This is a genomic window from Streptomyces sp. NPDC020597, from assembly GCF_044335095.1.
Taxonomy (GTDB): Bacteria; Actinomycetota; Actinomycetes; order Streptomycetales; family Streptomycetaceae; genus Streptomyces.
Map to the genome: position 1 here is coordinate 105388 of NZ_JBIRUL010000009.1, position 223736 is coordinate 329123.

205 protein-coding genes, 5 tRNA genes, 2 pseudogenes and 1 riboswitch (1 of these 213 running past the window's edge) are annotated in these 223736 nt (G+C 72.1%); of the genes and pseudogenes, 101 read left to right on the forward strand and 111 right to left on the reverse strand.

Features of this window, described 5'->3' with window-relative positions:
• Window positions 1-121: 121 nt before the first annotated feature.
• Window positions 122-457: a hypothetical protein gene (locus tag ACH4ZA_RS17875; protein WP_319276383.1), complete on the reverse strand. Its 336-nt coding sequence runs from the start codon at window positions 455-457 to the stop codon at window positions 122-124.
• A gap of 365 nt (window positions 458-822) precedes the next feature.
• On the opposite strand from ACH4ZA_RS17875, the gene ACH4ZA_RS17880 reads away from it, so the two are divergent.
• Window positions 823-3174, forward strand: coding sequence for an immune inhibitor A domain-containing protein (locus ACH4ZA_RS17880; protein ID WP_319276384.1), 2352 nt, complete (start codon window positions 823-825; stop codon window positions 3172-3174).
• A gap of 193 nt (window positions 3175-3367) precedes the next feature.
• Window positions 3368-3724 carry a hypothetical protein gene (locus ACH4ZA_RS17885; RefSeq protein ID WP_319276386.1) on the forward strand — a complete coding sequence of 119 codons (357 nt, stop codon included), beginning with the start codon at window positions 3368-3370 and terminating at the stop codon, window positions 3722-3724.
• Between the two features lie 22 nt (window positions 3725-3746).
• On the opposite strand, the gene ACH4ZA_RS17890 is transcribed toward ACH4ZA_RS17885, so the two are convergent.
• The 4 genes from ACH4ZA_RS17890 to clpS all read right to left on the reverse strand — a co-directional run bounded on the left by ACH4ZA_RS17890 (window position 3747) and on the right by clpS (window position 7051).
• On the reverse strand, window positions 3747-4169 hold the full coding sequence (locus tag ACH4ZA_RS17890) for a M67 family metallopeptidase (protein WP_306952033.1): 423 nt from the start codon (window positions 4167-4169) through the stop codon (window positions 3747-3749).
• A 134-nt stretch (window positions 4170-4303) separates the two neighbouring features.
• A complete protein-coding gene (locus ACH4ZA_RS17895) occupies window positions 4304-5737 on the reverse strand; it encodes an amino acid permease (RefSeq protein WP_398430231.1) in 1434 nt (477 codons plus the stop codon).
• A 376-nt stretch (window positions 5738-6113) separates the two neighbouring features.
• Window positions 6114-6722: a DUF2017 domain-containing protein gene (locus tag ACH4ZA_RS17900; RefSeq protein ID WP_319276388.1), complete on the reverse strand. Its 609-nt coding sequence runs from the start codon at window positions 6720-6722 to the stop codon at window positions 6114-6116.
• 11 nt (window positions 6723-6733) lie between these two features.
• The gene (gene clpS / locus ACH4ZA_RS17905; protein WP_057574446.1) at window positions 6734-7051 is read right to left on the reverse strand and encodes an ATP-dependent Clp protease adapter ClpS; all 318 of its coding nucleotides are present in this window, start codon (window positions 7049-7051) and stop codon (window positions 6734-6736) included.
• 56 nt (window positions 7052-7107) lie between these two features.
• Here clpS and ACH4ZA_RS17910 point away from each other — a divergent pair, with 56 nt between their 5' ends.
• The 5 genes from ACH4ZA_RS17910 to ACH4ZA_RS17930 all read left to right on the forward strand — a co-directional run bounded on the left by ACH4ZA_RS17910 (window position 7108) and on the right by ACH4ZA_RS17930 (window position 10734).
• Complete coding sequence (locus tag ACH4ZA_RS17910; RefSeq protein WP_398430233.1) at window positions 7108-8454, forward strand: nicotinate phosphoribosyltransferase; 1347 nt, start codon at window positions 7108-7110, stop codon at window positions 8452-8454.
• A 140-nt stretch (window positions 8455-8594) separates the two neighbouring features.
• Window positions 8595-9179, forward strand: a complete 585-nt coding sequence (locus ACH4ZA_RS17915) for an isochorismatase family protein (RefSeq protein ID WP_319276390.1) — start codon at window positions 8595-8597, stop codon at window positions 9177-9179.
• 124 nt (window positions 9180-9303) lie between these two features.
• Complete coding sequence (locus ACH4ZA_RS17920) at window positions 9304-9399, forward strand: winged helix-turn-helix domain-containing protein (RefSeq protein WP_216825713.1); 96 nt, start codon at window positions 9304-9306, stop codon at window positions 9397-9399.
• 89 nt (window positions 9400-9488) lie between these two features.
• A complete protein-coding gene (locus ACH4ZA_RS17925) occupies window positions 9489-9767 on the forward strand; it encodes a MoaD/ThiS family protein (RefSeq protein WP_057574449.1) in 279 nt (92 codons plus the stop codon).
• 16 nt (window positions 9768-9783) lie between these two features.
• On the forward strand, window positions 9784-10734 hold the full coding sequence (locus ACH4ZA_RS17930) for a PLP-dependent cysteine synthase family protein (protein WP_107443741.1): 951 nt from the start codon (window positions 9784-9786) through the stop codon (window positions 10732-10734).
• Window positions 10735-10810: 76 nt separating this feature from the next.
• Here the strand turns inward: ACH4ZA_RS17930 and ACH4ZA_RS17935 are convergent, their stop codons facing one another.
• Window positions 10811-11377, reverse strand: coding sequence for a type II toxin-antitoxin system PemK/MazF family toxin (locus ACH4ZA_RS17935; protein ID WP_398430235.1), 567 nt, complete (start codon window positions 11375-11377; stop codon window positions 10811-10813).
• 260 nt (window positions 11378-11637) lie between these two features.
• On the opposite strand from ACH4ZA_RS17935, the gene ACH4ZA_RS17940 reads away from it, so the two are divergent.
• A complete protein-coding gene (locus ACH4ZA_RS17940; protein WP_306952049.1) occupies window positions 11638-12390 on the forward strand; it encodes an MBL fold metallo-hydrolase in 753 nt (250 codons plus the stop codon).
• A gap of 100 nt (window positions 12391-12490) precedes the next feature.
• On the opposite strand, the gene ACH4ZA_RS17945 is transcribed toward ACH4ZA_RS17940, so the two are convergent.
• Window positions 12491-13744, reverse strand: a complete 1254-nt coding sequence (locus tag ACH4ZA_RS17945) for a PTS transporter subunit EIIC (protein WP_398430237.1) — start codon at window positions 13742-13744, stop codon at window positions 12491-12493.
• Between the two features lie 237 nt (window positions 13745-13981).
• Window positions 13982-15280 carry a PTS transporter subunit EIIC gene (locus ACH4ZA_RS17950; RefSeq protein WP_319276393.1) on the reverse strand — a complete coding sequence of 433 codons (1299 nt, stop codon included), beginning with the start codon at window positions 15278-15280 and terminating at the stop codon, window positions 13982-13984.
• Between the two features lie 110 nt (window positions 15281-15390).
• Here ACH4ZA_RS17950 and ACH4ZA_RS17955 point away from each other — a divergent pair, with 110 nt between their 5' ends.
• From ACH4ZA_RS17955 to rdgB, 4 genes are all read left to right on the forward strand, one after another.
• Window positions 15391-15693: a PTS glucose/sucrose transporter subunit IIB gene (locus ACH4ZA_RS17955; protein ID WP_319276528.1), complete on the forward strand. Its 303-nt coding sequence runs from the start codon at window positions 15391-15393 to the stop codon at window positions 15691-15693.
• Between the two features lie 138 nt (window positions 15694-15831).
• Window positions 15832-16569: a ribonuclease PH gene (gene rph / locus ACH4ZA_RS17960; RefSeq protein ID WP_319276394.1), complete on the forward strand. Its 738-nt coding sequence runs from the start codon at window positions 15832-15834 to the stop codon at window positions 16567-16569.
• Window positions 16570-16679: 110 nt separating this feature from the next.
• Window positions 16680-17096 carry a hypothetical protein gene (locus ACH4ZA_RS17965; RefSeq protein WP_319276395.1) on the forward strand — a complete coding sequence of 139 codons (417 nt, stop codon included), beginning with the start codon at window positions 16680-16682 and terminating at the stop codon, window positions 17094-17096.
• 40 nt (window positions 17097-17136) lie between these two features.
• Window positions 17137-17739, forward strand: coding sequence for an RdgB/HAM1 family non-canonical purine NTP pyrophosphatase (gene rdgB / locus ACH4ZA_RS17970; RefSeq protein WP_398430240.1), 603 nt, complete (start codon window positions 17137-17139; stop codon window positions 17737-17739).
• A 44-nt stretch (window positions 17740-17783) separates the two neighbouring features.
• Here the strand turns inward: rdgB and ACH4ZA_RS17975 are convergent.
• From ACH4ZA_RS17975 to bcp, 3 genes are all read right to left on the reverse strand, one after another.
• Window positions 17784-17870: transfer RNA gene (locus ACH4ZA_RS17975), tRNA-Leu, on the reverse strand.
• Window positions 17871-17924: 54 nt separating this feature from the next.
• The gene (locus ACH4ZA_RS17980) at window positions 17925-18506 is read right to left on the reverse strand and encodes an HNH endonuclease signature motif containing protein (RefSeq protein ID WP_398430242.1); all 582 of its coding nucleotides are present in this window, start codon (window positions 18504-18506) and stop codon (window positions 17925-17927) included.
• Between the two features lie 327 nt (window positions 18507-18833).
• Window positions 18834-19301, reverse strand: coding sequence for a thioredoxin-dependent thiol peroxidase (gene bcp, locus ACH4ZA_RS17985; RefSeq protein WP_266718165.1), 468 nt, complete (start codon window positions 19299-19301; stop codon window positions 18834-18836).
• Window positions 19302-19394: 93 nt separating this feature from the next.
• On the opposite strand from bcp, the gene ACH4ZA_RS17990 reads away from it, so the two are divergent.
• The 3 genes from ACH4ZA_RS17990 to ACH4ZA_RS18000 all read left to right on the forward strand — a co-directional run bounded on the left by ACH4ZA_RS17990 (window position 19395) and on the right by ACH4ZA_RS18000 (window position 20621).
• Window positions 19395-19724 carry a DUF3618 domain-containing protein gene (locus tag ACH4ZA_RS17990; RefSeq protein WP_319276398.1) on the forward strand — a complete coding sequence of 110 codons (330 nt, stop codon included), beginning with the start codon at window positions 19395-19397 and terminating at the stop codon, window positions 19722-19724.
• Window positions 19725-19844: 120 nt separating this feature from the next.
• Entirely contained in the window at window positions 19845-20147 is a 303-nt protein-coding gene (locus tag ACH4ZA_RS17995; protein ID WP_398430467.1) for a GroES family chaperonin, read from the forward strand.
• Between the two features lie 47 nt (window positions 20148-20194).
• A riboswitch (guanidine-III (ykkC-III) riboswitch) is annotated at window positions 20195-20265 on the forward strand.
• A 35-nt stretch (window positions 20266-20300) separates the two neighbouring features.
• Window positions 20301-20621: a DMT family transporter gene (locus ACH4ZA_RS18000; RefSeq protein WP_398430244.1), complete on the forward strand. Its 321-nt coding sequence runs from the start codon at window positions 20301-20303 to the stop codon at window positions 20619-20621.
• 12 nt (window positions 20622-20633) lie between these two features.
• Here ACH4ZA_RS18000 and ACH4ZA_RS18005 read toward each other — a convergent pair whose 3' ends face one another.
• The gene (locus ACH4ZA_RS18005) at window positions 20634-23057 is read right to left on the reverse strand and encodes a transglycosylase domain-containing protein (protein ID WP_319276400.1); all 2424 of its coding nucleotides are present in this window, start codon (window positions 23055-23057) and stop codon (window positions 20634-20636) included.
• Window positions 23058-23372: 315 nt separating this feature from the next.
• Here ACH4ZA_RS18005 and ACH4ZA_RS18010 point away from each other — a divergent pair, with 315 nt between their 5' ends.
• From ACH4ZA_RS18010 to ACH4ZA_RS18025, 4 genes are read left to right on the forward strand one after another with little or no spacing between them, the layout of a single operon-like run.
• Entirely contained in the window at window positions 23373-24089 is a 717-nt protein-coding gene (locus tag ACH4ZA_RS18010) for an ABC transporter permease (protein ID WP_398430246.1), read from the forward strand.
• A 49-nt stretch (window positions 24090-24138) separates the two neighbouring features.
• A complete protein-coding gene (locus tag ACH4ZA_RS18015; RefSeq protein WP_319276530.1) occupies window positions 24139-24903 on the forward strand; it encodes an ABC transporter permease in 765 nt (254 codons plus the stop codon).
• Window positions 24900-25925, forward strand: coding sequence for an ATP-binding cassette domain-containing protein (locus ACH4ZA_RS18020; protein ID WP_398430248.1), 1026 nt, complete (start codon window positions 24900-24902; stop codon window positions 25923-25925). Before ACH4ZA_RS18015 ends, ACH4ZA_RS18020 begins: the two co-directional genes overlap by 4 nt.
• Before the next feature lie 9 nt (window positions 25926-25934).
• Window positions 25935-26774, forward strand: a complete 840-nt coding sequence (locus ACH4ZA_RS18025; protein ID WP_398430250.1) for a DUF1707 domain-containing protein — start codon at window positions 25935-25937, stop codon at window positions 26772-26774.
• Between the two features lie 99 nt (window positions 26775-26873).
• Here ACH4ZA_RS18025 and ACH4ZA_RS18030 read toward each other — a convergent pair whose 3' ends face one another.
• Window positions 26874-28229 carry an SGNH/GDSL hydrolase family protein gene (locus ACH4ZA_RS18030; RefSeq protein WP_398430468.1) on the reverse strand — a complete coding sequence of 452 codons (1356 nt, stop codon included), beginning with the start codon at window positions 28227-28229 and terminating at the stop codon, window positions 26874-26876.
• Window positions 28230-28444: 215 nt separating this feature from the next.
• Here ACH4ZA_RS18030 and ACH4ZA_RS18035 point away from each other — a divergent pair, with 215 nt between their 5' ends.
• Complete coding sequence (locus tag ACH4ZA_RS18035) at window positions 28445-29767, forward strand: DUF445 domain-containing protein (RefSeq protein ID WP_398430252.1); 1323 nt, start codon at window positions 28445-28447, stop codon at window positions 29765-29767.
• A gap of 67 nt (window positions 29768-29834) precedes the next feature.
• Window positions 29835-31355 (forward strand): MFS transporter, encoded by a 1521-nt coding sequence (locus ACH4ZA_RS18040; protein ID WP_398430254.1) that lies wholly within the window; start codon window positions 29835-29837, stop codon window positions 31353-31355.
• Between the two features lie 81 nt (window positions 31356-31436).
• On the opposite strand, the gene ACH4ZA_RS18045 is transcribed toward ACH4ZA_RS18040, so the two are convergent.
• Entirely contained in the window at window positions 31437-31886 is a 450-nt protein-coding gene (locus ACH4ZA_RS18045) for a hypothetical protein (protein WP_319276406.1), read from the reverse strand.
• A 275-nt stretch (window positions 31887-32161) separates the two neighbouring features.
• Here ACH4ZA_RS18045 and ACH4ZA_RS18050 point away from each other — a divergent pair, with 275 nt between their 5' ends.
• Both ACH4ZA_RS18050 and ACH4ZA_RS18055 read left to right on the forward strand, forming a co-directional pair.
• Complete coding sequence (locus ACH4ZA_RS18050) at window positions 32162-33124, forward strand: GlxA family transcriptional regulator (protein ID WP_398430256.1); 963 nt, start codon at window positions 32162-32164, stop codon at window positions 33122-33124.
• Between the two features lie 90 nt (window positions 33125-33214).
• A complete protein-coding gene (locus ACH4ZA_RS18055) occupies window positions 33215-34252 on the forward strand; it encodes a hypothetical protein (RefSeq protein ID WP_398430258.1) in 1038 nt (345 codons plus the stop codon).
• A 30-nt stretch (window positions 34253-34282) separates the two neighbouring features.
• On the opposite strand, the gene ACH4ZA_RS18060 is transcribed toward ACH4ZA_RS18055, so the two are convergent.
• The 5 genes from ACH4ZA_RS18060 to ACH4ZA_RS18080 form a co-directional block, all read right to left on the reverse strand.
• A complete protein-coding gene (locus ACH4ZA_RS18060; RefSeq protein WP_319276409.1) occupies window positions 34283-34585 on the reverse strand; it encodes a hypothetical protein in 303 nt (100 codons plus the stop codon).
• Between the two features lie 107 nt (window positions 34586-34692).
• Window positions 34693-35856: a CU044_5270 family protein gene (locus ACH4ZA_RS18065; protein WP_398430260.1), complete on the reverse strand. Its 1164-nt coding sequence runs from the start codon at window positions 35854-35856 to the stop codon at window positions 34693-34695.
• The gene (locus ACH4ZA_RS18070; protein ID WP_398430470.1) at window positions 35853-36488 is read right to left on the reverse strand and encodes an RNA polymerase sigma factor; all 636 of its coding nucleotides are present in this window, start codon (window positions 36486-36488) and stop codon (window positions 35853-35855) included. The genes ACH4ZA_RS18065 and ACH4ZA_RS18070 overlap by 4 nt, the downstream gene beginning before the upstream one ends.
• A 195-nt stretch (window positions 36489-36683) precedes the next feature.
• Window positions 36684-36881, reverse strand: a complete 198-nt coding sequence (locus ACH4ZA_RS18075) for a DUF397 domain-containing protein (protein ID WP_398430262.1) — start codon at window positions 36879-36881, stop codon at window positions 36684-36686.
• Window positions 36881-37726 carry a helix-turn-helix domain-containing protein gene (locus tag ACH4ZA_RS18080; protein ID WP_398430264.1) on the reverse strand — a complete coding sequence of 282 codons (846 nt, stop codon included), beginning with the start codon at window positions 37724-37726 and terminating at the stop codon, window positions 36881-36883. Before ACH4ZA_RS18080 ends, ACH4ZA_RS18075 begins: the two co-directional genes overlap by 1 nt.
• A 200-nt stretch (window positions 37727-37926) precedes the next feature.
• On the opposite strand from ACH4ZA_RS18080, the gene ACH4ZA_RS18085 reads away from it, so the two are divergent.
• Window positions 37927-38589 carry an ATP-binding protein gene (locus ACH4ZA_RS18085; RefSeq protein ID WP_398430266.1) on the forward strand — a complete coding sequence of 221 codons (663 nt, stop codon included), beginning with the start codon at window positions 37927-37929 and terminating at the stop codon, window positions 38587-38589.
• 16 nt (window positions 38590-38605) lie between these two features.
• On the opposite strand, the gene ACH4ZA_RS18090 is transcribed toward ACH4ZA_RS18085, so the two are convergent.
• A complete protein-coding gene (locus ACH4ZA_RS18090; protein WP_398430472.1) occupies window positions 38606-41683 on the reverse strand; it encodes a DUF3427 domain-containing protein in 3078 nt (1025 codons plus the stop codon).
• A 206-nt stretch (window positions 41684-41889) separates the two neighbouring features.
• On the opposite strand from ACH4ZA_RS18090, the gene ACH4ZA_RS18095 reads away from it, so the two are divergent.
• Entirely contained in the window at window positions 41890-42669 is a 780-nt protein-coding gene (locus tag ACH4ZA_RS18095) for an SDR family NAD(P)-dependent oxidoreductase (RefSeq protein WP_398430268.1), read from the forward strand.
• Between the two features lie 11 nt (window positions 42670-42680).
• On the opposite strand, the gene ACH4ZA_RS18100 is transcribed toward ACH4ZA_RS18095, so the two are convergent.
• Together ACH4ZA_RS18100 and ACH4ZA_RS18105 are read right to left on the reverse strand one after the other, a co-directional pair.
• Window positions 42681-43718, reverse strand: a complete 1038-nt coding sequence (locus tag ACH4ZA_RS18100; RefSeq protein ID WP_398430270.1) for an SEC-C domain-containing protein — start codon at window positions 43716-43718, stop codon at window positions 42681-42683.
• Window positions 43719-43806: 88 nt separating this feature from the next.
• Window positions 43807-45282, reverse strand: coding sequence for a glycoside hydrolase (locus ACH4ZA_RS18105; protein ID WP_319276426.1), 1476 nt, complete (start codon window positions 45280-45282; stop codon window positions 43807-43809).
• A gap of 288 nt (window positions 45283-45570) precedes the next feature.
• Between ACH4ZA_RS18105 and ACH4ZA_RS18110 the strand changes: the two genes are divergently transcribed.
• Entirely contained in the window at window positions 45571-46449 is an 879-nt protein-coding gene (locus ACH4ZA_RS18110) for a class E sortase (protein ID WP_398430272.1), read from the forward strand.
• Between the two features lie 39 nt (window positions 46450-46488).
• Here the strand turns inward: ACH4ZA_RS18110 and ACH4ZA_RS18115 are convergent.
• From ACH4ZA_RS18115 to ACH4ZA_RS18125, 3 genes and pseudogenes are all read right to left on the reverse strand, one after another.
• Window positions 46489-47235 (reverse strand): annotated as a pseudogene (locus ACH4ZA_RS18115) (DUF817 domain-containing protein); the annotation flags it as partial.
• 209 nt (window positions 47236-47444) lie between these two features.
• Entirely contained in the window at window positions 47445-47837 is a 393-nt protein-coding gene (locus ACH4ZA_RS18120; protein ID WP_319276428.1) for a GntR family transcriptional regulator, read from the reverse strand.
• The gene (locus tag ACH4ZA_RS18125) at window positions 47830-48588 is read right to left on the reverse strand and encodes a hypothetical protein (protein ID WP_319276429.1); all 759 of its coding nucleotides are present in this window, start codon (window positions 48586-48588) and stop codon (window positions 47830-47832) included. Before ACH4ZA_RS18125 ends, ACH4ZA_RS18120 begins: the two co-directional genes overlap by 8 nt.
• 160 nt (window positions 48589-48748) lie before the next feature.
• Between ACH4ZA_RS18125 and ACH4ZA_RS18130 the strand changes: the two genes are divergently transcribed.
• The 3 genes from ACH4ZA_RS18130 (at window position 48749) to ACH4ZA_RS18140 (ending at window position 50869) form a co-directional block, all read left to right on the forward strand.
• The gene (locus tag ACH4ZA_RS18130; RefSeq protein WP_398430274.1) at window positions 48749-49066 is read left to right on the forward strand and encodes a DUF6412 domain-containing protein; all 318 of its coding nucleotides are present in this window, start codon (window positions 48749-48751) and stop codon (window positions 49064-49066) included.
• 97 nt (window positions 49067-49163) lie between these two features.
• Entirely contained in the window at window positions 49164-49874 is a 711-nt protein-coding gene (locus ACH4ZA_RS18135) for a YidC/Oxa1 family membrane protein insertase (protein WP_319276431.1), read from the forward strand.
• 137 nt (window positions 49875-50011) lie between these two features.
• Window positions 50012-50869 (forward strand): fumarylacetoacetate hydrolase family protein, encoded by an 858-nt coding sequence (locus ACH4ZA_RS18140; protein ID WP_319276432.1) that lies wholly within the window; start codon window positions 50012-50014, stop codon window positions 50867-50869.
• A gap of 220 nt (window positions 50870-51089) precedes the next feature.
• Here ACH4ZA_RS18140 and ACH4ZA_RS18145 read toward each other — a convergent pair whose 3' ends face one another.
• The gene (locus ACH4ZA_RS18145) at window positions 51090-51596 is read right to left on the reverse strand and encodes a heme-degrading domain-containing protein (protein WP_398430277.1); all 507 of its coding nucleotides are present in this window, start codon (window positions 51594-51596) and stop codon (window positions 51090-51092) included.
• Window positions 51596-52693, reverse strand: coding sequence for a Gfo/Idh/MocA family oxidoreductase (locus ACH4ZA_RS18150; protein ID WP_398430279.1), 1098 nt, complete (start codon window positions 52691-52693; stop codon window positions 51596-51598). Before ACH4ZA_RS18150 ends, ACH4ZA_RS18145 begins: the two co-directional genes overlap by 1 nt.
• A 48-nt stretch (window positions 52694-52741) precedes the next feature.
• Between ACH4ZA_RS18150 and ACH4ZA_RS18155 the strand changes: the two genes are divergently transcribed.
• The 5 genes from ACH4ZA_RS18155 (at window position 52742) to ACH4ZA_RS18175 (ending at window position 57276) form a co-directional block, all read left to right on the forward strand.
• A complete protein-coding gene (locus ACH4ZA_RS18155) occupies window positions 52742-53857 on the forward strand; it encodes an ROK family protein (RefSeq protein ID WP_398430281.1) in 1116 nt (371 codons plus the stop codon).
• Between the two features lie 118 nt (window positions 53858-53975).
• Window positions 53976-54890 (forward strand): hypothetical protein, encoded by a 915-nt coding sequence (locus tag ACH4ZA_RS18160; RefSeq protein ID WP_398430282.1) that lies wholly within the window; start codon window positions 53976-53978, stop codon window positions 54888-54890.
• A 123-nt stretch (window positions 54891-55013) separates the two neighbouring features.
• Window positions 55014-55793 carry an HAD-IIA family hydrolase gene (locus tag ACH4ZA_RS18165; RefSeq protein WP_319276441.1) on the forward strand — a complete coding sequence of 260 codons (780 nt, stop codon included), beginning with the start codon at window positions 55014-55016 and terminating at the stop codon, window positions 55791-55793.
• Window positions 55794-55986: 193 nt separating this feature from the next.
• Window positions 55987-56601 (forward strand): hypothetical protein, encoded by a 615-nt coding sequence (locus tag ACH4ZA_RS18170; protein WP_398430284.1) that lies wholly within the window; start codon window positions 55987-55989, stop codon window positions 56599-56601.
• A gap of 3 nt (window positions 56602-56604) precedes the next feature.
• Window positions 56605-57276, forward strand: coding sequence for a class F sortase (locus ACH4ZA_RS18175; protein WP_398430286.1), 672 nt, complete (start codon window positions 56605-56607; stop codon window positions 57274-57276).
• 75 nt (window positions 57277-57351) lie between these two features.
• On the opposite strand, the gene ACH4ZA_RS18180 is transcribed toward ACH4ZA_RS18175, so the two are convergent.
• A tRNA-Lys gene (locus ACH4ZA_RS18180) sits at window positions 57352-57425 on the reverse strand.
• Window positions 57426-57632: 207 nt separating this feature from the next.
• Between ACH4ZA_RS18180 and ACH4ZA_RS18185 the strand changes: the two genes are divergently transcribed.
• From ACH4ZA_RS18185 to ACH4ZA_RS18205, 5 genes are all read left to right on the forward strand, one after another.
• Window positions 57633-59234, forward strand: coding sequence for a peptidoglycan-binding protein (locus ACH4ZA_RS18185; RefSeq protein WP_398430288.1), 1602 nt, complete (start codon window positions 57633-57635; stop codon window positions 59232-59234).
• A 179-nt stretch (window positions 59235-59413) separates the two neighbouring features.
• Window positions 59414-60520, forward strand: a complete 1107-nt coding sequence (locus ACH4ZA_RS18190) for an SPFH domain-containing protein (protein WP_398430290.1) — start codon at window positions 59414-59416, stop codon at window positions 60518-60520.
• A 124-nt stretch (window positions 60521-60644) separates the two neighbouring features.
• Window positions 60645-61250, forward strand: a complete 606-nt coding sequence (locus ACH4ZA_RS18195; protein WP_319276446.1) for a lytic polysaccharide monooxygenase — start codon at window positions 60645-60647, stop codon at window positions 61248-61250.
• Window positions 61251-61357: 107 nt separating this feature from the next.
• Window positions 61358-61825 carry a DUF3592 domain-containing protein gene (locus tag ACH4ZA_RS18200; RefSeq protein ID WP_398430292.1) on the forward strand — a complete coding sequence of 156 codons (468 nt, stop codon included), beginning with the start codon at window positions 61358-61360 and terminating at the stop codon, window positions 61823-61825.
• Between the two features lie 55 nt (window positions 61826-61880).
• On the forward strand, window positions 61881-63635 hold the full coding sequence (locus ACH4ZA_RS18205; protein WP_398430294.1) for an AMP-binding protein: 1755 nt from the start codon (window positions 61881-61883) through the stop codon (window positions 63633-63635).
• Here the strand turns inward: ACH4ZA_RS18205 and ACH4ZA_RS18210 are convergent.
• The 6 genes from ACH4ZA_RS18210 to ehuB form a co-directional block, all read right to left on the reverse strand.
• Window positions 63601-63674 (reverse strand) — tRNA-Lys (locus ACH4ZA_RS18210). The two genes, ACH4ZA_RS18205 and ACH4ZA_RS18210, sit on opposite strands and share 35 nt — an antisense overlap.
• 102 nt (window positions 63675-63776) lie before the next feature.
• Complete coding sequence (locus tag ACH4ZA_RS18215; RefSeq protein WP_398430296.1) at window positions 63777-64535, reverse strand: IclR family transcriptional regulator; 759 nt, start codon at window positions 64533-64535, stop codon at window positions 63777-63779.
• 188 nt (window positions 64536-64723) lie between these two features.
• Window positions 64724-65548, reverse strand: a complete 825-nt coding sequence (ehuA, locus tag ACH4ZA_RS18220; protein ID WP_398430298.1) for an ectoine/hydroxyectoine ABC transporter ATP-binding protein EhuA — start codon at window positions 65546-65548, stop codon at window positions 64724-64726.
• The gene (ehuD, locus tag ACH4ZA_RS18225; protein WP_319276451.1) at window positions 65538-66185 is read right to left on the reverse strand and encodes an ectoine/hydroxyectoine ABC transporter permease subunit EhuD; all 648 of its coding nucleotides are present in this window, start codon (window positions 66183-66185) and stop codon (window positions 65538-65540) included. Before ehuD ends, ehuA begins: the two co-directional genes overlap by 11 nt.
• Window positions 66182-66925, reverse strand: coding sequence for an ectoine/hydroxyectoine ABC transporter permease subunit EhuC (ehuC, locus tag ACH4ZA_RS18230; protein ID WP_319276453.1), 744 nt, complete (start codon window positions 66923-66925; stop codon window positions 66182-66184). Before ehuC ends, ehuD begins: the two co-directional genes overlap by 4 nt.
• On the reverse strand, window positions 66925-67851 hold the full coding sequence (gene ehuB, locus ACH4ZA_RS18235) for an ectoine/hydroxyectoine ABC transporter substrate-binding protein EhuB (protein ID WP_319276454.1): 927 nt from the start codon (window positions 67849-67851) through the stop codon (window positions 66925-66927). The genes ehuC and ehuB overlap by 1 nt, the downstream gene beginning before the upstream one ends.
• Before the next feature lie 308 nt (window positions 67852-68159).
• On the opposite strand from ehuB, the gene ACH4ZA_RS18240 reads away from it, so the two are divergent.
• The gene (locus ACH4ZA_RS18240; protein WP_319276456.1) at window positions 68160-68657 is read left to right on the forward strand and encodes a cupin domain-containing protein; all 498 of its coding nucleotides are present in this window, start codon (window positions 68160-68162) and stop codon (window positions 68655-68657) included.
• A gap of 40 nt (window positions 68658-68697) precedes the next feature.
• On the opposite strand, the gene ACH4ZA_RS18245 is transcribed toward ACH4ZA_RS18240, so the two are convergent.
• Window positions 68698-69702 (reverse strand): D-2-hydroxyacid dehydrogenase, encoded by a 1005-nt coding sequence (locus ACH4ZA_RS18245; protein WP_398430302.1) that lies wholly within the window; start codon window positions 69700-69702, stop codon window positions 68698-68700.
• Between the two features lie 219 nt (window positions 69703-69921).
• Between ACH4ZA_RS18245 and ACH4ZA_RS18250 the strand changes: the two are divergent.
• The 3 genes and pseudogenes from ACH4ZA_RS18250 to ACH4ZA_RS18260 all read left to right on the forward strand — a co-directional run.
• A pseudogene (locus ACH4ZA_RS18250) lies at window positions 69922-70011 on the forward strand (decarboxylase); the annotation flags it as partial.
• Between the two features lie 115 nt (window positions 70012-70126).
• Window positions 70127-70858, forward strand: coding sequence for a decarboxylase (locus ACH4ZA_RS18255; protein WP_398430304.1), 732 nt, complete (start codon window positions 70127-70129; stop codon window positions 70856-70858).
• Between the two features lie 274 nt (window positions 70859-71132).
• Entirely contained in the window at window positions 71133-72224 is a 1092-nt protein-coding gene (locus ACH4ZA_RS18260; protein WP_319276537.1) for an LLM class flavin-dependent oxidoreductase, read from the forward strand.
• Here ACH4ZA_RS18260 and ACH4ZA_RS18265 read toward each other — a convergent pair.
• Window positions 72203-74050 (reverse strand): EAL domain-containing protein, encoded by a 1848-nt coding sequence (locus ACH4ZA_RS18265; protein ID WP_319276460.1) that lies wholly within the window; start codon window positions 74048-74050, stop codon window positions 72203-72205. The two genes, ACH4ZA_RS18260 and ACH4ZA_RS18265, sit on opposite strands and share 22 nt — an antisense overlap.
• Window positions 74051-74365: 315 nt before the next feature.
• Here ACH4ZA_RS18265 and ACH4ZA_RS18270 point away from each other — a divergent pair, with 315 nt between their 5' ends.
• On the forward strand, window positions 74366-75799 hold the full coding sequence (locus ACH4ZA_RS18270) for a M6 family metalloprotease domain-containing protein (protein ID WP_319276462.1): 1434 nt from the start codon (window positions 74366-74368) through the stop codon (window positions 75797-75799).
• Between the two features lie 48 nt (window positions 75800-75847).
• On the opposite strand, the gene ACH4ZA_RS18275 is transcribed toward ACH4ZA_RS18270, so the two are convergent.
• From ACH4ZA_RS18275 to ACH4ZA_RS18305, 7 genes are all read right to left on the reverse strand, one after another.
• Window positions 75848-75921 (reverse strand) — tRNA-Lys (locus ACH4ZA_RS18275).
• Window positions 75912-76499 carry a bifunctional DNA primase/polymerase gene (locus ACH4ZA_RS18280; protein ID WP_319276464.1) on the reverse strand — a complete coding sequence of 196 codons (588 nt, stop codon included), beginning with the start codon at window positions 76497-76499 and terminating at the stop codon, window positions 75912-75914. Before ACH4ZA_RS18280 ends, ACH4ZA_RS18275 begins: the two co-directional genes overlap by 10 nt.
• A 219-nt stretch (window positions 76500-76718) precedes the next feature.
• Window positions 76719-77087: a hypothetical protein gene (locus ACH4ZA_RS18285; RefSeq protein WP_306952131.1), complete on the reverse strand. Its 369-nt coding sequence runs from the start codon at window positions 77085-77087 to the stop codon at window positions 76719-76721.
• 82 nt (window positions 77088-77169) lie between these two features.
• Window positions 77170-78510, reverse strand: a complete 1341-nt coding sequence (locus tag ACH4ZA_RS18290; protein ID WP_398430307.1) for an AAA family ATPase — start codon at window positions 78508-78510, stop codon at window positions 77170-77172.
• Window positions 78507-80096, reverse strand: coding sequence for a hypothetical protein (locus ACH4ZA_RS18295; protein ID WP_398430309.1), 1590 nt, complete (start codon window positions 80094-80096; stop codon window positions 78507-78509). Before ACH4ZA_RS18295 ends, ACH4ZA_RS18290 begins: the two co-directional genes overlap by 4 nt.
• Window positions 80087-81289, reverse strand: coding sequence for a hypothetical protein (locus ACH4ZA_RS18300; protein ID WP_398430311.1), 1203 nt, complete (start codon window positions 81287-81289; stop codon window positions 80087-80089). Before ACH4ZA_RS18300 ends, ACH4ZA_RS18295 begins: the two co-directional genes overlap by 10 nt.
• Entirely contained in the window at window positions 81186-82163 is a 978-nt protein-coding gene (locus ACH4ZA_RS18305) for a phosphatase PAP2 family protein (protein WP_319276470.1), read from the reverse strand. The genes ACH4ZA_RS18300 and ACH4ZA_RS18305 overlap by 104 nt, the downstream gene beginning before the upstream one ends.
• 246 nt (window positions 82164-82409) lie before the next feature.
• Between ACH4ZA_RS18305 and ACH4ZA_RS18310 the strand changes: the two genes are divergently transcribed.
• A complete protein-coding gene (locus tag ACH4ZA_RS18310; RefSeq protein WP_319276472.1) occupies window positions 82410-83003 on the forward strand; it encodes a histidine phosphatase family protein in 594 nt (197 codons plus the stop codon).
• Window positions 83004-83024: 21 nt separating this feature from the next.
• On the opposite strand, the gene ACH4ZA_RS18315 is transcribed toward ACH4ZA_RS18310, so the two are convergent.
• Window positions 83025-84485, reverse strand: a complete 1461-nt coding sequence (locus ACH4ZA_RS18315) for a tetratricopeptide repeat protein (RefSeq protein WP_319276473.1) — start codon at window positions 84483-84485, stop codon at window positions 83025-83027.
• A gap of 256 nt (window positions 84486-84741) precedes the next feature.
• Between ACH4ZA_RS18315 and ACH4ZA_RS18320 the strand changes: the two genes are divergently transcribed.
• Together ACH4ZA_RS18320 and ACH4ZA_RS18325 are read left to right on the forward strand one after the other, a co-directional pair.
• The gene (locus tag ACH4ZA_RS18320) at window positions 84742-85131 is read left to right on the forward strand and encodes a hypothetical protein (protein WP_398430314.1); all 390 of its coding nucleotides are present in this window, start codon (window positions 84742-84744) and stop codon (window positions 85129-85131) included.
• A 111-nt stretch (window positions 85132-85242) separates the two neighbouring features.
• Window positions 85243-86109 carry a fused MFS/spermidine synthase gene (locus ACH4ZA_RS18325; protein WP_319276476.1) on the forward strand — a complete coding sequence of 289 codons (867 nt, stop codon included), beginning with the start codon at window positions 85243-85245 and terminating at the stop codon, window positions 86107-86109.
• A 61-nt stretch (window positions 86110-86170) separates the two neighbouring features.
• Here the strand turns inward: ACH4ZA_RS18325 and ACH4ZA_RS18330 are convergent, their stop codons facing one another.
• A complete protein-coding gene (locus tag ACH4ZA_RS18330; RefSeq protein WP_319276477.1) occupies window positions 86171-86698 on the reverse strand; it encodes a hypothetical protein in 528 nt (175 codons plus the stop codon).
• A gap of 142 nt (window positions 86699-86840) precedes the next feature.
• On the opposite strand from ACH4ZA_RS18330, the gene ACH4ZA_RS18335 reads away from it, so the two are divergent.
• The 3 genes from ACH4ZA_RS18335 to ACH4ZA_RS18345 all read left to right on the forward strand — a co-directional run bounded on the left by ACH4ZA_RS18335 (window position 86841) and on the right by ACH4ZA_RS18345 (window position 90641).
• Entirely contained in the window at window positions 86841-87560 is a 720-nt protein-coding gene (locus ACH4ZA_RS18335; protein WP_398430316.1) for a response regulator transcription factor, read from the forward strand.
• Window positions 87557-88927 carry a HAMP domain-containing sensor histidine kinase gene (locus ACH4ZA_RS18340; RefSeq protein ID WP_319276481.1) on the forward strand — a complete coding sequence of 457 codons (1371 nt, stop codon included), beginning with the start codon at window positions 87557-87559 and terminating at the stop codon, window positions 88925-88927. Before ACH4ZA_RS18335 ends, ACH4ZA_RS18340 begins: the two co-directional genes overlap by 4 nt.
• Before the next feature lie 229 nt (window positions 88928-89156).
• Window positions 89157-90641 carry a cellulose binding domain-containing protein gene (locus ACH4ZA_RS18345; RefSeq protein ID WP_398430319.1) on the forward strand — a complete coding sequence of 495 codons (1485 nt, stop codon included), beginning with the start codon at window positions 89157-89159 and terminating at the stop codon, window positions 90639-90641.
• Window positions 90642-90777: 136 nt separating this feature from the next.
• On the opposite strand, the gene ACH4ZA_RS18350 is transcribed toward ACH4ZA_RS18345, so the two are convergent.
• The 4 genes from ACH4ZA_RS18350 to ACH4ZA_RS18365 form a co-directional block, all read right to left on the reverse strand.
• Complete coding sequence (locus tag ACH4ZA_RS18350; protein ID WP_398430321.1) at window positions 90778-92208, reverse strand: GH1 family beta-glucosidase; 1431 nt, start codon at window positions 92206-92208, stop codon at window positions 90778-90780.
• A 171-nt stretch (window positions 92209-92379) separates the two neighbouring features.
• Window positions 92380-93276: a carbohydrate ABC transporter permease gene (locus tag ACH4ZA_RS18355; RefSeq protein ID WP_398430474.1), complete on the reverse strand. Its 897-nt coding sequence runs from the start codon at window positions 93274-93276 to the stop codon at window positions 92380-92382.
• 32 nt (window positions 93277-93308) lie between these two features.
• Window positions 93309-94319: a sugar ABC transporter permease gene (locus ACH4ZA_RS18360; protein WP_319276541.1), complete on the reverse strand. Its 1011-nt coding sequence runs from the start codon at window positions 94317-94319 to the stop codon at window positions 93309-93311.
• Between the two features lie 5 nt (window positions 94320-94324).
• On the reverse strand, window positions 94325-95656 hold the full coding sequence (locus tag ACH4ZA_RS18365; RefSeq protein ID WP_319276486.1) for an extracellular solute-binding protein: 1332 nt from the start codon (window positions 95654-95656) through the stop codon (window positions 94325-94327).
• Window positions 95657-96052: 396 nt separating this feature from the next.
• Here ACH4ZA_RS18365 and ACH4ZA_RS18370 point away from each other — a divergent pair, with 396 nt between their 5' ends.
• Complete coding sequence (locus ACH4ZA_RS18370; protein WP_319276488.1) at window positions 96053-97108, forward strand: LacI family DNA-binding transcriptional regulator; 1056 nt, start codon at window positions 96053-96055, stop codon at window positions 97106-97108.
• Window positions 97109-97256: 148 nt separating this feature from the next.
• On the opposite strand, the gene ACH4ZA_RS18375 is transcribed toward ACH4ZA_RS18370, so the two are convergent.
• The 5 genes from ACH4ZA_RS18375 to ACH4ZA_RS18395 all read right to left on the reverse strand — a co-directional run bounded on the left by ACH4ZA_RS18375 (window position 97257) and on the right by ACH4ZA_RS18395 (window position 100690).
• Window positions 97257-97790, reverse strand: coding sequence for a GNAT family N-acetyltransferase (locus ACH4ZA_RS18375; protein ID WP_398430324.1), 534 nt, complete (start codon window positions 97788-97790; stop codon window positions 97257-97259).
• 66 nt (window positions 97791-97856) lie between these two features.
• A tRNA-His gene (locus ACH4ZA_RS18380) sits at window positions 97857-97929 on the reverse strand.
• 84 nt (window positions 97930-98013) lie between these two features.
• Window positions 98014-98616, reverse strand: coding sequence for an oligoribonuclease (orn, locus tag ACH4ZA_RS18385; RefSeq protein WP_319276491.1), 603 nt, complete (start codon window positions 98614-98616; stop codon window positions 98014-98016).
• Window positions 98617-98744: 128 nt separating this feature from the next.
• Complete coding sequence (locus ACH4ZA_RS18390) at window positions 98745-99971, reverse strand: helix-turn-helix domain-containing protein (protein WP_319276493.1); 1227 nt, start codon at window positions 99969-99971, stop codon at window positions 98745-98747.
• A 377-nt stretch (window positions 99972-100348) separates the two neighbouring features.
• On the reverse strand, window positions 100349-100690 hold the full coding sequence (locus ACH4ZA_RS18395; RefSeq protein WP_319276495.1) for a hypothetical protein: 342 nt from the start codon (window positions 100688-100690) through the stop codon (window positions 100349-100351).
• A gap of 344 nt (window positions 100691-101034) precedes the next feature.
• Here ACH4ZA_RS18395 and ACH4ZA_RS18400 point away from each other — a divergent pair, with 344 nt between their 5' ends.
• Together ACH4ZA_RS18400 and ACH4ZA_RS18405 are read left to right on the forward strand one after the other, a co-directional pair.
• Window positions 101035-101562 (forward strand): universal stress protein, encoded by a 528-nt coding sequence (locus tag ACH4ZA_RS18400; RefSeq protein ID WP_319196115.1) that lies wholly within the window; start codon window positions 101035-101037, stop codon window positions 101560-101562.
• Window positions 101563-101711: 149 nt separating this feature from the next.
• Window positions 101712-102278, forward strand: a complete 567-nt coding sequence (locus ACH4ZA_RS18405) for a GPR1/FUN34/YaaH family transporter (RefSeq protein WP_319276543.1) — start codon at window positions 101712-101714, stop codon at window positions 102276-102278.
• 97 nt (window positions 102279-102375) lie between these two features.
• Here ACH4ZA_RS18405 and glmS read toward each other — a convergent pair whose 3' ends face one another.
• Window positions 102376-104193, reverse strand: coding sequence for a glutamine--fructose-6-phosphate transaminase (isomerizing) (gene glmS / locus ACH4ZA_RS18410; protein WP_398430327.1), 1818 nt, complete (start codon window positions 104191-104193; stop codon window positions 102376-102378).
• A 24-nt stretch (window positions 104194-104217) separates the two neighbouring features.
• A complete protein-coding gene (locus ACH4ZA_RS18415; protein ID WP_057574519.1) occupies window positions 104218-104475 on the reverse strand; it encodes a hypothetical protein in 258 nt (85 codons plus the stop codon).
• Between the two features lie 186 nt (window positions 104476-104661).
• Between ACH4ZA_RS18415 and ACH4ZA_RS18420 the strand changes: the two genes are divergently transcribed.
• Window positions 104662-106224, forward strand: a complete 1563-nt coding sequence (locus tag ACH4ZA_RS18420; protein ID WP_398430329.1) for a purple acid phosphatase family protein — start codon at window positions 104662-104664, stop codon at window positions 106222-106224.
• A 64-nt stretch (window positions 106225-106288) separates the two neighbouring features.
• On the opposite strand, the gene ACH4ZA_RS18425 is transcribed toward ACH4ZA_RS18420, so the two are convergent.
• The 11 genes from ACH4ZA_RS18425 to ACH4ZA_RS18475 all read right to left on the reverse strand — a co-directional run bounded on the left by ACH4ZA_RS18425 (window position 106289) and on the right by ACH4ZA_RS18475 (window position 120477).
• The gene (locus ACH4ZA_RS18425) at window positions 106289-107179 is read right to left on the reverse strand and encodes a DUF4429 domain-containing protein (protein WP_319276499.1); all 891 of its coding nucleotides are present in this window, start codon (window positions 107177-107179) and stop codon (window positions 106289-106291) included.
• A 69-nt stretch (window positions 107180-107248) separates the two neighbouring features.
• On the reverse strand, window positions 107249-109018 hold the full coding sequence (locus tag ACH4ZA_RS18430) for an IucA/IucC family protein (protein ID WP_398430331.1): 1770 nt from the start codon (window positions 109016-109018) through the stop codon (window positions 107249-107251).
• Entirely contained in the window at window positions 109015-109575 is a 561-nt protein-coding gene (locus ACH4ZA_RS18435) for a GNAT family N-acetyltransferase (RefSeq protein WP_398430333.1), read from the reverse strand. Before ACH4ZA_RS18435 ends, ACH4ZA_RS18430 begins: the two co-directional genes overlap by 4 nt.
• Window positions 109572-110855: a lysine N(6)-hydroxylase/L-ornithine N(5)-oxygenase family protein gene (locus ACH4ZA_RS18440; RefSeq protein ID WP_398430336.1), complete on the reverse strand. Its 1284-nt coding sequence runs from the start codon at window positions 110853-110855 to the stop codon at window positions 109572-109574. Before ACH4ZA_RS18440 ends, ACH4ZA_RS18435 begins: the two co-directional genes overlap by 4 nt.
• Window positions 110839-112281 carry a lysine decarboxylase DesA gene (gene desA / locus ACH4ZA_RS18445; protein WP_319276504.1) on the reverse strand — a complete coding sequence of 481 codons (1443 nt, stop codon included), beginning with the start codon at window positions 112279-112281 and terminating at the stop codon, window positions 110839-110841. Before desA ends, ACH4ZA_RS18440 begins: the two co-directional genes overlap by 17 nt.
• 200 nt (window positions 112282-112481) lie before the next feature.
• Window positions 112482-113303, reverse strand: a complete 822-nt coding sequence (locus ACH4ZA_RS18450) for a siderophore-interacting protein (protein ID WP_398430338.1) — start codon at window positions 113301-113303, stop codon at window positions 112482-112484.
• A gap of 68 nt (window positions 113304-113371) precedes the next feature.
• Window positions 113372-114421 carry an ABC transporter substrate-binding protein gene (locus ACH4ZA_RS18455; RefSeq protein WP_319276507.1) on the reverse strand — a complete coding sequence of 350 codons (1050 nt, stop codon included), beginning with the start codon at window positions 114419-114421 and terminating at the stop codon, window positions 113372-113374.
• Window positions 114422-114780: 359 nt separating this feature from the next.
• Window positions 114781-115941 (reverse strand): acyl-CoA dehydrogenase family protein, encoded by a 1161-nt coding sequence (locus ACH4ZA_RS18460; RefSeq protein ID WP_319276509.1) that lies wholly within the window; start codon window positions 115939-115941, stop codon window positions 114781-114783.
• A 7-nt stretch (window positions 115942-115948) separates the two neighbouring features.
• The gene (locus ACH4ZA_RS18465; RefSeq protein WP_319276510.1) at window positions 115949-116896 is read right to left on the reverse strand and encodes a hydroxymethylglutaryl-CoA lyase; all 948 of its coding nucleotides are present in this window, start codon (window positions 116894-116896) and stop codon (window positions 115949-115951) included.
• A complete protein-coding gene (locus ACH4ZA_RS18470) occupies window positions 116893-118848 on the reverse strand; it encodes an acetyl/propionyl/methylcrotonyl-CoA carboxylase subunit alpha (protein WP_319276511.1) in 1956 nt (651 codons plus the stop codon). Before ACH4ZA_RS18470 ends, ACH4ZA_RS18465 begins: the two co-directional genes overlap by 4 nt.
• Window positions 118849-118860: 12 nt before the next feature.
• Window positions 118861-120477 (reverse strand): carboxyl transferase domain-containing protein, encoded by a 1617-nt coding sequence (locus ACH4ZA_RS18475; RefSeq protein WP_319276513.1) that lies wholly within the window; start codon window positions 120475-120477, stop codon window positions 118861-118863.
• Window positions 120478-120574: 97 nt separating this feature from the next.
• Here ACH4ZA_RS18475 and ACH4ZA_RS18480 point away from each other — a divergent pair, with 97 nt between their 5' ends.
• The 3 genes from ACH4ZA_RS18480 to tesB all read left to right on the forward strand — a co-directional run bounded on the left by ACH4ZA_RS18480 (window position 120575) and on the right by tesB (window position 123416).
• On the forward strand, window positions 120575-121171 hold the full coding sequence (locus tag ACH4ZA_RS18480; RefSeq protein ID WP_398430341.1) for a TetR/AcrR family transcriptional regulator: 597 nt from the start codon (window positions 120575-120577) through the stop codon (window positions 121169-121171).
• A gap of 178 nt (window positions 121172-121349) precedes the next feature.
• A complete protein-coding gene (locus ACH4ZA_RS18485; RefSeq protein ID WP_319276522.1) occupies window positions 121350-122507 on the forward strand; it encodes an acyl-CoA dehydrogenase family protein in 1158 nt (385 codons plus the stop codon).
• Between the two features lie 36 nt (window positions 122508-122543).
• The gene (tesB, locus tag ACH4ZA_RS18490) at window positions 122544-123416 is read left to right on the forward strand and encodes an acyl-CoA thioesterase II (RefSeq protein WP_398430343.1); all 873 of its coding nucleotides are present in this window, start codon (window positions 122544-122546) and stop codon (window positions 123414-123416) included.
• A gap of 50 nt (window positions 123417-123466) precedes the next feature.
• Here the strand turns inward: tesB and ACH4ZA_RS18495 are convergent, their stop codons facing one another.
• On the reverse strand, window positions 123467-124252 hold the full coding sequence (locus ACH4ZA_RS18495; RefSeq protein WP_319276524.1) for a phosphatase: 786 nt from the start codon (window positions 124250-124252) through the stop codon (window positions 123467-123469).
• Between the two features lie 117 nt (window positions 124253-124369).
• Window positions 124370-125917 carry a PucR family transcriptional regulator ligand-binding domain-containing protein gene (locus tag ACH4ZA_RS18500; RefSeq protein WP_398430345.1) on the reverse strand — a complete coding sequence of 516 codons (1548 nt, stop codon included), beginning with the start codon at window positions 125915-125917 and terminating at the stop codon, window positions 124370-124372.
• A gap of 158 nt (window positions 125918-126075) precedes the next feature.
• Between ACH4ZA_RS18500 and speB the strand changes: the two genes are divergently transcribed.
• The gene (gene speB, locus ACH4ZA_RS18505) at window positions 126076-127044 is read left to right on the forward strand and encodes an agmatinase (protein ID WP_319193723.1); all 969 of its coding nucleotides are present in this window, start codon (window positions 126076-126078) and stop codon (window positions 127042-127044) included.
• Entirely contained in the window at window positions 127041-128732 is a 1692-nt protein-coding gene (locus ACH4ZA_RS18510) for a thiamine pyrophosphate-binding protein (protein ID WP_319282393.1), read from the forward strand. Before speB ends, ACH4ZA_RS18510 begins: the two co-directional genes overlap by 4 nt.
• Before the next feature lie 199 nt (window positions 128733-128931).
• On the opposite strand, the gene ACH4ZA_RS18515 is transcribed toward ACH4ZA_RS18510, so the two are convergent.
• Together ACH4ZA_RS18515 and ACH4ZA_RS18520 are read right to left on the reverse strand one after the other, a co-directional pair.
• Window positions 128932-129069, reverse strand: coding sequence for a hypothetical protein (locus tag ACH4ZA_RS18515; protein ID WP_398430348.1), 138 nt, complete (start codon window positions 129067-129069; stop codon window positions 128932-128934).
• Window positions 129070-129552: 483 nt separating this feature from the next.
• Window positions 129553-130704: an acyltransferase family protein gene (locus tag ACH4ZA_RS18520; protein WP_398430350.1), complete on the reverse strand. Its 1152-nt coding sequence runs from the start codon at window positions 130702-130704 to the stop codon at window positions 129553-129555.
• Between the two features lie 248 nt (window positions 130705-130952).
• Here ACH4ZA_RS18520 and ACH4ZA_RS18525 point away from each other — a divergent pair, with 248 nt between their 5' ends.
• Together ACH4ZA_RS18525 and ACH4ZA_RS18530 are read left to right on the forward strand one after the other, a co-directional pair.
• Window positions 130953-131129, forward strand: a complete 177-nt coding sequence (locus tag ACH4ZA_RS18525; protein WP_398430352.1) for a hypothetical protein — start codon at window positions 130953-130955, stop codon at window positions 131127-131129.
• A gap of 265 nt (window positions 131130-131394) precedes the next feature.
• Window positions 131395-132060, forward strand: a complete 666-nt coding sequence (locus tag ACH4ZA_RS18530) for a DinB family protein (protein WP_398430353.1) — start codon at window positions 131395-131397, stop codon at window positions 132058-132060.
• A 69-nt stretch (window positions 132061-132129) separates the two neighbouring features.
• On the opposite strand, the gene ACH4ZA_RS18535 is transcribed toward ACH4ZA_RS18530, so the two are convergent.
• Together ACH4ZA_RS18535 and ACH4ZA_RS18540 are read right to left on the reverse strand one after the other, a co-directional pair.
• Window positions 132130-132936 carry an endonuclease I family protein gene (locus ACH4ZA_RS18535; protein WP_057574537.1) on the reverse strand — a complete coding sequence of 269 codons (807 nt, stop codon included), beginning with the start codon at window positions 132934-132936 and terminating at the stop codon, window positions 132130-132132.
• 196 nt (window positions 132937-133132) lie between these two features.
• Window positions 133133-135325, reverse strand: a complete 2193-nt coding sequence (locus ACH4ZA_RS18540; protein WP_398430355.1) for a glycosyltransferase family 39 protein — start codon at window positions 135323-135325, stop codon at window positions 133133-133135.
• Between the two features lie 212 nt (window positions 135326-135537).
• Between ACH4ZA_RS18540 and ACH4ZA_RS18545 the strand changes: the two genes are divergently transcribed.
• From ACH4ZA_RS18545 to ACH4ZA_RS18560, 4 genes are all read left to right on the forward strand, one after another.
• On the forward strand, window positions 135538-136392 hold the full coding sequence (locus ACH4ZA_RS18545; protein WP_398430357.1) for a serine hydrolase: 855 nt from the start codon (window positions 135538-135540) through the stop codon (window positions 136390-136392).
• 201 nt (window positions 136393-136593) lie between these two features.
• Window positions 136594-140313 (forward strand): ABC transporter ATP-binding protein, encoded by a 3720-nt coding sequence (locus tag ACH4ZA_RS18550; protein ID WP_398430359.1) that lies wholly within the window; start codon window positions 136594-136596, stop codon window positions 140311-140313.
• Window positions 140314-140429: 116 nt separating this feature from the next.
• Window positions 140430-140843, forward strand: coding sequence for a hypothetical protein (locus ACH4ZA_RS18555; RefSeq protein WP_319282077.1), 414 nt, complete (start codon window positions 140430-140432; stop codon window positions 140841-140843).
• A gap of 149 nt (window positions 140844-140992) precedes the next feature.
• On the forward strand, window positions 140993-142408 hold the full coding sequence (locus tag ACH4ZA_RS18560) for a S28 family serine protease (protein ID WP_319282074.1): 1416 nt from the start codon (window positions 140993-140995) through the stop codon (window positions 142406-142408).
• 75 nt (window positions 142409-142483) lie between these two features.
• On the opposite strand, the gene ACH4ZA_RS18565 is transcribed toward ACH4ZA_RS18560, so the two are convergent.
• Window positions 142484-144268, reverse strand: a complete 1785-nt coding sequence (locus ACH4ZA_RS18565) for a glycoside hydrolase family 3 protein (protein WP_398430362.1) — start codon at window positions 144266-144268, stop codon at window positions 142484-142486.
• Window positions 144269-144630: 362 nt separating this feature from the next.
• Here ACH4ZA_RS18565 and aroA point away from each other — a divergent pair, with 362 nt between their 5' ends.
• Together aroA and ACH4ZA_RS18575 are read left to right on the forward strand one after the other, a co-directional pair.
• A complete protein-coding gene (aroA, locus tag ACH4ZA_RS18570) occupies window positions 144631-145902 on the forward strand; it encodes a 3-phosphoshikimate 1-carboxyvinyltransferase (RefSeq protein ID WP_319282069.1) in 1272 nt (423 codons plus the stop codon).
• Window positions 145899-146531: a GNAT family protein gene (locus ACH4ZA_RS18575; protein ID WP_319282066.1), complete on the forward strand. Its 633-nt coding sequence runs from the start codon at window positions 145899-145901 to the stop codon at window positions 146529-146531. The genes aroA and ACH4ZA_RS18575 overlap by 4 nt, the downstream gene beginning before the upstream one ends.
• A gap of 90 nt (window positions 146532-146621) precedes the next feature.
• Here ACH4ZA_RS18575 and ACH4ZA_RS18580 read toward each other — a convergent pair whose 3' ends face one another.
• Window positions 146622-147422, reverse strand: coding sequence for a sugar phosphate isomerase/epimerase family protein (locus ACH4ZA_RS18580; protein WP_319282064.1), 801 nt, complete (start codon window positions 147420-147422; stop codon window positions 146622-146624).
• Window positions 147423-147715: 293 nt separating this feature from the next.
• On the opposite strand from ACH4ZA_RS18580, the gene ACH4ZA_RS18585 reads away from it, so the two are divergent.
• On the forward strand, window positions 147716-148099 hold the full coding sequence (locus ACH4ZA_RS18585) for a hypothetical protein (protein ID WP_398430366.1): 384 nt from the start codon (window positions 147716-147718) through the stop codon (window positions 148097-148099).
• A gap of 873 nt (window positions 148100-148972) precedes the next feature.
• Here the strand turns inward: ACH4ZA_RS18585 and ACH4ZA_RS18590 are convergent.
• Window positions 148973-150163, reverse strand: a complete 1191-nt coding sequence (locus ACH4ZA_RS18590; protein WP_398430475.1) for a LacI family DNA-binding transcriptional regulator — start codon at window positions 150161-150163, stop codon at window positions 148973-148975.
• Between the two features lie 157 nt (window positions 150164-150320).
• Here ACH4ZA_RS18590 and ACH4ZA_RS18595 point away from each other — a divergent pair, with 157 nt between their 5' ends.
• From ACH4ZA_RS18595 to ACH4ZA_RS18605, 3 genes are read left to right on the forward strand one after another with little or no spacing between them, the layout of a single operon-like run.
• Window positions 150321-151478, forward strand: a complete 1158-nt coding sequence (locus ACH4ZA_RS18595) for a Gfo/Idh/MocA family oxidoreductase (protein WP_319278269.1) — start codon at window positions 150321-150323, stop codon at window positions 151476-151478.
• Complete coding sequence (locus ACH4ZA_RS18600; protein WP_398430368.1) at window positions 151475-152629, forward strand: dihydrodipicolinate synthase family protein; 1155 nt, start codon at window positions 151475-151477, stop codon at window positions 152627-152629. The genes ACH4ZA_RS18595 and ACH4ZA_RS18600 overlap by 4 nt, the downstream gene beginning before the upstream one ends.
• Complete coding sequence (locus tag ACH4ZA_RS18605; RefSeq protein WP_057574548.1) at window positions 152626-153465, forward strand: sugar phosphate isomerase/epimerase; 840 nt, start codon at window positions 152626-152628, stop codon at window positions 153463-153465. Before ACH4ZA_RS18600 ends, ACH4ZA_RS18605 begins: the two co-directional genes overlap by 4 nt.
• Before the next feature lie 92 nt (window positions 153466-153557).
• Here ACH4ZA_RS18605 and ACH4ZA_RS18610 read toward each other — a convergent pair whose 3' ends face one another.
• The 4 genes from ACH4ZA_RS18610 to ACH4ZA_RS18625 form a co-directional block, all read right to left on the reverse strand.
• Entirely contained in the window at window positions 153558-153818 is a 261-nt protein-coding gene (locus ACH4ZA_RS18610; RefSeq protein ID WP_398430370.1) for a Txe/YoeB family addiction module toxin, read from the reverse strand.
• Window positions 153815-154087, reverse strand: coding sequence for a type II toxin-antitoxin system Phd/YefM family antitoxin (locus ACH4ZA_RS18615; RefSeq protein WP_398430372.1), 273 nt, complete (start codon window positions 154085-154087; stop codon window positions 153815-153817). The genes ACH4ZA_RS18610 and ACH4ZA_RS18615 overlap by 4 nt, the downstream gene beginning before the upstream one ends.
• A 151-nt stretch (window positions 154088-154238) precedes the next feature.
• Window positions 154239-154499 carry a hypothetical protein gene (locus ACH4ZA_RS18620; protein ID WP_319278274.1) on the reverse strand — a complete coding sequence of 87 codons (261 nt, stop codon included), beginning with the start codon at window positions 154497-154499 and terminating at the stop codon, window positions 154239-154241.
• Window positions 154496-154657 (reverse strand): hypothetical protein, encoded by a 162-nt coding sequence (locus ACH4ZA_RS18625; protein WP_319278276.1) that lies wholly within the window; start codon window positions 154655-154657, stop codon window positions 154496-154498. The genes ACH4ZA_RS18620 and ACH4ZA_RS18625 overlap by 4 nt, the downstream gene beginning before the upstream one ends.
• A gap of 295 nt (window positions 154658-154952) precedes the next feature.
• On the opposite strand from ACH4ZA_RS18625, the gene ACH4ZA_RS18630 reads away from it, so the two are divergent.
• A complete protein-coding gene (locus ACH4ZA_RS18630) occupies window positions 154953-155234 on the forward strand; it encodes a GntR family transcriptional regulator (protein WP_398430376.1) in 282 nt (93 codons plus the stop codon).
• 89 nt (window positions 155235-155323) lie between these two features.
• Here ACH4ZA_RS18630 and ACH4ZA_RS18635 read toward each other — a convergent pair whose 3' ends face one another.
• The 6 genes from ACH4ZA_RS18635 to ACH4ZA_RS18660 all read right to left on the reverse strand — a co-directional run bounded on the left by ACH4ZA_RS18635 (window position 155324) and on the right by ACH4ZA_RS18660 (window position 162947).
• Window positions 155324-156535, reverse strand: coding sequence for a hypothetical protein (locus ACH4ZA_RS18635; RefSeq protein ID WP_398430378.1), 1212 nt, complete (start codon window positions 156533-156535; stop codon window positions 155324-155326).
• A 390-nt stretch (window positions 156536-156925) separates the two neighbouring features.
• Complete coding sequence (gene rbsD / locus ACH4ZA_RS18640) at window positions 156926-157315, reverse strand: D-ribose pyranase (protein ID WP_319278284.1); 390 nt, start codon at window positions 157313-157315, stop codon at window positions 156926-156928.
• Window positions 157312-158241 carry a ribokinase gene (locus tag ACH4ZA_RS18645; RefSeq protein ID WP_398430380.1) on the reverse strand — a complete coding sequence of 310 codons (930 nt, stop codon included), beginning with the start codon at window positions 158239-158241 and terminating at the stop codon, window positions 157312-157314. The genes rbsD and ACH4ZA_RS18645 overlap by 4 nt, the downstream gene beginning before the upstream one ends.
• Window positions 158242-158315: 74 nt before the next feature.
• On the reverse strand, window positions 158316-160271 hold the full coding sequence (locus tag ACH4ZA_RS18650; RefSeq protein ID WP_319278287.1) for a substrate-binding domain-containing protein: 1956 nt from the start codon (window positions 160269-160271) through the stop codon (window positions 158316-158318).
• Window positions 160261-161880 carry a sugar ABC transporter ATP-binding protein gene (locus ACH4ZA_RS18655; protein WP_398430383.1) on the reverse strand — a complete coding sequence of 540 codons (1620 nt, stop codon included), beginning with the start codon at window positions 161878-161880 and terminating at the stop codon, window positions 160261-160263. The genes ACH4ZA_RS18650 and ACH4ZA_RS18655 overlap by 11 nt, the downstream gene beginning before the upstream one ends.
• Entirely contained in the window at window positions 161877-162947 is a 1071-nt protein-coding gene (locus ACH4ZA_RS18660; RefSeq protein ID WP_398430385.1) for a LacI family DNA-binding transcriptional regulator, read from the reverse strand. Before ACH4ZA_RS18660 ends, ACH4ZA_RS18655 begins: the two co-directional genes overlap by 4 nt.
• A 271-nt stretch (window positions 162948-163218) precedes the next feature.
• Here ACH4ZA_RS18660 and ACH4ZA_RS18665 point away from each other — a divergent pair, with 271 nt between their 5' ends.
• The 3 genes from ACH4ZA_RS18665 (at window position 163219) to ACH4ZA_RS18675 (ending at window position 167399) form a co-directional block, all read left to right on the forward strand.
• On the forward strand, window positions 163219-163545 hold the full coding sequence (locus ACH4ZA_RS18665; protein WP_319278292.1) for a hypothetical protein: 327 nt from the start codon (window positions 163219-163221) through the stop codon (window positions 163543-163545).
• Between the two features lie 62 nt (window positions 163546-163607).
• The gene (locus tag ACH4ZA_RS18670) at window positions 163608-165869 is read left to right on the forward strand and encodes an ATP-dependent RecD-like DNA helicase (RefSeq protein ID WP_398430387.1); all 2262 of its coding nucleotides are present in this window, start codon (window positions 163608-163610) and stop codon (window positions 165867-165869) included.
• 240 nt (window positions 165870-166109) lie between these two features.
• A complete protein-coding gene (locus ACH4ZA_RS18675; RefSeq protein WP_057574563.1) occupies window positions 166110-167399 on the forward strand; it encodes a citrate synthase in 1290 nt (429 codons plus the stop codon).
• 969 nt (window positions 167400-168368) lie between these two features.
• Here the strand turns inward: ACH4ZA_RS18675 and ACH4ZA_RS18680 are convergent.
• Window positions 168369-170618, reverse strand: a complete 2250-nt coding sequence (locus ACH4ZA_RS18680) for a heavy metal translocating P-type ATPase (protein WP_398430389.1) — start codon at window positions 170616-170618, stop codon at window positions 168369-168371.
• Window positions 170619-170709: 91 nt separating this feature from the next.
• A complete protein-coding gene (locus ACH4ZA_RS18685) occupies window positions 170710-170949 on the reverse strand; it encodes a cation transporter (protein WP_319278296.1) in 240 nt (79 codons plus the stop codon).
• 237 nt (window positions 170950-171186) lie between these two features.
• Between ACH4ZA_RS18685 and ACH4ZA_RS18690 the strand changes: the two genes are divergently transcribed.
• The gene (locus tag ACH4ZA_RS18690) at window positions 171187-172230 is read left to right on the forward strand and encodes a zinc-dependent alcohol dehydrogenase family protein (protein ID WP_398430391.1); all 1044 of its coding nucleotides are present in this window, start codon (window positions 171187-171189) and stop codon (window positions 172228-172230) included.
• A 115-nt stretch (window positions 172231-172345) separates the two neighbouring features.
• On the opposite strand, the gene ACH4ZA_RS18695 is transcribed toward ACH4ZA_RS18690, so the two are convergent.
• From ACH4ZA_RS18695 to ACH4ZA_RS18705, 3 genes are all read right to left on the reverse strand, one after another.
• Window positions 172346-172546, reverse strand: coding sequence for an AlpA family transcriptional regulator (locus ACH4ZA_RS18695; protein ID WP_210921891.1), 201 nt, complete (start codon window positions 172544-172546; stop codon window positions 172346-172348).
• A 534-nt stretch (window positions 172547-173080) separates the two neighbouring features.
• Window positions 173081-173914: a helix-turn-helix domain-containing protein gene (locus ACH4ZA_RS18700; protein ID WP_398430476.1), complete on the reverse strand. Its 834-nt coding sequence runs from the start codon at window positions 173912-173914 to the stop codon at window positions 173081-173083.
• A gap of 234 nt (window positions 173915-174148) precedes the next feature.
• Entirely contained in the window at window positions 174149-175066 is a 918-nt protein-coding gene (locus ACH4ZA_RS18705) for a sugar phosphate isomerase/epimerase (RefSeq protein ID WP_319278300.1), read from the reverse strand.
• Window positions 175067-175265: 199 nt separating this feature from the next.
• On the opposite strand from ACH4ZA_RS18705, the gene iolC reads away from it, so the two are divergent.
• From iolC to mmsA, 5 genes are read left to right on the forward strand one after another with little or no spacing between them, the layout of a single operon-like run.
• Window positions 175266-176216, forward strand: a complete 951-nt coding sequence (iolC, locus tag ACH4ZA_RS18710; RefSeq protein WP_319278302.1) for a 5-dehydro-2-deoxygluconokinase — start codon at window positions 175266-175268, stop codon at window positions 176214-176216.
• Window positions 176213-177097 (forward strand): deoxyribose-phosphate aldolase, encoded by an 885-nt coding sequence (locus ACH4ZA_RS18715; protein ID WP_398430394.1) that lies wholly within the window; start codon window positions 176213-176215, stop codon window positions 177095-177097. Before iolC ends, ACH4ZA_RS18715 begins: the two co-directional genes overlap by 4 nt.
• 7 nt (window positions 177098-177104) lie before the next feature.
• Complete coding sequence (iolB, locus tag ACH4ZA_RS18720; RefSeq protein ID WP_319278306.1) at window positions 177105-177926, forward strand: 5-deoxy-glucuronate isomerase; 822 nt, start codon at window positions 177105-177107, stop codon at window positions 177924-177926.
• A complete protein-coding gene (gene iolD, locus ACH4ZA_RS18725) occupies window positions 177923-179815 on the forward strand; it encodes a 3D-(3,5/4)-trihydroxycyclohexane-1,2-dione acylhydrolase (decyclizing) (protein ID WP_319278308.1) in 1893 nt (630 codons plus the stop codon). Before iolB ends, iolD begins: the two co-directional genes overlap by 4 nt.
• 14 nt (window positions 179816-179829) lie before the next feature.
• Entirely contained in the window at window positions 179830-181332 is a 1503-nt protein-coding gene (gene mmsA / locus ACH4ZA_RS18730; protein ID WP_319278310.1) for a CoA-acylating methylmalonate-semialdehyde dehydrogenase, read from the forward strand.
• A 117-nt stretch (window positions 181333-181449) separates the two neighbouring features.
• On the opposite strand, the gene ACH4ZA_RS18735 is transcribed toward mmsA, so the two are convergent.
• On the reverse strand, window positions 181450-182298 hold the full coding sequence (locus tag ACH4ZA_RS18735) for a hypothetical protein (RefSeq protein ID WP_398430397.1): 849 nt from the start codon (window positions 182296-182298) through the stop codon (window positions 181450-181452).
• A 287-nt stretch (window positions 182299-182585) separates the two neighbouring features.
• Between ACH4ZA_RS18735 and ACH4ZA_RS18740 the strand changes: the two genes are divergently transcribed.
• The 4 genes from ACH4ZA_RS18740 (at window position 182586) to ACH4ZA_RS18755 (ending at window position 189239) form a co-directional block, all read left to right on the forward strand.
• A complete protein-coding gene (locus ACH4ZA_RS18740) occupies window positions 182586-183983 on the forward strand; it encodes an APC family permease (RefSeq protein ID WP_398430399.1) in 1398 nt (465 codons plus the stop codon).
• Window positions 183984-184098: 115 nt separating this feature from the next.
• A complete protein-coding gene (locus ACH4ZA_RS18745) occupies window positions 184099-186744 on the forward strand; it encodes a CocE/NonD family hydrolase (protein WP_398430401.1) in 2646 nt (881 codons plus the stop codon).
• Window positions 186741-187595: an ABC transporter permease gene (locus ACH4ZA_RS18750; protein WP_319278316.1), complete on the forward strand. Its 855-nt coding sequence runs from the start codon at window positions 186741-186743 to the stop codon at window positions 187593-187595. The genes ACH4ZA_RS18745 and ACH4ZA_RS18750 overlap by 4 nt, the downstream gene beginning before the upstream one ends.
• Before the next feature lie 138 nt (window positions 187596-187733).
• Window positions 187734-189239 carry a von Willebrand factor type A domain-containing protein gene (locus ACH4ZA_RS18755; protein ID WP_398430403.1) on the forward strand — a complete coding sequence of 502 codons (1506 nt, stop codon included), beginning with the start codon at window positions 187734-187736 and terminating at the stop codon, window positions 189237-189239.
• 78 nt (window positions 189240-189317) lie between these two features.
• Here the strand turns inward: ACH4ZA_RS18755 and ACH4ZA_RS18760 are convergent, their stop codons facing one another.
• The 3 genes from ACH4ZA_RS18760 to ACH4ZA_RS18770 form a co-directional block, all read right to left on the reverse strand.
• Window positions 189318-189725 carry a rodlin gene (locus ACH4ZA_RS18760; protein ID WP_398430405.1) on the reverse strand — a complete coding sequence of 136 codons (408 nt, stop codon included), beginning with the start codon at window positions 189723-189725 and terminating at the stop codon, window positions 189318-189320.
• A 128-nt stretch (window positions 189726-189853) separates the two neighbouring features.
• Window positions 189854-190882, reverse strand: a complete 1029-nt coding sequence (locus tag ACH4ZA_RS18765) for an LCP family protein (RefSeq protein WP_398430407.1) — start codon at window positions 190880-190882, stop codon at window positions 189854-189856.
• A gap of 105 nt (window positions 190883-190987) precedes the next feature.
• Window positions 190988-191398 carry a rodlin gene (locus ACH4ZA_RS18770; RefSeq protein ID WP_398430409.1) on the reverse strand — a complete coding sequence of 137 codons (411 nt, stop codon included), beginning with the start codon at window positions 191396-191398 and terminating at the stop codon, window positions 190988-190990.
• A 230-nt stretch (window positions 191399-191628) separates the two neighbouring features.
• On the opposite strand from ACH4ZA_RS18770, the gene ACH4ZA_RS18775 reads away from it, so the two are divergent.
• The 3 genes from ACH4ZA_RS18775 to ACH4ZA_RS18785 all read left to right on the forward strand — a co-directional run bounded on the left by ACH4ZA_RS18775 (window position 191629) and on the right by ACH4ZA_RS18785 (window position 193870).
• A complete protein-coding gene (locus ACH4ZA_RS18775; RefSeq protein WP_398430412.1) occupies window positions 191629-192039 on the forward strand; it encodes a rodlin in 411 nt (136 codons plus the stop codon).
• 313 nt (window positions 192040-192352) lie between these two features.
• Window positions 192353-192580, forward strand: coding sequence for a chaplin (locus ACH4ZA_RS18780; protein ID WP_054240076.1), 228 nt, complete (start codon window positions 192353-192355; stop codon window positions 192578-192580).
• A 108-nt stretch (window positions 192581-192688) separates the two neighbouring features.
• On the forward strand, window positions 192689-193870 hold the full coding sequence (locus ACH4ZA_RS18785; RefSeq protein WP_398430413.1) for a chaplin family protein: 1182 nt from the start codon (window positions 192689-192691) through the stop codon (window positions 193868-193870).
• Window positions 193871-193984: 114 nt separating this feature from the next.
• Here the strand turns inward: ACH4ZA_RS18785 and ACH4ZA_RS18790 are convergent, their stop codons facing one another.
• A complete protein-coding gene (locus ACH4ZA_RS18790; protein ID WP_319278327.1) occupies window positions 193985-195229 on the reverse strand; it encodes an NAD(P)-binding domain-containing protein in 1245 nt (414 codons plus the stop codon).
• Window positions 195229-196578: an ATP-grasp domain-containing protein gene (locus tag ACH4ZA_RS18795; protein ID WP_398430415.1), complete on the reverse strand. Its 1350-nt coding sequence runs from the start codon at window positions 196576-196578 to the stop codon at window positions 195229-195231. The genes ACH4ZA_RS18790 and ACH4ZA_RS18795 overlap by 1 nt, the downstream gene beginning before the upstream one ends.
• A gap of 161 nt (window positions 196579-196739) precedes the next feature.
• Here ACH4ZA_RS18795 and ACH4ZA_RS18800 point away from each other — a divergent pair, with 161 nt between their 5' ends.
• Entirely contained in the window at window positions 196740-198200 is a 1461-nt protein-coding gene (locus ACH4ZA_RS18800) for a glycoside hydrolase family 26 protein (protein WP_398430417.1), read from the forward strand.
• Window positions 198201-198228: 28 nt separating this feature from the next.
• Here the strand turns inward: ACH4ZA_RS18800 and ACH4ZA_RS18805 are convergent, their stop codons facing one another.
• From ACH4ZA_RS18805 to ACH4ZA_RS18845, 9 genes are read right to left on the reverse strand one after another with little or no spacing between them, the layout of a single operon-like run.
• The gene (locus tag ACH4ZA_RS18805) at window positions 198229-199344 is read right to left on the reverse strand and encodes a GNAT family N-acetyltransferase (RefSeq protein ID WP_398430420.1); all 1116 of its coding nucleotides are present in this window, start codon (window positions 199342-199344) and stop codon (window positions 198229-198231) included.
• Entirely contained in the window at window positions 199341-199988 is a 648-nt protein-coding gene (locus ACH4ZA_RS18810) for a lipopolysaccharide biosynthesis protein (RefSeq protein ID WP_319278333.1), read from the reverse strand. Before ACH4ZA_RS18810 ends, ACH4ZA_RS18805 begins: the two co-directional genes overlap by 4 nt.
• Window positions 199985-201151, reverse strand: coding sequence for a glycosyltransferase (locus tag ACH4ZA_RS18815; RefSeq protein WP_319278334.1), 1167 nt, complete (start codon window positions 201149-201151; stop codon window positions 199985-199987). The genes ACH4ZA_RS18810 and ACH4ZA_RS18815 overlap by 4 nt, the downstream gene beginning before the upstream one ends.
• Window positions 201148-201888 (reverse strand): polysaccharide deacetylase family protein, encoded by a 741-nt coding sequence (locus ACH4ZA_RS18820; RefSeq protein ID WP_319278336.1) that lies wholly within the window; start codon window positions 201886-201888, stop codon window positions 201148-201150. The genes ACH4ZA_RS18815 and ACH4ZA_RS18820 overlap by 4 nt, the downstream gene beginning before the upstream one ends.
• Window positions 201875-203560, reverse strand: coding sequence for a murein biosynthesis integral membrane protein MurJ (murJ, locus tag ACH4ZA_RS18825; protein WP_398430422.1), 1686 nt, complete (start codon window positions 203558-203560; stop codon window positions 201875-201877). Before murJ ends, ACH4ZA_RS18820 begins: the two co-directional genes overlap by 14 nt.
• Window positions 203557-204879 (reverse strand): O-antigen ligase family protein, encoded by a 1323-nt coding sequence (locus ACH4ZA_RS18830; RefSeq protein ID WP_398430424.1) that lies wholly within the window; start codon window positions 204877-204879, stop codon window positions 203557-203559. Before ACH4ZA_RS18830 ends, murJ begins: the two co-directional genes overlap by 4 nt.
• Window positions 204880-204886: 7 nt before the next feature.
• Window positions 204887-206302: an exopolysaccharide biosynthesis polyprenyl glycosylphosphotransferase gene (locus ACH4ZA_RS18835; RefSeq protein WP_319278340.1), complete on the reverse strand. Its 1416-nt coding sequence runs from the start codon at window positions 206300-206302 to the stop codon at window positions 204887-204889.
• On the reverse strand, window positions 206299-207474 hold the full coding sequence (locus ACH4ZA_RS18840) for a glycosyltransferase (RefSeq protein WP_398430426.1): 1176 nt from the start codon (window positions 207472-207474) through the stop codon (window positions 206299-206301). Before ACH4ZA_RS18840 ends, ACH4ZA_RS18835 begins: the two co-directional genes overlap by 4 nt.
• A 52-nt stretch (window positions 207475-207526) precedes the next feature.
• Window positions 207527-208630, reverse strand: coding sequence for a DUF3344 domain-containing protein (locus ACH4ZA_RS18845; RefSeq protein ID WP_319278344.1), 1104 nt, complete (start codon window positions 208628-208630; stop codon window positions 207527-207529).
• 239 nt (window positions 208631-208869) lie between these two features.
• Here ACH4ZA_RS18845 and chpG point away from each other — a divergent pair, with 239 nt between their 5' ends.
• The 8 genes from chpG (at window position 208870) to ACH4ZA_RS18885 (ending at window position 214223) form a co-directional block, all read left to right on the forward strand.
• The gene (gene chpG / locus ACH4ZA_RS18850; RefSeq protein ID WP_319194057.1) at window positions 208870-209109 is read left to right on the forward strand and encodes a chaplin ChpG; all 240 of its coding nucleotides are present in this window, start codon (window positions 208870-208872) and stop codon (window positions 209107-209109) included.
• Between the two features lie 266 nt (window positions 209110-209375).
• Complete coding sequence (locus ACH4ZA_RS18855; protein ID WP_398430429.1) at window positions 209376-210212, forward strand: hypothetical protein; 837 nt, start codon at window positions 209376-209378, stop codon at window positions 210210-210212.
• Window positions 210213-210449: 237 nt separating this feature from the next.
• Window positions 210450-210737 (forward strand): hypothetical protein, encoded by a 288-nt coding sequence (locus ACH4ZA_RS18860; protein WP_319278347.1) that lies wholly within the window; start codon window positions 210450-210452, stop codon window positions 210735-210737.
• 168 nt (window positions 210738-210905) lie between these two features.
• On the forward strand, window positions 210906-211403 hold the full coding sequence (locus tag ACH4ZA_RS18865; RefSeq protein WP_398430433.1) for a DUF5949 family protein: 498 nt from the start codon (window positions 210906-210908) through the stop codon (window positions 211401-211403).
• On the forward strand, window positions 211403-211999 hold the full coding sequence (locus ACH4ZA_RS18870; protein WP_319278351.1) for a vitamin K epoxide reductase family protein: 597 nt from the start codon (window positions 211403-211405) through the stop codon (window positions 211997-211999). Before ACH4ZA_RS18865 ends, ACH4ZA_RS18870 begins: the two co-directional genes overlap by 1 nt.
• 140 nt (window positions 212000-212139) lie before the next feature.
• On the forward strand, window positions 212140-212661 hold the full coding sequence (locus ACH4ZA_RS18875; protein ID WP_319278353.1) for a hypothetical protein: 522 nt from the start codon (window positions 212140-212142) through the stop codon (window positions 212659-212661).
• Window positions 212662-212884: 223 nt separating this feature from the next.
• The gene (locus tag ACH4ZA_RS18880) at window positions 212885-213373 is read left to right on the forward strand and encodes a tyrosinase family oxidase copper chaperone (RefSeq protein WP_398430436.1); all 489 of its coding nucleotides are present in this window, start codon (window positions 212885-212887) and stop codon (window positions 213371-213373) included.
• Entirely contained in the window at window positions 213357-214223 is an 867-nt protein-coding gene (locus ACH4ZA_RS18885) for a tyrosinase family protein (protein WP_319278357.1), read from the forward strand. Before ACH4ZA_RS18880 ends, ACH4ZA_RS18885 begins: the two co-directional genes overlap by 17 nt.
• Window positions 214224-214398: 175 nt before the next feature.
• On the opposite strand, the gene ACH4ZA_RS18890 is transcribed toward ACH4ZA_RS18885, so the two are convergent.
• The 4 genes from ACH4ZA_RS18890 to ACH4ZA_RS18905 form a co-directional block, all read right to left on the reverse strand.
• Window positions 214399-214719, reverse strand: coding sequence for a chaplin (locus ACH4ZA_RS18890; protein WP_319278358.1), 321 nt, complete (start codon window positions 214717-214719; stop codon window positions 214399-214401).
• A 150-nt stretch (window positions 214720-214869) separates the two neighbouring features.
• The gene (locus ACH4ZA_RS18895) at window positions 214870-215148 is read right to left on the reverse strand and encodes an acyl carrier protein (RefSeq protein ID WP_398430440.1); all 279 of its coding nucleotides are present in this window, start codon (window positions 215146-215148) and stop codon (window positions 214870-214872) included.
• Window positions 215145-216245, reverse strand: coding sequence for an HAD-IIIC family phosphatase (locus ACH4ZA_RS18900; protein ID WP_398430441.1), 1101 nt, complete (start codon window positions 216243-216245; stop codon window positions 215145-215147). Before ACH4ZA_RS18900 ends, ACH4ZA_RS18895 begins: the two co-directional genes overlap by 4 nt.
• On the reverse strand, window positions 216242-218086 hold the full coding sequence (locus tag ACH4ZA_RS18905; protein ID WP_398430442.1) for a GNAT family N-acetyltransferase: 1845 nt from the start codon (window positions 218084-218086) through the stop codon (window positions 216242-216244). The genes ACH4ZA_RS18900 and ACH4ZA_RS18905 overlap by 4 nt, the downstream gene beginning before the upstream one ends.
• A 500-nt stretch (window positions 218087-218586) precedes the next feature.
• Between ACH4ZA_RS18905 and ACH4ZA_RS18910 the strand changes: the two genes are divergently transcribed.
• Both ACH4ZA_RS18910 and ACH4ZA_RS18915 read left to right on the forward strand, forming a co-directional pair.
• Window positions 218587-218967, forward strand: a complete 381-nt coding sequence (locus ACH4ZA_RS18910) for an S-adenosylmethionine decarboxylase (RefSeq protein WP_319172048.1) — start codon at window positions 218587-218589, stop codon at window positions 218965-218967.
• A gap of 29 nt (window positions 218968-218996) precedes the next feature.
• A complete protein-coding gene (locus tag ACH4ZA_RS18915) occupies window positions 218997-219818 on the forward strand; it encodes a 4'-phosphopantetheinyl transferase family protein (RefSeq protein WP_398430443.1) in 822 nt (273 codons plus the stop codon).
• Window positions 219819-219977: 159 nt separating this feature from the next.
• Here the strand turns inward: ACH4ZA_RS18915 and ACH4ZA_RS18920 are convergent, their stop codons facing one another.
• Window positions 219978-220487: a LuxR C-terminal-related transcriptional regulator gene (locus ACH4ZA_RS18920; RefSeq protein ID WP_398430445.1), complete on the reverse strand. Its 510-nt coding sequence runs from the start codon at window positions 220485-220487 to the stop codon at window positions 219978-219980.
• A gap of 1366 nt (window positions 220488-221853) precedes the next feature.
• On the opposite strand from ACH4ZA_RS18920, the gene ACH4ZA_RS18925 reads away from it, so the two are divergent.
• Both ACH4ZA_RS18925 and ACH4ZA_RS18930 read left to right on the forward strand, forming a co-directional pair.
• Window positions 221854-222900 carry a 2-oxoglutarate and iron-dependent oxygenase domain-containing protein gene (locus ACH4ZA_RS18925; protein ID WP_398430446.1) on the forward strand — a complete coding sequence of 349 codons (1047 nt, stop codon included), beginning with the start codon at window positions 221854-221856 and terminating at the stop codon, window positions 222898-222900.
• A 547-nt stretch (window positions 222901-223447) separates the two neighbouring features.
• Window positions 223448-223736, forward strand: partial view of a hypothetical protein gene (locus tag ACH4ZA_RS18930; RefSeq protein WP_319278369.1) — the 5' portion only. It continues 167 nt past the right edge of the window; the window shows 289 of its 456 coding nt (coding positions 1-289); the start codon lies at window positions 223448-223450; its stop codon lies off the right edge, out of view.

A 223736-nucleotide genomic window follows, 5' to 3' on the forward strand; every position in this document is an offset into this window, starting at 1 on the left:
CCTCGCGCCCTACGCGGGGGGTGGCCCCCCCCGTTGGCCCCCCCGGGGGCCGGGGGGGGGGCCGGTCCCGCGGCCCCGCCCCCCCCCGGCGGCCCATACCCCGCCCCACGGCGGGTGCGGGTCAGGGAGCGGTGGGCTCCCGGACGGGTTCGGGCGCCGAGGCGACAGAAGCGGGGACGGGCAGGGTCACGGACCTGGTCCCGGACGTGTGCGCGGGAACCGTGACGGGCGCGGTCCGGCTCACGGCTCGGTTCGCCGCGGAACGGGCGACGGGGGCTCGCGGGGGCTTCGGCGTCGGCACCGTCATGGCGACGAGCACGCCGAGGGCGACCGCGGCGACGACGACGACGGCGATCCCGGGGCCCGAACTGGTCTGCGACAGCAGCAGCATGGCGAGCGTCGAGAAGATGACGGTGCAGGAACCGTACGTGAGCTGTGCGACTGTCGGACGAGGCATGGCAATCGTGTCCTCGGGAGCGGGGGCGGTCTCGACTCTATTCGGCTGCATGCCCGAGCGGAACCAACGGTAAGCGTGACCTAACCCACGGTGCCGGAGCACAGGGGGCGCACGGAGTCATGACGTCCACCAGGTGGACTGCCCCGCGCGCCCGCCGGAGGCTACGTCAAGAAACCTTCACGCGTCCGCAATGCGGACGCCGTCTCCTAATAATGCACTTGACCTGTCCAAGTCAAGGTCTGTCTTTTCTTCTAAACCAGTAGTCAAATGGCGTCACTTGACTACACGCGTATAACAGCGCGCGGACTTTCCTTGACAGGAATCCCCCTACCGCGCGGGCTGACGCGTGCGTGGGAGGACATCAAGTGACCAGTAGATCCTGGACGTTCCGCACGGCCGCCACAGTCGTCGCACTCGCGGCGGCCACGGCGACGTTCACGACGTTCGCCGTGGCGCAGGCCGCCGAGAACAGCTCGGCGCAGTCCCCGGCGGCGGGCCGGCACGACCCGCAGCCGGCCAAGGCCCGCCAGCACGACTTCGACGGGCCGCTCAGCAAGACGCAGGAGGCGCAGCGCGAGGAGGCGCTCAAGGAGGTCATAGCCGGTCGGTCGACGGTCAAGAACCGCGCCGGCTCGAAGGTCGTCCAGCTCAAGAGCAAGAAGGGCGACAGCAAGTTCGTCGAGCTCGGCCGCGAGAAGACCGACAAGATCTTCACGATCCTCGTCGAGTTCGGCGACCAGGTCGACAGCCGCTACGGCGGCACGCCCGGCCCGCTGCACAACCAGATAGCCAAGCCGGACCGCAAGCAGGACAACTCCACGGCCTGGCAGGCGGACTACGACCAGAAGCACTTCCAGGACCTGTACTTCGGCACCGGCAAGAACGCCGAGTCGCTCAAGAAGTACTACGAGAAGCAGTCCTCGGGCCGCTACTCGGTCGACGGCGAGGTGACCGACTGGGTCAAGGTCCCCTACAACGAGGCCCGCTACGGCTCCAACAAGGCCTCCACCGGCGCCTGGTACGCGGTCCAGGACGGTGTCAACGCCTGGGTCGCCGAGCGCGAGGCCGCCGGTGACACGGCCGCCGAGATCAAGGCGGAGCTGGCCCAGTACGACCAGTGGGACCGCTACGACTTCGACGGCGACGGCGACTTCAACGAGCCCGACGGCTACATCGACCACTTCCAGATCGTGCACGCCGGCGAGGACGAGTCCGCGGGCGGCGGCGCGCAGGGCGAGGACGCCATCTGGGCCCACCGCTGGTACGCCTTCGGCACCGACGCCGGCTCCACCGGCCCGGACACCAACAAGCTCGGCGGCGCCCAGGTCGGCGACACCGGCATCTGGGTCGGCGACTACACCATCCAGCCGGAGAACGGCGGACTCGGCGTCTACGCGCACGAGTACGGCCACGACCTCGGCCTGCCGGACGAGTACGACACCTCCGGCGGCGGCGAGAACTCCACCGGCTTCTGGACGCTGATGTCCTCCGGTTCCTGGCTGGGCACCGGCAAGGACACCATCGGCGACCTCCCCGGCGACATGAACGCCTGGGACAAGCTGCAGCTGGGCTGGCTCGACTACGACGTCGCCACGGCCGGCAAGAAGTCGAACCACACGCTGGGCGTCGCGGAGTACAACACCAAGAACCCGCAGGCCCTCATCGTCCAGCTGCCCGACAAGACGGTCACCACCGAGGTGGTCGCCCCGGCGCAGGGCAAGACGCAGTGGTGGAGCGGCAGCGGCAACGACCTGCGCAACTCCCTGTCCCGCTCGGTCGACCTGACGGGCAAGTCCGCCGCGAGCCTCACCCTCGACGGCTGGTGGGACATCGAGGCCGACTACGACTTCCTCTACACCGAGGTGTCCACCGACGGCGGCGCCAACTGGACGCCGATCGACGGCAAGCTGGCCGACGGCAGCGCCATCACCCGTGACGGCAGCGGCAAGCCCGCCCTCACCGGCTCGGTCGCGGCCTACCAGAAGCTGACCTACTCGCTGGACGCCTACGCGGGCAAGAAGGTCGCCCTGCGCTTCCGCTACCAGAGCGACGGCGGCGTGGCCCTGAAGGGCTTCGCGGCCGACGAGATCACGGTGACCGCCGACGGCGCGACCCTCTTCTCCGACAACGCCGAGGCCCAGGACACCGCCTGGACGGCGAACGGCTTCTCCCGCATCGGCGCGTCCATCACGGACGACTACCCGCAGTACTACATCGCCGAGAACCGCCAGTACACGTCGTACGACAAGACCCTCAAGGTCGGCCCGTACAACTTCGGCTTCTCGACGACCCGTCCGTCCTGGGTCGAGCACTACCCGTACCAGAACGGTCTGCTGATCTGGAAGTGGGACACCTCGCAGGCCGACGACAACACCAGCCAGCACAACGGCACGGGCCTGATCCTGCCGGTCGACTCGCACCCGACGCCGATGAAGTGGGCCGACGGCACGTACATGAACAGCCGGATCCAGTCCTTCGACTCGACCTTCACCCGCGCCGCGACCGACGCGTTCACGCTGCACAAGGCGGGCGTCGCGACCAAGGTCAAGTCGCGCATCGGCATCCCGGTCTTCGACGACGGAACGTCCACCTACTGGGACGCGAAGACCCCGCTCGCGGGCGTGAAGATCACTGACACCAACACCCGCATCAAGATCGTCAAGGAGCCGGCGGACGGCTCGACGATCAGCCTGCAGGTCGGACCCTCGGCGAAGTAGTCGACGTTTCCGCAGGTCAGACGCGTATCGGCGGCAACCCCTTGGCGGGTTGCCGCCGATCGTGTTTAGGTGCCTCCTGTGCCCTTCTTATTGACAGTGCCATCGACGCCCGCATCGACACCGACCCTGACCAGCACATCGGCGCCGCCCGTGGCGCCGATGCCGATACCGACGCGCACGGGGGTGTGACCGCATGGCCGCAGGAGGCTTCTGCAAGCTGCCCGACGGCATGGTGGTGGTGGCGCTGAACCTGCCCCGCCCCGCGGCGCGGGAGGGCCTCACAGGCCCCTCCACGGACGTCCGGTTCCTCGTCCACGCCCACAACCGCGCACGCGCCCTGACCCGGCTCCGCAACCTGGGCCTGCGGGCCGTCTACCTGCGCGGCAACGCGGCGCCCCCCACGCCGGACGAGATCACGGCCGTCCTGCACCACCCCGACGGCCTGGTCTGGCGCACCACCCCTGACAACGGTGTCCCCGTCGCCGGCGGGCCCGCGGGCCCCCAGCTGTGGCGCCCCGTCCGGGCCCTCCTCGACGCGGCGGCGGCCTAGGCCGGCCCGCCCCGCAGGCGGCTCAGTACGCCTCCACCACCCGGACGTCCTCCTCCGTGACCACGCCGTCCACGATGCGGAACGAGCGGAACTGGAACTCGCCGAGGCCGTCGGTGTCGGCGGTGGAGACCAGGACGTAGTGCGCGCCGGGCTCGTTCGCGTAGGAGATGTCGGTGCGGGAGGGGTGGGCCTCGGTCGCGGTGTGGGAGTGGTAGATGACCACCGGCTCCTCGTCGCGGTCGTCCATCTCGCGGTACAGCTTGAGCAGGTCGCCCGAGTCGAACTCGTAGAACGTGGGGGACATGGCCGCGTTCAGCATCGGGACGAAGCGCTCCGGTCGGTCCGTGCCCGCCGGCCCCGCGACCACGCCGCACGCCTCGTCGGGGTGGTCCTTGCGCGCGTGGGCGACGATCCGGTCGTGCAGGTCCTGGGTGATGGTCAGCATGGTCGCCAGGATAAGCAAAGGGGCTGCTCCGTACCGAGGAGTGGTACGGAACAGCCCACATCGCGGACGGTCCGGGTGTCCGCCGCAGGGAGCGCCACGAGTGCTCCCTGCGGCGCGGACGCCCGGCCGGCGCCTCAGCCGACCTTCTCGAACTCCGGCTCGCGCCGGGCGGCGACCTGCGGGTTGCGGCTCTTCAGGACCGCCCAGCCGATGCCGAGGGCGGCGGCCCAGCCCGCCATCACGTACAGACAGACCCGCGAGTCGGCGTCGTACGCGATCAGGCCGGTGACGAAGAGCAGGAACACGATGGCCACCCAGCTGAACGCCGAGCCGCCCGGGGCCGGGAAGCTGGACGCGGGCAGCCGGCCCGCGACGACCGCGCGGCGGTACAGCACGTGGCTGATCAGGATCATCAGCCAGGTCCAGATGCCGGCCGCGGTGGCGACGGAGGTGACGTAGCCGAAGGCCTTCTCCGGGACGACGTAGTTCAGGATCACGCCGATGCCCATGAAGAGGACCGAGACGGTGATGCCGAACGCCGGCGTCTTGGACGCGGACAGCTTGCGGAAGACCGCCGGGGCCTCGCCGCTGTCGGCCAGGTTGCGCAGCATGCGGCCGGTCGAGTACATGCCGGAGTTGCACGAGGACAGCGCGGCCGTCAGCACGACGAAGTTGACGATGCCCGCGCCCGCCGGGATGCCGATCTTCGCGAAGGCCGCGACGAACGGTGAGACGCCGGGTGCGAACTCGGTCCACTTCACTACGCACAGGATGACGGTGAGCGCGCCGACGTAGAACAGCGCGATCCGCCACGGCAGCGTGTTGATCGCCTTCGGGAGGGTCTTCTCCGGGTTCTCCGACTCACCGGCCGTGACGCCGACCAGCTCGACCGCGAGGTAGGCGAACATGACGCCCTGCAGGGTCATCAGGGACGAGCCGACGCCCTTGGGGAAGAAGCCGTCGAAGGCCCACAGGTTGGAGACCGCGGCCGTGTCGCCGGCCGAGCTGAAACCGAAGGTGAGGACGCCCAGACCGATGACGATCATGCCGATCAGCGCGGTGACCTTGACCATCGAGAACCAGAACTCGAGTTCCCCGAACACCTTCACGGAGATCAGGTTGACCCCGAACAGGATCACCAGGAAGACCAGCGCCGTCACCCACTGGGGGACGGCCGGGAACCAGTAGTTGACGTAGATCGCGGCGGCCGTCAGCTCGGCCATGCCGGTGACGACCCACATCAGCCAATAGGTCCAGCCGGTGAAGTACCCGAAGAACGGGCCGAGGAATTCGCGGGAGTACTCCGCGAACGAGCCCGAGACCGGGCGGTACAGCAGCAGCTCGCCGAGTGCCCGCATGATGAAGAAGACGATCGCGCCGGCGAGGGCGTACATCACGATGAGGCTGGGGCCGGCCTTGGCGATGTTCGCCCCGGCGCCCAGGAAGAGGCCGACGCCGATGGCGCCGCCGATGGCGATCATCTGGACCTGGCGGCTGCCGAGTCCGCGTTCGTACCCCTCTTCGGGAGTGTCAGTGACGGCGGTGTCAGTGACCTTCTCAGAGGACATGTGGTGGTGCGCCTTTCTCCATGCCGATCCGGACCTCTCGTCGGCCTCGGATCGGGTTTCGATCCCCCCGGACTGATGGAGCGATGCCTGGCCGGCGATCAACCGGCTCGGTGGCGCACCCGGCGGAACATACGGGTGGTGTTCGCCGGGCGGTCGTGAAGATTTATCACGCCCGCACCGTCGGTCGGCGGCGGAACGTGTGGCGCACGACACCAGAAGAAGCGGATGAACGTGACACAAAGAGGACACTCCCGGCCGTCGCGGTGACGCGATCGTTATCCGGATTTGAGCGTCCTCTGAGCGAACGGGAAATGCGTACGAACCGGCGCGTAACGGCCACGGCATCCGCGTAACGGCTACGGCATCCGCGCAGCGGTTACGGCATCAGGGTCGTCACCAGGGTCTCCTGGAGCCCGCCCAGCCACAGGTACGCCATCACCATCGGCTTGCGCGGGTCCTCGTCCGGCAGCCGGTAGAGGAGGTCGGTGTCTTCCTCGTCGGTGATCTCCAGCCGGGAGCCGATCGCCAGCCGCAGATCGTTCAGCGCCCGCAGCCACTGCTGGGACTCCTGCGGCGTCAGCTTCAGGACCGCGCCGCCCTCGGCGGCCGCCTCGGAGGCCAGCCCGTCCAGCGAGCGGACCACCGTCAGGGCGTTCTCCCGCTTGCCGGCCCGCAGGTCGTTCTCCGTGTAGCGGCGGAACTCGGCGGAGTGCGCCTTCTGCTCGTCCGCCTCCCGGGGCCCCGGGGTGGCCTCCGGGTCGGTGTAGGCGTCCGGGAAGAGCCTCCGGAGCACGGGGTCGGCGGGCGGCTCGCTCGGCCCCTCGGCGAAGAGCTCGGCGAGCGGGTCGTCGGGGGCGTCCTCGGCGGGGCCGGGGCCGATCAGCTCCAGGAGCTGCACGGCCAGCGACCGGATGATGGAGATCTCGACGTCGTCGAGCGCGACGGCCGCGCCGCCGCCGGGGAGCGGTTCGAAGTGTCCAGGCATATGAGGGGAGGCTACTTCCGGTCCTGCTGGAGGGTGGCCCACAGGCCGTACCCGTGCATGGCCTGCACGTCGCGTTCCATCTCCTCGCGGGAACCGCTGGAGACGACCGCCCGGCCCTTGTGGTGGACGTCGAGCATGAGCTTGGTGGCCTTGTCCTTCGAGTAGCCGAAGTACGCCTGGAAGACGTACGTCACGTAGCTCATGAGGTTGACCGGGTCGTTGTGGACGATCGTGACCCAGGGGACGTCCGGCTCGGGTACGGCGAAGACCTCCTCCGCCGACTCGGTGCGTTCGATCTCAAGGGGAGCGGGTGACGTCACAAGGCCCATGCTGCCACGCCGCAGTGAAATCGTCACACCGACGAAAAGGGGGTAGCATCCTCGTCATGAACACAGCGGACCTTGGGCTGCCGGTGCGAGTCCCGTCGACGGCGCTCTTCACGGACCAGTACGAGCTGACGATGCTGCAGGCCGCGTTGAAGGCGGGCACCGCCGAACGCCGCAGCGTGTTCGAGGTCTTCACCCGCAGGCTGCCGGACGGCCGGCGCTACGGCGTCGTCGCCGGCACCGGCCGGGTCCTGGACGCGGTGGAGAACTTCCGCTTCGACGCCGACCTCCTCGACTTCCTGCGCGAACGCCGCATCGTCGACGGGACCACCCTCGACTGGCTCGCCGGATACCGCTTCTCGGGTGACATCAGCGGCTACCCCGAGGGCGAGGTCTACTTCCCCGGCTCGCCCATCATGCGCGTCGAGGGCTCCTTCGCCGAGTGCGTCCTCCTCGAGACCGTCATCCTCTCCATCCTCAACCACGACTCCGCCATCGCCGCCGCGGCCTCCCGCATGTCCTCCGCCGCCGGCGAACGCCCCCTCATCGAGATGGGCGCCCGCCGCACCCACGAACTCGCCGCGGTCGCCGCCGCCCGCGCCGCCTACATCGGCGGCTTCACCACCACCTCCGACCTCGCCGCCGGCTTCCGCTACGGCATCCCCACCGTCGGCACCAGCGCCCACGCCTTCACCCTCCTCCACGACGAGGAGCGCGACGCCTTCCGCGCCCAGGTCGACTCCCTCGGCCGCGGCACCACCCTCCTCGTCGACACCTACGACGTCGCCGAGGCCGTCCGCACGGCCGTCGACATCGCCGGACCCGAGCTCGGCGCCGTCCGCATCGACTCCGGCGACCTCCTCCTCGTCGCCCACCGGGTGCGCCGGCAGCTCGACGACCTCGGCGCCACCGGCACCCGCATCATCGTCACCTCCGACCTCGACGAGTACGCCATCGCCTCCCTCGCCGCGGCCCCCGTGGACGCCTACGGGGTCGGCACCCAGCTCGTCACCGGCTCCGGACACCCCACGGCCTCCATGGTCTACAAACTCGTCGCCCGCGCGCAGTCCGACGACCCCGCCGCGCCGCTCGTCCCGGTGGCGAAGAAGTCGTCCGGCGGCAAGACCTCCGTCGGCGGCCGCAAGTGGGCCGCGCGCCGCCTCGACGCCCACGGCGTCGCCGAGGCCGAGGTCGTCGGCACCGGCGACGTCCCCGCCGAACTGGCCGACCGCATGCTCCTCGTCGACCTCGTCAGGGACGGCGCGGTCGTCGCCCGCGAGCCCCTCGACGCCGTCCGCGACCGCCATGTCGCCGCCCGCGCCGGCCTGCCCCTGTCCGCCACCCAGCTCTCCCGCGGCGAACCCGTCATCCCCACGGAGTATCTGCACGCCCCGTCGGGTAGCTAGGGCGTGGGCCCGGCGGGAGGGAGCGCGCCGGGCCCCCGGCCCGCCCCCTCCCGCAGCGCCGGCAAAGTCTCTAGGCTCAATTACTTCACCTTTCCTCCGGCTCGGAAGAACCGGAGGACCCCCACCGAAGGACACCGACCATGCGCCGCGCCTTGATCGTCGTAGACGTGCAGAACGACTTCTGCGAGGGGGGCAGCCTCGCGGTCGCCGGCGGCGCCGACGTGGCCGCCGCCATCACCGAGCTCATCGGCCAGGCCCCCGCCGGGTACCGGCACGTCGTCGCCACCCGTGACCACCACATCGCGCCCGGCGGCCACTTCGCCGACAACCCCGACTACGTCCACTCCTGGCCCGCGCACTGCGTCGCCGGCACCGAGGGCGTCGGCTTCCACCCCAACTTCGCCCCGGCCGTCGCCTCCGGGGCGGTCGACGCCGTCTTCTCCAAGGGCGACTACGCGGCCGCCTACAGCGGTTTCGAGGGCGCCGACGAGAACGGCGTCGGCCTGGGCGACTGGCTGCGCGACCGGCAGATCGACGAGGTCGACGTCGTCGGCATCGCCACCGACCACTGCGTCCGGGCCACCGCCCTGGACGCGGCCCGCGCGGGCTTCCGCACCCAGGTCCTGCTGTCCCTCACCGCCGGCGTCGCCGAGGCGACCACCGACCGCGCCCTGGAGGACATGCGCGCGGCGGGCGTCCACCTGACCGGAAAGCCCGTCGTCTGACGCCCCCTCGCCGCCGCCGCACCGGGAGGCCCTCCATCGGCACGATCCCACCCCCTGGACCCAATCCGTCCGCCATATGGGATCACACTCCGGACGCCTGACCGGGAATCGATACGATGAGCCCATGGTTCTGAACGACGTGAGCGACAAGACGCCGGGCGCACTGCTCGTGGCGCGGCTGCACGTCGACCTGTGCAGGCTCGCCAGCGCCATCTGTTGACGCAGGCCCTGCCGCCGTGGGCCGTGAGCCGCGGCGTCCCACACGCACGTTTCCGCGCTGCCCACACCTTCCGACAGGAGCCCTCAGCCATGGCCATCGAGGTCCGCATCCCCACCATCCTCCGCCAGTACACCGACGGCCAGAAGGCGGTGGAGGGCAGCGGTGAGACCCTCGCCGACCTGTTCACCGACCTCGAGACCCGCCATGCGGGCATCCACGCCCGCATCGTGGACGACGGCAAGCTGCGCCGCTTCGTCAACGTGTACCTGAACGACGAGGACGTCCGCTTCGTCGACGGCATCGACACCAAGCTGACCGACGGCGACACCGTGACGATCCTGCCGGCCGTCGCCGGCGGCATGGCCTGATCGGCCGCCGGACCCCATGCGTTACGACTCCCCGCTGGCCGCGGTGGGCAACACCCCTCTGGTGCGCCTGCCGCGGCTCTCGCCGTCCGCCGACGTCCGCATCTGGGCGAAGCTCGAGGACCGCAACCCCACCGGCTCCGTCAAGGACCGCCCCGCCCTGCACATGGTCGAGCAGGCCGAGAAGGACGGCCGCCTCACCCCCGGCTGCACCATCCTCGAGCCCACCAGCGGCAACACCGGCATCTCCCTCGCCATGGCGGCCAAGCTCAAGGGCTACCGCATCGTCTGCGTGATGCCCGAGAACACCTCGCAGGAACGCCGCGACCTGCTCGCCATGTGGGGCGCCGAGATCATCTCCTCCCCGGCCGCCGGCGGCTCCAACACCGCCGTGCGCGTCGCCAAGGAACTCGCCGCCGAGCATCCCGACTGGGTGATGCTCTACCAGTACGGCAACCCCGACAACGCGGGCGCCCACTACGCCACCACCGGCCCCGAGATCCTCGCCGACCTCCCCTCCATCACCCACTTCGTCGCCGGCCTCGGCACGACCGGGACCCTGATGGGCGTCGGCCGGTTCCTGCGCGAGAACAAGCCCGACGTGAAGATCGTCGCCGCCGAGCCGCGCTACGACGACCTCGTCTACGGCCTGCGCAACCTCGACGAGGGCTTCGTGCCGGAGCTGTACGACGCCTCCGTCCTCACCACCCGCTTCTCCGTCGGCTCGGCCGACGCCGTCACCCGCACCCGGGAACTCCTCCAGCAGGAGGGCATCTTCGCCGGAGTCTCCACCGGCGCCGCCCTGCACGCCGCGATCGGCGTCGGCAACAAGGCGCTGAAGGCGGGGGAGAGCGCCGACATCGCGTTCGTCGTGGCGGACGGCGGCTGGAAGTACCTGTCGACCGGCGTCTACACCGCGGCCACCACGGAGGAGGCGATCGAGACCCTCCAGGGCCAGCTCTGGGCGTAGACCCGACAGGGCCCGCCGCACGCGGTGCCGGAAAGGCCGGGGCACCGGCCGTAGGCCCGGAACCCGGCGGCGGACCTCAGGCGGTCAGATGACGGACCTGGTCCCACAGGACCGGGTCCACCACGCCCACCCGGCGCCGGAACTCACGCACCCGGACCTGGCGCAACTCGTCCGTCTCCAGGAAACTCCGCCGCCCCTGCGCGTCCCCGACGGCGCCCGGCGGCAGCGGGATCACCCCGGGACGCTCTCCCCGGTACTTGCTGGTGATCTTCGCGACGGTCACCCGGTCGCCGTGCACCGCCAGCACCAGACACGGCCGGTCCTTGGCCCGCCCGTCCCCCGCCGCCGTCCGGCCCGACCCGTTCCCGGCGCCGGAGGAGCGCGGTGACCCCCGCCGCCCGTCCCCCCATGATTCCGGCCCGTCCTCGAACGGCACGTTCGCCCACCAGATCTCCGCCGGCTGCGGCCGCCCCGCACGATCGCGCCCCCGCGCCGGCCGTCCCGTCGCCGGACGCTTCGGCCGACCGGGCGGCCTGGTCCCGCCTTCCCGCGGACGCCGCCCGCGACCCCAGCCGTCCACGAGCGCGGCGACCAGCGCCAGCAGTACCACCGCGGCGAGCGCGAGCCACCAGGACGTGTCCATACGACGACGTTACCGGCGGCCCCACCAGCGCGCGACCATCAACGCGCGCCCCCTGGTGCATCCCGCACGCCCTTGGTCCAGCCGAACCGGTGACAGCGCAGGTGAGTTCGCCCACAACGGCCCCTGGCGGAGGAGCGACCCGGCGTTTTGCGCCTTACGCTCGACGAACCGCACGACCCCCGTCGCCCCATGTGACGATCAATCGTTCACGGTCCCTTCCGGACCCTTCCCGGTTACCCGCCAGCGGAGGTTTCTGCTTTATGAAGCTCACCGTCGTCGGCTGCTCGGGGTCGTTCCCCTCCGCGGAATCGGCCTGCTCGAGCTACCTCGTCGAGGCCGACGGCTTCCGGTTGCTTCTCGACATGGGCAACGGCGCCCTCGGCGAGCTGCAGCGCCACTGCGGTCTCTACGACCTCGACGCGATCTTCCTGAGCCATCTGCACGCCGACCACTGCATCGACATGTGCGCGTACTTCGTCGCGCGCTACTACCGGCACGACGGCGGGCGCTGCGACCCCATCCCGGTCTACGGCCCCGAGGGCACCGAGCACCGCCTGACCACCGCCTACGCCGACACCCCCTCCGCCTCCTCCATGAGCGAGGTCTTCGACTTCCACACCGTCAAGCCGTCCACCTTCGACATCGGCCCGTTCACCGTGCACACGGAGCGGGTCGCCCACCCGGTGGAGGCGTACGGCATCCGCGTCGAGCACGGCGGCAGATCGCTGACGTACTCCGGCGACACGGGCGTCAGCCCCGCACTGCTGGAACTCGCCCGCGACACGGACCTGTTCCTCTGCGAGGCCGCCTTCACCCACGGCAAGGAGAACATCCCCGACCTGCACCTCAACGGCCGCGAGGCCGGAGAGACGGCGAGCCGGGCGGGCGCGCGCAAACTGGTGCTGACCCACATCCCGCCGTGGACGGACCCCCAGGTCAACCTCGAGGACGCCCGCGCGGTGTTCGACGGCCCGGTGGAACTGGCCGCGCCACGGCAGACGTACGAGATCTGAGTTCCCCGCACGCCCAGCAGACGAAGACCCCCGGAGCGGTTCAGGGCTCCGGGGGTCTTCGCGTGCCGCGCGGGGGAGGGCGAACGGCCGAGGGCGTCGCCTACGCCTTCGTGAGGTCCTCGACCTCCTCCTCGGGCTCCCGGCCCGGGGTGGGGAGGTTCCACTTGATGATGGCGAAGCGGAAGACGACGTAGTAGATCGCGCCGAAGACCAGTCCGATCGGGATGATGAGCCAGGGCTTGGTGGCGAGGTTCCAGTTCAGCGCGTAGTCGAGGAAGCCGGCCGAGAAGTTGAAGCCGGCGTGCACCCCCAGTCCCCACGTGACGGCCATCGAGACCGCGGTCAGCACCGCGTGGATGACGTACAGGAGCGGGGCGATGAACATGAACGAGAACTCGATCGGCTCGGTCACACCGGTGACGAAAGACGTCAGCGCGAGCGAGATCATCATGCCCATCACGGCCTTGCGGCGCTCGGGGCGGGCGCAGTGCGCCATCGCGATGGCCGCCGCCGGGAGACCGAACATCATGATCGGGAAGAAGCCGGACATGAACATACCGGCCGACGGGTCGCCGTGCAGGAAGCGGTTGTAGTCGCCGTTGAAGACCTGACCGGCCGTGTCCTTGAACTCACCCAGCTGGAACCAGGCGACGGTGTTGACGAACTGGTGCATGCCGATCGGAATGAGGGCACGGTTGACCAGGCCGAACAGGGCCGAGCCGACGGCTCCGAGGCCCGTCATCCACTCGCCGAAGTGGGTGATGCCGTCGCCGATGGGCTCCCAGACCAGGGAGAAGAAGACACCGACCAGGGCGCCGACGAAGGCCATCAGGATCGGCACCAGACGGCGGCCGTTGAAGAAGCCGAGCCAGTCCACGAGCCTCGTGCGATGGAAACGCTGCCACATCAGGGCCGACAGCAGCCCCATGATGATGCCGCCCAGGACACCGGGGTTGTTGTACGAGGCCGCGACGATCTGGCCCTTCTCGATGTGCTCCTCGGTGAGGGGGAACGCCTCGAGCACCTTGCTGTAGACCAGGAAGCCCACCAGTGCGGCCAGCGCCGTGGAGCCGTCCGACTTCTTGGCGAAGCCGATGGCCACGCCTATACAGAACAGCATCGGCAGGCTGCCGGTGATGGCCCCGCCCGCGGCGTTGAAGACCGCGGCGACCTTGTCCCAGCCGAGACCGTCCTTGCCGAAGATGTCGTTCTGGCCGAGCCGGACCATGATGCCCGCCGCCGGCAGCACGGCGATGGGCAGCTGAAGGCTTCGGCCGACCTTCTGGAGGCCCTGGAAAAGGCCGGATCCCCGCTTCTTCGCAGGGGCCGCCGTGGGCGCGGTGGCGGTGCTCATAGACTTCCTCCATCGGTGATGGTCTACACCACTCAGTGGTGTAGACCATGTTCTAGCACGATGGTGGCGATATAAGGAACCCGTCAAACGTGCAACCGAAGAACTACGCCCCGTGCCGGATCTTGCACCCTCGTTCCGCCGTGCACCGCGCGTGCGCCACGCATACGAAAGGGCCCCCGGAACCTGCTCCCAGGGGCCCATCACCCGCCGCCGCAAACCGCCCGCGCAGGCCTCCGCTCACGCCTTCGTGACGTCCTCCCGCTCCTCCTCCGGCTCCCGCCCCGGCGTCTTCAGATCGAACCTTGTGATCGCGAACCGGAAGATCACGTAGTAGACGGCCGCGAAACACAGACCGATCGGGACCATCGCCCACGGCCGCGTCGCCAGGTTCCAGTTGATGACGTAGTCGATCAACCCCGCCGAGAAACTGAACCCGTCATGCACGCCCAGCCCCCATGTCACCGCCATCGACACACCCGTCAGCACCGCGTGCACCGCATACAGCAACGGCGCGACGAACAGGAACGAGTACTCGATCGGCTCGGTGATGCCCGTCACGAACGACGTCAACGCCACCGACAGCATCAACCCCCCGACCTCCTTGCGCCGCCCCGGCCGCGCACAGTGCGTGATCGCCAGCGCCGCCGCCGGCAACGCGAACATCATGATCGGGAAGAACCCCGAGGTGAACTGACCCGCATCCGGATCGCCCGCCAGGAACATGTTGATGTCACCGTGCACCACCGTCCCGTCCGGCTTCGTGAAACTCCCGAACTGGAACCAGATGGGCACGTTCAGGAACTGATGCAGACCGATCACCAGCAACGCCCGGTTCGCGACCCCGAAGATGCCCGCACCCCACGCGTCCAGCCCGTCCAGCCAGTCGCTGAAGTTCTCCAACGCGTCACCGATCGGCGGCCACACCCACAGACACAACGCGGCGAACACGATCGCGACGAACGCCATGATGATCGGCACCAACCGCCGCCCGTTGAAGAACCCCAGCCAGTCCACCAACTTCGTCCGGTGATACCGCTGCCAGAAGAACGCCGTCAGCAGACCCATCACGATCCCGCCGAACACCCCCGGATTCTGGTACGTGAACGCCCCCACCGTGTTGTCCGTCGCCTGGCACCCGATGTTCGGAATCACCTTCGAACCGGGCGCGCAGTCCTCCGGGAACTGCCGCAACACGTTGTAGTAGACGAGGAATCCCGCCACCGCCGCCAGCGCCGTCGAACCGTCCGACTTCTTCGCCATACCGATCGCCACACCGATGCAGAACAACAGCGGAAGCCCGAGAGAACCGTCGAGCAGCGCCGCCCCCGCACCCGCCATCACCTTCGCCACGTCCGTCCAGCCCAGCCCGTCGTCCCCGAACACATCAGGCTGACCGAGCCGGTTGAGAATGCCCGCGGCCGGCAGCACCGCGATCGGCAACTGCAGACTCCGGCCCATCTTCTGCAGACCCTGGAACGCGCTGTGCCAACGCCTTCGCGCAGGGCTGACCTCGGACGGGGCGCTCTCGGCACTCATCGTTTGGCGACCGCCTGTCAGGTGGTGTAGACCAGCTACGGACGATTGGGGCTACTGTGACGCCATCCTTCGGCACACACGCCGCACTCGCTCGCGAAGCTGGGCCAACTGTGGGTTACTGCCCCCAGCGGTCCGACACGCAATCACAGCCGGCACCAGGGAATTCAGGGAGACCGAACATGGCCACCAAGGCTGAGAAGATCGTCGCCGGACTCGGCGGACTCGACAACATCGAAGAGATCGAAGGCTGCATCACCCGCCTGCGCACCGAGGTCAGCGACGCCTCACTCGTCGACGAAGCCGCCCTGAAGGCCGCCGGCGCCCACGGCGTCGTCAAGATGGGCACCGCCATCCAGGTCGTCATCGGCACCGACGCCGACCCCATCGCAGCGGAGATCGAAGACATGATGTGAGCCCCCCGCCCACACCCACGGAGCTCAACGGCGACCGGCCCCGCGAGTCCGCCCGACGCCACCGCCCGACGACTCCACCCCAGGGGCTCCTCCTCTCCACGGGAGGAGCCCCTCGCCCGTACCACTAGGCTCAGCGCCATGTCTCGCATCGACGGCCGCACCCCCGAACAGCTCCGCCCCGTCACCATCGAACGCGGCTGGAGCAAGCACGCCGAAGGCTCCGTCCTCGTCTCCTTCGGCGACACCAAGGTCTTCTGCACCGCCTCCGTCACCGAAGGCGTCCCCCGCTGGCGCAAAGGCAGCGGCGAAGGCTGGGTCACCGCCGAATACTCCATGCTCCCCCGCGCCACCAACACCCGCGGCGACCGCGAATCCGTCCGCGGCAAGATCGGCGGACGCACCCACGAGATCTCCCGCCTCATCGGCCGCTCCCTGCGCGCCGTCATCGACTACAAGGCCCTCGGCGAGAACACCATCGTCCTCGACTGCGACGTCCTCCAGGCCGACGGCGGCACCCGCACCGCCGCCATCACCGGCGCGTACGTCGCCCTCGCCGACGCCGTCTCCTGGGCCCAGGGCAAGAAGCTGATCAAGGCCGGCCGCCAGCCCCTCACCGGCACGGTGTCCGCCGTCTCCGTCGGCATCGTCGCCGGCGTCCCGCTCCTCGACCTGCGCTACGAGGAAGACGTCCGCGCCGAGACCGACATGAACGTCGTCTGCACCGGCGACGGCCGCTTCGTCGAGGTCCAAGGCACCGCCGAAGCCGAGCCGTTCGCCCGCGACGAACTCAACTCCCTCCTCGACCTCGCCGTTTCCGGCTGCGCCGAACTGACCGCACTCCAGCGCACGGCACTTGACGCCGCCCTCGAAAAGTAAAGAGCACACCAAGAACGGCGGCGGGCGCGGGCAACCGGTCCGCCCGCCGTCGCGTCTAGGCCAGTACACCGACGGGGGCCCCTGGGCCTGACAAGGGGAGGAACACAGTTATGTCCACGGCCGCGAGCCGACGCCCGCTCCGGCGTCGCCGAACCGTCATCGCCGCCACCACGGCGGCCGTCGCCCTCACCCTGGGACTGACGACCACCGGCTGCGACGCCGTCAACAAGGCCCTCGACTGCGTCCAGACCGCGGACTCGATCGCCGACAGCGTCACCGACCTCCAGCAGGCCGTGGAGAACGCCGCGAACGACCCGACCCAGACACAGGAGTCGCTGACCTCCATCGAGAACAACCTCGACAAGATAGGCGACAAGACGGACAACGCCGACGTCGACAAGGCGGTCGACGACCTCCGCAAAGCCGTCGCGAACGTCCGCACCGCCGTCAAGAACGGCGACAACACCCCCGACGTCAGCCCCGTCACCGACGCGGCCGGCGAACTGACCAAGGTCTGCACCCCCTAGCGACCGCCGCGCCGGACCGGGCGGCCGGGATACTGGGCGCATGACCCGCCTGATCCTCGCCACCCGCAACGCCGGAAAGATCACCGAACTCAGGTCGATCCTCGCCGACGCAGGCCTGCCCCACGACCTCGTCGGCGCGGACGCCTACCCCGACATCCCCGACGTCAGGGAAACCGGCGTCACCTTCGCCGAGAACGCGCTGCTGAAAGCCCACGCCCTCGCCCGGGCCACCGGCCACCCGGCCGTCGCCGACGACTCCGGCCTCTGCGTGGACGTCCTGAACGGCGCCCCCGGCATCTTCTCCGCCCGCTGGTCGGGCCGCCACGGCGACGACAAGGCCAACCTCGACCTCCTCCTGGCCCAGCTGTCCGACATCGCGGACGAACACCGCGGCGCCCACTTCGCCTGCGCGGCGGCCCTGGCCCTCCCGGACGGCACGGAACGCGTCGTCGAAGGCCGGCTGACGGGCGTCCTGCGCTTCGCACCCGAGGGCACGAACGGCTTCGGCTACGACCCGATCCTCCAGCCCGACGGCGAGACGCGCACCTGCGCGGAACTGACGGCGGAGGAGAAGAACGCGATCAGCCACCGAGGCAAGGCATTCCGAGGGCTGGTACCAGCGGTCCGGGAGTTGCTGGGCTGAGCGAAAAGAAGGGGCCGCCTGATCCGGCGGCCCCTTCCGAGGTGTGCGGCCGGTGGGACTCGAACCCACACGGGTGGTTAACCCACTGGGACCTAAACCCAGCATGTCTGACCAAATTCCATCACGGCCGCTCAAAAACGGTCATCAAGCTCGACCGGTGGCCACCAGTGTACGGGCGTCGCAGCTCACCCGGCGAGTGGCACTCCACCCTTGCGGCGGCACCACGTAGCCGTCAAGGCGTGGCAGTTCGGGCACAGGTACCGCAGGTTCTCCTCGCGATTGTCCCGCCAGTCGCCGTTGACGTGGTCGATCTGCAGGGTGATCGGCCGACCCCGCCACTCGCCGGGGTTGGCGCACTCCGCACACGCGTACGACCTTCCGACTTCCGTCAGAGCTTGGTGCAGTCGGGTCCTGTTGGTTCGCCCGGCCTGGGCGGGCAGGGCGACCAGCACTCGATCCGCAATCGGCGAAGGCGCGGGACGCTCAGGTCGTCCCCAAGTCCGACGAGTGAAGTGACTGGTATCCAGGTCCAGGCGGGAGGCGGCGCGTCGCACGCGCCGGTGATTGGTGTCGTTGACCTCCATGCCGAGCCCGCGCATGACGTCGGCGTAGCTCGTGGACGCGGGTACGAGGTCCCGCAACCGGTCCTCGGGAATCGCCGCGCGCCGGTACGAGAAGTGAGCGACGTCGATCCGCTGCGCCGCCAGCATCCGGGCGAGCGCTGTCCGGGAGCGGTTGTCATCGGGGACGCCCAGTGCGCGTGCCATGCCGCGTATGCTCGAGGCCGAGAGCGCGGTGTGACGTGCTCTTGCAGCACCCTGCGTTGGCCGCCGCTCGACTTGAGGCCGAGTCGTCGCATGAGGTCGGCCCAGCAGCGAGCCTCGGCGACTTCCTGCGCGAGCCTCTCCCCGCTGTAACGGTCCGCCGTCTCTGCTGAGTTCCGCACGCCCATCCGAACCCCCTCCGTCTCCCGGCCACCCGTTCGTGGGCTCGTACGGAGTAACGAACCGGTTATCGGACAGTCACGCACGGAACGTGAAGCGGCCCGCGTCGGGTGTTCGACGCGGACCGCTCGGGTGTCGGGGAGGGGGACCTCAGATGCCCAGGTCCTTGATGATCTTGGCGACGTGGCCGGTGGCGCGGACGTTGTAGAGGGCGTGTTCGACCTTGCCCTCCTCGTCCACGACGATCGTGGAGCGGATGACGCCCATGTAGGTCTTGCCGTAGTTCTTCTTCTCGCCGAACGCGCCGTACGCGTCGAGGGCGGTCTTCTCGGGGTCGGCCAGGAGGGTGACCTTCAGGGACTCCTTCTCGCGGAACTTGCCCAGCTTCTCGGGGCTGTCCGGGGAGATGCCGAGGACGTCGTAGCCCGCGGCGGCCAGGAGGTCGAGGTTGTCGGTGAAGTCGCAGGCCTGCTTCGTGCAGCCGGGGGTCAGGGCGGCCGGGTAGAAGTAGACGATGACCTTGCGGCCCTTGTGGTCCGACAGGGACACCTGGTTGCCGTCGGCGTCGGAGAGGGTGAAGGCGGGGGCCACGTCCCCGGGCTGGAGTCGCTCGCTCATCGGTCCAGCGTAACCGGGGGTCCCGGCGGTGCGGACGAGGGTGAAGCTGACAGACTGTCCGGAACAGGACCCAGGTGACTTCGGAGGCTGACCGTGGCGGAGACGTCGGACACCAGAACCCCGGCGCAGATCGAGGCGGACATCAGGGCCCGCCGCGAGGCGCTGGCGGAGACACTGGACGAGATCGGGGTGCGGGTGCACCCGAAGACCATCGTCGGGGACGTGAAGGCCAAGGTCGTCGCCAACGTCGATCACACTCTGGGCCGCGCCTACGTCCAGGTGAACCGGGCGGTGAGTGATGTGAAGGCGCAGTTCGTGGACGAGGAGGGCGCGCCGCGGCTCGAGCGGGTGGTGCCGGTGGCGTTGCTGGTCGTCGGGGTCGTGGGCCTGTTGGCCTTCGGTCCGCGTCGCCGCAGGGGCTGATCCGCTCGGGGGCGTCACCACCCCCGCTCGCTCACGGGGGCGTCGCGGGCAGGTAGGTTCAGTGGTGTGAGCGCCAAGAGAGACGACCTCGATCCGCAGCACGACAAGCTGCCCATCCGGATGCTGCACGACCGTGTGCTGGTGCGGCAGGAGGCCGGTGAGGGCGAGCGGCGTTCGGGTGGCGGGATCCTGATTCCCGCCACTGCGGCCGTCGGTCGCCGGCTGGCGTGGGCGCAGGTGGTCGCGGTGGGGCAGAACGTGCGGACGGTGGAGCCGGGTGACCGTGTGCTGTACGACCCGGAGGACCGTGCGGAGGTGGAGGTGCGGGGCGTGGCGTATGTGCTGATGCGGGAGCGCGATCTGCATGCCGTGGCTGCGGACCGGTTCGAGGGGTCGGAGGATTCCACGGGGCTGTACCTCTGATTGCATGGCTGAAAGGGCTGGTGACCGTTGTCACCAGCCCTTTTTGCTGTGGCTTTGCTATCTTCGAAGGTGCCCGACGAGACGCGCCGTACCGGGATGCAGGCAAAGACGACGCATCGGCGTTGTGTCGTCCGTGTCTGTCGGAGGTGTCTCGTGGCGTGGGTTCTGCTGGTCGTGGCCGGTCTGCTCGAGGTGGGCTGGTCGGTGGGGTTGAGGTACACGGACGGGTTCACGCGGCTCGTGCCGAGTCTGTTCACCGGTGCGGCGATCGTCGCCAGCATGCTGTTGCTGTCGTATGTGGCGCGTTCGCTTCCCATCGGCACGGCGTACGGCGTGTGGGTGGGGATCGGTGCGGCCGGTGCGGCGGTCGTGGGGATGGCGGTGCTGGGGGAGCCGGTGACCGCCGCACGGATCTTCTTCGTGTGTCTGTTGCTGGTCGCGGTGGTGGGGCTCAAGGCGACCGGTGGTCATTGAGGCGGTCGGCGGTCATTCCCGGCGGGTGGGGGTGAGCTGGGGGCCGACGGTCGTGCCGGTGGAGTTGCCGGCGTCGCCGCCTCCGCCGCCGTCGGTGGTGCCGGTCGACGTGCCGCCGCCGTCGGTGGTGCCGGAGCTGGTGCCGCTGGTCGTCCCGTTGGTCGCCGATCCGCCGTTCGCGGTGCCGGTCGAGGTGCCGCCGTCGGCGGTGTTGCCCCCGGTGGCGCCGGTGCTGGTGTCGCCGGTCGTGTTGCCGTTGGTGGTGCTGCCGCCGCCCGTCTGGCCCTGGCTCTGTCCCTGCGTCTGGCCCTTGGTGCCGGCGCTCGGGGTGCTGCCGCCGGTCTCTTCGTCGGTGGGGTCGTCCGGGGCGTCGGCCGGGTCGGAGGGGGCGGCGGAGTCGCCGCCGCCTTCCTGGAGGGTGAGGTCGAAGTCCTTGGCGGGGCTGCCCTTGAGGGCCTTCTCGGTGAACTGGGCCCAGATCTGGGTGGGGGCGTCGCCGCCGTTGATGCGGGGGAGGCCGAGGGCGCCCTTGAGGGACTTGTGGTGAGCGGTGACCGGGTCCTGGCCCATGACGGCGACGACGGTGGCGAGGTCGGGGGTGTAGCCGGCGAACCAGGCGGCCTGGTCGTCTTCGGCGGTGCCGGTCTTGCCGGCGGCGGGGCGGCCGATGGCCTGGGCCTTCCTGGCGGTGCCGTTCTGGACGACGCTGCGCAGGATCGAGGTGGTGGTGTCGGCGGCTTCGCGGCTGACGACCTGGGAGGCCTTGTAGGCGGGCAGTCGGACGACGTCGGAGCCGTCCTTGGTGACCTTGCTGATCATCGTGTACATGCCGTGCTTGCCGTGGTTGGCGAGGGTGGCGTAGGCCTGTGCCATGTCCAGGACGCTGGCGTTGGCGGTGCCGAGGGCGATGGAGGGGTAGGGCTGCAGGTCGGGGGTGTCGGTGGGCAGGCCGAGGTCGATGGCGGTCTGCTTGACCTTGGCGGGGCCGACGTCGACGGCCATCTGCGCGTACACCGAGTTGACGGACTTGTCGGTGGCGGTGCGCACGTTGATGTCGCCGTAGTTGACGTAGTCCTCGTTCTCGGGGTTGTAGACGGGTCCTGACCAGCCCTGGACGGGGCGCTTGTTGGTGCCGTCGTAGATCGTGTTGGGGGTGATCCGGCGGTTGTCCTGGGTGGTGGAGTCGTTCTGGACGGCGGAGGTGAAGACGAACGGCTTGAAGGTGGAGCCGACCTGGAAGTCCTGCCGGGTGGCGTTGTTGGTGTACTGCTTGACGTAGTCGACGCCGCCGTACAGGGCGAGGATCTTGCCGGTCTTCGGTTCGACGGCGGCTCCGCCCGCGCGGACGTAGGTGTCGACCTTGCGGTTCTTCTTGTCGAGCTTCTTCAGCAACTGGTCGTTGACGGCGTCGACGAAGGCGTTCTGCTTCTTCTTGTCGAGGGTGGTGGTGATGCGGTAGCCGCCGGCGTCGAGTTCGGCCTGGGTGACGATCTTGTTGTCGCGCAGGTAGTCCTTGATGGCGTTGACGAGGTAGCCGCGCTGTCCGGACATGCCGTTGTCGGCGCCGGAGGTCTCCTTGGGGTTGGGGAACTTCATGCCGGTGCGCTGGGACGCGGTGAGCCATCCCTTGGTGACCATGCCGTCGAGGACGTAGTTCCAGCGGGCCTCGGCGGCCTTGCGGTTCTCGGGGTGGGCGATGACGTCGTATTCGCTGGGGGCGTTGACGAGGGCGGCGAGGTAGGCGCCCTGGGCGGCGCTGAGCTTGAGGGCGTCGATGCCGTAGTAGGCCTTGGCGGCGGCCTGGATGCCGTAGGCGTTGCGGCCGAAGTAGCTGGTGTTGAGGTAGCCCTCGAGGATCTCGTCCTTGGACTTCTCGCGGTCGAGTTTGATCGCGATGAAGAACTCCTTGACCTTGCGCGTGGCGGTCTGTTCCTGCGCGAGGTAGTAGTTCTTCACGTACTGCTGGGTGATCGTGGAGCCGGACTGCTTGCCCTTGCCGGTGGCGGTGTTCCAGCCGGCTCGCAGCATCGCCTTGGGGTCGATGGCGGACTCGGTGTAGAAGTCGCGGTCCTCGGCGGCGAGGACGGCGTGCTGGGCGTCCTTGGAGATCTGTGCGAGGTCGACGTTCTCGCGGTTGACCTTGCCGTCGCGGGCGATCTCGGTGCCGTCGGCGTAGAGGTAGACGTTGGACTGCTTGGTGGCGAGGGCGTTGGCGGGCGGGATCTTGACCATGGAGTAGCCGAGGAAGAACAGGCCGGCGAGGAGCAGGACGCCGAGGACGAAGGTGCTGAGCACCATCCGCCAGGTGGGCAGCAGGCGGCGCCAGCCGGTGCGCTTGGGTCGCTTCACCTTCTTGCTGCTCCCTCCGTCACCCGCCTCGGGCTCTCCGGGGGCGGCGCCCTCGGTGGGCTGCTGCGGCTGCGGCTCGTCGCTCATGTGTTGCAGGACTCCTGTTTCGCGTCGTACGTTCCCGTACGCCTCGTACGCCTCGTTTATTTCTTCTGCGCCCCCTGTTGAAGACTCTCGCACCGGGCGTTCCGTTCCCGACAATCGGCGCGTGTTGTGCCGGAAAACGCGTGGCACGCGGCGGGGGCGGCGCACTAGGCTCCTGCGCTTCGGTGTCGCAGGGGGCACCCAGGTGACTACTGGGCGAGGAGGAGGGTTGCCTTGGGATCGGCGCGGTTGTACGCGGCCGTCGCGGCGGGGGGCTTTCGAAGGTACGCGACGTACCGGGTGGCGACGGCGGCGGGGGTGTTCACGAACACCGTTTTCGGCCTGATCCTCGTCTACACATATCTGGCGTTGTGGGACGAGCGGCCGCACCTGGGGGGTTACGACCAGGCGCAGGCGGTGACGTACGTGTGGCTGGGGCAGGCGTTGTTCGCGACGCTGGCGATCCAGGGCGGCGGTTTCGAGGCGGATCTGATCGAGCGCATCCGCACGGGTGAGGTGGCGGTCGATCTGTACCGGCCGGCCGATCTTCAGGCGTGGTGGCTGGCGACGGACCTGGGGCGGGCGTTGTTCCAGCTGCTGGGGCGGGGGGTGATCCCGTTCGTGTTCGGGGCGTTGTTCTTCCCGACGGCGTTGCCGGACGAGGCGGGGGTGTGGCTGGCGTTCCTGGTGGCGGTGGTGCTGGCGATGGTGGTGAGCTACGCGCTCCGGTTCCTGGTGGCGCTCAGTGGGTTCTGGCTGCTGGACGGTACGGGGGCGCTGCAGGTGCTGATGGTCACGGGGGTGTTCTGTTCGGGGATGGCGTTGCCGTTGAACGCGTTTCCGCAGCCGTTGGGGGACGTCGTGATGCTGCTGCCGTGGTCGGCGTTGTTGCAGACGCCGGCGGACGTGCTGATGGGGCGGGTGGAGGCGTGGTCGGCGTTCGCGTTCCAGGCGGGGTGGGCGGTGGTGCTGCTGGCGGTGGGACGGCTGGTGCAGGGTGCGGCGACGCGGCGGGTGGTGGTGCAGGGTGGGTGAGGTCGGCCGGCTGACGGAGGGGTTGCGGGCGTACCGGTTGATCGCCGGGATGTGGATTCGCTCGACGTTGACGTACCGGATGTCGTTCGTGATGACGGTGCTGGGCGGTCTGCTGGTGACGGGGCTGGACTTTGTCGCGATCTTGTTGATGTTCTCGCAGGTGGACGTGTTGGGCGGGTACACGTTGCCGGAGATCGCGTTGCTGTACGGGTTGTCGGCGACGTCGTTCGGGGCGGCGGATCTGGCGATCGGTTCGGCGGGGCGGCTGGGTACGCGGGTGCGGGACGGGACGCTGGACATGTTGCTGGTGCGGCCGGCGCCGGTGTTGGCGCAGGTGGCGGCGGACCGGTTCGCGTTGCGCCGGGTGGCGCGGATCACGCAGGGCGCTCTGGTGCTGGGGTGGGCGCTGGTGTCGCTGGATGTGGCGTGGACGCCGGTGAAGGTGTTGCTGGTGCCGGTGATGCTGGTGTGCGGCGGGTTGATCTTCTCGGCGGTGTTCGTGGCGGGTGCGTCGTTCCAGTTCGTGGCGCAGGACGCGGCGGAGGTGCAGGCGGCGTTCACGTACGGCGGGCAGACGTTGCTGCAGTATCCGCCGACGGTGTTCGGCAGGGAGTTGCTGCGTTCGGTGACGTTCGTGCTGCCGTTGGCGTTCGTCAACTGGGTGCCTGCGGCGTATGTGCTGGGGCGGCCGTATCCGTTGGGGTTGCCGGGGTGGGCGGCGTTCGCCTCGCCGCTGGCGGCCCTGGTGTGCTGTGCGGGGGCGGGGCTGGCGTGGCGGGTGGGTCTCAGGTCGTATCGGAGTACGGGGAGTTGAGTGTGTCCGAGGATGCTTTCATCGAGGTGGACCGGGTCGAGAAGGTCTTCGACGTGCGCAGGCGGACGGGGTTCCTGAAGCGTGAGCTGCGGCGGGTGCGGGCGGTCGACGAGCTGTCGTTCTCGGTGGCGCGGGGGGAGATGGTCGGTTACATCGGGCCCAATGGCGCGGGGAAGTCGACGACGATCAAGATGCTGACGGGCATCCTGACGCCGAGCGGTGGCCGGCTGAGGGTGGCGGGGATCGATCCGTCGCGGGAGCGGACGCGGCTGGCGCACCGGATAGGGGTGGTCTTCGGGCAGCGCACGACGCTGTGGTGGGATCTGCCGCTGATCGACTCGTACCGGCTGATGCACCGCATGTACCGCATCCCGGACGGGCGTTACCGGGAGAATCTCGACCGGCTGGTGGAACTGCTGGATCTGTCGGCCCTGTTGGAGGTGCCGGTGCGGCAGTTGTCACTGGGGCAGCGGATGCGCGGTGACATCGCGGCGGCGTTGCTGCACGATCCCGAGGTGCTGTATCTCGACGAGCCGACGATCGGTCTGGACGTGGTGTCGAAGGGGCGGGTGCGGGAGTTCCTGCGCGAGCTGAACGCCGAGCGGGGTACGACGGTGCTGCTCACCACGCATGATCTGCAGGACATCGAGCAGTTGTGCTCGCGGGTGATGGTGATCGACCACGGGCGTCTGGTGTACGACGGGGCGCTGGCGGGGTTGCACGAGGTGGGTGAGAGCGAGCGGACGCTGGTGGTGGATCTGGAGCGGGAGTCGCCGCCGATCCAGGTGGGGGACGCGGCCCGGGTGGTGCGGGTCGAGGGTCCGCGTCAGTGGCTGGCGTTTCCGGCGTCGGGGTCGGCGGCGGCGCTGGTCGCGCGGATCGCGGCGGAGTACCCGCTGGTGGACCTGTCGGTGCGGGAGCCGGACATCGAGGCGGTGATCGCCAGGATGCTGTACGGGGCGGGGGACGGCGGGTCCCCGGGGGAGCGGGAGACCGTAGTGCCGGGGGCCGGGAACTCGTAGGCTGCGGGCATGACCGACGACGCAGTCCCGGACCGTTCGGACCTTCGTGCCTCCGACGCCGATCGTGAGCGGGTCGCCGAGGTGTTGCGCGACGCGGTCGCCGAGGGTCGTCTGGACATGGCGGAGTTCGAGGAGCGGCTGGAGCAGACCTACGCGGCGCGCACGTACCGGGAGTTGGCGCCGATCACGCGTGACCTGCCGGCTTCGGGCATGGTTGCGCCGCCCGTGGTGTCGTTGCACAAGGAGCCGTCCCCGGAGGGGGGTTGGGCCGGGCGGATCGTGGGCGGCGAGGGGTCGTCGACGTGGGCGGTGGCGGTGATGTCGGGCTTCCAGCGCAAGGGCCGCTGGACGGTGCCGCGGCGGTTCACGTGCGTCGCCTTCTGGGGCGGCGGGGAGATCGACCTGCGGGAGGCGGACTTCTCGGCCGGGGAGGTCGAGATCAACTGCTTCGCGGTCATGGGCGGGGTGCAGATCACGGTGCCGCCGGGGGTGGAGGTCGTGGTGCGCGGGATCGGCGTGATGGGCGGCTTCGACCAGCGGGAGAGCGGTGTGCGGGGCGAGCCGGGGGCGCCGCGGGTGGTGGTGACCGGGTTCGCGTTCTGGGGCGGGGTCGGTGTGGAGCGCAAGGTGACGCGGGCCGCCCGGCGGCAGGAGAAGCTGGACCGCAGGGCGGCGAGGCGGGAGCTGCACGCCGCTTTCCGGGACGACGTGCAGGAGGCGCACCGGCGGATGCTGGAGGGCCACAAGGACCTGCTGCGGGGACACCGCCACGGCCACGAGCAGGGGCTGGGTCTGGGGGAGGGGTCCGGTCGCCGGGAGGAGCGGCGGGAGCGCCGAGGCGAGGAGTAGGCGGGCCGGCGCGCGTCTGCTGGACGGCGTGGGCTGCGGTAGGCCGTGGTGGCCGGGACCGGGTGGCGGGCGATGTGCGTCGCTCGGCGTCCGGCGTCGTCACAGTCGTGCGGGGGCGGCCGGCCCGGCGAGGTCGCCGAGGTCGACGGTGTGCGCCATCGCCCGGTAGCCGCGGTCGCTGGGGTGCAGATGGTCCCCGGAGTCGTACTCGGAGCGCAGGCCGCGCGGGTCGTAGGGGTCGCGCAGTGCCTTGTCGAAGTCGACGACGTCGTCGAACAGGTCGCCCGTGCGGATCGCCGCGTTGACCTGCTGCCGGACGCGTTCGCGGGCCTCGGTGTAGCCGCGGTGGCCGCGGAACGGCGTGAGGGTGGCGCCGACGACCCGGACGCCGCGGGCGTGGGCGCGGTCCACGAGGGTGCGCAGGCCGGCCAGGATCGCCTGCGGGCCGTCGGGGTTCCGGTCGCGCAGGATGTCGTTGATGCCGAGGTCGATGACGACGGCCTTCACGTTCGGCCGGTCGAGGACGTCGCGGTCGAACCGGTGGAGGCCGCTGGCGCCGCGCAGCGGGTCGTCGACGAGGACGCGGTTGCCGCTGATGCCCGCGTTGACGACGCCGTAGCGGGGCGGGTCGGCGCCGGTGGTACGGCCGGCGGCGAGCGCTGTGCGGAGCCGGCCGGCGAGGACGTCCGGCCAGCGGCGGTTCTCGCCGGCGGTGGAGGTGACGCCGTCGGTGATGGAGTCGCCGAAGGCGACGAGGGTGCCGTCGGCCTCGTTGCTGAGCACATCGAGAGCGGTCAGGTAGCGCCAGTAGACGCTGGTCGCGGTGAACGAGGCGCCGGTGACGTCCTCGGTGGACTCGCCGTCGGCGACGTAGCTGGTCTGCCGGGCGCGCGGGTGATGGGTGACCGGGCCCGCGGAGGTCGGGGTGTAGGTGCTGACCAGGATGTCGGCGTCGTGCGGGACGACGACGGCGACGGCGTCGCTGACGGCCTGGCCGCCCGCCGGGACGACGACGGCGGTGGATCCGGCGAAGGTGAGCCGGCGCAGGGTGGCGGGGTCCGCGGCCGCGCTGTCGTCGGCGGCGGCGACGGCGAGCGTGGCGTGGGTGACGGTCAGCGGTGCGTCGCCGTAGAGGTTGGAGAGCGTGATGCGGGCGCTGGTGCCGCCGACGCCGGTGTGCACGACGTTGCGGACGGTGCGGCCGGCCGTGCCGTGGGTCGCGGTGCCCGGTTCCCCGCCGGAGGGCGCGGCGGACCAGGCCCCGACCCACACGCCGGTCGAGACGGGAGCCGCGTTGCCCGGGCCGGGGCCCGCTGCGAGCGTGTCCCCGGCGGAGCGGCGACCTGAGCCGGCGCCGTCACCGGAGGCGGCGCCCAGGTATATGGCGGCGGACACGCCCACGACGAGGGCGACGATCGCCGCGAGCAGGGCATAACCATGATGCTTGGCGGTCATGCGGGTGTGGTTCTCCTCGTGCGGGGAGCGGTGCTGCTCCGGATGATGCGTGCGTGCGCCGACGGGGCACGCGTTCATGCAGGAGTTCACCGTCGAGCTCCCCCGTCTGACAGACGACGGGAACTCTTGTTCCGTTCCAGGAGTCGGTCAGGCAGGGACCATTATCAGCGTGCGGGACGCAGGCGGTGCGCGGCCGATCGGAACGGGTGGAGCGGATGGATCGTACGGAGGAGCCGACGGGCGCCGGGGCGGCCCGTGCCGGGGCGGCGCGCGCGATGACCGTGTTCAGCGCCGCCGACGACGAGAAGCGGCGCGGGGTGCGCCGGATGAAGCTCACCGCGGCGGGGCTGCTGCTGTTCGTGGCCGTGGTGTACGTCCTCGCCGAGTGGGCCGAGCACCGGGGGGCGGGCCCGTGGGCGTCCTATGTGGCGGCGGCGGCGGAAGCGGGCATGGTCGGTGCGCTCGCCGACTGGTTCGCGGTGACGGCGCTGTTCCGTCACCCGCTCGGCCTGCCCATTCCCCACACGGCGATCATCCCGAACAAGAAGGACCAGCTGGGCGTCTCGCTGGGTGAGTTCGTCGGGGAGAACTTCCTCTCCGAGGACGTGGTGCGCCAGCGGTTGAGGTCGGTGGGCATCGGCACCCGGCTGGGCGCCTGGCTGGCCGAGCCGGTGCACGCCGACCGGGTGACGGCGGAGCTGGCGACGGCTCTGCGCGGCGCGCTGACGGTGCTGCGCGACGCGGACGTGCAGGCGGTGGTCGGCGAGGCGATCACCCGGCGCGCCGACGCGCAGGAGATCGCGCCGGGCATCGGGAAGCTGCTGGAGCGGATCGTGGCGGACGGCGGTCACCGGCGGGCCGTGGACCTGGTGGTGTCCAGGGCGCACGACTGGCTGGAGCTGCACGCCGACTCGGTGATGGACGCGGTGCAGGGCGGTGCGCCCGGCTGGACGCCCCGCTTCGTCGACAAGCGGATCGGCGAGCGCGTCTACAAGGAGCTGCTGCGGTTCTGCGCGGAGATGCGGGACATGCCCTCCCACCCGGCGCGGGGCGCCCTCGACCGCTTCCTGCGGGACTTCGCCGTCGATCTGCAGTCCGACACGGACACGCGCGCGCGGGTGGAGCGGCTCAAGGGCGAGGTGCTGGGCCGGGGCGAGGTGCAGGACCTGATCGCGTCGGTGTGGACGGCCGTCCGCTCCATGATCGTGGCGGCCGCGGAGGACGAGCGCAGCGAGCTGCGGCTGCGGGTGCGGGCCTCGCTGCTGTCGCTGGGGGCGCGGATGGCCACCGAGCCGAAGGTGCAGGAGAAGGTCGACAGCTGGGTGGAGGGCGCGGCGGTGCACGTGGTGACGACGTACCGGCGGGAGATCACCTCTTTGATCACGGACACCGTCGCGGGCTGGGACGCGGAGCACACGACGCGCAAGATCGAGGCCAACATCGGCCGTGACCTGCAGTTCATCCGGATCAACGGCACGGTGGTGGGTTCGCTGGCCGGGCTGCTCATCTACACCGTGGCGCACTGGCTCGGAGCGTAAAGGCGTCGGCCGCGGGCACCCGGACCGCGTTCCGCTCGATGAGGAGCGCGTGCCGAGGAGGGAGCCCATGACCAGCGCCGAAGCCGCAGTGCCGGCCGAGAGAGGCCGCACGATCACCACCGACATCCCCGCCCGTCTGGACCGGCTGCCCTGGTCGCACTGGCACTGGACCATCGTCTTCGGACTCGGCACCGTGTGGATCCTGGACGGCCTGGAGGTCACGGTCGTCGGGAACATCGCCGCCCGGCTGTCCGAGCCGGGCAGCGGTCTGCCGATCACGTCCGGTCAGGTCACCGGCATCGCGGCGGCGCTGTACGTGGCCGGCGCCTGCGCCGGAGCCCTGTTCTGGGGCCGGCTGACCGACAAATGGGGCCGCAAGAAGCTGTTCATGATCACCCTCGCGGTGTATCTGGCGGCCACCGCCCTGACCGCGATCTCCTTCGACACCTGGTGGTTCCTGCTGTTCCGGTTCCTCACCGGCTTCGGCATCGGCGGCGAGTACGCGGCCATCAACTCCGCGATCGACGAGCTGATCCCGGCCCAGTACCGGGGCCGCGTCGACCTGATCATCAACGGCAGCTTCTGGCTCGGCGCGGTCGGCGGTTCGCTGCTGTCGATCGTCGCGCTGAACACGGACCTGTTCGCGGCGAACGTGGGCTGGCGGCTGACGTTCGCGCTGGGCGCCGTCCTCGCCCTGGTGATCCTGCTCGTACGGCGGCACGTCCCGGAGAGCCCGCGCTGGCTGCTGATCCACGGCAGGGACCGGGAGGCCGAGGAGATCGTCAGTTCCATCGAGAGGCAGATCGAGGCGGACAAGGGGGAGCGGCTGCCCCGGGCCGAGGGCGAGCTCACCATCCACCAGCGGCGCAGCGTCTCCTTCGCCGAGATCGCCCGCACGGTGTTCTCCGACTACCGGCGCCGCTCGATCCTCGGCTTCTCCCTCTTCATCGGGCAGGCGTTCCTGTACAACGCGATCACGTTCGGCTTCGGCGCGATCCTCACCAGGTTCTTCGACGTGCCGAGCGGCGACACCGGCTACTACTTCGCCGTCATCGCGATCGGTAACTTCTGCGGCCCACTGCTGCTGGGCAAGCTGTTCGACACGGTCGGCCGGCGGGTGATGATCTCCTCGACGTATCTGCTGTCGGGTGTGCTGCTGTTCGGCACGGCCTGGCTGTTCGACCAGGGCTCGCTCGACGCGACGACGATGACGGCCTGCTGGTGCGCGGTGCTGTTCTTCGCGTCGGCGGGCGCGTCGAGCGCCTATCTGACCGTGTCGGAGGTCTTCCCGATGGAGACCCGGGCGATGTCCATCGCCTTCTTCTACGCCCTCGGCACGGCCGCGGGCGGCATCAGCGGCCCCCTGCTGTTCGCCAAGCTCACCGACACGGGCAAGGTCGGCGACACGGTCCTCGCGTTCTCCATCGGCGCGACCCTGATGTGCCTGGCGGGCCTGGTCGCGGCGGTCCTCGCGGTCAAGGCCGAGCGACGCTCCCTGGAGGACATCGCCAAGCCGCTGACAGCCGCGGCGACGAAGGCCCGCGAGGCGACGAAGCGGGGTGACGGCACCCGCAAGGCGACCGCCTGATCCGCGCCGCGGCGGCCGACGGAGCGCCCGACGGAGCGGCCCGACGTCGGGCCGCTCCGTCGGCCGCCGCCGGGCCGCCGACTACGCGCCCGTCGTCGATCCCGGCCGCACGATCATCAGGACCGTCACAGTCGCCCACAGCAGGTTGAACACCCCGGTGTACATGGCCAGTCGCACGGTCGTCCCGCGCGCCCCCCGCCCCTCGACGAGCACCTCCTGCCGGGGCAGCACGAGGACGAGCAGCACCCCGGCGGCCAGCGCGGTCAGCACGATCGACGCGATGAGCCAGGGGTCGCCGGTCACCCCCATCGCGCCCGCCGTGGCGAACCCGAACGCCGGGACGGCGAGGCCGACGACGGCGTACACCCGGCAGACGCGGTGCAGCAGCAGCACGGTCTCGGAGGCGCGCGCGTCGTCGGGAGCGGCCAGGGCCCGGCGCGCGGCGGGCGGGAACATGCTGGCGGCGACGGTCACGGGTCCGATCGCGACGATCGCGGCGAGGACGTGGACGGCGAGGAGGAACTTGGTCACGCGCCGACGGTAGGCGGCACGCGGACCGTACAGAAGTGGCAGGAGTGCCAGGACGCGACGGAATCCCGCCATCGCTGTCACCCGGTCCCGCCGCCCGCCGTCACCCGGCCCCGCCGCCCGCCGTCACCCGGCCCCGCCGCCGTCACCGCTCCTGCGGCCGGCCTGTGCCGCGGGTGCGGGCGCCCGCGGCCGGGGCGCCGACGTCGTCTTCGTGCGCCGAGGCTCCGCCGCGTCCACGGGTTGGCGGGCATCCGTCGGCTGCCTAGGATCGCGCCATGCACACCGTCGCCGTACTCGTCCTGGACGGGGTCGTCCCGTTCGACCTGTCCGCCCCGATCGACGCCTTCGGCTGGGCGCGGCTGCCCGACGGACGTCCGGCGTACCGGGTACGGGTCTGCTCGCCGTCCGCGTCCGGAGAGGTCGGCGCGGGGGCGTTCACCGTGCGGGCGCCGTACGGGCTCGAGGCGCTGGCGGAGGCGGACACCATCATCCTGCCGGGCGTCGTCGACCCGCCCCACGAGCTGCCGCCCGCGGTGGCCGAGGCGCTGCGGGACGCGGCGGCGAACGGCACCCGTATCGCGTCGGTCTGCGTCGGCGCGTTCCTGTTCGCGGCGACGGGCCTGCTGGACGGACTGCGCGTGACGACCCACTGGTTCGCGGCGCGGGAACTGGCCGAGCGCCACCCGAAGGTGGAGGTCGACCCGAACGTCCTCTACGTCGACCACGGCCAGTTCCTCACCTCGGCCGGTGCGGCGGCGGCCCTGGACATGTGTCTGCACATGATCCGCAAGGACTACGGTTCGGCGATCGCCGCGCAGGCGGCCCGGATGTCGGTCATGCCGCTCGAACGCGAGGGCGGCCAGGCCCAGTTCATCGTCCACGACCTGGCTCCGGCGCCCGCGGGGGCCACCCTCGAACCCCTGCTGTCCTGGCTGGAGGACCACTGCGGCGACGACCTGACGCTGGACCGGATCGCCGAACGGGCCGGCATGAGCACCCGCACCCTCAACCGCCGCTTCCGCGAGCAGACCGGCACGACGCCGTTGCGCTGGCTGCACCGGGCGCGGGTGCGGCGCGCGCAGTACCTGCTGGAGGCGACGGCCTACCCGGTCGAACGGGTCGCCGCCCAGGCGGGCTTCGCCTCCCCGACGACGTTCCGGGAGTGCTTCCGCAAGATCGTCGGGACGAGCCCGCAGGGCTACCGGCAGGCGTTCCGGTCGAGGCCGACGGGGGCGTGACCACCGGGCGGTCAGGGCTCGGATAGGGTGTCCCGCCGTGGCACGTGCGAACACGTGAACCACCGTCACGTACTCGGGGGAGACGTCACCGTGCACACCCGTCGCTCCACTCTGTCGTCCAGGGTGCGCTCGGCGCCCGGCCCGCTCGCCGCAGCCGCCGCGCTGGCGGCCGCGTCCCGCCCCGACCGCGTCGGGGACCCGGTCGTCCAGCGCCTCCAGTCCGCTCGCACCTGGGCCGGCGTGGTGGCGTCGGCGGGACTGCTGTTCGCCTACCCGCTGGCCGAGAGCGGCCAGGACATCCTCCTCGGCAAGGTGACGGACGTCGTCGTCGGCTGCGGGATCGCCCTGGTCGCCGGAGCGATCGCCCTGAGCGTCTTCATCGGCATGGCCCGCCCCTCGCTGCGCGGCGTCTACGTCCGGCGTCTCACCGGCCCCGGCACCGCGCTCGGTGTCATCGCGCTCGGCGTGGGCGTGTGCGGCGGCGGCGTCCTGCTGGGCGTGAGGCTGCTGCACGCGGAGATCATCCCGTGGGCGGACATCCGCGCCGCCGGCAACCTCGCCTGGCTCGCGTCGTTCCTGGTGTTCGTCATCGTGATGCTCATCGGCGCGTTCGTCCTGGCCGTGGTGGCGGTGTTCACGCTGGCCGCCGGGGTGTTCGCGCTCAACTCCTGCTTCCGGGTCGGCGACGTCCACGATCTGCTGCCCGCGTTGATCTCACCGTTCCTGGTGTGGGCGCTGTTCGCGCTGAGCTACTCCGACGGCCCCGAAGTGGCCGCCCCGCCGCTCGTCGGCCTCGCCTTCCTGCTCGGCGGCCCGCTCTCGGTGACGGCCCTGTCGGCCTGGGAGATACGGCGGCTGAGACGCCGTTACGGCGTGACGATGCGTTCGGCACTGGGCCGGGGCGGAACCCCGGAACCGACGTACACGCCTGCCCCGGCACACACGCCGGGGCAGGCGCAGACGCCGTACGCACCGGTGCCGCCGACGACGTACACACCGGTCCCCGCGTACGCACCGGGCGGTACCGGCTTCCCGGGTCCGACCTACCCTCAGGCCCCGGGCCACCTCCCCGGGCCCGCCTACGCGCCACAGCCGCAATACCCGCCACACGCACCGAACCAGCGGTGAGGCGGCCCGGCGGTGAGGCGGCGCGGCACCTCACCCGCGGCGGTCGGCGACCGCCCAGGAGGCCAGCGCCACGGCCCCCGCGACCCCGAACACCGACGGCCAGGCGCCCACCCTCTTCGCCAGCGGATGCGACGCCGCGAAGGCGGCGACGTACGCGGCGCTCAGCGCCCCCGCGGCCTTCCCGCCGGCCTGCCGCCGCCACTGCTGCGCGGCCGCGGCCCCCGCCACGGCGAGGACGGCCCCGCCCAGCGGCCGCTGCCGCGTCCACCGGGCCACCCCGTACCCGCCGACCAGCCCGCCCGCCGCGATCACCGCACTGGGAACCTTCGCCATGTCTGCCGCCTCCTCGTCCTGATCACCGAACCCGCCCCCGAGGCTAACGCGCCCGCCGCGCCACCCGACGCCCGAGCCCCGTCGCCGGGAGCGGGAACGGCCTCCGGCTATCGCGAGCCGCCACCCGGACCTTGCGAGCCCCCCGGCTCCTGTCCCCTCCGGTCGACGACGGCCCGTTCCAGGACGGCCCGTGTGTCGAACACCGTCCCCGCCGTGCCCATCGCGGAGTTCCGGCTGAGGACCGTCCGCTCGCCGAGGTACTCGAGGGTGCCCGGATCGAAGATCCACTCGGTCCGCAGACCCATCCTCGTGTCCTCCCGGGCGATGGCGATGCCGTGCCGGCCCGCCGCGTCCACGGCGTCGTCGACCTCGGTCACGCCGGGAATCCGCGCGGTGGCCCGGTAGATCGCGGCGGCCGTGGCGGACGGCATGACCTGCTCCCGGACCAGCCCGCCGATCCGGTCGAACACGGCCTGGTCGCGGTCCTCGCCGTCCTCGACGGGCGTCTCGGCGTAGACGCGCCGCAGCAGCGCGGCCGGATCGGTGGGCAGGGAGGCGAGCCAGGCGTAGGTGGGCCGGTCGATGCCGGCCGCCTCGCCCGCGGAGCCCTCCGGCACCAGGATCCTGATCGGGTAGTCCTCCCCGTTCTCGCGGGTCATGCCGTACTCGGTCAGCGGCTTGCGGTCCTGCGAGAACCACGTCTCCCGGTCGTGCAGGGACCCGGGCCGCACCGGCTGCCCCCAGTCCGCCTCGTTCTCGGCGACCCGGGTGCGCACGTACACGTACTGGCTGTCCCGCACGGGATCGACGTCCGTGCGCAGGGCGACGGCGGCGATCCGGTCGAGCGTGACGACCGCCCCGCGCCCGCCGGTGCCGCGCCCGCCGGTGCCGCGACCGCCGGTGCCGCGACCGTCATGCCCGCCGGTGTCCGGCGCGGCGCTCGGGCTGTGCCCGCGCCCCGCCTCCTGCCGCCCGTCGGCCAGTCCCACGGTCAGCGTGGCCGCCACCGCGACGGCGACGCACGCGGCGAGCAGCGCGGGCCGGGAGAGGCGGCGGGGCGGGAAGGGACGCCGGGACCGGGACGGAGCCGCGGCCGTGTCCGTGTCCGTGTCCGAGGGCGTGGGCGTGGCCGCCGCGTCGCGATCGATGAGCTGCATCAGTAGATCCTTGTGGTGGGAGTGACGCTCAGGCGGCAGCCCCCGCTCGACGGGGTCGGCGGGCAACAGCCGCGTCAGCTCCGTGAGTTCGTCGAATTCCTCCGGGGAGTTCATCGGGCCTCCTCCTGAATGGGCAGGACCGCGAACGCGGTCTCACTCTCCACCTCTCCGCGACGCGAGCGGGGTTCCTTCCTACGTGCGAGCGCCTCCCGCTCGACGATCTCCCGCAGCCGCTTCCGCGCGCGGGACAACCGTGACCGGACGGTCCCCACCGGCACCCCGAGCGCCTCGGCGGCCTGCGCGTAGTCGAGGCCGCCCCACACGCAGAGCGCGATGACCTCCCGCTCGTGCCGCCGCAACCGCCCCAGCACCCGCCGCACCTCGGCGAGCCGTCGCGCGTCGTCGATCCGCCCGACGAGCGCTTCGGCGAAATCCCCTACGACCTCCTCGCCCCCGGCCACGGCCTCGGCCCGCCGCGCGAGGAACGCCAGCCGCCGCCGCAGACTCCGGTCCGCGTTGCGCGCCTTGTTGGTGGCGATCCCGAACAACCAGGGCCGCAACGACCCCCCGTCCGCCTCCACGGCCTCCCGCCCCCGCCAAGCGGCGAGAAACGTCTCCGACATGACCTCCTCGGCCACCGCCCAGTTCCCGGTCAACCGCAGGGCATGCTGGTAGACGACGGTGGCGTACCGCTCGTACAGCTCGGCGAACGCCTCCCGCTCCCCACCCCGCACCCGCGCCCGCAACCGACGCCCGTCGTCGTCCTCTTCGATCTCTCCGCTGGACCTCACACATGGACCTCTCCACCGGGGGCGCCCGGTTCCCGTGGCGTCGGTCACATTCGGGTGGGGCCGGGACCAATCCGCCCGGCGACGAGGTCCGCCTGTTGCTCGACCGCGAGCGTCTCCACGTCGGTGTCACTGGGACGCTGGTGCCACCGCTCAGGCCCAGTCGCCCCGCTGAAGGGCGCTCAGAAAGAAGTCCCACGCCTGACGCTGCACGGTTATGAGCGGTCCGCTTTCCTGCTTGGAGTCGCGAACAAGGGCGCCGCCCTCCCCTCGCATGCACTCAACGCATTCGGTCCCGCTGCCGCCGCTGTAGGAGGACTTGAACCACTCGTGCGGGGAGAGCGAGGTCATCAGGACTCCTTGCTTATGCGGTCAATGATCTCCGCTGAAGACTCCAGGTCGAGTGCCTGCGCGCTGAGGTACTCGAACGCCAACCTATAGCGCTCCAGTTCCTGCGGCTTCTCCATGAAGAGGCCGCCGCCGATGATGTCCACATAGACCACGTCCAGCTCTCGGGTCGGGCCCCGGAGGACGGCGAAGCTGCCGACGGCCGCCGCGTGTGCCCCTTTGGAGAACGGCAGTACCTGGACCGTCACATGGGACCGTCGGGACATCCCCACGAGGTGACGGAGTTGTTCCCGCATGACGTTGTCGCCGCCCACTCTGCGTCGTAGTGCCGCCTCATCGACCACGCACCAGAGGTGGGGCGGCTCCTCCCGGTCCAGTAGCTCCTGCCGCTTCATGCGGATGTCGACCATGTGCTGAACCTCCTGCTCTGAGCACTGCACCTCCGAGGCCCGATGTACGGCTTCGGCGTAGGCGCGCGTCTGGAGGAGGCCCGGGATGTACATGCAGGCGTAGTGGTCCTCGCGGACGACCTCGTCCTCTAGTGTCAGCATGAGATTCATGGAGTCCGGGATGGGGTCTGCCAGTGATCGCCACCAACCCTGGATCTTGGCTCCCTTGGCGAGTTCGACCAGGGCCAGCCGTTCTTCCTCGGACGCCTGGTACTCGCGGCACAGGGCATCGACCGCTGGCCACTTGACGACGCCCTCCTTCGTCTCGTAACGGCTCAGAGTCGCCTTGGAGATCCCCACACGTGCGCCCGCCTCTTCCAGGGGAAGTCCCTTCGCTTCGCGCAGACGACGTAGGGCGGCACCGAGTTGGCGTCTGCGGGTGGTGGGTCCAATTGCCATGTCCGAGGCCCTTCGTGTGGATCGGATAGATCGTGCTGGTTGTTGGAGCGCGGAGACAAGACGGCGTGCGCGGGGGCGCTTTCCCGAGCCTCGCACTCCTTCCCGCTCGAGATGAGAGTTCCATTTTGGGAGTTTCAATGCAACTCTCAGTATGTGTCCGATTGCATGGAGCAATCGGCATCCTGTCGGGAGGTCTCGCCGTGGTGCACAACGACCAGCGCGCGCTGAGGAAGCCGTGGAGCATTGCCTTCGTAGCGGAACCGGAGGAGGCAGTGGCACTACGGCGGCTGATGCGCCTCCACCTAGGGCTGTGGGGGGTCCCCCGAGTGCTCGAGGCCGCTCAACTCTGCGTGACCGAGATGCTTTCCAACGTCATCACGCACGTGGGTCCGGGTACGCCCACCACCCTCTCGGTCTCCATGAACGGTGGCCATGTGCGGATCGAGATGCAGGACCCGGACACACGCGCTCTCCCCACCCTGCTCCAGGCGGGAGCTGAATCCGAGCACGGCCGCGGGATGGCTCTCATCGACGCCATGGCCGTTCGCTGGGGCGTTGAGCCCCACGCCGATCGGAAAGTCACATGGTGCGAGTTGGAGACTGCGCCGAGCCTGTCGCCCTCGGCGCACGACGATCCCCACACGAGGAGAACCGAAAGGCTGTTGGCCGTCTCAGGCGGAGAGGGGACACCGGACGCCGCGTCCGTCGGCTCCCGGCGGCTGAGCTTGGCCCGAGCGGAGGAAGCGGCGATCGACGTCATCGCCGACCTCCTCCACTGGCTTCACACGCACGGTCGGGACGCAGACGACTTCCTCGACCGGGTGCAGACGCACTTCGAGGCAGAAGCCAGAAGCTCTGCCTGAAACGCGAGCAGATCGGTCAGCTCGTGATGGATGCGTAGGAGCTCACATCGGCAGGAAGCTCGTGCTGGAGGTCCCAGGTGATCGCCATGGGCTTGCTGCCGGTGTGCCCGGCGTAGGTGGCCGGCCCGAGAAGCATCCAAGGTTCGGGCTTGCCGATGCTGTTGGTCGTGTAACGGCGGAGGAAGAGCAGGACGTGACTGCCCCGCTCTGCGTGGTGCTGGTACCGCAGTCCGGTCGCGGAGTCCGCCGGAGTGGTGCTCTGAGACTCCCAATGGAAGCGGGTCGGGCTGAGCGCGTAGTCCTTGTAACGAACGGTCGGCGAGAAGTCCCGCTCGCTCTTCTCCAGGGTGATCAGAAGGGCATCGGTGTTGAATTCCTCCACCCATCGCACCCCCTGTCCGAAGGCGCGCGGCATCTGGCCGCCGAACTTGGCGATCCCCAACGCAGAGAGGATCTCGGAGCGGTTGTAGGAGCTGTGGATCTTCAGCGGGATGGGAGCCAGCGAACCCTCCAGGGGGAGGGGCAAGTGGTCAGCCTCTTCCATGGCGTACGACAGGACCTGCTCGAGTTCGTCACGCAGTGACGTCTGGCCGCGCAGCGACTCAAGGCCTTGGCGGTAACTGGAGAAGCCGCCCGCGTTGTCCCACAGGTTGAAGAAGAGCATGCGGGCGTATGCCTGGTCCTGCTCAGACAACGAGTCGTAATCTGGAGCGTCGTCGGCGACTAGACGCAGATAGGCGTGGATCCGGTCCGGGTCGTCGACGTGCAGGAAGGCGTGAACACGCTTGAGGAGCTCAGCTTCGCCCGACGACTCGTCCTCGCGAATGAACCCCGCTCTACGCAAGACCTTGGTCCAGGAGTTGTCGCTCTTGTAGAGCTCCTGGATATCGCGTCGGCTCTCCCGGAGGTAGTCGGCCAGCTGCGGGGTGCTGTAGTCCCGCACCTCCTTCGCCAACGTTGTGATGGTGGCCTTGAGCTGCGTGCGAATGTTGTCGAGGACGAGGTCCTTGGACTTGCCTTCCAGGATGATCTGGCAGCCCGAAGGCAACTGCGGGAAGCCCTGCTCGATGTTGTCGACCAGGCGGCTACGCGAGAGGTTGGTCAGGGCCCGGAACTGCTCTTCGAAGCGGAACTCGGCGCGGTGCTGGCCGATGAAGTCGAGGACCGTGAGCACTGGTTTGTTCGGCGTACGACGCAGTCCGCGACCGAGTTGCTGAAGGAAGACCGTCGCGCTGTTGGTGGGGCGCAGGAGCAGAAGGGTATCGACGTCGGGGATGTCCAGACCCTCGTTGAACAGATCGACGGAGAAGATCACCTGGATGCGACCTGCTTTGAGGTCGTTCAGTGTCTGTTGGCGCACCTCAGGTTCGGAGTCGCTGTCGAGTGCCGCTGCCCGGAAACCAGCTCGCTGGAAGCACTCCGCCATGAATCGCGCATGGCGCTTGGTCACACAGAACCCCAGCGCACGCATCTCGTCAGGAGCCGAGATCTTGTCTTTGACCTGCTTGATGACGATGCGGGCCCGAGCTTCGTCAGCTGTGTAGAGGCGGCCGAGCTGATCCCGGTCGTAGATGCCCGAACGCCAGTCGAGGCGGGTCAGGTCCGTGCCGTCCGGCAGCCCGAAGTAGTGAAAGGGGCAGAGGAGATCGTTTTCCAGTGCCTCCCAGAGTCGTAGCTCGGCGGCGATCCGGCCGTTGAAGAACTCGTCCTGAACATTGCACCCGTCCATCCGCTCCGGGGTCGCCGTGAGGCCCAGGAGCTCGGCAGGCCTGAAGTGCTCGATGACCCGCCGGTAGGTCTCGGCGGTGGCGTGGTGGAACTCGTCGATGACGATGACGTCGAACCACTCGGGGTCGAGTTGCTTCAGGCGCCGGAGGTTGAGCGACTGGACGCTGGCGAAGACGTGCGTCCAGTCGCGCGGCTCCTTGCCGCTGTGAAGGAGTTCACCGAAGGAGGCGTTATCGAGCACCTCTCGGTAGGTGCGCAGAGACTGACTCAGGATCTCCTTCCGGTGGGCGACGAAGAGCAGGCGGGGAAGTTGCCCACCACGTGCGTCTCGCATCCTTCGGTAGTCCAGTGCGGCCATGACGGTCTTGCCCGTCCCCGTCGCCGCGACGAGCAGATTCTGATGGCGGCCACGGACGTCGCGCTCAACGCGAAGTCGCTCCAACATGTCCTTCTGATGCGGGAGTGGATGCACCTCGAGACCAGAGAGGCTGATCTTGATGTCTCCGGTAGGCCCGGTGCCGCCCGCCTGGGCGAGTGCCCGAGCCAGGCGCTCACCATCGCGATCGGGGTCGTACTCCTCGAAGGCCGTGTCCGCCCAGTACGCGTCGAAGGTCGCCTCGAACTTGTCGAGGACCCTGGGAGTGGCCACCGAGGACAGCCGCACGTTCCACTCCAACCCGTCCAGCAAGGCGGCCTTGGAAAGGTTCGAGCTGCCCACGTACGCCGTGTCGAAGCCGGTGTTGCGGCGAAACAGCCAGGCCTTGGCGTGCAAACGCGTCGATCTGATCTCATAGTTGACCTTGACCTCAGCACCGAACTCGCGCACCAGCCGATCCAAGGCGTGGCGATCGGTGGCACCGATGTAGGTCGTTGTGATGACCCGGATCGGGACACCACGTTCCTTGGCGGCGCGGAGTGAATCCTCGAGAACCCTTATCCCGTACCACTTCACGAAGGCGCAGAGCAGATCGATGCGGTCCGCGGTGGCGAGCTCTGCCCGCAACTCCGCGCCCAAGCTCGGATCGTCCGGCGCGTTGGTGATGAGTGCCGTCTCGGACAGAGGCGTCAGGGGCCTGATGGCGTACACGCCGGGAGCTTCCTGCTCGGCCAGGGCGAGAAGTTGTCGGGGACCGTCGACGATGGCCGTCCCGGCCGCGTCCACCTCCGGATCGGGCATGCTACTGGCCAGGGACCGTATGATCTCGTTGGCCGCGGCCACCTGTTTGTCCGGAGAGAGCTGACTCAACCGCCGCTCTACGGCCTCCCCGATGTGGCGCGCCAGGACATGCGGTGAGGACTCGGGACTCACCTCCGTGTGGATCGGCTTCCACCCGGCCGCGTGCAGCTGCTCGATCTGTGACTGCATGCCTTCGGTGACGAGCTTCTCGTACACACCCGGGACGGGTTGCGACAGATCTCCTGGCTGAGCCACGCGGGTCCCCTTAGATCGCTAGTTGCGCCACGAACAGTTTTAACAGCGGGCGCTGACACGACGGAGTCGAGTGCTCCAATGAGGACCGGTTCGGTATCGCGGGACAGTTGCCGTCGTCGAGCGAAGCTAGGTTGTCCACCATGCATCCCACCCCCCAGGCCGGTCCCCAGATCGCTCACCCCCTCGCCGGCAAGGTCGTAGTAGTCACCGGGGCCGCCCGGGGCCAAGGCGCTGCCGAGGCCAGGGCTCTTGTGCAGGCCGGGGCGGTGGTGGTTGCCACCGATGTCCGCCCCGAAGGGGACTGCCGGCGGCTCGACGTGGCCAGTGAGAGCGACTGGGCCGAGCTCGCCGCCGAACTGCGGGAGACTCACGGGCAGGTTCACGGGCTGGTCAACAACGCGGGTGTCATCCACCGGGCCCGGCTGGGGGAGGTGCGCGCGGAGGATTTCGAGCGGGTGCACGCGGTGAACACCACGGGGCCGCTGCTCGGCATCCAGTACCTCTCGCCGTTGATGCCGCCGGGCTCGTCCATCGTCAACGTGGGGTCCTCCACCGCGTACACCGGCTACTACCCGGTGGCCTACACGGCGAGCAAGTGGGCGTTGCGGGGCGTCTCGAAGGTCGCGGCCGCGGAGTTGGGGCCGCGGGGGATTCGGGTCAACACGGTGCACCCCGGCTACATCGAGACGGAGATGACCGCCGCCGCGACCCCGGCCTTCCGTGAGACGACCATCCGGGAGACGCCTCTGGGCCGCAGCGGCACGGTCGACGACGTCGCGCCGCTCGTCGTCTTCCTCCTCAGTGACGCGTCCTCCTTCATCACGGGGGCGGAGATCCCCGTCGACGGGGGCTTCAGCGCGCACGGCGGCGTCAAGTCCATCTCGGACGCGCTGCGGCCCCAGGCGCCGAACGCCGACTGAAACGCCCGGGCCTACACCCTCGCGCCCGCTTCCACCCCGTGGCACCCCGCGTAAGCCGCCCCCGACCCGCACCAGCACGCCGCCCCCCGCTCGGGCGGCCAGCCCACGGCCCTGCCCCTGGCTGCCAGGGTCGTCGCGTACTGGGGGAGGAGGTCGGTGTCGGCCGGGGAGGTGCCTTCCGAGGCGGCGAAGGCCTCGTACGAAGGGACCGTGCCTGTCACGATGCCGAGGTTGGCGGTGCCCGAGGCGGCGAGTTCGCGCAGGGACGCCTCTATCGTCGCCAGGTGCTCCTCGTGCGAGGGGTACTCGTCCGCCAGCGTCGGGTACGCCCCGACCAGTTCCGCCAGCTCTCCCGTGGGCCAGTGCAGGACCGCCACCGGGAACGGGCGGGACAGTTCCTCCCGGTATGCGCCGAGCTCGGCGCGCAGGCGGGAGATCTCCGCCTGCAGTTCGGCCGGGTTGTCCGAGCCCAGGGACCAGACGCGCTTGGGGTCGTGGAGTTCGTCCAGGGAGACGGAGGAGGAGTGCAGGGTGTCCGCGAGCGCGTCCCACTCGTCGTGGGCGGCGCCGAGCATCCGCCGGACCCGGTGGCGGCCGAAGAGGAGGGGGTGGGCGGAGTGGGGGGTCTCGGCCGCGTCCGCCAGGAGCAGGGTGACGCCCTCGGTGAACGTCTTCTGTGCGGCTTCCAGCTCGTCGTGGGACTCCAGCGACTCCGCGACGATCACCCAGGGGGCCGGGTCGCGGGGGGCGGCGGCGCGGATGCCGTCGATGATCGCTCTGGCCTCGGCCTCATGACCGTACTCCCACAGGTTGGAGGCCTTCAGGGCACGGATCAGGTGGGGGCTCTCCAGGTTCTCCGGACCCTGCGAGGAGGACAGGAGACGGTCGTACAGGGTCGTCGCGGCGGGGCGGTCGCCGGCCAGTTCCAGATGGGCCGCGGCCTGCAGCAGCAGGGCCTCCGCGTCCTCGGGATACAGGCCGGCGGTCCGCTCCAGGCGTGCCGCTTCGGCGGTGTGGTCGACGTTCTCGGCAGGCGTGTCGGGGCGCATGGGTGACACCGTAGCGCCGCCCGGCGACAAAGGAGAGATACCTGCAGGCCAGCGACCACATCGCCGCCCCGCCCGCCCGGAAGCCCCGCTAGATCGTCACTCCGTCCACCTGGAGGGTCTGCACCGCGCCCGCCGCGAACGGCACGCTGATCGACTTGCCGCTCAGGTGCGTGTCCGAGTGGGACGTGTAGAGGTCGCCGGAACCGCTCGTCACCGTGTTCCAGCGGGGGACGAGGCCCGACGAGCCGCCCGTCACCGTCGTGAAGCGGGAGAGGTCGAAGGTCAGGGTCTGGGCCGAGGAGGACGTGTTCGCGGCCACGATCACGAGCCGCCTCGCCGCCTTGTCGATGGCCGCCGCCGCGTAACTCACGCCCGTGTCGAGGATCGTCATGCCGGGCCGGATGTGACGGCTGAACTGGGCCATCACGTAGTACTTCGTGGTGACCGCGCCGGCCGCCAGCGTGTTCTCGTCGTAGCGGATCATCGCCCAGCCCGCCGACGGGTCCATGACCTGCCAGTACACCCACGCCGTCGGGTGCAGCCAGCGGAAGTCGTAGAGCAGGTTGCTCGCCATCGTGAGACCGGTGCCGTCCTTGTCGCCGGTCTCGGAGTTCCACAGCGCCTTCTTCGCCGTCGTCACGACGTCCGTGTAGAGCAGGTCGCGGCGGCCGCCGGAGCCCTGGTAGCCGTGGACGTTGACCCGGTTCACGTACCCCTTCGTCGTCGCGGAGAAGGAGTTCCAGGTGGTGCGGGCGAGGTCGTAGTTCGTCTCGTCCGAGGCCGAGATCTTCGTCGCCGTCAGACCCCGTGAGTCCAGCTCGCTGCGCATGTACGGCAGGACGGCCGCCTGGACGGTCGCGTCCATGTGGCAGCCCTCCTGCGTCCCGGTCGCCGTCCACCAGGACGAGGACGGCTCGTTGAAGGGGTCGACCGTCGCGAAGTTCACGCCCCAGTCGTTCTTCGCGCGCAGGGCCACCGCCGCGAGGTGGGAGGCGTGCTGGCGGTAGTTCCAGGACTGGAGGTTGTTGCCGCCGCCCGAGGCCCCGGACGGGTTGTGGTTCAGGCACATCCACCACATGGGGGAGTTGGCGAAGAGTTCGGTCGTCGCGCCGCGCGACACGGCCTTCTGCAGCATCGCGCGCTGGTTCGCGTCCGCCGTCCAGTCCCAGGCGGAGGACGTCGGGTCCTCGTTGTTCCAGTCCTGCCAGTACCCCGCGATCTGCTTGAACCGGGGGATGTTGGGGGACGCCACCATGGACGTTCCGCCCACGCTGTTCCAGCTGCACGCGCCCAGGTTGTAGCGGGCGATGTTGAGGCCGAGACCGGGCAGGGCGCTGCCGTTGTAGGACACCGACTTGGTCGTGAAGAAGATGTCGGCGAAGTCGTCCCGGGCGCCGAAGACGTTCGCCCACCAGGCCAGGGAGGTGCCCCAGCCCTCCCAGGTGCCGTAGGTCGTCGCGGGGTTGACGGCGATCGTGGAGTCCGCGCGGGCGGTGCCCGTCGCGAGGGTGCTTCCGAGGAGCGCGCCGCCCGTGGCCGCCAGCAGTGTTCTGCGTCGGATCATGACTTCTCCGCTTCATGACAGCGATCGACCGCCGGTCGTCCCCGCCGGCGTCGTCGGAGTGCGTCAGTGCGTCAGTGCGTCAGTGCGTGGGTGCGTCAATGCGTCGGTGCTCAGTGCGTCACGAAGCATCGGGTGTGGTCCGTGGAGTTGTCGAGGGTTCTGACAGCCCTTTCTCAAACCTGTGGAGAAAGGGGCGGAATGGGTTCGAGGGGACGAACGGGCGGGGCGGGGACGGTCCGTGTATGTACGGGTCTGGAGACCTTGTCCCCTTCCCCCTATCGTGCCCGCGTGCGGACTTCCCCCGGGCAGCGGACCCCTCTCGGCCGACGCGTCCCCCTCGGCCGACGGGTCCCCGTCGTCGGGCACGGCACCCGGCGGCGGAGTGCCCGGCGACGGCGGGTGCTGTGGACCGGCGCCGAACTCCTCGTCACCGCCGGCGTGCTGGTGCTCCTCCTCGTCGTCCACCAGCTGTGGTGGACCAACCGGGAGGCGAAGGCCGGCGCCGAGCGCGGGGTGCAGGCCCTGGAACGGCAGTGGGGGAGCGGCGCGGTGGACGGGCGGCCGGGCGCCGCCGGTGAGGGGGGCCCGGGCGCCGACTCCGCCGCCGGCGACCCGTCCGTCGCGGACGGGGACGGGGACGGGGGCGATGCCGGCGTCGACGGCCGCGGCGGCTCGTCGGCAGGGAGCGGTGGCGGGGGCGGCGTCCCGCGCTCCTCCCAGGCGTACGCCGTCCTGCGCATTCCCCGGCTCGGCCTGCGGGTGCCGGTGGCCGAGGGCACCAGCAAGCAGAAGGTGTTGAACAAGGGGTACGCGGGTCACTACAGCGGCAGTCAACAACCGGGGCAGCAGGGCAACTTCGCGGTCGCCGGGCACCGCAACACGCACGGTGAGCCCTTCCGGTACCTCAACCGTCTGGGGAAGGGCGACAGGGTGGAGGTGGAGACCCGCGACGCCACCTACACCTACCTCGTCGACAAGGTCCTGCCGCAGACCTCACCCCGTGACTCGGGCGTCATCGGGCCCGTGCCCCGCTCCCTCACGAAGCCCGGCGTCGGCTACGGCGTCCCCGGCCGCTACCTCACCCTCACCACCTGCACGCCCGAGTACACCTCCCGGTACCGGCTGATCGTCTGGGGCGTCCTGGTCGCCGCGTGGGCCCGCGGCTAGGGCGGCGTCGCGACGGCGGTTCCCGCGGTCACCGTGCTCCCGGCGACCCTCCTGCTCCCCGTGTTCCCGGCGGGCCCCGCAGATGACGAAGGTGACGCTGATCAGCAGCGCCCACGAGACCCACTTGGAGAGGGAGACGGGCTCCCAGCCGCCGAGCTGGTACGGGTAGGTCCAGGCGCCGAGGTAGGTGGCGATGTTCTCGGCCAGCCAGAGGAAGAAGCCGATCAGCGTGAAGGCGAGCGCCAGCGGCATCCGGTGCCTCAGCGTGCCGACCGTGAAGTGCGCCCACGTGCCCGCCGTTGCGGCCAGCAGCAGCGCGCCGAGCGGCAGCCGCAGGTCCGGCAGCCAGTGGTGGGTCAGGAAGTTCACGTACAGGCCGACGGCGAGAACGGCGGTGGAGCGGGGCCGGTAGCGGGTCAGCGACAGGTCGAGCAGCCGTCGGGACCGGCAGACGTAGCTGCCGACGGCCGCGTACATGAAGCCGCCGTACAACGGCACCCCGGCGATCTTGGTGAGGCCGGGCTCGGGGTAGCTCCACGACCCCACCCGCACCTTCACCAGTTCGAAGGCGAGCCCCAGGACATGGCAGACGGCCACCACCGCGACCTCCCGCCGGGTCTCCCAGCCCAGGAGCCATGCGAGAGCGGTGAGCAGCACGCCGTAGGCGAGGAGGAGGTCGTAGCGGGCGGCCGGGAGGGTGGGGAGCAGCCGGGAGACGGCCATGCCGCCGAGCAGCGCGACCGCGAAGGCGCAGCAGCGTGCCTGTACCCAGCCGAAGCGCACCAGCTGTCCGGCGAACGTCCTCGCCGCGCGGGCTGCTCTCCCGTGTGCCTTGCGTGCCTCGTGCGTCTCGTGGGTTTCGTGCGTCTCGTGCGTCTCGTGCGTCTCGTGGGCTCCGTGGGCCTCGTGCGGGTCGTGCAGGTGCATGGTCATGGAGAGCCGCGTGGCGGGGCGCGCGGTTGCGGACCGCGCCGCGGTGTTCCCGCCCGGGGCCGCTACGCCCCCTCCCCCATCTCCTCCAGCGCTTCGTGGACGGCGGCCAGGACGGCGTCGGCGTCGGCGCCGAGGGCGCGCGCGGAAGCGGTGAAGTCACGTGCGAGCGTGGCCAGTTGCCCGGGTTCGGGGCGGGCGGGGCGGGCGCGGGGAGCCGCCACGCGGGAGCCGGCGCCGCGCCGGGTGCGGATCAGCTCGGCGGCCTCCAGCTCGCGGTAGGCGCGTGCCACGGTCCCCGGCGCCAGTCCCAGGTCGGCGGCGAGCTGGCGGACGGTCGGCAGCCGCTCGCCCTCCGTCAGCCGGCCGGTGACGATCAGCGCGGCGAGCTGGGAGCGGATCTGGTCGTACGGCGGCACCTGGCTGCTGGTGTCGACGCGTACCGCGGGCTCACTCATCGCCGACGGCCCGGGGCGCGACGATGGTGAACAGGCACCATCCCAGGGTGAACAGGGAGAGCAGTCCCAAGGGGTAGATCACCAGCGCGGTGATGTTGCCGAGCATGCCGGCACATGTGGTGCGGGACAGCACCCGGCCGATCATGCCGAGGACGATCAGCAGCTGGCTGGAGACCAGCAGCCCCCAGGCGCCGGTGATCGCCCAGCTGCGGTCGTGGCGTCGCAGGTTGTCGCCGGGGCGGTGGGCGATGCGGCGCAGCGCCCAGACGCAGGCGGCGGTGCCGAGGGCGAGGGCGGCCAGCGCCGGGGCGGCGTAGTGGAGGCCGGGCCAGGGGCCGAGCAGCCGGGGTCTGCCCGCGGCGCAGGTGACGGTGAGGGTGCGGCCGATCCGGCCGTGGGCGTCGGGGGAGGCGATGAGGGTCCCTGTCGTCAGCAGGACGGCGATGCAGGCCGCCTCGAAGGCCAGCAGCGGCGCCATCCGGGGCGGGACGTGGTCCCGGACCCGGCGCGGGGTCAGGGCGGCGGTGCGGACCGCCTCCAGCGGAGCGGGGGTGAGGGAGTCGCCGAGCAGGACCCCGCCGACGGCGCACAGTCCGAACGCGGTGACCGCGCTGAGGAAGCGCATGGCGAGGTCGTCGCTGTCCCAGAACCCCAGCCGCTGCGCCACGACGACGCCCAGGGCCAGGCCGGCCCAGCGGGCGCAGAGGTCGGCGCGCGCCAGCAGCCGTTCAGGCGAGACGGTGTCGAGCATGGCGGACCCCCCGGTCGACGCTTGTGTCAAGTGGTGAGTACAAGATGCCGTGAGCGGGATCTTGTGTCAAACACTTGATACAAGCTGCTCGCCCCGGCGGCCGCGGAACCATCGCGGCGTCCCGGACGTCTTCCCGTGAGCAGGAAAGGAGCGGACAGGCATGCCGCACAACCGGTTCGACGCGCGTCGCGCCGTCATGCCCGTCCTGCTGCTCCTCGTCCTCGACGTCCTGCTCCTGGACTCGGGAAGCCTCACCGCCGCCGTCGCGCTCGCCGCGACCGCCGCCGCCTCCTCCGCGCTCACCGTCTGCACCGTCGTGGCCGCGCGCAGCGCACCCCGTGTTCCGCCCACCCGGGTGCGCACGGCGATCAGGGACCGGGCCCGGCGCACGGCCTTCCTGTCGCAGCGCGATCCGGACGCGTCCGGCCGGCCCCGCCCCCGAGCGCCCGGTCGCGCCCTCCCGGCGACCGCCGCGTAGGGCACGTCCGACGCCGTCCTCGTGACCCCACGCGGGTCGTCATGCCGCCAACCCCGTTGTCCCCGGCACGACGAGACCCCCGGAGGGCTCCTCACCCATGTCCGTTTTCGCCAGTCTGGTCGAGCACCTCGCCGACCTGCTCCAGCCCCTGTTCGGCGCGGCCGCCGCAGCCGCCGCGATCGTCCTGTTCACCGCGCTCGTACGGCTCCTCGTCCACCCGCTGTCCCGCGCGGCCGCCCGTGGGCAGAAGGCCCGCACCGCACTCCAGCCGAGGATCGCCCAACTGCGGGACAAGCACGCGAAGGACCCCGAACGACTGCAGAAGGCCGTGCTGGAACTGCACGCCGCGGAAAAGGTGTCGCCGCTCTCCGGCTGCCTGCCGAGCCTGCTCCAGGCTCCCGCGTTCTTCGTGCTCTACCACCTCTTCTCCAGCGCCTCGATCGGCGGTGAGAGCAACGGGCTGCTCGGCCACCGGCTGTTCGCCGCACCCCTCGGCGACCACTGGGCGGACGCGCTGGCCGCAGGCGGCCCGGTCGGCGGGGCCGGACTGGTCTACCTCGCGCTGTTCACCGTGGTGGCCGTGGTCGCCACCTTCAACTTCCTGCGCGCCAGGCGGACGCCGCTGCCCGACACCGGCGGCCTGACCGGCGGCCAGGACGTGCCCGGAGCCGGCGTGGTCGCCAAGGCCATGCCGTTCATGTCGTACGCCACCCTGATCACCGTCGCCGTCGTCCCGCTGGCCGCCGCGCTGTACGTGGTCACGTCGACGACGTGGAGCGCGGTCGAACGGGCCGTCCTCTACCGGTGACCGGGCGCAGCTCAACGCGGTGACGGTCCAGTACGTGAACCGGGTATTGCGGAGCGGACGTCCAGCTTGGACGATCGACCAGTCCTCCGATGGCTGCACCCGTCGGAGGGCGCCCGCGATCCAGGGAGACGATCATCATGAAGTTGCTGCGAGTCGGTGCGAAGGGAACGGAGCGTCCCGCGCTGCTCGACTCCGAGGGGGTCCTGCGGGACCTCTCCGGGGTCGTCCGGGACGTCGACGGGGCGCTGCTCGCCGACGACGTGGCGCTCGGCCGGGTCCGGGCCGCCGCCGAGTCCGGGGCGCTGCCGGCGCTGGACGCCGACGGGCTGCGGATCGGACCGCCGCTGGCACGGATCGGCAAGATCGTGTGCATCGGGCTGAACTACCACGACCACGCCCGGGAGACCGGGGCCGAGCCGCCCGCCGAGCCCGTGATCTTCTTCAAGGCGGCGGACACGGTCGTGGGGCCGTACGACACCGTGCTGATCCCGCGCGGGTCGGTCAAGACGGACTGGGAGGTGGAGCTCGCCGTCGTCGTCGGGCGCACGGCCCGCTACCTGGAGTCCGCCGAGGAGGGGCTCGCGCACGTCGGCGGGTACGCGGTGGCGCACGACGTGTCCGAGCGGGAGTTCCAGATCGAGCGCGGCGGGACCTGGGACAAGGGCAAGAACTGCGAGACGTTCAACCCGCTGGGGCCGTGGCTGGTGACGGCGGACGAGATCGCCGACCCGCAGGACCTCTCCCTGAGGCTCTGGGTCAACGGGGAGCTGAAGCAGGACGGTACGACGGCGGAGCAGATCTTCGCCGTCGGGGAGGTCGTGCGGTACGTCAGCCAGTTCATGACGCTGTATCCCGGGGACGTCGTCAACACGGGGACGCCGGCCGGCGTGGCCCTCGGGGAGCCCGACCCGAAGCCGTTCCTGCGGAGCGGGGACGTGGTGGAACTGGAGATCTCGGGGCTGGGACGGCAGCGGCAGGTCTTCGCCGACGCGTAGCGCTCCGCTGGGGTGGTGCGGGTTATGGGCCGGCCGGGGCGGGAACGGGTTGTGGGCGGGTGCGGGTAGGGGGTGGCTGGCCGCGCAGTTCCCCGCGCCCCTCAGGGGGTTGTTCAGCCGTCAGGACAAGGCCCCCGGCCGTCGGGGCGAGGCCCTGTCCCGCCGTCGGGACAAGGCCCCCGTCGGGTTGGGGGCCGCTTTCGCCCTGGTGGGCCTGTCTCTACAGGTACTTCTCCAGGAACTGTTCCAGGGCCGCCACCACGAAACGGTGGTCCTCGAGTTGGGGGAGGCCCGAGACCGTCACCGCGCCGACGATGCCCACGCCCTCCACGTTGATCGGGAAGGAGCCGCCGTGGGCCGCGTAGGTGTCCGGGTCGAGGCGGGAGGACTCCTCGAACGTCGTCCCCCGGGCGCGGAAGCGGGCGCCGACCAGGTACGACGAAGCGCCGAAGCGTTCCACCACCCGGCGCTTGCGGGCGATCCAGGCGTCGTTGTCGGGGGCCGAGCCGGGCAGGGCGGCGTGGAAGAGCTGCTGGCCGGCCCGGTGGATGTCGACGGCCACCGGCGCCTGGCCCTCGCGGGCCAGCTCCACCAGCAGCGAGCCGAGCGCCCACGCGTCGTCGTGGGTGAACTGGCGGAAGACCAGCCGGCGTTCCTGGGTCTGCAGTTCCTCCAGGGTCGGGGTGATCTCCGGAGTGAACTTCGGGGTGATCTCGTGGGTGCCCATTACAGCGTCACCGCCACTTTTTCTCGTGCCGAACGGCGGGCCGCCTCCAGGACGTCGAGGGCGGCGGCCGCCTCGACGGCGGTCACCGGATTGGGGCCGCCGTCGGTCAGTGCCTTGGTCACCGCAGCGTAGTAGGCCGGGTAGTCGCCGGGGAGGGTCCGTTCGGGGCGTCCGCCGCCGGTCGGCGGGGAATCGCCGGCGCCGACCCGGCCCCACAGCTCCTCCGGTTCCGTGCCCCAGGCGGGCGAGCCGGCCGGGCCGCCGGGCCGCAGGCCCTCGCGCAGCGCCGCCTCCTGCGGATCCAGGCCGTACTTCACGTACCCGGCCCGCGAGCCCAGCACCCTGAAGCGCGGGCCGAGTTGGGCGGTCGTCGCGGAGACGTGGAGGTGGGAGCGGACGCCGTTCGCGTGGGTGAGCGCGACGAACGTGTCGTCGTCGGTCTCCGCGCCGGGCCGGCGGACGTCCCGCTCGGCGTACACGAGGACCGCCGGGCCGAACAGCACCAGCGCCTGGTCGACGACATGGCTGCCGAGGTCGTAGAGCAGACCTCCGATCTCTGCCGGGTCGCCGGACTCCCGCCAGCCGCCCTTTGGCAGCGGCCGCCACCGCTCGAACCGCGACTCGAAGCGCTGGACGTCGCCCAGCGCGCCCTCGTCCAGCAGCTTGCGCAGGGTCAGGAAGTCGTTGTCCCAGCGGCGGTTCTGGAAGACGGACAGGAGCAGCCCGCGCTCCTCGGCGAGCGCGGCCAGCGCACGGGCCTCGGCCGCCGTGCCCGCGACCGGCTTGTCGACGACGACCGGCAGACCGGCCTGTAGGGCGGCGGTCGCGAGCGGTACGTGCGTCTTGTTCGGGGACGCGACGACGACCAGGTCCAGCTCGCCGGCCCGGGAGAGGAGGTCGTCGGGGCCGGCGGCGAGGCGCACGTCCGGGAACTCGGCGCGGGCCTGCTCCTGCCGCTCCGGGTTCGAGGTGACCACCGTGTCGAGCGCGAGGCCGTCGGTGGCGGCGATCAGGGGGGCGTGGAAGACGGAGCCCGCGAGGCCGTAGCCGATCAGGCCCACGCGCAGAGGGGTCCCGCCAGTCTTGCGTCCAGTCATGAGCCCTACATTCGCAACACTGTTGCCAAAGTGCAAGCAGGGGGGAGAATGGGGGACGTGAACAGGACGAACGGCGGCGGCCGCCCGACCGGTGTGAACCTGCCGGGGCTGCGCAGCCACAACACCGCGCTCGTGCTCGACCTGCTGCGCTCGGCCGGTCAGGACGGCATCAGCAGACTCGAGCTCGCCGAGCGGACCGGTCTCACCCCGCAGGCCGTCAGCAAGATCACCGCCCGGCTGCGGGAGGAGGGGCTGGCGGCGGAGGCGGGCCGGCGCGCGTCGACCGGCGGCAAGCCGCGCACGGTCCTGCGGTTGATCCCTGCCGCGGGTCATGCCGTCGGCGTCCACCTCGACCGGGACGAGCTGAGGGCGGTGCTGGTCGATCTCGCGGGGACCGTGGTGGGGGAGCGGCGCGTTCCACTGGACCTTGGCGCGGGCGCGGAGGCGGTACTCGGGGCGGTCGTCCGGGAGGCCGGCGCGCTGGTCCGGCGCGCGGGCGGCGCCGTGTTCGGCGTCGGGGTGGCGCTGCCCGGACCGCTCGACCACACCCACGGGGTGCTGCACCGGATCACCGGCTTCCCCGAGTGGGACGGCTTCCCGCTGCGGGACGCGCTGGCGGAGCGGCTCGGGGGGCCGGTCGTCGTCGACAAGGACACCAACGCCGTCGCGCTCGGACTCGCCGTCGGCGGGGAGCGCGGCTCCTTCGCCTGTCTGCACCTGGGCACCGGTCTCGGCGCGGGCCTGGTGATCGGCGGGACCGTGCACCGGGGTGCGCGCACCGGCGCGGGGGAGTTCGGGCACCAGGTCGTGCAGCTGGACGGACCGCCGTGCCCGTGCGGCAACCGGGGGTGCGTCGAGGCGCTGTGCCTGGCCGCGCTCGCCCGGGGGGACGTGGGCGAGGCGGCGCGCGTGCTGGGGGTGGCCGCCGCGAACCTCGCCTCACTGCTCGACGTCGACGCCGTCCTGCTGGGCGGCCGGACCGTCGCGGCCGACCCCGAGCCTTTTCTGCGTGGTGTGGCAGCCGTCCTGGACACCCACGCCCGCCGCGAGGGCACCCCGCACAACGCAGTGCCGGTGCGCCTCACCCCCGGCGGCCCGCGGAACGTGGCGGAGGGCGCCGCCCAGCTCCTCCTGGCCCCGCTGTTCGGCCACGAGACCGGCTGACCGGTGCGCGCGGGAGCAGCCCGCACCGCCGCCCCGGTCGCCTGCGCCGAACGAGGTGGATGTGCGCGGTCCTGCGGTGTGGCGGGAGCGGTCCGGTCGGATCATCGTGCAGGCTCACGTGTTCATGCGACTGTGCCCGCCTGTCTCCCTCTGTCTCGCCGCGGCCGCCGCCCTTCTCCCCGTGCCCGCGCACGCGGAAGTCCCCGTGTCCGCGCGCGCGGAAGCCGGACCGGGTTGTGCCGCCTCCGGCGCCGACGGCTTCCCGCTCACCACCCGTCTGCGCGGCGGCCCCGACTCCTACCGGCCCGGCGGCGGATTCGGCGCCTGGTACCTCGACCTCACCAACACCACCCGCCGCGCCTGCGACGACGTCCACCCCGTCGTCGTCCTGGTCGACGCGGGGCACGTCCTGAAACCGGATCAGCCGCGCCTGGAGTTCTACGCCGGCGGACGGGCGCACCCGGTGCGCTTCGAGTCCACCGACGACGACGAGCTGGTCGGCGTCTTCGCCGACGACCAGGGGGCCGGCGGCTTCTCGGGGTTCCGTGTGGAGCCCGGACGGACCCTCACGGTGAAGCTGCGGCTGGCCCTCGCGCCGGACACCGCCCCGAACGTCGTCACCGCCAACGCGGCCGTGGTCCAGCGGCACGGTGACGACGGCGACTGGGTCGGGCAGTCGAACGACTACCGCTTCGCCGTCGGGACCGCGCCCGCCACCCCGCCCGCAACGGAACCCGACGCCGACGCCGATGTCGGCACCGGCACCGGCACCGGCACCGTACCGGGCACCGAACCGCCGGCGGGGAAGGCCGAGGCGGGCTCCGGTTCGGCCGCCCCGCGTTCCGCGTCCCCGGCGACGCCCTCCCCTCACTCCCCTCACTCCTCCGACGCCGGCACCGGCGCCCTCTCCCTCGCCGACGAGGCCGCGGAGCTGGCCCGCACGGGCCTGTCCTCGCCCACCGCGCTCGGCGTCGTCGGCGCCGGCTTCCTGCTCGCCGGAGCGGCCCTGCTGCTGGCCCGTCGACGACGCTGACATCGAGGGCGCGTCCCAGCAGGTGGACGCCCCGGAAGCGGCCATTCCCCAAGATCGGCCCTGTGATTAGGCTGGGGCGCACGCAGCACTTGCGTCCTCGCGCACGGCAGGGAGATCCCGCACATGGCAGACCGCAAGCCCATCGAGTCGTGGCTCACCGACATGGACGGTGTGCTCATCCACGAGGGTGTGCCGATCCCCGGCGCCGACGCCTTCCTGAAGAAGCTGCGGGAGTCCGGCAAGCCCTTCCTCGTCCTGACCAACAACTCGATCTACACCCCGCGCGACCTGCACGCCCGGCTGCGGCGGATGGGCCTGGACGTGCCGATCGAGAACATCTGGACGTCCGCGCTGGCCACCGCCCAGTTCCTGGGCGACCAGCGGCCCGAGGGCACGGCGTACGTCATCGGCGAGGCCGGCCTGACCACCGCCCTGCACGACATCGGTTACGTCCTCACCGACCACGAGCCCGACTACGTGGTGCTCGGCGAGACCCGCACCTACTCCTTCGAGGCGATGACGAAGGCCGTCCGCCTCATCAACGACGGCGCGCGTTTCATCTGCACCAACCCGGACGAGACGGGCCCCTCCGTCGAGGGCGCGCTCCCCGCCACCGGGGCCGTCGCCGCGCTGATCACCAAGGCGACCGGCAAGAACCCGTACTTCGCGGGCAAGCCGAACCCGCTGATGATGCGCACCGGACTGAACGCCATCGGCGCCCACTCCGAGACCAGCGCGATGATCGGCGACCGCATGGACACCGACGTGCTGGCCGGCATGGAGGCCGGCATGCAGACGTTCCTGGTGCTCACCGGTCTGACGAAGCCGGAGCAGGTCGAGGACTTCCCGTACCGGCCGTCGAAGATCGTGGACTCGATCGCGGACCTCGTCGACCGGATCTGAATCCGCGCGGACCTCGCCGACCGGGTCTCGGAGCTCGCCGACCTCGCCGTCCGGGTCTCGAAGCGCGCGGACCTCGTCGGCGGGTCCAAAACCCGCGGCGTCGTGCGTGCCACCCGTACGGACCAGTGAAACCCCGCCAGCGGATGCGTCCGGCGTCCCGGCGGGGGACTCTCCAGGGAGCTGGAGGTTCACCATGAGTTCACTGAAGGTCACTCTCTGTTCGGGTGTCGCGGCCGCCGTCGCTGCGCTCGTTCCCGCGGTGCTCGTCCCCGTGGCGTACGCCCCGTCGGCCCACGCCACGGGCGCCGGCGGCAGCGTCTCGGTCACGCCGGCCAAGCCGGCGCCCGGGGCCGAGATCACGCTGAAGGTCACGGGGTGCGCCGGCCGCACGGCCACCGCGACCTCGGACGCCTTCGTCTCGGACGTACGGCTCAGCGGTTCGGGCGGCTCGCTCGTCGGCGACACCCGGGTCCGGTCCTCGGTCGCGGTCGGCGCCTACGACGTGCGGATCACCTGCGTCGACTTCACGGTCAAGGGCCGGATCAGCGTCGTCGCCCCGTCGCCCGCCGAGCCGTCGCGGCCGCGGGAATCGCCGGTCTCCCCGGCGCAGGACGCCCCGACGGTCGCCGCCTCTCCCGTCGCCCCGGTCCACGCGGGCGGCGGCGGTGCGGCTCCGCTCGCCTCCGTGGAGGAGGCCCGGGTGGACGGCCCCGGCGCGGTGCAGGCGGTCGTCGGTCTGGTGCTGGCGGGCGTGGCCGCGGCCGCCGTCGTCTTCCGCGGTGTGCGGCGGAGACGCAGGACGGACTGAGCCGTGTCCGACCGTGAGCGCGCTTCCGGCCGCTTCCTCACCTGCCTGGCCTGGGCGGTGCTGCTGCTCGGGCTGTGGCTGTGGGGTCGCGAAGTGACCGAGGTGCGGCACGCCGGATCGGGTCCGGCCGTCGGCGACATGGCCGCGGGCGGCCGCCCGCCGGTCGTGCTCCCGCCCGCGGTCGAGCCGTTGGGGGCGGCACTGCCGCGACGCGTCGACATCCCCGAGCTGGGCGTGCAGGCCCCGGTCGTCGCCCGCGGCCTCGACCGCGACGGGGCCGTCGACCCGCCGCCCTTCGACCAGGCGGGCGTGGTCGGCTGGTACGCCGGGGGCGCGAAGCCCGGCGCGCGGGGCGCCGCCCTGCTGGTGGGACACGTCGACACCGAGACGCGGCCCGCCGTCTTCTACAAGCTGAGCACGCTCCGGGGCGGCGAGACGGTCCGGGTGGTCCGGGACGACGGGAAGGTCGCCGAGTTCACCGTCGACGACGTCGAGGTCGTCCCGCGCGACCGCTTCGACGCCCGGCTCGCCTACGGCGCCCACCGGACGGGCCGCGCCGAGCTGCGCCTCATCACCTGCGGTGGCGTGTTCGACCGGAGCAGCCACAGCTACACGGCGAACGTGATCGTCTCGGCGTACCTGACGGGCACCGGGGCCGGACGTGGTGCGACGTGAGGTGGGGGGACGTGACGTGAGGGGAGCGCGAACGAACGAAGGCCCCTCGCTCTCGCGAGGGGCCTTCGTCGTCTGTGCGCCGCCAGGGACTCGAACCCCGGACCCGCTGATTAAGAGTCAGCTGCTCTAACCAACTGAGCTAGCGGCGCTTGCACTGACGCCGTAACTCTACAGGACCTCGGAGGGTGCCTCCGACCGCCCGGGACTGGCGGCAGTCCGGGTCTCACGGGTGCTGGGCCGGGAGGGTAGCGGCTTACATCATTCGGACCGTCAGCATGCGCGTCGACAAGACGGTTGAGAAACTGGCGAACGTGCACAGCCGCGGACATTTCCAGCTGAAGTGTGAGGGGAATCGCATGGAGCCTCCGGCATTCGAGGAATTCGATCCCGGGGGCGACTGCGAGTGCCCCGGATGCGCGGTACGCCGACGGGCGGCCCGGAATGCCCCGACCGGTCCGTTCAGCGGTTTCCCGTCCGCACACCGTGCCCTGGTCGTGGCCACCGCGACGGCCGCGGCGCTCGGCGCGGTGCACGCGGCGCCCGCCGCCGCCGCTCCGCAAGCCCCCGACCGTCCCGGCGTTCCCGCAGGTGACGAGCCCAAGACGCCTCAGGGGGTGAGGGCCCCGCTGCACGGTCCCGCGGGCCGGCCGGCGCGTCCGGGTGGGGCGGCGGGACCGGTCGTGACGCCTGCGACGACCCGGGCCGACATCATCAGACGGGCCAAGGAGTGGGTTTCGGCCCAGGTGCCCTACAGCATGAGCGCCTATTGGTGGGACGGATACCGGCAGGACTGCTCCGGCTTCGTCTCCATGGCCTGGAACCTGCCCCGGAACGAGTGGACGGGCAGTCTCCACCAGTTCGGGACGAGGATTTCCAAGGACGAACTCCAGCCCGGCGACATTCTGCTGTTCCACAATCCGTCCGACCCCGAGAAGGGTTCGCACGTCGTCCTTTTCGGCGGCTGGACGGACTACACGCACACCTACTACGTCGTCTACGAACAGACCCGTCCGACCACTCGCCGCCAGGCCACCCCCTATGCCTACTGGAGCCATTCCGACCGCTACGTCCCCTATCGCTACAAGGGCCTCGGACCGGCCGGGCAGACCGCCGCGCAGGCCGCCGGGGAGCAGTCCGGAAGCACCGGCGGCGCCCCGGGGGCGGAGGCGGACGGGGACAAGCCCGGCGGGCAGCATGCCGCGCTGCCGGCGTTCCCGGGACGGGCGGCTTTCGGACCCGGGGCGGACAACGGATACGTCACCCTGCTCGGCAGGCTCCTCGTCGAGCGGGGCGCCGGGCGCTTCTACGCCTCGGGGCCCGGCCCGCGCTGGTCGGCCGCCGACGGCAGGGCCACCCGGGCCTTCCAGCGCGCCCAGGGCTGGAGCGGCGACGACGCCGACGGCCTGCCCGGCCCGAGGACCTGGGCGTTGCTGGTCTCCGGCAGGGGCAGGGACGTCGAGGGGCGGCAGGCGCCGCAGGTTCCGAAGCACCCGCAGGTCCCGCACGTCCCGCACGTCCCGCACGTCCCACACGTCCCACACGTCCCACACGTCCCGCAGGTCCCGAAGGCCCCGGGTTCGCCCGGCTCCGGCGCGAGCCCGGGGGCCGCCGGGGGATCGGAGGCAGGGGCGGAGGCCGGATCGGGGGCAGGCCCCGGATCTGGGGCGCAGCCGGGTGTCGGGGGGCTGCCCGCAGCGCCCGTCCCTTCGGCGCCGCGCGTCCCGGCCTACCCCGGCCGGGGCGTTTTCCGGCCCGGCGTGCAGAGCGCGTACGTCACGCAGTTGGGGCGGCAGTTGGTGAAGAAAGGATTCGGCAGGCACTACGCGACGGGTCCGGGACCGCGCTGGGGCGAGGCGGACCGGCGAGCGGTCGAGGCCTTCCAGCGCGCCCAGGGCTGGCGTGGCGGCGCGGCCGACGGCTACCCGGGCCCCGAGACCTGGCGGCGGCTCTTCTCCTAGGGCCGCCGCGGCCCCGAACGACGGCGAACCGGCCGACCCCGCCCGGGCGGCCTCCACGCACACCGGCCACCCTCACACCAACCCCCCCATCCCGTCCCCCTCGCACCGCTCGTTACCCGCACACCGTTCCGTTCCCCCCACTGTCATGGCGTATCTGGCGCGGAGGCTGGAGGCACGCAATGCACACGACCACTTCTCCCACACCCGAGCCCGAGGGGCCGTCGAGGCCCGCACGGCTCATCCAGAACGAGGCGACCACCGAGATCCCCGTCCACCTGCTGTTCCGCGACGAGCCCGAGCCGCGGCCGGTGCCCGTCGGACCCGCCGTGGTGGGCAGCCGGGCGGGCACCGGGGAGCAGCCGAGGCTGCGCCGGCCGATGCCCGCGCAGTCCCGCCCCGTACCGCAGCCGGACCCCGAGCTCGCGGAGCGGCCGGCGCGGGTGCTGCCCGGCGCCGCGGGAGTGCTCGCCGGGGTCTGCGGTGTGGCCGGCTGTGCGGCCGTCTCGTGGTGGGCCGGGGTTCTGCCGCCGCTCGCGGTGGCGGCGCTGCGGCTGCCGGAGTTCGCGGGCGCGGGCCTCGGCCCGGCGCAGTGGGCGGCGTACGCGGGCGCGGGCGCGCTGGCGCTGTTCGGTTTCGGCGGGCTCGCCCGTGGACGGACCGGGCGGGCCTGGGTGCTCGGCCTGTTCGGCCGCTACCGGGGGACGGTGCGGCGCACCGGGCTGCTGTGGGTGAACCCGCTGCTGCTGCGCCGCCGGGTGGACGTGCGGCTGCGGCACTGGCGCAGCGAGCCGATGTTCGCCGCCGACGGCAGCGGTGTCGCACTGCGGGTGGTGGCCCTGGTGGTGTGGCGGGTGCGGGACACCGCGCGGGCCACGCTGGGGGTGGAGGACCACGAGACGTATCTGCGCGAGTGCGTCGAGGCGGCCCTGGCCCGGATTCCGGTGGAGACGCCCGGCGCGGGCCGGGGTTCGGTGGAGGCGGCCGGGGAGGCGCTGACCCGGCTGGTGGCGCGGGACGCGGGGGTGGTCGGCCTCGAGGTGTTCTCGGTGCAGCCGGTCCGGGTGGAGTACGCCCCCGAGGTCGCCGCGGCCATGAACCGCCGCCGTATCGCCGCGCTCGACGCCCAGCACCGGGCCACCGTGCTGACCTCGGTCGTCGACTCGGTGGAGGACACGGTGACCCGGCTGACCATGCGCGGGCTCGTGGAACTGGACGACTACGAGCGCAAGGCGCTGGTGAAGGACCTGACCGTGGCCTTCTGCGCGGGCCGGGAGCAGTCGCCCTGACGGCCCGTCGAACAGAACCCGCGACGGGTATGGACATGTCCCGCGCCCGCCCATAATCTCGAACTTGGTCTAGACCTGCACGGCTCGGCTCACTGAACTCCCCACGTTCTCCAGGAGCGGCAGCATGCGCAAAAAGACCAAGTGGTACGCCGCCGCGCTCGGGCTCACCACGGCGGGAGCCTTCGTGCTCACCGCCGGCGGCGCGAGCGGCCACGGCTACACCGACCTCCCTGTCAGCCGGCAGAAGCTCTGCCAGAACGGCTCCGTGACCGACTGCGGTGACATCCAGTGGGAGCCGCAGAGCGTCGAGGGGCCCAAGGGCTTCCCGGGCTCCGGCGCGGCGGACGGCCGGATCTGTTCCGGCAACAACACCCGCTTCGCCCAGCTGGACGCTCCGCGGACCCCCTCGGGCGGGGCGTGGCCGGCCACCCGGGTGAACGGCGGCCAGAGCTACACCTTCCGCTGGCAGTTCACCGCGATGCACGCCACGACCGACTTCAAGTACTTCGTCACCAGGCAGGGCTGGAACCAGAACCACAACCTGGCCCGCTCCGACCTCAACCTCACGCCGTTCCTGACCGTGCCCTACGGCGGTCAGCGGCCCCCGTCGACCCTGTCGCACAGCGGCACGCTGCCGTCCGGGCTCAGCGGACGGCACGTGATCGTCGCCGTGTGGACGATCGCCGACACGGCCAACGCCTTCTACGCCTGCTCCGACGTCACGTTCTGAGCGGCCGGTTTTCCTGAGCATTGCTTGAGCTCCCCCGGGCCCGCGCACGGGTACGTTCCCTGCACGCCGTCAGGACCAGGCCGGCGTCAGAACATCCGGGGGAGCTCATGGAAGCGTTCTTCTTCTACATCGTGCCGACGATCATGATCGCCGGTGTGCTGTTCGTCGCGTACAAGGTGCTCGGCCGCACCCGGCAGGTCAGGACGGCCTGGGACAGCGGAGTCACTGCCGAGGGCCGCTGTCTGCGGACCTACACGAGCACGAGCGGTGGGGGCAACGACACCTCGGTGAGCACCACCCTGCACCACGTCTACGAGTTCACCACGAGGGACGGTCGCGCCTACCGCTTCGACGAGAGCGGCGGTCCGGGCACCGTCATCGAGGGCGACATCGTCACCGTGTTCTACGCGCCCGAGCACCCCGAGGGGGCCACGGCCCGCCCGCCGAGCCGGGGCAAGCTCGCTGCGGGCACGGGCTGTCTGCTGGCCTTCTTCGCCGTGTTCATCGCCGGCTGCGTCCTGTTCATGGTCTCGGTCCACACCATGCTCGCCGAGACCGACCGCATGATCCCCTGACGGCGTCCCGCCCGGCTCTCCACATCTGACGGTACGTCAACTACCGTGCGCGGCCATGGAGTCCACCAGGGAAACCGGAACCGGAACCGGTACCGTCGCCGAACTCGTGGCCGCCCGCTGGGGTGACCGCCGGCCGGGGCTGTGGTGCGAGGACACCGTCCTCACGCACCACGAGGTCGCCGCCGGGGCCGCCGCCCGGGCGGCCCTGCTGGCCGACCTGCTGCCGCCGGACGGCCCGCCGCACGTCGGGCTGCTGCTGGACAACACCCCGGAGTTCCCGCTGTGGCTGTCGGCCGCGGCCCTCGCCGGGGCGGCCGTCGCCGGGATCAACTCCACCCGGCGCGGCCCCGAGCTGGCCCGGGACGTCCTGCACACCGAGTGCCGGCTGCTGATCACCGAACACGCCCACCTGCTGCTGCTCAGAGGGCTCGACCTGCCCGGCGTCCGCCTGCTGATCACCGGCACGCCGGAGTACGACGCACTCCTCGCCCCGTACGCCGACGCCCGCCCGGACCCGTCCCTTGCCACGCCCGCCGCCCGGCTCCTCCTCTACTTCACCTCCGGCTCGACCGGCGCGCCCAAGGCCGCCATCTGCACACAGGGCCGGCTGGCGGCCGCCGGGCGCTCCCTGGCGGAGCAGTTCGCCGTCGGACCGGACGACGTGCACTACGTCTGCATGCCGATGTTCCACGGCAACGCGGTGATCGCCGACTGGGCGCCCGCGCTGACGGCCGGCGCCGGTGTCGCGCTGCGGCGGCGCTTCTCGGCGTCCGGGTTCCTGGCGGACGTACGGCGTCACCGGGCGACGTACTTCACCTATGTCGGCCGGGCGATCCAGTACGTCCTGGCCACCGAGCCGGGCCCGGACGACCGGGACCATGTGCTGCGGCTGGGCTTCGGCACCGAGGCGGGAGCGGTGGACGCGGCCGCTTTCGAGCGGCGGTTCGGGGTGCGGCTGGTGGAGGGGTACGGCTCCTCGGAGGGCGGGGCGGCGGTGCAGTGGTCGCCCGGCACTCCGCCGGGGGCGGTCGGCCGGGCGGGCGCGGGTCTCGTCGTCCTCGACCCGCAGACGCGCGAGGAGTGTCCGCGGGCCGTGTTCGACGCGGCGGGGCGGCTGCTGAACGGCGACGCGGCGATCGGGGAGCTGGTCAACCGGGGCCCGAACCCCTTCGAGGGCTACTGGCGCAACCCGGCGGCGGAGGCGGAGCGGCGCCGGGACGACGGCGCGTACTGGACCGGCGACCTCTTCTACCGGGACCGCGAGGGCTTCCTCTACTTCGCGGGCCGCACCGACGACCGGCTCCGCGTGGACGGCGAGAACCTGGCCGCCGCGATGATCGAGAACATCCTCGCCCGGTACGAGGCGGCGGACGCCGTCGCCGTCTACGCGGTGCCTGACCCGGTGACCGGCGACCAGGTGATGGCGACGGTCGCCGGTGCGTTCGATCCGGCGGGCTTCGCGGAGTTCCTGCTCGCCCAGCCCGACCTGGGGACGAAGATGGCGCCGCGGTTCGTGCGGGTGGTGGAGCGGATGCCCGTCACCGCGACGAACAAGATCCACCGGGCGCTGCTGCGACGCGAGGGGCCGCGCTGCGCCGACCCGGTGTGGTGGCGGCCGCCGGGGGAGCCGGCCTACCGGAGGCTGACGGCGAGGGAGGCCGAGGAGGCCGTACAGCAGGGGTGGGGCGGGCCGCGGAGGGAAGGGGACGCCGGAAAGGGCGAAGGGGCGGGGCAAGCCGAAGGGCCCCTCGTGTTCACGAGAGGCCCTTCTTCTGTGCGCCGCCAGGGACTCGAACCCCGGACCCGCTGATTAAGAGTCAGCTGCTCTAACCAACTGAGCTAGCGGCGCATGACTCTCGCCCTCCGCCTTCGGCGGCCTGCGACGAAGAAAATACTACCCGGTCCGCGGGGGTGCTTCCGACCATGCGGCGGCACCCCCGCAGAGCACGCCTCAGATGGCGAGGGACAGCAGTACGGGCGCCGCGTTCCTGTTCAGGGTCTCGGCGGCCTGGCGGAGCCGATGGGCGTGGGCGACGGGCAGGGAGAGGGCCAGGCAGCCCGCCGTGGCGCCGGCGGTGATCGGGACGGCCGCACAGACCGTGCCGATCGCGTACTCCTGGAGGTCGAGCACCGGGACGGTGGGCGCCTGGGCTTCCAGCCGGGACAGCAGCAGCTTGTCGCTGGTGATGGTGCGCGAGGTGAGCCGGGCCATCTTGTGCCGGGAGAGGTGGTCGCGGCGGCCGTTGTGGTCGAGCTGGCCGAGCAGGCTCTTGCCGAGCGCGGTGGCGTGCGCGGAGCGGCGGAAGTCGAACCACTCGTTGACGGACGGCGTGGCAGGGCTGTCCGCGTACTGGGTGATGGTGACCTCGCCGTCGACGTACCGGCTGATGTAGACGGCCGCGCCCACGGAGTCGCGCAGCCGGTCGAGGGTGTGCTGGAGCCTCGCGTGAAGGGCTTGGTCGTGGTCCTGCGCGGAGCCCAGGCGGGTGAGGGCGTCGCCGGTCACGTACACCCCGTCGGCGAGTTGCTCGACGTATCCCTCGCGGCGGAGCATCCGCAGGAGCGTGGTCAGGCGCTCCGGGCTGAGGCCGGTCAGGCGGGCGAGTCGGTGGTCGGTGATTCCGGTGGGGTGCCGCGCCACGCTCTCCAGGACGCGCAACGCGTGCTGGGTCGAGTGGTACGGCGCGGTCGGCTCGTGTTTCAGCGCCACGGTTCCCCCTGCGCTCGCGGTGTCGGCTGCGCCTGCCTATGGGCCGTAATCCGGTCAGTGAACCGCTACCACGATAACCGGGGACGGGCCTGTGGGGAGGGGCGTCGACGGGATTGCCGACCCCCTCCCCACCAGACCGTTCCCCTGGCATATGTCGCACGGGGAATCGGGGCCCGGCGACGGGCTCGTCACAGCACGGCGCTGAGGAACTCCCGGGTCCGTTCCCGCTCCGGATCGCTGAACATCTTCTCCGGCGGGCCCGACTCGATGACGCGACCCGAGTCGAACATCAGCACCTGGTCGGAGATGTCCCGGGCGAAGCCCATCTCGTGGGTCACGCAGAGCATCGTGATGTCGGTGGTGCGGGCGATGTCCCGCAGCACGTCCAGGACGCCTGCCACCAGCTCCGGGTCCAGCGCGGAGGTCACCTCGTCCAGCAGCAGGACCTGCGGCCGCATCGCCAGCGCCCGCGCGATCGCCACCCGCTGCTGCTGGCCGCCGGACAGCTGGCTCGGGTACTTGTCGACGTGCTCGTTCAGGCCGACCAGTTCGAGCAGTTCGCGGGCCCGCTGTTCCGCCTCGTCCCGGGACAGGCCGAGGACGGTGACGGGGGCCTCGGTGATGTTGCGCAGCACCTTCATGTTCGGGAAGAGGTTGAACTGCTGGAAGACCATTCCGATGTTCTTGCGGACCTCCCGGACGTGCTTCTCGCCGGCCGGGACCAGTGCGCCGTCGCGTTCCTCGTGCGTCAGGTACGCGCCGCCCACCTTGATGGTGCCCTCGTCGGGCGTGGCCAGGGTCATCAGCAGCCGCAGGATCGTCGTCTTGCCGGACCCCGACGGGCCGATCAGCGTGACGTGCTTGCCGGAGTCGACGGAGAAGTCGAGCCGGTCGAGGACGGTGTTGTCGCCGAAGCGCTTGGTGACCTTGTCGAAGCGGATCAGCTCACTGCCGTCCACCGGCGGGTTGGCGAGGGACTCGAGGGTCTGTGCGGGATCGGTGTCAGCGGACAAGGCGTCGCTCCAGGGCTCGGATCAGAAGGGAGGCGGGGTAGGCGATGACGACGAACGCCACGCCCACGACGGTCAGGGCCTCCGTGGTGAAGGTCTCGTTGCTGAAGGTCTGGGCCTCGCCGAGCATGTCGAAGGCGCCGATGGTCGCGATCATCGGAGAGTCCTTGAGCATGGCGATGACGTAGTTGCCCAGCGGCGGGACGACCCGGCGGATCGCCTGCGGGAGGATCACGACCCGCCAGGTGCGGCTCCTGGACAGGCTCAGCGCCGTGGCCGCCTCCCACTGGCCGGCGGGCACGCCGTCGATGCCCGCGCGGTACACCTCGGCGGTGTAGGTGGAGTAGTGCAGTCCGAGACCGACGATGCCGGTGGTGAGCGGCGACATCGAGGGGCCGAAGTTCGGCACCACGTAGAACAGGAAGAACAGCTGCACCAGCAGCGGCGTGTTGCGGATGAACTCCGTGACGGCGACGACCGGCCAGCGCACCCATGCCCGGCCGGACCGCTGGGCCAGCGCCCACACCAGTCCCAGCGCGAAGGCGATCAGCGTGCCGACGGCCAGCGCCTGCAGGGTGACGAGCACGCCGTCCCAGAACCGCGGCATGAAGTCGTCCACGACGTTCCAGTCCCAGCTCATGCCGTGCCTCCTGCCGTGGACTGCGAACCGGCGGGCACGCGTTCGCCGCGCGCGCCGGACGGGGGAGTGGTCCCGCCGGTCTTCCCGGGCCGCTGCCCGACCGCGGCCTTGGCCCTGCGCTCCAGCAGCCGCATGCCGCGGGTGATGAGGAAGGCGAGGACGAAGTACAGGACCAGCAGCAGCGTGTAGACCGGGGTCGTCTCGTTGGTGCCCAGCCGGACCAGGTTGCCGGCGAACGTCATGTCCGCCACGGTGATGACCGAGACCAGGGCGGTGCCCTTCAGCAGCTCGATCAGCAGGTTGTTGAACGGCGGGATCATCTCGGGCCAGGCCTGGGGCAGTTCGATCAGGCGCAGTCGTTGCAGCCGGCTGAAGTTGAGCGCGATGCCCGCCTCCCGCTGCGCCGGGGAGACGGCGGCCAGGGACCCGCGGACGATCTCGGAGCCGTACGCGCCGTAGGTCAGGCCGAGCGCGCTCACGCCGGCCCACATGGGCACCAGCTGCCAGCCGAACAGGGGCAGCGCGAAGAACATCCAGAACATCAGCACCAGCGCCGACATGCCCCGGAAGACCTCGAAGTAGGTCCCGGCGACGAAGCGGACGATCCACAGCCGTGAACCGCGTGCCAGCCCGACCCCGAACGAGACGGCCGCTGCGAGGGCCGCGGCGTACACCGTCACCTGGACGGTGACCCAGACGCCCGGCAGGAACCAGGTCGTGAAGAACTCGGAACTCATCATCAGCCGCACAGCTCCTTCGCCGTGAGGTCCGTCATGTCGGCCCTCTCGAAGCCGAAGGGGCCGACGATCCGCAGGAGTTCCCGGTAGTCGTCCTTCTTGAGCTTCAGCAGTTCCCCGTTGAACGCGTCACGGAGGTTCTTCTCGGACTGCCGGAAGGCGAAGCCGCCCGCGCCGTAGGCCGGTGCGCCGTCCACCACGGGCTGGAACGGCTCGGTCGCGGACACCCGTCCGGAACTCGCCACCGCCGACTTCACCGTGATGCGGGTCCCCGCGAAGGCGTCCACCCGGCCCTGGGCCACCGCGTCCAGACCGGCCACCTGGTCCGGCAGTACCAGGACGTCCTTGATGCCCGCGGCCTTGGCGTAGTCGATCTGGGCGTACGCCTTCCCGGAGGCGAGTCGGAGCCCCTTCTTCCTGACGTCGTCGTACGTCCTGATGCCGTGCGGGTTGCCCTTGCGGACGATGAAGGAGTCCAGCATCAGATAGTCCGGGTCGGCGAACAGCACCTGCTCGCACCGGACCGGGTTGATGTACATCCCGGCGGACACCACGTCGAACTGCCGCGCCTTGAGCCCCGGTATGAGGGCGCCGAAGTCCACCGGCACCGGCTCCACGTCGTCGATGCCGAGCCGTCTGAAGATCACCTTCGCGATCGCGGGCGCTTCCCCGGTGGCCCGTCCGTCGTCCCCGACGTACCCGAAGGGCGGCTCGCTGGCGATGCCGATCTTCACGGACCCCTGCTCGCGCAGGGTGTCCAGAAGAGCGCCCCCCAGCACCTTCCCGTCGTCCGGGACGCGACTGCAGCCGGCCGCCCCCAGACCCCCCGCAGCGCTCAGCGACACCGCCGCGGCGAGCAGCGAGCGGCGGCTGGGTCCTCTGCGGGGTCGGGAGCCGGTTCCTGATCGATGTGCTTGTGGTCGAGCCATGGGCGCGCCGCTACCCGGCTTCCGGCCGGATATGCGGATCGCTTCCGGCCCCGTTCCTCGCCGGGGACCTCGCGAACGTCCCCGCGACGGCGCTCCCGCCCCGGACCGCAGGGGCGGCCGGTGAGCCGTCTCCCGTGCTGCTCAGCGCCTGGAAGCCCGCCGCCGACAGCCGGTGGCCGGATGGAGATTGACCCATGAAAACGACCTCAGAATGCACCTCACAGTGGGTCTTTCAAGGGCCTAGATTCATGGGTGACGGGTCCGACGGCCACAGCCGCGGACCGCCCACCGAACGTCGGGAGTCCCCCATGAGCAGCCCCCTCGTCGTCCGCTCCGGCAAGGCCGAGACCCTCCAGGACGGCGCCCTCAGCCTGATCACGCTGCTCGCCGACGCGGACGCCACCGGTGAGGCCCTCACCGCCAACAAGGCGACCTTCGCCGAGGGCTCGCCCGGCGCTCCGGCGCACTTCCACACCAGGGCGACCGAGGTGTTCTACGTCCTGGACGGCCGGATGCGCTTCCTGGTCGGCGACGAGGTGCGCACGCTGGAGCGGGGGGACTTCCTGACCGTCCCGCCGCACGTCCCGCACGCCTTCGCGCCGGCCCCCGGCAGCACCGCCGAACTGCTCGTCCTCTTCACGCCCGGACTGCACCGCTTCGACTACTACCGGCTGCTGGAGCGCGTGCACCACGGCGAGGCGGGCGTCGAGGAGATCCGCGCGAGCTCCGAGCGCTACGACAACCACTACGTCGACAGCGCGCTCTGGCGTGACGAGCTGCGCCGGACGGTCCCGGACCACGCCTGAGCCGCCCCCGGCGGCCCGCCGCGCGGAGGTCGCCGGGGCGTCAGTGCCCGGGCACGTATCCGCGTCGCTTGTCGACCACGTTCCTCAACGGACGGCCCACCGCCCACCGCTCGAACAACTCGACGAACTGTGCGCCGAGGTCGTCCCGCCAGCCCACCGTGTCACCGCTCATGTGGGGCGAGATCAGCAGCCCCGGCACCCGCCACAGCGGGCTGTCGGGAGGCAGCGGCTCCGAGGTGAGGACGTCCAGGGCGGCGCCGGCGATCCATCGCCGCTCCAGGGCCTGCACCAGCGCCTCCTCCACGACCAGCTGCCCGCGGCCCACGTTCACGAACCGGGCCGAGGGCTGCATCACGCCGAACCGCCGCAGGTCGAACATGCCGCGCGTCTGCTCGGTGAGCGGGGCGGCCGCGACCACCCAGTCGGCCCGGGCCAGCAGCCGGTCCAGGTCGCCGGGGCCGTGGATGCCGGTCCGCGGGACACGGCCGACGACCGTCGCGGTCACGCCGAGCGCCTTCAGCGTGCGGGCGACGGCCCGCCCGATCGGCCCCGATCCGACGACGACGGCCCGGGTCCCGGCGACCCGCAGGCCCTCCCGATGCCGCCACTCGCCCCGCTGCTGCGACTCCCAGGTCAGGGGCAGGTCCTTCGCCATCGCCAGCACCAGCGCGGCCACGTACTCGGCGATCGGCTCGTCGAAGACGCCGCGCGCGTTCGTCACCACCGTGTCCGACGCGGCGAGTTCGGGGCACATCAGGTGGTCCACGCCCGCGCTCGCCGTGTGCACCCAGCGCGGCCGCGGCCCCTCGCCCGGCCAGGCGTCGCGCACCGCGTGCGAGGTGAAGTCCCAGACCAGCAGGACGTCGGCGGCCGGCAGTCGCTCGGCGAGCGAGGCCTCGTCGGTGTGCACCACCCGGACCCGCCCGGTGAGCCGGCCGAGCCGGGGCGGCGGGTCGGCGTCGAGGACGAGCAGTGTGGGAAGAGCCGCGGGGGACGGCACGGCGGGGGGAGGGGGGACGGCGGGAGACGGGGGGACGGCGGCCATCCGGTGTCCCTTCCCCGGCGCGTGTGACGTGCGCGGATTCCGACGTGCGCCGATTCCGGCAGGCGGTGATCGACCACGTTGGCACCCGGAGCCACCGTCGTCAACACGGCTGCGCCGGCGGTCCGTTGCCCCCTCGGCTCCGAGGGGGCCCGGCCGGGTGGGCGGAGGCCGGGGAGTGCACGGCCGGGAGGGCGCGGCGCCCCCCGGCCGGCGGCCCCGCCGCGCACACCGCTGATCTCGGCCAACCAGGTGACCGTGTGGGCGGCGTTGCGCCGACTGGGTACCCGAGCGGTGGGACCGTGGAGCGCTGCTGGACACTCCTGGACATACCGGCGTATACGCGGCCCGTTGAACCGCCGGAGGTCCGCCCGCGCCGCGGGACCCGCCGGCACTGCCGGAAGAAGAGCAGCAGGAAAGGCTGGACATGACCGCACTCGGATTCCTCTACCCGGGCCACTCGGCCGAGGACGACTACCCCCGCATCGAGCAGCTCCTGGGCAGTGACGTCCGGCTGGACCTGGTCCACACCGGCGTCGACGAGGACGCCCACCGCATCGACGCCCTGCGGCACAAGGGCGCGACCGAGCGACTGGCGGAGGGCGTCGGGCAACTGCGGCTCGCGGGCGTCGAGGCGATCGTGTGGGCGAGCACCGGCGGCGGCTTCGTGCACGGCTGGGAGGGCGCCCGGGAGCAGGTGCGCGCCCTGGCCACCAGCGCCGGAACGCCGGCCTCCTCCACCTCCTTCGCCTTCGTGCGGGCGGCCCAGGAGCTCGGCGCCGCGCACGTGGCCGTCGGGGCGGTCTACCCGGACGACGTGGCCGCCCTCTTCGCCGACTTCCTCCGGGCGGGCGGTCTGCGGGTGACGGGCGTCCACAGCGCCGGGATCGTCACGGCGGCCGAGGTCGGGGCCTGGGGCGAGGCGGAGGTGTTCGCCCTCGCGCGGGCGGCCGACTCCCCCGAGGCGCGGGCGGTGCTGCTGCCCGGCACCGCCCTGCACACCGCCGCGTGGCTGCCGGAGCTGGAGAAGGAGCTCGGCAAGCCGGTCCTCACCGCCAACCAGGTCACCGTGTGGGAGGCGCTGCGCCTGACCGACCGGCGGCTGAACGCGCCGGGGCTCGGCGCCCTGTTCGCCCGGGAGCCCGTCGTACAGGTGTGAGGCCCGGTACGCGGCCCGGTACGCGGCCCGGTACGCGGCCCGGTACGCGGCCGGGGACGCCCCGGACGCCGGTGCGCCGGGAATAAGCGGGGACAGCCTCCTGTTAGCGCTGCGAGGACAGCACACGGCTGACGACAGGAGGACCCCCGTGGCCGCAGAAGAGACGTCGGCACAGGCCGAGCCGGCCGGCCCGACGACGGCGGACGGGACGCCGACCGCAGCCGGGACGGCATCCGTCGCCGGGGCCCCGGCGGGAGACGCGACCCCGGACGCGATTCCGGCGGGGGACGGGATCCGCGGCACGGCACACGGCAGCGCCCCCACGCCCCTGTCCGTACTGGACCTGGTCACCGTCGGCTCCGGCAGCACCGCCGCCGACGCCCTGCGCACCAGCGTCGCCCTCGCACGGTTCGCGGAGTCACGCGGCTTCCACCGCTACTGGGTCGCCGAGCACCACTCGATGCCCGGCGTCGCCTCGTCCTCGCCCGCCGTGATCCTCGCCCACCTCGCCGCGCACACCGACCGCATCCGGCTCGGCTCCGGCGGCGTGATGCTGCCCAACCACGCGCCCCTCGTCATCGCCGAACAGTTCGGCACCCTGGAGGCGCTGGCACCCCGCCGCGTCGACCTCGGTCTCGGCCGCGCCCCGGGCACCGACGGAGGCACCGCGGCCGCTCTGCGCCGGACCGCCACCCTGCACGAGGGCGCCGACGACTTCCCCGAGCAGCTCGCCGAGCTCACCCGCTTCCTGGACGACGACTTCCCCGACGGCCACCCGTACCGCAGGGTGCACGCCATCCCCGGCCCGATCCAGGGCACGTCGCCCGGCGGGGTGCAGTCGGCGCACCGGCCGCCGATCTGGCTGCTCGGCTCCTCCGGCTTCAGCGCCCGGCTGGCCGGCGTGCTCGGCCTGCCGTTCGCCTTCGCGCACCACTTCTCCGCGCAGAACACGGTGCCGGCCCTCGACCTGTACCGGGCGTCGTTCCGGCCCTCCGAGGTGCTCGCCGAGCCCTACGCCCTGATCGGCGTCTCCGTGCTCGCCGCGGACGACGAGAGCGAGGCCCGCCGCCAGGTCCTGGCCACCGGCGTCAACATGGTCCGGCTGCGCAGCGGACGCCCCGGTCTGTTCCCGTCCCCCGAGGAGGCGCAGGCGCACCGACTCGGCCCGCTGGAGCGCGAGTTCGTCGACTCCTGGACGGCGAACATCATCCACGGCACCGCCGACGAGGTCCGCTCCGGCCTCGACGACCTGCACAAGCGCACCGGCGCCGACGAGTTGATGCTCACCAGCCACGCCCACCGCGGCGCCCTGCGGCTGCGCTCCTACGAACTCGTCGCGGACGCCTACGGGTTGCCGACGGCGTAGGACTCGGGGGTGCCGCGCAGCTCGGAGATGCGGTCCGGCGACACCGGGCGGGAGTACAGCCAGCCCTGCCCGGTGTCGCAGCCGATGCTGCGCAGCCGGGTCGCCTGCGCCGACGTCTCCACGCACTCGGCGGTGACGGTCAGGCCCAGCCGGTGGGCGAGATCGATCATCGCCTCGACGACGACCTGGTCGGCCGGGTTCGGCGGGGTGGCCCCCTCCTTGTCGCTCTCGTACTGGAAGCCGCGCACGAAGGACCCGTCCAGCTTCAGCACCGACACCGGCAGCCGGCTCAGGTAGGCGAGGTTGGAGTAGCCGGTGCCGAAGTCGTCGATCGCGATGCCCACGCCCATGTCGCTGAGCGCCTGCAGCGCCTGCAACGGCCGTCCGGCCGAGCCCATCACCGCCGACTCGGTCAGCTCCAGCTGCAGCAGGTGCGGCGCGAGGCCGGTCTCGGCGAGGATCTCCGCCACGTCCGCGACCAGGTCGGAGTCCCACACCTGACGCACCGCCACGTTGACGCTGACGAACAGCGGCGGATCGTCCGGATTGTCCAGTTGCCACTGTCGTGCCTGGCGGCAGGCGGTGGCCAGAACCCATCGGCCGAGCGGGACGATCGAACCGTCCTCCTCGGCCAGTGCGACGAACCGATTCGGCGACAGCAGCCCGAACCGGGGGTGGTCCCAGCGGACCAGCGCCTCCACGCCGCGCAGCCGGCCGTCCGACATGCCGACCAAGGGCTGGTAGTCGAGCCGGAACTCGCCCCGCTCGATGGCGGGACGGAGCGTGGAGGCCAGCGCCTGCCGGGTCATCAGATGGGCGTTGCGCTCGGGGTCGAACAGCGTCCAGCGGTCCTTGCCGTCCACCTTCGCCCAGTACAGCGTGGTGTCTGCGGCCTGCATCAGACCGGTCGCGGTGGTGCCGGCCGCGGCCCGCTCCACCACCCCGATCGACGCCGACACGTTCAGCCGGTGTCCGGCCAGGTCGAAGGGGGCCTGGAGCGCCTTGAGCACGGATTCGGCGAGGTCGGCAAGCTGGTCGGTGCCGGTGGAGTCCTCCACCAGCAGGGCGAACTCGTCCCCGCCGAGCCGGGCCACCAGCGGCACGCTCGGCCTGGTCCGTCCGGCCTCCTCGGCGCAGCCGTTCAGCCGCTCGGCGACGGCGGCCAGCAGACGGTCGCCCACCCGGTGCCCGAGGGTGTCGTTGACCGCCTTGAAGCCGTCCAGGTCCAGATAGCACAGGCCGATCCGGCCGGTGCCGCTCTGCTCGTACGCCTCCGCCTCCAGCGCGGAGGACACGCGCTCGAAGAACAGCGTGCGGTTGGCCAGCCGGGTCACCGGGTCGTGCATCTGCAGGTGGCGCAGTCGCGCCTGAAGGTCACGGTGGGCGCTGACGTCGGCCACGGACAGCAGCACCCCGGGCGTTTCCGCCCCCGGCGTCTGCGCCTCCAGCGGCGAGACGGTGACCTGCGCCCACAGCGCGTGCCCGTCCGGCTGCTTCAGCCGCCGGGTGCAGCGCAGTTTGGCCCGCCGGCCGCGCAGGACCTCGCGGTAGGCGTGCCGGATGCGGGCGTCGGAGGCCAGGTCCAGCAGGTCGGAGGCGACCCGCCCGACCAGCGGGGCGCTGCCGCCGCCGAGCAGCGCGCCGAGCGCGCCGTTGGCGTCGACGATCCGCCCCTCGCGGTCGACGACGGCCATGGCGAGCGGCGCCGCGGAGAAGACGGACCGATAGGCCGCAGACCCGCCGCTCGTACTGTTGATGTCACTCTCTGTGACGGCTGACCGGTCGAGGTCTGCCGCGGGCGTCGGCCCTTCGGACGTTCCGCTCACCGCTCGCTCCCGCAGTGCACTCGATCGCTGTCCGTGCAGGAAAGTGTGCCGATCATAGAGGCTGCCCGGGGACCCGCGCAGCCCATGCCCAGTGTCCCGGACCGACCCGCCTTTCTGACAGATCGTTTCTGCCCGCACCTGGCCCGGTTCTGCGGGCCCGCGACCGCTTGTGACGTTCCGTGAGAATTCCGGGGGTGTCGGGGTGATGCCCGCTTTCCGCGTCCTCACTCGTCTGGTGCAGAAAAACAGGGCGTAGTACGACAATTCCACACAGTCTGGGTGGCGGTGTCCCGTGAACCGCTCCCGGAGGTCTCTGTGCCGCGACTGCCGCGACCCGTGCGCCTGCTCCCGCGCCCCCGACTGCGCGGCGCCGCGGCCGTGTTCACCACCCTCACCGCGCTCGCCGCGACCTCCCTGATCGGCAACCCCTCCGTGGCGGAGCCCTTCTCCGCCGCGCCCTGCGCCCTGGCCCGCACCGCGGCCCACCACTCGGAGGGACTGGACACCTGGAACGCCGCCTACCCCCGTCCGGCCCGCTCGCTGGACGCGGTGATGGTGTTCCTGTCCTTCCCCGACTGGACCCCCCTGACCTCCCCGGCCGAGCTGGCCGCCGACCACTTCCCGGCCACCAGCCGCTTCTTCGAGCAGGCGTCGTACGGCAGGTTCCACCTGCGCTCCCATCCGCTGAAACGGTGGATCCGCATGCCGAAGCCGTCCACCGCCTACGCCATACGGCGTGACTGGAGCCCCGAGGGCCGGGCCGCCTACCTGCACGACGCGCTGGCCGCAGCCGACCCCCACGTCGACTTCTCCCGCTACGGCGTCGTCTACTTCGTGGCCGACCCGGACGCCCCCGGCGTCGACTCGGACGCCACGAAGGTCGTCAACCTGGACGACCCGCTGCACGCCGACGGCGTCGACATCCGCCGGGTCGTCACCGTGTTCGAGAAGCACCCCCCGGACCGGCTCGTCCTGGCCCACGAGACCGGCCACGTCTTCGACCTGCCCGACCTCTACCACCGCCCGGTGGACGGCAAGGGCGACTGGGACACCTATGTGGGCGACTGGGACCTGATGGGCAGCCAGTTCGGACTCGCCCCGGACCTGTTCGCCTGGCACAAGTGGAAGCTGGGCTGGCTGGATCCGCGCCAGGTGCTGTGTCTGCGGGGCCCCGGCCCCACCCGGCTGACGCTGGAGCCGGTCGGCGCCGGATCGGGCACGCAGGCCGCACGAGCCGTCGGGGAACCGGTCCCCGAACCCGGGGAACAGGCCCCGGCCCCCGTCCGGCCGGTCCCCGGGCCCGGGGGGCAGGTCCCCGCCCCCGTCCAGCCGGCCCCCGTGCGACCCGCTCCCGTACGGCCGACCCCCGTGCAGCGGGCCTCCGTGCCGTCGGCTCCCGTGCCGGGGGGCGGCGCCAGGCTCGCGGTGGTCCGCACCGGTCAGGACAGCGCGCTCGCCTTCGAGGCGCGCGGTCCGGTGGGCAACGACCGCGCCGCCTGCCGCGCCGGGATCCTCGTCTACCGGGTCAGCAGCGCCGCCCGGTCGGGCCGCGGGCCGGTCGAGGTGCTCGACGCCCACCCGCGCACCGAGGCCTGCTGGGAGAACTCCGTCTATCCGCCGCTCGCCGACGCCCCGGTCGCCCTCGGGGAGAGCTTCACCGTCCCCGGCGACGGCGTCCGGGTGGACGTGGAGAGCCGCTCGGCGTCGGGGGCGTGGACGCTGAGGATCACCCCCGGCACGAAGCTGTGAGGGCAAGAGAAAAGGCCCCCCGCTCACGCGAGAGGCCTTTCACTGTCGTGCGCCGCCAGGGACTCGAACCCCGGACCCGCTGATTAAGAGTCAGCTGCTCTAACCAACTGAGCTAGCGGCGCCTGCTGACGTCGTAGACCTTAGCATCCTGGTCGGGGGGAGGAGAAATCGATATGCGCACGGCCCAGCGGGCCGCCCGCACCGCCGCCCACAGCAGGATCTCGGGCCCCGGAAGCCAGGGGTGACGGGTGTCCGGGGCGACCATCCAGCGGGTGCCGCACCCCGGCTCGGACGGCACCAGCGCGGGCACGGTGACCGCGTCGCCGGTGCCGTGGCACAGCAGCGGCGGCACGGTCGCGGCGCGGCCGCCGCGGCGGCCTTCCGCGCTCCACTCCTCCCACTCCAGCAGCGAGGGCAGTCGTTGGGCCGTGCCCGGCGCCGCGAACAGCAGGGTGCGGCCGCGGAACGCGGCCACCGGCCCGGAGCCCGGCCCGTCGCCCCACAGCCGGTCGAGCATCGCCCGCCCGAACATCGCGGGGGCGCTGACGACGTCGAACACCGCGCCGCACGGCAGGACGACCGGCGCCTGCGGCCGCTCCTCCCAGAAGGCGAGCGTGCTGCGCGGATACGTTCCGGCGGAGGCCAGCCATGCGGCGCCGTCCGGGGTGACGCCGAGGGCTTCGTCGTATGCGCTGCTCATACCGACAGGTCTACCGCCCGTGAGCAGGTGATCTCACAGGGTTGCGCGAAATCGGGACGGGAGGGACGCGGGGGGAGTATCTTGCCCGCCCGGCATATGCCAGTGGTGAGGTCGCGTGCCGCCACCCGGCCTTGCACAGCCCGGGACGGCTCACGCCAGAGACACGGCTCACGCCGGCCATACGGGCTCACCCCACTCGCTCACGCGGCCGGCGACGCCTCACCCGGGGTCGGCGGGCCCCCGCCCCTCGGCGTCGCCCCGCAGCAGGTCCCGGCCGAACTCGACCATCTTCTTCGCGTAGTCCTCGGTCCACTCGGCGCGGTCGGCGATGTCCGCCGTCGTCAGCCGGTCGAAGCGGCGCGGATCGGCGAGCTGGGCCGCCGCCATCGCCTGGAACTCCAGCGCCCGGTCGGCGGCCGCCCGGAACGCGAGCGTCAGCTCCGTCGCCCGGCTCAGCAACGCCCCCGGATCGTCTATCGACTCCAGGTCGAAGAAGTGCTCAGGGTCGCCGGCCGCCTCGGCGGGCTCGAAGAGCAGGGGCGCGGGGCGTAGCCGCGGTTCGTGCCGACGCGGCGTGGGCTCCGCCATGTCTTCTCCTCCTCGTACGGTTCGGATGCAGACCGCCTTCCATTCTCCCCCGATGGAGCAGGAGCCATTCGGCCCCGGACTCTCAAGGCTTCCAGGCGACCCGATGTTCCCCGAGATGCGCCAGCACCGCGTGGTTGGCCTCCCAGCCGTCCGGGAACTTCATGAGGGTGCCCAGCTGGACCGGTTCCGTCGACGGGTACTCGTCCAGCAGATCGTCGACGCCCGCCCGGCACACCACCACGCACGCGTGCCGGTGGCGGGAGGCGAGCACGCACAGCCGTCCGGTCTCCAGATGGAAGGCGGTGGCGTCGGGGCGGCCGGAGAGCGGGTGCAGGATCACTGTGACGTCGAACTCCATGCCCTGCAGCCGGTTCGCGGTGTCCACCGTCACGTCGGCGACGCCCAGATCCGCCAGCGCCGCGCGCACCGCCGCCGCCTGGTCTCGGTGCGCCGTGCCGACCGCCACCCGGGCGGCCGTCAACGGGGCCGGGTCGGCGGAGCGCTCCGAGACGGCCGCGCCGCCCCGGTCCAGCAACCGCCGCACCACCAAGGCGACCGCCCGGACCGCCTCCGGGTCGGTGCGGGGGGTGTGCCGGGCGGGCAGCTCCAGCAGGCCCCAGCCGGACTCCGCCGCCTCGTCGATCACCCGGTCGGCGCCGGAGCCGTCCGACGGGACGGCGAAGGAGAGACGGCGGTCGCCGTGCCCGGTGCCGCTGCGGAACGGCGTGTACGGGTAGAACGCGGCCGAGACCAGCGGCGCGGCCGACGCCGGGAGCCGCCAGGACACCGGCAGCCGGTGCTGCGGCAGCTCCGGGTTGTGCGCGAGGAGGGTGCTCACCGCCGACGCCGACGGGTCGTACGACAGCCCCGCCCACTGCTCACCGCCGACGATCGAGAACGGGTCCAGCTGCCCGGGGTCGCCCACGAACAGCGCCCGCTCGAACAGCCCGGCCACGGCCAGCAGCCCGTCCGAGCGCATCTGGTACGCCTCGTCCACGATCGCGTGCCGCCACGGCTCGTCGGTCTTCACGTGCGCCCACTTCGCGGCGGTGGAGATCACCACCGGCAGCCCGGCCAGCTCCGCCGCCTTCGCCGACTTCCGCACGTTGGGCAGCCGCTCGAGCGCCTTGTCGTACGGGTCGGCGTCGCTGCTGTGCAGTCGGCCCACCGGCAGCCCGGGGCTCTTCTCGGCGAGCCGCAGCACCAGGTCGTCGACCTGGGCGTTGGTCTGCGCCACCACCATCAACGACCTTCCCGCGTCGGCCAGTTCAAGCGCCGCCCGGACGACGAGCGTGGACTTTCCGGCACCCGGCGGGGAGTCCACGACGACCCCGCGCGCGGCGGAGTGCAGGGTGTCGTGCAGGATCGCGTCGGTGGCGCGGGCGGCGGCGGTACCGGGGTCGAGAGCGGCCTCGGCGGTCACAGGACGTCCTCCTGGGTGACGGAGTCGGGGGGTTCGGGAGCCTGCTCACCGGGCGGACCGCCGTGCGTCCACGGTGTGTCCTCCGGGTCGGGCAGCTTCGCGCCGCCGCGCTGCTCGTGCTCGAACAGGGTGAAGCAGAGCCGGTCGCCCTTCTCCGGCACGGTCCCCGCCTCGGGCTCCTTGCCGCGGCCCATTTTGTCGACGATCCGCAGGACGATCAGGTCCTCCGCGACCCGCTCCACGAACTCGGCCGCCTGCGGCTTCCCGCCCAGCGACCGGTACGCCTTCGCCCGCTCGCCGAGGTGCGGACGGTCGTCCGTCCGCACGGTGACCAGCGGACGCGGGCTCGGCCGCCGGCCCTCGCCGTACGCCATGACGACGTCGACGACCTCGCCCGCGAACGCCTCCCCGGCCAGCCGGCGCGCCGCCATGGCCAGCGGGTCGTCGAGCGCCTCCTGGGCCTCCAGCCTGGCCTGTTCGCGTTCGCGGGTGGCGAGCTTGTTGGCCGCCGTGACCGCGTCGTCCCGGCGCGGCTGCGGGGGCTCGCCGGCGACCACCCGGTCGCGGTGGCCGGTGAACGACCAGCGGTCGCGCGTCCACCGCTCCTCGACGTGCGCGCCTTCGGGCAGCGCCCGCAGCAGGTCCAGGCCCGCCCACACCGCGTTCCACGTCGGCAGCGTCCGGCTGCGCACCAGCTCGCGGATCTCCCGCTCGGCGGCGGTGAGCGCGCCCAGCCGGTCGTCTGCCTGCATGCCGTCCTCGGCGGCGGCCAGGGCGGTGCGCGCGCGGTCGTAGCGCTCGATGGCGGGCGCGAGCAGCTTGTTGTCGAAGGCCGGGTCGGTGGCGGGACCGGCCGGCGGGCACCGCAACTGTCCGTCGGCGTCCCGCGCGAGCTCCGCGCGCAGCGCCGCCGCGGCGCCCGTCTCGCCGGGCGGGGGGTCGATCCAGGCGAGCAGCGCCCCCAGGTGCTGGTCCTCCAGGCTGGACTGCCCGGTCGCCCAGTGCCGGCCCAGCACCTCCGTGAGGGCGAGCAGCAGTGAGGAGCCGGGCACCCGGGACCGCTCCCCGAAGTGCGTCAGCCACCGCCCGAGCAGTGGCACGCGCGGGGGTGCGGGATGCGGCGTCTCCGGGTCCTGCTCGGCCGTCCGCCTGAAGCGCATGGAGCGGCCCAGCAGGCGCACGAGGTCGACGCCGGCCCGGCTCGGCACGATCAGCTGGGGCGCGTCCGCGCACAGCTCGACCTCGACCTTGACGCGTTTGCCGGTCTCCGGGTCGGTCTCGGCCCGCTCGGCGGACTCCACGTGGTCGGCGTAGGAGTCGAGGTAGGGCAGGACCACGTCGGCCAGTTCGGCGAGGAACGCGAACCGAAGGTCGCGGTCGCGAGGCTGCGGCACGACCAGCAGCCGCGGCGCGTCCCGCTCGGTGCCGACCAGCGCGCCCAGCGGGGCGCCGGCCTCACCGGCGGTGGTCAGCGGCACGAACACCAGCGGCTGCTCGGACAGCCGCCGGTGCCGGACGGTGGCGGCGGGCTGGGCGCGGCCGGTGGCGACGGCCTCCAGCCGGGCCAGGGCGGTGATCAGGGACACATCGCCCCCAGGGCCTCCCGGCGCAGCTCCGCGGCCCGGCGCAGGGCGGCGACGGCCGGGTCCCGCGGATCGCCGGCCTCGCCGTGGGCCGCCGCGAGGACGTCCTCGACGGTGTTCAGACCGCCCAGCTCGGCCCGCACCGAACGGCCCAGCGCGGTGACGGCGCCGGCCGTGCGGGAGCGGTCGCGGCAGTGGAACGCGAGCTCGCAGGCGGCCAGGCACTCGGGCGCGTACGCGGCGGGAACCGTCTCGACGGCCTCCGTGAGCTGCTCGGCGGGCAGCTCGGGAGAGAAGCAGACGCCGTCGGGCAGGGCGTCCGCGATCTCCTGGATCCGGGTGAGGCGCGCGAGCTGGCGGCGGGTGACGGCGCGCTGCTTGCGCACGTCCACGGCGGACGCGGTCGGCAGGTTGGAGAAGTCCCTGGGGCAGACCAGGAGCACCCGGTGACGCACGCGCGGGGCGGGCTCGAGCCGGGCGGCGAGCTCCTCGAGGGCCAGCACGTACACGGCGGCCTGCCGGGCGGCGGCGCCGACCTTCGCGGGGTCCGCCGCGCCGTCCAGCATCGGGAAGGACTTGATCTCCACGACCGTCCAGCTGCCGTCCGGGTGGACGACCACCGCGTCCGGCTCGAGGAAGGCGGGGGAGCCCGCCACGTCGAGGGCGATCATCGGGTGGTCGAGGAGCGTCCAGCCGCCGGTCCCGGCGGATTCCCCGGCGGAGGCGGCGGACGCGGCGGCCTCGCGCAGCGCCAGCGCCGTACGGGCCGTGCGGCCCTCGGGGCCGATCGCGGACAGGTCGGGCACGGCCGCTCCGGCGGGTGGCGGCGCGGCCGGATCCAGCCGTTCGTGCACCAGCCGCAGCAGCTCCGCGCCGCCGTCCGCCTTCACCTTCGCCTCGAACGCGTTGCCCCGGGTGAGGGCGAACTGGGACTGGCCGAAGGCCGACGGCGAGCCCAGCGCGCCCGCCAGGGCCGCCTTGTTCACGCCCGCGCCGTCGAGGATGGCGCGCCGCTTGCAGCCCGGGTTCGCGGCGAGCGCGGCGAGGGCGCGCGCGTCCAGCGCCTTGGCCGGTGTGTCGGGGCCGCGCAGCTCAGCGAGCCGCTGCCGGAGCGCCTTCCCCCGCGTCCGAGGGAGAGGCGTCCGGTTCGACTCCGGGGCGGAGCCGTGACTCGCGCTGCCGTGGAATTCGCTCACCCGGGGAAGTCTGGCATCCGCCACTGACAACCGAGGCCGAAGTGGCGGGAGAGTCCGCCGGGAGGGCGGGTGCGAGGGCCGGTGCGGGCGCCGGGACACGGGACGCGAACCGCACCCGGGCCCGGTCCGCGGCGCGCATCGCCCACGGCGCCAGCAGCAGTCCGACGCCCATCACGGCCGCGCCGGCGGCCGCGTCGAGGAAGTAGTGGTTGGCGGTGCCCATCACCACGAGGGTGGTCACCAGCGGATAGACGACGCCCGCCGTCTTCGCCAGGCGCGTGCCGCCGTGCCGCCACAGCATCACCCCGCACCACAGGGCCCAGCCCACGTGCAGGCTCGGCATGGCGGCGTACTGGTTGGTCATGCCGCCCATGCCGCGCGGCGCGCTCGCCTCGCCGCCCCACCAGCCGTAGGAGCTGTACTGGGCCATCGTGTCCACGAAGCCGTGCCCGGCCGACAGCAGCCGCGGCGGGCAGGTGGGCATCAGGGTGAAGCCGATGAGGCCGATGAAGGTGGACACCATGAGCCAGGTGCGGGCCGCCCGGTAGTGCAGCGTCCGCGACCGGAACAGCCAGACCAGGATCGCGGGGGTGACCAGGTAGTGCAGGGACGCGTACCAGAAGTCGGCCGGCACGCCTATCCAGGCGTGGGCCGTGAACAGCCGGTTCAGCGGGTGCTCGGCGTTGAGGTAGAGGAACTTCTCGACGCGCAGGATCGCCAGACCGTGGTCGACGGCCGTGGAGACGTCACCGCGCGCGAGCAGCCGGCCCGCCGAGTAGCAGAGGTACACCAGCAGCAGCAGGGGCAGCTCGGTCCACCAGCGCAGCCGTGTCCGCGGGGCCGCCTCGGTGCCTGGTGTCTCGGTCTGCGGCATCCGATCGCCTCCCCCTTCTGGTCGCTGTCTGGTCGCTGTCTGGTGCTCGGTCCGGTCACTGCGGCGCTCGTGGCGCGGGACGTGCCACTTTACGGCGGACGGACGCGCCCCTCACGAGGGGCCCCGGATCTCAAAGACGCTGAGATCGCCCGCCGGGTTGCCCCTGTTCAGGGTGAGCGATGATGGAGGGGATCCGCCCCCGATCTCCCCCTGGTCCCTTCCAGGGTTCTCCCGGAAAGGTCCCCCATGGCACCGCGCATTCTGCTGGCCCGGCACGGGCAGACGGAGTGGTCGCTGTCCGGCAAGCACACCGGCAGGACCGACGTGCCCCTCCTGGAGGAGGGCCGCCGGGGGGCCAAGCTGCTGGGGGAGCGGCTGCACCGGCCGCCCTTCGACGGCCTCGCCGACGCCGAGATACGCACCAGTCCGCTGGTCCGCGCGCGGGAGACGTGCGCACTCGCCGGCTTCGGCGAGCGGGCCGAGGTCTGGGACACCCTGGTGGAGTGGCACTACGGCGCCTACGAGGGGATGACCCCCGCGGAGATCCAGGCCGTCCGGCCCGGGTGGCTCATCTGGCGCGACGGCGTTCCCGAGGGGGAGACCCTGGACGAGGTGACCGCCCGCGCGGACGAGGTCGTCGCCTGGGCCCGCTCGGCCGACCGGGACGTGCTGGTCTTCGCCCACGGGCACGTCCTCCGCTCCATAGGGGCACGCTGGCTGGGTCAGCCGCTGGACTTCGCGGCGCGGATCCGTCTGAACCCCACGTCGCTGTCCGTTCTCGGCTGGGCCTACGGCGAGCCGGCCATCGAGAGCTGGAACGACCTCGGTCACCTCGTCTGACCGTCCCCCCGAGACCGCGGCTCACACCGTCCGCGGCGTCGAGGCGTGCCGCTCCAGGAACGCGGAGACGCCGCCCGCCCTCCGGTGCGGCAGCAGCACCCGCGCCGTCCCCGCCAGCATGGTCTGGATCCGCGACGACTGGACCTGGTCCAGCAGGTCCAGGACCCGCAGTCCGGCCACCGCGGCCTCGTCGGGGCGTCCCCCGCGCGCGAGGTCGTCCGCCAGCTCCGCCGTGTACAGGGCGATGTTCCGGGTGAAGTGCGGGTCCTGGAGGTCCGCGGCCCGTCTCGCGTGCCGGGCCGCGCGCGGCCAGTCGCCCAGCGCGGACCAGCACTGCGCCGTGAGCCCTTCCAGCTCGGCCTCGCCGTAGAAGCTCATCCACTCGGGGTCGTCGTCGCAGCGGCCGCGGTCGTAGAGGGCCTGGGCGCGGACGAGGGCCTGCTCGCAGCCGGTGCGGTCCGCGAGCCCCGCCCAGCCGCCCGCCTCCCGCAACGACAGCAGCGACATCAGCCGGGGTGAGCCCAGGGGGCGGGCGACGCGCTGGGCGGCCTGGGCGGCGCGGACGGCCTCGCGGGGCCGGCCCGCGTCGCGCGCGAGGAACGCTGTGTTGCAGAAGGCGTGCGCCTCCAGAGCGTCGTCCCCGGTCACCCGGGCGGTCGCCAGGGCCTCGGCGTAGTGCGAACGCGCGTCGTCGAACCGGCCCGAGTCGTGCGCCAGCCAGCCCACCGAGATGGCGAGTTCCCCGGCGCCCGAGTGGAGCCGGTCGGCCGTCGTCTGACGGGTGGTCCCGGCGTCCAGCAGTGCGAAGGCGGCGCGCAGCGGAGCGGCCGCGCGCCGGTAGAGGCCGTCGGCCCCGTGCCGGTCGTCCAGCAGCCGGATTCTGCGGACCGCTTCTTCGAGTGCGCTCGCCTCGCTCGATCCCGCGCGCCGCCCCCGGCGCGCCGCCGCCGAAGCGTCGTGGGCGAGGACGAGGGGGCCCAGGGTGGCGGCGGCCATGGTGGCGCCTCCGCCGGTCATGAATGCGCGACGCAGCACGTCGCTCTCCTCGTGGTCGTGGTGCGTGTCGTACGGGTCCTGCGTGTCATACGGCTCGTGTGCCCGGCGCGTCTCATCCGTGTGCCGCTCGTCACCGGTGGCGCCCGCCGGTTCTGCGGGGTGAGCGCCGGGCGCGTCCCCGGTGCCGCGCGCCCCTCGGCCGCGTACGGACGAGCGGGGTGCGAACCCGAGATCGGTGAGTGTGCGGCCGGGGAACATGTGCAGGAACACCCGCTCGTAGGCGTAGTTGGGGCAGCGGATCTCGCCCCCCTCGACCCGCCCGATGTACCGCGCGTCACAGCTGACTCGCTCGCCGATCTCCCGCGCGGCCCGCCGTACGAGCGCGGCGAACTCGGCCGGCGAGCGCTGTCCGCGCAGCTGCCGGAAGGCGGAGTTGGGCCGTGCCGGCCGGTCGGGCCGAGCTGGGGTCACCGTTGACGACGCCATGGCCGGGTCCTCTCGTGCGAACCGTCGAACCATGCCGGACCAGGGGTGAGTTGTCCGAGTGGCACCCTTGTTCCCGGCGGGCAAGAACGTACCTGCTGTGGTCGGGCCGCCATGCGGTGTTTGGCTACAAAACGGATATCTCATCCGCGATCTGCCATGAACTGCCATCCTTTGCGGCGGACTTCCGCCGTAGCCCTTGACGCCGTGACGCGTTGAGCCTTGCGGACTACAGGCGGGCTGCGCGGTGGAGGCCGGAATGGAGACCAGCCAGAGCAACGATCGTCGGGCGCCGTCGGTGGCGGCGTGCGACCTCGTGACGGTGGGGACCCGGCAGGGGCTGGAGGCGGTGGACATCCTGCGGCGCGGGTCGTCCGGCGACGGGGTGGGGCCCGTGCTGCACGACGACGGCGGCGGAACACTCGGTTTCGTGGTGCCGCCCGGCACCGCGGCGGCGTGGGACGTGCCGGGCAGCATCTGCACCAGGACCGCCGACCGTGGACTGAGACCCGCTCCCGAGCCGCCCGTCGAGGGCTCGGACTGGCTGGTGCCCCCCGGCGAGGGGGACCTCGCGACGGATCCTGCGGTGCTGCGCCGCGCGCTGGGCGAGGCGGCCCGGCTGATCGAGGCGGCCGACAGCTGCCGTTAGGCCGGGCCGGCAACTGCCGTCAGGCCGGGTCTGGCCGGCGGACCGGGGCCGGACCGCACGGCGACGGGTCCGGGCGCGCGGCGAGCTGTCGGGGCCTGCGAAAATGGCGTCATGGGAAAGTCCAGGAACACCCGGCGCGAGCGGGACGCCGACGCCGTCGTCGAGCCCGTGGACGGGGGACTCGCCCAGCTCGTGCCCGACCGGGACCGGGCGCGGGCCTGGACGCTGCTCATCGACGGCGCCCCCCAGTCGCACGTCGACCTCGACGATCCCGGGTACCTCTCCTTCGAGTACCAGCGGCGCCTCGGTCATGTCGTCGACCTCGCGGCCCCCGCCGGCAGGCCCCTGCACGCCGTGCACCTCGGCGGCGGCGCGTTCACCCTCGCCCGGTACGTCGCCGCCACCCGCCCCCGCTCCACCCAGCAGGTCGTCGAACGCGACGCCGCCCTCGTCCGACTGGTGCGCCGGGAACTGCCGTTGGACCCGGGGGCGCGGATCAGGGTCAGGTCCCTCGACGCCCGCGAAGGCCTCGCCAAGGTGTCGGACGGCTGGGCCGATCTCGTCGTGGCCGACGTGTTCAGCGGCGCCAGGACCCCCGCCCACCTCACCTCGACCGAGTTCCTCGACGAGGTCCGCAGGGCGCTGAGGCCCGGCGGGGTCTACGCCGCCAACCTCGCGGACGGCCCGCCGCTCGCGCATCTGCGCGGCCAGATCGCCACCGCAGCGGCCCGGTTCCCCGAACTCGCGCTGGTCGCCGACCCGGCCGTGCTGCGGCGCAAGCGGTTCGGCAACGCCGTGCTCGTCGCCTCCGACCTGCCGCTGCCGATCGCCGAACTGACCCGCCGGGCCGCCTCCGATCCGCACCCCGGCCGGGTCGAGCACGGCCGGGCGCTGACCGACTTCACCGGCGGCGCCGCGGCGGTGGCGGACGCGTCGGCGGTGGCCTCGCCCGCGCCGCCGCCCTCGGTGTTCCGCTGACGCGTCCCGCCTCGCGCGCCGCGCGCTCGGTCCGGCGGCGCTTGCGGCGGACCGTCCGGCGTCAGTACGTCCCCACCTCCACCCGGGGCGGACCGTCGTGCCAGGTGCAGAACACCGACACCCGGTCCGCGCCGGAGCCGAACTCCACCCGGATCCACGACTCGGTCTTCCACACCTGCATCGACCAGGCCGGGCCCGGCGTGGCCGAGACCAGCGTCGCCGAGGTCTTCCCGAGGTCGAAGACGACCCGCCCGCCGTCCGTGTCGTAGCTCTTGACGCTCCTCCCCGTCGCGCCCGGGACGACGGGGGCGCTCGGCGAGGGACCGCCGGCCGTCGCCGAGGGCGACGGCGTGGGCGCGGCGGGCGTGCGGACGGGCCCGCGGGACGGACCGGCCGACGGTCCGGGACCGCTCGCCGACGGGGCCGGCGCCTTCGGCTCCCGAACGGCCGCCCCGGCCACCAGCGGCAGGGCGCGCGGCGGGTCGTAGGCCGTGCCCGCCATCACCGTGTGGACGCCCCACCACGACAGCGTGACCGCCGCGCCCGTGGCGAGCGACCAGGCCAGCACGTGTACGAGTCCTCTGCGCATCGCCGCCATCCTGCCCCACGCGCCCCACCCGTGTCCCCCGTCAGCCGGGTCGCGGAGTCCGGCGGACCCACCGTTCGTCCACAGACGCCGAGTTGTCCACAGGCCCGAATGGCGCCCGCCCGCATGGCGTAGGTTGCGGCGCATGGCAAGTGTGCTCGTCGTCGAGGACGACCAGTTCGTACGCTCGGCGCTCATCCGGCATCTGACCGACGCCGCGCACACGGTGCGCAGCGTGGGCACGGCTCTGGAGGCGTTGCGCGAGGTCGCCCACTTCCCCTTCGACGTGGTCGTCCTCGACCTCGGGCTGCCCGATCTGGACGGCTCGGAGGCCCTGAAGATGCTGCGCGGCATCACGGACGTGCCGGTCATCATCGCCACCGCGCGCGACGACGAGTCGGAGATCGTCCGGCTCCTCAACGCGGGCGCGGACGACTACCTGATCAAGCCGTTCTCCGTGGAGCACCTGTCGGCCCGGATGGCGGCCGTGCTGCGCCGCTCCCGCGCCGGCGCCGGGGAGGCGGCGCCGTCCACCGTCGCGCGGGTCGGCGGGCTGACCGTGGACCCGTTGCGCCGTCAGGCCGAGCTGGACGGCGTGCGCCTCGACCTGACCCGCCGCGAGTTCGACCTGCTGGCGTTCCTGGCGGGCCGGCCCGGGGTCGTGGTCGCGCGCCGGGAGCTGCTGGCCGAGGTGTGGCAGCAGTCCTACGGCGACGACCAGACCATCGACGTCCACCTGTCCTGGCTGCGGCGCAAGCTGGGCGAGACGGCGGCCCGGCCGCGCTATCTGCACACCCTGCGCGGCGTCGGCGTGAAGCTGGAGCCGCCGGCCTGCGACCCCGGGGGATCGGAGCCGCCGCGATGAGATGGGCGCTGGTCAAGGTGTGTCTGGCGGTGACCACGATGGTCGTGATCGCCTTCGCGGTCCCGCTGGGGCTCGTGGTCAAGGAGATGGCCCGGGACCGGGCGTTCTCCAACGCGGAGCGGGTGGCCGCGGTCGTCGTCCCGGCGCTGTCCATCACCACCGACCGCGATCAGCTGGAGCGGGTGGTGGCCGCGGCGGGCTCCGACGACGGGATGGCGGTGCACCTGCCGGCGGGCGAGGGCCGCGCCGCCGTCGACCTCGGCCGGCAGCGCGCGGACGCCGCCGACGTCGCGGCCGTGCGGAAGCTGGGCCGGGCGTCCATGGCGGAGGTCCCCGGCGGTTCCGTGCTGCTCCAGCCGGTCGCGCTGAGCCTGGGGACCGCGGTGATCGAGGTGTACGTCCCCGAGTCCGAGGTGAGCAACGGCGTCGCCACGGCGTGGGCGGTCCTCGCCGCCGTCGGGGCCGCGCTGGTCGTCGGGTCGGTGGCGGTCGCCGACCGGCTGGGCGTGCGGATGGTGCAGCCGGCCAGACGGCTGGTCGAGGGGGCGCACGAACTGGGGGAGGGGAAGCTGGGGGCGCGGGTGCCGGAGGAGGGGCCGAGCGAACTGCGCCTCGCCGCCGTGGCGTTCAACTCGATGGCCGATCAGGTCGTCCAACTGCTGGCGAACGAGAGGGAGCTGGCGGCGGACCTGTCCCACCGTCTGCGCACCCCGCTGACCGTGCTCCGGCTCAACGCGGCCTCCCTCGGCGACTCCCCGGCCGCCGAGCAGACCCGCACGGCGGTCGCCCAGCTGGAACGCGAGGTGGACACCATCATCCGCACCGCGCGGGAGGCCAAGCCGCAGACGGCGGCCGCGGGTCCGGGCGCGGGATGCGACGCGGCGGAGGTGGTCCGGGAACGGATGGCTTTCTGGTCGGCGCTCGCGGAGGACGAGGGCCGCAAGGTGCGCACCGCGGGCGTCGACCGCCCGGTGCGCATCCCCGTGGCCCGCGCCGACCTCGCGGCCGCCCTCGACGCCCTCCTCGGCAACGTCTTCCGCCACACCCCGGAGGGCACCGCCTTCGCGGTCGACGTCCACAACGCCGAGGACGCGGTGATCGTCCTGGTCTCCGACGCCGGCCCGGGCATCCCCGACCCCGCCACGGCGATGGCCCGCGGCCGGGGGTCCGGGGCCGCCGGCTCGACCGGGCTCGGCCTGGACATCGTCCGACGGCTCGCCGAGTCCACGGGCGGCGACGTCCGCATCGGCTCCTCCGTGCTGGGCGGCACGGAGGTCCGCCTCTGGCTCCAGCTGACCGACCGCCGACCGGTCCGGGGAGGCCATCGCGGCCCGGTCCGCAGACGGAGACGGCCCGCCCGGCGCTGACGACGCCGCGGCCGTCGCCGCGTCCCGCCCGCCGGGAGCGGGCCGGATCGGTCTCGACCTTTAACCGGTGCCGATGCCTCCCTTAAGCGCGTCCTAAGATCGGCGGACCCTGCCCCCATCAGGTGTTTTGTCCGATTCCGCATCGCTAGCGTGCTGCCGCACCCCGCACCCCGCACCCCCGCACCCGCACCCGTACCCCGGGACCGTGAGCAGTGAAGGCAGGCACGTCATGAGCACGCATCGGCGCAGGACCGGCAGCAGGACGAAGGTGATCGGCGGTGTGGTCGCCGCGGCGGTCGTCGGGGGCGGGGTCGTCCTCGTCACCGGTACCGCGCAGGCCGCCGGGGTCGGCGCCGCGTACACCAGGACCAGCGAGTGGTCGACGGGCTACACCGCGCAGTACGTCGTGACGAACAACAGCCCCCAGGCCGAGAAGGACTGGAAGCTGGAGTTCGACCTGCCGGCCGGGGCGGGACTGGGTTCCCTGTGGAACGGGGAGGCGGTTGTCGGCGGACGTCACGTCACCGTCTCGCCGCCCCGCTGGGACACCGACGGACTCGCCGCCGGGGAGTCCGTCACCGTCGGCTTCGTCGTCAACGGCAGCCAAGACCCCGCCGGCTGTCTCGTCGACGGGGCCAGGTGCTCCGACGACGGCGCCACACCCGAGCCGAGCGGACGGCCCACCGGGTCCACCGGCCCCGCCCCGGCCCCGAGCAGCCCCGGCGCCGGCTCCAGCCCCGCTCCCGGCACGCCCGGCTCCGGCTCGCCGAGCCCGAGCGGCAGCACCGCTCCCGGCGCCGATACCGGCAGCGGCACAGCGTCCGCCGCCCGGTTCGCCCCCTACGTCGACACCTCCCTCTACCCCGCCTTCGACCTGCTCGCGAACGCGGACGCGACCGGCGTGAAGGACTACAACCTCGCGTTCGTCACCGACGGCGGCGGCTGCACGCCCAAGTGGGGCGGGGTGACCGGTCTCGCGAACGACGCCGTCGCCGCACAGATCGGGGCGCTGCGGGCCAAGGGCGGTGACGTCCGGGTCTCCTTCGGCGGCGCGGCCGGCTCCGAGCTGGCGACGACGTGCCCGTCCGCGACGGCGCTGGCCGCCGCATACGCCCGGGCGGTGGACGCGTACCGGCTCACGAAGGTCGACTTCGACGTCGAGGGCGGCGCGCTGCCGAACGCCGCGGCCAACACCCGCCGCGCCCAGGCCATCGCCGAGCTGCAGCGCGCGCATCCGGGCCTGGACGTGTCGTTCACCCTCCCCGTCATGCCCGAGGGGCTGACCCAGGACGGCGTGAGCCTGCTCGCCGGTGCCAGGTCCGCCGGCGTGCGGATCGCCGCCGTCAACATCATGGCGATGGACTACGGCCCGGCCTACGGCGGCGACATGGGGACGTACGCCGAGCAGGCCGCGACGGCCACCCAGGCGCAGATCAAGAGCGTCCTCGCACTGAGCGACGGCGCGGCCTGGAAGACGGTCGCGGTCACCCCGATGATCGGCGTCAACGACGTGGCCTCCGAGGTGTTCACCGTGCAGGACGCCGCCCAGCTCGTCGCCTTCGCCGAGGCCAGGGGGCTCGGCTGGCTGTCCATGTGGTCGGCGACGCGGGACAGGCAGTGCCCCGGCGGAGCCAGGAACACGGCGGACGCCACCTGCAGCTCCGTACTCCAGGCCGGCTCCGCGTTCTCCAAGGCGTTCGCCGCCTACCGGTAGCCCCCCGCGGCAGCCCGTCACGCAGAGGGCGCGGCACGCCCCCACGGCGTGCCGCGCCCCTCCCCCTGCCCCCCCGGGTCAGGCGGTCTGCGCGGTCAGGCGGTCCCGACGACGGCCGGGCGGTCCCGTCCCCCGGTCAGGCGGTCTCGGCCTCGGGCAGCGAACCGGTCCGGGCCGCCTGGCCGTACCAGAGGGCGCTCGACTTCGGCGTACGGGTCAGCGTCGCGTAGTCCACGTACACCGCGCCGAACCGCTTCTCGTAGCCGTACGCCCACTCGAAGTTGTCCAGCAGCGACCACAGGTAGTAGCCGCGCACGTCCGCGCCGTCCGCGATCGCCTGCCGCACGGCCGCCAGGTGCCCGCGCAGATAGGCGATGCGCTCCGGGTCGTGGACGCGGCCGTCCGAGTCGGGCTTGTCGTCGTAGGCCGCGCCGTTCTCCGTGACGTACAACGGCAGGCCGGGGGCCTCCCGGGTGTAGCGCATGATCAGCTCGTGCAGACCGGTCGGGTCGATGGACCAGCCCATCTCCGTGCGGTCGCCGGGCGTCAGGTGGAACGCCACGTCGTCCGCGCCCGGCCACGGCGAGTGGTCGCTCGCGCCGTGGCCGTCCGAGCGCGGGCCGCGCACCGAGGCGTCCGCCGCCGAGACCAGCGTGGGCGTGTAGTAGTTGAGGCCCAGCGCGTCCAGCGGCTGGTGGATGGTGCGCAGATCGCCCTCGAGGACGTACGACCAGTCCGTCAGCGACGAGGTCGCCGCGAGCAGCGTCTCGGGGTAGGCCCCCCGCAGGATCGGGCCGTGGAAGATGCCGTTGGCGAGGTCGTCGATCCTCTGTACTGCGGCCAGGTCGGCCGGGTCGCCGGGGGTCAGCGGGCGCACCACCGAGGAATTGAGGCTGATCGCCACCGAGTTGCGGGCCGGCATGGCCGCGCGCAGCGCCGACGTGCCCAGCCCGTGCGCCAGGTTCAGGTGGTGCGCCGCCTTCAGCGAGGCCACCGGCTCCGTACGGCCCGGCGCGTGCACCCCGGACGCGTAGCCCAGGAAGGCGCTGCACCACGGCTCGTTCAGCGTGATCCAGTTCTCCACCCGGTCGCCGAGCGCCTCGCCGACGATCTGCGCGTACTCCGCGAACCGGTAGGCCGTGTCCCGCTCCGGCCAGCCGCCCGCGTCCTCGAGCTCCTGGGGGAGGTCCCAGTGGTAGAGGGTGACGGCGGGCTTGATGCCCTTCGCCAGCAGCTCGTCCACCAGACGGCGGTAGAAGTCCAGGCCCACCTGGACCGCGGGACCGCGGCCGGTCGGCTGGACGCGGGACCAGGAGATGGAGAAGCGGTACGCCGACAGGCCCAGGTCCGCCATCAGGGCGACGTCGTCGCGGTAGCGGTGATAGTGGTCGACAGCGATGTCACCGTGCTCGCCGCCCGCCGTCTTGCCGGGGGTATGGCTGAAGGTGTCCCAGATCGAGGGGGTGCGGCCGTCCTCCCGCACCGCCCCCTCGATCTGGTAGGCGGAGGTCGCCGCGCCCCAGAGGAAGGCGGGAGGAAAGGTCACCGGAGAAACGGGCTCAGGCATGGAAGCGCTCCCATGAGTGGTCGTCGAGACCGACGGAGGTTGAGGGGGGATGTGGTGCGAGGGGGGCCGAGGCGGCGGTGACCCGGCCCCCGGGGATCCATGGACGCGTGACGGCCCGCGCCTGTGCCGCCGGCGTCGTGGGCGAGGGGCGTTCCGGCCGCGCGGTGCGGCTCAGCCCTTCACCGCGCCCTGCATGATGCCGCCGACGATCTGCTTGCCGAAGATCGCGAAGACCAGCAGCAGCGGCAGCGTGCCGAGCAGTGCGCCCGCCATGATCAGGGACTGGTCCGGGGTGTAGCCACGGCCCAGGCCCGCGACCGCGACCTGCACGGTCGGGTTGCCGGTCTGGCTCAGCACCAGGAACGGCCACAGGAAGTCGTTCCAGGTCTGCACGAACATCAGCATGCCGAGCACCGCCATCGCGGGGCGCGCCGCGGGGAACACCACGTGCCACACCACCCGCCAGCTGCTCGCGCCGTCCACCCGGGCCGCCTCGATGATCTCGTCGGGCAGGGCCTGGGTGAGGTACTGCCGCATGAAGAACACCCCGAACGCGCTCACCAGCGACGGCAGGATCACCGCCTGGAGCTGGTCCGTCCACTCCAGCTTGGCGACCATCATGTACAGCGGGATGATGCTCAGCTGCGGCGGCACCATCATGGTGCCGATCACGATCAGCATCAGTGCGCCCCGGCCCCGGAAGCGGAGCTTGGCGAAGGCGAACCCGGCGATCGTCGAGAGGAACACGATCGTGGCCGCCGACGTGCCCGCGACGATGGTCGTGTTGATGAAGGCCTTGCCCAGGTTCGCGTCGTTCCAGGCCACGTCCAGGTTGTGGAAGAGGTTGGAGCCGAACACGAACGGGGGCGGGTTCTGTGCCAGCCGCTGGTTGTCGCGGGAGGCGGCGATCGCCGTCCACACCAGCGGGAACAGCGACACGATGGTGAACACGGCCAGGATGATGTAGGCGATCGGGCCGCCGTGCATGTGCCCGCCGGCCTGCGCGGACTTCGGGCGTCGCGCCTTGCGTGCCGTCGGCACGGCGTCCTCGGGCTCCGCGGTCCTCACGGTCGTTGTCGTCGTCGTCACGGCCGGTACTCCTAACTACTGGCGCGCAGCCGGCGCGAGATGACGTAGTTGACGATGCCGACCACGATCAGGATCAGGAACATCGTCCAGGCGATCGCCGAGGCCCGGCCCAGGTGCTGGTTGACCCAGCCCTGCTCGTACAGGTACAGGCCCAGCGTCTGGAACTGGTGCTCCGCGCCGCCCGAAGCGCCCTTGTTGGCGTCGAACAGCAGCGGCTCGCCGAAGACCTGGCTCGCGCCGATCGTCGACACGACGACCGTGAACAGGATCGTCGGCCGCAGCGACGGCAGCGTCACGTGCAGGAACTGCCTCCAGCGGCTCGCGCCGTCCAGCGCCGCCGACTCGTACAGGTCCTGCGGGATGGCCTGCATCGCGGCCAGGTAGATCAGCGCGTTGTAACCGGTCCACCGCCAGATGACGATCGACGAGACGGCGATCTGCGACGGCCACTTGTCGTTCTGCCAGTCGATCGCGTCGATCCCGACGAAGTGCAGCGCCCAGTTGATCATGCCGTAGTCACGGCCGAAGAGCAGGACGAAGACCAGCGAGGCGGCCGCGATCGACGTCGCGTACGGCGCGAGCATCGCGACCCGGTAGAAGGTCGAGGCGCGCAGCTTGTAGTTGAGGATGTGGGCGAGGCCCATGGCCATCAGCAGCTGCGGGACGGTCGAGATGATCCCGATCGTGAGGGTGTTGCGCGCCGCGTTCCAGAAGAAGTCGTCGTCGAAGATGCGCGTGTAGTTGCGCATCCCCACCCACGTCATGTCGGTGGGCGCGGTCATCTCCACCTGGTGCAGCGACGCCCAGCCCGTGTAGATGAGCGGGAACAGGCCGAACGCGAGGAAGAGCAGGAAGAACGGCGAGACGAAGGCGTACGGGCTCCAGCGGATGTCCCGCTGCCAGCGGCGCGACAGCCGGTTCCGCCGGCGCTGCTCCGCCTCCGTGGGCGCTGCGGGCGGGCGGCCCGGGGCCGCGCCCCCCTCCTTCACGGGGGGCGCGGCGGTGGTGTGGCGGGTGGCCATGCGGGTCACTTGTCCAGGTTGTTGTCGATGGTCTTCGTGGCCGTCGTCCAGGCCTCCGCGGCGGACTTGCCCTTCGTCACGAGGATGACGCCGTTGTCGGTCAGGCCCTGCTGGATGATCTGGTCCTTCGGGCCGATCACCTGCACGGGGCTGGACTTCGCGGCCTCGGCGAAGATGGTGCCGATCGGGGCGTCACCGGTCATCTCGTTCTTGGCGCTGGTGACGGCCGCCTCGGTGTACGTGCCGGGCGCGCTCGGGAAGGAGCCCTGCACGCTGAACAGCTTCGTCTGCTGCGCGGGCGCGGTCAGCCAGGCGGCCAGCGCCGCGGCCTCCTTCACGTGCTTGCCGCTCTTGGGCACGGACAGGAAGGAACCGCCCCAGTTGCCGGACTTGGGCGCGACGGCCACGTCCCACTTGCCGGCGGCGTCCGGCTTCGACTTGCCCTTGATGTAGCCGAGCATCCACGGCGGGCACGCCATCGCGGCGAACTTGGTGTTCGCGATCGTCGTGTCCCAGGCCGGCTGGAACTGGGTCTGCGCTCCGACCAGTCCCTCCTCGGCGGCCTTCGCGGTCAGGTCGAAGGCGGCCTTCACGGCGGGGTTCTTCTTGTAGATGACCTCGCCGGAGGCGTCGTAGAACTTCTCCTTCTCACTGCTGAGGATCGCGTTGATCAGGCCGCCGGGGGAGTCCATGAAGGTGGTGCCCTTGGGGGCCTTCTTCTTGTACTGCTCGCCGACCGAGACGAACTTGTTCCAGTCGCCCGTCCACAGCTTGGCGACGGCCGCACGGTCGGTGGGCAGACCGGCCTGCTGGAAGAGGTCCTTGCGGTAGCAGATCGCCATCGGGCCGACGTCCGTGCCGAGCGCGATGGTCTGGTTGTCCTTGGTGGTGCCCTGGGCCCACTTCCAGTCCAGCCAGTCGCTCTTCTTCACGCCCGCGGTCTTGGAGAGGTCCTCGAGCTTGCTCGCCTGCGTGGCCACGACCTCGGCGATGTTGCCGACTTCGACCGCCTGGATGTCCTGCAGGCCGCTGTTGGTGGTCAGGTGGTTGACGAGAGCGGGGTAGTAGTTCTCGTTCCGCTCGGTGACGTTCTCGGCGATCTTGATGTCGGGGTGGAGCTTCTCGTACTCGGCGTAGAGACCGGCCTCCTTGAAGCCGAAGGTGCCGAACAGACCGAGAGTGATCGTGGTCTTGCCCTTGCCGCCGCCGGACGACGAACCGTCGGAAGCCTTGTCGTCGCCGCCGTCGTCGGCACAGCCGGCCAGCAGGCCGGCGCCCAACGACGCGACGGCCGCGAGGACAACCGCCCGGCGGGCGGTTCGGGTACGTGCTCGCATTACGTCCTCCTGTTGCCCTGACGTGCCGACCCCCCGGCCAACTGCAATGTTGGGCCCGTCAGTTACTCGCTGCGGCTCGGGCGGGGAACGTGCGGGATGTGTATGTGTCAGGTACCGTGGGAGCGCTCCCACCGGTGATGTGTTGAAGAGTCGTCGGTTCCGGCGGGGGTGTCAAGGGTGGTGGCACGGAAGGATGCGTTCAGTTATCGGCCTGTTAGCTAATCAGACGAAGCGGAGTCCATAAAGCACAGTTCGGTACAAATGCTCCGGCCGGCGTGTGAAGTGACGAGGATCGCGGCCGGCGGCGGACGTCGGCGGGGCGGTGGCCCCCGGCGGCCGCGGGGCCCGACGGGCAGGTAGATTCCAGGCGAGCGCGAACGAGGGAAGGCGGAGCCCATGGCAGGCCACGGAGCACGGGGGCGCAGCGGGGGCCGGCCGACCCTTGAAGAGGTGGCCGCGCGCGCCGGTGTCGGCCGGGGCACGGTCTCCCGGGTGATCAACGGGTCGCCGAGGGTCAGCGACGCGACCCGCGCGGCGGTCGAGGCGGCGGTCGCCGAGCTCGGCTATGTCCCGAACACCGCCGCCCGCGCGCTCGCGGCGAACCGCACGGACGCGATCGCCCTCGTCGTGCCCGAACCGGAGACCCGGTTCTTCGCCGAGCCGTACTTCTCGGACATGCTGCGCGGCGTCGGCGCGGAGCTCGCGGAGACCGAGATGCAGCTGCTGCTGATCTTCGCGGGTAGCGATCGCGAACGGCGCAGGCTGGCCCAGTACCTGGCGGCGCACCGGGTGGACGGCGTCCTGCTGGTGTCGGTGCACGCCGACGACCCGCTGCCGGACCTGCTGTCGCAGCTGGAGATCCCGGCCGTGATCAGCGGTCCGCGTTCCGCCGCGGAGACGCTCCCGTCCGTGGACTCCGACAACTACGGCGGCGGTCGCTCGGCGGTCGAGCACCTGCTGTCCCGGGGCCGCACCCGGATCGCCCACATCACCGGCCGCCTGGACGTCTACGGCGCGCAGCGGCGCGTCGACGGCTATCGGGACGCCCTGCGCGACGCGGGGCACCCGGTGGACGAAGGGCTCATCGCCCTGGGTGACTTCACCGAGGAGGGCGGCCACCGCGCGATGCACGAGTTGCTGGCCCGCACCCCCTCGCTCGACGCGGTCTTCGCGGGCTCCGACGTGATGGCGGCGGGGGCCCGCCAGGCCCTGCGCGAGGCGGGCCGCCGTATCCCGCAGGACGTGGCGCTGGTCGGCTACGACGACTCGGCGATAGCCCGTCACATGGACCCGCCGCTGACGAGCGTGCGGCAGCCCATCGAGGAGATGGGCCGCAGAATGCTGGACCTCCTCCTCACCGAGATCGCGGACCGCAGGCCCGCGGTGTCCCGGGGACTGGAGCGCCGGCAGGTGGTGCTGGCGACGGAACTGGTGGGACGGGCGTCGTCCTGACGGGAGGCGACGGGCCAGGACCGGGATTGCGGCGGGTGCCGGACCGGTCTGGGGCGGGTGCCGGTGCCGGACCGGGCGGTGGTGGCGTCGGGCCGGGTGGTGACGGTGGCGGACCGGGCGGTGGTGGCGGGCCGGGTTCCGTCGGGTGTCAGACGCTCCCGGAGCTCCCGGAACTCCATCTGATCTCGCCGTCCTGCTCCTCCCGCGTGGGGGAGAGCCCGGCCGCGGCGGCCACCGCCGCGGAGGCCCGGTGGTCGGGGTGGACATGGGCGACGATCGTCCGCACGCCCTGGTCCCGCAGCCATCCGACGAGCCCGCGGGCCGCCTCGGAGGCCAGGCCGCGGCCCTGCCACGGGACACCCACGACCCAGGCGACCTCGGCCTCGCGCCCGCCGCTCACCGTCGCCTGGACCGTCCCAATGAGGCAGCCGTCCTCCCGTGTCCGCAGCACCCAGTTGCACCAGGAGACGGACGGGTCGGGCGAGCCGGCGACAAGGCGTTCGTAGCGTTCGCGCAGCGCCTCGGGCGTGCTGGGCGCGCCGCCGATGAAGGTGTGCAGGGCGGGATCGGCGAGTACGGCCGCCATCCGCGCCGCGTGGTCGACGCGCAGCGGGAGGAGATCGAGCCGGGCGGTGCCGATCGGCTCGGGGCGGAGCGGCGCGGGACGGACGGCTGAGCGCATGACTGCTCCCGGGAAACACATCAGCCGGTGACCTCCCTCGCGGGAAGTCACCGGCTGATGACTCAGGGTGAGTGACGGGACTCGAACCCGCGGCATCCTGGACCACAACCAGGTGCTCTACCAGCTGAGCTACACCCACCACGCCCGGCAGTTGGACTTTGTGGTCTCCCTACCGGCCGAGAAAAAGTGTACAGGGTCCAAAGGGGTGCTCGCGCACGGCTTTCTACGGGGCGGGCAGGACGTGCTTCGCGGCGATCGACTTCGCGGTGTCGGAGTCGGGTCCCGGCTGCGGCACGAAGACGGCCTCGCGGTAGTACCGCAGTTCCGCGATGGACTCGCGGATGTCGGCGAGGGCGCGGTGGTTGCCGTTCTTCGGGGGGCTGTTGAAGTAGGCCCGCGGGTACCAGCGCCGGGCGAGTTCCTTGATCGACGAGACGTCGACGATCCGGTAGTGCAGGTAGCTCTCGAGAGCGGCCATGTCCCGCGCGAGGAAGCCGCGGTCCGTGCCGACGGAGTTCCCGCACAGGGGGGCCTTGCCCGGCTCCTTGACGTGCTCCCGGACGTACGCGAGGACCTGCGCCTCGGCGTCCGCGAGCGTCGTCCCGCCCGCCAGCTCCTCGAGCAGCCCGGACGCGGTGTGCATCTGACGCACCACCTCCGGCATCGTCTGCAGCGCCTCGGCCGGCGGCCGGACGACGATGTCCACGCCGTCGCCGAGGATGTTCAGCTCGGAGTCGGTGACGAGGGCGGCAACCTCGATGAGAGCGTCGTCCGACAGCGAGAGGCCGGTCATCTCGCAGTCGATCCACACCATGCGATCGTTCATGCGACCCACCCTAAAGCTGACGTCGGCTTTTGAAGCGTCCGCGGTGGGCACGGGGCCCGGCGTCCGTGGACGCGGACGCCGGACGGGCCGAGATGCCCGTCCGGCTTCCACGCACTGCTGTCATCCGGTCACAGACCGCTGCGCTGCCCCGGAAGGCTCGCCCGTGCGGCGAGGTAGGCGTCGCGGGCGTGCTCGGAGGGCAGCGACGCGGACGCGCCCACCGGTCCGGCCGTCGCGGCGGTGCGCCGGACCTGCGGCGGCACCGGTCCCGGTGTCTCCGAGTGCAGCGACGGCGGCGGTGGCGGCGACGGCTCGCTGTCCGGCGGGCGTTCGCCCTGCGGCCTGCGCGCCCGGTACGCCGCCCGGTACGCCGCGGGCGACGAGCCGAGCTGGCGGCGGAAGTGGCCGCGCAGGGCCACCGGCGAGCGGAAGCCGCACCGGCCGGCGACCTCGTCCACGGAGTAGTCCGAGGTCTCCAGCAGTCGCTGCGCCTGCAGCACCCGCTGGGTGATCAGCCACTGCAGCGGAGCGCTGCCGGTCAGCGACCGGAAACGGCGGTCGAAGGTGCGACGGCTCATGTAGGCGCGCGCCGCCAGCGTCTCCACGTCGAACTGCTCGTGGAGGTGCTCCAGCGCCCAGGCGACGACCTCGGCGAGCGGGTCGGCGCCGATCTCCTCTGGTAAAGACCGGTCGAGATAGCGCTCCTGGCCGCCTGAGCGGCGCGGCGGCACGACGAGGCGACGGGCCAGCGCGCCGGCGGCCTCGTTGCCGTGATCCGTCCGCACGATGTGCAGACAGAGGTCGATTCCGGCCGCGGTGCCGGCGCTCGTCAGCACGTCGCCGTCGTCCACGAAGAGTTCTCGTGGATCGACGTGCACCGACGGATAGCGCTTGGCCAGCGTCGGCGCGTACATCCAGTGGGTGGTCGCCGGACGGCCGTCCAGCAGGCCGGCTGCGGCCAGGACGAACGCGCCGGTGCACAGGCCCACGATGCGTGCGCCTTCCTCGTGCGCCCGGCGCAGTGCGTCGAGCGCGTCCTCCGGCGGCGGCGAGGTGATCGAACGCCAGGCCGGCACGACGACCGTGCCCGCCCGTGCGATCGCCTCGAGGCCGTGTGGCGCGGTGAGTTCCAGGCCCCCTGTGGTCCGCAGCGGGCCTTCTTCACCGCCGCACACCAGCAAGCGGTAGCGCGGCACGCCGGCGTCCTGGCGGTCAATCCCGAACACCGACAGCGGAATGGAACTCTCGAAGATGGGGCCGCCGCTGAACAGCAGCACGGCGACGATCTCCTTGCGGCGTCGCCCGGAAAGCTTCCGGGCCGCGGCTTCCGGCGCGGCAGTGGAGTCGTGGCTCATCCTGCTAAGCCCCCCTCGGTGGTCGCGGCTCCTCGGTTGTGTCGCTCCTGCACGTTTCCCCTCGGTCCTGCACGAGTCCCCCGCCGTAGACAGTCAAGATCGAATCTAACGTGTCGCACAATGCCCGCGTGGCCGGTTCACCACCCGGCGGATTGTCGACATGGCAACTTGGCGTGAAGCATTCGATCACGAAGCGTTGCACTCGTGGGCCGTGCAGGGAAGTGCGCCTCGGTGTGGTGGCCAATCCCCGTAGGGTGCGCAGGGTCCCGAAGACCCTTTCCGTGCAGGTGGAACGGGGGGTGGGGGGTGGTTACGGCAAGAGATGCACAGGGACCGGAAGTTGGCTGAAAAGAAGCGGGTCCATGTGTGAAAACCGGTCAACCGACCGGTGAGTTTCCCCCGGAGTGACGACCGCCACGGTGCGACCCCGTTCCGGTCCGCTGACGACGCCCGCGATGGTGCGTCTGCGAGGGCTGCTCCCCGGTCAGCAGCCGGGCCGGATGCCGCTCCGACCGGCGCAGCAGCAGCCGGCAGACGGCCGTGACGGCGGCGAGGCCGAGGGCGGTGCCGGCCGTGCCGGCCAGGGAGGTCCCGTACCAGAGCAGGACCACCGGGACGAGCGCGCAGGTGAAGGCCGCCCAGCGGATCAGGCCGGTGGTCCGGTCGTCGCCGGGCCGGTTCTCGGGCCGGTTCTCGGGGCGGAGGCGGGGCGAGGGCACGGGGCGGGCTCCTTTCCGGACTGCGGGGCGGACGGCGGGTCGGCAGGGGGTCGGGCGGCGGCGGTGCAAGTGGTTCAACGCCTGTTCGAGCGGTCGGTCACTGCCGACGGCGGGTTCCGTGCGAGCGAACCCCGTGCAAACCGCCTGTACGGGGCAGCAACCATTGCGTTACGGGCGTCCGCTCGTGCATGCTCCCTGGAACCCCCACCGAGGGTGTGCGGGATCTGGGCCCAGGAGGCGTGCCGCCGTACCCTTGGGGGTATGGGGTCGGGAAGACCATTCCCGGACAGCTCCGCCGCTCACTGTCGTCGCACCCGTATAAGGATCGATACGCCGAGACAGCCATGGCCGGTCACGAATTCTTCGAACCCGCGGACCGCAAGCGGCCCGTCGCCGATCCCACGGCGGCCGAGCCCCTGGCGGCCGAAGAGGCACGTCATTCCTGCGATCCCGCCTTCAAGCACGGCGTGGTCGTGGGCTTCGACGGCTCCACGTCCAGCGAGCGCGCTCTCGCGTACGCCATCGGCATGGCGCATCGCTCCGGCTCGGGGCTGATCATCGTCCATGTCGCCAACCGGCTGCCCACCACGGTGTGGGCCGGCTGTGAGCCGCCCGTCTTCGTCGACGTGCCGGACCACCGCACCGAGGTGCTCGGTCTGGAGCTGGCGTGCGCGGACTACCTCGCCGAGGTGCCCTGGATCCTGGTCGAGCGCGGCGGCGACATCTGCCACGAACTCGAAGAGGTGGGGCGGGAGTACGAGGCCGACGCGATCGTCGTCGGCTCGACGCACGGCCTCGTCGGCCGGCTCTTCGGCTCTGTCGCCGGGCGGCTCGCCAAGCGGGCGAAGCGGCCCGTCATCGTCATTCCCTGACCCGCCGTCCTCCCAGGTGGGATGCGATCCCGAGGGCGTGCGGCCCCCTGTGCGCGCAGCGTAAAACTACTGACGCGTAGAGGTGTTTGTGCCTTTGTGAAGGGCATATATCGCTCACACAACTGCACATGCCTGAAGGGAGCTTCACCGTGGACAACGACGTCTCTGCGGGAAGCAGCACCACCACGATCGCCGGCCGGCTCGCCCTCGGCGTCACCCTGCTGGCCTTCGGTCTCGGGTACACCGACCTCATCGACGGCGTGACGGCTGCGGACGCCGTATCGATCGCCCACTACATCGGCGGCGTCGCCCTGTTCGTCGCCGGCCTGTTCGCCCTCCGGGACCGTGACACGGCCACCGGCACCGCCTACACCGTCCTCGGCGCCTTCTGGTTCACCTGGGCCGTCTCCGCCGGAGCCCAGGCCTCCGACAACGCGGCGGGGCTATTCCTGCTCCTGTTCGCCCTCGTGGCGCTCTCCCTCACCCTCGCCGGCGGCGACCAACTCGGCCAGGGCGCCTACGGGTTGTTCTGCGCCGGGCTCGTGCTGATGGCCGTCGCCCGGTTCGCCGACAGCGACGGCCTCACCAAGGCGGGCGGCTGGTTCGCCGTCGCGGCGGGCGCGGTCGCCTGGTACGCGGCCACGGCCGCGCTGGCCCACTGGCCGACCGCCTTCTCCCGACGCGCTGCCCGCCCCGGAGTGACGGCCGCGGGCTGATCGGCAGCCGGCGCCGGGGAGTCTGGCGGCCCCGGTGCGAGAAAGGCCCCCCGCGTGCAGGTGGCGCACGCGGGAGGCCGCTCCGTGTCCGGCTCGGCTACTCGACCGTCACCGACTTCGCGAGGTTGCGCGGCTTGTCGATGTCCCGGCCGAGCGCCTTCGCCGTGTAGTAGGCGAGGAGCTGGAGCGGGATGCCCATGAGGATCGGGTCGAGCTCGTCCTCGTTCTTCGGGACGACGATCGTCTGGTCGGCCTTCTCCTGGCACTCGTGGGCCACCGCGAGGATCCGGCCGCTGCGGGCCTTGATCTCCTCGAGGGCCGCGCGGTTCTTCTCCAGCAGGTCGTCGTTCGGGACGATCGCGACCGTCGGCAGGGCGGGCTCGATGAGGGCCAGCGGGCCGTGCTTGAGCTCGGACGCCGGGTAGGCCTCGGCATGGATGTACGAGACCTCCTTGAGCTTCAGGGAGGCCTCACGGGCCACCGGGTAGCCCCGGACGCGGCCGATGAAGAGCATCGAACGGGCCTCGGCGAACTCCTCGGCCAGCTTCTTGATCTCCTCCTCCTGGGAGAGGATCTCCGCGATCTGGCCGGGCAGCTTGCGCAGCCCCTCGATGATCCGCTTGCCGTCGCGCACCGACAGGTCGCGGGTGCGGCCCAGGTGCAGGGCGAGCAGCGCGAAGGCGACCGTGGTGTTGGTGAAGCACTTCGTCGAGACGACGCAGACCTCGGGACCGGCGTGCACGTACACGCCGCCGTCGGCCTCGCGGGCGATCGCCGAGCCGACCACGTTGACCACGCCCAGCACCCGGGCGCCCTTGCGCTTCAGCTCCTGCACGGCCGCCAGCACGTCGTACGTCTCACCGGACTGCGAGACGGCGATGTACAGGGTGTCGGGGTCCACGACCGCGTTGCGGTAGCGGAACTCGGAGGCCGGCTCGGCGTCGGCGGGGATGCGGGCGAGCTCCTCGATCATCTGGGCGCCGATCATGCCCGCGTGGTACGAGGTGCCGCAGCCGAGGATCTTCACGCGGCGGATCTGGCGCGCCTCGCGGGCGTCCAGGTTGAGGCCGCCGAGGTGCACGGTGGAGAAGCGGTCGTCGATGCGGCCGCGCAGCACGCGGTCCACGGCGTCGGCCTGCTCGTGGATCTCCTTGTGCATGTAGGTGTCGTGGCCGCCCATGTCGTAGGAGGCGGCCTCCCACTCCACGGTGGTGGGCTCGGCGGTGGTGCGGGTGCCCTCGGTGGTGTACGTGCGGAAGTCGTCGGCCTTGAGGGTGGCCATCTCGCCGTCGTCGAGGGTGACTATCTGGCGGGTGTGGGCGACCAGCGCGGCGATGTCCGAGGCGACGAACATCTCCTTCTCGCCGATGCCGAGGACGACCGGCGAGCCGTTGCGGGCCACGACGATGCGGTCGTTGAAGTCGGCGTGCATGACGGCGATGCCGTAGGTGCCCTCGACCACGCGCAGCGCCTCGCGGACCTTGTCCTCGAGCTTGTCGGCCTGGGAGCGGGCGATGAGGTGGACGAGCACCTCGGTGTCCGTCTCGGAGAGGAACTCGACGCCGTCGGCCTCGAGCTTCCTGCGCAGGTCGGAGGCGTTGTCGACGATGCCGTTGTGGACGACGGCGACCTTGAGGTCGGCCGACATGTGCGGGTGGGCGTTCACGTCGGAAGGGGCGCCGTGGGTGGCCCAGCGGGTGTGCGCGATGCCGGTCGTGCCCTTGAAGCGCGCCGGGACCTTGGCCTCCAGGTCGCGGACCCGGCCCTTGGCCTTGACCATCTTCAGGCCGGCCGTCTTCGGCGAGGTGACGACGATGCCCGCGGAGTCGTACCCGCGGTACTCCAGGCGCTGCAGTCCCTCCAGCAGCAGGGGCGCGACGTCCCGCTTGCCGATGTATCCGACGATTCCGCACATATGAAGGTATCCCCAAGCTTTCGATCAGCCGTAGACGATGCGCCGCAGCTGCCGGAGCGAGAGCTCCGGCGGTGCGACCGCCCGGTATTTCAGGTCCGCCTCGATCTGTCCGAAGATCTCCGCGTTCACCAGGCCCTGGGCCTGGAGCTCGCGATGGCGGCGACGGACGTAGTTCTCGGTCGTCTCGTCGAAGTAGGCGAGCACATCCTGGATCACCCGCAGCGCCTCGCCCCGCTGGAGGGGCGTGGAACGCGTCAGGTGATCAACAAGTTCGTCGTGCACCCGGTAGATCCTGGGGTACGAGAGCCGGTTTCGCAAGAAACCTGCCCGATTTCGGGCAGGCCCCCGTTAAGGGGCCTTGGTCGAACATTGAATGTGTTATGAGCGCCTGTTCGCGCGCCGTCCATGTGGCGTCCGGCGGCCCGTAGTCCGAAGCGACGACTTTCAGACGTCATGGACACTCCTCGCATGGGCGTACCCGACCGGCTCGCCGACCGTATGAGCATGGCCGAACAGCACGAGTACCTGCGCACCAGGTTCTCCCGGCGCACGATGATCAGAGGCGGCGCGGTCACACTGGGCGCCGTCACCGGTGGCGCGTTCGTGACGGGCGCCACGGCCCAGGCCGCCGTTCCCACCCAGCCGCTCTCGCACACCGAGACCGTCGACGGCGCTCTCGTCGCCCCCTTCGGCCGTCACCTCGCCTACGGCAACGACCCGCGCACCGAGATGACCGTCTCCTGGCAGGTCCCGGTCGCGGTACGGAAGCCGTTCATCCGCATCGGCGCCCACCCCTGGGACCTCTCCCGCAAGATCGAGGCCGAGGTGCGCACCCTCTATACCCCGGCCGGCGTCGGCGCCAGCGGCGACCACACCCAGTACTACGTGCACGCCGAGCTCACCTGCCTCAAGCCGGGCAGGACCTACTACTACGGCGTCGGCCACGCGGGCTTCGACCCGGCCGCGCCGCACCTGCTGGGCACCCTGGGCACCTTCACCACGGCCCCCGCCCACAAGGCGCCCTTCACCTTCACGGCCTTCGGCGACCAGGGCGTCAGCTATCACGCGCTGGCCAACGACAGCCTGATCCTCGGCCAGAACCCGGCCTTCCACCTGCACGCCGGTGACATCGCCTACGGCGACCCCGCCGGGCAGGGCAAGACCTCGGACACCGTCTTCGACTCGCGTACCTGGGACCAGTTCCTCGCCCAGACCGAGTCCGTGTCCAAGTCGGTGCCGTGGATGGTGTCGTACGGCAACCACGACATGGAGGCCTGGTACTCGCCCAACGGCTACGGCGGCGAGGAGGCCCGCTGGAACCTCCCCGACAACGGCCCCGACAAGAAGAACCTCCCGGGCGTCTACTCCTTCGTCTACGGCAACACGGCGGTCGTCTCGCTGGACCCCAACGACGTCTCCTTCGAGATCCCGGCCAACCTCGGCATCTCCGGCGGCACCCAGACCAAGTGGTTCGAGGCGCAGCTGAAGAAGTTCCGCGCCGCGAAGGACATCGACTTCGTCGTGGTCTTCTTCCACCACTGCGCCTACTGCACCTCCACCGCGCACGCCTCGGAGGGGGGCGTGCGCCAGGAGTGGGTGCCGCTGTTCGACAAGTACCAGGTGGACCTGGTCATCAACGGGCACAACCACCAGTACGAGCGCACCGACGTCATCAAGGGCGACGAGGTCACCAAGAAGCTGCCGATCGGGGGCACGGCCTACCCCGAGACCGAGGGCGTCGTCTACGTGACGGCGGGCGCGGCCGGCCGCAGCCTGTACTCCTTCACCGCGCCGGACTCGTACGAGGGCCACGAGAACGAGGTCGACTCGGTGGCCTCGTTCGTCAACCTCAAGGGCGGCAAGCAGAACGAGACCGTCACCTGGTCGCGTGTGCGCTACCTGAACTACTCGTTCCTGCGCGTGGACGTCACCCCCGCGCCCAAGGGCCACTACACGACCCTGAAGGTGCAGGGCATCGCGGAGACCGGCGACCGCATCGACCACTTCACGGTGGCCCGCCGGGCGAAGTAGCGGCGCCGGTGCGCCCGGAAGGCGGGGCGCACACGTCCACGCCGGCAGGCGGTCCCCGTCCGCGTCACATGCGGTGCAAGACCGCCTGCTTGGCGAGGGCGAACTCGTCGTCCGTCAGAACGCCGTCGCGGTGCAGTTCGCCGAGCTCGCGCAGCCGGCGCAGCAGGGCGTCGTGGTCGTGGCCGGACGCGGGGGCGGGCACGGCCCCCGGCGGCAGGCCCGGCGCTGGAGACGCCGGCACCGCGTCCTCGGGGGCGGCCGGGTGGGGCAGCCGGGCCTGCACGGCCGCGGCGAGCAGCGCCATCAGGGGGTCCTTCTTGAATCCCCACAGCTCCACGGCGTTGGGGTCGTACTTGGCCGGGGTCCTCGTCGGCGCGTGCCGCAGCCGGAAACGCAGGCAACCGTTCTCGAGACCGACCGCGGGCTGCCACTCCACGCCCTCGATCTCGGCGACGCCGATACTGCGGGCGCCGGCCGAGGCCTTGGACTCCTCCGTCTTCCAGTTCCACTCCAGGCGCACCCGTTCGCCGTCGAAGCTCGCGGTGCCGTCCCCGGCGGAGACCGACAGGGGCACGGCGGGGCCGGGCAGCAGAAAGGCGTCCACCGGGCCGGCCGGGACCCCGTCGAGCAGCAGTGCGCGGCGCACCTCGTCCACGAGGTACTCGGCGACGCCGTAGCGGTCGGGCTCGACGGTCAGCTGGTAGGGGTCGTGCGGTTCGGTCAGCCGGCCGCCGGTCGCGTGCAGCAGGGGGTCCGCGCCGTCGCGCAGCCGCAGCCTGAGCCGTCCCGCCTTCTTGCCCTGCTCGAACGAGACGCCGGCCAACGCGTCCAGGGGGACGGTCAGTTCGCCCAGAGTCCGGCGGAGCAGGCTGACGTTCTTGTCCCGGCCGGGGGTCAGCCGCAGGGCGTCGCCGTCGAAGACCCATGTTCCGTCGCGCTGGATGATTTCCGCCATGGGGGGATTCTTCCAAACACGGCGACGGGCGCCCCCGGAGACCGTGCCCGGGGGCGCCCGCGCGCCCGATCAGAACCCCGCGACGGGATTCTCCAGGGTGCCGATCAGCTGGAGGGCTCCCGACGGGTCCGCCAGGTCCACCATCTGCCTGTTGTCGCGCAGCTGGAGCCGGTTGAGGCAGGACAGCGCGAACTCGGGGGCGAACACGTCGTACTGGCGGAACCTGTCGGCCAGTTCGGGATGCGCCTCCTGGTAGGCGCGGGTGACCTCGGCGACCGTGCGCCAGAAGTCGTCCTCCTCCAGGATCCCCTCGTCGGCGAGGCCGGCGGCGAGGAAGCGGAAGAAGCAGTCGAAGACGTCCGTGAAGACGGACAGCAGCTTCGTGTCGTCGGGCACCTCGACGCGGATGCGCCGGACCTCGGGCGGCAGCACCGCGTCCGGGTCCAGGACGGCGATCTCCTCGGCGATGTCCTTGTAGACCGCCCGCTGCACGACGCCGTCCCTGAGCACCAGGATCGTGTTCTCGCCGTGCGGCATGAAGACCAGGTCGTAGGCGTAGAAACAGTGCAGCAACGGCGTGTAGTACGCATCCAGGTAGGCGCGCAGCCACTCGGTGGGGCGCAGCCCGGACTGCTCGATCAGCGCGCCCGCCGCCGACCTGCCCTCGTGGTCGACGTGCAGCAGCGCGGCCATGGTCGCGAGCGACTCGCCGTCCCGGAGGGAGGGGACGGGGCTCTCGCGCCACAGCGCGGCCAGCATCTTGCGGTACGGCGAGTAGCGGTCCGTGGCGGCCTCGTACTCCAGGTGCCGGTAGCCGACGGCCGCCCGCTCCCGGATGATCGACAGGCCGCTCGACCTCAGCACGGGGTCGTTGTCGATGAGCTGGGCCAGCCAGTCGTTGATGGCCGGGGTCGCCTCCATGTAGGCGGCCGACAGCCCCCGCATGAAACCCATGTTGAGCACGGACAGGGCCGTCTTGACGTAGTGCTTCCCGGGGTGGGACCGGTTGAAGAACGTCCGGATGGACTGCTGCGCCAGGTACTCGTCGTCGCCCTCGCCGAGACACACCAGGTTTCCGCGGGCGATCTCGGCCGCGAAGGTGACGGAGAGCTTGTTCCACCACTGCCAGGGGTGGACGGGGATGAGCAGGTAGTCGGAGGGGTCCAGGTTCCGCCGGCGCAGGATCGCGTCGAACCGGTCGACCGTGTCCTCGCCCAGTTCCGCGCGCACGAACGACTCGTACGTGATCCCCACGCCCGCGGTGAACGCGGCCCGTGAGCGGTGGGCCGCCAGCCACACCAGCCGGACCGGGCTCGCCGTCTCCGGGGCGTACGACAGGTACTCGTGGACGCCGAAGCCGAGCCGCCCGTTGTTGGCGACGAAGCACGGGTGGCCCTCGGTCATCCCGGTCTCGACGGCCTGGAAGCCGCTCCTGACCAGTTCCGCCGACGTGAGCGGCGGCTTGGTCAGCTTGAAGCAGGTGCTGGAGAGGGTCGAGGAGATCTCCTCCAGGTAGACCGGCAGGATCGCGTCGCTCAGGCCCAGCGTCTTGCGCAGCTCGACGCAGAAGTCCAGCGCCTCCAGGGGGAGTTCGACGCCGTCGCGGGTGCGGGTGATCGAGCCGGCGTCCACCTGCCAGTGGTCCAGGGCGCGGCGGACGGCGGTGAAGCGGTACGCCGTCTGCCCGTCGTCGCTGCGGACGACGTACCGGCCGTCCTGCTCCTCGGGGGTGATCAGGCGTTCGTGCGCGAACTCCGCGAGGGCCTTGCGGACGAGCAGGCGGTTGGCCTGCGCCCAGCGCTCGGGGGAGAGATGGGTCACGGCGTCGGCGAGGCTCATGCCGTCACCCCCGTGGCCGAGGCGAACTGTTCGCGGGTGCAGAAGCTCAGCAGCGCCCGCTTCTCCGGCTTCTGGATCTCCCGCTCGGGCACGAATCCGACGGCTTCGTTCAGCGTGTGCACGGCCCTGTTGGACACGTCCGGCTCGACGACGACGCGGTCGACGGCCGGGTCCTCGAAGAGACGGGCCACGACGGCGGTGATCACGGCGCGCGTGAACCCGTGCACGGGCCGGTCGGTGGGGGCGACCAGGAAGTGCATGCCGACGTCCCCGGGCCGCGGCTCGTACAGGCCGACCAGCTCGCGGTGGCGGGGGTCGTAGTACTCCACGAGGAATGCGGGCTCGCCGTCGTGCAGGCCGAGCAGGGCGTGGTGGTGCTCGTCGGCCGCGATCTCCATGTAGGCCCGCTCGACGTCGACGAGCCGCGCCTCCTGCATCATCCAGTAGGCGGCCTTCGGGTGCGTCACCCAGCGGTGCAGCAGCTCGGCGTCCCGCAGGGGGTCGAGGGGGCGGAAGGACAGCCGGCCGACGGGGGCCGTGGCGGTGACGGTGTTCATACGCCGAACTCCTGGAACGCGATGGTCTTCTCGACGGGGTAGTGCTCGCTGCCGAGCAGCTCGCGGATGATGCAGCTGTTGCGGTAGGCGCCCATGCCGAGGTCGGGCGAGGTGACGCTGTGCGCGTGGACGCCCGCGTTCTGCAGGAACACATCCCGGCCGGTGACGTCGACGGCGTAGTTGCGGCCGACGTCGAAGTTGCCACGGGAGTCGTAGCGCAGCCGGTCCCGGACCGGCGCGAGGAACTCCGGTTCGGCGTACCGGTAGCCGGTTGCGAGGACGAGCCCCTGTGAGGTCAGCTCGAAGTCCTTGCCCTGCTCCTCGTGGCGGAAGGAGAGCGTGTACGCGCCGTCGGCGTAGGCCGCGCCGGTGAGGGAGGAGTTGGTGAGCAGCCGGGTGGGCGCCGGGCCGCCGAGGTTCTTGCGGTAGAGCAGGTCGAAGATCTCGTCGACGAGATCGCCGTCGATGCCCTTGTACAGGCCTTTCTGCTCGGCCGTGAGCCGGTAGCGGGTGTCCTCCGGCAGCTCGCGGAAGTAGTCGACGTACTCCGGCGAGGTCATCTCCAGCGTGAGCTTGGTGTACTCGAGCGGGAAGAAGCGCGGGGAGCGGGTGACCCAGTTCAGCCGGTAGCCGTGGACGTCGATCTCGCTGAGCAGGTCGTAGTAGATCTCGGCGGCGGACTGTCCGGAGCCGACCAGCGTGATCGACTCCTTCTTCTGCAGCTCCGCCTTGTGCTGGAGGTAGCGCGAGTTGTGCGTGAAGTCGCCGCCCAGTCCCGCGCAGGCCTCGGGGACGTACGGGGGCGTGCCGGTGCCGAGGACGAGGCGCGGGGCGCGGAACTCCTCGCCGGCGGTCGTCCGCACGACGTACAGCTCGTCCTCGTAGGTCACCTCCGCGACGGTGGTGGAGAACCGCACGCTGCTCAGCTGGTCGGCGGCCCAGCGGCAGTAGTCGTCGTACTCGACGCGCAGCGGGTAGAAGTTCTCGCGGATGTAGAAGGAGTAGAGCCGGCCCTTCGCCTTCAGGTAGTTCAGGAAGGAGTACGGGGAGGTCGGGTCGGCCAGGGTGACCAGGTCCGACATGAACGGCGTCTGCAGATGGGCGCCGTCCAGGAACATCCCGGAGTGCCACTCGAAGTGCGGCTTGGACTCCAGGAAGACGCCGTCGAGCGCGTCTATCGGCTCGGTCAGGCAGGCGAGGCCGAGGTTGAACGGGCCGAGCCCGATGCCCACGAAGTCATGGATGCGGGTCGCGGGGGCGGGCTCAGGAAGCGCGGTCAAGGGAGTCTCCCAGGTACTGCTCGGCGTGTCCGGCGATCAGGTCGAGGACGGCCGTGATGTCGTCGGTCGTCGTCTCGGGGTTGAGCAGGGTGAACTTCAGGTAGTGGCGGGCGCCGACCTTGGTGCCCGCGACCACGGCGTCGCCGGAGGCGAACAGGGCCTTGCGGGCGTAGAGGTTGGCCCGGTCGATCTCGGCCGGGTCGGTGACGGCTGCGGGGATGTAGCGGAAGACGAGGGTGGACAGCGACGGCTGGACCACGACGTCGTAGCGCGGGTCGGCGGCCAGCAGGTCGAAGCCTTCGGCGGCCAGGTCGCAGACCTCGTCGAAGAGCTGCCCGATGCCGTCGGCGCCCATGGTCCGCAGGGTCATCCACAGCTTGAGCGCGTCGAAGCGCCGGGTGGTCTGCAGCGACTTGTCCACCTGGTTGGGGATGCGTTCGTCCACCATGCGGCGCGGGTTGAGGTATTCGGCGTGGTAGGTGGCGTGCCGCAGCGTGGCCCCGTCCCGCACCAGCAGCGCGGACGAACTCACGGGCTGGAAGAAGGACTTGTGGTAGTCGACGGTGACGGAGTCGGCGCGTTCGATGCCGTCGATCCGGTCCCGGTGCTTCACGGAGGCGAGGAGCCCGCAGCCGTAGGCGGCGTCGACGTGCATCCAGGCCCCGTACTGCTGGCACAGCTCGGCGATCTCGGGCAGCGGGTCGATCGAGCCGAAGTCGGTGGTGCCGGCGGTGGCGACGACGGCCATCGGGACGAGTCCGTCCCGCTCGCAGCGCACCAGCTCGCGGGCGAGCGCGACGGTCTGCATGCGCTTGTCGTGGTCGACGGGGATGCGGATCACGGCGTCCGCCGCGAGGCCCAGCAGCTTCGCGGACTTCTGCACGCTGAAGTGGCTGACGTCGGAGGCGAGGACGCGCAGTCGCGCCGGGAAGTCGGACTTCGCCTCCTCGCGGGCGAGCAGCAGGGCCTGGAGGTTGGACTGGCTGCCGCCGGAGGTGAACACGCCGTCGGCGGCGGGCCCGAGGCCGATGCGGCCGGTCGTCCAGTCGATCAGTTTGCGCTCGATGAGGGTGCCGCCCGCCGACTGGTCCCAGGTGTCCAGGGAGGAATTGACGGCGGACAGGACCGCTTCGCCCAGGACGGCGGGGATCACGACCGGGCAGTTGAGGTGGGCGAGATAGCGGGGGTGGTGGAAGTAGACCGCGTCGCGCAGGTAGACCTCCTCCAGCTCGTCCAGCACGGCGGCGGTGTCGCCCAGCGGCCGGTCGAGGTCGATCCCGTCGATGCGGGGGGCGAGGGCGTCGACCGTGATGCCGGTGAACGGCCGCCGGGTGGCGGCCAGTTTGGCGGCGACCCGCTCCACTCCCTCGGTCACGGAGCGGCGGTACTGCTCAGCGGTCGTGTCATTGAGCAGGTGCGAGCGCATGGTGGGGGTCCTCCGGGGGTGGGGACGGGGTCCGCGGCTGGACGGTGCAGGGGCGGAACCGGGGATTCAACTTAGGTTAGCCTAACCTAAGTTTAGGGATCGGGGCCATGCCTCGTCCGTGACCGTGATCACGTCCCGGGCCCGGCGCGACCGCCCGCGCGGTCACGGTGGGCCCGAGGGGTACGGTGCGGGCCCGGCGTCTACTCGGCCTCGCGGAGCTGTTCCTCGCTCATGCCCCGGCGCCAGTACCCGACGAAGGTGACCCGGCGCCGGTCGACGCCGCGCTCCTGGACGAAGTGCCGGCGCAGCGCCTTCACGCTTCCCGACTCGCCGGCGATCCAGACGTAAGGCCGTGCGGCGGCCGGAAGCCGGGCGGCGCGCACGGCGTCCACGGAGTCCTTCCCGACCGACCAGGTGACCTCGGCGTCCGCCGCCGTCGCCAACTCCCTCACGTTCCCCGCGTCGTGCGTCTCCAGCCACACCCGGGCGCGTCGGCCGGCCGGCAGGGACTCCAGGATCGAGGCGACGGCCGGAAGGGCGCTCTCGTCACCCCACAGCAGCACCAGGTCGGTGTCGTGCGGCGGCCGGAACCGGATCGCCCGGTTGTCGGCCACGGCCGGGCCCAGCAGGACGACCCGGTCACCGGCGGCGGCGCACGCCGCCCAGGCGGAGGCGGGACCGGCCGGGGTGTGCAGCACGAAGTCGACGTCGATCTCCCGGGTGCGCCCGAGCGCGTCGCGGCGCAGGGCGCGCAGGGTGTACGACCGCATCACCGCCCGCACCCCGTCCGGCAGTTCACGCCACGCCTGCCACCATCCGTCCCCCAGCTCGAAGGGCACGGCGGGCGCGTCCTGTCCGGGATGCGGCAGGAACAGCGACAGCGACTGGTCCCGCCCGTCGGAGAGGAAGTGCCGCAGATCCTCCCCGGCGAAGGTGACCCGCACGAGCGAGGGACCGAGCCGCCGTGCGCGCGCGACCTGGAGGGAGAAGAACCGGAAGGGCGCGGCGACGGCGGTGGTCACGGGGGTGCTCCTGTCAGCGGGGGAGGGAGAGGGGCGGCTCGCCTGCTTCCATCCGAGCCGCCCGGGGGTCAGGAAACCTTCTTCGCCTTCTCCAGCGCGGCGGCGAGGTTCTCCAGCAGCGGCACGCACTTGCCGTACGACAGGATCGGCTCGGGGGAGCGCGCGATGACCTGACCGGCCTTCACCGCGGGCAGCTTCTTCCAGGTCGCCTCGGTGACGTCGGCGGGCTGGATGGTCGAGGAGCGGTCGTCCATCATGATGATGTCGGCCGGGTACTTGTCGACGTTCTCCCAGCTCAGCGACTCGTACCAGCCGCCGCCCTGGGCCTTGGCGCTCTCCGGCGGCTCGACGAAGTTCACGCCGAGGGACTTGAAGTACTCCAGATCGATCGAGAGGTTCGTGCCGGAGACGTAGAACAGCTCGGCGCTCGCGGAGCCGGCCATCACCTTGATCTCGGGCTTGGCCTTGGCGGCGGCGCGCAGCCGGGCGGCGGCGGCCTCGAACTTCTTCTTCGCGTCGGTGACGGCGGCGGCCTTCATGTCGGCGCCGAGCGACTCGGCCAGCTCCCACATGCGCTGCAGCGGAGCGGTCAACTGCCGGTCGTAGACCGAGATGCCGACGCTCGGGGCGAGCCCCGCGATCTTGTCCTTGGAGGCCTCGGGGACGTACCAGAGGGTTCCGGCGTCGTCGAACATCGTGGAGACGAGCACGTCGGGCGCGAGGGCCGCGTACTTCTCGACGTTGAACTCGTCCCAGACGTTGCCGAGTACCGTCACCTTGCTGACGTCCATGTCGCCGGCCTGGACGTCGGCCTTGCCCGCGGCGGTCTTCGTCGGGCCGAAGACGCCCTTGACCTGGATCCCGTAGTCGAAGAGGGCGGCGGCGACGCCGGTGAAGGCGACGATGTTCGCGGGGATCGCGTCCAGCTTCACCGTGGTGCCGCGGTCGTCCTTGAAGCTCCAGGGGCCGGACTTGGCAGAGGCGCTCGCCGGCGAACCGGAGCCCGTGCTCTTCGCGTCGTCGTCCCCGCAGGCTGCGAGCGCGGCGCCGAGGCCGAGGGCGCCACCGGCGGCGAGGATGCCGCGGCGGGAGAGGCGGGCGGCTCTGGCGTTGGACATGTCTCTGGCTACTTTCGGACGGGGTGGATCACCCGAGGACGATTCGAATGTAGGTTAGCCTAACCTCATCTGATGTCCAGGGGGCAGCCCCGAGGTGCGGGACGCCCGAAGCGGTGGCGACCCGTCACCTGTGCACAGCCTGTGGATCGAAGGCGGAGAGTGCGCCGGTGGGGCGGACCGGGTGCTCCAGGCCCCTTCTCCCGGCGAAGCGAAGAACGCCGCGGCGGCCTCGTGGTATGTCCACGAGGCCGCCGCGGCAGGGGAGTTGTCCGACGTGGGAGCGCGCGGGGCGCGGAGTGCGGGGCCGCTTCTGGCCAACTCCGAACGCGTCGCGGCACCCGGGGGCGGCCCCCGCCGGATCAGCCCGTCAGGCCCAACTCGCGGGCGATCAGCATCCGCTGGACCTCGCTCGTGCCCTCGCCGATCTCCAGGATCTTGGAGTCGCGCCACATCCGGGCCACCGGGTACTCGTTCATGAAGCCGTACCCGCCGTGCACCTGGGTGGCGTCGCGGGCGTTGTCGACGGCGATCGTCGACGAGTACAGCTTCGCCAGCGCGGCCTCCTTCTTGAAGGGCTCGCCGGCCACCAGCCGTGAGGCCGCGTCCCGCCAGGCGAGGCGGGCCGTGTGGGCCTTCATCTCCATGTCGGCGATCTTGAACTGGACGGCCTGGTTGGCGCCGATCGGACGGCCGAACGCATGCCGTTGCTTCGCGTACTTCACCGACTCGTCCACACAGCCCTGCGCGAGCCCGGTGGCCAGCGCCGCGATGGCGATGCGCCCCTCGTCGAGGATCCGCAGGAACTGCGCGTACCCGCGCCCCTCCTCGCCCAGCAGGTTCGCCGCCGGCACGCGCACGTCGGAGAAGGACAGCTCACGGGTGTCGGAGGCGTTCCAGCCGACCTTCGAGTAGGGCGCCGCGACCGTGAAGCCCGGGGTGCCGGACGGCACGATGATCGCCGAGATCAGCGGCTTGCCGTCGGGCTTGCGCCCCGTCACCGCCGTGACGGTGACCAGCCCGGTGACGTCCGTGCCCGAGTTGGTGATGAAGCACTTGGAACCGTTGATGACCCACTCGTCCGTGTCGGGGTCGAGGCGGGCCGTCGTGCGCGTCGCGCCCGCGTCCGAGCCGCCGTCCGGCTCGGTCAGCCCGAACGCGCCCAGGATCTCGCCGGAGCACAGGCGCGGCAGCCACTCCCGCTTCTGCTCCGGCGTCCCGAAGAGATGGATCGGCATGGCGCCCAGCGAGACGCCCGCCTCCAGGGTGATCGCGACCGACGAGTCGACCCGCGCCAGTTCCTCCAGCACGAGGCCGAGGGCCAGGTAGTCGCCGCCCATGCCGCCGTGCTCCTCCGGGAACGGCAGCCCGAACAGGCCCATACGGCCCATCTCGCGGACGATCTCGTACGGGAACTCGTGCCGCTCGTAGAAGTCGCCGATCTTGGGCGCGACGACGTCGTGCGCGAACTCCTCTACGGTGCGGCGGAGCTCTTCGAGTTCGGGGGAGAGACGGTGGTCCATGACGGGGTCACTGCTCCTTGTGGGGCTGTGTCGTGTGCCCGAGGGCTCGTACGGTGCGGGACGGGCTGGGTCGGCCCAGGTGGCCGGCCATCCACTCGCTCGTGGCGACGAGACGGCCGAGGTCGACCCCGGTGTCGATGCCGAGGCCCTGCAGCATCCACACGAGGTCTTCGGTGGCGAGGTTGCCGGTGGCGGACTTGGCGTACGGACAGCCGCCGAGACCGCCCGCCGACGCGTCGACGGTGGTGACGCCGTGCCGGAGCGCGGCGAGGGTGTTGGCGAGCGCCTGACCGTAGGTGTCGTGGAAGTGCACGCCCAACGCGCCCGTGGGAACGCCCTGTTCGTTCAGCGCGGTCAGCAGCGCCCCGACGTGGCCCGGGGTGGCGACCCCGATGGTGTCGCCCAGGCTCAGCTCGTCGCAGCCCTGGTCGAGCAGGGCACGGCAGACCCGCACGACCTGGTCGACCGGCACCGCGCCCTCCCACGGGTCGCCGAAGCACATGGAGAGATAGCCGCGCACGTGCACGCCCTCGGCCCTGGCGCGGGCCACCACCGGTTCGAACATGGCCAGTGCCTCGTCCACCGTGCGGTTGAGGTTGGCCTTGGCGAAGGACTCGGTGGCGCTGGCGAAGACGGCGACCCGGCGGGCGCCCAGGGCGAGCGCGCGGTCGAGTCCGCGCTCGTTCGGCACGAGCACCGGCAGGGCCGCGTCGACATCGCTCAGCAGCGGGAACAGCTGCTCGGCGTCCGCGAGTTGGGGCACCCACTTCGGGTGGACGAAGCTGGTGGCCTCGATGGTGGTGAGGCCCGCGCCGGCGAGCCGGTGCACGAACTCGGCCTTGACGGCCGTCGGCACGGTCGTCTTCTCGTTCTGCAGACCGTCGCGTGCGCCGACCTCGTGGACGCGCACCCGGGCCGGCAGGTCCGGGTCCGGCACGACCATGGGGAGTGTCATCGGTCCTCCTTCACCGGGGCGGCGGCCGCGCCGGCCGTCGGGGCGATGACGGCGAGCACCTGGTCCATGGCGACCGTCGAGCCCGGCGACACGTCGAGCTCGGCGACCGTGCCGGCGTGCGGGGCGGAGATGACGTGCTCCATCTTCATCGCCTCCACCACCAGCAGGCTCTGGCCGGCGGCCACCTCGTCGCCGACGGCCACCTTGACGACCGTCACCGTGCCCGGCATGGGAGCGGTGAGCGAGTCCGCGCCCGCGCGGGCGGCGCCGGTGAGCGAGGCGGCGACCGGGTCGTGGTCGCGCACATGCCAGGCGTCGCCGTCGCGGCCGATCCAGTCGGCGGCGCGGTGGAAGGTGTGCCGGACGCCGTCCAGCGTCACCGACACCCTCTCGCCGGTGACGGAATGCGTGCCGCGCGGGGTGTGCGCCACCGGGTCGGTGACGCGCAGGTGGAAGGCGGGGGGCCGGGCGGCGCCGCCCAGCCGCCAGCCGTCGGGCACCGAGAACGGGTCGACCCAGCCGTCCCCGGCCGGGGGGCGCAGGGCGTCGAGCCGTACGGCCGCCGCGGCCTCGTACACCGCTTCGGGCACGTCGGTGCGGACGAGCGACTCCGCCTCCCGCTCCACCAGCCCGGTGTCCAGATCGCCCGCCACCACCGCCGGATGCGCCAGCAGCCGCCGCAGGAACCCGGCGTTCGTCTGCACGCCCAGCGTGACCGTCTCCGCGAGGGCCGCACGCAGCTTGCGCAGCGCGGTCTCCCGGTCCGGGCCGTAGGCGATCACCTTGGACAGCATCGGGTCGTAGAGGCTGCCGACCTCGGCGCCCTCGCTGAGCCCGGAGTCGGTGCGCACGCCGTCGCCCTGCGGCTCGCGCAGCCTGAGCACCGTGCCGCCGGACGGCAGGAACCCGCGCGCGGGGTCCTCGGCGCAGATCCGCGCCTCCACCGCGTGCCCGGTCAGCCGGACGTCCTGCTGGCCGAAGGAGAGCGGCTCGCCCGCCGCCGCCCGCAGCTGCCACTCCACCAGGTCGAGGCCGGTGACCAGCTCGGTGACCGGGTGCTCCACCTGGAGGCGGGTGTTCATCTCCATGAAGTAGTACGCCGACGGGTCGTCGCCCGGCACGATGAACTCCACCGTGCCCGCGCCCCGGTAGCCGCACGAGCGCGCCGCCTGCACGGCCGCCTCGCCCATCGACGCGCGCGTGGCCTCGTCGAGCAGGACGCTCGGCGCCTCCTCGACGATCTTCTGGTGCCGGCGCTGGAGTGAGCACTCGCGCTCGCCGAGGTGGACCACGTTCCCGTGGCCGTCGGCGAGGACCTGGATCTCGATGTGCCGGGGGCGGTCGATCCACCGCTCGACGAGGAGCGTGTCGTCGCCGAAGGAGGCGCGGGCCTCGCGGCGGGCGGCCGCGATCTCCTCGGCCAGCGCCGCGGTGTCCCGCACCAGCCGCATGCCCTTGCCGCCGCCGCCCGCGCTGGGCTTCAGCAGCACGGGCACGCCGATCTCGTGGGCGGCGGCGACGAGCTGGTCGTCCGTCAGGCCGCTGCCGCTGGATCCCGGCACCACCGGGACCCCGGCCTCGCGCACGGTGGCCTTGGCCCGGATCTTGTCGCCCATCAGGGCGATGGCTTCCGCGGGCGGCCCGATGAAGACCAGCCCGGCGTCTTCGCAGGCGCGCGCGAAGCCGGCGTTCTCGGCCAGGAAGCCGTAGCCCGGGTGGACGGCCTGGGCGCCGGTCCGCGCGGCCGCCTCCAGCAGCCGCTCGACCGAGAGATAGCTGTCGGCGGCGGGCGGCGGGCCGATCCGTACGGCCGTGTCCGCCTCCCGGACGTGCCGGGCGTCCGCGTCGGCGTCGGAGAAGACCGCCACCGAGCGCACGCCCATGGCGCGCAGCGTGCGGATGACGCGGACGGCGATCTCGCCCCGGTTGGCCACGAGCACTGTGTCAAACATGAAGTCCCCTCCTCACATCCGGAAGACGCCGAACCGGGGCTCGCCCAGCGGCGCGTTGGCGCAGGCCGTCAGGGCCAGGCCCAGCACCTGCCGGGTCTCCTGCGGTTCGATGACCCCGTCGTCCCACAGCCGGGCGGTCGCGTAGTAGGCGTTGCCCTGCCGCTCGTACTGCGCGCGGATCGGGTCCTTGAACGCCTCTTCGTCCGCCGTGGGCCACTCCTGGCCGCCGGCCTCCAGCTGGTCGCGCTTGACGGTCGCGAGAACGGAGGCGGCCTGCTCGCCGCCCATGACGGAGATCTTGGCGTTGGGCCACATCCACAGGAAGCGGGGCGAGTACGCCCGGCCGCACATGGAGTAGTTGCCCGCGCCGTACGAACCGCCGACGACGACCGTCAGCTTCGGCACGCGCGTGCACGCCACCGCCGTCACCATCTTGGCGCCGTGCTTGGCGATGCCCCCGGCCTCGTAGTCCTTGCCGACCATGAAGCCGGAGATGTTCTGCAGGAACACCAGCGGGATCCCGCGCTGGTCGCACAGCTCGATGAAGTGGGCGCCCTTCTGCGCGGACTCCGAGAACAGGATGCCGTTGTTGGCGACGATCCCGACCGGATGGCCGTGGATCCGGGCGAACCCGGTGACGAGGGTCTGCCCGAACTCGGACTTGAACTCCGCGAAGCGCGATCCGTCCACCACGCGCGCGATGACCTCGCGCACGTCGTAGGGGGTGCGCGAGTCGACCGGCACGGCCCCGGTCAGCCCGTGGGGGTCGACCTTGGGCTCGACGGAGGGCCGCACCTGCCAGGGCAGGGGACCGCGCGCGGGGAGCGTGGCGACGATGTTCCGCACGATCCGCAGCGCGTGCGCGTCGTCCTCCGCGAGATGGTCGGTCACGCCGGAGACCCGGGAGTGCACCTCGCCGCCGCCCAGCTCCTCCGCGGTGACGACCTCGCCGGTGGCCGCCTTCACCAGCGGCGGGCCGCCCAGGAAGATCGTCCCCTGCTCACGCACGATGACCGCCTCGTCGCTCATGGCCGGCACGTACGCCCCGCCGGCCGTGCAGGACCCGAGGACCGCCGCGATCTGCGGGATGCCGGCCCCCGACATCCGGGCCTGGTTGTAGAAGATCCGCCCGAAGTGCTCACGGTCGGGGAACACCTCGTCCTGCATCGGCAGGAACGCCCCGCCGGAGTCCACCAGGTACAGGCAGGGCAGGCGGTTCTCCAGCGCCACCTCCTGGGCGCGCAGATGCTTCTTCACCGTCATCGGGTAGTAGGTGCCGCCCTTGACAGTGGCGTCGTTCGCCACGATCACGCACTCGCGCCCGCTCACCCGCCCGATCCCGGCGATGACGCCGGCAGCCGGGGCCTGCCCGTCGTACATCCCGTCGGCGGCGAGGGGGGCGAGCTCGAGGAAGGGCGACCCCGGGTCCAGGAGGGTGTCGACCCGGTCCCGGGGCAGCAGCTTGCCGCGCGCGGTGTGCCGGGCCCGCGCCTTCTCACCGCCTCCCAGCCGGGCCGCGGCCAGCTTCCCGCGCAGCTCCTCGGCGAGTGCGCGATGCGCCTCCTCGTTGGCCCGCCAGGCCTCCGACGCGGGATCGCCCGCGCTCGTCAGCTCCGGTGCCTCTTCCATTCTCGCGGTCCCCTCACGCCAGTGATCGACTGTTAATGAGCGTTAACCATTTCCTCCAGGTTAACGACCGCTAACCTCCCTGTCTAGAATTGCTCCCATGGCCACGAGAACCGACGCGCCCACCCGGCGCGAGCAGATCCTCAGGGAGGCCGCGCGGCTGTTCGCCGAGCGCGGCTTCCACGGCGTCGGGGTCGACGAGATAGGCGCCGCGGTCGGCATCAGCGGCCCCGGTCTGTACCGGCACTTCCCCGGCAAGGACGCGATGCTCGCGGAACTGCTGGTGGGCATCAGCGGGCAGCTGCTGACCGGCGCCAGGCGCCGTCTGGCGGAGGCGGGCGGCGACCCGGCGGAGACGGTCCTTGACTCGCTCATCGAAGGGCACATCGACTTCGCGATCGACGACCGTCCCCTGATCACCCTGCACGACCGGGAGCTGGACCGCCTGCGCGACAGCGACCGCAAGCTGGTCCGCCAGCTCCAGCGGCAGTACGTCGAGCTGTGGGTGGAGGCGCTGCGCGCGCTCTACCCGGACCTCGCCGAGCCCGCGGCCCGCTCCGCGGTCCACTCGGTCTTCGGCCTGCTGAACTCCACCCCGCACCTCGGCCGCCCGGGTTCCCTCCCGGGCCGCGCGGCCACGGCCGAGCTGCTGCACCGCATGGCCCGCGGCGCGTTCGCGGCGGCGGGAGCGGAGTGACGAGCGTTACGGGCGCCGGGCCCCGGGAGGTCTGGACGCTGTTCCCTACCCGCCGGTACGGTGGCTTCTGAGCGAGCGCTTAGCCGTAGGAAGCCGCAACCACTGATTGAGGAACCCCCACGGCGAGCAACCAGATCCGCGAGAGCGGCGCCGGCTTAGGCGCAGAGAGGGGCCGGCGGTGCGCCGTACGGTGTTCAACGAGGACCACGAGGCGTTCCGGGAGACTCTCCGGGCCTTCATCGAGGCCGAGGTCGTCCCGGTCTACGACGAGTGGTTCGCGGCCGGCCAGGCGCCGCGCGACTTCTACTACAAGCTCGCCGAGCTGGGCGTCTTCGGCATCCGCGTCGACGAGGAGTACGGCGGCGCCGGCATCGACTCGTACAAGTTCGAGGCGGTCCTGTACGAGGAGACGGCCCGCGCGGGCATCACGTTCGGCGGCTCCGGCGTGCACGTCCTGCTCGGTCTGCCGTACATCAAGCTGCTCGCCAACGACGAGCAGAAGAAGCGCTACCTGCCGAAGTTCGTCTCCGGCGAGGAGATGTGGGCGATCGCGATGACCGAGCCGGGCACCGGCTCCGACCTCGCGGGCATGAAGACCACCGCCAAGTTGAGCGAGGACGGCACGCACTACGTCCTCAACGGCTCCAAGACCTTCATCACCGGCGGCGTCCACGCCGACCAGATGATCGTCTGCGCCCGGACCGACGCGCCCAGCGCCGAGGACCGCCGGCACGGCATATCGCTCCTCGTGGTGGACACCAAGTCCGAGGGCTACTCGATCGGCCGCAAGCTGGACAAGCTCGGCCTGAAGACCTCCGACACCGCCGAGCTGGCGTTCGTCGACGTCAAGGTGCCCGTGGAGAACCTCCTCGGCGAGGAGAACAAGGGCTTCTACTACCTCGGCCACAACCTGGCCTCCGAGCGCTGGGGCATCGCCTACGGCGCGTACGCGCAGGCCAAGGCCGCCGTCCGGTTCGCCAAGCAGTACGTGCAGGAGCGCACCGTCTTCGGCAAGCCGGTCGCGCACTTCCAGAACACCAAGTTCGAGCTGGCCGCCTGCCAGGCCGAGGTGGACGCGGCCGAGGCCGTCGCCGACCGCGCCACGGAGGCGCTGGACGCCGGTGAGCTGACGCCGGCCGAGGCCGCCAGCGCCAAGCTGTTCTGCACCGAGGTCGCCCACCGCGTCATCGACCGCTGCCTCCAGCTGCACGGCGGCTACGGCTTCATGAACGAGTACCCGATCGCCCGCCTGTACGCGGACAACCGCGTCAACCGCATCTACGGCGGCACCAGCGAGATCATGAAGTCGATCATCGCCAAGGACATGGGTCTGTAGGGTCCCGGCGACCTCTGCCCGGTACGACTGGACGCCATGAACCACGCACTGCAGGATCTCCTCGATCTGCTCGACCTGGAACAGATCGAGGAGAACATCTTCCGCGGCCGCTCCCGCTCCGCCGTCGTCCCGCGCGTGTTCGGCGGACAGGTGGCGGCCCAGGCGCTGGTCGCCGCCGGGCGGACGGTCCCGCAGGACCGGCCCGCACACTCCCTCCACGCGTACTTCCTGCGTATGGGGGACCCCGGGGCGCCCATCGTCTACGACGTAGAGCGCATCCGGGACGGCCGTTCCTTCACCACCCGCCGGGTGGTCGCCGTCCAGCACGGCCGGCCGATCTTCTCGCTGTCGGCGTCCTTCCAGGCGTACGAGGAAGGCCTCGACCACCAGACGCCGAAGCCGGCCTCGCCGGACCCGGAGGAGCTGCCCACCTCCCGGGAGCGGATGGGCGGCTACGACCATCTCGACCCGGCGGTCGTCGAGCGGTTCCTGGAGAGCCGCGAGGCGATCGACCTGCGCTACGTCGACGAGCCGCCGTACGGGAAGTTCGGCGAGCCGCGCGAACCGCGCTCCCAGGTGTGGTTCCGCACCAACGGCAAGCTCGCGGACGACCCCCTGCTGCACGTCGTCCTCGCCACCTACGTCTCCGACATGACCCTGCTCGACTCGGTGCTGCTCGCGCACGGGCGCGGCGGCTGGGCCGTGGGGGACGTGGTGGGCGCGTCCCTGGACCACGCGATGTGGTTCCACCGTCCGTTCCGCGCCGACGAATGGCTCCTGTACGACCAGGAGTCGCCCTCCGCGCACGGCGGCCGCGGCCTCGGCCAGGCCCGCATCTACACGCAGGACGGCCGGCTCGCGGTGTCGGTGATCCAGGAGGGCGTGGTCCGCGTCCCCCGGGCGGACTGAGCCCCCGTCCTGAACCTCCGCCCGTGACTCCCCGCCGGTGACCCCCTGTCCTACAGGCCCGCCTCCGCGAGCAGGTAGGCGACCATCGGGTCGTAGTGGCGCGGGCTGACGACGTGGTCGTCCAGGGGGACCGCCACCTGGACGACGCCCTCCGCCTCGCCGATGAACAGCGCCGGGTCGTTGCAGTCGGCGTAGCCGACGGAGTCCACGCCGTGCCGGCCGGCGTATCCCGCCCAGCCGTGGTCGGCGACGACCAGGTCCGGCAGCGGGCGCCCCGCGCGCTCCAGCGCCGTCAGGATCGCCTTCATCGGCTCACCCGAATGGGTGTGCCACAGCGTCGCCCCGTGTTCGAGCACCGCCACGTCGGCGACCTGCCAGACGTACCCCTCGTCGGTCTGCAGACCCGGCGGGATGACGACGATCTCGCAGCCCGCCGCGCGCAGGGCCGCCGCGGTCGCGCGGTGCACGTCCAGCAGGCCGCCCGGGTGGCCGGTGGCGAACAGCACCCGCTGCCGGCCCTCGGCCGCCTTGCGCAGCCGGGCCGCCATCCGGTTCAGGCCGTCGACCGTCAGCTCGGGGTCGATGGTGTCCTGGCCGTAGCGGTACTCGGGATCGTCGTTGACGCCCACCCGCTCCGCCATCACCGCGAGCACGTCCTGCTCGTCGGTCCAGCGGTCGCCGAGTTCCAGGCCCAGCCAGAAGTTGCGCACGCCGTTGGCGAGTTGGCGGTAGTGCGAGAGGTTGTTCTCGCGCGGGGTGGCGACGTCCCCGGCGATACGCGTTCTGACGAGGTGGTCGACGAGTTCGACGCGGCTGGGCGTCGCGGATATCGGCATGGTCTCCATTGTGGGGCAGCGCGCTGTGGGCGTCCCGGCCGTTCCCCCCGCTGGGACACGCGTCACGCCCCCTGTGCAGGCCTTTGGGCGGCCCTGATCGGTCCTGGTCGCTCCCGGTCAGTCCTGTTTCAGCGCGAACCACAGCTCCATCCGGACGTCGGGATCGTCCAGGTCGGCGTCGAGCAGCGCGGCGCAACGGGCGATCCGCTGCCGCACGGTGTTGCGGTGCACGGCCAGGGCGACCGCCGTCCGGTCCCAACCGCCGTGCAGGGAGAGCCAGGCGCGCAGCGTCTCGACGAGGGCCGCCCGCCCGGCGAGCGGGGCGAGCAGGGCGCGCGCGTGGTCCCGGGCCTCGTCCGCGGGCACCAGGTCCAGCAGGCCGGCCCCCGAGCCGTGACGCACCAGGGCCGTGCGGGCGGCCAGGGCCCGGCCCAGGGCGCGGGCCGCCTGCGCGTCGGCGGCCGGCCAGCCGGCCGGAGTGGTGTCCGCGCTGACGCCGAGGACCCAGCCCGGCTGCGGCCGCGGCGGACGGCCCGCGGGCACGAGGACCCGCACGACGTCCTCGCCGAGATCTACCAGCGGCGAACCCAGCCCCGCGCCGAACGCGGAGGCCGCCAACGGGTCGGGAGTGCGCCCGCCCTGCGGCCGCCCGTGCACGACGAGCCACCGCTCCCCGCCCAGCAGCGGCGCCACCTCCTCGGGCGCGCCGCCCAGCAGCAGCCGTACCAGCGCCGAGGAGCGTGCCGCTCCCGACCCGCTCTGCTGCTCGCCGGTGAGCAGGGAGAGCAGCACGGCGGCGACGGAGGCGATGGTGTGGTCGCCGGGACCGCGCCGGGGCGCCGCCACGCCCAGCACGAAGCCCCGCCCGGCGCCGAGCGCGTAGGCGGACAGGTGGACGCCGGCCGGAGTGGTGTCGCCGGCGGTGGCCGGAGGGGCGGCCGAGGGCGGGGCGGCGGTCTGCGCGGCGGGCGTGGCGGCGCGGGAGAGGAGCAGACGGGCGAGCGCGGAGAGCGGGTCGTCCGCCTCGGACGGGCTGCCCGCCCCGGCGATCTCCGCGCCCTCCGGGCCGTACAGCACCGCGCGACCGCCGACCCGCCGGGCGAGCTGCCGCAGCACGGACGGGACCGGGTCCGGGCGTGCGGCGGCGGCCGCGAGGCTCTGCTGGGCTTCGGTCACCCGGCGCAGTTCGGCCGTGCGGGCGCGCTCGATCAGCTGCCAGACGGCACGGGCGACGGCCGCGAACGTGGTCTGCGGGGGCACCTCCAGGAGCGGCAGCCCGTGCGTCTCGCACGCGGCGACCAGCGCCGGCGGCACCGTGTCGTGCACCGGCGTGACGCCGAAGCCCAGGGCCGCGCCCCCCGCCGCCACGACGCGCGACACGTAGTCGTCGAGGTGCGTGCCCGCGGCAGCCGTCCCCGGGATGTGCGCCCCGGCCGTCAGCAGCAGCTCGCCGCCCAGCAGGTACGGGTACGGGTCGGCCATCTCCGAGGAGTGCGCCCCGTGCAGGACCGTGCCGGCGCCGGCCGGTCCGGCGATCTGCCGCAGCCCGAGATCCTCGCGGGCCAGCAGGGCGGCGAGCGGCACGGGCGGAGTGGGCGGGACGGCCGGGGGCACGGCGGGCGGGCCTGCGGCGGGCGGGTCTGCGCTGGGCCCGGGCGACGCCATGTGCGCTTCCTCCATTCCAGAGCCTTCGGATGGATGAAACGTACACTTCGCAGCCGCCGCCGGACTGCCTAGGGTCGAAGGAGCCCCCGACCCGGCCCGTAGGGTCGGACGAGAAACCGTGCGTACGCGACGAAGCGTAGGAAAGAAGGCATACGACCATGGACGGCAACGAGACGCCCCGCGGCCCCGTCGACTCCTCCCGCATCCCGCGGTACGCCGGCCCCGCCACCTTCGCCCGGCTGCCCCGCCTCGACGAGGTCGGCCGCGCGGACGTCGCCGTCGTGGGCGTCCCGTTCGACTCGGGCGTCTCCTACCGGCCCGGCGCCCGCTTCGGCGGCAACGCGATCCGCGAGGCGTCCCGGCTGCTGCGGCCGTACAACCCGGCGCAGGACGCCTCCCCGTTCGCCCTCGCCCAGGTCGCGGACGGCGGCGACATCGCGGTGAACCCGTTCGACATCCACGAGGCCGTGGAGACGATCGAGGCGGCCGCCGACGACCTGCTCGGCACCGGCGCGCGCCTGATGACCCTGGGCGGCGACCACACCATCGCGCTCCCGCTGCTGCGCTCGGTCGCGAAGAAGCACGGCCCCGTGGCCCTGCTCCACTTCGACGCCCACCTCGACACCTGGGACACCTACTTCGGCGCGGAGTACACGCACGGCACGCCGTTCCGCCGGGCGGTGGAGGAGGGCGTCCTCGACACCGAGGCGCTGTCCCACGTCGGCACCCGCGGCCCCCTCTACGGCAAGCAGGACCTCACCGACGACGAGAAGATGGGCTTCGGCATCGTCACCTCGGCGGACGTCTACCGGCGCGGGGCCGACGAGATCGCCGACCAGCTGCGCCAGCGCATCGGCGACCGCCCCCTCTACATCTCCATCGACATCGACTGCCTCGACCCGGCGCACGCGCCCGGCACCGGCACCCCGGAGGCGGGCGGCATGACCTCCCGCGAGCTCCTGGAGATCCTGCGCGGCCTCGCCTCCTGCAACCTGGTCTCGGCGGACGTCGTCGAGGTGGCCCCCGCGTACGATCACGCGGAGATCACGTCTGTGGCCGCGTCCCACACGGCGTACGAACTCACCACGATCATGTCCCGACAGATTGCCGAGGCTCGCGCGAAGTGACTCACGACCACGACCTGGTGCTCCGCCCCACCGCCGCGCAGACGGAGGCCGCACTGAACCCTCCCCCCGGCCGCACCGGCGGAGACCTGGTCGTGGAGACCCTGGCCGCGCTCGGCGCGACGACGGTGTTCGGCCTGCCCGGCCAGCACGCGCTCGCCGTCTTCGACGCCCTGCGCCGCTCCTCACTGCGCTACGTCGGTCTGCGGATGGAGAACAACGCGGGCTTCGCGGCGGACGCGTACGGCAGGATCACCGGGGAGGCCGCGCCGCTGCTGCTGTCGACGGGCCCGGGCGCCCTCACCTCCCTCGCCGCCCTCCACGAGGCCGCGGCGGCCTCCGCCCCGGTCCTGGCGATCAGCAGCCAGGTCCCGACGGCCGGGCTGGGCGGCGGCCGGCGCGGTTATCTGCACGAACTCCCGGACCAGGCGGCCTCGTTCAGGGGTGTCGTGAAGTCCGTCCACCAGGCCCGCACCGCATCGCAGATCCCGTCGGCGATCGAGGCGGCCTGGAAGTCCGCGCTGACGGTCCCGCACGGCCCGGTGTGGGTGGAGATCCCGCAGGACGTGCTGCTGGCGCGGACGTCGATCCCGGTCGTGACGGGCGGCGACGCGTTCCCCGACGAACTGCCGCCACGCCCCGAACTGACCGCCGTGGCCGCCGACCTGCTGTCCCGTGCCGAACGCCCGGCGATCATCGCCGGCGGCGGAGTGGTCCGGGCGGACGCGTCGGGCAAGCTGCGGCAGCTCGCGGAGAAGATCACCGCCCCCGTCGTCACCACCCCCGGAGGCAAGGGCGCGTTCCCCTGGACGCACCCCCTCTCCCTGCAGTCCTGGCTGGAGGACCGGCACACCACGGACTTCCTGGAGGACGCGGACGTCCTGCTGGTGGTCGGCTCGGGCCTCGGCGAACTGTCGTCCAACTACCACACGTTCACGCCGCGCGGCCGGATCGTCCAGATCGAGGCGGACCTCGGCAAGCTGGAGTCCAACCACCCGGCGCTGGGCATCCACGCGGACGCCCGGCTCGCGTTGCAGGCGCTTCTGGAGACAGTGGAGGAGCGGCAGGACGAGAGCGCGCCCGGCCGGGTACGGGACCTGCTCGCGAAAGTCGCCGACCGCATCGCCGCCCAGGGCCTCACCCTGGAGCAGGAGGTGCTGGCGTCGGTGCGCAGGGCGCTGCCGGCCGACTCCCCGTCCTTCTGGGACATGACGATCCTGGCGTACTGGGCGTGGTCGGCGTTCGACGCCCAGGGCCCGAACCACATGCACTCCGCGCAGGGCGCCGGCGGTCTCGGCTACGCCTTCCCCGCGGCGCTGGGCGCGGCGGTGGCCGACCCGACCCGGCCGGTGCTCGCGGTCTCCGGCGACGGCGGCGCCCTGTACTCGGTCGCCGAGCTGGCCACGGCCCGCCAGCACGACCTGAACGTGACCTGGCTGATCGTCGACGACGGCGGTTACGGCATCCTGCGCGAGTACATGACGGACTCCTTCGGCGCGGCCACCGGCACCGAGCTGGCCCGCCCGGACTACGCGGCGCTGGCGGAGTCCTTCGGCGTGCCGGGCGTGCGGACGTCCCCGGCCGCCCTGGCGGCGGACCTGGCGAAGGCCCTGTCCGAGCCCGGCCCGTCGGTGGTCGTCCTCCCGGCGCTGCTGCGCATGTTCGCACCGACGCACCTGGGATCGGACTGATCACCAGATCGGCTGTCCGGGCTGATGCGTCACGGAAAGGTTCCGCGAGGTCGTAGCCGTTTGCCGGTCGGGCCGATGTCAGTCGCGGCCACTACGGTGAGCCCGGAGCGGAGGACAGCGTGCCGCTGAGGCTCCGCGTAGCCAACGTACGGTCTCTGCGAGACGAGCAGGGGCTGTCCTTCGTCGCGCCCGGCGAGGATTAGGCCGGGATGATCAGGCCGCCGGCACCGGCGCAGATTCCCGCGGTCGCTGCGATGCACCCGGCAGTGAGGACGCCGATGCCCGCCGCAGCCGCCCAGCCGTAGAACTTGCGGTGCCTGCGGATGTGGCGGCCCACCGAGCTTTTCTTGAAGCTGTTCCACTTCTTCTTGAACCAGCCCCACCTGCCGTCGAGGTCGTAACGGTTGACCGGGTCGCCGTTGACGTACTCCCTCGGTCACCCATCGCGGGCTGTCGCCGTCGTCACCGTAGTGGTTGACCTTGGAACCGGTCTGGGTCCAGGTGGTGCCTGATCCCGTCTCGGTCGTGCATGAGCGGTAGCGCAGTGCGGCGTCCAGCTGCCAGGAGCAATGCTCAGGTGACCAAGGCTGCAGGGCCCATCGCGGTGGCCGTCCCGCGCGTGAACGACAAGCGGGTCGACGAGACGACGGGCGAACGTCAGCGGCGAGGGCGGGGACCGGTCCTGGTCCGGCGGCCGCTCATCGCCGCCCAGGACTCGTCGAGGTGCCTCACACAGACCGGCCACCTCGACGCTCCCGTAGGGCCGCTGCAGTCGCAGCGTGACGGTGTCGCCTCCGTGCGGCCGCCAGTGCAGCTTGGGTCAGTGCAGCGACCCCACAGCCTGACGGTCCTGCGCGGGCCGTCGCCGAGTGTCCCACCAGGTACGCAGCCGCCGCTCCAGCGGGCGCTCCACGGCGTAGTGCAACGCCGCGGCGCCGGCGAGCGAGATGATGAGAAGGGCCGCGTACCACTGCAGGTTCGACCAGCTCACCGTCTCTTTCCCGAACGTGTCACGCGCGACGTAGATGAAGGTCGCGTGGACGAGGTAGAACGCGTAAGACCACTCGCCGAGGAGGACGAGAGGACGCCAGCGCAACAACGAGCGTTTGCCTGCGAGGTCACGCCAGGCGATCGTGGCGATCATCGCGGCACAGGCGAAGATGATCCACTCATCCTTCGTGACCCGTACGAAGGCGGCAAAGGTGTTTCCGGCCGGCCGGTCCGCGGTGGTGACCAGCCAGCCGGCGAGGGCGGCAGAGCCCAGGAACGCCCAGACGGGGGCGATGCGCACTCGCCAGCCCGAGAGCATCGCGCGAGCGATGGCGATCCCGATGACGAACTCACTCAGCCGTACCACCGGGAGCGGCACCTCCGCCGCCCGGGAATGCGGCTGGAACCATACGTAGACGCGGTAGACGAGAGCCGCAGCGAAAGTGAGGGTCATCGCCACCAGTGCGCCACGCACCCTCAGCCGTGCGAACACGCGATGCAGCGCCGGGAACAGAGCGTAGAAGAAGAATTCGCAGGTCAGCGTCCATGCTGCCGGATTCCCCGAATACAGCAGGACCGGATCCCGCCACCAGCCCTGGATCAGCGGGACGGACAGCAGAAGGATTCCGACGCTGACCGGCTTGACCCAGCTCTGGGCCGGGTCGGGGGTGTAGCTGTAGAAGACGGGTATCGCGAACAGCAGGGCCACGAAGTGCGCGGGATAGATCCGAGCGAAACGCCGCCAGTAGAAGGTGGGCGCGGTGACGCCCGGCCGCGCCGACCAGGTCAGCACAAATCCGGAGAGCACGAAGAAGAGCGTGACTCCGTACTTGCCGAAGCCGACCACCTCAAAGACCGGCAGCGGCGCCAGATTGGTCATGTGGTGGGCGAAGACACCGAAGGCAGCCCACCAACGCAGTCCGGTGAGCGAGTCGAGGCGGCCGGCCCGGGCGGGCGGGGCGGCCGCCGTCGGCTGATTCATGAAATCGGTCACTCTCATCGGGCTGGTCGGGTGTGTCGGGGTCTCGCCAGAGTGTAAGGGGGTATCCCGGCCCGTTCGTGGGGAGTCCCTGGCCGCTGGACTCGGACGTTCGGCGCCCCCGCCTCGGTGTTTCACCGTGAATTCCATGAACTGTGACATTCTGTCACCGCATGCAAAAGGTGCCCTGTGGCCTGCGATGATCCGGTTTGTTGAGGACTGGGTCATGAGCGGGTGGGGGCACCTTTCACGTGCAGGGTAGCGAGTGGGCGCGGGGTCTGGCGATGTCGGGGGCCGGGAAGGGACAGGTCGGGCATGTGGGCGGGGTGCATCTGCGGCTGCTCGCGGAGCGCACGGGCCTGAGGGGGGAACTGCCGGCGGCGCTGGCCCGGCCGGGGTTCGTGCCGCTGCACGACCGGGGCAGGTGATGGTGGACCTCGCGGTCGCGATCACTCTGGGCGCGACCTGCATCCGTGCAATCCGCTGCTGGAACACCAACGCCCGGTGTTCGGTGATCGACAGTGACGGGACGCTGATTCCCGCGCCGTCGGAGAAAGAAGGAGCCCATGGCGTCGGCATCCCAGACGGCCCGGCACAGCAGATGCCGTGCCACCTGCTCCCCGGACTTCGCGGCACGGGCACTCGCTTACGCACACCGGGGCCGTCGACGAAGGCCGTTGATACCGTCCCGGCATGTCTGAAGCACCCGGAACACCCGGCCCCGGCGCCCGCCCCGGCCCCGTCACCGCCGACGACGTGCGGGACGTCGTCCGCGCGGCGGCGGCCGTGCTGCGCGAGGCGGGGGAGGCCGACTGGGACGTCAGGGCCGGTTCCCTGGAATGGAGTTGCTGGGAGACCGTCGAGCACCTCGCCGACGACCTCTTCGCCTACGCCGCCCAACTGGGGCCCGAGGAGCCGCCGTCGGACCGGGACGTGCCCTTCGTCTGGAGCCCGCAAAGGCCCGGCGGACCGGCCAACGTCGTCTTCGCCGACCGCGCCGCCGGAGCCGCCGGGCTGGTGCAGGTGCTGGAGGCGAGCGGCGCTCTGCTGACGGCCATGGTGCGCACCGCCCCGCCGGACGTCAGGTCGCATCACGTGTTCGGCGCCTCCGACCCCGAGGGCTTCGCCGCCATGGGCGTCGTCGAGACGCTGGTGCACGTGCACGATGTCGCCGAGGGGCTCGGGGTGCGGTGGGAGCCGGACGCCGGACTGTGCGGCCGGGTGCTGGCGCGGCTCTTCCCCGACGCCCCGACGGGCACCGACGCGTGGCCCGCCCTGCTGTGGGCGACCGGCCGGGGCGAGCTGCCGGGGCGTGCGCGTCTCACGCGGTGGCGCTGGCACGGTGCTCCCCGCGGGTGACGCCGAAAGGGGCCGAACCTCCTTGTCGCCATGGGAGGTTCAGCCCCTGCGGGTGTGCGTGCCGCGGTCCTACCAGATCGCCTCGACCCACTCCGGGTGGTCGATGAACGGGTTGCGGTTGTGCTGGTAGGTGTCGTAGATGGTCTGGTTGCGCTTCTCCTCGAAGGCGCTCGGCGGGTCCTCGTCGTTCCACTGCTTGAGCACGGACAGCTTGCCGATGTACGGGTTGCTGCCGTTGTTGACCTTCTCGTTGGGCTCGAGGTCGGCGAAGCCGTCGCCGCCGTCGTAGCGGACCGCCATGTAGAGGATCATGCGGGCCACATCGCCCTTGTCGGCGTCGCGCGGCTCGAAGGAGTCGGAGTCGGTGAGGCTGCCGCCGCCGCCCGAGACGGTGCTGCCGCCGTTGTCGAAGTCCTTGTTGCCGCGGATGCTGTTGACCGTCACGTCCGCGGGACGCAGGTGGTGCAGGTCCGTGCCGGGACCGGTCACCTCGCCGAAGTCGCCGTGCGACTTGGCCCAGACGTGCTCGCGGTTCCAGTCGCCGACGTCGCCGCCGTTGAGGGACTTGCTGCGCGAGACGCCGCTGTACAGCAGGATCACGTTGCTGCTGTTGTTCGGGTCCTGGTCGGTGACCTTGAGGGCGTTCCAGACCGCGGAGTACGAGATCTTCGAGACGTTGGCGCTGATGATCGTGTGCAGGGAGGACTTCAGGCTCGTGCCCGTCTTGCCGACCGCGTTCTTGTAGTACGTCGAGTCGTACGCCGTCGTGGTCGCCGCGGCGGGGGACGCGGTGAGCGCGGGGGCGGTGAGGCCGACCAGGACGGCAGTGGTGGCCAGCGCCACCGACTTCCATCGGCGTATGCGTGTCGCCAGCATGTGGGGTGTCCGATCTACGCGGGTTGATTGAAGGCGGCAATCGGGAGAGTGACATGCACATGCGGTCATGGCAATGAATCTGACATGTCTTTCAGATGACGAGATCCGGCAAACCGCCCCTTGTCCACGCGAGTTGATGTGCGCGGACGGCCTCCGACAGAAGAGTCGGAGGCCGTCCGGGTCCTGGGCCTGCGTGTCAGCTCACGTCGGAGGCGTCCAGCCGGTAGACGGTGGACGTGGCGGAGGCAGCGCCGTCGGCACTGGCCCCGGAGGCCGAACTCGCGCCGTACTCGCTCGCCTTCACCGCCGTGCCGTTCTTCTGCACCCACGTGGTGATCTGGGCCAGCAGGCTGTTGTTGCCGCCGCCCGGACCCCCGCCGCCGCCGAGCTGGATGTAGTGCAGCTCGCCCTTCTTCACCAGTTCCTTGAGACGGGTCAGCGTCATCGCGTTGTCGGAGCCGGTGAAGCCGAACATCGAGATGACGGGCTTTCCGGTGCTCAGGATCAGCTGGCCCGCGCTCTGCGAGTTGGACACCGCGATCAGCCAGGTGGCGCCGTCCTGGTGCTTCTCCAGGTACGAGACCAGCCCGCTGTCGGCGCCGCCCATGCCGCCGCCTCCGCCCATGCCGCCGGGTGCCGTGCCGTTGCCGCCGCCGCCCTGCGGGAGTTCGCCGGCGCCGCCGCCCTGCGTCATCCGGCCGTCGCCGCCGGGGAACTCCCCGCCGGCCTGGCCGCCCTGCCGCGTGCCTCCCGGCATCTGGCCGCCGGGGCCGCCGCCGAAGCCGCCCCGGCCACCGCCGCCCGGCCCGCCCATGCCGCCGCCGGTGGAGGGGCCGGCGGTCGGGTTGGTGCCGCCCATCATGCCGCCGGAGGTGCCGAAGGCGGGCGACGCGGCGAACGCCGCCGGACCCGCGAGGCCCGCCACGAGTGCCGCCGTGACGGACACCCCGAGCAGCCGGAGCCTCGGGCCCGAGTCCGCCGAGCGCAGGACGAACAGGCCCACGAGCGCGAGGATCATGACCACGCCCACCGCCGGCCACAGCCAGGTGTTCCAGTCGCCGGCCCGCCGCAGCAGCACGACCGCCCAGACTCCGGTGACCGCGAGCCCGGCCGGCAGCACCCACGACCAGCGGGCCTCGCCGCCCCGGAAGGCGCGCCACAGCAGGACGCCGCCGCCCCCGCACAGCGCCGCGACGCCCGGGGCGAGCGCGGTCGTGTAGTACGGGTGCATGGTGCCCTCGGCCATGGCGAACGTCAGGTAGTGCAGCACGAGCCAGCCGCCCCACATCACCAGCGCGGCACGGGTCGCGTCGGTGCGCGGGGCCCGGCCGCACCGCACCAGGCCGGCGACGAGCGCGACGCCCGCGAAGGGGATCAGCCAGGAGATCTGGCCGCCGAGGACGTCGTTGAACATCCGGCCGATGCCCGCGGTCCCGGCGAAGGAGGCGCCGCCCCCGCCGCCCCCGCCGTTGCCCTCGCCGCCGAGGACCCGGCCGAGGCCGTTGTAGCCCGTGATCAGGTCCCAGGCGCTGCCGTCGGTCGAACCGCCGATGTACGGGCGGTCGTCGGCCGGCACGAGCGAGACCGCGGTCGCCCACCAGAAGCTCGAGACGGCCAGCGCCACGGCGGCGAGCGCCAGGTTGGCGGCCTTCTTCCGCAGGCCGAGCCCCGACGCGTACAGGTACACGGCGAAGACGGCGGGCAGGGCGATGTAGCCCTGGAGCATTTTCGTGTTGAAGGCGAGGCCGAAGCAGACCGCGGAGCCGATGAGCGGCAGCAGCCTGTCGTCGCGGGTGGCGCGCAGGGCGAGCGCGGCGCCCGCTGCCATCAGCAGGACGAGGATCGTGTCGGGGTTGTTGTCCCGGTCGATGGCGACGGTGATGGGGGTCAGCGCGAGGACCAGCGCCGCGACGGCCGCCGCGACGTGCCCGAACGCCCGCTTCACGGAGGAGTGCAGGATCCAGATCGTGCCGAGTGCCGCCGCGATCTGCGGGGCCATCATCTGCCAGGTGCCGAAGCCGAAGACCCGGCAGGACAGGCCCATGACCATGAGCGCGAACGGCGGCTTGTCGACGGTGAGGAAGTTCCCGGCGTCGAGCGAGCCGAAGAACCACGCCTTCCAGCTCTGCGTGCCGCTGTACACGGCGGCGCTGTAGAAGCTGTTGAGGCTGTCGCCCGAGAGGTTCCAGCCGTAGAGCACCCCCGCCAGGGCCAGGACGGCGATCAGTGCGGGCAGCGACCAGCGGGGCGCCTCCTGCGGCGGGTGCGCCGGGGGAGCCGCCGGGGAGGCGCCCGGTGGCGGCGGGTCCGGGGACGCGGCGGGAGACAGAGCGGGGGGCCCGGCGGGAGTCGCGGCCGGCCGGGGGACGGGATCGGTGGCAGATGTCACCACTGCACGATGCGCTCGGCGGATGAGCGAGGCCTGTGCTCCACCTGGGGACGAGCTGTGGTCCGGTGAGAAGCGGGTGAGCGCGCTCCCGGCACGGCGCGAGCTTCCCCTGGTGGTGCGCGTTCTGTTTCCGCCCGGCGACGAACCTGTCACGAACTCCCGCACGTCGAACGGGAGTACAACTATCGATCAGGTGTGTGAGTCAACGTGGCATGACTCACCGGACCGCAAACCGCAGAAGGGGACTGGTCGCCACGGCGCTCGGCGCCGCCGTCCTCGTCACCGGCGTGGCCACCGCCGCGCCCGCCTCCGCCGCCACGCCCACCGTGACCTGCACGTCGAGCAAGGCGGCTCTGGCCACCAAGCTGAAGAAGGACATCACCGCCGCGCTGGTGGGCCGCAAGGGCACGATCGCCGTCGGGCTCTACGACCGCAGCACGAACACCACCTGCACCCTGCGCGCCTCCACCGCCTACGACTCGGCCAGCGTGGTCAAGGTGACCGTCCTGTCCGCGCTGCTGTGGGACGCGCAGAACGCCCGCCGCACGCTGACCAGCCGTGAGAAGTCGCTCGCCACCGCCATGATCACCAAGTCGGACAACGCCTCCACCTCCACCCTGTGGAAGCAGCTCGGCGTGACGAAGATCAAGAAGTTCCTGACGGCCGCGAAGATGACCCAGACCACGCCCGGTGCGAACAACTACTGGGGACTGACCCAGATCACCGTCACCGACGAGCAGAAGCTGCTCAAGCTCATCCACGCCCACAACGCGGTGCTCACCGATGCCTCGCGCTCCTACGTCAGCACCCTGATGGGCAAGGTCGTCTCCGCGCAGCGCTGGGGCACCCCGTACGGCCGGCCCGCGAACGTGTCCTGGCACGTCAAGAACGGCTGGCTGTCGCGCGCCACGCAGGGCTGGCGGGTGCACAGCGTCGGCACGTTCAAGGGCGGCGGCCACGACTACGTGATGACCGTCCTCACGCACGGCAACAGCACCATGAACTACGGCATCGCGACCATCCAGGGCGTCGCCAAGGTCATCCACAAGGACCTGGCCGCCTCCTGAGCGCGCTCGCGCATGATCCCCTCCGCCGGCCACCGGCCCGTCACCGATGCCCTCGGTGACGGGCCGGTGGCCGTCCGTGTTCCCCCGCGGGCGCGCCCCGCACGCCGGGGAGAGGATTGTTGCGGAGGGATGAAATCCGCATCCCCCGGCGTTGGAGCCTTCCGGCAGATCAGGTCAGCTCGAGGAAGCGGAGGCACCGGCGTGAGGGAGCAACGGGGATGGGCACGACGGCTGGCGGGCTACGCCCGGCGCCACCCTGCGGACGTCGCCCTGGCCCTCGGCTCCTCGCTGCTCGGCATGGCCGTGATGGCGCTGGTCCCGCTGGTCACCAAGGTGATCATCGACGACGTCATCGGCGACCACTCCCGTGACATGGCCCCCTGGGCGGGCGCCCTCCTCGCCGCCGCCGTCCTCGTCTACGTCTCCACCTACGTCCGCCGCTACTACGGCGGACGTCTCGCCCTGGACGTCCAGCACGACCTGCGCACCGACATGTTCGAGACGATCACCCGGCTCGACGGACGCCGTCAGGACGAGCTGTCCACCGGCCAGGTCGTCGGCCGAGCGACCAGCGACCTCCAGCTGATCCAGGGCCTGCTCTTCATGCTCCCGATGACGATCGGGAACCTGCTGCTCTTCCTGATCTCCCTCGTGATCATGGCGTGGCTGTCGCTTCCGCTCACCCTGGTCGCCCTCGCGGTGGCGCCCGCCCTCGCGTACATCGCCAAGCGCAGCCGGACCAAGCTCCACCCCGCCACCTGGTACGCCCAGGCGCAGGCGGCCGCCGTGGCGGGCGTGGTCGACGGCGCCGTCAGCGGCGTACGCGTGGTGAAGGGCTTCGGGCAGGAGGATCAGGAGACCGGGAAACTCCGCGAGGTGGGACGCCGGCTCTTCGCGGGGCGGCTGCGCACGATCCGCCTGAACGCCGCCTACACCCCCGCCCTGCAGGCAGTGCCCGCCCTCGGCCAGGTCGCGATGCTGGCGCTCGGCGGCTGGCTGGCCGTCGGCGGTCACATCACCCTCGGCACCTTCGTCGCCTTCTCCACCTACCTGGCCCAGCTCGTCGGCCCGGTCCGGATGCTGGCCGTGGTCCTCACCGTCGGCCAGCAGGCCCGGGCGGGCACCGAGCGCGTGCTGGAGCTCATCGACACCGAGCCGTCGATGAAGGACGGCGCCAAGGCGCTCCCCGCGGACGCCCCGGCGACCGTCGAGTTCGACGACGTCTCCTTCGGCTACGACCCCGAGCGTCCCGTCCTCGACGGCCTCAGCTTCGAGATCCGCCCCGGAGAGACCCTCGCCGTGGTCGGCTCCTCCGGCTCCGGCAAGTCCACGGTCTCGCTGCTGCTGCCCCGCTTCTACGACGTCACCCGGGGCGCGGTCCTCATCGGCGGCCACGACGTGCGCGAGCTCACCCTGGACTCGCTGCGGGCCGCGATCGGCCTGGTCCCCGAGGACTCCTTCCTCTTCTCCGACACCATCCGCGCCAACATCGCCTACGGCCGCCCGGACGCCACCCAGGAGCAGATCGAGGCGGCGGCCCGGGCCGCCCAGGCCGACCGGTTCGTCGCCGAGCTGCCCGCGGGCTACGACACGAAGGTGGGCGAGCACGGACTCACCCTCTCCGGCGGCCAGCGCCAGCGCGTCGCGCTCGCCCGCGCGATCCTCTCCGACCCGCGCCTGCTCGTCCTCGACGACGCCACCTCCGCCGTGGACGCGGCCGTCGAGCACGAGATCCACGAGGCGCTCAAGCAGGTCATGCAGGGCCGCACCACGCTGCTGATCGCCCACCGACGCTCCACGCTCGGCCTCGCCGACCGCATCGCCGTCCTCGACGCGGGACGGCTCGCCGACCTCGGCACCCACGAGGAGCTCCAGGAGCGCTCCGCGCTCTACCGCCGTCTCCTCACCGACCCCGACGAGCTCGGCGGCGTCTCGCCCGGCCACGCCCAGGCGGCCGCCCCCGGCGAGGACACCTCCGTCCGCGACGAGCTGGACGCCGAGTTCGACGCCGAGCGCGGGGTCACCCCCCGGCTGTGGACCGGCGACCGCGAGCCGAAGGACACGGCGCTGTCCGGAACGCCCGCCACCCCCGAGCTGCTCGCCCAGGTCGAGGCGCTGCCCCCGGCCGCCGACACCCCCGGCGTCGACGAACGGCTGGCGGTGCGGCCTGAGGAGTCGTACGGACTGCGCAGGCTGCTGCGCGGCTTCGGCGCGCCGCTCCTGGTCAGCCTCGCCCTGGTCGCCCTCGACGCCGGCATGGGCCTGCTGCTGCCGGTGATGATCCGGCACGGCATCGACCAGGGCGTGTCCCGGGCGGCGCTCGGGGCCGTCTGGGCGGCCTCCCTGCTCGCCCTGCTGGCCGTGGTGGCGCAGTGGGCCGCGCAGACCGGCGAGATCCGGATGACCGGGCGCACCGGCGAACGCGTCCTCTACACGCTCAGGCTGAAGATCTTCGCCCAGCTCCAGCGTCTCGGCCTCGACTACTACGAGCGGGAGCTGACCGGCCGGATCATGACCAGGATGACGACGGACGTCGACGCCCTGTCCACGTTCCTGCAGACCGGACTGGTCACCGCCTTCGTCTCGGTCGTCACCTTCTTCGGGATCATGATCGCCCTGCTGGTGATCGACGTGCAGCTGGCGCTGGTCGTCTTCGCGACGCTGCCGCCGCTGATCATCGCCACCTACTTCTTCCGCAAGGCCAGCGTGAAGGCGTACGAACTGGCCCGCGAACGGGTGTCGACGGTCAACGCCGACCTCCAGGAGTCCGTGTCCGGGCTGCGGATCGTGCAGGCCTTCGGGCGCGAGCGGGACGGCGCGGCACGGTTCGCGGAGCGCTCCGACAGCTACCGCAGGGCGCGCATCAGGGGCCAGTGGCTGATCTCGATCTACTTCCCGTTCGTGCAGCTGCTGTCCTCGGTCGCGGCGGCGGCGGTGCTGATCGCGGGCGCGGGACGGATCGACGCGGCGACCCTCACCACCGGCGCGCTGGTGGCCTACCTGCTCTACATCGACCTGTTCTTCGCCCCCGTGCAGCAGCTCTCGCAGGTCTTCGACGGCTACCAGCAGGCGACCGTCTCGCTGGGACGCATCCAGGAACTGCTCCGCGAGCCGACGTCCACGGGATCCGCTGAACGGCCGCTCGAGGTGCGCTCGCTCCGCGGCGAGATCGCCTTCGAGGACGTGCGCTTCCGCTACGGCACGGAGGAGGAGGCCCTCGCCGGGATCGACCTGCGCATCCCGGCCGGCCAGACCGTCGCGTTCGTGGGCGAGACCGGCGCCGGGAAGTCGACCCTGGTCAAGCTGGTGGCCCGGTTCTACGATCCCACGGGCGGCCGGGTCACCGTGGACGGCCGGGACCTGCGCTCCCTCGACCTGACCTCGTACCGCCACCGGCTGGGCGTCGTCCCGCAGGAGGCGTACCTGTTCCCGGGCACCGTCCGCGACGCCATCGCCTACGGCCGGCCGGACGCCTCCGACGCCGAGGTGGAGGCCGCGGCGCGGGCGGTCGGCGCGCACGAGATGATCGCCACGCTCGACGGCGGTTACCTCCACGAGGTCGCCGAGCGCGGCCGCAACCTCTCCGCCGGCCAGCGCCAGCTGATCGCGCTGGCCCGCGCCGAACTCGTCGCCCCGGACGTCCTGCTCCTCGACGAGGCCACGGCCGCCCTCGACCTGGCGACGGAGGCCCAGGTCAACCAGGCCACCGACCGCCTGACGGGCCGCCGCACCACGCTCGTGGTCGCCCACCGGCTGACCACCGCCGCCCGCGCCGACCGGGTGGTGGTCATGGACCACGGCTGCATCGTCGAGGACGGCACCCACGACGAGCTCCTCGCCCTCGACGGACGCTACGCGCGCCTGTGGCGCACCTTCGTCGGCGCGGCCGAGCCCGAGGAGCCGGTGAGCGCGTCCCGGTGACGGGCGCGCAACCATCGGCACACCTCGGGCGTCCGTACATCAGTACGGGGATCGCACGCGCGGCCGCGGCGGACAGCCGGCCGTCGCGTACGGCGGACGCGGGAGGGGGCAGGACCGTGGGCACAGGTGCGGAACGCGCTCGGAGCACGACGGTCCGAAGACTGACCGCGGCGCTGGCCGTGCTCATCGCGGCCGCGGTGCTCGCCGTCGCCCTGCCGGGCAGCGCGCAGGCGGCCACCGCCGGCTCGTCCTGCACCGGACGCAAGGTGCGCACCCTGTCCTTCCCGGCCGGCTCCGTGCTGATCTACCGGGACGGCGGCGTGGTCTGCGCCGTCACCGTCCAGAAGCGGCCCGGCGTCAAGCGGCTCGTCTCGGTGAGCGTCCAGGCGCGCGGGCTGATCGCCGTGCACAAGTCGCGTATGGACAAACGCAGTTCACCGGTCGCCAAGACGTACGCAGGCCACCGGCGGGTGCGGGTGACGGCAGCGGTGGGCAGCATCGCCTACGGGTCGGGCTGGTTCCTGTGCTGACCCGCGCCCCGGCTCGCCGGACCCCGGCCCCCGCGACGCCCCGCTGACCCGCGCCCCACTCCTGATGCGTCAACCCCCTCTGGTGTGACCCGTGTTGCTCCGATAGCTTCCGGCGACGCACATCTGTCTCACAAGGAGGGTGCACGCGCATGCGCAAGGCGCTCAGATGGCTGCTCGCGCTCACGGTGCTCATAGGCACACTGGGCACGGCGGGAGCGGCGACCGCCGCCCCCACGCCGGAGGCCACCGACATCAAGGACCGGCTGCTCGCGATCCCGGGCGTCAGCCTGATCGAGGAGAAACCGTACCCCGGGTACCGCTTCTTCGTCCTGAACCTCACCCAGCCGGTGGACCACCGGCACCCCTCCAAGGGCGTCTTCCAGCAGCGCATCACCGTGTTGCACAAGGACGTCAGCCGCCCGACGGTCTTCTACACCAGCGGCTACAACGTCTCCACCAACCCCGGCCGCCGCGAGCCCACCCAGATCGTGGACGGCAACCAGGTCTCCCTGGAGTACCGCTACTTCACCCCGTCCCGCCCCGCCCCCGCCGACTGGTCCAAGCTGGACATCTGGCAGGCCGCGAGCGACCAGCACCGCGTCTTCGCGGCGCTGAAGAAGATCTACACGAAGAACTGGCTCGCCACGGGCGGCTCCAAGGGCGGCATGACGGCCACGTACTACGAGCGCTTCTACCCCCGGGACATGGACGGCGTCGTCGCCTACGTCGCCCCCAACGACGTCGTCGACCACGAGGACTCGGCCTACGACCGCTTCTTCGCCTCCGTCGGCACCAAGGAGTGCCGCGACCGGCTGAACGCCGTCCAGCGCGAGGCGCTCGTGCGCCGGGAGCCGCTGGAGCGCAGGTACGCCGCGGACGCGGTGGCGAACGGCTACACCTTCACCACCATCGGCAGCCTGGACCGCGCCTACGAGGCGGTCGTCCTCGACTACGTCTGGGGCTTCTGGCAGTACAGCCTGCTGTCCGACTGCGCGTCGATCCCGGCGTCCGCGGCCACCGCCACCGACGACGAGATCTGGGACTCGGTCGACGCGATCTCCGGCTTCTCCGCCTACACCGACCAGGGCCTCGCCACGTACACGCCGTACTACTACCAGGCGGGCACCCAGCTCGGCGCCCCCACGATCCACTTCCCGGCCATCGAGAAGAAGTACATCCGCTACGGCTACCAGCCGCCGCGCAACTTCGTCCCCCGCGACATCCCGATGACGTTCCGGCCCGGGGCGATGCGGGACGTCGACACCTGGGTGCGGCACAACGCCCGGCACATGCTCTTCGTCTACGGCCAGAACGACCCCTGGGGCTCGGAGCGCTTCCGGCTCGGCAAGGGCGCGAACGACAGCTACGTCTTCACCGCCCCCGGCCTCAACCACGGCGCGAACGTGGCCGGTCTGGTCGCGGACCAGAAGGCGCTGGCCACGGCCCGCATCCTGGACTGGGCGGGCGTCGCGGCGCCGGCCGTGGAGCGGGCGAAGCCGCTCGCCGGGTTCGACCCGAAGCTGGACGTGCGGGACGTGGAACGGGAGCCCGCGCTGCGCCCGTAGCCACACCCCGGACCGGCCGCCCCACGCGGCCGCGCGCACTCCACGCGGGTGCGCGCGGCCGACCGGACCCGGGGCTCAGTACGTAAGGCCGTGGCCGATCGGGTACAGGACGCGGGCCGGGTCGTCCGCCCGCTGGACGGGCACCGGCAGCTTCCCCTGCGGCCGGACCGTTCCGGCGATCACCCGCGCCGCGGCCCGCAGTTCGACGTCGGTCCAGCAGTACGTCGCCAGGCACGCCGTGACGGACGGCAGCCGTGCCACGTCGTAGGGATTGCGGACCGCCACCGCGAGCACCGGCCGGCCGGTCGCCGACAGCCGCTCGACCAGTGTCCTCTGGGCGCTGTCCGCCGTGACGTTGTAGGTGGTGACCACCACGGCGGACGCTTCGCCCGCCGCCGCGACCGCCTGCGCGATCGTCTCGGCGGAGGGGGCCGTGCCCGTGGGCAGGGTCGTCGTCCGGAAGCCCTGTGCGGCGAGGGCGGCGGCGAGGACGCCGGTGGGCGGGCCCGTGGTGCCGGTGGGCGAGGCCGGATCGGCGCCGACGACCAGCAGCGCGGGATGCGAGCGGGGCGACAGCGGGAGCACGCCGCCCTCGTTGACGAGGAGCGTCGTCGTCCGCTCGGCGAGCAGATCGGCCGTCGCGAGGTGCTCGGGGGCGCCGACGGTCCGGGCGACCCCGGCCGGGTCGGTGTACGGATCGTCGAACAGCCCCAGCCGTTCCTTGAGCCGCAGGATGCGCAACACCGCCTCGTCGAGCCGCTCTTCGGCGAGCTCCCCGCCCCGGACGGCCTTCAGGACCGCGTTCCAGGCGACGTCCAGCTTGGGCGGGTTGAGCAGCTGGTCGACGCCGGCCTTGAGGGCGAGCACCGGGACCCGGTCGTCGCCGTACTTCGTGTGCACGCCCGCCATGTCCAGGGCGTCGGTGACCACGACGCCGTCGTACCCCAACTCCTCGCGCAGGAGCCCGGTGACGACGGGCCGGGAGAGGGTGGCCGGGTCGCCGGACGCGTCCAGCGAGGGCACCACGATGTGCGCGGTCATCAGCGAGTCGACGCCGGCCGCGATCGCCGCCCGGAACGGCGCCGCGTCCAGCGCCTCCCACTCCTGACGGGTGTGGGTGATGACGGGGAAGCCGGTGTGGCTGTCCACGGTGGTGTCCCCGTGCCCGGGGAAGTGCTTGGCGGTCGCCGCGACCCCCGCCGCCCGGTAGCCCTCGACCTCCGCCGTGACCAGCGCGGCCACCGCGTCGGGGCCGGCGCCGAACGAGCGGACCCCGATCACCGGGTTGGCCGGGTTCACGTTGACGTCGGCGACGGGGGAGTAGTTCTGCCGGATGCCCATCGCCCGCAGCTCGGTTCCCGCGATCCGGCCGAGGGTGCGGGCGTCGTCGCGGGAACCGCCCGCGCCGATCGCCATCGCGCCGGGGAACAAGGTGGCAGGCCGGCCCACCCGGCACACCGCGCCGTGCTCCTGGTCGGTGGTGATCAGCACCGGCAGACCGCGCGGCTGCCCGAGCGAGGCCCGCTGGAGGCCGTCGGAGAGGTCCGCGATCTGCTGCGGCGCGCGGGTGTTGTGCGCCCAGGCGAAGTAGATGACGCCCCCGAGCCGGTAGCGGGCGAGCAGCTCGGCGCCGGTGCGCACGCCGAAGTCGGCGAGGTTGGCGTCGGCGTCGGCCGGGTCGGGGGCGGTCGCCGAGTGGCCGTGCACCCGCGAGACGAATACCTGGCCGACCTTCTCCTCCAGCGTCATACGGGAGAGGAGCTCGCGCGGCCGGCGCTCGTCCGCGTGCGCGGGGCCGCCGACGGCGAGCGCGGCGGTGACGCCGGCGGTGGCGGCGAGAACGGTGCGTCGGGAGGGCATCGGCGCTCCTTCCGGTGGGGGACGGCGGGGTGGGGGACCGGTGGCGCACGCTACCCGCGCGGCCGCCGCCATCGGCGCATTGGACGGGGCGCGCCGACACCGACCGACCGTGCGGCCCCCGGTGAGGCCGCAAAGCCCGCACCCACGGCCCCCGACCCGCCCGCGGGCTCGTGCGCCGAACCGTTCGGCGCCCCGGCCGCGGACCCGCGCTCACCCGCCGCCGGATCGCCGCGGACCAAGCCGTCGATCCGCAACCGACCCGCCGTCGACCCGGCCGTTCACCCGGAGGGAACCGTCTCGACGCTCGTCCATCCCGTGGACGTACCGGCACCGCGGCCGCGCGGCGCGGGATCATGAGGGGCATGGTCCTCGTCGACATCCCCGGTTCCAAGTCCATCACCGCCCGCGCCCTGTTCCTGGCCGCGGCCGCCGACGGCGTCACCACGCTGCAGCGCCCGCTCCGCTCCGACGACACCGAGGGCTTCGCCGAGGGCCTGACCCGGCTCGGTTACCGCGTCGGCAGGACGCCGGACGCCTGGCAGATCGACGGCCGTCCGCAGGGGCCGGCGCTCGCCGAGGCCGACGTCTTCTGCCGGGACGGCGCGACCACCGCCCGCTTCCTGCCGGCCCTCGCCGCAGCCGGCCACGGCGTGTACCGCTTCGACGCCTCCGCGCAGATGCGCCGCCGCCCCCTCCTCCCGCTCACCCGCGCCCTGCGCGACCTGGGCGTGGACGTGCGCCACGAGGAGGCGGAGGGCCACCACCCGCTGACCGTGCGGGCGGCCGGCGTCGAGGGCGGCGAGGTGGTGCTGGACGCCGGCCAGTCCTCCCAGTACCTGACCGCCCTCCTCCTGCTCGGCCCGCTGACCCGCACCGGCCTGCGCGTCACCGTCACCGACCTGGTCTCGGCGCCGTACGTGGAGATCACGCTCGCGATGATGCGGGCGTTCGGGGTGGAGGTCGGGCGGGAGGGGAACACGTACGTCGTCCCGCCCGGCGGCTACCGCGCCACGACGTACGCGATCGAGCCGGACGCGTCCACCGCGAGCTACTTCTTCGCGGCGGCCGCGCTGACCGGCGGCGAGGTGAGCGTGCCGGGCCTCGGCGAGGGCGCGCTCCAGGGCGACCTGGGCTTCGTGGAGGTGCTGCGGCGGATGGGCGCCCGGGTCGACGTCGGCGCGGACCGCACGACCGTGGCGGGGACCGGCGAACTCCGGGGCGTCACCGTCAACATGCGGGACATCTCCGACACCATGCCGACCCTCGCCGCGCTCGCCCCCTTCGCCACCGGCCCGGTGCGCATCGAGGACGTGGCGAACACCCGCGTGAAGGAGTGCGACCGGCTGGAGGCCTGCGCGGAGAACCTGCGGCGGCTCGGCGTCGAGGTGGCCACCGGCCCCGACTGGATCGAGATCCGCCCCGACGCGGACGGCTCTCCCTCCGCCGGCGCTCCCACGGGCGCCGACGTCAAGACCTACGGCGACCACCGCATCGTCATGTCGTTCGCCGTGACGGGACTGCGCGTCCCCGGAATCTCGTTCGACGACCCGGGCTGCGTCCGCAAGACTTTCCCCGGTTTCCACGAGGCGTTCGGGGAGCTGGCGAAGGCACTGCGGAAGGACGTCGTCGGGTGACTTTCACACTGGAGGGGCCGTTGCTCGAGGGCGCGCTGGTGCGCCTGGAGCCCCTGGAGCACGGGCACGCGGCCGGACTCGCGGCGGCGGCCGAGGAGAACCGGAAGACGTACGCCTTCACCTGGGTCCCGCGCGCGGACGAGATGGGTGACTACGTCGACGCCCAGCTCGCCCGCGCGGCCACCGGCCGGCTCGCGCCTTATGCGCAGACATCCCTCGCCACCGGCCAAGTGGTCGGCGCGACCGCCTACCTGGAGCCGCGTTCCTGGCGGGGCGACGGACAACTCGACGCCGTGGAGGTCGGTTACACCTGGCTGGCCGGCTCCGCACAGGGCACGGGCATCAACGCCGAGGCCAAACTGCTCCTCTTCCGGCACGCCTTCGAACAGTGGGGCGTCTCCCGGGTGGACCTGAAGACGGACGCCCGCAACAGCCGCTCCCGGGCCGCCATCGCGAGCGTCGGCGCCCGCTTCGAGGGCGTCCTGCGCAACTGGTCCCGGTCCTGGGCGCCGGGCGAGGACGGCCTCCTGCGCGACTCCGCGATGTTCGCCGTCACGGCCGACGAATGGCAGGACTGCGAGCGGCGGCTGGTGCAGCGGGTGGCGCGGTTCCTGCCGGCGCCACGGTGAGCACCGCCACGGACGCGGCACGGTGCACACCGTGAGGGACGCGGCACGGCGCTCCGACCGGCCCGGGGCGGCCCTGCCCTCGGCCCGGCCTCACGCCGAGTCGTTCAGCAGCCGTCCGAGGTGTTCGCGTCCGGTGTCGAGGAGTGTCTCCAGCGGGGCGGCGGCCTCGTACCAGCGTTTCTCGTACTCCCAGCACAGCCAGCCGTCCCACTCGTGGCGCGTCAGCACCTCCACGCACTCGCCGAGCGGCAGCACTCCGGCGCCCAGCGCCAGCGGGGTCGTGTCGTCGGCCGACGCGATGTCCTTGACCTGTACGTAGCCGAGGTACGGGCCGAGCGCCGCGTACGTGTCCTGCGGCTGCTCGCCGCCCAGCCAGGTGTGCATCACGTCCCACAGCGCGCCGACCTGCCGGTGTCCGACGAGGCCGAGCACGCGGGTGGCGTCCGCGCCCGTGCGATGGGAGTCGTGGGTCTCCAGCAGGACCCGCACGCCGAGGTCGGCGGCGAACTCGGCGGCGACGGCGAGCCGTCGGGCGGCGACGGCGTCGGCCTCGGCGGGGGACTGACCGTCGGCGCCGCCGGGGAAGACACGGACGAAGGGCGCCCCGAGGTCGCGCGCGAGTCCGGCGAGGGCGCGAACCTCCTCGATGACGGCCTCGTCGTCGCCCGGCGCGGCGACCCGTGCGTAACCGGCGAGGCCCAGCACCTCGACGCCGGCCGCCTTGAACGCGGCGGCCGCCTCGGACCGCTCGTCGGGACTCAGCCCCGGATGGACCGGCTCCTCGGGATGGGCGCGCAGTTCCACGCCGTGATAGCCGTGCGCGACCGCGAGCCGCAGCACCTGGGGAAGGGGCAGACCGGGGACACCGAGGGTGGAGAAGGCGAGCTTCATGCCCCCACTCTCACCCGGGCGGTGGCGCGGGTCCAGTGGGGCGGAAGATCGCTGAATTGCGGGACGGTATCGACCGGGCGATCCTGGGATCGCATCCGTATGCGAGCACACCGGGTCGATCGCGGGTGCTGCGTCTGGAGAAGGACGCCGGGATCGTCACCCTGCCCTTGCGTCGAACCCTCGTGCGGCAACGCCCCTCGTGCTCGTGTGCGCCACCACCCAGTGACCCTTGCGCCGTGACGCGCCGCGCCGCGCCGTGACGCGATCGGGCGAGGGCGAAAGAGGGAGAGGCCATGAGCTTTGACGGTGAGTTCACGTTCTGCATGCACAGCTCCGGACTGCCGACGCCGGCACAGGCCCTGGAGTCCGCCGGAGAGGTTCTCGAGTTCCTCGAAGAGGTCCACCACGCGGCGGAGGCGGCGGGGGGAATGGAGATCACGCTGGCGGCCTTGGAGGCGGCCGGATTCGCCGGGTTCGGCGGCGTCGCCGCGGAAGCGGCCGCCGTGACGGCCGCGGCGTACGCCGGTGCCGTCGCCGGGTGTCTCCTCGCGGCGACCGGTGCCACGATCTTCGATCTGCTGTCGCAGACGGAGCACAGCTCCGGTGTGGTGCAGGACGTGGTCGTCGCGGCCAACGACCAGGGCGTGGCCGTGCCGGACGGATTCGCGGTCGCGTGACCACCCCGGAGTCGTAGCCCGCAGGCAGCGGCCGACCAGGCCGCCCGGTGGGGCCGACGCCCGCGCGCAGCGCGCCTGCGAGCGGCCCGCCTCCCGGCCGACCGCCCAGAACCCCGACACGACGCCCGCTGCTCAGCCGCCGCGAACTGCCATCCCCGCCCGGCCGCCGCGAACCGACGTCGAGACCGGCCGTCCGCGTACTGCGCCCCGCCCGGCCGCCGCGAACTAACGTCGAGACCGGCCATCACGCCCGGCCGCCGCGTGCTGGCCGCCGCGCCCGGCCGCCACGTCCGGCCGTCGCGCCCGGCCGCCGTGTGCTGCCGCCCCGACCGGCCGTCGCGCACTGCCGTCGCGCCCGGCCATCACGTCCGGCCCTCGCGCCCGGCTGCCGTGTGCTGCCGCCCCGACCGGCCGTCGCGCCCGGCCGCCCCGTCCGGCCCTCGCGCCCGGCTGCCGCGTGCTGCCGTCACGCCCGGCCGCCCCGACCGGCCGCCCCGACCGGCCGCCCCGACCGGCCGTCGCGCCCGGCCGCCGCGCCCGGCCGTCGCGCCCGGCCGCCACGTCCGGCCGTCGCGCCCGGCTGCCGTGTGCTGCCGCCGCGCCCGGCCGTCGCGCCCGGCCGCCACGTCCGGCCCTCGCGCCCGGCCGCCGTGTGCTGCCGTCGCGCCCGGCCGCCGTGTGCTGCCGTCGCGCCCGGCCGACGCGTTCTGCCGCCCCGCCCGGCCGGCCGTCGCGTGCTGTCCCCCGACCGGCCGCCGCGAACCGACGTCGAGACCGGCCGTCGCGCCGGGCCGCCGCGAAATCTGACGTCCGACGGACCGCCGTTTCCGCACGGCATCCCGAACCCGGTCCGCCGGTGAGTCGGAGGCGGCGTCAGCCTCTGGGCGCCCCCGAGGACCCCCGCACCATCAACTCGCCCCGCACCATGGCGATCCCGCCGGGCGGCGGCTCCTCGCGGCCCATGGCGATGCGGCCCGCCCGTGCTCCCGCCTCGGCCAGCGGCAGCCGCACGGTCGTCAGGGACGGCACCACGTCGATGCTGAAGGGCAGGTCGTCGAAGCCGGCCACCGAGACGTCGTCCGGGATGCGCAGGCCCGAGTCGCGCAGGGCGGCGCAGGCGCCTAGGGCGACGGAGTCGTTGGCCGCCACCACGGCCGTCAGGGACGGGTCCCGGCGCAGCAGTTCCAGCGTCGCCTCGTAGCCGGCCCGCCGGTCGTAGGGCCCGTGCACGGTCCAGCGCGGGTCCTCCTCGACGCCGGCCGCGGCCAGCGCCTCGCGGTGGCCCTCCAGCCGGTGCCGGGTGGTCGTGCGCTCCTCGGGCCCGGCGATGTAGCCGAGCCGCCGGTGTCCGAGGCCGAGGAGGTGCTCGGTCAGCTCCCGCCCGCCGCCGCGGTTGTCGAAGGTCAGCGCGATCGCCGTGGTGTCCGGCGCCGGCGGGCGCCCGCACAGCACCACGCGGGTGCCCGCCTCGCCGAGCTTGCGCAGCTTGGCCGCGACCGCCGTCGCGTGCGGCTCGTTCTCCACGGCCCCGCCGGTCAGCACGACGGCCGCGGCCCGCTGCCGCTGGAGCAGCGTCAGATAGGTCAGCTCGCGTTCGGGCGAGCCGCCGGTGTTGCAGACCACCGCGAGCCGTTCGCCGCCGGCCCGGCCGCCCGGCCCCCCGATCTCCGACTGGATCGCGCTCGCCATGATCCCGAAGAACGGGTCCGCGATGTCGTTCACCAGGATGCCCACGAGGTCGGAGGTCGCGGCCGCCAGCGCGCTCGCCGGTCCGTTCAGCACGTAGTCCAGCTCGTCGACCGCTCGCAGCACCCGATCCCGGGTGGAAGCGGCGACGGGGTAGTTGCCGTTCAGCACGCGCGACACCGTCGCGGGCGAGACCTGCGCGCGGGCCGCCACGTCCGCCAGGGTCACCGTCATCTCGTCAGTCCTCCGGTCACGCATCTCGTCGTACGTCGTCATCCGCCCTGGTGGACCGCGGTGTGATGAGCGCGGTTCCGGGCGTGTCGAGCAGACCTTACGGCCCGGAACCCCTGTTGTTCGCCCCCTCGAACAACTCGGGATGGACACGGTCTTGTCCGGACCACCGGTCAGAGGCTAGCTTCTTCCTGTATAGAAAGCGCTTGCTGTAACGCTGATCAGGAATGAGGCGTACGCGGCGCGCACAACCGCGTACGGAACGCGCAGGCACGCTGCGCACGACGCCTACGAAGGGATCGACGTGACACGCAAGACGGTGCGTATCGCCATGAACGGCGTGACCGGGCGCATGGGCTACCGCCAGCACCTGGTCCGCTCCATCCTGGCCCTCCGCGAACAGGGCGGCCTCGACCTCGGCGACGGCACCGTGCTGTGGCCGGAGCCGGTCCTCGTCGGTCGCCGGGAACACGCCCTGAGGGCCCTCGCCGAGCAGCACGGCCTGGACCCGCGGAACGTCTCCACCGACCTCGACGCGGTCCTCGCCGACCCGACCGTCGAGATCTACTTCGACGCCCAGGTCACCTCCGCCCGCGAGGAGGCGATCAGGAAGGCGGTCGCCGCCGGCAAGCACATCTACACCGAGAAGCCCACCGCCACCGGCCTCGCCGGGGCCCTGGAGCTGGCCCGGCTGGCCACCGCCGCGGGCGTCAAGCACGGCGTCGTCCAGGACAAGCTGTTCCTGCCGGGCCTGCTCAAGCTCAAGCGCCTCATCGACGGCGGCTTCTTCGGCCGGATCCTCTCCATCCGCGGCGAGTTCGGCTACTGGGTCTTCGAGGGCGACTGGCAGGCCGCCCAGCGCCCGTCCTGGAACTACCGCGCGGAGGACGGCGGCGGCATCGTCGTCGACATGTTCCCGCACTGGGAGTACGTCCTGCACGAGCTGTTCGGCCGCGTGAAGTCCGTCCAGGCGCTCACCGCCACCCACGTCCCGCAGCGCTGGGACGAGCAGGGCAAGCCCTACGACGCCACCGCCGACGACGCCGCCTACGGCGTCTTCGAGCTCGACGGCGGGGCCGTCGCGCAGATCAACTCCTCCTGGGCCGTCCGAGTGAACCGCGACGAGCTCGTCGAGTTCCAGGTCGACGGCACCGAGGGCTCGGCCGTCGCCGGACTGCGCAACTGCCGCGTCCAGCACCGCTCCGCGACCCCCAAGCCGGTCTGGAACCCCGACATCCCCGCCACCGAGGTCTTCCGCGACCAGTGGCAGGAGGTCCCCGACAACGGCGAGTTCGACAACGGCTTCAAGGCCCAGTGGGAGCTGTTCCTCAAGCACGTCTACGCCGACGCCCCCTACCACTGGGACCTGCTGGCCGGCGCCCGCGGCGTCCAGCTCGCCGAGCTCGGCCTGAAGTCCTCCGCCGAGGGCCGCCGCCTCGAGGTCCCGGAGGTCACGCTGTGACCCTCCAGCTGCCCGACGCGAGCGGCGCCCTGCGGACCTACGAACCCCGCACCGAGCCGCTCGCCCTCACCGCCGGCGCGCCCTTCACCTCCCGGACGGTCTACTCGGCGGCGCACGTCGTCGCCGACCCCTTCGCGGACGTCTCGCCGGACTCGCCCGCCGCGGTCGACTGGGACGCCACCCTCGCCTTCCGCCGCCACCTGTGGTTCCACGGGCTCGGCGTCGCCGAGGCGATGGACACCGCCCAGCGCGGCATGGGCCTGGACTGGGCGGGCGCGGCCGAACTGATCCGCCGCTCCGCCGCCGAGGCCAAGGCCGTCGGCGGGCGCATCGCCTGCGGCGTCGGCACCGACCAGCTCACCGCCGGCGGGACGCTCGCCGAGGTCCGCGCGGCCTACGAGGAGCAGCTCGCCCTCGTCGAGGCCTGCGGCGCGCGCTCCATCCTGATGGCCTCGCGCGCCCTGGCCGCGGCGGCGACGGGCCCCGAGGACTACCTGGACGTCTACGGCCACCTGCTGCGCCAGGCCTCCGAGCCGGTGATCCTGCACTGGCTGGGCCCGATGTTCGACCCGGCGCTGGACGGCTACTGGGGCTCGTCCGACCTGGACGCGGCCACGGACACCTTCCTCGAGGTCATCGCCGCCCACCCCGACAAGGTGGAGGGCATCAAGGTCTCGCTGCTGGACGCCGGACGCGAGATCGACATCCGGCGCAGGCTGCCGCAGGGAGTGCGCTGCTACACCGGCGACGACTTCAACTACCCGGAGCTGATCGCGGGCGACGAGCAAGGTTTCAGCCACGCCCTCCTCGGCATCTTCGACCCGCTCGGCCCCTTGGCGGCGGAGGCGGTCCGCGTCCTCGACACGGGGAACGTAACGGGTTTCCGTTCGTTGCTGGACCCGACGGTCGAACTCTCCCGCCACCTCTTCCAGACCCCCACCCGCTTCTACAAGACGGGCGTGGTGTTCCTGGCCTGGCTGGCGGGACACCAGTCGCACTTCACGATGGTCGGCGGCCTGCAGTCGGCCCGTTCCCTCCCGCACTTCGCCCGCGCCTACGAACTCGCCGACGGTCTGGGCCTGTTCCCCGACCCGAAGCTGGCCGAGGAGCGGATGAGGAACCTGCTCGCCCTGTACGGAGTGTCCCAGTGAGCGACCCGGATCTGACCCGCTTCTCCATCAACCAGATGACGGTGAAGCAGCTGTCGCTGCCCGAACTGGTCGCCGCCTGCGGTGACCTGGGCGTGACGAACGTCGGCCTGTGGCGCGAGCCGGTGCAGACCTACGGCGTGGAGGCGACCGCGAAGCTGGTCAGCGACGCGGGCCTGACGGTGACGACCCTGTGCCGCGGCGGCTTCCTGACCGCGATCGACCCGGACGCGCGGGCGGCGGCCCTCGCCGACAACCGCCGGGCGGTCGACGAGGCGGCGGCCCTCGGCACCGAGGTGCTCGTCCTGGTGTCCGGAGGCCTGCCCGCCGGGTCCAAGGACCTGCACGGCGCCCGTGAACGCATCGCGGACGCCCTCGCCGAACTCGGCCCGTACGCCGAGGAGCACGGGGTGAAGCTGGCCATCGAACCGCTGCACCCCATGTACGCCGCCGACCGCTGTGTGGTCTCGACGCTCGCCCAGGCCCTCGACCTGGCCGAACGCTTCCCGGCCCACCAGGTCGGCGTCACGGTCGACACGTACCACATCTGGTGGGACGACCAGGCGCCCGCACAGATCGCCCGGGCAGGTGCGGGCGGCCGCATCCACACCTTCCAGCTCGCCGACTGGACGACGCCGCTGCCCGAGGGCGTGCTGACCGGCCGCGGCCAGATCGGCGACGGCGCGATCGACATGCGTGAGTGGCAGGGCTACGTGGAGGCGGCCGGTTACACGGGCGCGATCGAGGTCGAGCTGTTCAACGACGGCCTGTGGGCGCGGGACGGCCGCGAGGTCCTGACGGAGACGGCGGAGCGGTTCCTGGCGCATGTGAACCGGTAGCCCCCCGTCACCAGAGGGATCACCGTCCCGGACCACACGGCCCACCGGGTCCGGGACGGCCCGAGGGCCGCTCGTGTCGCTGCGGCGAGCGGTCAGCCGTAGTGGTACCGGGCCTTGAGGGCCACGACGGCCTTGTCCTCCACGGCGTACACCAGACGGTGCTCGTCGTTGATCCGGCGGGACCAGAACCCTGACAGCTCGCCCCTCAGGGGCTCCGGCTTGCCGATCCCGGCGAAGGGATCGCGTCGGCAGTCGTCGATCACCTTCGCCAGACGGCGGCACGTCTTCGGATCGGTCGTCGCCCAATACGCGAAGTCGTCCCATCCGTCGGGAGTGAAGCGGATGTCTCTCACCCCTCGCCCTCCGCCGCGGCGTACAGCTCGTCGACGGTCTTCTCGACGGATTCCCCGGCTTTGTAGGCTGCGACCGCCCTCATCAGGCGCGCCGCGTTGGCGGGGGACCGCAGGAGGTACACGGTTTCCTGCCATGCCCGGTAGTCATCGGCGGACATCAGTACCGCGTCGCCCGACCTGGAGGTGATCTCCACGACGGTGTGGTCGTTGTTGACCTGCTCGATGAGAGGGAACAGGGTCTTCCTCGCCTCGCTGGCACTTATCGACATCGTGGACTCCTCTTCTCATGCCGGTACAAGAAAACGGTACCAGTAGTGGTGCGAGTTTTCGGTACCAGAAGCGGCCGTCAGGGGACGGTGCCTTGCCGCGGGTGCCGTGCGACGGCCGCTGGGACGTGCGGTGCCCGCAGGCTCTTCCCCGTCAGCGCTCCCTGTCCGCCGCCATGATGCCGACGCATTCCTCGAGCGCGGCGTGCAGCGACGGTACGAACGCGGCGAGTTCGGCGTCGGACGACCTGCCGGCCTTCAGCACGGCCCCGACGACCGTCACCAGGACGGCGGAGGCCTTCAGCGCGTGCGCGTCGGCCAGTTCCTCCAGCACACCGCCGGGTCGCGTGAGCACGAACGCCTCCTTGCCGGTGGCGGGGTCGACGCCGACGCTGCGGAAGCGCCGCGCGCTCACGCGGCGACCTCTGCCGGGACGTAGTCCTGTCCGAGGGTGGCGAGGACCGCCGCGCGCCGCCGTTCCCGCTGCTCACGCCCGCGGTCCAGGGCGTCGCGTTCGCGTTCCCAGACGGCGAGGTACGGCCTGACCAGCGGCAGACCGTCGACGAGGATCACGTCACCGGGGCACGGTCGCGCCGGGCACGGGGGAACGCACGGCGGGGCGGTCCGGAACGCAGGCCCGCCGGGTGCGCGGTGCGCTCCTCGGGGCGGCAGGAACAGGCTCAGGATCGCGGCAAGTAGGCTGCGCACAGGTCGACTCCTTGGGTCGGCTGAGCCCCGGCACGGAAGCTCTGACCCTTCCCGCCGGGGCGCTTTCATTGGGCGATCCTCATCGTATCGGCTTGTATCGCTTCGTAGCGAGACGTATCCCAAAGTGTGGATAACACTCCCATTGCCTAGCGTCGACTCTATGAATCCCGACGCTGAGATCGACCATGGAGCGCCGCTGACCCCGTACCGGCAGCTCGCCGAGATTCTGCGGGCGCAGATCCGGCGCGGCGACTGGCAGCCCGGGCGGATGCTGCCGAGCGAAGCTCAGCTCGTGCAGAGGTACGGCATCGCGAGGACGACCGTGCGGCGAGGACTCGGCCTGCTGGCGGACGAAGGCTGGGTGTACGCCGTTCCGCAACGTGGCTGGTTCGTCTCCGACCCCCTGCCGCCCGCCCCCGGGGCGCCCGCGCCGCCTGCCTAGTGCCGCCGGCTCCGGGAGTGACGAAGGGGCCGCCCCCGCCGGTGTGAGCGGTGGGCGGCCCCGGTGACGTCAGGGCGTGACGTGGCGGATCAGTCGGGCAGGCGGTCCAGCAGCCAGGTGCACAGCTCCTCGGTGATCCCGGTGTGCGGCGTGGTCGCCGACGAACAGACGAATTCGTCCAGCTCGCTGTCGTCCGGGGACAGTTCGTCGACCTTCGCGTACAGGTCCGCCTGCGTCTCGAAGTCACGGATGGCGACCGCGCTCACCGACGGCACGAAACAGACCTCCTCGTGCCGCAGGTCCACCGTGCCGCCGAGCTTCTCCATCGCGTCGGCGAGGATCTTGTACGTGTGCAGGGTGCCGCCGGGCGCGCCGTCCAGCTCCGGGAAGCCGTCGGTGGTGATGGTGTCGTCGGCTTTGGGGAAGCGCCGGTTCAGGTAGGCGACCGTCACGTCGTCGCCCTGGGCCTGTGTGTAGAAGGTGGTGCCCGGGTAGATCCGGTCGATCCGCAGCGCGATGTCACCGGGCGCGACGTCCGGCAGGCCGATCCCGTCGCCGCGTCCGTTGGCGATGGCGATCGTGCGCGGGATCCGCGGCCAGCCGCCCACCCGGTCGAGCGCCGCCAGGAACTCGGTGCGCTCCGGGGCGACGCCGATCTTCCCGGTGTCCTTGTCGTAGTGGCGCCACAGCATCTGACGGGCCGCCGGGCTGTCCATCTGCTTCGCGAAGTCGTTGGCGAACGGGATGAAGTACGAGAACGCCTGCACGCCGATGGGGATGGAGGCGCCGCGGTGCGGGCTGTCGTACGAGAAGTACAGCGCGGTCTGGTGGTGCATCCGCTGCGTCTCGAGCTTGGCCAGCGCGTAACGGGTGACGATGCCGCCCATGCTGAACCCGCCGACGACCAGAGGGGCGTCGCCCTGCTTCTCGGCGTTGGCCCGCATGATGGCGGCGATGGCGGCTTCCGCGTTTTCCAGGATCGACGCGGACCGCTCCTCGAACCCGAGCAGGATCACGTCCCTGCCGCGTCGGCGCAGTTCGCTGATGAAGGGGTAGCCGCCCTCCAGCCCTTGGTACAGCTTGTCGAGCTCGCTGCGGCCGAGGTTGAAGCCGTCGGCCATGATCACGGGACGGACGAGATTGCCGGGGGTGGTGTTGCCCTCGCCCCGGAAGATCCAGGCGAAGCCGTTCGGCAGGGGCCAGTCCTCGTGGTCCGGTACCGCGACCGGGCTGGCGGGTGCGGCGGTGACGGCGGCGCCGAGGGTGAAGGCGCCGACGTTGGGCTCGGCTGTCTCCGACATGATCGTTCTTCTCCTTGGGAGAGGGGTGGTGGACGACCACATCATGGGGGGCGATTTGCCCGGATCACCCGTTTGACCAGCGCGGTTCATTACAAGTGATGCAATGAGCCCGGCAGGTGTTTGATGCGTCTGGCATGTGCCTTCGGCCTGTTCTGTTCGCTCCGCTGTTCGCACCGCTGTGGGCGTCGCACGCGTTGTCAGAAATTTTCCGGAAGCCGTGCAACCGTTGCCGCCGGACGCGTGTCGTACACGGCATCAGGGCTTCTGGAGGGGGATCCGGGGGGATCGCGGGGGTTCTGATACGGAGGGGAGAAGCCGAGGGGGCCTGGTCGACAGACCAGACCCCCTCGAAGCTTTTCCCGCCGGCCGGCGGGCCGCCGTGGACGGATTTCAGAAGAACACCCCGCACCGGAGCAGCACGTTCGCGTACGGCCGGGCCTCGCCCGTGCGCACCACCAGCCGGGCTCCGGCCGACAGCTCCTTCAGCTCCTCGTGCGAGACGTACGACAGCGCCCGGAAGCGGCCCGCCAGCAGTCCGGCCGCCGCCGGGTTCGCGTCCCGGACCTCCTCCGCCGCCGTCGCCCCCTCCACGACCAGCTCGTCCAGCAGCCCGTCGAGCACCTCCGCGAACGACGGCACCCCCGCCCGGAAGGCCAGGTCGACGACCCGGGGCCCGTCCGGTATCGGCATGCCGGCGTCGCACACCAGCACCCCGTCGCCGTGCCCCAACTCGGCCAGCGCCCCGGCGAGATGACGGTTGAGGATCCCGGCCTTCTTCACCGGACGTCACCGTCCCCGGAAGCGAGCGCCTCGACCTCGTCCGCCGTCGGGAACGACTCCTGCGCGCCCCGCCGGGTCACGGCGACCGCCCCGACCCGCGCCGCGTACGCCGCGGCCTCGGCCAGGGACGCGCCGGTGCCCAGCTTCCACGCCAGCGCCGCAGTGAAGGAGTCGCCCGCACCCGTCGTGTCGACGGCGTCCACCTTCACCGGCGCCACCCGCTCGACGCCGCCGTCCGCCGACGCCACCAGCGCGCCCTGCGCCCCCAGCGTCACCACCACCGACCTCGGTCCCTTCGCGAGCAGCAGTCGGGCCCATCCCTCGGGCGACTCGCCGGCGGCGGCCTCGCCGAGGAGCACCTTCGCCTCGTGCTCGTTGACGATCAGCGTGTCGCAGGCCGCGAGCAGCACGGCGGGCAGCGGACGCGGCGGGGAGGGGTTCAGCACGAAGAGGCTGCCCGGCGCCAGGGCCGCCGCCACCGCCACGACCGTCTCCAGCGGGATCTCCAGCTGCGCCGAGACCACCCGGGAGCTGCCGAGGAGTCCGGTCGCGGCCTGCACGTCCTGTGGGGTCAGCCGCCCGTTCGCGCCGGGCGACACCACGATGCTGTTGTCGCCCGACGGGTCCACGGTGATCAGCGCGACGCCGGTGGGCGCCCCGCCCACCAGGACGCCCGCCGTGTCGACCCCGGCCGCCCGCTGCGAGTCGAGCAGCAGCCGGCCGTGCGCGTCGTCGCCGACCCGGGCCAGCAGGGCCGTGCGCGCGCCGAGGCGGGCCGCGGCGACGGCCTGGTTGGCGCCCTTGCCGCCGGGGTGGACGGCCAGGTCGGAACCGAGCACCGTCTCCCCGGCCGCCGGCCTGCGCTCGACGTCGATCACCAGGTCGGCGTTGGCCGACCCCACGACCAGGAGGTCGTAGTCGTACATGGAAGAACTCCCCTGAAACGTGACGTGAGGCGGGCGGTCCCGGAAAGGGGGACCGCCCGCCTTCGTGCTCGGTGTCAGCCGCTGAAGCCGGCCACGTTCTCCTTCGTGACCACCTTCACCGGCACCTTCACCGTCTCCTCGACCTTCTTGCCCTGTAGCGCCCGCACCGCGTTGTCCACGGCGATCTTCCCGAGCTGCGACGGCTGCTGCGCCACGGACGCGTACAGCGTGCCCTGTTCAACGGCCTTCAGCCCGTCCGGAGTTCCGTCGAAGCCGACGACCTGGACCGACGTGCCGGCCTTCGCGCCGAGCGCCTTGATCGCGCCGAGCGCCATCTCGTCGTTGGCGGCGATGACGCCCTGGACGTCCGGGTGCGCCTGGAGCAGGTTCGACATCACGTCGAGACCCTTGGTGCGGTCGAAGTCGGCCGGCTGCTGGGCGAGCACCTGGATGCCCGGGTAGGCCTTCAGCCCCTTGGCGAAGCCCTCCGCCCGCTCCCTGGCCGCCGACGTGCCGGCCTGGCCCTGCAGGATCACGATCCTGCCCGTGCCGCCCAGCTTCTCGGCGACCGTCTTCGCGGCCAGCTCGCCGCCCGCCACGTTGTCGGAGGCGACCAGCGCGTCCACCGTGGCCTTGTTGACGCCCCGGTCGACCGCGATGACCGGGATCTTCGCCTTGTCGGCGGCCTTCACCGAGTTGCCGGCCGCATCCGAGTCCACCGGGTTGACGATGATCGAGTCGAGGCCCGAACTGGTGAAGTTCTGCAGCTGGTTGGCCTGCTGCGAGGCGTCGTTCTGCGCGTCGGTGACCGTCAGGTCGACGCCCAGCTTCTTCGCCTCGGCCTTCGCGCCGGACTGGATCTGCACGAAGAACGGGTTGTTCAGGGTGGACAGCGCCAGACCGATCCGCGGGTTCGCGGTCGACGAACCGCCGCCGTGCAGGAACGAGGTCGCGCCCACGATCGCCACGGTGACGACCGCCGCGAGTCCGTACGTCGCCGCCTGCCGGCCCCTGCTCCCGCCCGCACCGGTTCCGGCGGCCACCGGGGTCGCGCCCGCCTTGCGGCGGACGGTGTCGAGCAGCACCGCCAGCGCGATGACCACGCCGATGACGACCTGCTGCCAGAACGCGGAGACGGACAGCAGGTTCAGGCCGTTGCGCAGCACCGCGAGGATCAGCGCGCCGATCAGCGTGCCGGACGCCTTGCCCGTGCCGCCCGCGAGGGATGCGCCGCCGATGACGACCGCGGCGATCGCGTCCAGCTCGTAGCCGTCGGCGGCCTGAGGCTGCGCCGAGGACAGCCGGGCGGCGAGCACGACGCCCGCAACGGCTGCGAACACCCCGGACAGCGCGTAGATCGCGAGCTTCTGCTTCTTCACCCGCAGACCCGACAGCCGGGCCGCCTCCTCGTTGCCGCCGATCGCGTACATCGAACGCCCGATGTACGTGCGGCCGAGCACGAACGCGGCGAGCAGACCCATCACGATCATGACGAGCACCGGCGCCGGCAGCCAGCCGCCGAGGGTGTCGCCGAGGTGCGAGACCGAGTCGGGGAAGGCGATCGGGGAGCCCTCGGAGATCACCAGCGACAGACCGCGCGCCACGGACAGCATCGCGAGCGTCGCGATGAACGGCGGCAGTTTGCCGTACGCGATGAGGAAACCGTTCACCAGACCGGCCGCGATGCCGGTGACGAGGGCCAGCGCCACCGCCGGGACCACCGGCACACCGTGCTGGGTCGCGCTCCAGGCGAGCACGGTGGCCGACAGCGCCGCCACCGAGCCGACCGACAGGTCGATGCCCGCCGCGACGATCACGAAGGTCACGCCGAACGCGAGGATGGCGGTCACGGCCGCCTGGACGCCCACGTTGAGGAGGTTGTCCGTGGTCAGGAAGTCGCCCGACAGCGCCGACATGGCGATGACGAGGACGATCAGCGCGGTGAGCGCGCCGTTGTCGAGGAGCAGACGGCGGACCGCCGCGGCGCCGCCACCGGCGCCCGTCGAGCTCAGATGCGTGTCAGCGGCCACGGCCGGCCTCCGGTTCGGTGGTAGGGGAAGAGTCGGTGGGGAGGGGGTCGGTGGAAAGAGAGCCGGTCGAGAGGGGGCCGGTCGAGGGGGAGCCGGGGACGGCGGACGCGCCGGCCGCCGCGGGAACGCTGACCGCGAGGGCCATGACGGCGTCCTGCGTGGCCTCCTCGGCGGAGAGCCGGCCGGCGATCCGGCCCTGGGCCATCACCAGCACGCGGTCGCTCATTCCGAGCACCTCGGGCAGGTCGCTGGAGATCATCAGGACGGCGGCCCCGGCGGCCGTCAGCTCGTTGATCAGCTGGTAGATCTCGACCTTCGCGCCGACGTCGATGCCGCGCGTCGGCTCGTCGAGGATCAACACCCTGGTGTCGGCCAGCAGCCACTTGCCGATGACGACCTTCTGCTGGTTGCCGCCGGACAGGGTGCGCACCTGCTGGCCGAGCCCGGCCATCCGCACGCCGAGCTGCCCGGCGATCCGCGCCGCCGCCTCGTGCAGGCTTTTGAGGTCCACCAGCCCGCCGCGGGTCGCGGCCCGCATGGTGACGAGCCCGAGGTTTTCCTCGACCGACTGGTCGAGCACCAGCCCCTGGCCCTTGCGGTCCTCGGGCACCAGCCCGATTCCGGCGGCCATCGCGGCGTTCACGTCGTGCCGCGGCAGCGTCGCGCCGTCGACCCGCACGGCTCCCCCGTCGTACGGGTCCGCTCCGAAGACGGCCCGCACGACCTCGGTGCGTCCGGCGCCGACCAGCCCGGCGATGCCGACGACCTCACCGGCGTGCACCTCGAAGCTGACGTCGTGGAAGACGCCGTCCCGGGTCAGCCCCTCGACGGACAGCAGCGCGGCCCCCGTCTCGGCGCGCTGCCTCGGGTACTGCTGCTCGATGGAACGGCCCACCATGAGCCGGACGAGCTCGTCCTCGGGCGTCGAGGCGGCCGCCTGGCCGACCGACTTCCCGTCCCGGAGGACCGTGACCCGGTCGCCGAGGGCGGCGATCTCCTCCAGGTGGTGCGTGATGAACACGATGCCGACGCCGTCCTCGCGCAGCCTGCGCACGATGGCGAAGAGCTTTTCGACCTCCTCGGAGGTCAGCACGGCGGTCGGCTCGTCCATGATCAGCACGCGCGCGTCCAGGCTGAGTGCCTTGGCGATCTCGACCATCTGCAGCCGGGCGATGCCGAGTTCCCGCACGCGCGCGCGGGGCGACACGTTCACCCCGACCCTCTCCAGCAGGACGGCGGCGTCCGCCTCCATCTTCTTCCGGTCGATCATCCCGAACCGGCGCGGCTGCCGTCCCAGGAAGATGTTCTCGGCGACCGTCAGATCGGGGACGAGGTTGAACTCCTGGTAGATGGTGGCGATCCCGAGCCGTTCGGCGTCCTGGGCGCCGTGGATGCGCACCTCCTCGCCGCCCGCCAGGATCCGCCCGGCGTCAGGCCGGTAGGCGCCGGAGAGCATCTTGATGAGGGTGCTCTTGCCCGCGCCGTTCTCGCCGAGCAGCACATGCACCTCGCCCCGCCGCAGGTCGAAGTCGACGCTGTCGAGCGCGACCACGCCGGGGAAGGTCTTGCGTATGCCCTCGATGCGCAGCAACTCGTCCGGGTCGCTCACGTCTGGCTCCTGTTCGTTACGGGGGACGGCTCCTGGGGGGCGGGGAACTCCTCCCGGGCGGGCGGCTCCTGGGAGGCGGGCTCACCGCACGAGCGGCGCACCACGAGCCGGGCCGGCAGCGTGACGGACTGCGGGGGCCGCCCCTCGATGCGGTCGACGAGCGCCCGCACGGCGGCCCGTCCGAGTTCTCCGGTCGGCTGGGCGATGGCGGTGACCGGCGGGTCGGTGTGCACGAACCACGGGATGTCGTCGAACGCGGCGAGCGCCACGTCGTCCGGAACGCGCAGCCCGCGCGCGCGTACGGCGTCCAGCGCGCCCAGCGCCATCAGGTTGTCGGTGGCGAACACGACATCGGGTGGCTCGGGCAGGTCGAGGAAGCCCTCGGTGACCCGCCGCCCGCTCTCCGCCTTGAAGTCGCCCTGCCCGATGTAGGCGTCGGGGAGGGGCAAGCCGTACTCGGCCAGGGCGGCCCGGAACGCGTCGACGCGCTCGCTGCCGGTGGTGGTGGCCGCCGGGCCCGCGATGATGGCGAGCCGCCGGTGTCCGAGCCCGTGCAGATGCCGCACGAGGTCGCGCACGGCGGACCCTCCGTCCGCCCGCACCACGGGCACGTCGACGCCCGGGATCCACCGGTCGACGAACACCATCGGGGTTCCCCCGAGCGCGGCGTCCAGCATCAGCGGCGAGCCGCCGTCGGTGGGGGAGACGAGGAGCCCGTCGATGCGGCGGTCCAGCAGGTTGCGCACATGGTGGTCCTGGAGGTCGGGCCGCTCGTCGGCGTTGCCGATGATGACGCTGTAGCCGAGCGCGCGGGCCGCCTCCTCCACCGAGCGGGCCAGTTCGGTGAAGTAGGGGTTCATCACGTCGCTGATGACCAGCCCGAGGGTGTGGGTCTGGTCGGTGCGCAGCGACCGGGCCACCGCGTTCGGGCGGTAGCCGAGCGTCTGGACGGCGGCCAGCACGCGCGTGCGTGCGTCCGCGCTGACCGACGGATGGTCGTTCAGGACGCGGGACACCGTGGCGACGGATACCCCCGCCTCGGCAGCGACGTCCTTGATGCTCGCCATCGCCGTGCCACCTCCTCGTGGACTCGGGTCGGGTTCGTGGGGACACATCGTGATCGGTGCGTGAATCAGTGCATGGAATCGATTACATCGACGTGTACGGAGGAATGGAATCGATTACACGACCCGGAATCAACCCCTCCGCCCCATCCCGCAACCGGATCGTGATGTGCGGCCCCCCGAGGGCCGTGGGGCGCGCACGGAGGCTGTCCTAGGCTGCCCCCTGTCCTACGCGGGTGGCATGCCCGCGCCAGCCGACAGGGGAGTAGTGAACATGCGAGCAGGTCGGATACTCGGAGCGACGATCGGGGCCGCGGCCCTGGGACTCGGGACCACGATCGTCGCCGCGGCCCCCGCGTCCGCGGCGGGCTGCACGGCCAAGGCCGACGAGACGGTCGTCATCCGCGCCACGAAGAGCACCGGCGGCACGGCCCTCGCGCAGCTCAACAAGGGCCAGAGCGCGCCCGCGGACTGCACGATGTACTACGTCAGCACCGCGTACGAGAAGTGCGGCATCGTCAGCAAGCGGTGGGTCAAGGTCACCAGGAGCGGTGTCACCGGCTATGTCGTCGGCACCTGTGTGACGATCACGCAGAACTGATCCGCCCGGGCGGCCGGGCGGTACCGGGCCGGGCTGTCGGTGCCGGGCGGTACGGTCGGTTCATGTCCCAACAGACGGGGGCCGCCCAGGCGGCGGGCGAGCGGCGGACGGCCACGCTGGAAGGCGTGCTCGAGCGCATCACGTACGCCAACGAGGAGAACGGCTACACGGTCGCCCGCGTCGACACCGGCCGGGGCGCGGGCGACCTCCTCACGGTCGTGGGCGCGCTCCTCGGCGCCCAGGTCGGCGAGTCCCTGCGCATGGAGGGCCGTTGGGGCTCCCACCCGCAGTACGGCAAGCAGTTCACCGTCGAGAACTACACGACCGTGCTGCCCGCCACCGTCCAGGGCATCCGCCGCTATCTGGGATCGGGCCTGGTCAAGGGCATCGGTCCGGTCTTCGCCGACCGCATCACCCAGCACTTCGGCGCGGACACCCTGAAGATCATCGAAGAGGAGCCGAAGCGGCTCGTCGAGGTCCCCGGTCTCGGCCCCAAGCGCACCAGGAAGATCGCCGACGCCTGGGAGGAACAGAAGGCGATCAAGGAGGTCATGCTCTTCCTGCAGACCGTCGAGGTGTCCACCTCCATCGCGGTCCGCATCTACAAGAAGTACGGCGACGCCTCGATCTCCGTGGTGCGCGACCAGCCCTACCGGCTCGCCGCCGACGTCTGGGGCATCGGCTTCCTCACCGCCGACAGGATCGCCCAGTCGGTCGGCATCCCGCACGACAGCCCGGAGCGGGTCAAGGCGGGCCTCCAGTACGCGCTGTCCCAGGCCACCGACCAGGGCCACTGCTACCTCCCCGAGGAGCGGCTGATCGCCGACGCCGTCAAGCTGCTCCAGGTCGACACCGGTCTCGTCATCGAATGCCTCGCCGCCCTCGCGGAGCCCGTGCAGGAGGGCGAGGACCCGGGCGTCGTCCGCGAGCGGGTCCCCGGCCCGGACGGCGCGGCGGAGCCGGTCACGGCCGTCTACCTGGTCCCCTTCCACCGGGCCGAACTCTCCCTCTCCGCCCAGCTGTTGCGGCTGCTGCGCACCGACGAGGACCGGATGCCGGCCTTCCGTGACGTGTCGTGGGACAAGGCGCTTGCGTGGCTGAGGTCCCGTACGCGGGCGGAGCTGGCGCCCGAGCAGGAGGCGGCCGTCAAGCTGGCGTTGACGGAGAAGGTGGCCGTGCTGACCGGCGGCCCCGGTTGCGGCAAGTCCTTCACCGTCCGCTCGATCGTGGAGCTGGCCCGCGCGAGGAAGGCGAAGGTCGTGCTCGCGGCGCCCACCGGTCGTGCCGCCAAGCGGCTCGCCGAGCTGACCGGCGCGGAGGCGTCCACCGTCCACCGCCTGCTGGAGCTCAAGCCCGGCGGTGACGCGGCCTACGACCGCGACCGTCCGCTGGACGCCGATCTGGTGGTCGTCGACGAGGCGTCGATGCTGGATCTGCTCCTCGCCAACAAGCTGGTCAAGGCCGTGCCGCCGGGCGCGCACCTGCTCTTCGTCGGGGACGTCGACCAGCTGCCCAGCGTCGGCGCGGGCGAGGTGCTGCGCGATCTGCTGGCCGACGACAGCCCGGTCCCGGCGGTGCGGCTCACGCGCGTGTTCCGCCAGGCGCAGCAGTCGGGAGTGGTGACCAACGCGCACCGGATCAACGCCGGGCAGCACCCGGTCACCGACGGCATGAAGGACTTCTTCCTCTTCGTCGAGGACGAGACCGAGGAGGCCGGCCGTCTCACGGTGGACGTGGCGGCCCGGCGCATCCCGGCCAAGTTCGGCCTGGACCCGCGCCGGGACGTGCAGGTGCTCGCGCCCATGCACCGCGGTCCGGCCGGTGCGGGCGCCCTCAACGCTCTTCTCCAGCAGGCCGTCACACCGGGCCGCCCCGACGTGCCCGAGAAGCGCTTCGGCGGCCGGGTCTTCCGTGTCGGCGACAAGGTCACCCAGATCCGCAACAATTACGACAAGGGGAAGAACGGTGTCTTCAACGGCACTGTGGGCGTGGTGACCTCGCTCGATCCGGTCGACCAGCGGCTCACGGTGCTGACCGACGAGGACGAGGAGGTTCCGTACGACTTCGACGAGCTGGACGAGCTGGCCCACGCGTACGCGGTGACCATCCACCGGTCCCAGGGAAGTGAATATCCCGCGGTGGTGATCCCCGTCACCACCGGAGCATGGATGATGCTGCAGCGGAATCTTTTGTATACGGCCGTCACCCGCGCGAAAAAGCTGGTCGTCCTCGTCGGATCCCGCAAGGCGATCGGCCAGGCGGTGCGCACGGTGTCGGCGGGCCGCCGCTGCACGGCCCTGGACTTCCGGCTCGCGGGCCGCTGACCTGAGATGTCCCGGGGGCGGCGCGGAGGCGGGAAAAAATGATCGATCAAATGAGTCACGAAGGTCACAGAGCACTTCCCCAACCGTGACCGAGGCGGCAGGATGAGCTAGTTGGCGGCACTGAGTGCCGTCAATAAGCCCAATGGTCGACCCCGAGTGCACTCTCGTGCGCCAAATGGGGGATGGTAGAGACAGTCAGGGCAACCTCGAAGAAGAGGCACAACGTCGGTGAGGGATGACGTGAGCGACAACTCTGTAGTACTGCGGTACGGCGACGGCGAGTACACCTACCCGGTGATCGACAGCACCGTCGGCGACATGGGCTTCGACATCGGGAAGCTCCGCGCCCAGACCGGTCTGGTGACCCTGGACAGCGGCTACGGCAACACCGCCGCCTATAAATCCGCCATCACCTACCTCGACGGCGAGCAGGGCATCCTCCGGTACCGCGGCTACCCGATCGAGCAGCTGGCCGAGCGGTCGACCTTCCTCGAGGTCGCGTACCTCCTGATCAACGGCGAGCTGCCGACCGTCGACGAGCTCTCCGTCTTCAAGAGCGACATCACGCAGCACACCCTGCTGCACGAGGACGTCAAGAACTTCTACCGCGGCTTCCCGCGCGACGCGCACCCGATGGCCATGCTGTCGTCGGTGGTCTCCGCGCTGTCGACGTTCTACCAGGACAGCCACAACCCGTTCGACGAGAAGCAGCGCAACCTCTCCACGATCCGGCTGCTCGCCAAGCTTCCGACGATCGCCGCGTACGCCTACAAGAAGTCGATCGGCCACCCGTTCGTCTACCCGCGCAACGACCTCGGTTACGTCGAGAACTTCCTGCGCATGACGTTCTCCGTGCCGGCCCAGGAGTACGAGCTCGACCCGGTCGTCGTCTCCGCGCTCGACAAGCTGCTGATCCTGCACGCGGACCACGAGCAGAACTGCTCCACGTCCACGGTCCGCCTGGTCGGCTCGTCGCAGGCCAACATGTTCGCGTCGATCTCGGCCGGCATCTCCGCCCTGTGGGGCCCGCTGCACGGCGGCGCCAACCAGTCCGTGCTGGAGATGCTCGAGGGCATCCAGGCCAACGGCGGCGACGTCGACTCCTTCATCCGCAAGGTGAAGAACAAGGAGGACGGCGTCCGCCTGATGGGCTTTGGCCACCGGGTGTACAAGTCCTTCGACCCGCGCGCCAAGATCATCAAGGCGGCCGCGCACGACGTCCTCTCCGCCCTCGGCAAGTCCGACGAGCTGCTGGACATCGCCCTGAAGCTGGAGGAGCACGCGCTCTCCGACGACTACTTCGTCTCGCGCAACCTCTACCCCAACGTCGACTTCTACACCGGCCTCATCTACCGGGCCATGGGCTTCCCGACCGAGATGTTCACGGTCCTCTTCGCCCTCGGCCGCCTGCCGGGCTGGATCGCCCAGTGGCACGAGATGATCAAGGAGCCGGGTTCCCGCATCGGGCGCCCGCGCCAGATCTACACCGGCGTCGTCGAGCGGGACTTCGTTCCGGTCGAGCAGCGCTGACGCCTCCGGCGGGGGGTGGGTTCTTATGGGTGCCCCTCGCTGGTGATGTCCTGATGTTCGACTGCCCGGGGCCCCTTGTCCCGGGCAGTCGTGTGTCCTGGCCCGGGAGCCCAGGGGCCGGGGGCCGGGGGGCCGGGGTGGGGTGCCCGGAGGTGCGTGGTCGGGTGCGGGTGGGTGGGGGCTGGTCGCGCAGTTCCCCGCGCCCCTGAAGTCGGGGTGGTGGGCCCGGTCGGAAGGTGGCCCGTGTGGCTGAAGTCGGGGTGGTGGGCCCGGTCGGAGGTGACCCGCGTGCCTGGGGTGGGGGTGGTGGGCCCGGTCGGAGGTGACCCGCGTGCCTGGGGTGGGGCGGTGGGCCCGTGTTCGGTGGTGCGCCGCGTCCCCTGCTGAGGTGGGGGGCTGGGGGTGGGCGTACGGAAGGCGCCCCGGCGCCGGTCCCCCCACGGGCCGACGACCAGGGCGCCTTCCCATGTCCCGGTGCGGATTCCCCCCACGGGATCCGGCCGGGCGTTGTGAGGACAGCGCCTGAATTCGCTGTTTTTCGTCACGATATGCGGTTGTTGTGCCTGCGGTTGAGCAGAACGAGCAGAACTGCTCGTACCACCGCAGTGTGCGGTCTGCCGGGACAGCGCACGCTGGGAGGGCCGCTCAAAGCTTCCCGGTGTGCGTGCCCCGGCAACGCATCTCTGAGGAAGTCCCCCAAGACATCCTCAGATGTCAGGGCACGCCCCCCAAGACGCTTCCTGACATCGTCAACTTAGACCTTCGAAGCCCTTCGATGGTTTCGTTCGCATCACTGTGATCTGTGTCTCTTGCATATGTCCGTTAAATGCGCAAGAGAACGGATACGGCGATCGGGGCCCAAGCGTAAGAATGATGCGCGAGCCTTGTGAAGAGCTTATGTGAGGTACGGGCAGGACTCCAGGGGTCTTGGCGAAAGGCCTGGGCCTACTCGGCGGTACGGTCCGTTCCTCACCGGAAGGTCCGCAGCCGCAGGCTGTTGGTGACGACGAACACCGACGAGAACGCCATCGCCGCCCCCGCGATCATCGGGTTCAGCAGGCCCGCCGCGGCCAGCGGCAGCGCCGCCACGTTGTAGCCGAAGGCCCACACCAGGTTGCCCTTGATCGTGGCGAGCGTCCGCCGGGACAGCCGGATCGCGTCAGCGGCCACCCGCAGGTCGCCGCGCACCAGCGTCAGGTCGCTCGCCTCGATCGCCGCGTCGGCGCCGGTCCCCATGGCCAGTCCCAGGTCGGCGATGGCGAGGGCGGCGGCGTCGTTGACCCCGTCCCCGACCATGGCGACGACCCGCCCCTCGTCCTGCAGTCGCCGCACCACGTCGACCTTGTCCTCCGGTAGCACCTCGGCGATCACCCGGTCGATCCCGACGGCCGCCGCGACGGCCTCGGCGACCGTCCGGTTGTCCCCGGTCAGCAGCACGGGCGTGAGGCCCAGCGCCCGCAGTTCCCGCACCGCCTCGGCACTGGTCTCCTTGACAGCGTCGGCGACCGCGAGCACCCCGCGCGCCACGCCGTCCCATCCGGCGACGACGGCCGTCATGCCGTTGCGCTCGGCCTCGTCCTTGGCGCGCGCCAACTCCTCGGGCAGGGAGGCGAAGAGGCGCCCCACGGCCACCTCGCGGCCCTCCACCAGCCCGCGTACGCCCCGTCCGGGCACGTTCTCGAAGCGCTCGGCCGCCGGCAGCCCGCCGGCCCGCTCCTCGGCGCCCGCGGCCACCGCCCGGGCGACCGGGTGCTCCGAGGCGTGCTCCAGGGCGCCCGCGAGCCGCAGCAGCAGCCGCTCGTCCTCGCCGTCGGCGACGTACACGTCCTGGAGGGTCATCCGGCCGGTGGTCACGGTGCCGGTCTTGTCGAGGACGACGGTGTCGACACGGCGCGTGGACTCCAGGACCTCCGGACCCTTGATCAGGATGCCGAGCTGCGCGCCGCGCCCGGTGCCCACCATGAGCGCGGTGGGCGTGGCGAGGCCGAGCGCACAGGGGCAGGCGATGATCAGCACGGCGACGGCCGCCGTGAACGCGGCCGCCGTGTCGCCGGTGGCCACGAGCCAGCCTCCGAAGCAGGCGAGCGCGATCAGCAGCACCGCCGGCACGAAGACGCCGGAGATGCGGTCGGCCAGCCGCTGCACCTCGGCCTTGCCGGTCTGGGCCTCCTCCACCAGCTGCGCCATGCGGGCCAGCCGGGTGTCCGCGCCGATCCGGGTCGCCTCGACGACCAGCCGGCCGCCGGCGTTCACCGTGGCCCCGGTGACGGCGTCGCCCGGCGCGACGTCCACCGGCACGGACTCGCCGGTCAGCATGGAGGCGTCCACCGCGGACGTCCCCTGCACGACCGTCCCGTCGGTGGCGACCTTCTCCCCGGGCCGCACGACGAACCGGTCCCCGACCGCCAGCCGGTCGACGGGGATCCGCACCTCGCGTCCGCCCCGCAGCACGGCGACCTCCTTCGCGCCCAGCTCCATCAGCGCCCGCAGGGCGGCTCCCGCGCGCCGCTTGGAGCGGGCCTCGAGATAGCGGCCGAGCAGGATGAACGCGGTGACGCCGGCGGCGACCTCGAGATAGATCGTCGAGGCGCCGTCCGTGCGGGAGACGGTGAGCTCGAAGGGGTGCCGCATGCCGGGCATCCCCGCGTCGCCGAAGAACAGCGCCCACAGCGACCAGCCGAGCGCGGCCAGCGTGCCGACGGAGACCAGGGTGTCCATGGTGGCCGTGCCGTGCCGCAGGTTCGTCCAGGCCGCCCGGTGCAGCGGCGCGCCGCCCCAGACCACCGCCGGGGCGGCGAGCGTCAGCGAGAGCCACTGCCAGTTGTCGAACTGCAGGGACGGGACCATCGCGAGCAGCACCACGGGGGCGGCGAGCAGGGCGCTGACGAGGAGGCGGTGGCGCAGGGCCGTCAGCTCCGGGTCCCGCTGAGCGTCGGCGGCGGCCTGCGCGGCGGGTTCGGGCGCGGGTTCCTCGGCCGTGTACCCCGTCTTCACCACGGTCGCGATCAGGTCGGCGACGTCGACGCCGGCCGGGTAGCTGACCCGCGCCTTCTCGGTCGCGTAGTTGACCGTGGCGGTGACGCCGTCCATGCGGTTGAGCTTCTTCTCCACGCGTGCCGCGCAGGAGGCGCAGGTCATCCCGCCGATGAGCAGCTCGACCTCGGAAGGGGGAGCGGCTATCGCGGACTCGGCGGAGGTGGAGGTGGCGGTGCTGGTCATGTCCGTACTCCAGGAAACGGACCGGGCCGTACGGAACCAGTATCAGCTGGTCGGCACGGCCCGGTGGATGCCTCGGATGGGGAAGAGGTGCTCAGGCCCGGCCGGCCAGCTCGAAACCGGCCTCGTCGATCGCCGCGCGCACGGCCTCCTCGTCGAGCGGCGCTGCGGAGACGACCGTGACCTCGCCGGTCGAGGCGACGGCCTTCACCGAGGTGACACCGGCGAGCTCCGAGAGCTCGCCGGACACGGCGCCCTCGCAGTGGCCGCAGCTCATGCCGCTCACCTTGTAGACGGTGGTGACGGAGCCCGGGGTATCGGTTGCAGCGGTCATGTCGTTCTCCTCGTAGAGGCGGCTGGGGCGGGCGGCGTCGCCGGGGCCCGCCGTTGTCGAGAGTATACCCCTAGGGGGTATTAACCAAAGAAGGGTCGGCGACGCGCCGCCGGTTCCGTCCCCGGCGTTCTGCGGCTCGCGAGTTCACGGACCCCACCCGCGTTCGCGCCGTACCGGCCGTCCGGCGACGATGTACCCGCAGACGGGACGGCGACGAGAACGGCGGCGGGAGCGCGCATGCGAGCGGTGGTCTTCGAGCGGTACGGCGAACCGGCCGAGGTGCGTGAGGTGCCCGACCCCCGGCCCGCCCCCCATGGAGTGGTCGTGCGGGTGGAGGCCACCGGCCTGTGCCGCAGCGACTGGCACGGCTGGATGGGCCACGACCCGGACATCGCCCTGCCGCACGTGCCCGGTCACGAACTCGCGGGCGTCGTGGAGCAGGTCGGCGAGCTGGTCACCCGCCGGCGGCCCGGCGACCGGGTCACCGTCCCCTTCGTGTGCGGCTGCGGCAGCTGCCCGTCCTGTGCGGCCGGCCACCACCAGGTGTGCGAGCGCCAGACCCAGCCCGGCTTCACGCACTGGGGCTCCTACGCCCAGTACGTGGCCCTGGACCACGCCGACGTGAACCTGGTCGTGATCCCCGACGACCTGTCGTACGCGACGGCCGCCTCCCTCGGCTGCCGGTTCGCCACCGCGTTCCGCGCGGTCGTGCAGCAGGGCCGGGTCGCCGCCGGGGAGTGGGTGGCGGTGCACGGCTGCGGCGGGGTCGGCCTCTCCGCGGTGATGATCGCTGCGGCGAGCGGCGCGCGGGTGGTGGCGGTGGACGTCTCGCCGCAGGCCCTGGAACTGGCGCGGAGATTCGGCGCGGCGGAGTGCGTCGACGCGGCCCGCGTGCCGGACACGGCCGAGGCGGTCCGCGAGCTGACCGGCGGCGGAGCGCACCTGTCCCTCGACGCCCTCGGCTCCCCGGCCGTCTGCGCCGCCTCGGTCAACGGCCTGCGCCGCCGCGGCCGTCACGTCCAGGTCGGTCTGCTGCCCTCCGCGGACGGCATGACGTCCGTGCCGCTGGCCCGCGCCGTCGCCCTCGAACTGGAGATCCTGGGCAGCCACGGCATGGCGGCGCACGCCTACCCGGAGCTGCTGGAGCTGGTCAGGTCGGGCGTGCTGCGCCCCGACCTGCTGGTGACGTCCACGATCACGCTCGACGCCGCTCCGGCGGCGCTGGCGGCCCTGGGGACGAGCCCGGGCGCGGGGATGACCGTCGTCGAGCCGTGGGCCTGAGCGGGCCGGCGGAGGACCGGGCCCTCGCCCCGGCCGGATTCCCCGACGGCGTCCGGGGAGCGCCGTGCCCCACGGCGGGGGTGGGGCACGGGACGGCGACGGTTCCTCCCGTGCGTCAGTCCGGCCTGCGGCCGCGGTTGCCCGGACGGGAGGCGACCCAGGCGCGGACGGTGTCGGCGTACCAGTAGGGCTTGCCGCCCTCGACGTGGTCGGGCGGGGGCAGCAGTCCGTGTTTGCGGTAGGACCGTACGGTGTCCGGCTGCACCCTGATGTGCGCCGCGATCTCCTTGTAGGACCAGAGCCTTCGGTCGGTCATGAGCCGCACCTTTCCCCGCGTGCGCGGGGCGGCGGCCGGGAGGCCGCCGGGGGGAGCCCGGCGCTGCGCTGGCGATCAACGAGCCTGTGCCCCGTGAACGAGGTCCGGTGACCGAGCGGAAGCGGCTGTTGACCGGGTGTGACACAAAGCCCGCGTATGCGCGACATGTGTGACGGGAGGGTGGTTTTTGTGACACGAGTGACGCAAAGCCGCGCATGGGGTCCGCGAGGGGTCCGCATGGGGTCCGCGAGGGGTGCCCGCCGGCCGCCGGGGCGCCTGTCGGGCCGGTTGTCGGGGCCGCCCGTCGAGCCGCCCGCCCGGGGCCCGCTGCGGGGTCGGCCGGCGTGGGCGACAGGAGACGGGCCGGGCCCGCTGCGACAGGCCCGGCCCGACCCCGTTCCCCGCCGTCCCCCCGGCACGTCCGTGTCGGCCGCACCGGCCGGATCCACCGCATGGGCCGGAGCAACCGCATGGGTCTGATCGGCCGGTTCGACCGGAACGACCGGATTCAACTGGCAGGACCCCAGCCTGTATTCAGCCAATGCATCCGGTCTTGGAAAAATGCGCACCCGGTCCGGACCAACTGCCGGCCGGCGTCGGCAGCAGCAGGCTGGTCGCCTCGCCGCTCAGTCGGTCCGCCGCCGGCGACACCGGTTCCGGCAGCCGCCTGGCCTGCGCGAACTGCCGCGGCGTGCACCCCGTCATCGCCTTGAACTCGCCGCTGAGGTGCGCCTGGTCGTAGAAGCCGCACAGCGCCGCAGTCTCCGCCGCGCTCCGCCCCTCGGAGAGCAGCCGGCGGGCCCGCTGCAGCCGCAGCACGCGGGCCGCCGCCTTCGGGCCCAGCCCGATCTGCTCCCGGAAGCGGCTCTCCAGCTGCCGTACGCTCCAGCCGACCTCCTCGGCCAGCCGGGGGACCGGCAGCCCGCCGTCCGTGCGCACCAGCAGCTGCCAGGCCCGCGCCACCCGCTCCGAACCCGGCGCGGCCGTCCGCCGCCACCGGTCGAACGTGTCGTCGAGCAGCGCGAACCGCCGCTCCCAGCACGGCAGCGCGGCCAGGGCGGCGGCGAGTTCGCCGAGGGGCGAGCCGAGGGTGTGCGGCAGCTCGTCGGGGTCCACCGTGCGGTTGGCGAGCTCGTGCTGCGGGGTGCCGAACAGGGCGAACGCGGCCCACGGCGTCAACAGCACCTCGACGCCGGAGAACCGTCCGCTGTGCTCCCCGACGGCGGGCGTGGTCGTGGGCCCGCAGTACACGGAGACGAGGGTGTCCGGCGCCCGTCCCGCCCGCCAGATCCGCACCGGCTCGTCGAACCCCAGCAGCAGGGTGGAGGCCCCGATGGGCGCCTCGAGCCGCCGCCGGGGCCGGGGCATCGCGAGCCTGATCCCGCGATAGCTCATCACGCCCGGCCGCAGCCGTGGATGAGGAAACGCGGTGACGAACTCCCAGGATCCGCCCGGCCCTTGCCCGGACCGGGTGCGTAACGCCCGTACAGCCATGGGCGTTCATGTTGCTCCAGCGCGCGCCGCGCCGCCAGGGGTGCCGCAGGGCCGCCGTGGTCCGGGCGGCCGCACGCCGGGTCCCGGGCGGGGCCGCCCGGGCCCGTCTCAGGCCCCGCAGCTCCGCAGGAACGCCCGGGTGCGCTGCGCGATCGGCAGCGGGGTGTCCGGGGCGCACGGGTACATGTCCTGCTCGACGATCGCGAACAGGTCCACGTCCAGCTTCTGCGCCGCCTCCAGCACGGGCCCCAGCGCCGGCACGCCCGAGGGCGGCTCGCACATGACGCCCTGCGCCACGGCCGGCCCGAACGGGGTGCCCTTGGCGCGCACGTCCGCCAGGATCTCGGGGTCGACCTGCTTGAGGTGCAGGTAGCCGATGCGCTCCCCGTAGGTCTCGATCAGCTTGACGCTGTCGCCGCCGCAGTAGGCGTAGTGGCCGGTGTCCAGGCACAGCGACACCAGGTCGGAGTCGGTGCCGTCGAGGAACCGGGCGACGTTCTCCTCGCTGTCGACGTGGGTGTCGGCGTGCGGGTGGACGACGATCTGCAGGCCGTACCGCTCCCGCACCTCCCGCCCGAGCCGCTCGGTCAGCGAGGTCAGGTTGCGCCACTGCTCGGCCGTGAGCGTGTCGGACTCCAGCACCTCGCCGGTCTTGTCGTCCCGCCAGAACGACGGGATGACGACCAGGTGCCTCGCGCCCATCGCCTGCGCGAGAACCGCGTTGTCGGCGACGTGCGCCCAGGTCTTCTCCCACACGGCCTCGCCGTGGTGCAGGCCGGTGAAGACCGTGCCGGCCGAGACCTTCAGGCCGCGCCTGGACGTCTCCTCGGTGAGCACGGCGGGGTCGGTCGGCAGGTACCCGTACGGGCCGAGCTCGATCCACTCGTAGCCGGACTGCGCCACCTCGTCGAGGAAGCGCTGCCACGGGACCTGGGCGGGATCGTCCGGGAACCAGACGCCCCAGCTGTCGGGGGCCGATCCGATCCGGATGCGGGAAAGTGAGGACTGAGGTGACAACGACGTCATGGCCGTCAGAGTGCGGTCTCACCGGAGGGGTGTCAAGGCCTGGTCCGAATGTCTGGACAAAACATTGACAGGGCCCACCGTGCGGGGCTAGAAAGCCTGAGAGCCGATACGGCACGTGTGCCGAGAACATGCCGGGAGCGGCGTCACGGGGACGCCCCGCGGGGCGATTCACGGGGACGACCGACACGAAGGGAAGTCGATGGCGTACGACCTGATCACCATGGGGCGGATAGGGGTGGATCTCTATCCGCTGCAGACGGGCGTCCCGCTCCCGCAGGTCACGTCCTTCGGGAAGTTCCTGGGCGGATCGGCGACCAACGTGGCGGTCGCCGCGGCCCGTCTCGGCCGGTCCACGGCGGTGATCTCGCGCACCGGCGACGACCCCTTCGGCGCCTATCTGCACGAGGCCTTGCGAGGCTTCGGCGTCGACGACCGCTGGGTGACGCCGGTGCCCGGCCTGCCGACGCCCGTCACCTTCTGCGAGGTCTTCCCGCCGGACGACTTCCCCCTGTACTTCTACCGGCAGCCCAAGGCGCCGGACCTGGAGATCGACGCCCACGAGCTCGACCTCGACGCCGTCCGCGAGGCCCGCGTCTTCTGGGTCACCGGCACCGGTCTGAGCGAGGAGCCCAGCCGGACCGCCACCCTCGCCGCCCTCGCCCACCGCGACAAGGCCGGGATCACGGTCTTCGACCTCGACTGGCGCCCGATGTTCTGGAGCGACCCCGACGCCGCCCGCCCGTTCTACGCCGAGGCCCTGAAGCACACCACCGTCGCCGTCGGCAACCTCGACGAGGTGGAGGTGGCGACCGGCGTGCGCGAGCCGCGGGCCGCCGCGCAGGCGCTGCTGGACGCCGGCGTCGAGCTCGCCGTCGTCAAGCAGGGACCCAAGGGCGTCCTCGCCGTCGACAGCAAGGGCGGGTCCGCCGAGGTCCCGCCGCTGCCGGTGAACGTCCTCAACGGCCTCGGGGCCGGCGACGCCTTCGGCGGCTCCCTCTGCCACGGCCTGCTCGCGGGCTGGGACCTGGAGAGGACCATGCGGCACGCCAACGCCGCCGGCGCCATCGTCGCCTCCCGGCTGGAGTGCTCCTCGGCGATGCCGACGCCGGACGAGGTCGCCGCGGCGATCGAGGCGGGAGCCGTCCTGTGACCACCGTCGACGTCTCCGAACTCGTCCGTCTGCGCAGCAGCCGCCCCGAGGCGATCGCCGAGGCCGCCGCCCGCCGCCCCCGCAGGCCGCTGCTGGGCGACTCCGGCCGGCTGATGATCGTCGCCGCCGACCACCCGGCCCGCGGCGCGCTCGGCGTCGGCGGACGCAAGCTGGCCATGGCCAACCGCGCCGACCTGCTGGAACGCCTCTGCCTGGCCCTGTCGCGCCCCGGCGTGGACGGCGTCCTCGCGACCGCCGACATCCTGGACGACCTGCTGCTGCTCGGCGCCCTCGACGGCAAGGTCGTCATGGGCTCCATGAACCGCGGCGGCCTCCAGGGCGCCGCCTTCGAGCTCGACGACCGCTTCACCGGCCACCGCGCCGAGGACATCGAGCGGCTCAACTTCGACGCGGGCAAACTGCTGCTGCGCATCGACTACGACGACCCCGGCTCCCTCACCACGCTCGAGACCACCGCCCGCGCCGTCGACGACATGGCCGCCCGCCGACTCCCCCTCTTCGTCGAGCCGTTCATCAGCCGGCGCACCCCCGACGGCAGGCTCGGCAACGACCTCTCCGCGGAGGCCGTCACCAGGTCGATCGCCATCGCCTCGGGGCTGGGCGGCACCTCGGCCTACACCTGGCTGAAGGTGCCCGTCACCGACAACCCCGACGACATGGCCGAGGTCATGCAGACGTCCACGCTCCCCGCGGTCCTGCTGGGCGGCGAGGTCGGCGACGACCAGGACGGCGCGTACGAGAAGTGGCGCGGGGCGCTGCAACTGCCCACCGTGCAGGGCCTGGTGGTGGGCCGTTCGCTGCTCTACCCGGCGGACGGGGACGTCGCCGCCGCCGTGGACACCGCCGTCGGACTGCTGTGAGGGCCGCATGAGCAACGACCTGTACCTCGCGCGCGGGACCACCGCGCACGCCGGTTACGCGCTCGACATCGATCCCGTACGAGCGGGCTGGGACTACTGCAGCCTGCGGGTCGTCGAGCTGGAGCCGGGCGGCGGGCACGTCTTCGACACGGGTGACAGCGAGTGGATCGTGCTGCCCCTCGAAGGCGGATGTACCGTGCGCACAGATCAAGAAGAGTTCCAACTCCTGGGCCGGGAAACGGTGTTCGCGTCGGTCTCCGACTTCGCGTACGTTCCCCGGGACGCCCGGGTCCAGATCGCCTCCGGCGCGGGAGGCCGCTTCGCCCTGGCAGGAGCGAAGTGCGAGCGACGACTCCCCGCCCGCTACGGCCCCGCGCCGGAGGTCCCCGTCGAAGAGCGCGGCAGCGGCACGTGCGCCCGTCTGGTGCGCAACTTCGCCTCTGCCGACGCCTTCGACTGCGACAAGCTGATCGCCGTCGAGGTCGTCACGCCCGGCGGCAACTGGTCCTCGTACCCGCCGCACAAGCACGACGAGCACCGGCCGGGCGAGGAGGCCGAGCTCGAGGAGATCTACTACTTCGAGATCGACGGCCCCAACGGCTTCGGATACCAGCGGGTGTCCCCCTCGCGCGAGGGCGGCGCCGACGTCCTCGCCGAGGTGCGCTCCGGCGACGCCGTGCTCGTCCCCGACGGCTGGCACGGACCGGCCGTCGCCCAGCCCGGACACGCCATGTACTACCTGAACGTCATGGCGGGACCGGGGCAGACCCGGGAGTGGCGGATCTGCTTCCACCCGGACCACGTAGAGAGCACAGGGGGCTACCGATGACGGCGCAGACCTCGACGACGCGGCTGACGGTCGCCCAGGCGCTGGTGCGTTTCCTCGCCGCCCAGCACACCGAGCGCGACGGCGTACGGCAGCGGCTGATCGGCGCGACCTGGGGCATCTTCGGCCACGGCAACGTCGCGGGCCTCGGGCAGGCGCTGGTCGAGTACGCCGACGAGATGCCGTTCCACCAGGGCCGCAACGAGCAGTCCATGGTCCACGCGGCCGTCGGCTACGCCCGCCAGTCGGGCCGTCTTTCCACCCACGCGGTGACGACGTCGATCGGCCCCGGCGCGACCAACCTGGTCACCGGCGCCGCCCTCGCCACCGTCAACCGGCTGCCGGTCCTCCTGCTGCCCGGCGACGTCTTCGCCACCCGGGCCGCCGACCCGGTGCTCCAGCAGCTCGAAGTCCCCTACGCGGGAGACGTGTCGGTCAACGACTGCCTGCGCCCGGTGTCGAAGTACTTCGACCGGATCACCCGCCCGGAAGCGCTGATCCCGGCCGCGCTGCAGGCGATGCGCGTCCTCACCGACCCGGTGGAGACCGGCGCGGTCACCCTCGCCCTGCCGCAGGACGTCCAGGCCGAGGCCTACGACTGGCCCGAGGAGTTCTTCGCCGAGCGCGTCTGGGCGGTCCGCCGCCCCGGCGCCGACCCCGCCGAACTCGCCGAGGCGGTACGGGCGATCAGGTCCGCCGAACGCCCTCTGGTCATCGCGGGCGGCGGCGTCCACCACAGCCGCGCCGAGGAGGCCCTCGCCGAGTTCGCCGAGGCCACCGGCATCCCGGTCGCCTCCACCCAGGCGGGCAAGGGCTCACTGCGCCACGACCACCCGCAGGACGTGGGCGGCGTCGGCCACACCGGCACCGCGACCGCCGACGAACTGGCCCGCACGGCGGACCTGATCATCGGCGTGGGCACCCGCTACACCGACTTCACCACCGCCTCCAACACCCTGTTCGCGGGCGACGGAGTCCGCTTCGTCAACCTCAACATCGCCTCCTTCGACGGCCACAAGCTCGCCGGTGTGCCGCTCGTCGCGGACGCCCGCAGCGGCCTCGGCGAGCTGACCGAGGCCCTGCGTCTGCACGGGCACCGGGTCGCGGACGCCTACGTCACCGCGTACTCCGAGGACAAGGAGCGCTGGGAGCAGCGCGTCGACGCCTGCTACGAGGCCGACGAGCCCGACGTCCGCCCGACGCAGCCGCAGGTGCTCGGCGCCCTGGACGCCCTCGTCGACGAGTCCGACGTGATCATCAACGCCGCCGGCTCGCTCCCCGGCGACCTGCACAAGCTGTGGCGCACGCGCTCCCGGGACCAGTACCACCTGGAGTACGGCTACTCCTGCATGGGGTACGAGATCCCCGCCGCGATCGGTGTGAAGCTGGCCGCTCCCGAGCGCAACGTCTGGGCGCTGGTCGGCGACGGCACGTACCTGATGATGCCGACGGAGATCGTGACGGCCGTGCAGGAGGGGATCGCGATCAAGATCCTGCTCGTGCAGAACCACGGCTACGCCTCCATCGGCGGCCTGTCGGAGTCGGTGGGCGGCGAGCGCTTCGGCACGGCGTACCGCTACACCGCCGAAGACGGCACCTTCACCGGCGCCCCGCTGCCCGTCGACCTCGCCGCCAACGTGGCCAGCCTCGGCATGCGGGTGCTGCGCGCGAAGACCGTCCGCGAACTGCGCGAAGCCCTCGCCGAGGCGCGCCGCGCCGACACTCCCACATGTGTCTACGTCGAGACCGAAACGGCCGACACTGTGTCGGGCCCGCCGCCCGCGCAGGCCTGGTGGGATGTACCTGTGGCCGAGACCGCGACGCGACCGTCCGCGGTGAAGGCACGTGAGCTGTACGAACGGCACGTCTCTACCCGACGCCGCCATCTGTGAAGGAGCACTCGGTCATGACGAAGATCGTCAACCACTGGATCGGCGGCAAGACCGTCGAAGGCGCGTCGGGTTCGTACGGGCCGGTCACCGACCCCGCGACCGGCGCCGTCACCACGAAGGTCGCGTTCGCCTCGGTGGACGAGGTAGACGCCGCGGTCGCGGCCGCGAAGGACGCCTACGCCACCTGGGGCACCTCCTCGCTTGCCCGGCGGAGCACGATCCTGTTCGCCTTCCGGGCGCTGCTCGACGCGAACCGGGACGCGATCGCCGAGCTGATCACCGCCGAGCACGGCAAGGTGCACAGCGACGCGCTCGGCGAGGTCGCGCGCGGCCTGGAGATCGTGGACCTGGCGTGCGGGATCACCGTGCAGTTGAAGGGCGAGCTGTCGACCGAGGTGGCGAGCCGGGTGGACGTCGCGTCGATCCGCCAGCCGCTGGGCGTCGTCGCGGGCATCACGCCGTTCAACTTCCCGGCGATGGTCCCGATGTGGATGTTCCCCATCGCGATCGCGTGCGGCAACACGTTCGTGCTGAAGCCGTCCGAGAAGGACCCGTCGGCCTCGCTGAAGATCGCCGAGCTGCTGTCCGAGGCCGGTCTCCCGGACGGCGTGTTCAACGTCGTGCAGGGCGACAAGGTGGCCGTGGACCGTCTGCTCGAGCACCCGGACGTCAAGGCCGTGTCCTTCGTCGGCTCCACGCCGATCGCCCGCTACATCCACACCACCGCCTCCGCGAACGGCAAGCGCGTCCAGGCGCTGGGCGGCGCGAAGAACCACATGCTGGTCCTGCCCGACGCGGACCTGGACGCGGCCGCAGACGCCGCCGTCTCCGCCGCCTACGGCTCGGCGGGCGAACGCTGCATGGCCATCTCCGCGGTCGTCGCCGTCGGCTCCATCGGCGACGAGCTCGTGGAGAAGATCCGCGAGCGCGCCGAGAAGATCAAGATCGGTCCCGGCAACGACCCGACGAGCGAGATGGGCCCGCTCATCACGGCCGTCCACCGCGACAAGGTGGCCTCCTACGTGACGGGCGCGGCGGCCGAGGGCGCCGAGGTCATCCTCGACGGCACCGGCTACACCGTCGACGGCTTCGAGGACGGCCACTGGATCGGTATCTCCCTCCTCGACAAGGTGCCCACCACCGCGAAGGCCTACCAGGACGAGATCTTTGGCCCGGTGCTGACCGTGCTGCGCGTCGACACCTACGACGAGGGCATCGCCCTCATCAACGCCTCGCCGTTCGGCAACGGCACCGCGATCTTCACCCGGGACGGCGGCGCGGCCCGTCGCTTCCAGCTGGAGGTCGAGGCCGGCATGGTCGGCGTGAACGTCCCGATCCCGGTCCCCGTCGGCTACCACAGCTTCGGCGGCTGGAAGGACTCCCTCTTCGGCGACCACCACATCTACGGCAACGACGGCACGCACTTCTACACCCGCGGCAAGGTCGTCACCACCCGCTGGCCCGACCCGGCCGACGCCCCCGCGGGCGTGGACCTGGGCTTCCCCCGCAACCACTGACCCCGCACACACGACGACGCCCTGCCCCGTCCGGGGGGCAGGGCGTCGCCGTGCGCCGGCCGACGGCGCGCGGACAGGCTTCGGACAGGCCGGGCGCGCAGTCCGATGGCGAGGACGTCAGCCGGTGGTGGAACCGGCGCCACCGCCGGCCGCCTTGACCGCCTCGGTGAGGTCGCCGGTCTGCGCGGCCGGCGGCGCCTTGACCGGGGCCGTCCGGCCGAACTTCTCGAAGTCCATGGTCACCTTCATGGTGCCGATCTCCTGGATCATGCGGACCGGCAGATCCTCGGGGCCGACCCACACGTCCATGGTGATCGAGGTGGCGCCGCCGGTGAGCGAGCCGAAGAGATTGTCCTTGTCGCCGTACGCCTTCTTGTACTTGCCCATCCCGGCCTGGTCGACGACGGCCCGGTAGTGCGTGGTGGCCTTGCCGTTCATCTTCTCGGAGCCGAGGTTCTCGACGTCGTCGGCGTACTTCAGGCTCTTCATGGACGCCGACGGGCTGCCGTTGCTGCCGCTGAGCGCCTGCGCGCCCTGCTTGCCGAAGACGGCCGAGCTGTCGATCTTCATCCACTCCTTGCCCTTGAGCGGGCCGGCGGGCTGAGGGTCGACGTCGTAGTAGTACGCGCCGTCCACGAAGAGCATGCGCGTCTTCGGAGCGTCCTGGAGCTGCTGCAGCTGCGCGGCCGCGGTGTCCATCAGGACGTCGAACGCGTAGCCGTCGCCCCAGGAGTAGGTGCCCTCCATGGCGACCGGGGCGCCGGCGCCCATGGAGGTGGTCATCTTCACCTCCGCCGAGCCGAGCTTCTCGGTGCGGTCGGTCGCCCGGCCGAGCGCCGCCATGATCGCGTCCGTGCCGTCCACGGCCTTGGCCGCGTCCTTGGCGCTCTCGGCGCCGCACCCGGCCGTCGTGACCAGGGCCGCCACCGTGACGGCCGTCCAGGCGACCGCGTACTTCGTCCTCATGAGTCCCCACCCCTGTGCATCGTCTGTGATCCCCGAAAACCCTAGCGGGCCACACTGACACGTCCGCATGCCGAACGTCGCCCCGCTTTTTCGCCGGGGGCGCTGCGGTTCCCGTACGCGCCGACCGACCGGAGCGGCCTGCCTCGAACCGGCGTATCCGTGCCCACGGAGGCTTCCGGGCTACGGATTTCGTAGGCAAATCCCTATTGACGCAGTGGTTTCCGTCGGGATTCCATGCAGCACCACAGCCGCCGGAGGCATCCGCACGAGTCGATCGGACCCGCCGCATGACCGACACGCTCCGCCCCGTCGAGACCGCCCCTCCCCAGGCGCCCGACACCCCCCAGAAGCTCAAACGCTCCATCGGAGTCGTCGGCGGCACCCTCCTCACCCTGTCCTGCGTCACCCCCGCCTCCACGCTCTTCGTCGTGGTCCCGGACCTGTTCGGCTCGCTCGGCACGGCGACGGCCCTGACGATCGCGATCGGCTCGCTGCTCTGTGTCGCCGTGGCGTTCTGCTACTCGGAGCTGGGCACCCTGATCCCCAGCGCGGGCGGCGAGTACGCCATGGTCTCCACCCTGGCGGGACGGCTCGCCGGCTGGCTGGTCTTCGTGCTCTCCCTCCTCGTCGTCATGATCGTGCCGCCGGTGATCGCCATGGGCACGGCCGACTACCTCGCCCCGGTCGTCCACCTCGACCCCTCCCTCGCGGGCGCCGGCGTCATGCTGCTGGCCACCCTCGCCGGCCTGCTCGACCTGCGCGCCAACGCCTGGATCACCGGCGTCTTCCTGGTCCTGGAGGTCATCGCGGCCGCCGTGGTGGCCGTCCTGGGCTTCGCCCACGGGCACCGCGGCGCGGGCAGCCTGGTGTCCCTGCGGGTCGCCGGCTCGGACGGGCACGCCGACACGGTCACCGCCATGATGGTCGTCTCGGGCCTGGCCATCGCCCTCTTCATCACCCAGGGCTTCTCCACGGCCGTCTACCTCTCCGAGGAGCTGGAGCACCCGCGCCGCAACGTCGCCCGCACGGTGCTGGCCACCCTCGCCATCTCCACCGTGATCATCCTGGTCCCGGTCGTCGCCATCACCTTCGGCGCCTCCGACCTCGCCCAGCTCACCGGCGGCGACATCGGCTCCATGGTCACCGCCTGGTCGAACTCCGCCGTCGGCGCCTTCGTCGGCCTGTGCGTGGCCCTCGCGATCATCAACGCCGGCATCGTGATGGTCATCCAGAACTCCCGGGTCCTGTTCGCCTCAGCCCGCGACAAGGCCTGGCCCGAGCCCGTGAACGACGTCTTCGCCAAGCTCGGCCGCTTCGGCTCCCCATGGGTCGCCACCCTCGCCGTCGGCATCCCGGGCGCCGCGCTCTGCTTCGTGAACCTCGACACCCTGTACGGCGTCACCGGCGTCTCCGTCACCGGCATGTACCTGCTCGTCGCGGTCGCCGCCCTGCTCTCCCGGCGCGGCCACCACCGGCACACCTCCGCCTGGCGCATGCCGCTCTGGCCGGCCGTGCCGGCCCTGCTGATCGCCGTGCTCGCGTACATCCTGGCCCGGCAGGAGACGGCCTACCTCCTGTGGACCGGCGGCATCGTCGCCGCCGCGACCCTCTACTGGGCCCTCTACCTCCGCCCCCGCCGCACCACCCGCTGGCTGGTGACCGTCCCGGAGGACGGGCAGGACTGACCCGCGCGTACCGCATCCGCGGTATGCCGCCCCGGCCGCGTACGCCCCGGGGAGGTCGGCGAGTTCGGTCTGCGGTCGACAACTCCACGACAGGTTGACCCCGTACGGTTGAAGCATGGATCTTCGACTGCCCGGTCTGCGAGGGCCACGGCGGCCGCGACGGCTCCTCGCCGCCGCGGCCGCCGTGGTCGTACTCGCCGGCGCCGGTACCTGGACGGCCGTCGCCTCCGACGACGACACGCCCGCGGTGCACCACACCGACCGGGTCATGGCGGTGGACGGGGTACGCCTGGACACCTCGTACTTCACCTCCGGCGCCGCCGGCCGTCGCCCCGCCGTGCTCCTCGCGCACGGCTTCGGGGGCAGCAAGGACGACGTCCGCCAACAGGCCGAGAAGCTCGCCCGCGACGGATACGCGGTGCTGACCTGGTCCGCGCGCGGCTTCGGCGACTCCACCGGCAGGATCGGGCTCAACGACCCCAAGGGCGAGGTCGCCGACGTCTCCCGGCTGATCGACTGGCTCGCGAAGCAGCCCGAGGTCCGGCTCGACAAACCCGGCGACCCGCGCGTGGGCGTGGCCGGCGCCTCCTACGGCGGCGCGGTCTCACTGCTCGCCGCCGGACACGACGACCGCGTCGACGCCATCGCCCCCGCGATCACCTACTGGAACCTCGCCGACGCCCTGTTCCCCGACGGCGTGTTCAAGAAGCTGTGGACCGGGGTCTTCTTCAACACCGGCGGCGGCGCCGCCCGCTTCGAACCCGGGCTGGCCGCGATGTACGAGCGCGTCGCCGAGTCCGGCGTCCCGGACGCCGCCGCACGCCGGCTCCTCGAGGAACGCTCGCCGTCCGCCGTCGCCGACCGCATCAAGGTGCCCACGCTCCTGTTCCAGGGCCAGACCGACTCCCTCTTCACCCTCGCCCAGTCCGACGCCGCCGAGAAGGCGATCCGCGCGAACGGCGCCCCCGTCGACGTCGACTGGATCGCCGGCGGCCACGACGGCGGCGACATGGAGGCCGCCCGCGTCCAGGCCCGCGTCGCCTCCTGGTTCGACCGCTACCTCAAGGGCGACCGGTCCGCCGACACCGGCCCGGTCTTCCGCGTCACCCGCACCGGAGGCGTCGACTCCACCGACGGCGCCGCCCGGCTCCGGGGCGCGAGCGCGGACGCCTACCCCGGCCTGACCCACGGCGAGCGCTCGTTCCCGCTGACCGGCCGCCGCGAGGAGCAGTCCTTCGCCAACCCGCCCGGCGCCACCCCGCCCGCCGTCTCCGCCCTGCCCGGCCTCGGCGGCGGCGGCCTCTCCCGGCTCTCCGCCCTCGGCGTCGGCGTCTCCCTCGACTTCCCCGGCCAGTACGCCGCCTTCGACTCCGCGCCGGTCGCCGACGACCTGCGGGTCACCGGCACGCCGAAGGTCACCGTCCACGTGAAGTCGACCACCGGCGCCGCCGTCCTCTTCGCCAAGGTCTACGACGTCGGCGGCAGCGGCAGCCAGGTGCTGCCCGCCCAGCTCGTCGCCCCGGTCCGCGTCGACGGCGCCCAGGCCGGCAAGGACGTCACGATCACCCTCCCGGCGATCGACCACAAGGTCGAGGAGGGGCACCGGCTGCGCCTGGTCCTCGCCTCCACCGACCTCGGCTACGCCTCCCCGACGGCCCCGGCGACGTACACCGTCTCCCTGAAGAGCGACCTGTCGGTCCCCACCGCCCCCGCCGTGACGACCGCTGCGGCACCGCTGCCCTCGTGGGTGTGGTGGCTGCCCCTCACCGGCGCGGGCGTCGCGCTCGCCCTGCTGCTGACCGCCCGCCGCCGCACCGCCACCCCGGCCCCCGACCCCGCGCTCGCCGACGTCCCGCTCGTCATCGCCGACCTGAGCAAGAAGTACGCGGGCGGCGAGCGCTACAGCGTCCGCGAGCTGTCCTTCCAGGTGGAGAAGGGCCAGGTCCTCGGGCTGCTCGGGCCCAACGGCGCCGGCAAGACGACGACCCTGCGCATGCTGATGGGCCTGATCGCACCCGACGGCGGCGAGATCCGCGTCTTCGGCCACGCCATCCGCCCGGGCGCCCCCGTGCTCTCCCGTGTCGGCTCCTTCGTGGAGGGCGCCGGCTTCCTGCCGCATCTGACCGGCCGGGAGAACCTCGAGCTGTACTGGCGGGCCACCGGCCGCCCCGCCGAGGACGCCCACCTCGACGAGGCCCTGGAGATCGCCGGTCTCGGCGACGCGCTCGCCCGCGCGGTGCGCACCTACTCCCAGGGCATGCGCCAGCGCCTCGCCATCGCCCAGGCCATGCTCGGCCTGCCCGACCTGCTCATCCTCGACGAGCCCACCAACGGCCTCGACCCGCCGCAGATCCGCGAGATGCGCGAGGTGATGATCCGCTACGCGGCTGCCGGCCGCACGGTCATCGTCTCCAGCCACCTGCTCTCCGAGGTCGAGCAGTCCTGCACGCACCTCGTCGTCATGGACCGCGGCCGCCTCGTCCAGGCGGGCCCGGTCGCCGAGATCGTCGGCTCCGGCGACACCCTCCTCGTCGGCACCGCCGTCCCCGTGGACGAGCCGGTCGTCGAGAAGATCGCCGCCCTGCCCGGCGTGGCCTCCGCGCTGCCCGCCGACGACGGCCTGCTGATCCGCCTGGACGCCGACGGCACCGCCCGGCGCCTGATCGCCGAACTCGTCCGGCTCGACGTGCCGGTGACCTCGGTCGGCCCGCACCGCCGCCTGGAGGACGCCTTCCTCACCCTGATCGGAGGTTCCGCATGAGCACGCTCACCGAGGTCGCCTCCGGCTACCAGCCCGGCCGCACCCTGCCGCTGCGCGTGGAGCTGGTCCGCCAGCTCAAGCGCCGCCGCACGCTGATCATGGGCGGCGTCCTCGCCGCCCTGCCGTTCGTCCTGCTCATCGCCTTCGCCATCGGCGGCGAGCCCGGCGGCCGCAACGACCAGGTGACCCTGATGGACACGGCGACCGCCTCGGGCGCCAACTTCGCCTCGGTCAACCTGTTCGTGTCGGCGGGCTTCCTGCTGGTCATCCCGGTCGCCCTGTTCTGCGGGGACACCGTCGCCTCGGAGGCCGGCTGGTCCTCCCTGCGCTACCTCCTCGCCGCGCCCGTGCCCCGCGCCCGGCTGCTGTGGTCCAAGCTCGTCGTCGGCCTCGGCCTCAGCCTGGCCGCGATGGTCCTGCTGCCGGTCGTCGCCCTCGCCGTCGGCAGCGCCGCGTACGGCTGGGGCCCGCTGGAGCTGCCCACCGGCGGCGCGCTCGACTCCGGCACGGCCGCCCAGCGGCTCGTCGTGGTCGTCGGATACGTCTTCGTCTCCCAACTGGTCACCGCGGGCCTCGCGTTCTGGCTCTCCACGAAGACCGACGCCCCCCTCGGCGCGGTCGGCGGCGCGGTCGGCCTGACCATCGTCGGCAATGTCCTGGACGCCGTCACCGCCCTCGGCGACTGGCGCGACTTCCTCCCCGCGCACTGGCAGTTCGCCTGGGCCGACGCCGTCCAGCCCACCCCCGAGTGGTCCGGCATGATCCAGGGCGCCGCCGTCTCCGTGACCTACGCCCTGGTGCTGTTCGCCCTGGCCTTCCGGGGTTTCGCCCGCAAGGACGTCGTCTCCTAGGTCACCGGAAGATCACTTACCGGTCTCGGAGACCGACCCCCGTGTCCCTTTCGAGATGCTTCCGCAACACCCCGTGCCGCACGTTCCGGCCCCCTGTCCCGTCACAGTCGCAGACGTCGACGGACACAGGGGGCAGACATGAGGAACCACCGGGCACCGGCGCTGTTCGCCGTCACGGCCGCAGCGGCACTGCTGCTGACCGGCTGTGGCGCGGGCGAGGACTTCGGCGGCGACAAGGCGGCGGACGGAGCGGCCCACCACACCGAGCCCTTCCCCGCGCCGAGCGCACCACGCGCCGGTGAGGAGGGCGACGACAAGAACGACGAGGGGCGCTCCGACCGCCTCTCCACCTTCGCCCTCGACGTGGACACCGCGTCCTACGGCTACGCCCGCCGCACCCTCGCCGAGGGCCGCCGCCCGGACCCCGCCACCGTTCGTCCCGAGGAGTTCGTCAACAGCTTCCGCCAGGACTACGAACGCCCGGACGGCAACGGCTTCTCGGTCACCGTCGACGGCGCCCGCACCGGCGACGACGACTGGTCCCTGGTCCGCGTGGGCCTCGCCACCCGCACGGCCGCGCAGCAGGGCGAGCGCCCGCCCGCCGCCCTCACCTTCGTCATCGACGTCTCCGGATCGATGGGCGAACCCGGCCGTCTGGACCTCGCCAAGTCCTCCCTCGACACGATGACCGACCGCCTGCGCGACGACGACTCCGTCGCCCTCGTCACGTTCAGCGGGGAGGCCGAGACCGTCCTGCCGATGACCCGGATCGGCGGCCACCGCGGCCGGGTCCACGACGCCGTCGACGGCCTGGAACCCGCCGACTCCACCAACCTCGGCGCCGGCGTGGAAACCGGGTACGCCACCGCCGTCGAGGGACTGCGCAAGGACGCCACCAACCGGGTCGTCCTGATCTCGGACGCCCTCGCCAACGCCGGCGACACCGACGCCGACTCGATCCTGGAGCGCGTCGGCACCGCCCGCCGCGAACACGGCGTCACCCTCTTCGGCGTCGGCGTCGGCAGCGACTACGGCGACGCCCTGATGGAACGCCTGGCCGACAAGGGCGACGGCCACACCGTCTACGTGTCGGACGAGACCGACGCCCGCAAGGTCTTCTGCGACGACCTCCCGCGCAACGTCGACCTCACCGCCCGCGACGCCAAGGCCCAGGTCGCCTTCGACCCCGACGCCGTCGCCGAGTTCCGCCTCGTCGGCTACGACGACCGCAAGGTCGCCGACGACGACTTCCAGAACGACCGCGTCGACGGCGGCGAGGTCGGCCCCGGCCACACGGTCACCGCCCTCTACGCCGTGCGCGTCAAGCCCGGCGCCGACGGGCGCCTCGCCACCGCCACCGTCCGCTGGCTCGACCCCGAGACCCGCACCCCGCACGAGGCCTCCGGCCGGCTGGAGACCGGCGCCCTGCGCGACGACCTCGCCGACGCCTCCGTCCGCTTCCGGGTCACGGCGACGGCCGCCTACTTCGCCGACGCCCTGCGCCGCCCGGAGACCGGGCTCCCGGACGCCCCCGGCCTCGCCGAACTGCAGGAGACCGCGCAGACGTTGGCCAGGAAGACGAAGGACGCGGACGTCACCGCCCTCGCCGAGGCCATCGCCGACGCGAACCACCTGGACCTGTAGGCACACCGGGGGAGGCACACGGAACGGCGGGCCACCGGGGAACCGGTGACCCGCCGTCGCGGTACGTCAGGGTGCGGCTCAGCCGTTGCCGGCGCCGTTGCCCGAGAGGGCGGAGATGTCGTCCAGGATGTGCGACAGCGGCTCGTCGCCCTTGGCCTGGGTGCTGTTCTCCACGCACTGCTGGTTCTGCGGGGAGGACAGGACGTTGATGTCCTGGACGTTGATCGGGACGGCGCCGACGAGGCCCTGAAGGTTCAGCTTGGCCGGCAGGCCGACGCACGGCTTGTTCAGCGAACCCTGAACGAGCGAGAGCTGCGGGCTCATGTCGCCGAAGGTGGCCGAGTTGCCGAACTCCGACGAGGCGCCGTTGCCACTGGCGGAGGTGGTGCCGCTGTCGTCACCGATGGCCAGGGCCTGCGGGGCGCTCACGGCCGCGAGACCGGCGACCGAGGCGGCGAGGGCCGCGGATGCCCACAGCTTCTTCATTTTCGTTCCCTTTCGAAGGCGCGGACACCGGGGAGGAGCCGCATGATCAACAACGCTCCGCCCCGGCCCGGGGTTGCGCGATGTGCCCCGATCGGCGTAGCGCACCGCCCGCCCTCATCGCACGCCCCTCACCTGCACGCGTACGCGCTCCCGCGCACCGGCACCGTGCTGCCGAGAACGGTCGGCGGATCCTTCGGCTTCGGATTCTCGCCCTGGGCGACCAACGGCCGGTCCATCCGGATCTTGGTGAACAGCGCCTCCGCCTTGCGGTCGTCCCAGGCCAGCGCCGAGCCGATGCCCAGCGAGGCCGGCGCGGACCCGCCGATCGGCACGGTCGTGAACTCCGTCGCCGCGTCCGGAAGCCTGCGCAGCGCGGCCGTCTCCTGGACGAACTCGTTCAGCGAGAACCCCTGCTGACCGCCCCCGAAGAGGGTGCGCACCAGGTGCAGGGTGCGCCGGGGGTCGTCCAGCAGTTTGCGGGCCTGCACCTCGAGCAACGACTGCAGCAGGAAGCGCTGCTGACGCTGGATGCGGCCGAGGTCGGCGCTTGTGTCCACGTGCCGCGAGCGCACGTACTGCAGTGATTGCCCGCCGCCGAGCCGGTGCTTGCCCGGCTTGAGGTCCATGCCGGTCGCGAAGTCCTTCAGCCGCCGCGGCGTGCACACCTCGACGCCGCCGACCTCGTCCACGGAGTCCATGAAGCGCCGGAAGTCCACCTGGAGGAACCGGTCGACGCTCAACCCGGTCATGGACTCGACGGTCTTGACGGTGAGCTCCGCGCCGCCCTCCTGGTAGGCCGCGTTGAGTTTCGCCGGATGCGCCTTGCGCTGCTTGCCGTCCGGGCCGCGGTACTGCGGGATGTGCGCCCAGGAGTCACGGGGCAGGCCGATCACGCTGACGCGGTCCCGCCGCGCCGAGAGATGGATCAGCATCAGGACGTCCGTGCACCCGCAGGGCACACCCCCGGCGTGGAACGCGTGTTTCTCGCCGGCGGAGATGGTGTCGCGTTCGTCGGTGCCCATCAGCAGGACGTTCATCGCGCGCGGGGCGTGCTCTCGGGCCGGGAGCGCGGAACTGCCGAGCAGCGCGCCGGTGGCGGCCAGGACGATTGAGGGAATCGCCAGCCGACGTGGCAGTAGGTTTCTCTTCGTCGTCACTCGCCGCACGCTAGAACAGCGGGCCGCCGATGATCCGGCGGCCCGCTGCCTGGGCGGAGAAACCACCCGGGGGCTCAGGAAAAGAACCCGTTCACCACGTCGGAATCAGTGGTTGGCCGCACCGTTGCCGGCGAGCACGGAGATGTCGTCCAGGATGTGCGACAGCGGCTCGTCGCCCTTGGCCTGGGTGCTGTTCTCCACGCACTGCTGGTTCTGCGGGGAGGACAGGACGTTGATGTCCTGGACGTTGATCGGGACGGCGCCGACGAGGCCCTGCAGGTTTCCCTTGACGGGCAGACCGATGCACGGCTTGTTGAGAGAGCCCTGGACGAGCGCCATCTGCGGGCTCATGTTGCCGAAGGTGGCCGAGTTGCCGAACGACTGGCTCGCGCCGTTGCCGCTGGCGGAGGTGGTGCCGCTGTCGTTGCCGATGGCGAGCGCGGGGGTGGCAGCGGCGGCTGCGACGCCGACGACGGAGGCGGCGACCGCGGCGGCGGCCAGTACCTTCTTGATCACTTGTTGAATCCCTTCGTGAAAACCCCGTCCACCGGAGCGCTCTGGCTAACGCCATCAGCCGCTGCTTGGTTGCCCTCCTTCACCCCGATGGCCTATTGGCGGGAAATCCGGTCGTCGGGTCGGACAAACCGATCGGGTGAACGGCCGCAACCATTCCCCATGCATCCGGTTGGTTCGGTGGCAGGCACATGGTCCTGGCTCGGAGTCAGGACAGGGAAAGGAATAGCGAAATGCTGAAGAAGGCAATGGCCGCGGCCGCGGTCGCCGCTTCCGTCATCGGAGTGTCGGCGGCTGCCGCTCCCCAGGCGCTTGCCATCGGGGACGACGCGGGCACCACCTCCGCCAGCGGCAACGGGGCGCGCGAGGCCTTCGGGAACTCGGTGACCAAGGGTGACATGAGCCCGCAGGCCACGTTGGTGCAGAGCTCCCTCAACAAGCTGTGCATCGGCCTGCCGGTCAAGGGGAACGTGCAAGGCGTCCTCGGCGCTCTCCCGATCGACGTCCAGGACGTCAACGTCCTGGCCTCGCCGCAGAACCAGCAGTGCGCCGAGAACAGCACCCAGGCCAAGGGCGACGAGCCGCTGTCGCACATCCTGGACGACATCTCCGCCCTCTCGGGCAACGGCGCGGCCAACGGCTGACGCCCGTCGGCGCCGCTCTCCGGACGGTCCGTGCTTCTTTCGGCGGACCGTCCGGCTGCGAAATTCGGTGCGGCCTTTCCCTGATGTTCTGTCAATTTTTGTTGCCCTGCTCAGGCGAATCGTTTCTCCCCGTTGATTCCGGCGGGTCAATTGTATGAAGGCGTTCGAGTGAATTCCCGGACGACGCGCGTTCGTCAGTTTCTTCGGATGTCTATCTCTCGTTTGCAGCCTGCGAGTCATGGTGCGAGCCGTTCCAGTTGCGCTCGCTCGGTTTCGACCGTCATCTAGGCATGACCGCAGAGAAGGGAAACCCATGAAGAAGAGCGCTGCTGTTGTCGCGGGTCTGATCCTGGCCCTGGGCGGGGCCGCCCCCGCCTTCGCCGACGCCGGTGCCAACGGCGCTGCCATCGGCTCCCCGGGCGTCCTGTCCGGCAATGTCGTCCAGATTCCGATCCACATCCCGATCAACGTGTGCGGCAACTCGATCAACGTCATCGCCGCGCTGAACCCGACCGGCGGCAACGTCTGCATCAACGACTGACGACATGTCGTTCCCGGCCGTCCCGGCCGGGTCCGGGCCGGCTTTGGACGACTTCCGTGTGGTCCGAGGCCGGCCTTTCCCACTTCTCCGAGCAGGAAGACCACGAGATTGCGACAGACCCTGAGCAGGGGAATGGTCGCGGCCGCCGCCGCGACGAGCATTCTGTCCCTGTGCGGGGGCGGCTACGCCCTCGCCGACGCGAACGCCGAGGGGGCGGCCAAGGGTTCACCAGGAGCCCTCTCGGGCAACCACGTAGAGGCCCCGCTGCACGTCCCGCTGAACGTCTGCGGGAACTCGGCCGACCTCGTCGCCGCGCTCGACCCCGCGTTCGGCAACGCCTGCGCCGAGCACGCCGGCGCCCGCGACGACCGCGCGCACGGGACACCGAACGGCCACGACGACCCGCACGGCGGCGATGCCGGCTACGGCGCGTCCGACGACGACCACCCGGGCTACGGCGACTCGGACGACGACCACCCGGGCTACGGCGACGCCGGCTACGGCGACTCGGACGACGAGGAACCCGGTTACGGCGATTCCGGATACGGCGATTCCGGATACGGCGATTCCGGTTACGGGGACTCGGGCTACGGCGACTCCGGTTATGGCGACTCCGGCCAGGGCGGCCACGGGCACGGGGACGACTGCGGCGGTTACGGCGACACGTGCGGCGGCGGAGGCCACATGCCTCCGGGCGGCGGCCACGGTCACGGCACGCCTCCCGGCGGTGGGCACAGCACTCCTCCCGGCGGCGGCCATTCCATGCCTCCCGGCGGCGGTCACTCGTCGCCTCCCGGTGGCGGTCACTCCACCCCGCCCGGAGGAGGCCACAGCACTCCTCCCGGTGGCGGTCACTCGTCGCCTCCCGGTGGCGGCCACTCCACCCCGCCCGGCGGAGGTCACAGCACTCCTCCCGGCGGAGGTCACTCGACGCCTCCGGGCGGCGGTCACTCCACGCCTCCCGGCGGAGGTCACTCCACCCCTCCCGGCGGGGGCCACTCGTCGCCGCCCGGAGGAGGCCACAGCACCCCTCCCGGCGGAGGGCACAGCACGCCCCCTCCGCACGGCGGCCACTCGACACCGCCCCCGCACGGCGGGCACAGCACGCCTCCCGGTGGCGGGCACACCGCGCCTCCGCACAACGGCGGTGGCGGCGGGCACACCCCGCCCGAGCTGCCGCACACCGGCAGTGACAACGCGGCGTTGCTGGCGGCCTCCGGCGTCAGCGCGGCGCTGATCGCGGGCGGCGCCGTTCTGTACCGGCGAGGCAGGGCCGCCTCCCGGCGGTGAACGCATCCGGCGCCGACCGCACACGCGGCCGGCGCCGGCGCCACACCTTGGGCCTGTCGTCGGATCACGCCGCACTCGCTGCGAGCCGATCCCGACGACAGGCCCTCGCCGCGCTCAGCGCCGCACGGTCTCCGTCGCCCCGCGTCGGCCGGGCGCCGGGATCGCCGTACCCGGCAGCCCCGTGTGCAGCCGGCGCCGGACGCCCCGGACGAGGGTTCCCGCCGTGAAGGTCGCGCCGTGCACGAAGCGCATCGCCGGCCCGAACCCGGCCGCCGTCACGAGGCCGGCCATGAACAGCCCGGGGCAGGACGACTCGAAGTCCCGGCCCACCTCGGGGGAGCCGTCGGCCACCGTGGCCAGGGTGTCGCGCAGCGGTCCCGCAAGGAGTCCGAGCCGTTCGCGGGTCGCCCGGAAGCCGGTGGCCGCGATCACGTGCTCGGTCTCGAAGGGGTCCGCCCCCCTCACGTCCAGCCGCACCCCGCCGTCCGCCGCGCGTGCCGCCGTCACCTCGTGGTCGAGGCACACCTCCACGGCGCCCTCCACCCGGTCGCGCACCCACCAGGCGCCGGCCGGTCCGAGCGCGGTCGCCGCGATCCGCGCCCGGGTCGGTTCCGGGAGCCGCCGGTAGAGGCCGGGGCGTTCGGCATAGAACCAGTTGCGCCAGCCGCAGCCGAGGCCGCTGTGCGGAGAGCGGGCCGACCGCCACCACGGGCGCTCCCAGGGCGGGGGCACGTCGTTCCAGTGCAGCCGGTCCGAGCGGGCCAGCACGCGGACCCGGGTGCCCTGTTCGGCGAGCAGGGCGGCCGTCTCGAGCGCGGCCTGCCCGCCGCCGATCACGGTGACGTCCCGGCCGCGGAAGCGGTCGAGGTCGCCGTGGTGGCTGCTGTGCGAGACGAGCGAGGAGGGCAGGCCGCGCAGGGCCGCCGGGATCTCCACGAACGGCATCACGCCGACCGCGAGGGCGACCGTGCGGGCCCGCACGGTCTCGCCGTCCTCGGTGACCGCCTCGAAGCCGCCGGGCAGGGACGCGATGCGGACCACCGTGCGCTCGTCCACCTCGGGGACGGCGTTGCGGGCGAACCACAGGCCGTACTCGGCGAACGTCTCCACGGGGATCGGCTGTCCGTGCCGGGCCGTCACGCCCTGGGTCGCGCAGTAGGCGTCGAGCCGCCAGCGGGCCGCCGGGTCGGACAGATTGGACGCCCACGGCTCGGACTTGAGGAACATCCCGCCCGGCATGTTGTCGCGCCAGGAGGCCATCGGCCGGCCGAAGACGCGCAGGCTCAGCCCGGCGTCCGCGGCGTGGGAGGCGATGGACAGGCCGTAGGGGCCCGCTCCCACCACCAGCAGGTCGTACATCAGCAGCTGCTCGCTTTCTCGTCGTCGGTCGGTCCGGCCACGGCCGGTGCGGTGCGTCCGCTCTGTGCGGCAGGTCCGGCCTGGGTGCGCAGGCGGGTCAGGGAGGACGGGGGCGGCGGTGACTGGCGGACCACGCGGGGCTCGTCCCCGGCGTCGGCCGCCGGGCTCTCACCGCGCAGCCGGTGGAGCAGCCTGCGGGCGACGTGCGCCCCCCACAGGCCCCACATGGCCCGGCCGGGAGCGGTGTCGTCGCCCGCGTGCCAGGCCAGTTCGCGACCCCGGCGGGTCGGTCGCAGCGCCGTCAGCGGCGCGTAGTTCTCCACGACGAAGGTCCGCCCTGGCCGCGGCTCCCCGACGGGCAGCGGACGGTGCGTCAGGTCCAGGTGCTGCGCGCGGACGACGTCCACTCCGGCGGCGTCGGTGAAGAGCCGGAACTGGGCGCCGGGGCGCGGGTTGAAGTCGAGCAGGTGGTACTCGCCGGTTCCACCGCAGCGGCGGAAGTCGAGGTCGAGGATGCCCCGGTGGCCGAGGGTGTCGACGAGCCGCTCGGCGTGCGTGCGCACCTCGGCGTTCTCCGTCCACTCGCCGACGGCCGTGAGCCCGGCTCCACGCGGCCAGGCGCGGAGTTTGCGGCCGGAGCCGCCGGCGCGGAGCGAGCCGGAGCGGTCGGCGTACCCGTGGAAGAACCAGTCGCGGTCCTGCCCCGGCGGCAGGAAGGCCTGGAGGAGCAGCCGACTGCCCGCCTCCTCGGAGCGCAGGTACAGTTCGCGCGCTTCCTGGGGGGAGCGCACCAGAGCCGTGCTGCGCAGCCCCGAGCGGGCGGGCAGCAGCCAGGGCCGGCTCCACTTCGCCACCACCGGCAGCCCGAGCCGCCAGGCCTCGGAGGCGGCCTGTGCCGCGCTGTCCGGGATCACCGTGAGCGGGTGCGGCACGTCCGCCGCCGCGCACAGGGCGACCAGTTCCGCCTTGTCGGCGACTCGTTCGGGCAGCGCTCGGGGCTGCTGTGGCAGCAGGTAGGCCGGTGTCAGCTCGTCGCGCAGCCGGCTCACCGCGATCGCGCCCGCGTCGTCCATCGGGATGAGCACGGCGGGCCGTTCGACGCGGGCGGCCACCCGCAGCAGGGTGGCGGCGATGTCGGCGGGGGCGGCGCCGGGCGTCGGCGGGGGGTGCGACTCGCGTACGAAACGGGAGGTGCGCACGGGACTTCCCGTGGAGTCGGCGACCAGGTGCACGTCGACTCCGGCCCGGCCGAGCGAGCGCACGGCGCCCAGCGTGCCGTGGTGAAAGGGATTCCGGTCGATTCGCAGGAGAACGGCGGGGACGCGGGTGTCGAGGGGCGACTGGGGCATTTTCAGCGGGTCCTTCGGCTCGGTTCACCGATATGGGCGATCAAGGCACTCGAAAGCCGTATCGGCGGTGGCGTGGATCCTTTTTGTGTGACTTTCATATGACTGAGTGTCAGTAATGCGCGGGCAGTGCGCGTTACGCGCGAGTGGAGAAAGGAGCAGGCATGGCTCCACGACAGCGACGCGCACGGTCGCGGCGGCTTGCCGTCGTCGCGGCAGCCGTCGCGGCCTCGGCCGCCCTGGCGTCCGGACCTGGATTCGCCGCGGGCGCGGGGGTGGCACGGGTCGCCGATCCTCCCGCTCCCACCCCTACCGTCCCGGCTCCCCCCTCGACCGTCCCGGCTCCCCCTTCGACCGTCCCGGCGGCCGCCGCGCCCGAACCGGCCGTCCCCGTCCCGGCCACGACTCCGGCGGCAGAGGCGAGCCCCGCGCCCGCCCCGAACGAGTCCCCGGCGCAGACCCCGAACCAGACCCCGACCGAGACCCCGACCGAGACGGGCGCGTCTCCGGGCGCATCCCCCGCGCAGACGCCCGCGCCCTCCGCCTCGCCGACGAAGGCCGCCGCCCCCGCCTTCGGCGCCTACCTCGACTACGGAGCCCGCGGCGTGGCCCGCATCGCCGAGCTCAGCGCCTGGCTCGGCGGCTCCGACCTGCGCGTCGGCCACACCTACCTGCCGGGCGACCGTTGGCACAACATCGAGGGCCCGGCCGGCTTCCTCGACGTGTGGGCGGACTGGCGGCTCGAGAAGGACGACCGGATGCTCGTCCTCAACGTGCCCATGATGGAGCGCAACGAGGAGGGCGTCTCCGACGCCGAGGTGCGCCGGCTGCTGCGGCAGGGCGCGGACGGCGAGTTCGATCACCACTTCACGGCTCTCGCCGAGCGGCTGGTCGCGCTGAAGGTGCCGGACACGGTGATCGTGCTCGGCTGGGAGATGAACGGCATCACGTACACCCATCGCTGCGGGCCGGACCCGGAGGCCTGGAAGAAGTACTGGAACAGGATCGTCACCGCCATGCGCGCGGTGCCGGGCCAGCAATTCCGGTTCGACTTCACGCCGACGCGCGGAAAGGACGCCGTCGCGTGGACCGCGTGCTATCCGGGGGACGACACGGTCGACATCATCGGAATGGACTCGTACGACCAGCCGTCCGGCCTGTCCTTCGACGAGCAGGTGAGTGAACCGTACGGGCTCCAGGCACACGTGGACTTCGCCAGATCCCACGGCAAGCCGATCTCCTATCCCGAATGGGGACTCTTCCGCAACGGCGACAACACCGAGTACATGCGCCGCATGATCGCCTGGATGGACGAGCACCGGCCGCTGTACAACACGCTGACCGACTACTGCCCGCACGGCGTGTGGCAGTGCGGGCAGAACCCGCGCTCGTCCGAGGTCTACCGGTCGCTGCTGTCCGGCCGCACCGACGAGCCGTCCACCGAGCCGACGACCCCGGCGCCCACCACGGACCCGACGACCCCGCCCACCACCGAGCCGCCCACCACCGACCCCACCGGCGAACCCCCGGTGAACTGCACGCCGATGGACCTCGGCGACTGGGTCGAGTACTGGCTCGGCGGCAAGCTGTGCATCCGCCTGGACTGGTGGTCGCGCAACGGGTGAACCGACGTGCGGTGGCGGCAGGTCCGCGTCAGGGCCCGCCGCCACCGGCACGCTCCCTCCGCTGCTCCCGCCGGAGCAGCAGCTCCTTGCCCCGCCGCCGCGCGGCCACGTCGCACGCGACCGCCGACAGCAGCGGGGCGGTGCGCCGGCGGGCCAGCAGCAGCCGCTGGTTGACGACCGGTTCGGGCCGCCAGTGGTGCTTGTACGGCTCGTCGCCGCGCAGCAGGCTCAGCGCGGCCCGCCCCCCGTCCCGGGTGTGCTCGGCGCACGCCTCCAGCAGCATCACCGCCACGTCCGCCTTGCACTCCCGCAGCCGCGGATGAGCGCCGTAGAGATAGCCCCCGGCCAGCCGCCGCGACAACAGCGTCAGATCCACGGCCACCACGTCGTCGTCGAGCCGGAACTCGGTGACCACCGCGTCCCCGGAGCGCACCATCGGACCCACCGAGCGCACCAGGTGCTCGCAGAACCGGTCGCGAAGGTGCTCGCCCGTCACCTTCCGCCCCTGCCACTGCAACCGGTGCAGTTCCAGCAGCCGCCGCAGCGCCGAGTCCACCTCCTCCGGGCGCACCGCCTGGCGCTGCACGCCGAGCGCGGTCAGCTTGCGCAGTTTGGCGCGCACCCGCTGCGCCTTCGCCGACGGCAGCCGGGCCACCAGCTCGTCCATGGGCACGGCCGGCAGCTCCAGGCACACCGAGTCGCCGACCCGGCGACGCGGCCCGCGCCAGTGGTCGTAGACGAGTTCCACCGCACCGCCCGGACGCACCTCGCGGAAGTCGATCAGCGCGGTGCGGGCGGCGGCCGCGAGAGCCCCGGTGAGCGCGTCGACGGCCGCCTCGCCGTGCCCGTCGTCGACCAGGACGTCCCCGTAGTCGGAGATCGCCCCGCCGAGCGGCACGAGCGCGGGCACCGGCCGGCGCACGGCGGTCAGCGGAGCGACGGCCACGAGTTCGGCGCCCTCCCGGACCAGCTGCAGGCGCAGCCGGCCCGGGCGGCCGTACGACAGCCACCACGAGTGCAGCCAGGCGTGGCTCTGGAACGGGGTGGCCGTGGCGCACCGCTGGTACAGCCGGTCCCAGGCCGGGGCGAGAGCGGCGAAGGCCTGTTCGTCGGTGACGACCTCGGTGGTGAACGCCGGCTTCACAGCGCCCCGTGGGCGTCCGCGGCGAGAGCCGGGCCGGGGACGGCGGCGGGGCGCGCGCCCTCCTCCTCCCGGCCCCGCCTCGGCCGCGCCAGCAGCACCAGCCCGCCGAGCAGCCCGCCCGCGCTCGCGCCCACCGCGCCGGTCAGGACGGGGGACGCCGAGGAGGGTCCGGTCGGCTTCACCGCCCGGGCGAACTGCTGGAGTTCGACGTTGGTGGTGGCCTGGGAGCTCTTCGCGTGCTGCGTCAGCGAGCGGGAGACCGCGTTGGCCATGTCGGCGGCCAGGTCGGCGCGCGGCGAGGTCGCCGTGATCGAGACCATCGGGGCGTCCGGCGAGGTCGCCGTCTGCACGCTCTGCTGGAGCGTCCGCACCGGCACGCCGGCCCACACCTGCGCGTCCCCGAGCACCGCGAGCTGGGTGGCGACCCGGCCGTAGGCCTGCGCGAAGCCGAGCGCCGAGGCGGGGTCGGACTTCGCCGTCGGGACGGCCACGACATAGGCGGTGGCCGTGTACACGGGCGCCTTGACGGCCCCGTAGGCGCCGCCGAGCAGGCCGCCGGCGACGGCGCCGGCCGCGAGCAGCGCCCAGGGCGGGAGCGCCTTGGCGCGGCGCAGGGCGGCGGGACGGCGAGGGTTCTCGGTCATGGGGAACTGACTCCCTGGGGTGTCGGGGTAGCGGAGGACGACAGGGGTGGTCCGGAAACGGTGGTCGCGTACACGTCCATGAGCTGGGCGGCGCTGCGGGCGATGTCGTAGTGGAGCGCCGCCTCGGGGGCGGTGCGCGGTCCTGGCGCCTGCGCGCGGTACGCGGACAGCGCGCGGACGAACGCGTCGGCGCCGCCGGTCACCCGGCGCGCGCCCGGCGCCGCACCGGCCGGCAGCTGCTCGATCGCGGGACACGAGGCGTAGAGCACCGGCAGACCCGACGCCAGCGCCTCCACGACGGCCAGCCCGAAGGTCTCCTCGGGGGACGGCGAGACGAACACGTCCATGGCGCACGCCAGGGAGGGCAGGTCGGGGCCGCCGGAGCCGTCCGCGACGTAGGGGCGCTCGCCGGCGAACAGGACCCGGTCGGCGACCCCGGCCTCCTGCGCGACGCGCCGCAGCACGTTCTCCTCCGGCCCGCCGCCGACCAGCAGCAGCCAGTGGTCCGGAGTGAGCCGGGCCAGGGCGCGGATGACCACGTCGAAGCGCTTGGCGGCGGTCAGACGTCCGACGCCGCCGACGACACAGGCGTCGTCGGGCAGCCCGAGGCGCCTGCGGGTGCGCAGGCGGGCCGCCGGGTCGAAGCGGAAACGGGCCAGGTCGATGCCGTTGGGGACGACCTCGATCCGCGGTTCCGGCACGCCCCAGCCGCGCAGCCGGTCGGCGACCGTGGGGGAGACGGCGACCGTGGTGCGGCCCAGCCGCTCGCTGGCGAGGTACAGCGCGCGCACCCCGGAGGTCAGCGGCCGTCCCTCCATCTGCGAGTCGCCCAGGGAGTGTTCGGTGGCCACCACCGCGCGGACCCCGGCGAGCCGCGCGGCCAGCCGGCCGTAGACGCAGGCCCGGTACAGGTGCGTGTGCACGAGGTCGTAGCCGCCGGAGCGGACGACCCGGACGAGCCGCGGCAGCGCGCCCAGGTCGCGGTTGCCGGCCATGCCCAGATGGACGACCTTGACGCCGTCCTCGGCGAGCCCGTCGGCCACCGACCCCGGGTTGGTGAGCGTCACCACCTCGCAGTCGACCGGCAGATGCCGCAGCAGCAGCCGCAACTGCTGCTCGGCGCCTCCCACGCCCAGCCCCGTGATGATGTGCAGCGCCTTCACCGCAGCCCCTCGACGGGACGCCGGCGCAACCGGTGCAGCCGGTACTTCAGGAACAGCCGGACGGCGTGGTCGTCCTGCCCGACGTGGACCCGCGGGAGGGCGTGCGGGCCGTTCAGCGGGCCGGGGTCGATCGCGCAGGCGTATGCGTAACCGGCCTCGCCCACGGCGTCCACGGCACGCCGGTCGACCGTCCCGTACGGGTAGCAGAACCCGTCGACGTCGGTACCGAGGAGCTCGGCGAGGGCGGCGCGGCTCTCGACCGTCTCCGCCTTCAGGGTGCTGTCGTCGGCGCGGGTCAGATCGACGTGGGTGAGGCCGTGCGAGCCGATCTCGACGCCCTCACCGGCCGCGCGGCGGATGCCGTCGGCGGTCAGCAGGGGCTTGCGCGGCCCCAGCGGGTCCCAGGCGTTGTCGCCGCCGAGCCGGCCGGGCAGCACGAACAGGGTGGCGTTGCAGCCCTGTCGGCGCAGCACCGGCAGCGCCCCGGTGAGGAAGTCGGCGTACCCGTCGTCGAAGGTGAGGCCCACCAGATCGCGTCCCTCGCCCCGCGCGCGGGCGGCCAGCAGCTCGGCCACGGAGACGCCGCGCAGACCGCGCCGGCGCAGCCACGTCAGCTGCTTCTCCAACCGCTGGGGGGTCACCGTGATGCGGTAGGGATCGTCGGAGCAGTCGCTCACGGAGTGGTACATCGCCACCCACGGGACGGGAGCGCGGGTGCTGCGGTCAGGAGCGGCCATGGCAGAGCTTTCGGGTCGCGGAACGTACGGAACGGAATGCGGAGACGACGCCCTGGGCGCCCAGGGCCCGGCCCAGCAGCAGGAAGACGACGGTCACGGTGAGGCCCCCGACGGCGAGTCCCCGCACGGGGTCGGCGAACCGCGCGGCGGCGAACGCCCCGGCGAGGGTGGCCACCAGTGCCGCGCGCACCGGCCGGCTCAGTTCGCGCAGCACGCCCCGGACGTGGATCGGGACGCTGCGCGGACCCATGCCGGCCAGCAGCACCAGGGCGGTGACGGTGATGCCGGTCGCGTTGGCGACGGCGATGCCGTACACCCCCCAGGGGCCGACCCCCATCGCGCCGATCCAGGACGTCACGACGATCCCGGCGGCCATCGAGCAGACCGGGTACCAGGAGCCGCGGCCCCCCGAGAAGTACGAGCGGACCAGCACGCCCACCAGGGTCTGGCCGAGCAGCCCGAGCGCGTACACCCGCATGACGCCCGCCGTGGCCGCCGTGTCGCGGGCGGTGAACGCGCCGCGCTGGAAGAGCACTTCGACGATCTGCGGGGCGCACGCCACGACCGCGGCGGTGCCCAGCAGCACGATGCACGACGCCAGTGCCAGATCCCGCTCCACCCGGTTGCGGGCCCGCTCGGCGTCCCCCTCCGCCAGCGCCCGCGCGACGACCGGGAAGGTCACCGTGCACACCATCACCGACAGGATCATCGGCATCTGGGCGACCTTCTGCGCGTAGTTGAGGTGCGAGATCGCCCCCGCCGGAAGCTGCGAGGCGAGGAAACGCTCGATGAGCGTCTGGGACTGCCGGCACAGCGCGAAGAGCAGGACCGTCGCCAGCAGCGCGGTGTCCAGCGGCCGCGGCTCCTCCTGGCCGACGGGCGTCTCCCCGGCCGTACGGCCCTTGCGGAGCTGACCGATCAGCGAGGGCAGCTGCACGAGGACCATCAGCAGCCCGCCGACCGCCACCCCGGCCGCCGCCGACCGCACGCCCCAGCGCCCGCCCAGGGCGAACATCCCGGTGACGATGCCCACGTTGTAGGCGACGTAGATCGCCGCGGGCGCCACGTACCGCCGGTGGGCGCGCAGGGCCGCACTGCAGTACCCGGCGAGACCGAAGCTCACCGCGCAGGTCGCGGTCAGCCGGGTGCAGTCGACGGCGAGCGCCGGGTCGGGCAGACCGGGCGCGAGGACGTCGACGACCTGCGGGGCGGCGCCGACGAGCAGCGCGCCGACCGCGACGAACGCCAGCGACAGCCGGGGCAGCGTGCCGGCGACCAGCGCCCGCACCGGGTCGCCGGGCGTGCCCTGGGAGCGGCGGGCCAGCGCCATGCTGAACGCCGGGATGAGGGCGAACGCCAGTCCGTCCTCGATCAGCAGCGTGGCGGCGAACTCGGGCACGGTCCACGCGACGAGGAAGGCGTCGGTGTCGCTGCCCGCCCCGAAGAGGCGGGCCAGCGACTGGTCCCGGACCAGCCCGAGCAGGGCCCCGGCCACCGACAGGGCGGCGGTGACGAGCGCGGCCTTGGCGAGGAAGCCGCTGGAGGCGGCGGGGAGTTCGCCGGCCTCCCCGGCTGCCTCGGGGGCCGTCTCCCCGGACCGCGCCGCGGACCGTGCGGGCGGCACGGACACGGGCCCGTCCGTGCGGGGTGTCCGAGGAGGCGTCACGGTCATCGGGTCCGCGCCTCCTCGAGGCCGCTGCCGCCGACCAGCGCCCACCAGGCGACGACCCCGAAGACGACGGCGGTCAGCACCGTCGACGGTCCGCCGATGTCGGCGTACACGAAGTCGATCAGCTGCCAGACCAGCAGGCCGCAGGCGAACAGCGCGCAGTCGAGGCCTCGGCCGCAGCGGCGGGCGCGCAGCCACCCCCGCAGCCCGCACGCCAGCATCGCCAGCCAGCCGCCCGCGAGGGCGAGCAGTCCGATCAGCCCCTGTTCGCCGAGGACGAGCAGATACATGTTGTGCGGGGACAGCAGCGGCTGCCGGACGAAGCCGGAGCCCGCGCCGTCGGTGTCGCTGCCGGAGGACAGCGCGAGCGGGGCGTGCGCGTCCCGGTGCTCGGGGAAGCCCTTCAACCCGACGCCGGTGAGCGGCCGTTCGGCCCACATGCCGACCGCGGACGTCCACAGGGCGTACCGGTCGGTGACCGACTGGTCGGGGGCGTCCGCGACCTGCGTGATGCTGCTGACGCGCTCCTGGAGCATCGCCGAGCCGACGCCGAAGCCGCCCACCACGACCACCCCGGCGGCGACCGCCGCCGCGCCGACCTTGAGCGCCCGGCGCAGTCCGGCGAGGACCAGCTGGAGTGTGCACGTCAGGGCGGTCGCGATCCACGCGCCCCGGCTGAAGGAGAGCGCGAGCGGCGCCAGCAGGGCGAGCGCGGCGGCGGCGGCGACGGCCCGCTGGCGCCCAGCGGAAGCGCCGAGCGCCAGACCGACCGCGCAGACGAGCCCGAAGGACACGACGGTCGCCATGCCCATCACGTCCTGCGGGCCGAAGGTGCCGACCGCCCGGAGGGTCTCGCCCTGGTAGGAGGCGCCGGTCCCGGTGACGAACTGGTGGACGCCGACGGCGCCCTGCCAGCCCGCGAGCCCGACGAACGACCAGGCGAGCACCCGCAGGTCGGCCCGGTCCCGGACCAGCAGCACGACGGCGGCGGGGACCAGCACGAAGATCTGCAGATAGCGGCCGAGGCCGGTGAGACCCGCGCCCGGCGAGGACGCGCCCATCGCCGCGAGCGCGAGCCCCGCGACCGGCATCGCGAGGACCACGGCCGTCGTACGGGACAGCGGGCGCCGCCGCTGCCGCAGCAGCCGCACCACGCAGAACAGCACGACCAGCGCGGACAGCGCGTCGGCCGGCCCGGCGCCGCCCTCGCCGCCGGGGGAGAGGGGGAGACCGAGCAGGGCGATCACGGCGACCACCGGCAGGACCGGTGACAGCGTCCGGGCGCGGGGCAGCGTGAGCGCAAGGGGCGGGGCGAAGGTCATCGGCGGTTCAGCTCCCGGTCGGTCGCACGAGGGCGGCCGCGGTGCGCAGCAGGATGCACACGTCCTGCCACAGCGACCAGTTGTCGATGTACGCGTTGTCGAAACGGGCCCGGTCCTCGATCGAGGTGTCCCCGCGCAGCCCCTGCACCTGGGCGAGGCCGGTGATGCCGGCCCGCATCCGGTGACGCGCCGCGTAGCCCGGGTAGGTCTGGCTGAACTGGCCGACGAAGAAGGGGCGTTCGGGGCGTGGTCCGACGAGGCTCATGTCGCCGCGCAGGACGTTCCACAACTGGAGCAGCTCGTCCAGCGAGGTCTGGCGCAGGAAGCGGCAGAAGCGGCTCATCTCCCGTTCGCCGGCCACGCTCCAGCGGGTCGCCGACTCGTGCTCGTCGACCGGACGGTGGGTGCGGAACTTCAGCAGGGTGAAGGGCCGGCCGTCCTTGCCGATGCGCTCCTGCCGGAAGACCACCCCGGGGCCGTCGGTCAGCCGCAGCACGGCCGCGCACAGCATCAGCAGCGGGCTCACCAGCAGCAGCAGCGCCCCGGAGACCACGACGTCCAGCAGCCGCTTGCCGAGGCTGCCGCGCCGCCGGGCGCCCAGGTCGAGGCGCCGGCAGGAGAACCCGGCCAGTTGCTCGCGGCTCGCGTACGAAGGGGTGTCGGCGTCGACCTCCCACACCGTGCAGCCCGACTCGGCGAGCGCCCGCAGCAGCGGGCCCTGCACGCTGCGCACGGCGGGGTGGACGCACAGCACGTCCCGCACGCCGTTCTGGATGAGGGCCCGCTGCACCTCCTGACCGGTGGTCAGCACCGGCAGCCCCTCGCCGCCGCCGGGACTCTCGGCCACGACACCCACCGGCTGCACCCCGCAGCGGGGATGCCGCAGCACGGCCGCGGCCACCCGCTGCGCGGTCGTCGCGGGCCCGATGACGAGAGCCGCGCGGGGCCGGCGCAGCAGCGCCCGGCGCCGGCGCAGATGCACGACCGCGCGGGCCGCGCAGCCGGCCGCGGCCTGGGCCGCGCAGCCGGCGACCAGGGTGCGGGCCGAGAGCGCGTGCGCCGGGTTCCACGCCGCGGCGAGCGCGCCGAGCGCGAGCCAGGCCACCGCGATCCGGCCGCACACGGCGGGCAGTTCGTCCAGCACCCCCGCCACCGGACGCGGGCGCTGCGGCCGCAGCAGTATGGTCGCGGCCACCAGCAGGGCCACCAGTAACGGGCGGCGCTGCGCCCCGGTCAGGGCCAGCGCGCCCGCGCACGCGGCGAGGCCGTCGGCGAGCAGCAGCGGCAGCGGCGACGCGGGCGGCGCCGGGGGCCGGCGGGCGGGGAACCGGAATCCCGCCGCGCTGCCCCGCCGGGGGATGACCGAGACGGGCGAGTACCCGGCCTGCGCGCCGGGAGAGGGGACGGTGCTTTCCGCAGTCACGAGTGGATGGACTCCCTGCACTCGGTGGGCGCGACCCGCGCCCCGTTGGTGGTCGTGAGCAGCTCGCGGTACACGCCCTCGACCGCCTCGGCCGTGCGCCGCACGTCGTGCACGGCCAGGACGTGCCGACGTCCCCGGTGGCCGAGCGACTCGCGCAGCAGCGGATCGGGCAGCAGGGCGCAGACCGCCTCGGCGAGCGCCGCGGGGTTCTCTGCGGGGGCCAGGCAACGCTCGGCGAGTCCGGCGGGCAGGCTCTCCCGGGCGCCGTTCACATCGGTCACCACCACGGGTCTTCCGCAGGCCATCGCCTCCAGCGGGGCCAGCGCCATGCCCTCCCAGCGCGAGGGCAGCACCACCAGATCGGCCGCCTGGTACCAGGGCACGGCGTCGGCGACGGCCCCGGCGAAGAGCACCGACTCCGGTGCGCCCGCCCGCAGACGCGCCGCGTCCGGGCCGTCGCCGACCAGCACCAGCCGGGCGGCGGGCGTCCTGGCCACGATCGTGTCCCAGGCCCGCAGCAGCACGTCCTGCCCCTTCTGCCGGCACAGCCGCCCCACGCACACCACCAGCGGAGCGGCCGGGTCGAGGCCGGGCAGGAGAGAGGCCCGCACGGTGTCGACGGAGGCGGGGTGGAAACGCCCGGAGTCGATGCCGTTGGGGACGACGCTCCACCGTGCGGCGATCCCCGCACGCAGGCCGGCGACGCGTTCCGCCTCGCTCACGCACACCAGCCGGTCCGCCCAACGCGCCCCGAACCGTTCCCAGTGGAGGGCGAGTGCGGCGGTGGCGCCCCCGACGGCCTCGAAGGACCAGGCGTGCGGCTGGAACACGGTCGGGATCCGGCCGCGCACCGCGAGCCGGCCGGCGAGCCCCGCCTTCGCGCTGTGCGCGTGCACGAGGTCGGGGCGTACCTCGGCGATCAGGCGTGCGAGCCGCCGCACCTCGCCGGGGAGGGAGGGACCCGGCGACCGGGTCGCCGCCCAGTGCCGGGTCCGCGCGCCCAGGGACCGCAGTTCCCCGGCGAGCCCGCCGGCCGGGCAGGCCACGGTGACGTGCAGACCCGCCGCGAGCTGGGCCCGCGCCAGGTCGGTCACGACCCGGGCGACCCCGCCTTCCACGGGCTGGGTGAGGTGCAGGACCCGGGGCCCGGCGTCGGGTTCTGGCTGGTGCATTGCGCGGATTCCTCGCTCACGGTGGCGCTCGGGACTGCGGGAACGCGCCTGATTACTTCTTCCGTGTGTCGACGGCTACGAAGAGCGCCCCGGCCCACGCCGCGTCCCGGTGGGAAACGAGCCGAACGGCCAGCTGGTCACCGCCGTGCCGCAAACCCCTGCGGAGATCGAACACGTCGGAGTCGTAGCCGAGTGTGTTGACGTACGCCGGTACACGCGCCGCCGGAGCCTCCCCCGGCTCGCTGATCGTGGAGTTCAACACATCGTCAGATGGATTGACCGGGTCGGTGAGCGCGGTGAACGGCGCGCCACCGGTCGACAACATGAGCGAATCACCCGAACGGCCGCGGTCGCCGTCGTAGGCCACGAGCCCTGCCCGGCCGCCTGCGCCCGGTGCGATGTGCAGCCCGCGCAGCCGGATCTCCTTGCCGGCCGGCGAGCCGAGGGTGTCGAAGCCGTCCCACACCGACAGGTCGCGCAGCGGCTCCGCCGGGTCGCGGTACGCCACGACGAGCGTCCAGCCGCCCCACGCCCCGGTCGTCGAACGGCCCATCGCCACGTTCACCTGGGCGACCGTGTAGAGGCCCCGGCCGCTCTCGCGCACCAGCCGGGTGACGTCCGCGGAGGCCTGGAAGGCGTCGGCCCCCTGGGCCACCCGGTGGCCGACGACCGTGTCCGCGAGCACCGCCTTGTACGCCCCGCCGGGCTCGGCGATGAGCACCCTCCCGTTGTCCTTGGGCGGCTTCTGCTCCCCCACGCGCAGGTTGCCGCCCCAGTACAGGCGCGCGTACGTCACCTGCGCGCCCTTGGGCAGACGGACCTCGGCGCGGGAGGAGTTGTAGGTGTTCGGGTCGTCGTCGACGTCGACGTAGAACATGTCGAAGCCGTTGTTGACGCCTGCCCCGCCCTGGCGGACGGCGGGGCAGGCGGGCGCCGCCCGGACCGCCGGAGCGGCCCGGCAGCTGATGGCCGCGTTGGCCGCGCGGACGATCCCGCCGTGCTGCGTGGCGTGGTAGCGCTGCTGGAAGGGGAGGCTCTTCGCCTCCGTGGCGGGCGGCGCGCCGGCCGCACGGGCGCCGGACGGCGCCCAGAGCGAGGCGAGGGCGAGAACGCCGACCGTCGCGCGGCGCAACAGCGGACCCAGGGAATTGCGCATGACCGGCAGTGGCCTTTCGTGCGATTTGCTTGCAATAGGCGTGCGGCAGATGGGGCGCAACTCTAACTTCTGTCCGGATTAATCCGTAGAAACAGGACAAGTGTGTCGGAATGGTGAAGCGAAGCCTCGGGTGACATCACTCCTTTGGCGGCACAACCCCCGCGCCCCCCGCGCGTTGACCTCAGCGCCGGGCATCCCCGCCCAGGTGTTTGTGTCAAAACCCCAAGGAGCACCTCTCCATGTCGCGTATCGCGAAGGGCCTGGCCCTGACCTCCGTTGCCGCCGCGGCCGTCGTCGGCGCCTCCGGCATCGCCGCCGCCGACAGTGGCGCGAACGCCGTCGCCGCGCACTCCCCGGGCGTGCTGTCGGGCAACGTCGTCCAGGTTCCCGTCCACATCCCGGTCAACATCTGCGGCAACACGATCAACGTGGTCGGCCTGCTGAACCCGGCGTTCGGCAACACCTGCGTCAACGACTGACGTCACCTCGTTCCGAGGTCACGACACGTCATCCGTCGAACGGCCGCCCTCCCGCCAGGAGGGCGGCCGTTCGCGTTTGCGAAAGCGTTACCCCGAACGGGCGGACGCGCGGCGACACGCTCGGCGTGCCTTGACAGGGCTTCCACCTGCGGCGGGGCGGGTGGAACGGATCACCAGTGATCACTTTGTGTACTTGATCGGTTGCGGAGCGCGACAATCTGTTCGCACGGTGGGCGAAAGACCCGACGTAATCGAAAGGATTTCCCATGCGTGGTCTGCCCGTACGGCGTATCGCTTCCACCGCTCTGTGCGCCTCCCTCGTCCTCGGCATCGCCGCCCCCGCCGCCATGGCGACCGACCGAGCCGCGGCCCGTGAGCGCGTCGCCTCGGCGTCGGACGCGCCCGTCCCCGGCGCCGCCGCGCTGCTCGCCCAGGTCGAGGGTCTCGGCCGGGTCGGCACCGTGATCACCCCCGTCACCGAGCTGCTCGGAACCGCCCTCAAGGCCGAGGACGGTCAACTCACCCCCGATCAGGCGACGCAGCTCGCCGAGGCCGTCAAGGCGGCCGTCGCGAAGATCAGCGCGACCGCGGGGACGGCCGCGCCGGCCCTGCCCGCCACCCCGGCGGCCCCCGCGGCCCCCGCCGACCCGGCCGCCGCGCTCCCGGCCGCCCCCGCCGCTCCCGCGCTCCCGGCTGCTTCGGGGACCGCGGTCTCCGCTCCGGCGGCGACCGTCGCTGCCGCAAAGCCGAAGGTCGCCGCCGACCCGGTGTCCGACGCCGTCGCCGCCGTGCAGAAGGCCGTCGACGACCTGCTCGCGGCGGCGACCTCGCTCGACGTCGGCAACATCGTGCCGGCGGTCACCGGTGTGGTGGACGGCCTGCTCGACCTGCTGGCCGCGACGCTGGCCGGGCTCGGCCTGTCCCTGCCGAGCCTGCCCGAGCTGCCGACGGAGACACCCGCCGCGGCCCCGGACGCGCCCGCCGCGCCGGCCGCTCCGCTGCCCGCGGCTCCGGCCCTGCCGCCCGCTCCCGCCCTGCCGGCCGCTCCGGCGCTGTCCGTGGCGCCCGCGGCTCCGGCGGCGCCGGTGCTTCCCGTCCGCTGACGGCCGCCGGACGACCGTTCCCGACAGGGCGGTTGCCGGCACGGTGGCAGCCGGTACAGCAGTCGGCGCCACGGTGGTTCTCCGCAGATCCGCACCCCGGCCCCCAGAAGGTCGCCGGGGTGCGGAAATTCTGTGCACACGGTTTCCGCATCGGACGGGGCTCGTTAGGCACGGCGTCAGAATTTCCCCTGGTGACCTGCCGTTCCGAGCCGCAGAGTCGCCGATGAAAGGAATCCGATGAAGTCCCTGAAGGCTGCCGTCGTCGTCGCCGGATCCGTGGTGCTCGCCGGTGTCGCCGCGCCCGCGTTCGCCGCCCCCGCCGACCTCACGCCCACCAGCCTCAACGGCGCCGTGGACACCCTCGCCAGGGGTCCGATCAACGTGGAGGACGCGCTGCCTCTGCAGCACCAGTCGGACGCGCTCGACACCGAGAACAAGGACTCCGTCCTCCACACCGTGAACAGCGCCGCCGAGGCCCTCAACACCCACAACCCGCTCCTCGGCGGGCTGCCGCTGCAGGGCTGAGACGCCCACGCCGCAGGGCCGGTCCCGTCACCGACGGAACCGGCCCTGCGCGCTGTTCGAGACCTGTCGAGCGACGCGTCCCTCGTTCGTGTGGAGCGGAGCAGCGGCGTCCCCCGGTCGGGTGAGAACACGCCCGGAGGCCCTCCGGCACGCCGATAGGGTCGCGCGGTGACCTCAACCCCCAGCGCAACCCTGCCCTTTCGCGTGACCGACCTGGGCACCCTCGTCGTGATGCCGTGGAGCGGCGAGGCTCCCGACGGCGGCGACATGCCCTACCTCCTCGCGTACTCCCTGGGCGACACCGCGGAGGGCCCCGAGGGCACCGCCCGCGCCGTCGCGCGACTGCTCAGCGACAACGGCATGCCCGTCGGAGGCGTCGTCGACGGCGCCGAGCGGCCCAGCCTGCCGGTCACCCTGCTGGTCGAGTCCGGCGCGGCCGTCCTGAACATGCCGGGCCTCAACGCCCAGTGCCGGCCGCCGGGGGAGTGGCTCGCGGCCGTCGAACAGCGCGGCTACGCCTACCTCGTCCTCACCTGCCGCGCCTGGCCTGAGGCCACCCCCGGACAGGCCGTCACGCCCGAGGCGCTGGCCGCGTTCGCGGGCGCCGAAGAGACCCTGACGGCGGCGGCGCACATCGTCCTGCCCGCCCGCCGCCTGCGCGGCTGATGAGGCCGCCGCAGCCTGCGGCCGTAGGCGGCAGCCGTGCGTTCGCCCTGCTGCTGGTCCTGGCCGGCGCCGCCGGGCTGTCGGCGTCCTGGGTCATCACTCTCGACGAGTTCAAGCTGCTGGAGGACCCCGGGTTCACTCCGGGGTGCAGTCTGAACCCCGTCCTCTCCTGCGGCAGCGTCATGCAGAGCGACCAGGCCTCGGTGTTCGGGTTCCCGAACCCGATGCTCGGCCTCGTGGCCTACGGCATGGTCGTGTGCGTCGGCATGAGCCTGCTCGCCGGGGCCGCCTTCCCGCGCTGGTACTGGCTGACCTTCACCGCCGGCTGTCTGTTCGGCGTGGGGTTCGTGTCCTGGCTGCAGTTCGAGTCGCTGTACCGGATCAACGCGCTGTGCCTGTGGTGCTGCCTGGCGTGGATCGCCACGATTCTCGCGTTCTGGTACGCCGTCTCGTTCGACGTGCGGCACCGGCTTCTGCCCGCTCCGGCCGGCGTGCGGACGTTCTTCGCCGAATTCACCTGGGTGCTGCCGCTGCTGCACATCGGAGCGATCGGAATGCTGATCCTGACCCGGTGGTGGAGTTTCTGGACCGGCTGACCGGCTGACCGGCTGACCGGTGCAGCGGTAGCACTATTACGGCAGTCGGGGGATTTGTGAACTGAAGCCGTTTTCCGGCTCGTTACCCGGTACGGACACAAGGCCTCCCCGCTCACCTGTCGAAAGGGACCGTACCCGAGATGAAGTCGACCACCCGAGGAACCCTCGCCGCAGTGATCACCTGCGTGGCCGCCGCCGCAGGCGCCGCCGTCTCCGCGACCCCGGCCGCCGCGATCGGCACGGTCCCCGTCCCGGTTCCGCTGGACGGCGTCGAGAAGTCCCTCAACGTGGAACTGCCCAGGGTCGGCGGCGAGCTCCCCCTGCCGACGCCGGGCGCGCCCGAGGGGCCGCGCTTCGTCGAGGGCCGGCTCATCCCGGACCGGGTCGTTCCGCAACTGCCCGTCGCCGCCGGCCTGCCGGGCCTCGGCCTGCGCGCGCCCCTGCCGGAGGTCCTCGGGGCCGACTTCAACCACCTCGGACTCGACGCCCCCGCCTCCGACCTGCGCACCCAGGGCCCGGGCCTGGCGCTGGACGCCCCGCTCACCGCGCCCAACCCCGACCGCTTCGGTCTGCCGGACCTCCAGACGCCCCAGGTCGGTGTGATCACCCCCGTGCTGCAGGCCGTGCCCGGCGCGGACCTCGGCCTCAGCGAGGGGCTGTAGACAGGCGCCGTCCCGACCCCCTGAGGAACCGCTAAGAGACAGCTGACGAACCGCCACGACCACGGGCCCGGACGCCTCGTCCCGGGCCCGTCGTCGTGCCCGGCTCCCCGCCGGGGCGGCCGATCGAGGGCCGGGCGGTGACCAGTCGGCCCACCGAACGGTTACCCCCACGGAGGAAGCCGCCGGACCACGGGGGCGAGCGAACCGGGACGAGGAGAACACCATGGCCGTCAGTGCCGACGCAGTACCCCTGGCCGTGCCGTCGGCGGGTCCGGCAAGACCCGTCACGGCACGCCCCGCGCGGCGACGCGATCTGCTGCGCGCTCTGCTCGGCGCCTCCGCCGCCCTCGCGATGGTCCCGGTCGTCGCCGCCACCGGGCCGCGCGGCCCGGCGGACCACGGTCCCGCGGACACCTCGTTCGACGAGACCTACCGGGGGCGTCGCATCCGGGGGCTCCTCACCACCGGCGGGACCGCCGGCGCGGGCCACGCCACGTGGACGGTCACGGTCGACGGCCGTCCGCTGCACCTCATGCGCCGCGCCGACGGCACCTGGCTGAGCATGGTCGACCACTACCGCTCGTACGCCACCCCGCTGGAGGCGGCACGCGCCGCCGTCGACGAACTCGGCCCCGGACAGCGGCTCCGCGAAGCGGGCCCGGCACACCACGACGACACGCACATGGGGGGACACCATGGCCTACATCCGTAAGGACGTCAGCACGCTCACCGCCGCCGAACGGCGGCGCTTCGTGAACGCGCTGCTCGAGATCAAACGGAAAGGCGAGTACGACGAGTTCGTGCGCATGCACATCGACCACTACGTCGCGGACGGCGAAGGCGGCCTGCGCAGCGCCCACATGGCGCCCTCCTTCCTGCCCTGGCACCGACGGTTCCTGCTCGACCTGGAGCAGGCCCTGCGCCGGGTCGACTCCTCCGTGACGGTGCCCTACTGGGACTGGACGCGCCGGCGCACCCCGACCGGCGCGCCCTGGACGCCGGACCTGCTGGGCGGCAACGGACGCCGCTCCGACCACCGGGTGACCACCGGACCGTTCGCCTACGCCACCGGCGACTGGACCCTCAAGGAGAACGTCACCGACGGGAAGTTCCTCACCCGGGACCTCGGCCGGGCCGCGGCCCCGATCGACCTGCCCACCGCCGCCGACGTGGAGTGGGCGCTGAAGGACCCGGTGTACGACGTCTCGCCCTACGACTCGACCCTCACCCGGGGCTTCCGCAACAAGCTGGAGGGCTGGGGGACCGGTTCGGGCAGCGCCGCCTGGCGCAACCACAACCGGGTGCACCGCTGGGTCGGCGGGGTCATGCTGGGCGGCGCGTCCGTCAACGACCCCGTCTTCTGGCTGCACCACGCCTTCATCGACCTGCTGTGGACCCGCTGGCAGAGCCGTCACCGCGAGCACCGCTATCTGCCGGCCGAACCGCCGGGGCCGGCCGCCGGCCAGTACCGGCGGGTCGTCGCCCGCCGGGAGAAGCTGCCGCCGTGGGACGTGACGCCGGATCAGCTGGAGGACGTGTCCCGGATCTACCGGTACGCCTGACGGGTACGCCCGCCCCGGAACGGGTCGCCGGCGACCGGGGGCCTGGGAGGCGGGGGCACGTCAGGAAGACAAGGGGAGAGCCCCGGCGCTCGAGGTGCCGGGGCTCTCCTGGTGGTGCGAACGGTGCGTACCGTGCGTACGACCGAGGTGTACGCGGGGGCGTACGGACGACTGCTCAGCCGCCGTAACCGCCGCCCTCGTGGTGCTTGTCGCCGCCGTCGTGGTGCTTGTCGCCGCCGTGCTTGCCGTGCTCGCCGCCGACGTTGGCGCAGGTGTTGCCGAAGGCCGGGTTCAGCAGGCCGATGACGCTGATGGTGTTGCCGCAGACGTTGACCGGGATGTTGACCGGAACCTGGACGACGTTGCCCGACACGACACCCGGCGAGCCCACGGCCGCGCCCTGCGCACCCGCGTCCGCCATGGCCAGGCCGGCTCCGCTGACCACCACGGCGCTGGTGCCGAGGGCAACAGCGGCGACCTTCGCGATGCGAGACATCACGTTCTCCTTAAGTGATTCGGTACGTGCGGCAGCAGGGGGCGCCGTCGCACGCCCCGTTCAACGCCGCCGCCCCCGACCGGTCACGGGGCGTCCGTACGGATCACCCTTTTTGAACAGGCAGTAGTACAGACGGGTGGCCAGTTCCCCTCATGGCGCCGGGAGACAGGCCGCGACGAAGTCGGCCAGGGTGGCGATGGACTGCAGACTGTCCAGGCTCAGGTCCAGTGCTGCCACGTCGACGCCGTAACGCCGGTCGATCGCGCCCAGCAGGGCGACGCCGGCCAACGAGGTGAGACCGATGCGCGGACCGAACAGGTCGGCGTCCGCGGGGAGTTCCGCGACGAAGGTCTCGTCGAGTCGGGCGGCCTCGGCGATCATCGAACGGATCTCCCCTTCCACCGCGTCCCGGTCCGGGGTGTCGCTCACGCCTCGATGTCCTCTCGGTCGGATACGTGCAGCCATGCGGGCGGCTCGGGCAGGTCACCGTGCAGGGACCTGCCGAGGACCGCGGCGCCTGCGCCTGCCGCGCCCGCGGCTGTGTCGGTGGCGGCGGTGTCGTCCGTGCGGCGCAGACCCGCCTGGCGCAGCAGGATGCGCATCTCGAGGTTGGCGTCCGTCGGGCGCAGCGTCACCCTGAACTCCTCGGCGCCGGCCGCGCGGGAACGCTCCATCAGCCGGAACAGGAAGGCCGCCGCCGCCCCCCGTCCGGCCACCCGGCAGGACAGGGCCAGCAACGGCACGGACCGGACGGTGGGAGCGGTGCCGTCGACGAGGGCGGCGCCGATGACGCCGTAGTCGCCGAAACGGTCCGTCATGGCGGCCGTGAACAGGCCGTGTCCTGGCGAGCCGGCCAGCTCGCGCAGCCGGTCGGGGGTGAGACCGGAGGAGTTCAGCCGGTGCGTGCGCGCGGCGAGCTCCAGCGCGCGCGGGATCTCCTCGGGTGTGGCGGCCCCTACGGTCAGGCGCATGCCGCACCAGCGCAGGAACTCCTCACGGGTGCCCTCGAAGCGTTCGGCCTCGGCCCGGCGGGTCTCCTCGGTGCGGTAGCGGTGCACGCGCGCGCGGGACTCGGGGGTCTGTTCCCGGCCCTCGAACGCGGCCAGCAGCGCGGGGACCTCCGCGGGGTCGAGCGTGCGCACGCCCGGCAGCAGGGCCTCGACCTCGGCACGCTCGTAGGGCGAGTCGTCGACCAGGAGCAGGGCCTCCACGGCTATGCCGAGGTCCTTCGCGATCGCGCGCAGCGACTCGCTCTTGTCCTGCCAGGAGACCTGCGGCGCGAGGAAGCGCGCCCGCAGCTCGGGCACGCCGTCCAGGCGGCCGAGCACCGAGGGCGCGCTGCGGCTGGCGATGCTGCTCAGCACACCGCGGGCCGCCAGCGCGTCGATCGCGGCGAGCATCCGGGCGCGGGGCACGGGCAGCGCGTCGGTGGCCGACTCGACGGCGATCTCGTCCCAGAGCGTGCCGTCGAGGTCCCAGACGACGCACTTGACCCGGTCGGGATCGAAGCTGTCCGTGCCGCTCATCGCACGCCGTCCTGCTCCGGGAGGAACAGTTTCATCGCCAGGCTGGTCGGGTCGAAGCCGAACTTGCGGTAGACGGTGCGCATCGGGACGTTGCCCACGTGCACGCGGCCGACGACCTCGGTGATGCCGTTCGCCAGACAGAACTCCAGGCCCGCCGTGAGCAGGAGTTCCGCGACGTCGCTGCGGTTGTCGACGGGGGACACCGCGAGGGAGCGGAAGTTGGCGTAACGGTCGCCGGTCATCGCGTTCTGGTTGATGCTCACCCAGCACCAGCCGACGGGTTCACCGCCCGGCGCGTGGGCGACGATCATGCCCTCCTTCGACTTCTCCATGGCGCGGCCGAGCCGGGCCGCCCACCGCTCGGGGTCGTCGATGGCGTCCTCGCCGAAGGAGACCCGGGCGATCTCGGCCTCGAACCGCCCGATGGCCGGCAGGTCGCGCTCGTCGGCCCGGCGGGTGACGTACGGCTGCGCCCGCTCGACGAGGGCGGCCCGTTCGTCGTCGGCCGGGGGGCGCCAGCCGTGGACGCGTCCGGACGTGGAGGTGGGGGTGGGGGTTGAGGTGGGGGCGGGCGCCGGAGCAGGGGCGGTGGCGGCGGGTGCGGGCGCCGGGGCCACGGCGGGGGCCGGCTCGGGCGCCGTGTCCTGCGGGGCCGTCGCGGTGGCGGCGTTCTGCGGTGCCGGGGCAGCCGGTTCCTCCGCCGGGACCAGCCGGCCGGGGCGGAAGGGGCCCTTGCCGCAGTTCGGGCAGCCGTCGGCGCGCAGGGCGGCCACCGACGTCCAGCGGGCGCCGGGACCGACGCGGACCCGGGCGTCGCACGCCGCGCAGGTGTACTCGCGCTGCCGGGTGCGCTTGTCGCCCGTGTAGAGCGGGCCGCTGAACTCGCCCAGGTGGGAGGGGGCGGTCGAGGTGGTCGTCAGGAGGTGCTGGAAGAAGCCGACGCCGCCGAGGATGCCGCTGCCCTCGTACTCGTTGAAGTTGCGGATGTAGCCGTTGGTGACCAGGCCGAGCGCCATGATCTCCCGCTGCACCTCGAGCATCTCGTCCGGGCTCTTGCCGCCGAAGGAGAAGAAGACGCTGTGCGCCGGACCCGGCCGCAGACCCTCCACGGCGCGGGAGAGGAAGAGCCGGGCGCCCTCCGGGGTGTACGGCGGGTCGGTCATGGCCACGTCGTGCCGGCCGTGCAGCGCGGCGGGCAGCGGCAGCCGCAGGTCGTGCCGGACCGTCTCCACGCGCGTGCCGAGACCGGCCGCCGTCTTCTGGATGTGGTCGAGGATGTCCTGGGAGATGTCCACTACGGTGACCTGCTCGACGATCGGGCCGCCGAGCACCTCTCCCACCACGGCGACGGCGAGCGAGATCAGGTCGTCGTCCCCGATCAGCAGGAGCGAGCCGCCCGGCAGCGCGCCGGCCGTGAGCAGCGCGAGCACCCGCCGGACCTTGGTCTCGGCCGTGCAGTGCGACTGGTCGATCGACATGTCGGCGGCGGGACCCGACTCCATCAGCGCGCGCAGCCGCCGCACGGCCTCGTCCAGCACGTCCGGGACGACCAGCTCGCGTCCGTCGCAGGTGCGGCAGGTGGCGTCGAGGACGAGGTCCATGCCGAGCCGGGCGACGAGCTCCTGACCGTCCTCGGTCAGCCGCGACGGGCGCTGTGTGGTGACGAGGCCGCGCCGGCGCAGTTCGTTGCCCAGTGCTGCGACGATCGGGACAGGCAGCCCGGTGGCCCGGCTGAGGTCCTTGGTGGAGGCGGGGGCCAGCCGGCGCAGGGCGCGCAGGACTGACCGCACTCCCGGCGGACCCTCCTGGAGCCGGACGGCGTCCGCGACTTCCGTGAGCACGGATTCGGCGGTGCTGCTCCCAGGGTGCCGACGCGCGTTGGTCACAATGCTGCTCCAGGCAAGCTGAACGGTGGATTGCGGGACCATCCAGTATACGGGCTGGTAGGCGGCCGAACGGACCCACTCCCATACGGCGGAGACAATGGGAAATCGCGGCGCGAAACGGGGAAACGGGGAATGCTTCTGCGGGTGTTCCGTAAGCGGTGCCGCAGCGTTTCCGGTGAGCTGTCGGACGGTTCGCGGAAACAATTTCCCAACGGCTTCCTGAGCGGCTTCCGCAACGGATTTCACGAGGGCTTCCGAAACGGTTCCGGAACGGCTTTCACGAAAGCTTCCGCAGTGGTCCGGGAGAATCGCCGCCACAATGCCCCGAGTGACCCCGCGCCCCCTTGACGCAGGGCGCGCGCGAGCCGTAGGGCGCCCCGGATGCTACGCTGGGGGCCACCGAGCGCCTATGTGAAAGGAGACGGGGGGAAGCTGTTCGTCACCCCCGGTTCCCCATGACCAACTCCGCCAGCCTCGCCACCGAGGGTATAAACGTCGACGATCTGTGCTCTTATGCGGTCGACGTATGGGTGAGCGATCACAGCATCCTGACCGATGAGGAGCGCCTCCTCAAGGTGCTGCGCACGGCCGCCGAAAAGGGAAACGCCACGGTTCTCGGTGAGGCATCGCACGTTTTCCCGAACGGCGCCGTCACCGCTATTCTGCTGCTTTCCGCATCGCATCTGAGCATTCACACGTGGCCTGAATTCAGTCTCGCCAACGTCGACCTCCTGGCCTACGGCCGGCTGAACGGCGAGCGGATGATGCAGAGCGTCGAACTCGGCCTCTCGCCGACACGGATCAACGTCACGCGTATGCTGCGCGCCGTGCACTGACCCGTCCCTCTCCCTCCGGCACCGGGCCCGTGATCTCCGTGCAGGTGGCGTGGGCGCGCCTCGGCGACGCCCACGCCGGTCTGCTCACGCTCCTCGACCCCGTGGAGCGCGGCCGCCACGACGAGACCGTCGCCCCGGCCGACCGGGCCCGCTTCCTCGTCGGCTGCGCCCTGAGCCGCCTGCTCCTGGGCGAGCTGCTCGGCCTGTCCCCGGCCCGCGTGCCGTTGCGGCGTGTGTGTCCCCGCTGCGGCGGACCGCACGGAAAGGTCCGGCTGGCCATGCCGGACGCCCCCGCGCCCTACGACTTCTCCGTGACCCACAGCGGAGCGGTCATCGGCGTGGCGGTGTCCTCGGACGGGGCCGTGGGCCTCGACGTCGAGGACGTCGAGGCGCCCCTCGACGTCGAAGGCGCCGCCCGGACCGCACTGTCCCCAACCGAGCTCGCCGCCCTGCACGCCCTGCCTCCCGCCGAGCGCCGCCCCGCCTTCCTGCGCGTCTGGACCAGGAAGGAAGCCGTGCTGAAGGCCCTCGGCGTGGGCCTGCGGATGCCGTTGCGCGCACTGGAGGTCTCGGCGCCCGCAGTGCCCCCGGCCGTGCTCGCCTGGCCGCCCCCGCCGGCCGTCCCTCCCGAAGTGCACCCGGCCGATCCGCGCATGACGGATCTGCGCCCCGCCGACCTGCGCATGGCGGATCTGCTCGTCGACGGCGTACACCCGGCGGCGGTGGCGGTGGCGGCCACAGGTGCGACACCGGTGACGAGGGCCGGGGCGCGCAGCACGGTGAGCGGCCCGGAAGGGGTGCGGGTCGTCCTGCGCGACGGCTCGGCCCTGCTCGCGGTCCACGCCCGGTGAGCGGACGTCCCACTGCCGGTGGGCGATGGTCCCACTGCCAGTGGGCGGACGTCCCACTGCCGGTGAGCGACGATTCCACTGCCGGGCGCTGCGCGCTCACGCGTACCCGATTCGTCAGCGTTCAGGAGCCGGGGAGGGCCCACACGCCGGGCGCGACCCTCATACGGGATTCCTGGTCCGTCGCGGTGTGGGTACGAGGCCGGAGTTCGCCGGGTCGGCGTTGCGGGCGGCGACCGAGGAGCCGCCCACCGGGAACCGCGCCACGTATTGCGGCTTCAGCCGAGGCGGCCAGCACTGCGGCATGAAGAGGTTCAGCGCGTAGGCGCGCGCCACGAGAGCGGAGCGGTTGGGCGCCTGCAGTTTCCGCATCATCACGCTGATGTGGTACTCGACGCCGTGGCTGCTCAAGTCGAGCCGCGAGGCCAGTTGCTGAGTGGACAGGCCGGCCGCCACCCCTTCCAGGATCCGGGCGGGCACGGTCGTCAGCGCGGCGGGCGCCGGCGCCGGGCTGCGAGGGCTGCTGCCTGTGCCGTCCACGACGATGAGGACGACGGTGGTGCAGTCGGCCCAGTCGATGTCCAGGGCGATGCCCGTGACCATGCAGTCGGTGTATTCGCCGCCGGCGCCGATTAACGTCAGGGGAACGCTGAAATCACTGCGTCTGTCCACGAGAAGCCCAGTGAAGTGTTCCCGCAGACTCTCCCAGGAGTCCGGACGGAAGCAACGGGACAGGGAATGCCCTCTCACCTCGGCGGGAGTGAGGTCGAGTTGCCGGCAGAACGCGTCGTTGGCCGCCACGATACGGAGCCCGGCGTCGCGGTCGACCGTGCCCACGGCCGTGGCGGTCGCCGACGAGACATTCGGCACCGGGTTTGCGGGCAGTTCCGGGAGTTCGTCGACAGCTGTGACGGTTGTGGGGTGTGGCCGAGGTGACGGGGACAAAGCTGTACCTCTTTCGGGGGGTGGCCGGAAGCGACCCGGTGCGCTGCATTCGGTCGTGACCATGAGAGGCGGCCCCGTGGAAGGACGCCGTTGTCTCTTCCGCCTAGGTCGAACGGTGTGCGCGGAACGCTGCAGATGATCGGCCGGAGCACTCTGCGCGCATGAGGCATGAGAAGTGGTGAACGTGGGGGAAGCGGGTGTCTCCCTGTCAGTTTGCCTTGCAGCAACGGTAGTTGGTCAAGGGTGTCCCGCTGCTGTGTGCAGAGACACGTTGGGATGACCCTGTCGGCCCGCCGGCAGGGTCGCCTCCGGGAAAGGCTCGGACCAATTACGGGAAACCCGCGAGTAACACCGAAGTTCATGCGGGAGCGGCGGGAGAACGGCACCCGGTGCCTCCTCGTGAAGCAGTGCTCCGTTTTGGGCGGTTTGGGGGTCCGGGACTAAGGATTCTCGTAGTCGACCCCAGATACTTGAGGGTTGTAGAGTCCGGGTGTTCTTGCGGAGAGGTGGTCCTTTCACAGCCCCACGCCCCAGTGCGTGGTTCAGTCGCTATTCCCTCCCGAGGAGACGTGCCGGATCTTTGCATGCCTCTGGACGGCGAATCAGGAGAATGCACGGTGAAAGTCGAGAGTTCCATACGAGCGTATTGCCGTCGGCGACGCCTCCGTCGATGTCCCACGGTTGCCGATGCCGTCGGAAGGCCGGATCCGGCAATTGTGCAAGCCCACGACGGAAACGACGAAAGCCACTTCACGGGAACCGGTCGTGACATGCATCGCTGCATGCATCGCTGAATACCCGGCGTAACTCCTCCGCGCCGGCCCCGGCCCCGGCCCCGGCCCCGGTCCCGCCCTGTTGACCAGGTGCGCGACGCCACCGGCTCGGCCGCCGCGCAGCCGCTGCCTGTCGCCGGCCTGGCGAATCGCGGGAAGGGCCCTGCCGGCCGCGAGGTCGTCGCCCACCGTGCCGTGCGCGCATGGCACGGCAGGGCGCCCGGGCCGGTCGGCAGTGGTCGGCAGCGACCTCACGCACACGGTCACCTCTCCCCCTCGTGCCCCGTTCTCCCGCGTAATCCCTTCCGAAAGGAACGCAGTTGACTGATCTAGTGACCTTCGACGTCCCGGAGACCGTCACCGGGACCCCGGAAGACATACGGCTCGGACAGCGGATGATCGAAGCCTGGCAGCGGGACGGCATCTTCCAGGTCGCCATGCGGCCCGCGCAGGAATCCGTGGTCGCCGACGCCTACGCGGCGAGCAGGAGGTTCTTCGCGTTACCCCTCGCCGAGAAGTCCCGGCACGTCAGCGACCTCACCTACAGCGGCTACGTCGCCTCCGGCGAGGAGGTGACGGACGGCGTCCAGGACGGATCGGAGATATTCACCGTCACCAAGGACGTGCCGCCGGACGACAGCCGGGTCGCGGAGAGCTGGCCCTGTCACGGACCCGTGCCCTGGCCCGACGAGCAGTACCGGCAGGCCGTCAACGCCTACATGGAGCAGTCCGGCCACCTCGGGCACCGGCTCCTCCAGCTCGCCGCGCTCGGGCTCGGCCAGGACCTCGACGCGTTCACGCGACTGACCGACGACGGCTGGCACCACATGCGCGTGCTGCGCTTCCCGGCAGCGTCGGCCGCCGGCGACCGCGGCATCGGCGCCCACACCGACTACGGTCTGCTGGTCATCGCCACCCAGGACGAGGTCGGGCAGGCCCTGTACATCCGGCCCCCGATCGAGGGCGAGCGCCGCAACCGCAACTGGCTGCCGGAGGAGAGCGCCGCGGGCGTGTACGAGGACGACGACGCGTGGACGTACGTGCGGCCGGTACCGCACACGTTCACCGTGTTCCCCGGCGACCTCTTCCAGTTCCTCACCGGTGGGAAACTGCTCTCCACCCCGCACAAGGTCAAACTGGCCGACGACGAACGCTACGCCTTCGCGTACTTCCACGAACCGAGCTTCCAGGCCGCGGCCCGACCGCTCGACAGCACGGACGACGCCGAAGTACTCCACTACGGCAGCCACTTCACCTCGATGTTCGTGCGCTGCTACCCGGACAGGGTCACGACACAGCGCATCCACTCCGAGGGCAGGCTGGCCGTCCTGGACAAGCTCCGGGAAGAGGCTGCATCCAGGCCCTGACCCGGTCGACGCCGAGAGTTCGACGCGCACTCGACGGCGCCACCCGCAAGAACCCGGTGACAGCCGGGCGGCCCCGGATCCCCCCGTGATCGTCGAGGGGGTGTCCGGGGCTTCGCGATGTCGCGTCAAACGCGCCGCGGCAGAAGACCGGCCGACGTACGCAGGCCGACGTGCGCAGGCCGACGTACGCAGGCCGACGCGTGCGGGCGGAGGGGTGCGGGCGGAGGGGTGCGGGCGGAGGCGTGCGGGCTGAAGCCGCTCGCCCGGGGTATCCGCCTGAACATGCTCGCTCTGATGGACTACCGCTCGTACCACGGAGCAACGACCGTGTGGGCATTCGTCGTTGCCATCCTCATCGTGCTGGTCGCCGCTTGGTACATCCGGCACCGCCACTAGTCGTGGCGGCGCCTCCATCGCCAACAAGAGGGGGGACGACTACCCCCGCTCGCGGCTCGAGTTCGGCCCCGCCGAATTCCCCCGGGCGGAGGCCCCCACCGAGCCCGGCGTGGCACCATGCCCCCTCCAACACACCGTTCACGGGGGACACATGCGCACCCGCGCCACCATCGCACTCACCACCGCCCTGCTCGCCGCCCTCGCCGCCTGCTCCTCGTCCGGCGACGACAGAGCCGACACCCCGAACAGCAAGCCCGCCACGGCCGCCGAGACGGCGACAACGCCCACCCCGGCGGCACCCGGTGCCGCCGAACTGGAGCGCGTCGCGGACACGTACGTGAACCTCTACTTCGGAGGGGCCGGGGAGGCGGCGTACGCCTTCCTGTCGAAGCGCTGCCGCGCCAAGGCCGACCCGGCCACGTACGCGGCCACCGCGGACC

Coding starts and splice junctions, on each gene's coding strand:
- ACH4ZA_RS18025 (WP_398430250.1), top strand. CDS start 25,935: ATGACCGACGACGCAGTCCCGGACCGTTCGGACCTTCGTGCCTCCGAC.
- tesB (WP_398430343.1), top strand. CDS start 122,544: ATGAACCACGCACTGCAGGATCTCCTCGATCTGCTCGACCTGGAACAG.
- ACH4ZA_RS17915 (WP_319276390.1), top strand. CDS start 8,595: ATGCGCCGCGCCTTGATCGTCGTAGACGTGCAGAACGACTTCTGCGAG.
- ACH4ZA_RS17895 (WP_398430231.1), bottom strand. CDS start 5,737: ATGTCCTCTGAGAAGGTCACTGACACCGCCGTCACTGACACTCCCGAA.
- ehuD (WP_319276451.1), bottom strand. CDS start 66,185: ATGAGCTGGGACTGGAACGTCGTGGACGACTTCATGCCGCGGTTCTGG.
- ACH4ZA_RS18460 (WP_319276509.1), bottom strand. CDS start 115,941: ATGGACCACCGTCTCTCCCCCGAACTCGAAGAGCTCCGCCGCACCGTA.
- ACH4ZA_RS18760 (WP_398430405.1), bottom strand. CDS start 189,725: ATGAAGAAGCTGTGGGCATCCGCGGCCCTCGCCGCCTCGGTCGCCGGT.
- ACH4ZA_RS18750 (WP_319278316.1), top strand. CDS start 186,741: ATGAGCACGCTCACCGAGGTCGCCTCCGGCTACCAGCCCGGCCGCACC.
- ACH4ZA_RS18060 (WP_319276409.1), bottom strand. CDS start 34,585: ATGGCGAAGGTTCCCAGTGCGGTGATCGCGGCGGGCGGGCTGGTCGGC.
- ACH4ZA_RS18630 (WP_398430376.1), top strand. CDS start 154,953: ATGAATCCCGACGCTGAGATCGACCATGGAGCGCCGCTGACCCCGTAC.
- ACH4ZA_RS18755 (WP_398430403.1), top strand. CDS start 187,734: ATGAGGAACCACCGGGCACCGGCGCTGTTCGCCGTCACGGCCGCAGCG.
- ACH4ZA_RS18015 (WP_319276530.1), top strand. CDS start 24,139: ATGTGGATTCGCTCGACGTTGACGTACCGGATGTCGTTCGTGATGACG.
- ACH4ZA_RS18810 (WP_319278333.1), bottom strand. CDS start 199,988: ATGACCGAGAACCCTCGCCGTCCCGCCGCCCTGCGCCGCGCCAAGGCG.
- ACH4ZA_RS18665 (WP_319278292.1), top strand. CDS start 163,219: ATGCGAGCAGGTCGGATACTCGGAGCGACGATCGGGGCCGCGGCCCTG.
- aroA (WP_319282069.1), top strand. CDS start 144,631: ATGGTCCTCGTCGACATCCCCGGTTCCAAGTCCATCACCGCCCGCGCC.
- ACH4ZA_RS18475 (WP_319276513.1), bottom strand. CDS start 120,477: ATGGAAGAGGCACCGGAGCTGACGAGCGCGGGCGATCCCGCGTCGGAG.
- ACH4ZA_RS18340 (WP_319276481.1), top strand. CDS start 87,557: ATGAGATGGGCGCTGGTCAAGGTGTGTCTGGCGGTGACCACGATGGTC.
- ACH4ZA_RS18320 (WP_398430314.1), top strand. CDS start 84,742: ATGGAGACCAGCCAGAGCAACGATCGTCGGGCGCCGTCGGTGGCGGCG.
- ACH4ZA_RS18800 (WP_398430417.1), top strand. CDS start 196,740: ATGGCTCCACGACAGCGACGCGCACGGTCGCGGCGGCTTGCCGTCGTC.
- ACH4ZA_RS18130 (WP_398430274.1), top strand. CDS start 48,749: ATGCCGCACAACCGGTTCGACGCGCGTCGCGCCGTCATGCCCGTCCTG.
- ACH4ZA_RS18150 (WP_398430279.1), bottom strand. CDS start 52,693: ATGACTGGACGCAAGACTGGCGGGACCCCTCTGCGCGTGGGCCTGATC.
- ACH4ZA_RS18170 (WP_398430284.1), top strand. CDS start 55,987: ATGAGTTCACTGAAGGTCACTCTCTGTTCGGGTGTCGCGGCCGCCGTC.
- ACH4ZA_RS18880 (WP_398430436.1), top strand. CDS start 212,885: ATGGCCGTCAGTGCCGACGCAGTACCCCTGGCCGTGCCGTCGGCGGGT.
- ACH4ZA_RS18370 (WP_319276488.1), top strand. CDS start 96,053: ATGGCAGGCCACGGAGCACGGGGGCGCAGCGGGGGCCGGCCGACCCTT.
- ACH4ZA_RS18870 (WP_319278351.1), top strand. CDS start 211,403: ATGAGGCCGCCGCAGCCTGCGGCCGTAGGCGGCAGCCGTGCGTTCGCC.
- ACH4ZA_RS18155 (WP_398430281.1), top strand. CDS start 52,742: ATGGGGGACGTGAACAGGACGAACGGCGGCGGCCGCCCGACCGGTGTG.
- ACH4ZA_RS18285 (WP_306952131.1), bottom strand. CDS start 77,087: ATGGCGGAGCCCACGCCGCGTCGGCACGAACCGCGGCTACGCCCCGCG.
- rph (WP_319276394.1), top strand. CDS start 15,832: ATGTCTCGCATCGACGGCCGCACCCCCGAACAGCTCCGCCCCGTCACC.
- ACH4ZA_RS18245 (WP_398430302.1), bottom strand. CDS start 69,702: ATGGCCGCCGTCCCCCCGTCTCCCGCCGTCCCCCCTCCCCCCGCCGTG.
- ACH4ZA_RS17920 (WP_216825713.1), top strand. CDS start 9,304: ATGGTTCTGAACGACGTGAGCGACAAGACGCCGGGCGCACTGCTCGTG.
- ACH4ZA_RS18435 (WP_398430333.1), bottom strand. CDS start 109,575: ATGAACACCGTCACCGCCACGGCCCCCGTCGGCCGGCTGTCCTTCCGC.
- ACH4ZA_RS18670 (WP_398430387.1), top strand. CDS start 163,608: ATGTCCCAACAGACGGGGGCCGCCCAGGCGGCGGGCGAGCGGCGGACG.
- ACH4ZA_RS18635 (WP_398430378.1), bottom strand. CDS start 156,535: ATGTCGGAGACAGCCGAGCCCAACGTCGGCGCCTTCACCCTCGGCGCC.
- ACH4ZA_RS18310 (WP_319276472.1), top strand. CDS start 82,410: ATGGCACCGCGCATTCTGCTGGCCCGGCACGGGCAGACGGAGTGGTCG.
- ACH4ZA_RS18660 (WP_398430385.1), bottom strand. CDS start 162,947: ATGGCGAGCATCAAGGACGTCGCTGCCGAGGCGGGGGTATCCGTCGCC.
- ACH4ZA_RS18080 (WP_398430264.1), bottom strand. CDS start 37,726: ATGGCAATTGGACCCACCACCCGCAGACGCCAACTCGGTGCCGCCCTA.
- ACH4ZA_RS18830 (WP_398430424.1), bottom strand. CDS start 204,879: ATGACCTTCGCCCCGCCCCTTGCGCTCACGCTGCCCCGCGCCCGGACG.
- iolC (WP_319278302.1), top strand. CDS start 175,266: ATGGCGTACGACCTGATCACCATGGGGCGGATAGGGGTGGATCTCTAT.
- ACH4ZA_RS17940 (WP_306952049.1), top strand. CDS start 11,638: ATGAAGCTCACCGTCGTCGGCTGCTCGGGGTCGTTCCCCTCCGCGGAA.
- ACH4ZA_RS18005 (WP_319276400.1), bottom strand. CDS start 23,057: ATGAGCGACGAGCCGCAGCCGCAGCAGCCCACCGAGGGCGCCGCCCCC.
- ACH4ZA_RS18885 (WP_319278357.1), top strand. CDS start 213,357: ATGGCCTACATCCGTAAGGACGTCAGCACGCTCACCGCCGCCGAACGG.
- ACH4ZA_RS18095 (WP_398430268.1), top strand. CDS start 41,890: ATGCATCCCACCCCCCAGGCCGGTCCCCAGATCGCTCACCCCCTCGCC.
- ACH4ZA_RS18705 (WP_319278300.1), bottom strand. CDS start 175,066: ATGACGTCGTTGTCACCTCAGTCCTCACTTTCCCGCATCCGGATCGGA.
- iolD (WP_319278308.1), top strand. CDS start 177,923: ATGACGGCGCAGACCTCGACGACGCGGCTGACGGTCGCCCAGGCGCTG.
- desA (WP_319276504.1), bottom strand. CDS start 112,281: ATGCGCTCGCACCTGCTCAATGACACGACCGCTGAGCAGTACCGCCGC.
- ACH4ZA_RS18065 (WP_398430260.1), bottom strand. CDS start 35,856: ATGAACTCCCCGGAGGAATTCGACGAACTCACGGAGCTGACGCGGCTG.
- ACH4ZA_RS18135 (WP_319276431.1), top strand. CDS start 49,164: ATGTCCGTTTTCGCCAGTCTGGTCGAGCACCTCGCCGACCTGCTCCAG.
- clpS (WP_057574446.1), bottom strand. CDS start 7,051: ATGGGCCTTGTGACGTCACCCGCTCCCCTTGAGATCGAACGCACCGAG.
- ACH4ZA_RS18075 (WP_398430262.1), bottom strand. CDS start 36,881: ATGACCTCGCTCTCCCCGCACGAGTGGTTCAAGTCCTCCTACAGCGGC.
- ACH4ZA_RS18745 (WP_398430401.1), top strand. CDS start 184,099: ATGGATCTTCGACTGCCCGGTCTGCGAGGGCCACGGCGGCCGCGACGG.
- ACH4ZA_RS18360 (WP_319276541.1), bottom strand. CDS start 94,319: ATGGCCACCCGCCACACCACCGCCGCGCCCCCCGTGAAGGAGGGGGGC.
- ACH4ZA_RS18585 (WP_398430366.1), top strand. CDS start 147,716: ATGAGCTTTGACGGTGAGTTCACGTTCTGCATGCACAGCTCCGGACTG.
- rdgB (WP_398430240.1), top strand. CDS start 17,137: ATGACCCGCCTGATCCTCGCCACCCGCAACGCCGGAAAGATCACCGAA.
- ACH4ZA_RS17950 (WP_319276393.1), bottom strand. CDS start 15,280: ATGAGTGCCGAGAGCGCCCCGTCCGAGGTCAGCCCTGCGCGAAGGCGT.
- ACH4ZA_RS18125 (WP_319276429.1), bottom strand. CDS start 48,588: ATGCTCGACACCGTCTCGCCTGAACGGCTGCTGGCGCGCGCCGACCTC.
- ACH4ZA_RS18430 (WP_398430331.1), bottom strand. CDS start 109,018: ATGAGCCTCGCCGACGCCGTGACCCATCTCTCCCCCGAGCGCTGGGCG.
- ACH4ZA_RS18335 (WP_398430316.1), top strand. CDS start 86,841: ATGGCAAGTGTGCTCGTCGTCGAGGACGACCAGTTCGTACGCTCGGCG.
- ACH4ZA_RS18820 (WP_319278336.1), bottom strand. CDS start 201,888: ATGGCCGCTCCTGACCGCAGCACCCGCGCTCCCGTCCCGTGGGTGGCG.
- ACH4ZA_RS18680 (WP_398430389.1), bottom strand. CDS start 170,618: ATGACCAGCACCGCCACCTCCACCTCCGCCGAGTCCGCGATAGCCGCT.
- ACH4ZA_RS17910 (WP_398430233.1), top strand. CDS start 7,108: ATGAACACAGCGGACCTTGGGCTGCCGGTGCGAGTCCCGTCGACGGCG.
- iolB (WP_319278306.1), top strand. CDS start 177,105: ATGAGCAACGACCTGTACCTCGCGCGCGGGACCACCGCGCACGCCGGT.
- ACH4ZA_RS18140 (WP_319276432.1), top strand. CDS start 50,012: ATGAAGTTGCTGCGAGTCGGTGCGAAGGGAACGGAGCGTCCCGCGCTG.
- ACH4ZA_RS18455 (WP_319276507.1), bottom strand. CDS start 114,421: ATGTCCAACGCCAGAGCCGCCCGCCTCTCCCGCCGCGGCATCCTCGCC.
- ACH4ZA_RS18790 (WP_319278327.1), bottom strand. CDS start 195,229: ATGTACGACCTGCTGGTGGTGGGAGCGGGCCCCTACGGCCTGTCCATC.
- ehuC (WP_319276453.1), bottom strand. CDS start 66,925: ATGATGAGTTCCGAGTTCTTCACGACCTGGTTCCTGCCGGGCGTCTGG.
- ACH4ZA_RS17930 (WP_107443741.1), top strand. CDS start 9,784: ATGCGTTACGACTCCCCGCTGGCCGCGGTGGGCAACACCCCTCTGGTG.
- ACH4ZA_RS18900 (WP_398430441.1), bottom strand. CDS start 216,245: ATGAGCGGCACGGACAGCTTCGATCCCGACCGGGTCAAGTGCGTCGTC.
- ACH4ZA_RS18580 (WP_319282064.1), bottom strand. CDS start 147,422: ATGAAGCTCGCCTTCTCCACCCTCGGTGTCCCCGGTCTGCCCCTTCCC.
- ACH4ZA_RS18350 (WP_398430321.1), bottom strand. CDS start 92,208: ATGCCTGAGCCCGTTTCTCCGGTGACCTTTCCTCCCGCCTTCCTCTGG.
- ACH4ZA_RS18740 (WP_398430399.1), top strand. CDS start 182,586: ATGACCGACACGCTCCGCCCCGTCGAGACCGCCCCTCCCCAGGCGCCC.
- ACH4ZA_RS18840 (WP_398430426.1), bottom strand. CDS start 207,474: ATGCACCAGCCAGAACCCGACGCCGGGCCCCGGGTCCTGCACCTCACC.
- ACH4ZA_RS18195 (WP_319276446.1), top strand. CDS start 60,645: ATGCGCAAAAAGACCAAGTGGTACGCCGCCGCGCTCGGGCTCACCACG.
- ACH4ZA_RS17925 (WP_057574449.1), top strand. CDS start 9,489: ATGGCCATCGAGGTCCGCATCCCCACCATCCTCCGCCAGTACACCGAC.
- ACH4ZA_RS18500 (WP_398430345.1), bottom strand. CDS start 125,917: ATGGCGTCGCCCGGGCCCAGCGCAGACCCGCCCGCCGCAGGCCCGCCC.
- ACH4ZA_RS17995 (WP_398430467.1), top strand. CDS start 19,845: ATGCTGCACGACCGTGTGCTGGTGCGGCAGGAGGCCGGTGAGGGCGAG.
- murJ (WP_398430422.1), bottom strand. CDS start 203,560: ATGACCGTGACGCCTCCTCGGACACCCCGCACGGACGGGCCCGTGTCC.
- ACH4ZA_RS18305 (WP_319276470.1), bottom strand. CDS start 82,163: ATGCCGCAGACCGAGACACCAGGCACCGAGGCGGCCCCGCGGACACGG.
- ACH4ZA_RS18695 (WP_210921891.1), bottom strand. CDS start 172,546: ATGACCGACCGAAGGCTCTGGTCCTACAAGGAGATCGCGGCGCACATC.
- ACH4ZA_RS18735 (WP_398430397.1), bottom strand. CDS start 182,298: ATGAGGACGAAGTACGCGGTCGCCTGGACGGCCGTCACGGTGGCGGCC.
- ACH4ZA_RS18545 (WP_398430357.1), top strand. CDS start 135,538: ATGACTCACCGGACCGCAAACCGCAGAAGGGGACTGGTCGCCACGGCG.
- ACH4ZA_RS17965 (WP_319276395.1), top strand. CDS start 16,680: ATGTCCACGGCCGCGAGCCGACGCCCGCTCCGGCGTCGCCGAACCGTC.
- ACH4ZA_RS18190 (WP_398430290.1), top strand. CDS start 59,414: ATGCACACGACCACTTCTCCCACACCCGAGCCCGAGGGGCCGTCGAGG.
- ACH4ZA_RS18325 (WP_319276476.1), top strand. CDS start 85,243: ATGGGAAAGTCCAGGAACACCCGGCGCGAGCGGGACGCCGACGCCGTC.
- ehuB (WP_319276454.1), bottom strand. CDS start 67,851: ATGGCTCGACCACAAGCACATCGATCAGGAACCGGCTCCCGACCCCGC.
- ACH4ZA_RS18910 (WP_319172048.1), top strand. CDS start 218,587: ATGACCAACTCCGCCAGCCTCGCCACCGAGGGTATAAACGTCGACGAT.
- ACH4ZA_RS18690 (WP_398430391.1), top strand. CDS start 171,187: ATGCGAGCGGTGGTCTTCGAGCGGTACGGCGAACCGGCCGAGGTGCGT.
- chpG (WP_319194057.1), top strand. CDS start 208,870: ATGTCGCGTATCGCGAAGGGCCTGGCCCTGACCTCCGTTGCCGCCGCG.
- ACH4ZA_RS18200 (WP_398430292.1), top strand. CDS start 61,358: ATGGAAGCGTTCTTCTTCTACATCGTGCCGACGATCATGATCGCCGGT.
- ACH4ZA_RS17875 (WP_319276383.1), bottom strand. CDS start 457: ATGCCTCGTCCGACAGTCGCACAGCTCACGTACGGTTCCTGCACCGTC.
- ACH4ZA_RS18345 (WP_398430319.1), top strand. CDS start 89,157: ATGAGCACGCATCGGCGCAGGACCGGCAGCAGGACGAAGGTGATCGGC.
- ACH4ZA_RS18775 (WP_398430412.1), top strand. CDS start 191,629: ATGCTGAAGAAGGCAATGGCCGCGGCCGCGGTCGCCGCTTCCGTCATC.
- ACH4ZA_RS18420 (WP_398430329.1), top strand. CDS start 104,662: ATGGGCGTACCCGACCGGCTCGCCGACCGTATGAGCATGGCCGAACAG.
- ACH4ZA_RS18560 (WP_319282074.1), top strand. CDS start 140,993: ATGCGCAAGGCGCTCAGATGGCTGCTCGCGCTCACGGTGCTCATAGGC.
- ACH4ZA_RS18120 (WP_319276428.1), bottom strand. CDS start 47,837: ATGAGTGAGCCCGCGGTACGCGTCGACACCAGCAGCCAGGTGCCGCCG.
- ACH4ZA_RS18030 (WP_398430468.1), bottom strand. CDS start 28,229: ATGACCGCCAAGCATCATGGTTATGCCCTGCTCGCGGCGATCGTCGCC.
- ACH4ZA_RS18375 (WP_398430324.1), bottom strand. CDS start 97,790: ATGCGCTCAGCCGTCCGTCCCGCGCCGCTCCGCCCCGAGCCGATCGGC.
- ACH4ZA_RS18280 (WP_319276464.1), bottom strand. CDS start 76,499: ATGAGCAGCGCATACGACGAAGCCCTCGGCGTCACCCCGGACGGCGCC.
- ACH4ZA_RS18890 (WP_319278358.1), bottom strand. CDS start 214,719: ATGTCTCGCATCGCGAAGGTCGCCGCTGTTGCCCTCGGCACCAGCGCC.
- ACH4ZA_RS18565 (WP_398430362.1), bottom strand. CDS start 144,268: ATGCCCTCCCGACGCACCGTTCTCGCCGCCACCGCCGGCGTCACCGCC.
- ACH4ZA_RS18495 (WP_319276524.1), bottom strand. CDS start 124,252: ATGCCGATATCCGCGACGCCCAGCCGCGTCGAACTCGTCGACCACCTC.
- ACH4ZA_RS18365 (WP_319276486.1), bottom strand. CDS start 95,656: ATGCGAGCACGTACCCGAACCGCCCGCCGGGCGGTTGTCCTCGCGGCC.
- ACH4ZA_RS18855 (WP_398430429.1), top strand. CDS start 209,376: ATGCGTGGTCTGCCCGTACGGCGTATCGCTTCCACCGCTCTGTGCGCC.
- ACH4ZA_RS17935 (WP_398430235.1), bottom strand. CDS start 11,377: ATGGACACGTCCTGGTGGCTCGCGCTCGCCGCGGTGGTACTGCTGGCG.
- ACH4ZA_RS18700 (WP_398430476.1), bottom strand. CDS start 173,914: ATGCCCCGGCCCCGGCGGCGGCTCGAGGCGCCCATCGGGGCCTCCACC.
- ACH4ZA_RS17945 (WP_398430237.1), bottom strand. CDS start 13,744: ATGAGCACCGCCACCGCGCCCACGGCGGCCCCTGCGAAGAAGCGGGGA.
- ACH4ZA_RS18255 (WP_398430304.1), top strand. CDS start 70,127: ATGACCGCACTCGGATTCCTCTACCCGGGCCACTCGGCCGAGGACGAC.
- glmS (WP_398430327.1), bottom strand. CDS start 104,193: ATGTGCGGAATCGTCGGATACATCGGCAAGCGGGACGTCGCGCCCCTG.
- ACH4ZA_RS18615 (WP_398430372.1), bottom strand. CDS start 154,087: ATGTCGATAAGTGCCAGCGAGGCGAGGAAGACCCTGTTCCCTCTCATC.
- ACH4ZA_RS18330 (WP_319276477.1), bottom strand. CDS start 86,698: ATGCGCAGAGGACTCGTACACGTGCTGGCCTGGTCGCTCGCCACGGGC.
- ACH4ZA_RS18480 (WP_398430341.1), top strand. CDS start 120,575: ATGGCCACGAGAACCGACGCGCCCACCCGGCGCGAGCAGATCCTCAGG.
- ACH4ZA_RS18165 (WP_319276441.1), top strand. CDS start 55,014: ATGGCAGACCGCAAGCCCATCGAGTCGTGGCTCACCGACATGGACGGT.
- ACH4ZA_RS18315 (WP_319276473.1), bottom strand. CDS start 84,485: ATGGCGTCGTCAACGGTGACCCCAGCTCGGCCCGACCGGCCGGCACGG.
- ACH4ZA_RS18240 (WP_319276456.1), top strand. CDS start 68,160: ATGAGCAGCCCCCTCGTCGTCCGCTCCGGCAAGGCCGAGACCCTCCAG.
- ACH4ZA_RS18035 (WP_398430252.1), top strand. CDS start 28,445: ATGGATCGTACGGAGGAGCCGACGGGCGCCGGGGCGGCCCGTGCCGGG.
- ACH4ZA_RS18090 (WP_398430472.1), bottom strand. CDS start 41,683: ATGCAGTCACAGATCGAGCAGCTGCACGCGGCCGGGTGGAAGCCGATC.
- ACH4ZA_RS18795 (WP_398430415.1), bottom strand. CDS start 196,578: ATGCCCCAGTCGCCCCTCGACACCCGCGTCCCCGCCGTTCTCCTGCGA.
- ACH4ZA_RS17890 (WP_306952033.1), bottom strand. CDS start 4,169: ATGCTGACCATCACCCAGGACCTGCACGACCGGATCGTCGCCCACGCG.
- ACH4ZA_RS18425 (WP_319276499.1), bottom strand. CDS start 107,179: ATGGCGGAAATCATCCAGCGCGACGGAACATGGGTCTTCGACGGCGAC.
- ACH4ZA_RS18145 (WP_398430277.1), bottom strand. CDS start 51,596: ATGGGCACCCACGAGATCACCCCGAAGTTCACTCCGGAGATCACCCCG.
- ACH4ZA_RS17900 (WP_319276388.1), bottom strand. CDS start 6,722: ATGCCTGGACACTTCGAACCGCTCCCCGGCGGCGGCGCGGCCGTCGCG.
- orn (WP_319276491.1), bottom strand. CDS start 98,616: ATGAACGATCGCATGGTGTGGATCGACTGCGAGATGACCGGCCTCTCG.
- ACH4ZA_RS18390 (WP_319276493.1), bottom strand. CDS start 99,971: ATGAGCCACGACTCCACTGCCGCGCCGGAAGCCGCGGCCCGGAAGCTT.
- ACH4ZA_RS18040 (WP_398430254.1), top strand. CDS start 29,835: ATGACCAGCGCCGAAGCCGCAGTGCCGGCCGAGAGAGGCCGCACGATC.
- ACH4ZA_RS18100 (WP_398430270.1), bottom strand. CDS start 43,718: ATGCGCCCCGACACGCCTGCCGAGAACGTCGACCACACCGCCGAAGCG.
- speB (WP_319193723.1), top strand. CDS start 126,076: ATGGACGGCAACGAGACGCCCCGCGGCCCCGTCGACTCCTCCCGCATC.
- ACH4ZA_RS18105 (WP_319276426.1), bottom strand. CDS start 45,282: ATGATCCGACGCAGAACACTGCTGGCGGCCACGGGCGGCGCGCTCCTC.
- ACH4ZA_RS18465 (WP_319276510.1), bottom strand. CDS start 116,896: ATGACACTCCCCATGGTCGTGCCGGACCCGGACCTGCCGGCCCGGGTG.
- ACH4ZA_RS18845 (WP_319278344.1), bottom strand. CDS start 208,630: ATGCGCAATTCCCTGGGTCCGCTGTTGCGCCGCGCGACGGTCGGCGTT.
- ACH4ZA_RS18875 (WP_319278353.1), top strand. CDS start 212,140: ATGAAGTCGACCACCCGAGGAACCCTCGCCGCAGTGATCACCTGCGTG.
- bcp (WP_266718165.1), bottom strand. CDS start 19,301: ATGAGCGAGCGACTCCAGCCCGGGGACGTGGCCCCCGCCTTCACCCTC.
- ACH4ZA_RS17980 (WP_398430242.1), bottom strand. CDS start 18,506: ATGGCACGCGCACTGGGCGTCCCCGATGACAACCGCTCCCGGACAGCG.
- ACH4ZA_RS18205 (WP_398430294.1), top strand. CDS start 61,881: ATGGAGTCCACCAGGGAAACCGGAACCGGAACCGGTACCGTCGCCGAA.
- ACH4ZA_RS18685 (WP_319278296.1), bottom strand. CDS start 170,949: ATGACCGCTGCAACCGATACCCCGGGCTCCGTCACCACCGTCTACAAG.
- ACH4ZA_RS18860 (WP_319278347.1), top strand. CDS start 210,450: ATGAAGTCCCTGAAGGCTGCCGTCGTCGTCGCCGGATCCGTGGTGCTC.
- ACH4ZA_RS17885 (WP_319276386.1), top strand. CDS start 3,368: ATGGCCGCAGGAGGCTTCTGCAAGCTGCCCGACGGCATGGTGGTGGTG.
- ACH4ZA_RS18535 (WP_057574537.1), bottom strand. CDS start 132,936: ATGCTGGCGACACGCATACGCCGATGGAAGTCGGTGGCGCTGGCCACC.
- mmsA (WP_319278310.1), top strand. CDS start 179,830: ATGACGAAGATCGTCAACCACTGGATCGGCGGCAAGACCGTCGAAGGC.
- ACH4ZA_RS18400 (WP_319196115.1), top strand. CDS start 101,035: ATGGCCGGTCACGAATTCTTCGAACCCGCGGACCGCAAGCGGCCCGTC.
- ACH4ZA_RS18780 (WP_054240076.1), top strand. CDS start 192,353: ATGAAGAAGAGCGCTGCTGTTGTCGCGGGTCTGATCCTGGCCCTGGGC.
- ACH4ZA_RS18050 (WP_398430256.1), top strand. CDS start 32,162: ATGCACACCGTCGCCGTACTCGTCCTGGACGGGGTCGTCCCGTTCGAC.
- ACH4ZA_RS18520 (WP_398430350.1), bottom strand. CDS start 130,704: ATGAATCAGCCGACGGCGGCCGCCCCGCCCGCCCGGGCCGGCCGCCTC.
- ACH4ZA_RS18645 (WP_398430380.1), bottom strand. CDS start 158,241: ATGTACGACTACGACCTCCTGGTCGTGGGGTCGGCCAACGCCGACCTG.
- ACH4ZA_RS18530 (WP_398430353.1), top strand. CDS start 131,395: ATGTCTGAAGCACCCGGAACACCCGGCCCCGGCGCCCGCCCCGGCCCC.
- ACH4ZA_RS18185 (WP_398430288.1), top strand. CDS start 57,633: ATGGAGCCTCCGGCATTCGAGGAATTCGATCCCGGGGGCGACTGCGAG.
- ACH4ZA_RS18470 (WP_319276511.1), bottom strand. CDS start 118,848: ATGTTTGACACAGTGCTCGTGGCCAACCGGGGCGAGATCGCCGTCCGC.